Origin of the sequence: Mesorhizobium sp. NZP2234 (assembly GCF_013170765.1) — a bacterium.
Taxonomy (GTDB): Bacteria; Pseudomonadota; Alphaproteobacteria; order Rhizobiales; family Rhizobiaceae; genus Mesorhizobium; species Mesorhizobium loti_D.
Map to the genome: position 1 here is coordinate 4,914,162 of NZ_CP033364.1, position 228,026 is coordinate 5,142,187.

The 228,026-nt window shown below is 62.8% G+C and carries 209 protein-coding genes, 2 tRNA genes and 1 pseudogene (2 of these 212 cut by a window edge); 103 read left to right on the plus strand and 109 right to left on the minus strand.

Translation table 11 applies throughout. From position 1 onward, the window contains the following. The 8 genes from EB230_RS24400 to EB230_RS32480 form a co-directional block, all read left to right on the plus strand. Positions 1-1,942 carry the 3' portion of an LPS-assembly protein LptD gene (locus EB230_RS24400; RefSeq protein ID WP_172374097.1) on the plus strand. 479 nt of this gene lie to the left of the window's left edge, so only the last 1,942 of its 2,421 coding nucleotides appear in the window; its start codon lies off the left edge, out of view; it ends in the stop codon at positions 1,940-1,942. Between the two features lie 88 nt (positions 1,943-2,030). Continuing rightward, complete coding sequence (locus EB230_RS24405; protein WP_056563219.1) at positions 2,031-2,966, plus strand: peptidylprolyl isomerase; 936 nt, start codon at positions 2,031-2,033, stop codon at positions 2,964-2,966. A gap of 13 nt (positions 2,967-2,979) precedes the next feature. Next, positions 2,980-3,996 carry a 4-hydroxythreonine-4-phosphate dehydrogenase PdxA gene (pdxA, locus tag EB230_RS24410; RefSeq protein ID WP_172374098.1) on the plus strand — a complete coding sequence of 339 codons (1,017 nt, stop codon included), beginning with the start codon at positions 2,980-2,982 and terminating at the stop codon, positions 3,994-3,996. Positions 3,997-4,021: 25 nt separating this feature from the next. Continuing rightward, positions 4,022-4,858 (plus strand): 16S rRNA (adenine(1518)-N(6)/adenine(1519)-N(6))-dimethyltransferase RsmA, encoded by an 837-nt coding sequence (gene rsmA / locus EB230_RS24415; RefSeq protein WP_172374099.1) that lies wholly within the window; start codon positions 4,022-4,024, stop codon positions 4,856-4,858. A gap of 534 nt (positions 4,859-5,392) precedes the next feature. Next, positions 5,393-7,684, plus strand: a complete 2,292-nt coding sequence (locus EB230_RS24420) for an Orn/Lys/Arg decarboxylase N-terminal domain-containing protein (RefSeq protein ID WP_065004971.1) — start codon at positions 5,393-5,395, stop codon at positions 7,682-7,684. 12 nt (positions 7,685-7,696) lie between these two features. After that, positions 7,697-9,223, plus strand: a complete 1,527-nt coding sequence (gene adiC / locus EB230_RS24425) for an arginine/agmatine antiporter (RefSeq protein ID WP_172374100.1) — start codon at positions 7,697-7,699, stop codon at positions 9,221-9,223. Continuing rightward, positions 9,223-9,576: a GNAT family N-acetyltransferase gene (locus EB230_RS24430; protein ID WP_196772370.1), complete on the plus strand. Its 354-nt coding sequence runs from the start codon at positions 9,223-9,225 to the stop codon at positions 9,574-9,576. Before adiC ends, EB230_RS24430 begins: the two co-directional genes overlap by 1 nt. Next, positions 9,566-9,712 (plus strand): hypothetical protein, encoded by a 147-nt coding sequence (locus EB230_RS32480; RefSeq protein WP_196772369.1) that lies wholly within the window; start codon positions 9,566-9,568, stop codon positions 9,710-9,712. The genes EB230_RS24430 and EB230_RS32480 overlap by 11 nt, the downstream gene beginning before the upstream one ends. A gap of 145 nt (positions 9,713-9,857) precedes the next feature. Here the strand turns inward: EB230_RS32480 and EB230_RS24435 are convergent, their stop codons facing one another. From EB230_RS24435 to mltG, 4 genes are all read right to left on the minus strand, one after another. Continuing rightward, entirely contained in the window at positions 9,858-11,249 is a 1,392-nt protein-coding gene (locus EB230_RS24435) for an amino acid permease (RefSeq protein WP_172374101.1), read from the minus strand. A 340-nt stretch (positions 11,250-11,589) separates the two neighbouring features. Beyond that, positions 11,590-12,246 carry a guanylate kinase gene (gmk, locus tag EB230_RS24440; RefSeq protein ID WP_056565545.1) on the minus strand — a complete coding sequence of 219 codons (657 nt, stop codon included), beginning with the start codon at positions 12,244-12,246 and terminating at the stop codon, positions 11,590-11,592. A 21-nt stretch (positions 12,247-12,267) separates the two neighbouring features. Next, entirely contained in the window at positions 12,268-13,158 is an 891-nt protein-coding gene (locus tag EB230_RS24445; protein ID WP_056563240.1) for a YicC/YloC family endoribonuclease, read from the minus strand. A gap of 157 nt (positions 13,159-13,315) precedes the next feature. Next, the gene (gene mltG, locus EB230_RS24450) at positions 13,316-14,425 is read right to left on the minus strand and encodes an endolytic transglycosylase MltG (protein ID WP_244493891.1); all 1,110 of its coding nucleotides are present in this window, start codon (positions 14,423-14,425) and stop codon (positions 13,316-13,318) included. Between mltG and EB230_RS32735 the strand changes: the two genes are divergently transcribed. Further along, on the plus strand, positions 14,424-14,696 hold the full coding sequence (locus EB230_RS32735; protein WP_244493892.1) for a hypothetical protein: 273 nt from the start codon (positions 14,424-14,426) through the stop codon (positions 14,694-14,696). The two genes, mltG and EB230_RS32735, sit on opposite strands and share 2 nt — an antisense overlap. Here EB230_RS32735 and fabF read toward each other — a convergent pair. From fabF to fabD, 4 genes are all read right to left on the minus strand, one after another. Further along, complete coding sequence (gene fabF / locus EB230_RS24455; protein ID WP_056563245.1) at positions 14,684-15,946, minus strand: beta-ketoacyl-ACP synthase II; 1,263 nt, start codon at positions 15,944-15,946, stop codon at positions 14,684-14,686. The genes EB230_RS32735 and fabF overlap by 13 nt on opposite strands. A 34-nt stretch (positions 15,947-15,980) precedes the next feature. Continuing rightward, positions 15,981-16,217 carry an acyl carrier protein gene (locus EB230_RS24460; RefSeq protein WP_006203723.1) on the minus strand — a complete coding sequence of 79 codons (237 nt, stop codon included), beginning with the start codon at positions 16,215-16,217 and terminating at the stop codon, positions 15,981-15,983. Positions 16,218-16,416: 199 nt separating this feature from the next. After that, on the minus strand, positions 16,417-17,154 hold the full coding sequence (gene fabG / locus EB230_RS24465; RefSeq protein WP_056563248.1) for a 3-oxoacyl-[acyl-carrier-protein] reductase: 738 nt from the start codon (positions 17,152-17,154) through the stop codon (positions 16,417-16,419). A 59-nt stretch (positions 17,155-17,213) separates the two neighbouring features. Then, positions 17,214-18,161 carry an ACP S-malonyltransferase gene (gene fabD / locus EB230_RS24470; RefSeq protein WP_172374102.1) on the minus strand — a complete coding sequence of 316 codons (948 nt, stop codon included), beginning with the start codon at positions 18,159-18,161 and terminating at the stop codon, positions 17,214-17,216. A gap of 276 nt (positions 18,162-18,437) precedes the next feature. Between fabD and EB230_RS24475 the strand changes: the two genes are divergently transcribed. Then, positions 18,438-20,366 (plus strand): LTA synthase family protein, encoded by a 1,929-nt coding sequence (locus tag EB230_RS24475; protein ID WP_056563253.1) that lies wholly within the window; start codon positions 18,438-18,440, stop codon positions 20,364-20,366. 42 nt (positions 20,367-20,408) lie between these two features. Here the strand turns inward: EB230_RS24475 and EB230_RS24480 are convergent, their stop codons facing one another. Continuing rightward, positions 20,409-22,046 (minus strand): pilus assembly protein, encoded by a 1,638-nt coding sequence (locus EB230_RS24480; RefSeq protein WP_172374103.1) that lies wholly within the window; start codon positions 22,044-22,046, stop codon positions 20,409-20,411. 463 nt (positions 22,047-22,509) lie between these two features. Between EB230_RS24480 and rpsF the strand changes: the two genes are divergently transcribed. The 13 genes from rpsF to EB230_RS24545 all read left to right on the plus strand — a co-directional run bounded on the left by rpsF (position 22,510) and on the right by EB230_RS24545 (position 34,236). Next, positions 22,510-23,004 carry a 30S ribosomal protein S6 gene (gene rpsF / locus EB230_RS24485; protein WP_056563259.1) on the plus strand — a complete coding sequence of 165 codons (495 nt, stop codon included), beginning with the start codon at positions 22,510-22,512 and terminating at the stop codon, positions 23,002-23,004. Then, entirely contained in the window at positions 23,004-23,252 is a 249-nt protein-coding gene (rpsR, locus tag EB230_RS24490; RefSeq protein WP_006203718.1) for a 30S ribosomal protein S18, read from the plus strand. The genes rpsF and rpsR overlap by 1 nt, the downstream gene beginning before the upstream one ends. Positions 23,253-23,470: 218 nt before the next feature. Beyond that, the gene (rplI, locus tag EB230_RS24495; RefSeq protein WP_056563263.1) at positions 23,471-24,055 is read left to right on the plus strand and encodes a 50S ribosomal protein L9; all 585 of its coding nucleotides are present in this window, start codon (positions 23,471-23,473) and stop codon (positions 24,053-24,055) included. Positions 24,056-24,230: 175 nt separating this feature from the next. Further along, positions 24,231-25,523, plus strand: coding sequence for a cyclopropane-fatty-acyl-phospholipid synthase family protein (locus EB230_RS24500; RefSeq protein WP_056563266.1), 1,293 nt, complete (start codon positions 24,231-24,233; stop codon positions 25,521-25,523). A gap of 93 nt (positions 25,524-25,616) precedes the next feature. Next, on the plus strand, positions 25,617-25,940 hold the full coding sequence (locus EB230_RS24505) for a YnfA family protein (RefSeq protein WP_056565549.1): 324 nt from the start codon (positions 25,617-25,619) through the stop codon (positions 25,938-25,940). A gap of 1 nt (position 25,941) precedes the next feature. After that, positions 25,942-26,919 (plus strand): small ribosomal subunit Rsm22 family protein, encoded by a 978-nt coding sequence (locus tag EB230_RS24510; RefSeq protein WP_056563268.1) that lies wholly within the window; start codon positions 25,942-25,944, stop codon positions 26,917-26,919. A gap of 218 nt (positions 26,920-27,137) precedes the next feature. Then, complete coding sequence (locus EB230_RS24515; RefSeq protein WP_056563270.1) at positions 27,138-28,631, plus strand: replicative DNA helicase; 1,494 nt, start codon at positions 27,138-27,140, stop codon at positions 28,629-28,631. 45 nt (positions 28,632-28,676) lie between these two features. Beyond that, positions 28,677-30,080, plus strand: a complete 1,404-nt coding sequence (gene radA, locus EB230_RS24520; protein WP_056563272.1) for a DNA repair protein RadA — start codon at positions 28,677-28,679, stop codon at positions 30,078-30,080. A 47-nt stretch (positions 30,081-30,127) separates the two neighbouring features. Then, positions 30,128-30,784, plus strand: coding sequence for a CvpA family protein (locus EB230_RS24525; RefSeq protein ID WP_056563275.1), 657 nt, complete (start codon positions 30,128-30,130; stop codon positions 30,782-30,784). 93 nt (positions 30,785-30,877) lie between these two features. After that, positions 30,878-32,347: an amidophosphoribosyltransferase gene (gene purF / locus EB230_RS24530; protein WP_019857255.1), complete on the plus strand. Its 1,470-nt coding sequence runs from the start codon at positions 30,878-30,880 to the stop codon at positions 32,345-32,347. 23 nt (positions 32,348-32,370) lie between these two features. Further along, positions 32,371-33,111: an SDR family NAD(P)-dependent oxidoreductase gene (locus EB230_RS24535; protein WP_172374104.1), complete on the plus strand. Its 741-nt coding sequence runs from the start codon at positions 32,371-32,373 to the stop codon at positions 33,109-33,111. 93 nt (positions 33,112-33,204) lie between these two features. Continuing rightward, a complete protein-coding gene (locus EB230_RS24540; RefSeq protein WP_172374105.1) occupies positions 33,205-33,846 on the plus strand; it encodes a hypothetical protein in 642 nt (213 codons plus the stop codon). A 171-nt stretch (positions 33,847-34,017) separates the two neighbouring features. Then, positions 34,018-34,236: a hypothetical protein gene (locus EB230_RS24545; protein WP_056563285.1), complete on the plus strand. Its 219-nt coding sequence runs from the start codon at positions 34,018-34,020 to the stop codon at positions 34,234-34,236. 48 nt (positions 34,237-34,284) lie between these two features. On the opposite strand, the gene EB230_RS24550 is transcribed toward EB230_RS24545, so the two are convergent. Continuing rightward, positions 34,285-34,791 carry an OsmC family protein gene (locus EB230_RS24550; RefSeq protein WP_056565552.1) on the minus strand — a complete coding sequence of 169 codons (507 nt, stop codon included), beginning with the start codon at positions 34,789-34,791 and terminating at the stop codon, positions 34,285-34,287. A 230-nt stretch (positions 34,792-35,021) separates the two neighbouring features. Between EB230_RS24550 and EB230_RS24555 the strand changes: the two genes are divergently transcribed. Both EB230_RS24555 and EB230_RS24560 read left to right on the plus strand, forming a co-directional pair. Further along, complete coding sequence (locus EB230_RS24555; protein WP_056563288.1) at positions 35,022-35,909, plus strand: DMT family transporter; 888 nt, start codon at positions 35,022-35,024, stop codon at positions 35,907-35,909. Positions 35,910-35,963: 54 nt separating this feature from the next. Continuing rightward, positions 35,964-36,872: a DMT family transporter gene (locus EB230_RS24560; RefSeq protein WP_056563291.1), complete on the plus strand. Its 909-nt coding sequence runs from the start codon at positions 35,964-35,966 to the stop codon at positions 36,870-36,872. 194 nt (positions 36,873-37,066) lie between these two features. Here EB230_RS24560 and EB230_RS24565 read toward each other — a convergent pair whose 3' ends face one another. Then, positions 37,067-37,930 (minus strand): LysR substrate-binding domain-containing protein, encoded by an 864-nt coding sequence (locus EB230_RS24565; protein ID WP_172374106.1) that lies wholly within the window; start codon positions 37,928-37,930, stop codon positions 37,067-37,069. Between the two features lie 111 nt (positions 37,931-38,041). Here EB230_RS24565 and EB230_RS24570 point away from each other — a divergent pair, with 111 nt between their 5' ends. The 4 genes from EB230_RS24570 to EB230_RS24585 all read left to right on the plus strand — a co-directional run bounded on the left by EB230_RS24570 (position 38,042) and on the right by EB230_RS24585 (position 42,482). Next, positions 38,042-38,449, plus strand: a complete 408-nt coding sequence (locus EB230_RS24570) for a 4-oxalocrotonate tautomerase family protein (protein WP_172374107.1) — start codon at positions 38,042-38,044, stop codon at positions 38,447-38,449. 137 nt (positions 38,450-38,586) lie between these two features. Continuing rightward, positions 38,587-40,809 (plus strand): AMP-binding protein, encoded by a 2,223-nt coding sequence (locus tag EB230_RS24575; protein WP_172374108.1) that lies wholly within the window; start codon positions 38,587-38,589, stop codon positions 40,807-40,809. A gap of 175 nt (positions 40,810-40,984) precedes the next feature. Further along, positions 40,985-41,812 (plus strand): NAD(P)H-binding protein, encoded by an 828-nt coding sequence (locus EB230_RS24580; protein WP_056563301.1) that lies wholly within the window; start codon positions 40,985-40,987, stop codon positions 41,810-41,812. Positions 41,813-41,888: 76 nt separating this feature from the next. Then, on the plus strand, positions 41,889-42,482 hold the full coding sequence (locus EB230_RS24585; RefSeq protein ID WP_172374109.1) for a TetR/AcrR family transcriptional regulator: 594 nt from the start codon (positions 41,889-41,891) through the stop codon (positions 42,480-42,482). A gap of 3 nt (positions 42,483-42,485) precedes the next feature. Here EB230_RS24585 and EB230_RS24590 read toward each other — a convergent pair whose 3' ends face one another. Together EB230_RS24590 and EB230_RS24595 are read right to left on the minus strand one after the other, a co-directional pair. Further along, positions 42,486-43,304 (minus strand): phosphatidylcholine/phosphatidylserine synthase, encoded by an 819-nt coding sequence (locus EB230_RS24590; protein ID WP_172374110.1) that lies wholly within the window; start codon positions 43,302-43,304, stop codon positions 42,486-42,488. 3 nt (positions 43,305-43,307) lie between these two features. Continuing rightward, positions 43,308-44,006 carry a phosphatidylserine decarboxylase gene (locus tag EB230_RS24595; RefSeq protein WP_056563311.1) on the minus strand — a complete coding sequence of 233 codons (699 nt, stop codon included), beginning with the start codon at positions 44,004-44,006 and terminating at the stop codon, positions 43,308-43,310. A 305-nt stretch (positions 44,007-44,311) separates the two neighbouring features. Here EB230_RS24595 and EB230_RS24600 point away from each other — a divergent pair, with 305 nt between their 5' ends. Then, on the plus strand, positions 44,312-45,178 hold the full coding sequence (locus EB230_RS24600) for an SMP-30/gluconolactonase/LRE family protein (protein WP_065004969.1): 867 nt from the start codon (positions 44,312-44,314) through the stop codon (positions 45,176-45,178). Positions 45,179-45,263: 85 nt separating this feature from the next. Here the strand turns inward: EB230_RS24600 and EB230_RS24605 are convergent, their stop codons facing one another. The 4 genes from EB230_RS24605 to EB230_RS24620 form a co-directional block, all read right to left on the minus strand. Continuing rightward, the gene (locus tag EB230_RS24605; protein WP_056563316.1) at positions 45,264-45,611 is read right to left on the minus strand and encodes a hypothetical protein; all 348 of its coding nucleotides are present in this window, start codon (positions 45,609-45,611) and stop codon (positions 45,264-45,266) included. An 86-nt stretch (positions 45,612-45,697) separates the two neighbouring features. After that, positions 45,698-47,581, minus strand: a complete 1,884-nt coding sequence (locus EB230_RS24610; RefSeq protein WP_172374111.1) for an ABC transporter ATP-binding protein/permease — start codon at positions 47,579-47,581, stop codon at positions 45,698-45,700. Between the two features lie 25 nt (positions 47,582-47,606). Further along, on the minus strand, positions 47,607-47,954 hold the full coding sequence (locus EB230_RS24615) for a metalloregulator ArsR/SmtB family transcription factor (RefSeq protein WP_172374112.1): 348 nt from the start codon (positions 47,952-47,954) through the stop codon (positions 47,607-47,609). A 66-nt stretch (positions 47,955-48,020) separates the two neighbouring features. Then, positions 48,021-48,953, minus strand: a complete 933-nt coding sequence (locus EB230_RS24620; RefSeq protein WP_172374113.1) for a LysR family transcriptional regulator — start codon at positions 48,951-48,953, stop codon at positions 48,021-48,023. A 93-nt stretch (positions 48,954-49,046) separates the two neighbouring features. Here EB230_RS24620 and EB230_RS24625 point away from each other — a divergent pair, with 93 nt between their 5' ends. Beyond that, entirely contained in the window at positions 49,047-49,844 is a 798-nt protein-coding gene (locus EB230_RS24625; RefSeq protein ID WP_056563328.1) for an NAD(P)H-dependent oxidoreductase, read from the plus strand. A 13-nt stretch (positions 49,845-49,857) separates the two neighbouring features. On the opposite strand, the gene EB230_RS24630 is transcribed toward EB230_RS24625, so the two are convergent. Continuing rightward, the gene (locus EB230_RS24630) at positions 49,858-51,315 is read right to left on the minus strand and encodes a LysM peptidoglycan-binding domain-containing protein (RefSeq protein ID WP_172374114.1); all 1,458 of its coding nucleotides are present in this window, start codon (positions 51,313-51,315) and stop codon (positions 49,858-49,860) included. 143 nt (positions 51,316-51,458) lie between these two features. Between EB230_RS24630 and EB230_RS24635 the strand changes: the two genes are divergently transcribed. After that, positions 51,459-52,070, plus strand: a complete 612-nt coding sequence (locus EB230_RS24635) for a TIGR00730 family Rossman fold protein (protein WP_056563334.1) — start codon at positions 51,459-51,461, stop codon at positions 52,068-52,070. Between the two features lie 36 nt (positions 52,071-52,106). On the opposite strand, the gene EB230_RS24640 is transcribed toward EB230_RS24635, so the two are convergent. After that, positions 52,107-52,991 (minus strand): LysR substrate-binding domain-containing protein, encoded by an 885-nt coding sequence (locus EB230_RS24640; RefSeq protein ID WP_056563336.1) that lies wholly within the window; start codon positions 52,989-52,991, stop codon positions 52,107-52,109. A gap of 110 nt (positions 52,992-53,101) precedes the next feature. Between EB230_RS24640 and EB230_RS24645 the strand changes: the two genes are divergently transcribed. The 4 genes from EB230_RS24645 (at position 53,102) to EB230_RS24660 (ending at position 58,516) form a co-directional block, all read left to right on the plus strand. Beyond that, on the plus strand, positions 53,102-53,392 hold the full coding sequence (locus tag EB230_RS24645) for a muconolactone Delta-isomerase family protein (RefSeq protein ID WP_172374115.1): 291 nt from the start codon (positions 53,102-53,104) through the stop codon (positions 53,390-53,392). A 132-nt stretch (positions 53,393-53,524) separates the two neighbouring features. After that, on the plus strand, positions 53,525-54,601 hold the full coding sequence (locus EB230_RS24650) for a glycosyltransferase (RefSeq protein ID WP_172374116.1): 1,077 nt from the start codon (positions 53,525-53,527) through the stop codon (positions 54,599-54,601). Positions 54,602-54,655: 54 nt separating this feature from the next. Further along, positions 54,656-57,364, plus strand: a complete 2,709-nt coding sequence (locus tag EB230_RS24655; protein WP_172374117.1) for a class I SAM-dependent methyltransferase — start codon at positions 54,656-54,658, stop codon at positions 57,362-57,364. A 153-nt stretch (positions 57,365-57,517) separates the two neighbouring features. Next, a complete protein-coding gene (locus tag EB230_RS24660; protein WP_172374118.1) occupies positions 57,518-58,516 on the plus strand; it encodes a transporter in 999 nt (332 codons plus the stop codon). Positions 58,517-58,545: 29 nt separating this feature from the next. On the opposite strand, the gene rarD is transcribed toward EB230_RS24660, so the two are convergent. The 7 genes from rarD to cysS form a co-directional block, all read right to left on the minus strand. Continuing rightward, a complete protein-coding gene (gene rarD / locus EB230_RS24665; RefSeq protein ID WP_172374119.1) occupies positions 58,546-59,463 on the minus strand; it encodes an EamA family transporter RarD in 918 nt (305 codons plus the stop codon). Positions 59,464-59,546: 83 nt separating this feature from the next. Further along, positions 59,547-61,169: a citramalate synthase gene (gene cimA, locus EB230_RS24670; protein ID WP_171883320.1), complete on the minus strand. Its 1,623-nt coding sequence runs from the start codon at positions 61,167-61,169 to the stop codon at positions 59,547-59,549. Further along, positions 61,166-62,116 carry a prolyl aminopeptidase gene (gene pip, locus EB230_RS24675; protein ID WP_056563358.1) on the minus strand — a complete coding sequence of 317 codons (951 nt, stop codon included), beginning with the start codon at positions 62,114-62,116 and terminating at the stop codon, positions 61,166-61,168. Before pip ends, cimA begins: the two co-directional genes overlap by 4 nt. After that, complete coding sequence (locus EB230_RS24680) at positions 62,113-62,589, minus strand: GFA family protein (RefSeq protein ID WP_081294778.1); 477 nt, start codon at positions 62,587-62,589, stop codon at positions 62,113-62,115. The genes pip and EB230_RS24680 overlap by 4 nt, the downstream gene beginning before the upstream one ends. Continuing rightward, positions 62,586-63,077 carry a GFA family protein gene (locus EB230_RS24685; RefSeq protein ID WP_056563364.1) on the minus strand — a complete coding sequence of 164 codons (492 nt, stop codon included), beginning with the start codon at positions 63,075-63,077 and terminating at the stop codon, positions 62,586-62,588. The genes EB230_RS24680 and EB230_RS24685 overlap by 4 nt, the downstream gene beginning before the upstream one ends. Positions 63,078-63,083: 6 nt before the next feature. Further along, positions 63,084-63,470: a VOC family protein gene (locus EB230_RS24690; RefSeq protein WP_056563367.1), complete on the minus strand. Its 387-nt coding sequence runs from the start codon at positions 63,468-63,470 to the stop codon at positions 63,084-63,086. After that, the gene (gene cysS, locus EB230_RS24695) at positions 63,467-64,900 is read right to left on the minus strand and encodes a cysteine--tRNA ligase (RefSeq protein ID WP_056563369.1); all 1,434 of its coding nucleotides are present in this window, start codon (positions 64,898-64,900) and stop codon (positions 63,467-63,469) included. Before cysS ends, EB230_RS24690 begins: the two co-directional genes overlap by 4 nt. A 166-nt stretch (positions 64,901-65,066) precedes the next feature. On the opposite strand from cysS, the gene EB230_RS24700 reads away from it, so the two are divergent. Together EB230_RS24700 and EB230_RS24705 are read left to right on the plus strand one after the other, a co-directional pair. Continuing rightward, positions 65,067-65,207 carry a hypothetical protein gene (locus EB230_RS24700; RefSeq protein WP_172370965.1) on the plus strand — a complete coding sequence of 47 codons (141 nt, stop codon included), beginning with the start codon at positions 65,067-65,069 and terminating at the stop codon, positions 65,205-65,207. A gap of 109 nt (positions 65,208-65,316) precedes the next feature. Next, entirely contained in the window at positions 65,317-65,472 is a 156-nt protein-coding gene (locus EB230_RS24705; RefSeq protein ID WP_140768494.1) for a hypothetical protein, read from the plus strand. Positions 65,473-65,550: 78 nt separating this feature from the next. On the opposite strand, the gene EB230_RS24710 is transcribed toward EB230_RS24705, so the two are convergent. Beyond that, complete coding sequence (locus tag EB230_RS24710) at positions 65,551-66,312, minus strand: SOS response-associated peptidase (protein WP_172374120.1); 762 nt, start codon at positions 66,310-66,312, stop codon at positions 65,551-65,553. Positions 66,313-66,439: 127 nt separating this feature from the next. On the opposite strand from EB230_RS24710, the gene EB230_RS24715 reads away from it, so the two are divergent. The 4 genes from EB230_RS24715 (at position 66,440) to EB230_RS24730 (ending at position 68,889) form a co-directional block, all read left to right on the plus strand. Then, positions 66,440-66,874 carry an NUDIX hydrolase gene (locus EB230_RS24715; protein ID WP_172374121.1) on the plus strand — a complete coding sequence of 145 codons (435 nt, stop codon included), beginning with the start codon at positions 66,440-66,442 and terminating at the stop codon, positions 66,872-66,874. A 62-nt stretch (positions 66,875-66,936) separates the two neighbouring features. Continuing rightward, positions 66,937-67,314 carry a TIGR02301 family protein gene (locus EB230_RS24720; protein WP_172374122.1) on the plus strand — a complete coding sequence of 126 codons (378 nt, stop codon included), beginning with the start codon at positions 66,937-66,939 and terminating at the stop codon, positions 67,312-67,314. A gap of 454 nt (positions 67,315-67,768) precedes the next feature. Then, positions 67,769-68,026, plus strand: a complete 258-nt coding sequence (locus EB230_RS24725; RefSeq protein ID WP_008874920.1) for a hypothetical protein — start codon at positions 67,769-67,771, stop codon at positions 68,024-68,026. A gap of 71 nt (positions 68,027-68,097) precedes the next feature. Continuing rightward, on the plus strand, positions 68,098-68,889 hold the full coding sequence (locus EB230_RS24730; protein WP_056563387.1) for a hypothetical protein: 792 nt from the start codon (positions 68,098-68,100) through the stop codon (positions 68,887-68,889). 38 nt (positions 68,890-68,927) lie between these two features. Here the strand turns inward: EB230_RS24730 and EB230_RS24735 are convergent, their stop codons facing one another. After that, a complete protein-coding gene (locus EB230_RS24735; RefSeq protein WP_172374123.1) occupies positions 68,928-70,259 on the minus strand; it encodes a dihydroorotase in 1,332 nt (443 codons plus the stop codon). A gap of 75 nt (positions 70,260-70,334) precedes the next feature. Between EB230_RS24735 and EB230_RS24740 the strand changes: the two genes are divergently transcribed. From EB230_RS24740 to EB230_RS24750, 3 genes are all read left to right on the plus strand, one after another. Then, entirely contained in the window at positions 70,335-71,195 is an 861-nt protein-coding gene (locus EB230_RS24740) for a folate-binding protein YgfZ (protein WP_172374124.1), read from the plus strand. Continuing rightward, entirely contained in the window at positions 71,195-71,830 is a 636-nt protein-coding gene (locus EB230_RS24745; RefSeq protein WP_172351199.1) for an HD family hydrolase, read from the plus strand. Before EB230_RS24740 ends, EB230_RS24745 begins: the two co-directional genes overlap by 1 nt. A 65-nt stretch (positions 71,831-71,895) precedes the next feature. Then, positions 71,896-74,037: an EAL domain-containing protein gene (locus tag EB230_RS24750; protein WP_172374125.1), complete on the plus strand. Its 2,142-nt coding sequence runs from the start codon at positions 71,896-71,898 to the stop codon at positions 74,035-74,037. Between the two features lie 16 nt (positions 74,038-74,053). On the opposite strand, the gene EB230_RS24755 is transcribed toward EB230_RS24750, so the two are convergent. Continuing rightward, positions 74,054-74,944, minus strand: a complete 891-nt coding sequence (locus EB230_RS24755; RefSeq protein WP_172374126.1) for a fatty acid desaturase family protein — start codon at positions 74,942-74,944, stop codon at positions 74,054-74,056. Between the two features lie 112 nt (positions 74,945-75,056). Here EB230_RS24755 and EB230_RS24760 point away from each other — a divergent pair, with 112 nt between their 5' ends. Next, entirely contained in the window at positions 75,057-75,974 is a 918-nt protein-coding gene (locus EB230_RS24760) for a LysR substrate-binding domain-containing protein (protein ID WP_172374127.1), read from the plus strand. Between the two features lie 15 nt (positions 75,975-75,989). Here EB230_RS24760 and EB230_RS24765 read toward each other — a convergent pair whose 3' ends face one another. From EB230_RS24765 to rpoZ, 19 genes and pseudogenes are all read right to left on the minus strand, one after another. Then, a complete protein-coding gene (locus EB230_RS24765) occupies positions 75,990-76,262 on the minus strand; it encodes a DUF3303 family protein (RefSeq protein ID WP_056563399.1) in 273 nt (90 codons plus the stop codon). Positions 76,263-76,381: 119 nt separating this feature from the next. Further along, complete coding sequence (locus tag EB230_RS24770; protein WP_056563403.1) at positions 76,382-77,848, minus strand: RimK family protein; 1,467 nt, start codon at positions 77,846-77,848, stop codon at positions 76,382-76,384. Next, positions 77,845-78,951 (minus strand): peptidase C39 family protein, encoded by a 1,107-nt coding sequence (locus EB230_RS24775; protein ID WP_056565568.1) that lies wholly within the window; start codon positions 78,949-78,951, stop codon positions 77,845-77,847. Before EB230_RS24775 ends, EB230_RS24770 begins: the two co-directional genes overlap by 4 nt. 207 nt (positions 78,952-79,158) lie before the next feature. Beyond that, complete coding sequence (locus tag EB230_RS24780; RefSeq protein WP_056563406.1) at positions 79,159-79,950, minus strand: anti-sigma factor; 792 nt, start codon at positions 79,948-79,950, stop codon at positions 79,159-79,161. Beyond that, entirely contained in the window at positions 79,947-80,465 is a 519-nt protein-coding gene (locus EB230_RS24785; protein ID WP_056563409.1) for an RNA polymerase sigma factor, read from the minus strand. The genes EB230_RS24780 and EB230_RS24785 overlap by 4 nt, the downstream gene beginning before the upstream one ends. Positions 80,466-80,627: 162 nt before the next feature. Next, positions 80,628-83,396: a DUF2339 domain-containing protein gene (locus EB230_RS24790; RefSeq protein WP_056563412.1), complete on the minus strand. Its 2,769-nt coding sequence runs from the start codon at positions 83,394-83,396 to the stop codon at positions 80,628-80,630. 82 nt (positions 83,397-83,478) lie between these two features. After that, positions 83,479-83,997 (minus strand): PaaI family thioesterase, encoded by a 519-nt coding sequence (locus EB230_RS24795; RefSeq protein ID WP_056563414.1) that lies wholly within the window; start codon positions 83,995-83,997, stop codon positions 83,479-83,481. Beyond that, positions 83,994-84,755, minus strand: coding sequence for a DNA repair protein RecO (gene recO, locus EB230_RS24800; RefSeq protein WP_056563417.1), 762 nt, complete (start codon positions 84,753-84,755; stop codon positions 83,994-83,996). The genes EB230_RS24795 and recO overlap by 4 nt, the downstream gene beginning before the upstream one ends. A gap of 133 nt (positions 84,756-84,888) precedes the next feature. Then, positions 84,889-86,049 (minus strand): porin, encoded by a 1,161-nt coding sequence (locus EB230_RS24805; RefSeq protein ID WP_056563420.1) that lies wholly within the window; start codon positions 86,047-86,049, stop codon positions 84,889-84,891. Positions 86,050-86,791: 742 nt separating this feature from the next. Continuing rightward, a pseudogene (locus EB230_RS32740) lies at positions 86,792-86,950 on the minus strand (aminoglycoside phosphotransferase); the annotation flags it as partial. A gap of 6 nt (positions 86,951-86,956) precedes the next feature. After that, on the minus strand, positions 86,957-87,889 hold the full coding sequence (gene era, locus EB230_RS24810; protein WP_155772379.1) for a GTPase Era: 933 nt from the start codon (positions 87,887-87,889) through the stop codon (positions 86,957-86,959). Continuing rightward, positions 87,874-88,587, minus strand: coding sequence for a ribonuclease III (rnc, locus tag EB230_RS24815; protein ID WP_056563425.1), 714 nt, complete (start codon positions 88,585-88,587; stop codon positions 87,874-87,876). The genes era and rnc overlap by 16 nt, the downstream gene beginning before the upstream one ends. A gap of 2 nt (positions 88,588-88,589) precedes the next feature. Beyond that, a complete protein-coding gene (gene lepB, locus EB230_RS24820) occupies positions 88,590-89,339 on the minus strand; it encodes a signal peptidase I (RefSeq protein ID WP_056563428.1) in 750 nt (249 codons plus the stop codon). Positions 89,340-89,416: 77 nt separating this feature from the next. Beyond that, positions 89,417-89,830: a holo-ACP synthase gene (gene acpS / locus EB230_RS24825; protein WP_056563432.1), complete on the minus strand. Its 414-nt coding sequence runs from the start codon at positions 89,828-89,830 to the stop codon at positions 89,417-89,419. Beyond that, positions 89,827-90,426 carry a DUF2062 domain-containing protein gene (locus EB230_RS24830; RefSeq protein ID WP_056563435.1) on the minus strand — a complete coding sequence of 200 codons (600 nt, stop codon included), beginning with the start codon at positions 90,424-90,426 and terminating at the stop codon, positions 89,827-89,829. Before EB230_RS24830 ends, acpS begins: the two co-directional genes overlap by 4 nt. 261 nt (positions 90,427-90,687) lie before the next feature. After that, positions 90,688-91,068 (minus strand): VOC family protein, encoded by a 381-nt coding sequence (locus EB230_RS24835; protein ID WP_056563438.1) that lies wholly within the window; start codon positions 91,066-91,068, stop codon positions 90,688-90,690. A gap of 13 nt (positions 91,069-91,081) precedes the next feature. Then, on the minus strand, positions 91,082-91,660 hold the full coding sequence (gene pyrE / locus EB230_RS24840) for an orotate phosphoribosyltransferase (RefSeq protein WP_056563441.1): 579 nt from the start codon (positions 91,658-91,660) through the stop codon (positions 91,082-91,084). A 23-nt stretch (positions 91,661-91,683) separates the two neighbouring features. Next, positions 91,684-93,912 (minus strand): bifunctional (p)ppGpp synthetase/guanosine-3',5'-bis(diphosphate) 3'-pyrophosphohydrolase, encoded by a 2,229-nt coding sequence (locus EB230_RS24845; protein WP_056563445.1) that lies wholly within the window; start codon positions 93,910-93,912, stop codon positions 91,684-91,686. A 128-nt stretch (positions 93,913-94,040) separates the two neighbouring features. Beyond that, positions 94,041-94,442, minus strand: coding sequence for a DNA-directed RNA polymerase subunit omega (gene rpoZ, locus EB230_RS24850; protein WP_056563448.1), 402 nt, complete (start codon positions 94,440-94,442; stop codon positions 94,041-94,043). 323 nt (positions 94,443-94,765) lie between these two features. Here rpoZ and EB230_RS24855 point away from each other — a divergent pair, with 323 nt between their 5' ends. Both EB230_RS24855 and EB230_RS24860 read left to right on the plus strand, forming a co-directional pair. Next, positions 94,766-95,347 (plus strand): NYN domain-containing protein, encoded by a 582-nt coding sequence (locus tag EB230_RS24855; protein WP_056563452.1) that lies wholly within the window; start codon positions 94,766-94,768, stop codon positions 95,345-95,347. An 11-nt stretch (positions 95,348-95,358) separates the two neighbouring features. After that, positions 95,359-96,015, plus strand: coding sequence for a uracil-DNA glycosylase (locus tag EB230_RS24860; RefSeq protein ID WP_065004968.1), 657 nt, complete (start codon positions 95,359-95,361; stop codon positions 96,013-96,015). A gap of 63 nt (positions 96,016-96,078) precedes the next feature. Here EB230_RS24860 and EB230_RS24865 read toward each other — a convergent pair whose 3' ends face one another. Then, on the minus strand, positions 96,079-97,092 hold the full coding sequence (locus EB230_RS24865) for a zinc-binding alcohol dehydrogenase family protein (RefSeq protein WP_065004967.1): 1,014 nt from the start codon (positions 97,090-97,092) through the stop codon (positions 96,079-96,081). Positions 97,093-97,250: 158 nt separating this feature from the next. On the opposite strand from EB230_RS24865, the gene EB230_RS24870 reads away from it, so the two are divergent. Further along, positions 97,251-97,568: a winged helix-turn-helix transcriptional regulator gene (locus EB230_RS24870; protein WP_281410915.1), complete on the plus strand. Its 318-nt coding sequence runs from the start codon at positions 97,251-97,253 to the stop codon at positions 97,566-97,568. Between the two features lie 152 nt (positions 97,569-97,720). Here the strand turns inward: EB230_RS24870 and EB230_RS24875 are convergent, their stop codons facing one another. From EB230_RS24875 to dapA, 3 genes are all read right to left on the minus strand, one after another. After that, on the minus strand, positions 97,721-98,431 hold the full coding sequence (locus EB230_RS24875; protein ID WP_056563461.1) for a GH25 family lysozyme: 711 nt from the start codon (positions 98,429-98,431) through the stop codon (positions 97,721-97,723). Positions 98,432-98,522: 91 nt separating this feature from the next. After that, positions 98,523-99,002, minus strand: coding sequence for an SsrA-binding protein SmpB (gene smpB, locus EB230_RS24880; RefSeq protein WP_006202221.1), 480 nt, complete (start codon positions 99,000-99,002; stop codon positions 98,523-98,525). 25 nt (positions 99,003-99,027) lie between these two features. Next, a complete protein-coding gene (gene dapA / locus EB230_RS24885; RefSeq protein WP_056563464.1) occupies positions 99,028-99,909 on the minus strand; it encodes a 4-hydroxy-tetrahydrodipicolinate synthase in 882 nt (293 codons plus the stop codon). 244 nt (positions 99,910-100,153) lie between these two features. Between dapA and EB230_RS24890 the strand changes: the two genes are divergently transcribed. Then, positions 100,154-102,184: a lytic transglycosylase domain-containing protein gene (locus EB230_RS24890; RefSeq protein ID WP_065004966.1), complete on the plus strand. Its 2,031-nt coding sequence runs from the start codon at positions 100,154-100,156 to the stop codon at positions 102,182-102,184. Between the two features lie 108 nt (positions 102,185-102,292). Continuing rightward, positions 102,293-103,183 (plus strand): alpha/beta hydrolase, encoded by an 891-nt coding sequence (locus tag EB230_RS24895; RefSeq protein ID WP_065004965.1) that lies wholly within the window; start codon positions 102,293-102,295, stop codon positions 103,181-103,183. A 67-nt stretch (positions 103,184-103,250) separates the two neighbouring features. On the opposite strand, the gene EB230_RS24900 is transcribed toward EB230_RS24895, so the two are convergent. Both EB230_RS24900 and EB230_RS24905 read right to left on the minus strand, forming a co-directional pair. After that, positions 103,251-104,327 (minus strand): site-specific integrase, encoded by a 1,077-nt coding sequence (locus tag EB230_RS24900; RefSeq protein WP_171883322.1) that lies wholly within the window; start codon positions 104,325-104,327, stop codon positions 103,251-103,253. A gap of 240 nt (positions 104,328-104,567) precedes the next feature. Continuing rightward, a complete protein-coding gene (locus EB230_RS24905) occupies positions 104,568-105,728 on the minus strand; it encodes a porin (RefSeq protein WP_065004964.1) in 1,161 nt (386 codons plus the stop codon). Between the two features lie 451 nt (positions 105,729-106,179). Between EB230_RS24905 and EB230_RS24910 the strand changes: the two genes are divergently transcribed. The 3 genes from EB230_RS24910 to EB230_RS24920 all read left to right on the plus strand — a co-directional run bounded on the left by EB230_RS24910 (position 106,180) and on the right by EB230_RS24920 (position 107,887). Next, positions 106,180-106,270, plus strand: a tRNA-Ser gene (locus EB230_RS24910). 92 nt (positions 106,271-106,362) lie between these two features. Beyond that, a complete protein-coding gene (locus EB230_RS24915) occupies positions 106,363-106,638 on the plus strand; it encodes a GIY-YIG nuclease family protein (RefSeq protein WP_056563472.1) in 276 nt (91 codons plus the stop codon). A gap of 73 nt (positions 106,639-106,711) precedes the next feature. After that, positions 106,712-107,887, plus strand: a complete 1,176-nt coding sequence (locus EB230_RS24920; RefSeq protein ID WP_065004963.1) for a porin — start codon at positions 106,712-106,714, stop codon at positions 107,885-107,887. A gap of 416 nt (positions 107,888-108,303) precedes the next feature. On the opposite strand, the gene EB230_RS24925 is transcribed toward EB230_RS24920, so the two are convergent. Both EB230_RS24925 and EB230_RS24930 read right to left on the minus strand, forming a co-directional pair. After that, complete coding sequence (locus EB230_RS24925) at positions 108,304-109,977, minus strand: sulfotransferase (protein ID WP_056565583.1); 1,674 nt, start codon at positions 109,975-109,977, stop codon at positions 108,304-108,306. Between the two features lie 176 nt (positions 109,978-110,153). Continuing rightward, the gene (locus tag EB230_RS24930) at positions 110,154-111,806 is read right to left on the minus strand and encodes a sulfotransferase (RefSeq protein WP_056563475.1); all 1,653 of its coding nucleotides are present in this window, start codon (positions 111,804-111,806) and stop codon (positions 110,154-110,156) included. Positions 111,807-111,926: 120 nt separating this feature from the next. Between EB230_RS24930 and EB230_RS24935 the strand changes: the two genes are divergently transcribed. Then, the gene (locus tag EB230_RS24935) at positions 111,927-113,039 is read left to right on the plus strand and encodes a pyridoxal phosphate-dependent aminotransferase (RefSeq protein WP_056563478.1); all 1,113 of its coding nucleotides are present in this window, start codon (positions 111,927-111,929) and stop codon (positions 113,037-113,039) included. Between the two features lie 121 nt (positions 113,040-113,160). On the opposite strand, the gene EB230_RS24940 is transcribed toward EB230_RS24935, so the two are convergent. Next, positions 113,161-113,670 (minus strand): MarR family winged helix-turn-helix transcriptional regulator, encoded by a 510-nt coding sequence (locus EB230_RS24940; protein WP_244493893.1) that lies wholly within the window; start codon positions 113,668-113,670, stop codon positions 113,161-113,163. A gap of 206 nt (positions 113,671-113,876) precedes the next feature. Between EB230_RS24940 and EB230_RS24945 the strand changes: the two genes are divergently transcribed. The 7 genes from EB230_RS24945 to EB230_RS24975 all read left to right on the plus strand — a co-directional run bounded on the left by EB230_RS24945 (position 113,877) and on the right by EB230_RS24975 (position 120,772). After that, the gene (locus EB230_RS24945; protein WP_056563486.1) at positions 113,877-114,161 is read left to right on the plus strand and encodes an acylphosphatase; all 285 of its coding nucleotides are present in this window, start codon (positions 113,877-113,879) and stop codon (positions 114,159-114,161) included. A 68-nt stretch (positions 114,162-114,229) separates the two neighbouring features. Beyond that, positions 114,230-114,889 carry a TetR/AcrR family transcriptional regulator gene (locus EB230_RS24950; protein WP_056563489.1) on the plus strand — a complete coding sequence of 220 codons (660 nt, stop codon included), beginning with the start codon at positions 114,230-114,232 and terminating at the stop codon, positions 114,887-114,889. 54 nt (positions 114,890-114,943) lie between these two features. Beyond that, positions 114,944-116,107, plus strand: a complete 1,164-nt coding sequence (locus EB230_RS24955) for an isovaleryl-CoA dehydrogenase (protein WP_056563492.1) — start codon at positions 114,944-114,946, stop codon at positions 116,105-116,107. Between the two features lies 1 nt (position 116,108). Next, positions 116,109-117,716 (plus strand): carboxyl transferase domain-containing protein, encoded by a 1,608-nt coding sequence (locus EB230_RS24960; RefSeq protein ID WP_056563495.1) that lies wholly within the window; start codon positions 116,109-116,111, stop codon positions 117,714-117,716. 1 nt (position 117,717) lies between these two features. Then, entirely contained in the window at positions 117,718-118,248 is a 531-nt protein-coding gene (locus EB230_RS24965; RefSeq protein WP_056563499.1) for an O-acetyl-ADP-ribose deacetylase, read from the plus strand. Positions 118,249-118,368: 120 nt separating this feature from the next. Beyond that, positions 118,369-118,740: a hypothetical protein gene (locus EB230_RS24970; RefSeq protein WP_056563502.1), complete on the plus strand. Its 372-nt coding sequence runs from the start codon at positions 118,369-118,371 to the stop codon at positions 118,738-118,740. Positions 118,741-118,789: 49 nt separating this feature from the next. After that, a complete protein-coding gene (locus EB230_RS24975; RefSeq protein ID WP_056563505.1) occupies positions 118,790-120,772 on the plus strand; it encodes an acetyl/propionyl/methylcrotonyl-CoA carboxylase subunit alpha in 1,983 nt (660 codons plus the stop codon). Between the two features lie 78 nt (positions 120,773-120,850). On the opposite strand, the gene EB230_RS24980 is transcribed toward EB230_RS24975, so the two are convergent. Further along, a complete protein-coding gene (locus EB230_RS24980) occupies positions 120,851-121,972 on the minus strand; it encodes a branched-chain amino acid ABC transporter substrate-binding protein (RefSeq protein ID WP_056563508.1) in 1,122 nt (373 codons plus the stop codon). A 436-nt stretch (positions 121,973-122,408) separates the two neighbouring features. Beyond that, entirely contained in the window at positions 122,409-122,675 is a 267-nt protein-coding gene (locus EB230_RS24985) for a sel1 repeat family protein (RefSeq protein ID WP_010915070.1), read from the minus strand. Positions 122,676-123,113: 438 nt separating this feature from the next. Here EB230_RS24985 and EB230_RS24990 point away from each other — a divergent pair, with 438 nt between their 5' ends. The 5 genes from EB230_RS24990 to EB230_RS25010 all read left to right on the plus strand — a co-directional run bounded on the left by EB230_RS24990 (position 123,114) and on the right by EB230_RS25010 (position 126,791). Beyond that, on the plus strand, positions 123,114-123,455 hold the full coding sequence (locus EB230_RS24990) for a DUF2147 domain-containing protein (protein WP_056563511.1): 342 nt from the start codon (positions 123,114-123,116) through the stop codon (positions 123,453-123,455). A 222-nt stretch (positions 123,456-123,677) separates the two neighbouring features. Beyond that, the gene (locus EB230_RS24995; RefSeq protein WP_172374128.1) at positions 123,678-123,836 is read left to right on the plus strand and encodes a hypothetical protein; all 159 of its coding nucleotides are present in this window, start codon (positions 123,678-123,680) and stop codon (positions 123,834-123,836) included. Between the two features lie 40 nt (positions 123,837-123,876). After that, positions 123,877-124,071, plus strand: a complete 195-nt coding sequence (locus tag EB230_RS25000; protein WP_056563514.1) for a hypothetical protein — start codon at positions 123,877-123,879, stop codon at positions 124,069-124,071. A gap of 116 nt (positions 124,072-124,187) precedes the next feature. Beyond that, positions 124,188-125,648 (plus strand): AMP nucleosidase, encoded by a 1,461-nt coding sequence (locus EB230_RS25005; protein WP_244493894.1) that lies wholly within the window; start codon positions 124,188-124,190, stop codon positions 125,646-125,648. Positions 125,649-125,780: 132 nt separating this feature from the next. Further along, positions 125,781-126,791: an endonuclease/exonuclease/phosphatase family protein gene (locus tag EB230_RS25010; RefSeq protein ID WP_172374129.1), complete on the plus strand. Its 1,011-nt coding sequence runs from the start codon at positions 125,781-125,783 to the stop codon at positions 126,789-126,791. 49 nt (positions 126,792-126,840) lie between these two features. On the opposite strand, the gene EB230_RS25015 is transcribed toward EB230_RS25010, so the two are convergent. Further along, entirely contained in the window at positions 126,841-127,440 is a 600-nt protein-coding gene (locus EB230_RS25015) for a DUF922 domain-containing protein (protein WP_056563520.1), read from the minus strand. A gap of 153 nt (positions 127,441-127,593) precedes the next feature. Further along, positions 127,594-129,273: an electron transfer flavoprotein-ubiquinone oxidoreductase gene (locus EB230_RS25020; RefSeq protein ID WP_172374130.1), complete on the minus strand. Its 1,680-nt coding sequence runs from the start codon at positions 129,271-129,273 to the stop codon at positions 127,594-127,596. Between the two features lie 220 nt (positions 129,274-129,493). On the opposite strand from EB230_RS25020, the gene EB230_RS25025 reads away from it, so the two are divergent. From EB230_RS25025 to EB230_RS25035, 3 genes are all read left to right on the plus strand, one after another. After that, positions 129,494-130,138, plus strand: a complete 645-nt coding sequence (locus tag EB230_RS25025) for a hypothetical protein (RefSeq protein ID WP_081294686.1) — start codon at positions 129,494-129,496, stop codon at positions 130,136-130,138. Positions 130,139-130,189: 51 nt separating this feature from the next. After that, positions 130,190-131,062, plus strand: coding sequence for a uracil-DNA glycosylase (locus EB230_RS25030; protein WP_056563524.1), 873 nt, complete (start codon positions 130,190-130,192; stop codon positions 131,060-131,062). 105 nt (positions 131,063-131,167) lie between these two features. Then, entirely contained in the window at positions 131,168-131,980 is an 813-nt protein-coding gene (locus EB230_RS25035; protein ID WP_172374131.1) for a helix-turn-helix transcriptional regulator, read from the plus strand. Here the strand turns inward: EB230_RS25035 and EB230_RS25040 are convergent, their stop codons facing one another. Continuing rightward, positions 131,981-132,946 carry a DMT family transporter gene (locus EB230_RS25040; protein ID WP_172374132.1) on the minus strand — a complete coding sequence of 322 codons (966 nt, stop codon included), beginning with the start codon at positions 132,944-132,946 and terminating at the stop codon, positions 131,981-131,983. Then, positions 132,943-135,249 (minus strand): xanthine dehydrogenase family protein molybdopterin-binding subunit, encoded by a 2,307-nt coding sequence (locus EB230_RS25045; protein ID WP_172374133.1) that lies wholly within the window; start codon positions 135,247-135,249, stop codon positions 132,943-132,945. The genes EB230_RS25040 and EB230_RS25045 overlap by 4 nt, the downstream gene beginning before the upstream one ends. Before the next feature lie 153 nt (positions 135,250-135,402). On the opposite strand from EB230_RS25045, the gene pepN reads away from it, so the two are divergent. Both pepN and EB230_RS25055 read left to right on the plus strand, forming a co-directional pair. Further along, the gene (gene pepN / locus EB230_RS25050; protein WP_172374134.1) at positions 135,403-138,048 is read left to right on the plus strand and encodes an aminopeptidase N; all 2,646 of its coding nucleotides are present in this window, start codon (positions 135,403-135,405) and stop codon (positions 138,046-138,048) included. A 195-nt stretch (positions 138,049-138,243) separates the two neighbouring features. Continuing rightward, positions 138,244-140,565: a PAS domain-containing sensor histidine kinase gene (locus EB230_RS25055; protein WP_056563539.1), complete on the plus strand. Its 2,322-nt coding sequence runs from the start codon at positions 138,244-138,246 to the stop codon at positions 140,563-140,565. Positions 140,566-140,611: 46 nt separating this feature from the next. Here the strand turns inward: EB230_RS25055 and EB230_RS25060 are convergent, their stop codons facing one another. From EB230_RS25060 to EB230_RS25125, 14 genes are all read right to left on the minus strand, one after another. Then, complete coding sequence (locus EB230_RS25060) at positions 140,612-141,076, minus strand: hypothetical protein (protein ID WP_172374135.1); 465 nt, start codon at positions 141,074-141,076, stop codon at positions 140,612-140,614. Between the two features lie 133 nt (positions 141,077-141,209). Beyond that, positions 141,210-144,170 (minus strand): bifunctional [glutamine synthetase] adenylyltransferase/[glutamine synthetase]-adenylyl-L-tyrosine phosphorylase, encoded by a 2,961-nt coding sequence (locus tag EB230_RS25065; RefSeq protein ID WP_056563541.1) that lies wholly within the window; start codon positions 144,168-144,170, stop codon positions 141,210-141,212. Further along, positions 144,170-145,651: an ATP-binding protein gene (locus EB230_RS25070; RefSeq protein ID WP_056563544.1), complete on the minus strand. Its 1,482-nt coding sequence runs from the start codon at positions 145,649-145,651 to the stop codon at positions 144,170-144,172. Before EB230_RS25070 ends, EB230_RS25065 begins: the two co-directional genes overlap by 1 nt. An 8-nt stretch (positions 145,652-145,659) precedes the next feature. Further along, a complete protein-coding gene (locus EB230_RS25075; RefSeq protein WP_027041628.1) occupies positions 145,660-146,334 on the minus strand; it encodes a response regulator transcription factor in 675 nt (224 codons plus the stop codon). Between the two features lie 348 nt (positions 146,335-146,682). After that, entirely contained in the window at positions 146,683-148,233 is a 1,551-nt protein-coding gene (locus tag EB230_RS25080; RefSeq protein ID WP_056563547.1) for a Do family serine endopeptidase, read from the minus strand. Positions 148,234-148,364: 131 nt separating this feature from the next. Further along, on the minus strand, positions 148,365-148,832 hold the full coding sequence (locus EB230_RS25085; RefSeq protein ID WP_056563551.1) for a cytochrome c-type biogenesis protein CcmH: 468 nt from the start codon (positions 148,830-148,832) through the stop codon (positions 148,365-148,367). After that, the gene (locus EB230_RS25090; RefSeq protein WP_056563554.1) at positions 148,829-150,820 is read right to left on the minus strand and encodes a heme lyase CcmF/NrfE family subunit; all 1,992 of its coding nucleotides are present in this window, start codon (positions 150,818-150,820) and stop codon (positions 148,829-148,831) included. The genes EB230_RS25085 and EB230_RS25090 overlap by 4 nt, the downstream gene beginning before the upstream one ends. Positions 150,821-150,846: 26 nt before the next feature. Beyond that, positions 150,847-151,290: a cytochrome c maturation protein CcmE gene (ccmE, locus tag EB230_RS25095; RefSeq protein WP_056563557.1), complete on the minus strand. Its 444-nt coding sequence runs from the start codon at positions 151,288-151,290 to the stop codon at positions 150,847-150,849. 8 nt (positions 151,291-151,298) lie between these two features. Beyond that, positions 151,299-152,438: a c-type cytochrome biogenesis protein CcmI gene (gene ccmI / locus EB230_RS25100; protein WP_056563561.1), complete on the minus strand. Its 1,140-nt coding sequence runs from the start codon at positions 152,436-152,438 to the stop codon at positions 151,299-151,301. 243 nt (positions 152,439-152,681) lie between these two features. Further along, complete coding sequence (locus EB230_RS25105; protein ID WP_056565594.1) at positions 152,682-153,119, minus strand: hypothetical protein; 438 nt, start codon at positions 153,117-153,119, stop codon at positions 152,682-152,684. Positions 153,120-153,306: 187 nt separating this feature from the next. Next, positions 153,307-154,734 carry an ATP-binding protein gene (locus tag EB230_RS25110; protein ID WP_056563564.1) on the minus strand — a complete coding sequence of 476 codons (1,428 nt, stop codon included), beginning with the start codon at positions 154,732-154,734 and terminating at the stop codon, positions 153,307-153,309. Beyond that, positions 154,718-155,383: a response regulator transcription factor gene (locus EB230_RS25115; RefSeq protein ID WP_056563567.1), complete on the minus strand. Its 666-nt coding sequence runs from the start codon at positions 155,381-155,383 to the stop codon at positions 154,718-154,720. The genes EB230_RS25110 and EB230_RS25115 overlap by 17 nt, the downstream gene beginning before the upstream one ends. Positions 155,384-155,505: 122 nt before the next feature. Beyond that, positions 155,506-155,805, minus strand: a complete 300-nt coding sequence (locus tag EB230_RS25120) for a hypothetical protein (RefSeq protein WP_056563569.1) — start codon at positions 155,803-155,805, stop codon at positions 155,506-155,508. Positions 155,806-155,978: 173 nt separating this feature from the next. Beyond that, positions 155,979-156,386, minus strand: coding sequence for a DUF3168 domain-containing protein (locus EB230_RS25125; RefSeq protein ID WP_056565597.1), 408 nt, complete (start codon positions 156,384-156,386; stop codon positions 155,979-155,981). Positions 156,387-156,747: 361 nt separating this feature from the next. Between EB230_RS25125 and EB230_RS25130 the strand changes: the two genes are divergently transcribed. Continuing rightward, positions 156,748-157,536 carry a fumarylacetoacetate hydrolase family protein gene (locus tag EB230_RS25130; protein ID WP_172374136.1) on the plus strand — a complete coding sequence of 263 codons (789 nt, stop codon included), beginning with the start codon at positions 156,748-156,750 and terminating at the stop codon, positions 157,534-157,536. Here EB230_RS25130 and EB230_RS25135 read toward each other — a convergent pair. The 5 genes from EB230_RS25135 to EB230_RS25155 all read right to left on the minus strand — a co-directional run bounded on the left by EB230_RS25135 (position 157,533) and on the right by EB230_RS25155 (position 162,486). Further along, positions 157,533-158,339, minus strand: a complete 807-nt coding sequence (locus EB230_RS25135) for an ABC transporter permease (RefSeq protein ID WP_172374137.1) — start codon at positions 158,337-158,339, stop codon at positions 157,533-157,535. The two genes, EB230_RS25130 and EB230_RS25135, sit on opposite strands and share 4 nt — an antisense overlap. Continuing rightward, positions 158,339-159,172 carry an ABC transporter permease gene (locus EB230_RS25140; RefSeq protein ID WP_172374138.1) on the minus strand — a complete coding sequence of 278 codons (834 nt, stop codon included), beginning with the start codon at positions 159,170-159,172 and terminating at the stop codon, positions 158,339-158,341. The genes EB230_RS25135 and EB230_RS25140 overlap by 1 nt, the downstream gene beginning before the upstream one ends. A gap of 19 nt (positions 159,173-159,191) precedes the next feature. Beyond that, positions 159,192-160,304: an ABC transporter substrate-binding protein gene (locus EB230_RS25145; protein WP_056563580.1), complete on the minus strand. Its 1,113-nt coding sequence runs from the start codon at positions 160,302-160,304 to the stop codon at positions 159,192-159,194. Positions 160,305-160,373: 69 nt separating this feature from the next. Then, positions 160,374-161,468 carry an ABC transporter ATP-binding protein gene (locus EB230_RS25150; RefSeq protein WP_172374139.1) on the minus strand — a complete coding sequence of 365 codons (1,095 nt, stop codon included), beginning with the start codon at positions 161,466-161,468 and terminating at the stop codon, positions 160,374-160,376. A 121-nt stretch (positions 161,469-161,589) separates the two neighbouring features. Continuing rightward, positions 161,590-162,486: a LysR substrate-binding domain-containing protein gene (locus tag EB230_RS25155; protein ID WP_056563585.1), complete on the minus strand. Its 897-nt coding sequence runs from the start codon at positions 162,484-162,486 to the stop codon at positions 161,590-161,592. Between the two features lie 76 nt (positions 162,487-162,562). Here EB230_RS25155 and EB230_RS25160 point away from each other — a divergent pair, with 76 nt between their 5' ends. The 5 genes from EB230_RS25160 to EB230_RS25180 all read left to right on the plus strand — a co-directional run bounded on the left by EB230_RS25160 (position 162,563) and on the right by EB230_RS25180 (position 168,725). Then, positions 162,563-164,149, plus strand: a complete 1,587-nt coding sequence (locus EB230_RS25160) for an amidohydrolase (protein WP_172374140.1) — start codon at positions 162,563-162,565, stop codon at positions 164,147-164,149. A gap of 40 nt (positions 164,150-164,189) precedes the next feature. Further along, positions 164,190-165,122, plus strand: a complete 933-nt coding sequence (locus tag EB230_RS25165; protein WP_172374141.1) for a dimethylarginine dimethylaminohydrolase family protein — start codon at positions 164,190-164,192, stop codon at positions 165,120-165,122. A gap of 192 nt (positions 165,123-165,314) precedes the next feature. Further along, a complete protein-coding gene (locus EB230_RS25170) occupies positions 165,315-167,468 on the plus strand; it encodes a penicillin-binding protein 1A (RefSeq protein WP_172374142.1) in 2,154 nt (717 codons plus the stop codon). A gap of 110 nt (positions 167,469-167,578) precedes the next feature. Beyond that, positions 167,579-168,163, plus strand: a complete 585-nt coding sequence (locus EB230_RS25175) for a DUF1214 domain-containing protein (RefSeq protein WP_172374143.1) — start codon at positions 167,579-167,581, stop codon at positions 168,161-168,163. Then, positions 168,156-168,725 (plus strand): DUF1254 domain-containing protein, encoded by a 570-nt coding sequence (locus EB230_RS25180; RefSeq protein ID WP_056563599.1) that lies wholly within the window; start codon positions 168,156-168,158, stop codon positions 168,723-168,725. Before EB230_RS25175 ends, EB230_RS25180 begins: the two co-directional genes overlap by 8 nt. 81 nt (positions 168,726-168,806) lie before the next feature. Here EB230_RS25180 and EB230_RS25185 read toward each other — a convergent pair whose 3' ends face one another. Next, positions 168,807-168,992: a hypothetical protein gene (locus EB230_RS25185; protein ID WP_056563609.1), complete on the minus strand. Its 186-nt coding sequence runs from the start codon at positions 168,990-168,992 to the stop codon at positions 168,807-168,809. Between the two features lie 209 nt (positions 168,993-169,201). Between EB230_RS25185 and EB230_RS25190 the strand changes: the two genes are divergently transcribed. Further along, complete coding sequence (locus tag EB230_RS25190) at positions 169,202-170,233, plus strand: hypothetical protein (RefSeq protein ID WP_172374144.1); 1,032 nt, start codon at positions 169,202-169,204, stop codon at positions 170,231-170,233. Here the strand turns inward: EB230_RS25190 and EB230_RS25195 are convergent. From EB230_RS25195 to EB230_RS25205, 3 genes are all read right to left on the minus strand, one after another. Then, on the minus strand, positions 170,211-170,558 hold the full coding sequence (locus tag EB230_RS25195) for a DUF1491 family protein (protein WP_172374145.1): 348 nt from the start codon (positions 170,556-170,558) through the stop codon (positions 170,211-170,213). The two genes, EB230_RS25190 and EB230_RS25195, sit on opposite strands and share 23 nt — an antisense overlap. Positions 170,559-170,627: 69 nt before the next feature. Continuing rightward, a complete protein-coding gene (locus EB230_RS25200) occupies positions 170,628-171,425 on the minus strand; it encodes a peptidoglycan-binding protein (protein WP_172374146.1) in 798 nt (265 codons plus the stop codon). Continuing rightward, positions 171,400-173,163 carry a HAMP domain-containing sensor histidine kinase gene (locus tag EB230_RS25205; protein ID WP_172374147.1) on the minus strand — a complete coding sequence of 588 codons (1,764 nt, stop codon included), beginning with the start codon at positions 173,161-173,163 and terminating at the stop codon, positions 171,400-171,402. The genes EB230_RS25200 and EB230_RS25205 overlap by 26 nt, the downstream gene beginning before the upstream one ends. Before the next feature lie 533 nt (positions 173,164-173,696). On the opposite strand from EB230_RS25205, the gene EB230_RS25210 reads away from it, so the two are divergent. Together EB230_RS25210 and EB230_RS25215 are read left to right on the plus strand one after the other, a co-directional pair. Further along, on the plus strand, positions 173,697-174,047 hold the full coding sequence (locus EB230_RS25210) for a DUF5330 domain-containing protein (protein WP_056563621.1): 351 nt from the start codon (positions 173,697-173,699) through the stop codon (positions 174,045-174,047). 119 nt (positions 174,048-174,166) lie between these two features. Continuing rightward, a complete protein-coding gene (locus tag EB230_RS25215) occupies positions 174,167-174,595 on the plus strand; it encodes a SufE family protein (RefSeq protein ID WP_056563624.1) in 429 nt (142 codons plus the stop codon). Between the two features lie 88 nt (positions 174,596-174,683). On the opposite strand, the gene EB230_RS25220 is transcribed toward EB230_RS25215, so the two are convergent. Together EB230_RS25220 and EB230_RS25225 are read right to left on the minus strand one after the other, a co-directional pair. Beyond that, complete coding sequence (locus EB230_RS25220; protein ID WP_010915014.1) at positions 174,684-175,109, minus strand: MucR family transcriptional regulator; 426 nt, start codon at positions 175,107-175,109, stop codon at positions 174,684-174,686. A gap of 447 nt (positions 175,110-175,556) precedes the next feature. Further along, positions 175,557-175,925: an SH3 domain-containing protein gene (locus tag EB230_RS25225; protein WP_172375158.1), complete on the minus strand. Its 369-nt coding sequence runs from the start codon at positions 175,923-175,925 to the stop codon at positions 175,557-175,559. Positions 175,926-176,040: 115 nt separating this feature from the next. Here EB230_RS25225 and EB230_RS25230 point away from each other — a divergent pair, with 115 nt between their 5' ends. The 3 genes from EB230_RS25230 (at position 176,041) to EB230_RS25240 (ending at position 179,330) form a co-directional block, all read left to right on the plus strand. After that, positions 176,041-178,164 (plus strand): S9 family peptidase, encoded by a 2,124-nt coding sequence (locus EB230_RS25230; protein ID WP_172374148.1) that lies wholly within the window; start codon positions 176,041-176,043, stop codon positions 178,162-178,164. After that, the gene (locus tag EB230_RS25235; protein WP_056563629.1) at positions 178,161-178,787 is read left to right on the plus strand and encodes a LysE family translocator; all 627 of its coding nucleotides are present in this window, start codon (positions 178,161-178,163) and stop codon (positions 178,785-178,787) included. The genes EB230_RS25230 and EB230_RS25235 overlap by 4 nt, the downstream gene beginning before the upstream one ends. 153 nt (positions 178,788-178,940) lie before the next feature. Next, the gene (locus tag EB230_RS25240; protein WP_056563632.1) at positions 178,941-179,330 is read left to right on the plus strand and encodes an SET domain-containing protein-lysine N-methyltransferase; all 390 of its coding nucleotides are present in this window, start codon (positions 178,941-178,943) and stop codon (positions 179,328-179,330) included. Between the two features lie 173 nt (positions 179,331-179,503). Here EB230_RS25240 and EB230_RS25245 read toward each other — a convergent pair whose 3' ends face one another. The 4 genes from EB230_RS25245 to EB230_RS25260 all read right to left on the minus strand — a co-directional run bounded on the left by EB230_RS25245 (position 179,504) and on the right by EB230_RS25260 (position 182,719). Then, on the minus strand, positions 179,504-180,454 hold the full coding sequence (locus EB230_RS25245) for a cytochrome c (protein WP_172375160.1): 951 nt from the start codon (positions 180,452-180,454) through the stop codon (positions 179,504-179,506). Between the two features lie 9 nt (positions 180,455-180,463). Then, positions 180,464-180,901 (minus strand): cytochrome c, encoded by a 438-nt coding sequence (locus tag EB230_RS25250; protein WP_056563637.1) that lies wholly within the window; start codon positions 180,899-180,901, stop codon positions 180,464-180,466. A 165-nt stretch (positions 180,902-181,066) separates the two neighbouring features. After that, positions 181,067-181,663, minus strand: coding sequence for a superoxide dismutase (locus EB230_RS25255; protein ID WP_056563640.1), 597 nt, complete (start codon positions 181,661-181,663; stop codon positions 181,067-181,069). Between the two features lie 177 nt (positions 181,664-181,840). Further along, positions 181,841-182,719, minus strand: coding sequence for a branched-chain amino acid aminotransferase (locus tag EB230_RS25260; RefSeq protein ID WP_172374149.1), 879 nt, complete (start codon positions 182,717-182,719; stop codon positions 181,841-181,843). Positions 182,720-182,875: 156 nt separating this feature from the next. Between EB230_RS25260 and EB230_RS25265 the strand changes: the two genes are divergently transcribed. Together EB230_RS25265 and EB230_RS25270 are read left to right on the plus strand one after the other, a co-directional pair. After that, positions 182,876-183,535, plus strand: coding sequence for a haloacid dehalogenase type II (locus EB230_RS25265; RefSeq protein WP_056563647.1), 660 nt, complete (start codon positions 182,876-182,878; stop codon positions 183,533-183,535). A 175-nt stretch (positions 183,536-183,710) separates the two neighbouring features. Beyond that, positions 183,711-184,541: a L,D-transpeptidase gene (locus EB230_RS25270; protein WP_172374150.1), complete on the plus strand. Its 831-nt coding sequence runs from the start codon at positions 183,711-183,713 to the stop codon at positions 184,539-184,541. Between the two features lie 84 nt (positions 184,542-184,625). Here the strand turns inward: EB230_RS25270 and EB230_RS25275 are convergent, their stop codons facing one another. Beyond that, the gene (locus tag EB230_RS25275) at positions 184,626-186,173 is read right to left on the minus strand and encodes a helicase HerA-like C-terminal domain-containing protein (protein WP_172374151.1); all 1,548 of its coding nucleotides are present in this window, start codon (positions 186,171-186,173) and stop codon (positions 184,626-184,628) included. A gap of 319 nt (positions 186,174-186,492) precedes the next feature. On the opposite strand from EB230_RS25275, the gene EB230_RS25280 reads away from it, so the two are divergent. The 3 genes from EB230_RS25280 to EB230_RS25290 are packed head-to-tail and all read left to right on the plus strand — an operon-like array spanning position 186,493 to position 190,315. Beyond that, positions 186,493-187,935, plus strand: coding sequence for a methylmalonyl-CoA mutase subunit beta (locus EB230_RS25280; RefSeq protein ID WP_172374152.1), 1,443 nt, complete (start codon positions 186,493-186,495; stop codon positions 187,933-187,935). Beyond that, positions 187,932-190,052: a methylmalonyl-CoA mutase gene (gene scpA, locus EB230_RS25285; RefSeq protein WP_056563660.1), complete on the plus strand. Its 2,121-nt coding sequence runs from the start codon at positions 187,932-187,934 to the stop codon at positions 190,050-190,052. The genes EB230_RS25280 and scpA overlap by 4 nt, the downstream gene beginning before the upstream one ends. 38 nt (positions 190,053-190,090) lie before the next feature. Beyond that, positions 190,091-190,315 (plus strand): hypothetical protein, encoded by a 225-nt coding sequence (locus EB230_RS25290; RefSeq protein WP_155772377.1) that lies wholly within the window; start codon positions 190,091-190,093, stop codon positions 190,313-190,315. On the opposite strand, the gene greA is transcribed toward EB230_RS25290, so the two are convergent. Continuing rightward, positions 190,296-190,769: a transcription elongation factor GreA gene (gene greA / locus EB230_RS25295; RefSeq protein ID WP_056563662.1), complete on the minus strand. Its 474-nt coding sequence runs from the start codon at positions 190,767-190,769 to the stop codon at positions 190,296-190,298. The genes EB230_RS25290 and greA overlap by 20 nt on opposite strands. Before the next feature lie 120 nt (positions 190,770-190,889). Here greA and EB230_RS25300 point away from each other — a divergent pair, with 120 nt between their 5' ends. Further along, the gene (locus tag EB230_RS25300; protein ID WP_056563665.1) at positions 190,890-192,266 is read left to right on the plus strand and encodes a TIGR03808 family TAT-translocated repetitive protein; all 1,377 of its coding nucleotides are present in this window, start codon (positions 190,890-190,892) and stop codon (positions 192,264-192,266) included. Between the two features lie 9 nt (positions 192,267-192,275). Here the strand turns inward: EB230_RS25300 and EB230_RS25305 are convergent, their stop codons facing one another. Further along, positions 192,276-193,280, minus strand: a complete 1,005-nt coding sequence (locus EB230_RS25305; protein WP_056563667.1) for an asparaginase — start codon at positions 193,278-193,280, stop codon at positions 192,276-192,278. A gap of 27 nt (positions 193,281-193,307) precedes the next feature. Beyond that, positions 193,308-194,474, minus strand: coding sequence for an acetyl-CoA acetyltransferase (locus EB230_RS25310; protein WP_056565606.1), 1,167 nt, complete (start codon positions 194,472-194,474; stop codon positions 193,308-193,310). A gap of 200 nt (positions 194,475-194,674) precedes the next feature. Between EB230_RS25310 and betI the strand changes: the two genes are divergently transcribed. The 5 genes from betI (at position 194,675) to betB (ending at position 200,964) form a co-directional block, all read left to right on the plus strand. Beyond that, the gene (gene betI, locus EB230_RS25315) at positions 194,675-195,265 is read left to right on the plus strand and encodes a transcriptional regulator BetI (RefSeq protein ID WP_056563670.1); all 591 of its coding nucleotides are present in this window, start codon (positions 194,675-194,677) and stop codon (positions 195,263-195,265) included. Beyond that, positions 195,262-196,791 carry a choline-sulfatase gene (gene betC, locus EB230_RS25320; RefSeq protein WP_056563671.1) on the plus strand — a complete coding sequence of 510 codons (1,530 nt, stop codon included), beginning with the start codon at positions 195,262-195,264 and terminating at the stop codon, positions 196,789-196,791. Before betI ends, betC begins: the two co-directional genes overlap by 4 nt. Beyond that, positions 196,792-197,793 carry a threonine/serine dehydratase gene (locus tag EB230_RS25325; protein ID WP_056563674.1) on the plus strand — a complete coding sequence of 334 codons (1,002 nt, stop codon included), beginning with the start codon at positions 196,792-196,794 and terminating at the stop codon, positions 197,791-197,793. It abuts the gene before it with no gap. Beyond that, positions 197,786-199,438 carry a choline dehydrogenase gene (betA, locus tag EB230_RS25330; RefSeq protein WP_056563677.1) on the plus strand — a complete coding sequence of 551 codons (1,653 nt, stop codon included), beginning with the start codon at positions 197,786-197,788 and terminating at the stop codon, positions 199,436-199,438. Before EB230_RS25325 ends, betA begins: the two co-directional genes overlap by 8 nt. Before the next feature lie 62 nt (positions 199,439-199,500). Continuing rightward, the gene (betB, locus tag EB230_RS25335) at positions 199,501-200,964 is read left to right on the plus strand and encodes a betaine-aldehyde dehydrogenase (protein ID WP_172374153.1); all 1,464 of its coding nucleotides are present in this window, start codon (positions 199,501-199,503) and stop codon (positions 200,962-200,964) included. Positions 200,965-200,971: 7 nt separating this feature from the next. On the opposite strand, the gene EB230_RS25340 is transcribed toward betB, so the two are convergent. Together EB230_RS25340 and EB230_RS25345 are read right to left on the minus strand one after the other, a co-directional pair. Next, a complete protein-coding gene (locus tag EB230_RS25340; RefSeq protein WP_056563682.1) occupies positions 200,972-203,209 on the minus strand; it encodes an AGE family epimerase/isomerase in 2,238 nt (745 codons plus the stop codon). Positions 203,210-203,252: 43 nt separating this feature from the next. Next, complete coding sequence (locus EB230_RS25345; RefSeq protein ID WP_056563685.1) at positions 203,253-204,152, minus strand: LysR family transcriptional regulator; 900 nt, start codon at positions 204,150-204,152, stop codon at positions 203,253-203,255. A gap of 99 nt (positions 204,153-204,251) precedes the next feature. On the opposite strand from EB230_RS25345, the gene EB230_RS25350 reads away from it, so the two are divergent. The 6 genes from EB230_RS25350 (at position 204,252) to EB230_RS25375 (ending at position 208,547) form a co-directional block, all read left to right on the plus strand. Continuing rightward, positions 204,252-205,136: an NmrA/HSCARG family protein gene (locus tag EB230_RS25350; RefSeq protein ID WP_056563688.1), complete on the plus strand. Its 885-nt coding sequence runs from the start codon at positions 204,252-204,254 to the stop codon at positions 205,134-205,136. Between the two features lie 75 nt (positions 205,137-205,211). Beyond that, positions 205,212-205,288 (plus strand) — tRNA-Pro (locus tag EB230_RS25355). Positions 205,289-205,989: 701 nt separating this feature from the next. Continuing rightward, a complete protein-coding gene (locus EB230_RS25360; RefSeq protein ID WP_081294684.1) occupies positions 205,990-206,277 on the plus strand; it encodes a hypothetical protein in 288 nt (95 codons plus the stop codon). Positions 206,278-207,364: 1,087 nt separating this feature from the next. Beyond that, positions 207,365-207,580, plus strand: coding sequence for a hypothetical protein (locus tag EB230_RS25365; protein WP_056565609.1), 216 nt, complete (start codon positions 207,365-207,367; stop codon positions 207,578-207,580). 4 nt (positions 207,581-207,584) lie between these two features. Then, the gene (locus EB230_RS25370) at positions 207,585-208,022 is read left to right on the plus strand and encodes a hypothetical protein (protein ID WP_056563696.1); all 438 of its coding nucleotides are present in this window, start codon (positions 207,585-207,587) and stop codon (positions 208,020-208,022) included. A 180-nt stretch (positions 208,023-208,202) separates the two neighbouring features. Then, positions 208,203-208,547, plus strand: coding sequence for a hypothetical protein (locus EB230_RS25375; RefSeq protein ID WP_056563699.1), 345 nt, complete (start codon positions 208,203-208,205; stop codon positions 208,545-208,547). Positions 208,548-208,593: 46 nt separating this feature from the next. Here EB230_RS25375 and EB230_RS25380 read toward each other — a convergent pair whose 3' ends face one another. The 4 genes from EB230_RS25380 to EB230_RS25395 all read right to left on the minus strand — a co-directional run bounded on the left by EB230_RS25380 (position 208,594) and on the right by EB230_RS25395 (position 214,022). After that, complete coding sequence (locus tag EB230_RS25380; protein ID WP_056565611.1) at positions 208,594-210,213, minus strand: ABC transporter ATP-binding protein; 1,620 nt, start codon at positions 210,211-210,213, stop codon at positions 208,594-208,596. Positions 210,214-210,229: 16 nt separating this feature from the next. After that, the gene (locus EB230_RS25385) at positions 210,230-211,351 is read right to left on the minus strand and encodes an ABC transporter permease subunit (RefSeq protein WP_056563702.1); all 1,122 of its coding nucleotides are present in this window, start codon (positions 211,349-211,351) and stop codon (positions 210,230-210,232) included. Beyond that, positions 211,344-212,267 (minus strand): ABC transporter permease subunit, encoded by a 924-nt coding sequence (locus EB230_RS25390; RefSeq protein WP_056563705.1) that lies wholly within the window; start codon positions 212,265-212,267, stop codon positions 211,344-211,346. Before EB230_RS25390 ends, EB230_RS25385 begins: the two co-directional genes overlap by 8 nt. A gap of 162 nt (positions 212,268-212,429) precedes the next feature. Next, positions 212,430-214,022: a peptide ABC transporter substrate-binding protein gene (locus EB230_RS25395; RefSeq protein WP_056563708.1), complete on the minus strand. Its 1,593-nt coding sequence runs from the start codon at positions 214,020-214,022 to the stop codon at positions 212,430-212,432. 283 nt (positions 214,023-214,305) lie between these two features. On the opposite strand from EB230_RS25395, the gene EB230_RS25400 reads away from it, so the two are divergent. Then, the gene (locus EB230_RS25400) at positions 214,306-214,752 is read left to right on the plus strand and encodes a TadE/TadG family type IV pilus assembly protein (RefSeq protein ID WP_155772417.1); all 447 of its coding nucleotides are present in this window, start codon (positions 214,306-214,308) and stop codon (positions 214,750-214,752) included. Continuing rightward, entirely contained in the window at positions 214,753-216,510 is a 1,758-nt protein-coding gene (locus tag EB230_RS25405; protein ID WP_056563714.1) for a TadG family pilus assembly protein, read from the plus strand. Between the two features lie 51 nt (positions 216,511-216,561). On the opposite strand, the gene EB230_RS25410 is transcribed toward EB230_RS25405, so the two are convergent. From EB230_RS25410 to EB230_RS25440, 7 genes are all read right to left on the minus strand, one after another. Further along, entirely contained in the window at positions 216,562-218,220 is a 1,659-nt protein-coding gene (locus EB230_RS25410; protein ID WP_056563717.1) for an alpha-glucosidase family protein, read from the minus strand. Further along, positions 218,220-220,220, minus strand: coding sequence for a glycogen debranching protein GlgX (gene glgX / locus EB230_RS25415; protein WP_056563720.1), 2,001 nt, complete (start codon positions 220,218-220,220; stop codon positions 218,220-218,222). The genes EB230_RS25410 and glgX overlap by 1 nt, the downstream gene beginning before the upstream one ends. A gap of 199 nt (positions 220,221-220,419) precedes the next feature. Next, the gene (locus EB230_RS25420; protein WP_056563725.1) at positions 220,420-222,048 is read right to left on the minus strand and encodes an alpha-D-glucose phosphate-specific phosphoglucomutase; all 1,629 of its coding nucleotides are present in this window, start codon (positions 222,046-222,048) and stop codon (positions 220,420-220,422) included. Positions 222,049-222,051: 3 nt separating this feature from the next. Beyond that, a complete protein-coding gene (glgA, locus tag EB230_RS25425; protein WP_056563728.1) occupies positions 222,052-223,497 on the minus strand; it encodes a glycogen synthase GlgA in 1,446 nt (481 codons plus the stop codon). 69 nt (positions 223,498-223,566) lie between these two features. Next, positions 223,567-224,832: a glucose-1-phosphate adenylyltransferase gene (glgC, locus tag EB230_RS25430; RefSeq protein ID WP_056563731.1), complete on the minus strand. Its 1,266-nt coding sequence runs from the start codon at positions 224,830-224,832 to the stop codon at positions 223,567-223,569. Between the two features lie 52 nt (positions 224,833-224,884). Next, positions 224,885-227,098: a 1,4-alpha-glucan branching protein GlgB gene (glgB, locus tag EB230_RS25435; protein WP_056563734.1), complete on the minus strand. Its 2,214-nt coding sequence runs from the start codon at positions 227,096-227,098 to the stop codon at positions 224,885-224,887. A 107-nt stretch (positions 227,099-227,205) separates the two neighbouring features. Then, a protein-coding gene (locus EB230_RS25440; protein ID WP_056563737.1) for a glycogen/starch/alpha-glucan phosphorylase crosses the window boundary here: on the minus strand, positions 227,206-228,026 show its final stretch. It continues 1,648 nt past the right edge of the window; the window shows 821 of its 2,469 coding nt (coding positions 1,649-2,469); the start codon falls outside the window, past its right edge; it ends in the stop codon at positions 227,206-227,208.

Sequence of the window (228,026 nt, forward strand, 5' to 3'; positions counted from 1 at the left end):
TGGTGTCTACACCGCCTGCGAGCCGTGCGAGGACAAGCCCGACAAAGCGCCTACCTGGCGCGTGAAGGCCAGGAAGATCATCTGGAACGGCGAGAAGAAGACGGTTCGCTTCGAGAATGCGAATTTCGAGTTCTTCGGCTTTCCGCTCGCCTACCTGCCGGCTTTCGAGATCGCCGACCCGACGGTGAAGCGCAAGAGCGGTTTCCTGATCCCCAGCATCAGCTACAACAGCCACCTGGGATACAGCGTCAAGGTTCCCTACTATTTCGCACTTTCGCCGACCTATGACCTGACGGTGTCGGGAAGCGGCTACACCAAGCAGGGCTTCCTCGGAGAGGCCGAGTGGCGGCAGCGCTTCAACAATGGCCAATACAGTTTGAAGATGGCCGGCATCCAGCAGCAGGATCCCGACGCCTTCATCGACAGCGCTGGCCGCAACGTCGATTCCGGCGCCGCGGGCGACCCGAACAAGTTCCGCGGCATGATGGGCACGCAGGGACAGTTCGCGATCAACGAACGCTGGAATTTCGGCTGGGACGTGCTGCTGCAGACAGACAAGAACTTCTCCAACACCTACAACATCGACAAGTACAATGCCGCCGTCCATCAGTCGTCGGTCTACCTGACCGGTCTCAATGGCCGTAACTATTTCGACGTGCGTGCCATGCATTTCGAGGTCCAGGAAAATACGCTCAACGGCAATCCGGCGGCGCGAAGCGGCCAGCAGCCCTGGGTGCTGCCCTCGCTGGATTATGCATACATCCCTGATGCGTCCATCGCGGGCGGTCAGTTGTCGATGAACGTCAATACGCGGGTGATCCGCCGCGATGATCTCGATGAGACATACTTTGAGCGTTACCTGCCCGGTTCGGGTACGCAGCGCGTGCGCGGCATTGAAGGCGAGTCCAGCCGTCTCACGGCCGAAGCGGAATGGAAGCGGTCATTCATCACCGACGACGGCCTGGTGCTGACTCCGTTGCTGGCGCTGCAGGGCGATGTGGACTACCTCAACGCGTCGTCTGGATCGCTCGCCGCCGTCAACCAGATGGCGACGAATTTGGGCCAGCAGGACAACATGCGTTCGTCGTTTGCCCGTTACATGGCAACAGCGGGCCTCGAAATGCGTTGGCCGATGCTGTTTTCGATGGCCAGCGGGTCGAGCCATGTCATCGAGCCGATGGCGCAGGTATTCCTGCGTCCGAACGAACAGTATGTCGGCGGCCTCGCCGTCCCGAATGAAGACGCCCAGAGCATGGTGTTCGATGCAACCACGCTCTTCGAACGCGACAAGTTCTCCGGTTACGACCGCGTGGAAGGCGGTTCGCGCGCCAATGTCGGCTTCCGCTATTCCGGCTCCTATATCAACGGCTGGGGTACCAATGCGATTTTCGGCCAGTCCTACCAGATTGGCGGGGACAACTCCTTCGCGGCGCCGGATCTGGTCAATGTCGGCGCCTATTCGGGCCTTCAGGACACCAAGTCCGACTATGTCGGCCTGTTCGGCATCAACAGCCCGAACGGATTCGCGGCTTCCATCAGCGGTCGCTTCGACGAGCAGAGCTTCGAGGTTCGCCGCGCCGAGGTGAAGGCCGCCTATTCAGGCCTGCCGGTGTCGTTGAGTGCCAAATACGCCTTCATCCAGGCCCAGCCGCTCTATGGCTTCACGACCGACCGTCATGAGGTGACGCTGGGTGCGTCCACCCACCTTGCCGAGAACTGGCGCGTTTTCGGGACAGGAACCTACGACCTGCAGGAAAGCCTGTTGGTCAAGGATGGGATCGGCTTCGCCTACAACGATTCCTGCTTCACCTATCTGATGACGTACTCGCAGTCGCGTGACCTGAACACCAGGGAAGTGACACAGAGCATCGGCTTCAATCTGTCGTTCCGCACCCTCGGCGACTTCGGCTCGTCGACCAGTGCGATCGACACCATCCAGTAGCCGGCGACATCGTTTCGCCGCATAGGGCTGGCACGGATTCGCGCACCCGGAAGAGGACGAAATTGGGCGGAACCGGGATAGAATTGGGATGCTAATGATGAGGAAATACCTCTTTTCAGCAGGGTTCGCGCTGCTTGTGGCGGCGACATCCGTGTCGATGACCGTCATGACGCCCCCGGCCTTCGCCAGCGAGATCAAATACGTCGTCAACGACATACCAATCACGTCAGGCGATATCGCGCATCGTGCCGCCTTCCTGAAACTGCAGCACAAGAAGGGGGGCGACGCCGCCCAGGAAATGATCGATCAGACGCTGCGTCTTGCCGAGGCCAGGCGGCTTGGCATCCGCATCAGCGACGCGCAGGTCGAGGCAGCCTATCAGCGCTTTGCTTCCGGCAACAAGATGCAACTCAGCCAGCTCGACGGCGTCATGGAAAAATCCGGAGTCACCAAGGAACACTTCAAGGAGTTCATCCGCGCCCAGATGGCCTGGAACCAGGCCTTGAGCGCGCGCTACCGTTCCGGAGAAGGCGGCAGCGTGACCGAGCAGGACGCGGTCAGGCGCATGCTCGACAAGGGTGGGGCCAAGCCAAGCGCCACCGAGTACATGCTGCAGCAGGTCATCTTCGTCGTGCCGGCCGCCGAACGCAGCGCGACGCTGGCCAAGCGCAAGCGCGAGGCTGACGCCATGCGCGCCCGCTTCAACGGCTGCAACACGACGCGCGAGTTCGCCAAGGGCCTGATCGACGTCACCGTTCGCGATCTGGGCCGGGTGCTGGCGCCGCAACTGCCGCCGGACTGGGCCGAGCAGATCAAGGCCACCAAGGTTGGCGGCGCCACTGTCACGCGCGAAACCGAGCGCGGCGTCGAGTTCATCGGCATCTGCTCGTCGCGCGAAGTGTCCGACGACAAGACTGCCCAGATGGTGTTCCAGAGCGAAGGCTCCAACGACAAGGCGGCCGACGATCTCAGCAAGAAATATGTAGACGAGCTGAAGGCGAAAGCCCGCATCGTCAAGCGCTGACGTGAGCAGCGCGATGAACGCGCTGGCGCTTAGCGTTGGCGATCCGTCCGGCATCGGCCCCGAAATCGCTATCACCGCCTTCCTGGCGCGCGAGGCAGTCGGCTTGCCTGCCTTCTATCTCTTGGCTGATCCGGCGCTGATCGCATCGCGGGCAAGCCACCTCGGCGTGTCGGTGCCGATCGTCGAGACAACGCCGGCGCAAACGGCGCAAGTTTTCGTCGATAGCCTGCCGGTCGTTTCACTGGCCGCCCGGTTCATCGACAGCCCCGGCAGGCCGAATCCGGCCAATGCGGCCGGCACCATCGAGGCGATCGACCGCGCGGTCGCCGCCTGCCTCGCTGGCGACGCCGCTGCCATGGTCACCTGCCCTATCGCCAAGAAGCCGCTCTACGATGCCGGCTTCCGCTTTCCCGGCCATACCGAATATCTGGCGCATCTGGCGGCCCGGCACGGTGGTGTCGAGGTGACGCCGGTCATGATGCTGGCAGGCCCTGATCTGCGCACCGTTCCCGTCACCATCCACATCGCGCTGGCCGAGGTGCCGAAGTCCCTGACCACCGAATTGATCGTGGCGACCGCGCGCATCACCGCCACAGACCTCGCCAGCCGCTTCGGCATCGCCAGGCCGAGGCTTGCCATTGCCGGCCTCAATCCGCATGCTGGCGAAGGCGGCTCCATGGGCCAGGAAGACGAACGTGTGGTGCGCCCGGCGGTCGACATCCTGCGCGCCGAGGGCATCGATGCTTTCGGGCCTCTACCGGCCGACACGCTGTTCCATGCCCGGGCGCGGGCGGGCTATGATGTCGCGCTGTGTATGTATCATGACCAGGCCTTGATCCCGGCCAAGGCGTTGGCTTTCGACGAGGCGGTCAACGTCACGCTCGGCCTGCCCTTTATCCGCACGTCGCCCGACCATGGCACGGCCTTCGACATCGCCGGCAAGGGCATTGCACGGCCCGATAGCCTGATCGCCGCGTTGAAGCTCGCCAGACGGCTCGCCGACATCGACAACAAGGCCGCGGCCGCATGAGCGCTCCCGTTTCCGGTCCGAACGCATGAGCATCGACGGGCTGCCGCCGCTGCGCGATGTGATCGAGCGCCATGGGCTGCAGGCGAAAAAGGCGCTCGGCCAGAATTTCCTGCTCGATCTCAATTTGACGGGCAAGATCGCACGCAGCGCCGGCGACCTGACAAGCACCGCGGTGATCGAGGTTGGTCCGGGGCCTGGCGGCCTGACAAGAGCGCTGCTTTCCAACGGCGCCCGCCGGGTTGTCGCCATCGAGCGCGACGAGCGCTGCCTGGCGGCACTGGCCGAAGTCTCCGCTTACTATCCCGGCCGGCTGGAGGTGATTTCGGGCGACGCGCTCAAGACCGACTTTGCCGGCATCGCGGCAGCGGCCGGAGATGGTGGCACGGTGAGGATCGTGGCCAACCTACCCTACAATATCGGTACGGAATTACTCATCCGCTGGCTGACTGTTATGGACTGGCCGCCCTTCTACGCCTCGATGACGCTGATGTTCCAACGTGAGGTGGCCCAGCGCATCGTCGCCGCGCCTGGCAGCGATGCCTATGGCAGGCTTGGCGTGCTGGCCGGCTGGCGCACGCAAGCCAGGATCGCCTTCGACGTACCGCCCCAGGCCTTCACGCCGCCGCCCAAGGTCACCTCTTCGGTGGTGCATCTGGAGCCGCGCGCGACACCCCTGCCCACTGACGTGAAGAAACTCGGCCGCGTCACCGAAGCCGCGTTCGGCCAGCGCCGAAAGATGTTGCGGCAGAGCGTGAAAAGCCTGGGCGGCGAGGCCTTGCTTGAGCGCGCGGGCATCGATCCGACGAGACGCGCCGAAACGCTCAGCGTCGAGGAATTTGTACGCCTGACGAACGCGGTGTAGCTCCCTTCCCGCCGCTTGCGGGGAGACGATGCCGACAGGCAATGAGCGGCGCAAACCATTTTCAGAGTACGGTGTGCTGCCCCATCCGGCCCTTCGGGCCACATTCTCCCGTGAGATCGAACCCCCTTTGCCGTAACGAGCGCGGCAGGCGCGTCATATCGTCGCATATTGCGACGGAAGGTGTCATGATGGTCATTCTGGCCTGCTTCCAGAAGTCCGCCAGCAGCGCGGCGGACGATGCAGTATTCTGAGAATGACATGACAATGTATTAAAACTGTGATCAGTTCGGGCGATAGTCGCGCAACTGCTTAATCATGAAGTTCTTGAATGGGAGCCCATGAACGCCAGAAGCCTTCTTTCGGATTATTCGAATCCGAATCGATTCGCACGTGGGATGCCCACGGCGCTGTGTCATTTTCATTCATCGCAAGCGCACGACGCGCGCCCTACCCAATCATCGGAGAAGGCGCGCTAAGCGCCCCACCCTTTTCCGTTTTCCATTTTCCGGTCCCAAAGCAGAAAGGAAGCGCAGCATGTCTTCACAATCGAGCCTGAGGTTGGCGATGCGGGCATTGTTGGTCCGCGAGAATTTTGGCGAAGAATCAGCTGCGGGACGCGCGATGGCGGCGCTGGTCGATGAACTGGAACGGCGCGAGATCGAAGTCGTGCTTTCTTCGGCCGTCGACGACGCGCTTGCGATCGTTTCGACCGATCCCTCGATCCAATGCTTGCTACTCGACTGGGATCTGAGCAAAGGCGACGAGCATCAGGCGGCGCGCACGATCCTGGACGCGATGCGCGATTTCAACGCCGACGTGCCAATCTTCCTGCTCGCCAACCGCAGCGTGGCCTCAACGATCCCGGCCGACGCGATGACCAAGGCCGACGATTTTATCTGGCTGCTCGAGGACACTGCCGACTTCATCGGCGGGCGCGTCTTCGCGGCGCTGCAACGCTATCGCTCGACAGTCCTGCCACCGATGTTCGCCGGTCTCGTCGAGTTCGCGCGGACCTATGAATATTCTTGGCACACCCCGGGACATACTGGCGGCACCGCTTTTCTGACCTCGCCCGTCGGACGGGCCTTCTTCGAGTTTTTCGGGGAAAGCCTGTTCCGGTCAGACCTGTCGATTTCGGTCGGCGAACTCGGCTCGCTGCTGGACCATAGCGGGGCGATCGGCGCGGGCGAACGCTATGCCGCGAAGGTCTTTGGATCGGACCGGAGCTATTATGTCACCAATGGTTCGTCGACATCGAACCGCGTCATATTGATGGCGAGCGTGACGCGTGACCAGGTCGCGCTGTGCGACCGCAACTGCCACAAGTCTGTCGAACATGCGATGACGCTGTCGGGCGCGATCCCGTGTTACCTGATGCCGACGCGCAACGCGCTGGGGATCATCGGACCGATCCCGCCCGAGCGACTGACCCCCGCCGCGCTGCGCCTGCTGGTCAGCGAGAATCCACTGGTGCCGATCGGTCCCGATGCCAGGCCGGTCCACGCGGTCATCACCAATTCGACCTATGACGGGCTTTGCTACAATGTCGCGCGCGTCGAGGAACTGATGGGCGAAAGCGTCGACCGGCTCCATTTCGACGAAGCCTGGTACGCCTATGCGCGCTTCAACCCGATTTATCGCGAACGCTTCGGAATGCACGGTGAACCGGCGACGCGCGATCGGTCGAAGCCTACCGTCTTCACAACCCATTCGACGCACAAGCTGCTCGCGGCGCTGTCGCAGGCGTCGATGATCCATGTTCGCGACGGCCGCAACCCGATCGACCATGCCCGCTTCAACGAAGCGTTCATGATGCACGCATCGACCTCGCCCTGTTATCCGATCATCGCGTCCAACGATGTGTCGGCGGCGATGATGGATTCGTCGGGCGAAAAACTGACCGGCACATCGATCCGCGAGGCGATTGCGTTTCGCCAGATGGTGGCGCGACTGTCGGCTCAAATGGCGGAGGACAATAGCTGGTTCTTCGACCTGTGGCAGCCAGCCAAGGTTCCAGACGCGCGCGGACGCACCGTCGCCTTCCACGAAGCCGATCCGGAACATCTGGCGACCGAGCCGTCGTGCTGGTACCTCGAGCCCAACGCCGAATGGCACGGCTTCGGGAATATCGAGCCTGGTTATTGCATGCTCGATCCGATCAAGGTGTCGATCCTGACCCCCGGAATGGACCCGACGGGCGATCTGCGCGCGGTCGGCATTCCCGCGAGCATCGTTACCGCCTATCTGGCGGCGCGCGGTATAGTCGCCGAGAAAACCACCGACTTCACGATCCTCTTCCTGTTCTCGCTAGGCGTCACCAAGGGTAAATGGGGAACGCTGGTCAACGCGCTGCTCGATTTCCGCAAGGATTATGACGCGAACTGCCCGCTCGATCGCGCGATCCCCAGCCTCGTCGCCGATCATCCCGATCGTTACGCGGGCATGGGACTGCGCCAGCTTGCCGACCTGATGTTCGCCGCGATGGGCGACCTCAAGACGACGCGGATGATGTCCGAGGCGTTCGGCATCCTCCCCAAGCCCGACATGAGCCCTGTCGCCGCCTATGAGCAGCTGGTCCGCGGCAATATCGAGAAGGTTGCGCTTGATCAGGTCGCGGGCCGCACGCTGGCGACAGGGATCGTCCCCTATCCCCCGGGCATCCCGCTGATGATGCCGGGCGAAAATGCCGGTCCCAAAGGCGGGGCACTGATCGGTTATCTCAAGGCGCTCGAAAGCTACGACCTGCGCTTCCCCGGCTTTGGGCACGATACCCACGGGGTCGAGAATGAGGATGGCGTCTATCACGTGTTGGTCGTCAAGCATTGAAGGGGAAGCGAAATGGCTGAAGAAGCAGCGGCTGCGCCCGCAAGCGGGGGCGGCAACAAGATCGGGGTGGTTGCCGCCACATTAATGGTGGCAGGCAACATGATGGGATCGGGCGTATTCATGCTGCCCGCCAATCTTTCGGCGATCGGAAGCATCGCGCTGATCGGATGGATCTTCACGATTGTTGGCGCGGTCGCGCTGGCGCTCGTCTTCGCCAAGCTGGCGGCGATCGATCCCGCGGCGGGCGGCCCTTACGCCTATACGCGAAAGGCGTTCGGCGATTATATGGGGTATCAGACAAACCTCATTTACTGGCTCGCGAACGTCATTGGCAACGTCGCGCTCGCGGTCGCTGGCCTTGGCTATCTTTCGCATTTCTTTCCGGTGGTGAAAGTCCCGGTGGTGATGGCATTCGCCGCCATCGCAGTCATCTGGTTCTTCACCTACGCCAATATCCTCGGCCCCAAGCTGGTCGGTCGGCTCCAGAGCTTCACGACCGTGTTCGCGCTGGTCCCGATCTTCGGGATGGCGCTGTTCGGCTGGTTCTGGTTCAGCGCCGACATCTATGAATCGGCGTGGAACGTCTCTGGCAAGAGCGACACAAGCGCGGTAATGGCCACGCTCACCTTCACACTCTGGGCATTTATCGGCGTCGAAAGCGCGTCCGTCTCGGCCGGCGTCGTCGAGAATCCCTCGCGCAATGTCCCGATTGCTACGGTCGGCGGGGTGGTGCTGGCATCGGTCGCCTATATACTCAGCTCGTCGGTCATCATGGGCATGATCCCAAACAAGGAATTGCTGGTTTCATCAGCGCCCTTCGCGGATGCCGCGCGGCTCGCGCTGGGCGATTTTTCTGGCAGTGTAGTCGCGCTCTGCGCCGCAGTCGGTTGTCTCGGGTCGCTGGCGGGCTGGACCTTGCTCGTCGGCCAGTCGGCAAAAGCCGCGGCGGATGACGGGCTGTTCCCTGGCATCTTCGCGCGGGTCAACAAGCGCGGCGTCCCCTCGCTGGGCCTTGTCATCGTGGCGACGATCATGAGCATTCAGGTGCTCGCCACCATGTCGCCGACCGCAAGCGAGCAGTTCGGCAAGATCGCGTCGATTGCGGTCATCATGACATTGCTGCCTTATATTTACTCGATGATCGCCATAAAGGTGCTCGGCTATCGCAAGATGCCCCACGCGCAGTACACCTTCTTCGTGATCACGGGGCTCGCGGGGGCGGCCTATTGCATGGTGGCGCTGGCTGGCTCCGATGGAGAGCAAGTGCGGTGGTCACTGATCTTCGTGATCTCCACAATCGTTTTCTACTCGGCGTCGATCACCCGCAAGCGCGATATCGAGGAAAAGCATCTCCATCCGGGTGGGCGTTCGCCCGTCTGGGTGCGTTATCTCGCACTGGGTGTTACCATTGCCGCGCTGGCCGTAATGTTCTGGCTGTCGGTGGGCCGCTATTCCGGTCTCGACCTTCACTCGCGCTCTGCATCGCCGCCGAACGTATCGGAGACGGTCGACAAGATGGTGCCACAAGAGACGCCCTGATGGACTGGCGTGCGATGACCGATGCGGATCTCGATCGAGTGACGAACCTCGCAGAGGCGGTTCACCTCGATTATCCCGAGAACTCATCGGTCTTCGCCGCCTGTTTCCGCCTCTATCCGGCAGGATGTCATGTTCTGGACATCGGCGACGGCAGGATTGGCGGCTACCTGATCTCACATCCAGGGCGGCTCGACACGCCGCCGGCACTCGATGTGCCGCTGAAGCGGCTGCCCGAACCGCTCGACTGCTATTATCTTCACGACCTCGCGGTCGGCGAGGCAGCGCGCGGGCACGGCATGGCGAACCGCGCGGTGGAGATTGTCGTGGAGGAAGCACGCCGTGGTGGCTTTTGACACTATCGCCCTGATCGCGGTCGGCGATGCCCATGCCTTCTGGAACTATTGGGGTTTCGCATCGCTCGGCGACGGCCGGATCAATCCGGCGAAAGGCTATGGCGAGGAAGCGCGCGCGTTGATCCGCAAAATCTGATCAGCGCACGAAATCATACTCGATCGTCGCCTGGATGCGCGAGGTGATGCGCGAGCTGCCATCCTGTTCGTCGCGGAACCCGACGAGCCGCACGACGCCGCCGAGCTACGATGGTGGGGGAACATCGCACAGGTGCGTTCTCCTCTCACGGCATCGAACGTTGCGGCTCCTCATTCCTCACATCATCGCGCGGTGGCTGCCGGCGCGTCATCATCGCATAGACCGGTATCCCGATCATCGTCAGAATCATGGTCCACAAACCCGCCGCCGCACCGCCGCCATATATTGTGACCAGTGAAAAGGTGAAGGCGATCAACGAAATCAGCGTGAAGGGCCGGTCAGCCCAAGGGCCGGGCCGGGCAAGACTCGCGAGCAGCGTGGTTTCGGCGGCCGCGCAAAAGGCATAGGGGACCATTTCCGCGGTGGTCGAGAGATTGATGAGCTCGCGATAGACGCCGACCAAAGCGGTCAATCCGCTCGCCTGCAGCAGCAGCATCAGCGATGACAGGACAAGCGAAATGGCAATCCCCGCCGCAGGGGTGCTCGAGCGGCTAAGCCGCGCGAAGATCGGAGGGAACAGGCCGTCGCGCGCCGCGGCAAGCGGAACCTGGCCCATCACCAGCGTCCAGCCGTTGAGCGCGGCGAGCGACGAGAAGATGACCGCCGCCGCCAGCACGTCGCCAGCCCAATCCCCCCACATCAGGCGGGCTGCATCGGCAAAGGGCGCCGACGAGGCCGCCAGCGTCGCGCGCGGTACGACGCCCATCACGGTGACCGTGCAGAGAATGAATATCGCGGCGCAGATCAATGTGCCTAGGATGGTGGCGCGCGGAATCGTGCGCGCCGGATCCCTGACATTGTCGGCGGGCACGGTCGAGGATTCGATGCCCAGGAAAGCGAACATGATCAAAGGCATTACGCTGGCGATCGCGAATAGCGTGGAAAGCGGGCCAGAACCGCCCGCGCCGGCGGGGAGGTCAGGCGGTAGCGCGAGGGTCGCGGGCGAAACCCAGAACAGCCCGATCGACCCGATCGCGATGAAGGGCACGAGCTTCATGCCGACCATGATATTCTGAAGTATCGCGGCGGACCGGACGCCACGGATATTCACCAGCGCGACGGCCCATATCGCGGCCAGCCCGATTGCGGTGGAAAGCAGCCGGCTTTGACCAATGCCGGGGAAAAAAACGCCGAGATAACCCACGAAGGTGATCGCGATCGCGGGCTGCGAAACCCACATCGAAATCCAATAGGTCCACGCGACGATGAACCCGACCTGCGGGCCAAATGCCTGCCGCGCATAGGCATAGGGACCGCCGACGCTTGGCAATATCCGCGCAAGCCGCGCAAACAGCAGCGCGATGCAGATCGCGACACCGGCCATCAGGACCCATCCTATGAGCGCGACATAGCCATAGGGCGCGAGTGCGGCCGGCGAGAGAAAGAAACCACTTCCGATAATATTGCCGACGACCAGCGCGCTGCAGGTGACTACACCCAGCGACCGGGCGTGGCTGCTCGCGATCGGAGCCGTCATGCCGGCCCGAGCGCGCGGAAGAATGAAGAGCGGTTTCGAAGCGGTATCATGATGTCAACGCTCTCAAATCCAGTACCATTGGGACTTGCGATCAAGAACTGTGATACTATTCAACGTGCAGGCGAGCTTGTCTACCGTGGTCTTGTGTCAGCCATGTGCCACCCTTGAGCGGCCTCGTTGGTTTCAGTGGAATGGAACAGACCGTCGCCATTCTCAGGCGGATGCGATCCAGTTCGCGCTGGCTGACTGGCGGCAGATTGAGGTCACCACCTCATACCGGCAGTTCGAGCGAGTTATAGCATCGGTGGTCCCGTGAACGGGGAGAAGGAAGAAGGGGGCCTTACGCCGTCTTCTCGTCCAGCAGGCCGGAGACGAAATCGAACAGACCGGGCCGGCGGTCCCGCCGCAATCGTTCGGCGACGACAATGCCGCGCACCTCGGCGAAGGCCCGGTCGAGATCGTCATTGACGATGACGAAATCATATTCCTTCCAGTGCTCGATCTCATTGCGGGCGTTCTTCAGCCGCGTCTCGATCACCGCTTCCTGGTCCTCGGCGCGGCGTTTCAGCCGCGCCTTCAGTTCCTTCATCGAGGGCGGCAGGATGAAGATCGAAACGATATCGGCACGCATCTTCTCCTTGAGCTGCTGGGCGCCTTGCCAGTCGATGTCGAACAGCATGTCGCGGCCTTGCGCCAGCGCCAGTTCCGCGGGTTCGCGCGGTGTCGCATAGCAATTGCCGTGCACCTCCGCCCACTCGAGCAGCGCGTCGGAATCGCGCAGCCGCTCGAACTCGCGCATGGTGCGGAAATGGTAGTGAACACCCTCGATCTCCGAGCCGCGGCGCGGCCTGGTGGTGACCGATACCGACAATTCGAGGCTGGAATCGCTTTCCAGGAGATTGCGCGCGATCGTCGACTTGCCGGCACCGGATGGCGACGACAGGACGAGCATCAGCCCCCGGCGGCGAATGCGGCCCCCCAAATCCCTGGGAACCATCGGTTCCTTGGCAACCATCGGCTACTCCAGATTCTGTACCTGTTCACGAAACTGGTCGACCACGGCCTTCAGCTCCAGCCCGATCGCGGTGACGGCCGCGGCGTTCGACTTCGAGCACAGCGTATTCGATTCGCGGTTAAATTCCTGTGCCAGAAAATCGAGCTTGCGGCCGACGGCGCCGCCACCCCCAAGCAGGGCCCGGCCAGATGCGACATGCGTTTTCAGCCGGTCGATCTCTTCGCGAATATCAGCCTTGGTCGCAAGGAATGCCGCCTCCATATGCAGCCGGCTGGCGTCCAGATTGGCGGACGCGTCCATCAGCAGCCTGACCTGCTCGGCGATGCGTTCACGGATCGCCGCGGTGTCGCGTGAGGGGTCCGCCTCCGCGCGCAACGTCAGTGCCTCGATGGCATCGATGTGGCCGGACAGCAGCAAAGCCAGCGCCGCCCCCTCGCCCTGCCGCGCCTGTTCCAGCCCTTTCAGCGCGACGTCGAGCGCAACCGTGATGGCGGCGTCGAGCGCGGCGCGCGCCTCCTCGGTTTCGATGGTTTCAGGAATGTCAAGCACACCTCGCAGCGACAGCAATCCGTCGGCTGTCGCCGGGGCAACGCCGAATTGTTCCTGCAGACGCTTGGCCAGACCCGCAAGGTCTTTCAGAAACGCCTCGTTGACGACGGGTTGCGCCTGCGCGCCGGCGGCGCGGCCGATTGTGAGCGTCGCCTGGAAATTGCCGCGGGCGAAACGCTTCTGCAGCGTCTGTCGCACCGCCGGCTCCAGCCGCTCAAAACCCTGTGGCAGCCGCAGCCGCACCTCGACGCTCTTGCCGTTGACGGACTTGACCTCCCAGGCGATCGAGGTGCCGTCATGCTCGGCGACGGCACGTGCAAACCCGGTCATGCTCTGCAAATTCATGTCGCCTGCACATCCCTGGCGCATCACCCCGAAACCAGTCTTCCGGACGGGGCAAGTGCTGCTTGAAAACAACCACGCCGCGGGCGCGTCGAAACCGGACGCTTGGCGTTCCTTCAAATGTCAGGCTGTCGCCTTCCGGGCAACGCCTTTCTTCGTCTTACTGGGCATCACCCGCATCGCCGCCGGCATCGCCATTGTCGCCACCGGTGCTGTCGCCGCCGTCGGCGGGCTTGTCTGCGGCAGGCTTGTCCGTATTGCCGTTGGCACCGGCGGCAGCGGCCTTGGCCGCGTCATCGGCCTGCTTTTTCTGCAGCGCACGATAGCGGGCGACGTTCTCATTGTGCTCGTCCAGCGTCGCGGCAAAGACATGACCGCCCGTGCCGTCGGCGACGAAATATAGATCGTCGGTCTTCGATGGATTGGCCACGGCCTCAAGCGCCGCGCGGCCCGGATTGGCGATCGGCGTCGGCGGCAGCCCGTTGATGACATAGGTGTTGTAAGGTGTCTGCTTTTGGATGTCCGACTGGTAGATCGGGCGGTCGGCGGGCTTTCCCTTGCCGCCGAACAGACCATAGATGATGGTCGGATCGGATTGCAGGCGCATGCCCTTGGCCAACCGGTTCAGGAAGACGGCGGCGACGCGCGAACGCTCGTCACCCTTGCCGGTTTCCTTCTCGACGATCGACGCCAGGGTGACAAAGTCCTCGATATTGGCGAGCGGCAGGTCCGGCGCGCGCCGCTGCCATACCTCGTCGACCAGCTTCTTTTGATCGGCCAGCAGCTTGTCGATCATCTGCTGGCGCGTCGCGCCACGCGTGAAGCGCAGCGTGTCGGTGGCAAGGCTGCCCTCGGGAGGCGTTGTCGAAGGCATGTCGCCACTCAGGGCGGGTTCGTCGGCGATACGCTGCAGGGCCTGCTCGACCGTCAGCCCTTCCGGAATGGTCAGCGAGTACATCACCGACTTGCCGCTTTTCAGGAGCTCCATGATGTCGCGCATGGATGCCCTGGGCTTGATCTCGTATTCGCCTGCCTTGAGCGCGGAATCATTGCCGAAGGCACGCACGCCAAGGCGGAAGACACGGGCGTCGCTGATCAGTCCGCGCCGTTCAAGCTGGTCGGCGATGTCCTGGACGCCGGTGTTCGCCTTGACCAGGAAGGTGTCGCCATTGGCCGAAGGACCGGGTTCGGTGAATTCCTGCTTGCCGAAATAGAGCGCCACTCCAGCCGCCAAAACCAGCAGCATCACCGAGGAGATGACGAAGTTCATGAACACCACGACCTGGCTGCGCGAAGCGCGCGAGCGTTTCGGCGGCGGGGTTCCGGCTTCCGGCCGCAAGGCCTCGCTGGCTGTCTTCGGCACGATCGGCCCGGTGTTCGCCGGCCGTTGCCCGAATTCTCCGTTGCCCACCGGATTTGTGTTCATTTTGCCCTACCGTTTGATCGCCCAACGAATCCCCCGCGGCAGAGTAGGGGCGAATATGGCAAAATTGACGGCACGTCGAAGCGTCGTCCGGCGGCCGGACGATCAGCCATTGTAGCGCTGGAATACAAGCGAAGCGTTTGTGCCGCCGAAGCCGAAGGAATTGGACAGGGCCACGTCGATCTGGCGGGAGCGAGGCTTGTTCGGCACCAGGTCGATCGCGGTTTCACGCTCCGGGTTGTCGAGGTTGATGGTCGCCGGCGCGATATTGTCTCTGATCGCGAGGATCGAAAAGATCGCCTCGGCGGCACCAGCCGCCCCCAGCAGATGGCCGATCGACGACTTGGTCGACGACATCGAAATCTTCGACGCGGCATTGCCGACAAGCCGCTCGACGGCGCCGAGCTCGATCGTGTCGGCCATGGTCGAGGTGCCATGCGCGTTGATGTAGTCGACATCGGATGGCGCAAGCTTGGCCCGGTTCAACGCCGCCGTCATGCAACGGAAGGCGCCGTCGCCGTCTTCAGCCGGTGCGGTGATGTGATAGGCGTCGCCGGTGAGACCGTAGCCGGTCACCTCGGCATAGATTTTCGCCCCGCGCGCCTTGGCGTGCTCGAGCTCTTCGAGCACCACGACACCGGCGCCCTCGCCCATGACGAAGCCATCTCGGTCACGGTCATAGGGACGCGAGGCCGTCTGCGGCGTATCATTGCGCTCGGTCGACAGCGCCCGACAGGCGGCGAAGCCCGCGATCGACAGCCGCGTCACCGGCGCTTCGGCGCCACCGGCGACCATGACGTCGGCATCGCCCCACATGATCAGCCGGGCAGCATCGCCAATGGCGTGCGCCCCGGTCGAACAGGCAGTGACGACGGCATGGTTGGGGCCTTTCAGCCCGTGCCGGATCGAAACCTGGCCAGAGACAAGATTGATGATCTGGCCCGGGATGAAGAAGGGGCTGATGCGGCGCGGACCGCGCTCCTTGAGGATGATCGCATTCTCGGCGATGCCCTCGATGCCGCCAATGCCGGAACCGATGAGCACGCCGGTGGCGCACTGCTCCTCATGCGTCTTGGGCTCCCAGCCGGAATCCTTCAGCGCCTCGTCGGCGGCGGCAATCCCGTACAGGATGAAGTCGCCGATCTTGCGCAATTCCTTGGGCTCGAGCACGGCCTCTGGATTGAAGGTCGCATTGCTGCCGTCACCACGCGGAATGACGTGGGCGACCTTGCAGGCAAGATCCTCCACCTCGAACTCGGTGATGCGCTTGGCGGCGCTGCGGCCGGTCAGAAGCTCCTTCCAGCTGTGCTCGAAGCCCATGCCGAACGGCGACAACAACCCAAGGCCCGTAACGACGACACGCCTCATCGCAGGTCCTCCCCGGTGATGACTGCGGAAAGCGTCAGGCCGAAGCCTTGTCGATGTACTTCACCGCATCGCCGACGGTCAGGATGGTCTCGGCCGCGTCGTCGGGAATCTCGACGCCAAACTCTTCTTCGAACGCCATGACGAGTTCGACCGTATCGAGGCTGTCAGCGCCCAGATCATCGATGAAGCTCGCCTGCTCCGTCACTTTGTCGGCATCGACGCCAAGGTGCTCGATGACGATCTTCTTGACGCGCTCTGCGGTGTCACTCATTTGGGCATCCTCGTCTTTTGTTTGTCTGTCTTCGTTAGCGGGCAGAATGCCGCTAATCAAGCTGAAAGATGGTCCTGCCGGAAACGCAACGGCCACGGACCGGTTTTTGCCCGAACCGCCGGGTTGCGGGCCGCATTACACGAAAAATGGCCGAGGTCCAAGGTGAAATGGTCTCTTTTCACAACCCCGCCATGTCTGGTCAAATCATCGCCATGCCGCCGTTGACATGGATGGTCTGCCCGGTGACGTAGGCGGCTTCGTTGGAGGCGAGGTAGGCGACGGCGGACGCCACTTCAACACTCGTGCCCATGCGGCGCGTCGGAATCGCCGCCATGATCGCCTCTTTCTGCTTGTCGTTGAGCTTGTCGGTCATCGCCGATTCGATGAAGCCCGGGGCAACGCAGTTGACGGTGATGTTGCGGGTGGCGATCTCCTGCGCCAGCGACTTGGAGAAGCCGATCATGCCAGCCTTGGAGGCGCAATAGTTGGTTTGGCCGGGATTGCCGGTGACACCAACCACCGAGGTGATGTTGATGATGCGGCCATGGCGGCGGCGCATCATCGGATGGGTGAGTTCGCGCGTCAGCCGGAAAACGGCGGTCAGATTGACTTCGATCACGCTATCCCAATCGGCGTCCGACATGCGCACGAACAGCCCGTCCTTCGTAATGCCGGCATTGTTGACCAGGATGTCGACGCCTTCGAGATCGGCCTCCGCCTTCTGGCCAAGCGCCTTGACCTCGTCGCGATTCGACAGATTGGCCGGAAACAGCTTTACCCGGTCGCCGAGTTCGGCGGCCAGTGTTTCGAGTTTCTCGATGCGAGTGCCGTGCAGGCCGACAATGGCGCCTTGAGCATGCAGCACGCGGGCGATCGCCTCGCCGATGCCTCCCGATGCGCCGGTGACGAGCGCCTTGCGGCCGGTCAGTTCGAACATTTTTGTCTCCTGATCTGAGAAAACACCCTTCACACGGAAGGGGTCAAATCGCCAGTGTATTATGCGAGTGCGGCCAGTGCCGCCTCAACATCGGCCGACGTGCCGATGGCTGATGTAGCGATATCGCGGTTGATGCGCCGGGCCAGGCCCGACAGCACCTTGCCGGCGCCGATCTCGTAAAGCGTCACAACGCCGTTGGCGCCGAACCATTCCACCGTTTCGCGCCAGCGCACGCGGCCGGTTATCTGCTCGACAAGGCGCCGGGCGATCTCATCCGGATCGCCGGTCGGTGTCACGGTGACGTTGGACACCACGGGAACCGCCGGCGCGTTCTTCGCCACCCCGGCGAGCGCATCGCGCATGACGTTCGCCGCCGGCGCCATCAAGGCGGAATGGAAGGGCGCCGAGACCTGCAGCATCAGCGCCCGCTTGGCGCCCTTTTCGGTGCACAGTTTCGCCGCCAGCTCGACCGCGGCCTTGGCGCCGGAGATGACCAGCTGGCCGCCGCCATTGTCATTGGCGATCTGACAGACCTTGCCGGAGCCTTGCGCGGCCTCGGTGCAAGCGGCTTCGACATCCTCCTGCTCGAGTCCGATGATCGCCGCCATGGCGCCCTCGCCGGCCGGCACCGCCGCCTGCATGGCGTTGCCACGAATGCGCAGCAGGCGGGCGGCATCGGCGACGGAAACAAAGCCGGCGGCGGCAAGGGCCGAATACTCGCCCAGCGAATGGCCGGCGACATAGGCGACCTTGCCCTTCAGCGAGAAACCGCGCGCTTCCAGCGCCCTCACGGCGGCCAGCGAAACCGCCATCAGTGCCGGCTGCGCATTGGCGGTCAGCGTCAACGTCTGTTCCGGACCTTCCCAGATCAGCTTCGACAGGTTTTCGCCGAGCGCGTCGTCGACTTCCTGGAAGATCCTGCGCGCCTCCGGAAAGGCATCGGCAAGATCCTTGCCCATTCCGACAGCCTGGCTGCCTTGTCCCGGAAAGGTGAATGCGACGGCCATGCTAGGGCTCCCGAAGACTGATGTGCTTATCTGATACGCGAATTTTTCCTGCCTGTGGCGCAAGGCAGCCCGCCAAGTCAAGCCCGCTTCGACCCGTGCCCAGACCCGAACCATGCGCCGAGTGCCTGTTCCGAAAGGGTTTTTGGCGATCACTCCTGATGAAAACCGCTCACGAATCGTTCGCTGGCTCTTCTTATTTTCGCCACAGGCGCTAGCTTTGCGTGACAATTATATGACAATCGCGTGACTTGGGTTGTCGCCGGGTGGGAAGTTAAAGTGGCAAAGAGTTCGAAACGCGCCGGTAAAGCCGCGCCTCAGTTCCTGGAAGACGATCCGTCCACCGGCTATCTGCCGGGCCGGAGATGGCCGGTTGTCCGTTACGGATTGATCAGCCTGGCGATCTCAACCATCCTGGTGTTCGCCATCGAATGGATCGTGCGCGGTGACTTTGCCGGCACCGTCTTCTTCTTCCTGCAGCCGCTCAAGCCGGGCTGGACGACCATCGTCGTGTTCGCGCTGATCCTGATCGGCCTCGACGCCGTGCTCGGCCGCAGCCACCAGAGCCTGATGATCGTCGCGCCATTGACGCTCTCGCTGGCCTTTGTCGGCCACCAGAAGTCGCACTATCTCGGCGATCCGCTCTACCCGACGGATTTCCTCTACGCCCGCCAGATCTTCGCCCTGTTGCCGCTCCTGGTGCGTGAACGGCCGATGACCGCGCTCGCCATGGTCGTCGGCATCGTCGCCGGCCTGTCGCTGCTCGTCTATGGCTGGCGGCAGTGGCGCCGCAAGGTTCCCGCGCTCAGCCACAAGGGTCGCCTTGCCCGGCTGACGCTGGCGGTGCCGCTGCTCGCCTTCTTCGTCTCGATCATGGACTATGCCACCTTCTCATGGACCAGGGATCGGCTGCAGATCATCCCGATCATGTGGGACCAGAAGGAAAACTACGCCTCCAACGGCTTTGCACTAGCCTTCGCGCTCAACGTGCCGATGGCCCATGTCTCGGCACCCCCGGGCTATACGGAAAAGGCGATCGCGGCGATCGACCGGCCGCAGATAACGGCCTCGGTGCCCGATGAAAGGCCAGACATCATTGTCGTCATGAGCGAATCCTTCTGGGATCCGACCAAGCTGCCCGGCGTCACCATCACACCGGATCCCATCCCCACCGTGCGGGCATTGCGTTCCGGTTCGATGTTCTCGCCTGAATTCGGCGGCATGACGGCAAATATCGAATTCGAGGCGCTGACCGGTTTTTCCAACGCTTTCCTGCCGGCCGGCAGCATCCCCTACCAGCAATATGTGCGCACGCCGACACCATCGATGGCGACCTTCCTGAAGAGCGAGGGCTACCGGGCGCGCGCCATCCATCCGGGCACCAACTGGTTCTGGAACCGTGGCGCGGTGTACGCCGATTTCGGCTTCAACGATTTCAAGTCGGAAGAGACGCTGCCGCCCATGGAAAAGCGCGGACCGCTGGCATCGGATGCGGCGATGACGGATGAGATCATCCGGGAAGCCGACGCAAGTGACGATCCGGTGTTCTTCTTCGCGGTCAGCCTGCAGAACCATGGCCCCTATGAACCGAACCGCTATTACAACCCGACCCACGCCGTGCAGGCGCCGATCAGCCAGTGGGCGCGCGATTCGCTGCTGAGCTATGCGGAGGGTTCCGCCGACGCGGACCACGGCCTTGAACGGCTGATCGAATGGGCCAAGAAGCGCGAGCGGCCGACGATTGTCGCCTTCTTCGGCGACCATCTGCCGCCACTGGGGCCCGTCTATGTCGAGACGGGCTTCCTGAAGGACAACGTCGCGCCACGCAAGGAACCGACACCGCAAGCCGCCCTTGACCATCACGAGACACCGCTGATCATCTGGTCGAACCGTTCCGGCCCGGTCGCGGACCTCGGCACGGTAAGCCCGGCATTCCTGCCCTATCATATCCTGACCGCGGCCGGCATCACCCATCCCTACTACACGGGCTTCCTGGGCGAGATGCGGGAGCGCTACCGCGTCGTCGACCGCAACCTGCTGCTGACCCCGGCCGGCGAGGCCACGCCCGATTGGTCGCGTCAAAAGGAGATCAACCCGGCAATCCGCGATTTCCGGCTCATCCAGTACGACATGATGTTCGGCAAGCGCCATGCCGCGCCCGACTTTTTCCCCGAGACGGTCGACAAGATCGTCGCCCATACAAGTTGAGGGGCGCACATCAGATAAGGCAGCCCTCTCGAGATCGAGCGCTCAGTTCGTGAGTTGTAGCTTCGAGAACTTGTTGGCGATCTGCTGAAAGACGTTCGGCAGCTTGGCCGGGTCGTTGACGGCGTAATAATCGCTCGGGTCGGAAGCGCAGGCGCTGTAAAGCGCCCGGTTGGCGGCGGTGTCCGACTGCAGCACCATCGTATAGATCTGCACACCCTCGTTCTTCAATTGCGTGCACACGCTCTTGGTCCAGGCGTCGACATTGCGGGCCGCCGTTGTCTGGTTGTCGGACCCGAAGCGGCCACCCGCCAGATATCCATAGGACGTGTAGTCGGACTTGGTCGGCTGATTGCTGGCGCCATAGACGACATTCTCGCCGTCGGTGAGCAGCATGACGATCTTGCTGACGCCCGGCGTCTTGAATGGCACCCCATCGGTATAGGGCGCGCCTGGTGAAAGCACCCGCATGCCCCACGACAGGCCCTCCGAGACATTGGTGCCGGAACCGTTCCATTCCGTCATCTGGCTCGCCGCCTTGCGCAATTTGACGAAGTCGTCGGTCAAGGGAACGATAGGGGTCGGGCAGGAGCGGTTCGGCCCAACGGTGATGGCGGTGCCGGTCTCGGTGACGAGCTTGTTCGTCGAGGCGACATATTTGGCGATTTTTTCCAGATCAGCGCCCAACGACGCGTCGATCGCACCTCCGAGCAGGCCGCTGAGGTCGATACCCAGCACATTGATGCCGGACTGCTTGAGTTTGTTCTTGTCTATGGTGTCGTCGAGGTAGGAATTGTTGTAGCCGGTCGCCGAGTTGCCATAGGAGCCGGACGGCTTGGTGGCAGGTGCTGGATCGTCGGGAGCGAAATAGGGCACGAACAGCGTGTCGGGCTTGTTCGGGTCCGGTGGCGTATCGGAAATGTTGTAGGTGCCGGGGCGAGCCTCGACGCAGCCTTTCCATCCGGTGTCGTTCCATCCGCCCTTCAGCCCCAGTTGCTTGAACAGCGCCATATGGGTCGGCCGCTTGCCGTCGATGACGGGGAAATTGATGCCGTTGGTGGAGGATTTCCCGTCCATGTCGATCCAGGACGGGTCGAACCCATCGCCATTGACGTTGACCGCCGTGACAAAGGGAACCAGCGAGGCACGCACCTGGCGCGTCGGCGATTTTGTCGCCTCCAGAGTGTCCAGCAGGGACTTGGTTGCCGCCCTCAATGCCGTCATGCGGGCACCCGCCATCGAGCCGGTATTGTCCAGCACCAGCACGACTTCGAGCTGATTGTTCGATTCGACAGCCGAGGCATTGACGACGATGTGTCTGTTCTGGCCGAACAGGAAGGCGAAGTTCAAATTGACGTCCGCCGAGGCAACCGCCTTTGTCTTGATGAAGTTGACGCCCCTGTCGACGGTCAGCGTCGCCTGCGCGTTGGCGAGTTCGCCATGCCCGACGACGTTGGCCTGAAAATAGCGATCGAAGGCGTCCGTGCGGGTCATGTCCAGATCGCCGAGATGAGAAGAGGCGAGATTTGCGGCGTCGAGCGCATTCTGCAGGTTGCTCTTGGCACGCATGATGGTCGACACATCAACCGCGAAGGCGACGGCCGACAGGATGGCCGGTAGACCGAGTCCCATCAGAAGTGCGAAATTGCCGCTCTTCGAGCGCCAGAATCTGTTGAGAAGCATCCTTACCCCCGGGAAATGCTCACCGCTTGGTCTGCGCGGATTGCCCGGGCTTTTGCACCTTCCATGATGAATCGACCGTTGACGGCGGGGCTCAACCCTGTGCAACCTGACATAGTGGTTAAAGGCTGGTTGCCAGAAAATCGCCAGGCGGTACCGACGCAGCACGTCATTTCCAGCGCCCTGCGACATCGGGAACGCCGCCTGCCCTTGCCTTATCGGTGGATTGCTGTATAGACGCCGCCAATCTGCCGGTCCCAGCTGGGGGCTGAACGGAGGGCCGGAGGTTTCATCAAAAGCCTTCGTGTGAAGCCAGAAGTGCTTCCGCCTCCCGTGTCTCCGCTCTCGACCGTCTCGTCATGCTCCTTTCTTCCCCGTGCCCTCCCAGGCTCCACGGGTCAGAGAAGTTGCAGAGGCTTTTGCCGCCGGGAACCGGGAGAGAAACGAAGAAAGGCACTGAACCATAATGGCTCTTTACGAACATGTGTTTCTTGCCCGGCAGGACCTCTCGCAGCAGCAGGTCGATGCGCTTGTCGAACAGTACAAGGGCGTCATCTCCGCGAATGGCGGGTCCGTCGGCCGGGTCGAGAACTGGGGACTGAAGTCCCTCACCTACCGGGTCAACAAGAACCGGAAGGCATACTACACGCTTATGGACCTCGACTGCCCGCCGGCAGCGCTCAACGAGATGGAGCGCCAGATGGGCCTGTCCGAGGACGTCCTGCGGTTCCTGACCATCAAGGTCGAGGCGCATGAGGAAGGTCCCTCGGCCATGATGCAGAAGCGCGAAGAGCGCTCCGAGCGCGGCAGCTTCGGCGACCGCGATCGCGGCCCGCGTTCGTTCGGCGACCGTGATCGCGGCGACCGTGGCGATCGTCCGCCGCGCAGCTTCGGCGGCGACGCCGGTGGTGATCGTGGTCCGCGCCGTCCGCGCGAAGGCTTTGAAGGGGGTGCAGAATAATGGTCGACATCAACCAGATCCCGACCCGGCGCCCGTTCCACCGTCGCCGCAAGACCTGCCCGTTCTCCGGCGCCAACGCGCCCAAGATCGACTACAAGGACGTGCGTCTCCTGCAGCGCTACATTTCCGAGCGCGGCAAGATCGTGCCGTCGCGCATCACCGCCGTGAGCCAGAAGAAGCAGCGTGAACTCGCCAAGGCGATCAAGCGCGCCCGTTTCCTCGGCCTGCTGCCCTACGTGGTCCGCTAAATCTCTCTCGAACGGGCGGTTCGCCGCCCGTTCCTTACGCCGGCCATGACGGGCATGACCGGTTCAGGCATCAAATCCCGAGTTGAGGCCAAGGCCTCTAACTGCCGCGACAGGCAGGACAGCGACACCGGCGGCAACGCCCCTTTTGCTTCCTGACCTGTTCCAGAGAATTCGGCGCCTGCCTTGTGGACGGACGCCCAAACAAAAGGAACAAAACCATGGAAGTCATTCTTCTCGAACGCGTTTCCCGCCTCGGCCAGATGGGCGATACCGTCAAGGTCAAGGACGGCTTTGCCCGTAATTTCCTGCTGCCGCAGGGCAAGGCGCTGCGCGCCAACGAAGCCAACAAGAAGAAGTTCGAAGGCCAGCGCGCCCAGCTCGAAGCCCGCAATCTCGAGCGCAAGTCGGAAGCCAGCCAAGTCGCCGAAAAGCTCGACGGCAAGAGCTTCATCGCCGTTCGCTCGGCCGGCGAGACCGGTCAGCTCTACGGTTCGGTGTCGACGCGCGACATCGCGGATCTGCTGACGGCGGAAGGCTTCACGGTCAACCGCAACCAGATCCAGCTCAACCAGCCGATCAAGACCATCGGTCTCACCAATGTGGCGATCGCGCTGCACCCGGAAGTCGAAGTCACCATCACGCTCAACATCGCCCGCACGGCCGATGAGGCCGAACGTCAGGCCAAGGGCGAGACGCTGACCACCGCCGAAGCCATTTATGGCGACGACATCAACGACAATGCGCGGCCGGAAAACTTCTTCGATCCGAACGCCGAGTTCGACGGCGGCGAGGACAACGCCTGATCGCCCACGACAGGCGAAGGAGCAGCGCTCCGATCACTTTGTCGTAATCCAGCCATTCTGGACCAATGCCCGGGCCTCTCGCCCGGGCATTTTTATACCAAATGGAACTTTTCGAACCCCTATATATTGTTGCAGAATTAAGGCAGCCGGTCTGACCGTGAGGGGACATTTGGTTATGAACATTCTGCTGAAGCGCGTTCTCGATCGCCTGGTTCGCACGGGCAATCTCAAGGTAACCGGACCCAAAGGCTTGACCGTCATCTTCGGCGACGGCAGCGGCGAGCCGGTGCACATGCACATCAAGACCCGGCACGCCGAACGGGCGATTACCTTCGACCCGATGCTGGCGGTGCCTGAAGCCTACATGGACGGTGAACTCGACATCCTCGAAGGCGGCGTGCTCGGCCTGATGCGCATTGCCTTCCAGAACATGGGCAGCGGCGGCATCGACGCGACATGGTCAAAAGCCATCGAGGGCCTGCGCCACGCCTTCCGCCGCCTGCAGCAGATCAACACCGCCTCGCGCTCGCGCCGCAACGTGCAGCGTCATTACGATCTGTCGGGCGACCTGTACCGGCTCTTCCTTGACGAGGACATGCAGTATTCCTGCGCCTATTTTGAGCAGCCGGACATGACGCTGGACGAGGCGCAGGCCGCCAAGAAGCGCCATATCGCCGCCAAGCTCAGGCTGAAAGCCGGCCAGACCGTGCTCGATATCGGCTCCGGCTGGGGCGGGCTCGGCCTCTATCTCGCCAAGGCCTTCGACGTCGACGTGCAGGGCGTGACGCTGTCGACCGAACAGCATGGCGTGGCCACCGACAGGGCGCATGCGCAAGGCCTGGAAAACCACGTCCATTTCGAGCTGAAGGACTATCGCGAACTCAACGAACGCTTCGACCGCATCGTTTCGGTCGGCATGTTCGAACATGTCGGCGTGAACCACTTCCGCACCTTCTTCGACAAGGCGGCAACGTTGCTGAAGCCCGATGGCGTCATGCTCCTGCACACGATCGGCCGCTCCGGCGTGCCGTGGGCCACCAGCGCCTTCATCCGCAAGTATATTTTCCCGGGCGGCTACATACCGGCTATGTCGGAGGTGCTGCCGGCGATCGAGAAGTCCGGCCTCGTGGTCACGGATGTCGAGATCCTGCGGCTCCATTATGCCGACACGCTGAAGCACTGGAGCCAGCGCTTCGCCGCCAATCGCGACAAGGCCAAGGCCATTTACGACGAACGCTTCTGCCGCATGTGGGAATTCTATCTGGCCGCTTCCGAAGCCGCCTTCCGCTGGCAGGACCTGGTCATCTTCCAGTTCCAGATCGCCAAGAAAAACGACACGCTGCCGGTGACCCGCGACTATATGGCAAAATGCGAAAAGGCACTGGAAATGCGCGACCTGGGCCGCCGCGAAGCGGCTCCTGCCGAGAAGCCCACCAAGCCCGCCCGGCGCCGCAAGGTGGCGGAGTAGAAACGCAACGTTGGTGCGCTTTCGCCATTGCCGCTTGCCATTCCCGGCCCCTGCCCTGAAAAAGGCCTCGTGATCGTCACGGGGCCCTTTTTCATGACCTATCTCCTTTATGCCGCCGCGGCAGTGGCCGAGATCGCTGGCTGTTTTTCGGTGTGGGCCTGGTGGCGGCTGGAAAAATCGCCACTGTGGCTGGCGCCGGGCTTCGTCTCGCTGCTCCTGTTCGCCTGGCTTCTGGCGCTGGTCGACACCAATGCCGCCGGCCGCGCCTATGCCGCTTATGGCGGCATCTACATCGTCGCCTCGCTTGGCTGGCTGTGGCTGGTGGAGGGCGTGCGGCCCGACCGCTGGGATCTTGGTGGTGCCGCGCTCTGCATAGCCGGCGCTTCGGTCATCCTGCTCGCACCGCGAGGAGCCTAGCGTGGAACTGCCGGCCCCTCTTCGACACGCCGTCGATCGCATCCTGGAAAAAATCCCGCTGCCGGACCTGAAGCAGGCGGCGAAAACACTCTCCGACCGCTACCGTGCAGAGCTGCGCGACGGCCGCCTGCACATGGCGCAGGACATGGCCGTCAAGGCCTATCTGGCGACGCGGCTGCCGGCGACCTATGCCGCGGTCCGCGCCAGCCTCGACACGCTGAACGCGGCCCGGCCGGATTTCACGCCGAAAACCCTGCTCGATGTCGGCGCCGGCCCTGGCACGGTGCTTTGGGCCACCAGCGCGCTCTGGCCCGATCTCGAACAGGCGGTTTTGCTGGAAGCGAGTGCGGCGGTGCGCAAGGTCGGCGAGGCGCTCGCCGCCGATGCCATCGCAGCCCGAACCGTCTGGCAGGCTGGCGACGTCACAACAGACCTGGCGGACCTTCGGCCGGCGGACCTCGTCACCTGCGCCTATGTGCTGGACGAGATCGTGCCGGCATCACTGCCCAAATTGGTCGACCGGCTATGGCAGTTGACGACGGACACGCTGCTGATCATCGAGCCGGGCACGCCTGCGGGCTGGCAGCGCATTCTGGCGGTGCGCGCACAACTGATCGCCGCCGGTGCGCATGTGCTGGCGCCTTGTCCGCATGAGATGCCCTGCCCGCTCAGCCCGCCCGACTGGTGCCATTTTTCGCGCCGCGTCGCCCGCTCGCGCCTGCACCGGCTGGCCAAGGACGCCGATGTGCCGTGGGAAGACGAGAAATTCATCCTTGTCGCCGCTTCGCGCCAACCGGCCGCCTCCCATGCCGCCCGGGTCCTCGCACCGCCGAAATCCGGATCTGGCAAGGTTCTGCTCAAGCTTTGCCGGGAAGACGGCACGGCCGCGGAGCAACTGTTCACCAAGCGTGACGGCGCGGACTTCAAGCTGGCCCGGCGGCTGGACTGGGGCGACAGGCTGGAACCAGGCGGCACGTGAACGGCCGATTGTTCTTGCTTCGTTCCAATAGCGCGCGTAAGAATCGTTGCTTGCCGAGTCAACCGGAATCGGGACACAGGAACACTGTCCTGTGGACGGTTTTCCGTTCCTGTGAACAACGGGCATCAAGGTTGGTTGGTCGTGCGGTGATGCAGAAAGGTCAGCACGGTTTCATCTCGTTCTGATATCGAGAAGCCGGGATCGAAATCGGGGATATCATGGCAGAGGCAGCACGAAAATTCGGCGTGGCGGAGCAGCAACCGCTTTATCGCGAGGCGCCGAACAACATCGAGGCGGAGCAGGCGCTGCTCGGCGCGATACTCGTCAACAACGATGCCTTCTACCGCGTCTCGGACTTCCTGAAGCCGGGCCATTTCTACGAACCCCTGCACCGCCGGATTTTCGAGATCGCGGCTGAGCTCATCCGCATGGGCAAGGTGGCGACCCCGATCACGCTGAAGACCTTCCTGCCGGCCGACGAGAAGGTCGGCGACATGACGGTAGCGCAATATGTGGTGCGGCTGGCGGTCGAAGCCGTCACCGTCGTCAACGCCACCGACTATGGCCGCGCCATCTATGACCTGGCGACGCGCCGCGCGCTGATCACCGTCGGCGAGGACATGGTCAACATCGCCTATGACGCGCCGGTCGACATGTCGCCTTCCGAGCAGATCGAGGACGCCGAGCGCCGCCTGTTCGAACTGGCCGAAACCGGACGCTACGATGGCGGCTTCGAGAGCTTCACCGACGCGGTCAAGACGGCCGTGGACATGGCCAATGCGGCCTATATGCGCGACGGACACCTGTCGGGCCTCGCCACCGGCATGCGCGATCTCGACCGCCGCATGGGCGGCCTGCAATCGTCGGATCTGATCGTGCTTGCCGGCCGCCCCGGCATGGGCAAGACGTCGCTCGCCACCAACATCGCCTTCAACGTCGCCGAGGCCTATGTGCCGGCGCAGCAGGCAGACGGATCGTTCAAGGCGGCCAATGGCGGCGTCGTCGGCTTCTTCTCGCTCGAAATGTCGTCCGAGCAGCTCGCAACCCGTATCATCTCCGAGCAGACGGAAATCTCGTCCTCAAAAATCCGCCGCGGCGAAATTACCGAAATGGATTTCGAAAAGCTGGTTGCCTGTTCGCAGACCATGCAGAAGATCCCGCTTTTCATCGACCAGACCGGCGGTATCTCGATTGCGCAGCTGTCCGCCCGCGCGCGTCGCCTGAAGCGCCAGCGCGGTCTCGACCTGATCGTCATCGACTATATCCAGCTGATGCAGGGCTCGAGCGCCAGGGCCTCGCAGAACCGCGTGCAGGAAATCACCGAGATCACGACGGGCCTGAAGGCGCTGGCCAAGGAGCTGGCCGTGCCGATCATCGCGCTGTCGCAGCTGTCGCGTCAGGTCGAAAGCCGCGACGACAAGCGCCCGCAACTCTCCGACTTGCGTGAATCCGGCTCGATCGAGCAGGACGCCGACGTCGTGATGTTCGTCTACCGCGAGGAGTATTACCTCAAGAACCGTGAGCCGAAGCTCGGCACGGAGGAATACGTCAAGTGGGAAAACGAGATGAACGAGATGCGCGGCAAGGCCGAGGTCATCGTCGCCAAGCAGCGCCACGGCCCGACGGGCTCGGTGACGCTCGCCTTCCACGGCGAATTCACCCGCTTCTCCGATCTGGCGGAAGAGCATCATATCGCGGAGAGGTTTGAGTAGCTTTTTGACCTACCGACCCGCTCCGTTCCAACTCGCGGCAGCCTGATGGCCAAATCGCGCGTCCAGTTCATCTGCCAGAACTGCGGATCGGTGCATCAGCGCTGGGCCGGCAAATGCGATGCCTGCGGCGAGTGGAACACGCTGGTCGAGGAAGGCACGTCCGGCGGCATCGGTTCGGGGCCGGCCAACACGCGCAACGCCCGCAAGGGCCGCGCGGTGGTGCTGACCACGCTCTCAGGCGATATCGAGGATGCGCCGCGCATCATATCGGGCATCGGCGAGCTCGACCGCGCCACCGGCGGCGGCTTCGTGCGCGGTTCCGCGCTTCTGGTCGGCGGCGATCCGGGCATCGGCAAGTCGACGCTGCTCACCCAGGCCGCCGCCGCGCTGGCATCAAAGGGTCACCGCATCGTCTATGTCTCGGGCGAAGAAGCCGTCGCGCAGATCAGGCTGCGCGCGCAACGCCTCGGCGTTGCCTCGGCGCCGGTCGAGCTCGCGGCGGAAACCAATGTCGAGGATATCCTCGCCACGATCGCCGACGGCAAGCGGCCGGATCTGGTTATTCTCGATTCGATCCAGACGCTGTGGACCGACCTTGCCGATTCGGCGCCGGGCACGGTCACCCAGGTGCGCGCCGCCGCCCAGGCGATGATCCGCTATGCGAAATCCACGGGGGCGGCGATCGTCCTGGTCGGCCATGTCACCAAGGAAGGCCAGATCGCCGGGCCGCGCGTGGTCGAGCACATGGTCGACGGCGTGCTCTATTTCGAGGGCGAGGGCGGCCACCACTACCGCATCCTGCGCACGGTGAAGAACCGTTTCGGACCGACCGACGAGATCGGCGTCTTCGAAATGTCGGACAAGGGGTTGCGCGAGGTCTCCAACCCATCGGAACTGTTCCTGGGCGAGCGGCATGCGAAATCGCCTGGCGCGGCCGTTTTCGCCGGCATGGAAGGCACAAGGCCGGTTCTGGTCGAGATCCAGGCGCTGGTGGCGCCCTCCTCCCTTGGCACGCCGCGCCGGGCGGTGGTCGGCTGGGACGGCGCGCGACTTTCGATGGTGCTGGCTGTGCTGGAGGCGCATTGCGGCGTTCGCTTCGGCACCCATGACGTCTACCTCAATGTCGCCGGCGGCTACCGCATCAGCGAGCCGGCGGCCGATCTCGCGGTCGCGGCCGCACTGGTTTCCTCGCTCACCGGCCTTGCCCTTCCCGCCGATTGCGTCTATTTCGGCGAAATCAGCCTTTCAGGCGCTGTGAGGCCGGTTGCGCATGCGCAACAGCGCCTCAAGGAAGCTGAAAAGCTGGGTTTTGGTAGCGCGGTTCTGCCCTTGGGCAGCGAGGAACTTGCCGGAGGGATCGGGGCCGGCGCTTTCCAGCCGACCGAGCTTGCCGACCTCGTGGCGCGCATAGCCGGCTCACGGCGCAGCCGCGTCGACGATGAAGAATAACGCGGCTCGTCGAGCCGTGAAAAAGAGATCGGAGTGGGGCGAAAGACATGCCGATTACGCTGCTTGACGGAATCCTGGTCGGCTTCACCCTGGTCTCGGCGATGCTCGCCATGGTTCGCGGCTTCTCGCGCGAGGTCCTGTCCGTCGTCTCGTGGGCGGCGGCGGCGGCGGCGGCTTTCTTCTTCTACAAGCCGGTCCTGCCTTACCTCAAGCCCTACATCGACAATGAGAAGATCGCCATGGCGGCCTCCGCCGGCGTTGTCTTCATCATCGCGCTGATCGTCGTCTCGGTCATCACCATGAAGCTTGCCGACTGGATCATCGATTCGCGGATCGGCGCCCTCGACCGCACGCTTGGCTTCCTCTACGGCGCCGCGCGCGGCATCCTGGTCGTCGCCGTCGCGCTGCTGTTCTTCAACTGGCTGGCTGGCGCCAAGGCACCGGCCTGGGTGACGGAGGCCAAGTCGCGGCCGCTGCTGGAGCAGATCGGCGCCAAGCTTGAAAGCCTGCTGCCCGAGGATCCGGAAAACGCCATCCTGAAGAAGCTCAATCCGAATCAGCCCGCCGCCGAGACGCCGGCCGCTCCGGACGCACCGGCGGCGGACGCCCCTGCCGGCGGCGACGACGCCAATGCACCGGCTCCCGACGACAATGATGCCGGCCCGGCGGACAACACGGCCAAGCCAGCAGCGCCTGCAAACTGACGCACCTGGACTGACGATGGTGTGAACGACTGCACGGCGCGCGTTGCTTTCGGCGCGAACCCGCACTATATGGCGATTTTAGCGGAGCTTAAGATGGCAGACGCAGACGACGTGCTTTCCGCCGAGGCCGACGACCATTTCCATGACGAATGCGGGGTGTTCGGCATTTTCGGCCGACAGGACGCAGCGGCCATCGTCACGCTCGGACTGCATGCGCTGCAGCATCGCGGCCAGGAAGCGGCCGGCATCGTTTCCTATGATGGCAGCCAATTCCATGTTGAACGCCATGTCGGCCTGATCGGCGACACTTTCACCAAGCAGCGCGTCATCGACAGCCTGCAAGGCAACCGTGCGATCGGCCACACGCGCTACGCCACGACCGGCGGCGCCGGCATGCGCAACATCCAGCCCTTCTTCGCCGAGCTCGCCGATGGCGGCTTTGCCGTCGCGCATAACGGCAATCTCACCAACGCCATGACGGTGCAGCGCGCGCTGCAGAAGCAGGGCGCGATCTTCTCGTCCACATCCGACACCGAGACGCTTTTGCACCTGGTTGCGACCAGCAAGGAGCGCGACCTCAACTCGCGTTTCATCGACGCCGTTCGTCAGGTCGAAGGCGCCTTCTCGCTGGTGGCGATGACGGCCAAGAAGATGATCGGCTGCCGCGATCCGCTCGGTATCCGCCCGCTGGTGCTCGGCGATCTCGACGGTGCCTGGATCCTCGCCTCCGAAACCTGCGCGCTGGACATTATCGGCGCACGCTTCGTGCGCGACCTGAAGCCCGGCGAGATGGTCGTCGTCACCTCCAAGGGCATCGAGAGCCTGTTCCCGTTCGAGCCGCAGAAGACCCGCTTCTGCATCTTCGAATATGTCTATTTCGCCCGCCCGGATTCCTCGGTCGAGGGACGCAACGTCTACGAAGTGCGCAAGCGCATCGGCGCCGAGCTGGCGCAGGAGAACCCGGTCGAGGCCGACATCGTCGTGCCGGTGCCGGATTCGGGTACGCCGGCGGCGATCGGCTTCAGCCAGGCTGCAGGCATTCCGTTCGAGCTCGGTATCATCCGCAACCACTATGTCGGCCGTACCTTCATCCAGCCGGGCGATTCGATCCGCCACATGGGCGTCAAGCTCAAGCACAATGCCAACCGCCGCATGATCGAGGGCAAGCGCGTGGTGCTGGTCGACGATTCGATCGTGCGCGGCACCACCAGCCAGAAGATCGTGCAGATGGTGCGCGACGCCGGCGCCAGGGAAGTGCATATGCGCATCGCCTCGCCGCCGACCAGCGCCTCCTGCTTCTATGGCGTCGACACGCCGGAGAAGTCGAAGCTTCTGGCGTCGCGCATGTCGGTGGAAGAGATGGCCGAATTCATCCGCGTCGATTCACTCGGCTTCCTCTCGATAAACGGGCTCTACCGTGCCGTCGGCGAGGCCAGCCGAAACGACGAACAGCCGCAGTTCTGCGACGCCTGCTTCACCGGCCAGTATCCGACCCGCTTGCTCGACTTCGAAGGCCACGACAATGTACGCACGCTGTCGCTGCTGGCGAACAGCGGGGCGTAGGCCAGACCTTACGGAATTCTCGCATGACCCTCGACCTTACCGGCCGCGTCGCGGTCGTCACCGGCGCCTCGCGCGGCATCGGCTATTTCATCGCCAGGGAATTGGCCGCCGCCGGCGCGCATGTGATCGCGGTTGCGCGCACCGTCGGCGGTCTCGAGGAACTCGACGACCAGATCAAGGCGGCCGGTGGCCAAGCGACGCTGGTGCCTCTCGATCTCGCCGACATGGCCGGTATCGACCGGCTGGGCGGCGCCATCCATGAGCGCTGGGGCAAGCTCGACATTCTCGTCGCCAATGCCGGCGTGCTCGGCGTCATCTCGCCGATCGGCCATGTCGAGGCCAAGACCTTCGAGAAGGTGATGACGATCAACGTCACCTCGACCTGGCGGCTGATCCGTTCGGTCGACCCGCTGCTCAGGCTTTCGGATGCCGGCCGGGCCATCATCCTGTCGTCCAACGCGGCGCATTCGGCGCGCGCCTTCTGGGCGCCCTACGCGGCATCGAAGGCGGCGGTCGAGACCATGATGCGCTCCTGGGCGCATGAGACGCAAAGCCTGCCGTTGCGGGTCAATGCCGCCGACCCCGGCGCCACCCGTACCGCCATGCGAGCCCAGGCCGTGCCCGGCGAGGATCCGGAGACGCTGCCGCACCCCTCGGAGATCGCCAAGCGCATCGTGCCGTTGGCCAGCCCCGAACTCAAAGAAACCGGGCTGATCTTCCAGGCCAAGCACAACCACTTCGTCTCCTACCGGCAGCCTGAATGACCGCACCCCTTCGGCTTGAAGGATCCCAAAGGGATTAAAAGGGCCTCCGGCTACGTTCTCCTGACGTAGGACATTCGAAACCGGAGGACCGACATGCGCAGACTTCTTCTCATTGCCACCACCGCCTTTGTGGCCGCTCTCGGCACGACAGGAGGCGTGGCCGTCTCCCAAGATGCCAAGATGAGTTTCTTTGTCACCAGTGTCGGCTCCGGCAAGGGTGCCGATCTTGGCGGCTTGAAGGGCGCCGACGCGCATTGCGCTTCGCTGGCTGAAGCCGCCGGCGTCACCGGAAAGACCTGGCATGCCTATCTGTCGACCAGCGCCGAGGATGCACGCGACCGTATCGGCAAGGGGCCTTGGTTCAACGCCAAGGGCGAGAAAATCGCCGACGATGTCGCCTCCTTGCATGGCGACGCCAACGGCATCACCAAGCAGACAGCGCTGAACGAAAAGGGCGAAGTGGTCAACGGCCGCGGCGACACGCCGAACAGGCATGACATGCTGACCGGATCGAAACCCGACGGCACCAGGATTGCCGACCAGACCTGTGGCGACTGGACGATGAGCGGCGCCGAAGGGGCCGCCATGATGGGTCATCACGACCGCACCGGCCTTGACGATTCGGCGGCGGCGAAGTCGTGGAATTCCTCGCACGCCTCGCGTGGTGGCTGCAGCCAGGAGGCGTTGAAAGGCACCGGCGGCGACGGCCTGTTCTATTGTTTTGCGACCGACTGAGCGCCGCCCGCAACAACGTAACTGGTTTGGCGGCCCGCCGATCGATCACGCGGCTGTGATCTGAAGGAGAAAGGCTGCCCCGCGGTCATGCTTTCGTCATTTCCGAGGAGTTGTTAGGATCGGAACGACTCCCACAACAAGCGCCCCGCTGGGCAGAACAAGGAAATCCCCATGGCTACAACCGCAGCGTTGGTCTGGTATCTGGTAATCGCCGGCCCGCAGGGCGGCATGGTGGTGCTGCCCAGCACCTTCGACAAGCGTGAGCAGTGCACCGCCGCCATCACCGAGTATCAGAAGCAGCCGACACCAACCGGCTGGTCCGTGCAGTGCGTGCCGAGCGCCTCGCCCTTCACCGACGAGGGTGATGCCGAAGCGCCGGCTGCGCAGTAAATATCGGAAATCACAAGGCCCGCGGCCGCTGTCGCGGGCCTTGTGATTTCAGCGCCGGGCGCTCACCGTCAGCTCCGGTTTCTGGTTGATGGTCTGGAACACCACGCAGTAGCGCTCCGTCAGCTTCAGCAGCGAGTCGATGCGCTCCTGGGGTTCATCCGTGTCGAGACCGAAATTGAGCCGGATGGCACGAAAACCGACCGGCGCGTCCTTGGCGACACCCAGCGTGCCGCGAAAATCAAGATCGCCCTCGGCCTCCACCGTGGCGGCGCCGAGCTTGAACTCAAGCGCTGTCGCCACCGCCTTCAGCGTCACGCCGGCACAGGCCACCAAGGCCTCAAGCAGCATGTCGCCGGAACAGAGCTCGAGCCCTGAGCCGCCTGTCGCCGGATGCAGGCCGGCGATTGCCAGCGCCCTGCCCGTCTCCACCTTGCAGGCCACCGACTGGTCGTCGATCGACCCCTTCGCTCTCAATGTGATCAACGCCTGCGAGGCGTCGTCGCGATAGGCCTGTTTCAAGGGCGCCTGTTTGGCCTTCAGTTCGATTGCATCCATTTGCGTTGCCTCTTTCGCTTTGCGGCCAGCGAGTAGCATGGCTTTGTAAGATATAAGTGCCGATCGCGGCCCGGAAGCAAGACCGCCAGATCCTGCCCCAACGCAAGCCCAGGGCTGGCGCAGCGCTGTGCCAACTTTCGACCGTATAGCTTGGCAAGATGGGCCGACTCCCCGGCCATCATGTTGATCCACGAAATTTCTGTTGCTTCCTGTAACACTGGTCCGCGCCTATGGCCGATGTCGCCATTCTCGAAACACGCGAAAGGGTTCTCGCCGGAATCCTGCTGACCGGTGCCGCCTATCTCTTGTTTTCGACGCAGGACGCCTCGATCAAGCTGCTGGTGACCGGGATGACGGTCTGGCAGATCATGTTCTTCCGCAGCATCACCATTCTGAGCGCCTGTGCCGCGATCGGCGGGCGGCAGCTGTTTGCCGACACGCTACGCTCGCCGATCGTGCGGCCGATGCTGGTGCGCAGCGCCTTCACGCTGGCCGCCTGGCTTTGCTACTACAACGCTGCCCGCAGCCTGCAGCTTGCAGAACTGACCACCGTCTATTACGCGGCGCCGATCATCGTCACCGTGCTTTCGGTGTTCCTGCTCGGCGAAAAAGTGCCTGTTCTGCGCTGGCTGGCGGTCTTGATTGGTTTTGTCGGTGTCTTCGTCGCTTGCGATCCCACCCATCTCGGCCTGTCGGTTCCGGTGCTGCTGGTGCTGGCGGCGGCACTTTTGTGGGCCATCGCCATCGTGCTCCTGCGCAAGACCGCGCTTGCCGAGCGCTCGATGATCCAGCTCCTCCTCAATAATTTCTATTTCCTGGTGTTTTCTGCGGTACCGGCGCTGTTGTGGTGGCATACGCCCGATATGACCGAGTTGCTGCTTCTCGCCAGTGTCGGCGCGCTCGGTGGCCTGGCGCAATATCTTCTCTTCGAAGGCATGAAGCGCACGCCGGCATCGATCCTCGCGCCTCTCGAATACAGCTCGCTGCTGTGGGCGTTCGCGCTCGGCTTTGCGATCTGGGGCGACCTGCCGCGCCGCGAAGTGTTTCTCGGCGCCGCTCTGATCGTCGCCGCCGGGCTGCTGATCGTCGGCGGCGAACATTTCCGCAAGCGGCTGTGATGTTCGTCATTGGTGACAGTACGATGTCAGGACCGGAGGGCGTAGGCTATCGGCATGACTGATGCGACAGCTCCTGCTGATACGGTCGCAGAGCGGACATTGGGTATTATCCTGGTTTCGTGTTCGGCGGCTGTCTTTGCTCTGACGGGCGTGTTGACAAAATCGATCCATGCCGACCCGCTGACCATCATCTGCTGGCGCGGTTTTGTCGGCTCGATCCTGATCACGCTCTATGTGTTGTGGCGACGACGCCGATCCGGCGGGCGCGAGAGCCTGCGGCTTGGCTGGCGCGGCTGGCTGCTGGCGGTGGAAGGGGCGCTGGCGAGCATTGCCTTCATTTCGGCGTTCAAATTCACATACGTCGCCAATGTCGCGGTCATCTATGCCACCGCACCTTTCGTGACCGCGCTTCTGGCCTGGGTTCTGACGCGCGAACCTTTCCGGATGCAGACGATGGTCGCCGCCGCCGTCTCGCTTTGCGGAGTGGCGATCATGGTCTGGTCCGGTTTCGGCACCGGCCACCTCTTCGGCGATGGGCTGGCGCTGCTGATGACAATAGGCAGCGGTCTTTACATGATCATGGTGCGTGCCTTCCGCGACACGCCGGTGGTCTGGGCCGGTGCGGTATCGGCATTTCTGCTGTTCGTACTCGGCTGGTTTGTCACCGACCCGCTGGCGGTTTCATCCAGGGATGTCGCGCTGCTCGTCACTTTCGGTGCGTCCTTCGCGCTGTCGTCGATCCTCTGGACGGAGGGGGCGCGGCTTATCCCCGCGGCCGAATCCGGGCTGCTCGGCTCGGCCGAGGTGCCGTTCGCGATCCTGTTTGCCTTCCTGTTTCTTGGCGAGATCGCGCCAGAAGCCAGCATGATCGGCGGCGCCATCGTGCTGTGCGCGGTCTTCGCCCATGCCGGCCGGGACTGGCTGTCGGCCCGCTCCCAACGCTCGGCGTCAAATATTTCTTGAAAAAGTGACACAGTCACGGAACCATCATCGGACTCGGACATTATTGATGCGACGGGCCACCCCCCAAGTCCCCCCAAACCCTCGGCCTGTTCCAAGCCGACCGTAAGGTCGGCTTTTCTTTTGCTAATAGGCCCGACCGTAAGGTCGGTTTTTTCTTTTCTACACTTTGTCGATGAGATTCGAGCCCTCTCGAATCAATCAAGCGATCCGGCCAGAGCCAGATTATCGCCGAGCAGTGTCGCCAGATCGCCCGCGGGAGTATCGGCCCCGGCGCGCAACCGGATCGCGAATTCCGCCATCGGAACCTGCGGCAGGCCAAGCTCGCGCGGCGCCTCGACGATTCCGGAATGAGCAAAGCGCGCGGTGCGCAGCGTCAGTGCGACGCCGGCGTTAACGGCGGTGCGCAGCCCAGCCAAGCTGGCACTTCCAGCAGCGATCCGATAATTGCGGCCGGCGGCATCGAGCGCCGCCAGTGCGGCCTCGCGAAAACCGCAATGGGGATCGAGCAGCGCCAGCGGCAGTTCTTCTTGCCGCGGGGCCAGCCCCTTGTGTGAACACAGCCATATCATCGGTTCGCGCAGTACGCCGACCTCATCCGGTGCCGGCGTCTGGCGCATGACGATCGCAAGATCCAGGCTGCCGGACTGCAGGGCCTGCCCCAGTTCAGCGGAGCGGCCAACGCGCAACTCGATCCTGACGCGCGGATGGCTGGTGGCGAAGGCACGCAAAAGGTCCGGCAATCCGCTATCGGCGAAATCCTGTGTCGTGCCGATGGCGACACGCCCGGCGGCCCGCGCGCCCTTCATCGCCAACCACGCCTCGCGATGAACGGCAAGAATGCGCCTGGCATGACCGACGAGATCCTCGCCGGCCGGCGTCAGCCCACGACCCCGCCCCTGCGGCGCCAGAAGCGGCTCGCCGACGACCTCCTCAAGCCGCTGCATCTGCGCCGTCACCGCCGAGGGCGAGCGGCCGACACTCGACGCCGCCCGCGCAAGCAAGCCGCTGTCGACGAAAGCGAGGAAGGTTTTGAGCAGGTCCGGGTCCAGCGCTTCCATAATTCGACAATATCGAATCTTTTATTGAAAACAATTCGATTTTTTTGATTCAAGGATGGTGACATGGTCTCTCCAACGGCGATCAGACGCCGCTCAAACCAGGAGAAGAAAATGCCCATCATCAACATCAGCCTCACCGGCAGACCAGACGCCGCTTTATCGGCCAGGGTTGCCGGGGAAATAACCGAGATCACCGCCAAGCAGTTGCGCAAGGATCCGACCATCACAGCTGTTGCCGTATCCTATATCGATCCGCAGCATTGGTTCGCCGGTGGCAAGTCGCTGGCCGAGCATGGCTCCAACACGTTCTGGCTGGATATCAAGGTTGTCGACGGCACCAACACCAAGCTCGAGCTGGAAGCCTATCTCAAGGCTCTCTTCGATGCGTTCGACCGTCTGCTGGGTGGTGTGCATGAGGAAAGCTATGCCTTCGTGCATGAAGTACCTGCCGCTGCCTATGGCTATGGCGGCAAGACCCAGGAGTTCCGATTCATCAGCGGGCGGTTGAAGGCGGCATGACGGTCTTGTCCTTCTCCCTTTGGAGGGAGAAGGACAGCCCCTCTTCCACATTGACCTCACGCCCACTTCCGCTACCCTCTGCCCCGAAGCGGCCGCGGAAGAGCCGCGATAACAAAACTTGTTGGGAGAGACGCGGCATGATCCTGACACTAGCGCTGCTTGCGGGTCTTGTTGCTGCCTGGCTGCTGATCGGCGTGGTGGAAAAATTCCGCCTCGGCCTGCGCTTCACCCAGGCGCTGCTCTATGTGCCGTTCAAGCTCGCCTACCGGATCAGCGACAACCGCATCAAGATCGCTCGCAAGGCGCAGGTGCCGGTAATCTACGTGATCTCGCACCAGTCGCGTTTCGAGCCGCCGCTGATGCTGTCGCTGCTGCCCGACGACACGCTGCATATACTCGACGAGGTCTCGGCACGCTCGCCCTGGCTCGAGCCTTGGCGCGAACTGGGCCGCACCATTGCCTTCAATGCTGAGCACGTCTTCGTCAGCCGCCGCCTGGTGCGCGTGCTGAAGGGCAAGGGCCGGCTCGCCGTCTATCTGCCGGATGCGGTCGAGCCTGACGTCAAGACGTTTCGCCTGTTTCGCGCCGTCACCCGCATCGCCATGCAGGCCGACGCCCGCATCGTCCCGATCTTCGTCGCCGGCGCACGCAGCCTGCCTGTGTCGCTGACGCCTGCGGACAAGGCGCCACGGCACTGGTTTCCGCAACTGTCGATCAGCGTTCTGGAGCCGATGACGATCGCCGAACTTGTGGCGCGCAACCCGGACCAGGCCTCGAACACCAATGCGCTGTTCGACCGCGTCGCCGAGGCCAGGCTTTTTGGCACCGACCTCGATCGCGGCCTGTTCCTGGCCATGCGCGATGCGGCGGCAAGAGTCGGCGCCTCGCATCCGGTCATCGAGGATGTCATTTCGGGCGCGCTAAGCTATCGCAAGATGTTCATCGGCGCGCGCGTATTGGGCAGGCGCTTCGAGGCGGCGACGGCACCGGGCGAGGCAGTGGGGATAATGCTGCCCAACGCCAATGGCATCGTGCTGTCGTTGGTCGGCCTTCTCTCGGGCGGACGAGTCGCGGCGATGATCAACTACACGGCCGGGCCGGCAAGCGTCACCGCCGCCGTGCGCACGGCCGTCATCCGCACCGTCATTTCGTCGCGCACCTTCGTCGACAAGGCCGATCTTGCCGATATCGTCGCCGCGGCCGAGAAGGGCGGCGCCAGGCTGCTGTGGCTGGAAGACCTGAGGGAAAGCGTCACCGCCCTGGACAAGCTCTCCGCCGCTCTGCTCTGGCGCCTGCCGCTGCAACGGCAGGATGCGGCCAAGCCGGGGGTGATCCTGTTCACCTCGGGCTCGGAAGGGACGCCGAAAGCGGTTGTTCTGTCGCAAAAGAACCTTCTCGCCAACGCCATGCAGGCCGAAGCGCGCATCACCATTTCGCCGGCCGACATCCTGCTCAACGTACTGCCGGTGTTCCACTCCTTCGGCCTGACGGGCGGCACCATATTGCCGCTGGTGACCGGGGTAAGACTGTTCCTCTACCCCTCGCCTCTCCACTACAAGATCATCCCCGAGATCGCGCGCAAGGTGAAACCGACGATCATGTTCGGCACGGATACATTCCTCGCCAACTATGCGCGCACCGCCAAGGACGGCGACTTCTCCAGCCTGCGCTTCGTCGTCGCCGGTGCCGAGGCGGTGAAGCCGGAAACCCGCCGCGTCTACCGCGAGCGCTTCCAGGCCGAAATCATCGAGGGCTTCGGGCTGACAGAGGCCGCACCGGTCGTTGCCGTCAACACCGCGATCCATGGCCGCGACGGTACGGTCGGGCGGCTGTTACCGGCCATGCGCATGAGGCTGGAGCCGGTCGAGGGTATAACCGACGCCGGCCAGTTGTGGCTCGACGGACCAAACCTCATGATGGGCTACATGACAGCGGACCGTCCCGGCGAGCTGCAGACTCTGACCGGCTGGCACGACACCGGCGATATCGTCGCCGTCGACCGCGAAGGCTTCATCAGCATTCGCGGCCGCGCCAAGCGTTTCGCCAAGATAGCCGGCGAGATGGTGTCGCTGGGCGCGGTCGAGATGCTGGTGCAGTCACTGTGGCCGGAAGAGCGCCACGCGGCGGTCGCTGTGCCGGACAAGAAGCGTGGTGAGCGCATCGTGCTGGTTACCACCGCCGACGATGCCAATCCCGAAGAACTGCGCCAGTTTGGCAAAAAGGCCGGGGCAGCCGAACTGATGGTGCCGAACGACATCGTCAAGGTGGAGGAAATTCCGGTGCTCGGTTCCGGCAAGACCGACTATGTGTCGACCAGGAAGCTGGCAATCGACAGGCTGGGATTGAGTGCTGCGGCGTAGCGTTGCCCGCTAGATCCTGTCGCCGCGGAACAAGTCGGCGATCGCCCGCAGGATTCACATCTTCCCTCCCCCAGAGACCTCTGAAAACGATCGCGCCACGGAATTGACAAAAATGGTGAGTGATTATTCACTCACCATTTTTAATTGATGCTCCCAACCCGGAAAGGAGAGCTGTATGGCGAAGATCCTTGTCACCGGAGGGACCGGTCACCTCGGTCGCGATCTCGTGCCGGCGTTGTCCAATGGCGGGCATACAGTCAGATTGCTCGCCAGGAAGCCGACGAACGATCCTTCCCTTGAGTGGGCGCCGGGCGATCTGGCAACCGGCGAAGGCATCGACAGCGCTCTTGATGGTGTCGACACCGTGATCCATGCCGCCACCCTTTCGCCCATCGCCAAGCGCGGCATGAGGCCGGTCGACTTGTGGTTCAGCCCGACAAGCGTCGATGTCGAGGGCACCCGGCTCCTGCTTGCAGCATCGCTGCGCGCCAATGTCGGCCACTTCATCTTCGTGTCGATCGTTGGCCTGGAATTCAGCGGCCTGCCCTATGCCAAGGCGAAATTGGCTGGCGAACGGCTGGTGCGGGATTCCTCGCTTCCCTGGTCAATCATTCGCGCGGCGCCATTCTATTATCTTTTGGAACAGATGCTCGGTGGGCTGAAATGGCTGCCTATCTGGCCGTTGCCGAATTCGCTCTCAAATCCCGTCGATACGCGTGACGTGGCCCGCTATCTGGTGGAGGCGGTGAATGACGGGAAGCGCGGGGTTCGCCCTGAGATCGGCGGGCCCGATATGATGCCCTTCTCAAGTTTCGCTCGGCAATACCGCGATGCCCTCGGGCTCCGGCGCCTCATCCTGCCAACGCCGGTCAGCCGCAGGATGAGCTTCAAAATGGGTTTGGTCGAAACCAGCGAGCGGTTCGGGGAAAGGACCTGGAGGTCGTGGCTTTGCGAACAACACAGGCACGCCGGAGTCGATCCGCATTGCAATACCGCAGGCTAGAGCCATTTGCGATTTTACGCTCAGTGTTACTCTCCCTTGAGAGTCCTCCACCGCAGCCATGGAGCCGGCATCCGCCATGAAACCGCCATCGACCGGACGGGAACGCATTCTGCGTGAAGCCATCCACCTGTTTGCCGAGCGCGGCTACGATCGGACCAGCGTTCCCGATATTCAGGAGGCGGCAGGCCTGTCGCGCGGTTCCGGCGCGCTCTACAAGCACTTCCCTTCGAAGGAGGACCTGCTCGCCACCGCGATCGAGCAGTTTGTCGGCACCGCACGGGAAGGCCGTGCCGAACTTGGCGAGACGACGCTTTCCATCGACGAAAGTTCGCGGCGGCTTGTGGAGAGCATGCTTGAAAAGCTCGGCGCCAACCGCGATATGCTCCGGATTCTTTGGCGCGACCTGGAGCATTTTCCTGAACTGAAGGCGTCCGCGCGTGGCGAAATCATGCAAAGCACCTACCTTGCCGTCGCCGCATGGCTGCGGGAGCGCCAGGACCAGGGCGAACTGCGCCCGCATGACAGCGAGGCTGTCGCCGCTGTCATCGTCGGCAGCGTCGCCATGTTCCGCGTCTTCGAGGTGATTTGGGGCGAGCGTTCGATCGACATCAGCGATGAACGCTTTGCTTCGGCGTGGGCCGACCTGTTGCTTTGCGGCTTGCGCCTTTAGCGCCTATCCTATGTCCGAAGGCGGTACCTTCTCGCCCTCGAGCTTGGCGCGCTTGGAGTAGGCGCGCACGGAGAAGGGCAGGAAGGTCAGATAGCCCGCGACCGACGCCGTCAGCGTGTACCAGGGATAGGTCATCAGCAGGAGGACGTAGAGCACGACGGCCAGGATGACCGGCAGCACCCTGTCGCCCGGGATCTTGATGCTCTTGCCGGAATAGACCGGCAGCCGGCTGACCAACAGGAAGGCGACCAGGATGGTGAAGCCGGTGGCGACGAAGGCGGCCGGACGGCTGGGCTCCACCCCGAGCCGAAGAAAATAGAGATAGAGCGGCAGCATCACCAGCACCGCGCCCGCCGGTGCCGGCACACCGACAAAATATTCGGACTGCCACAAGGGGCGTTCTGCCTTGTCATCGTCGAGCACGTTGAAGCGGGCGAGCCTCAGCCCACAGGCAATGGCGAACAGGAGAGCAGCGATCCAGCCCGGCGAGCCGGCGCGGTCGAGCAGGAAGGCGTAGAGCACCAAGGCCGGGGCAACACCGAAATTGACGATGTCGGCCAGCGAATCCATCTGTGCGCCGAATTTGGAGGTCGCCTTGAGCATGCGCGCCAGGCGGCCATCGATGCCGTCGAGAAAGGCCGCCAGAAGCACCATCACCACCGCCGGTTCGAAGCGGCCCTCAAAGCCGAAGCGGATGCCGGACAGGCCGGCGCAGATGGCAAGCACGGTGACGAGGTTGGGCAGCACCATTCGCATCGGGATCTCGCGGATGCGCGGACCGCCGCTGGCATGTGCCTCGAACTTTTTGAACGGCGCGCCCAAGGCTCAGGAAATCCGTACAAGGGGAGTGCCGACGACACCGCCGAATTCGGCAAGCACTGTTTCACCGCCGACCGCCGTCTGGCCAACGGCAACACGAGGCGTCGCGGTCAAGGGCAGGAAGACGTCGACGCGCGAACCGAAGCGGATCAGGCCGAACCGCTCGCCGGTGCCGATCGAGCCGCCGGCCTCGGCCCAGCAGACGATGCGGCGCGCCACCAGGCCGGCGATCTGGACGGCGGCCACCGTGCCGTTGGGGCTCTCGATGACCAGGCCGTTGCGCTCGTTCTCGGTGCTGGCCTTGTCGAGCTCGGCGTTGAGGAATTTTCCGGGCCGATGCTCGATCTTGGCGATGCGGCCGCGCACGGGCGAACGGTTCACATGGCAGGAAAAGACGTTCATGAACACCGAGATGCGGGTCATTTCGACATTGCCGAGGCCGAGCTCACGCGGCGGCAGGGCCGGACCAACCGCCGAGATGATGCCATCGGCCGGGCTCACCACCAAACGGTCGTCAACCGGGGTGACGCGCTCGGGATCGCGGAAGAAATAGACGCACCAGGCGGTCAGGATCAGGCCGATCCAGAACAGGATCGAGGAGAAATAGCCAAGGAAGAGCGTCGCCGCGCCAAAAGCCGCAATGAAGGGATAGCCCTCGCGATGGATCGGTACGAACGCGTTCTTGACCGTGTCGACAAGGCTCATGGGATGGGGGCGGTCCCTGTTTCAGGTTTGGCCTCAATAGCCGAAACACCCCCTGCCCGCAACGCGACAATCCGCGGCGCGGCTTTTCATGAGATAGGCTCCCGCCCGGGCGGAGTCTTCACCGCTGGCACGGACGGCGGTTGGAGCCGCCCTCACGCAGCGCAATGGCCGTGCCTATGGAGCATTTGTCCTGCGCGAAAAGCAGTGCCCCACTGTCGGCCAAACGCCCTCTCGCCCGTCCTTGGTGAGAAGCGCCTCATCGCACCCGCGAGGGTCGATGACGCGTGCAACGGAGACTCTCGATCATGCGGATATCATCCGGCACCAAAGCTCGTCTCATCACGGAAGGCCTCGCCTTCGGCGAGTCGCCGCGTTGGCATGAGGGGCGGCTGTGGGTCTGCAACTGGGGCACCGGCGAGATCATGGCGGTTGATGCCGATAGTAACCGCGAGATCATGCTCACGGTGCCCGCCGTCCTGCCCTACTCCATCGACTGGTTACCGGATGGACGCCTGCTCGTTGTCTCAGGCCGCGAAGGTTTGCTGTTGCGGCAGGAGGCCGATGGCAGGCTCGTCACCCATGCCGATCTGCGCGGCTTGTCGAAAAATCCGTGGAACGAGATTGTCGTCGATGGGCGCGGCAATGCCTATGTCAACGGCGGCGGGCCAGCGCCGGCGCCCCGTGAGCATTTCGGCCCGGGCACCATCGCGCTGATCACGCCGGACGGCGCGACCCGGCAAGTCGCAGACAATATCGCCTTTGCCAACGGCATGGCGGTGACACCGGACAACAGGACACTGATCCTTGCCGAATCCCATGGCAACCGGCTGACCGCTTTCGACATCGCCGCCGACGGCATCCTGTCCAACCGGCGCGTCTGGGCCGATCTCGACGGCTATCCGGACGGCATCTGCCTCGATGCCGAAGGCGCTGTCTGGTACGCGGATGTTCCCAACAAACACTGCGTGCGGGTGCGCGAGGGCGGCGAGGTGTTGCAGACCGTCACCACCGATCGCGGCTGTTTTGCCTGCATGCTGGGCGGTGCGGATAGGCAAACGCTGTTCATCGTCGCCGCGCAATGGCGCGGCTTCGAGCACATGGTCAGCGACGCCCGCACCGGCCAGGTGCTCGGCGTCGAGGCGCCGGCACCCGGTGTCGGCTGGCCAGGTTAAAGCACGTCGCGTCGACGCGCCTTAACCTTCTTTGTTTGCGTATGTCGTTGCCCGAAAACCGCTACACACTTTTGGGGGACATGCGTTAAGCCTCTGGAATCCGCTGATAGTTGGCGATGTCGGCGCGCACCCCAAGTCTGGCGATCGTTTCCTGCGGATTGAACGCGACGCGCTCATGCGCGGCCTTGACGATCGGCACGACCTTGTCGACAGCCGCCTGGCTTTCCCATTCGACGATCGTCACCAAGTTGAATTCGCCCGGCCCCGAAAATTGCTCGAGCAGAAAATCCTGCACGAAGCCCTGCTGCTGGCGCAACAATTCGTGCGTCGTCCTGACCTTGACGAGGATCTCCTCACGGGCCGCGGCTGGCACGACGAACTTGTCCACCCTGAACACGCTGCCGCCGTTAACAGTCTGATTTATGTCGTTCATTTCGATTGTTCCGTTCCTGGATGATGGTGTTTGCGGGCTCCAGGATCAGCGTACGATCTCAACTTAAGTTGAGGTCAAGCACAAAATCAATTTACCTCCGACGTGCGCCGGCGAACGATGACTCCAAGCTCGTCGCCCTCGCGGGCGAGGCGCAGGCGCTCCTCGGCCTCCGTCGCCTCGCGTTGGCGGTCCCACATCGAGGCGTAGAGGCCGTGCTTGCGCATCAGTTCGACATGGGTGCCGCGCTCGGCGATCTGGCCGTCCTTGAGCACGATGATCTCGTCGGCGGAAATCACCGTCGACAGACGGTGGGCAATGACAATGGTGGTGCGGCCCTTGCTGACGAGGTCGAGCGCGGCCTGGATTTCCTGTTCAGTGTGGCTGTCCAGTGCCGAGGTCGCTTCGTCGAGCATCAGGATCGGCGGCGCCTTCAGGATGGTGCGGGCGATCGCGACGCGCTGTTTCTCGCCGCCTGATAGTTTCAGCCCGCGCTCGCCGACCATCGACTTGTAGCCTTCGGGCAGCTTTTCGATGAACGGTCCGATCTGGGCGAGTTCAGCCGCCTTGCGCACCTCCTCCTCGCTCGCGCCGACGCGGCCGTAGCGGATGTTGTAGGCGATGGTGTCGTTGAACAGCACCGTGTCCTGCGGCACCATGCCGAGCACCGCGCGCAGGCTATCCTGGGTAACGTCCCTGACGTCCTGGCCGTCGATCAGCACCTGGCCGCCCTGCACGTCATAGAAGCGGAACAGCAGGCGCGAAATGGTCGACTTTCCAGCGCCCGACGGCCCGACAATGGCGACAGTCTTGCCGGCCGGCACCTCGAAGGAGACGCCTTTCAGGATCTTGCGGTTGGGATCGTAGGAAAAATGCACGTCGCGGAACTCGACCTTGCCGGCGCCGACGGCGAGCGGCTTGGCGTCGGGCTTGTCGACGATCTCCTGCGGGACGTCGAGCAGATCGAACATGTGCTCGATATCGGTCAGACCTTGCCGGATTTCGCGGTAGATGAAGCCGATGAAATTGAGCGGCACGGAAAGCTGCACCAGCATGGCGTTGATGAAGACGAAATCGCCGACGGTCTGCGTGTGGGCCTGCACCTCCAGTGCCGACATGCACATGACGACCACCGTGCCAATGCCGAAGATGACACCCTGGCCGAAATTCAGCCAGCCGAGCGAGGTCCAGGTCTTGGTGGCGGCGACCTCGTAGCGGGCCATCGAGCGGTCGAAGCGCTCGGCTTCCATGCGCTCATTGGTGAAGTATTTGACCGTCTCGAAATTGAGCAACGAGTCGATCGCCTTGGTGTTGGCGTCGGTGTCACTGTCGTTCATGTCGCGGCGGATCGAGATGCGCCAGTCGCTGGCCTTGACCGTGAACCAGACGTAGAGCCAGACGGTGACTGCCACCACAGCCACGTATTTCCAGCCATAGGTGAAACCGAATATGCCGGCGGTCAGCGCGAATTCAAGGATGGTCGGCGCGGTGTTGAGCATGATGAAGCGCACGATCGTTTCGATGCCCTTGGTGCCGCGTTCGATGATGCGCGACAGGCCTCCAGTGCGGCGCTCCAGGTGGAAGCGCAGGGACAGCTGGTGCATGTGGACGAAGGTGCGGAAAGCAAGCTGGCGCACCGCGTGCTGGCCGACCCGTGCAAACAGCGCATCACGCAGCTGGTTGAAGCCGAGTTGGACGAGCCGCAGGACATTATAGGCAATGACCAGCATCACCGGGGCAAGCAGGAAGGACGGCAATGGCGGCGGCGTTCTGGACCCACCAGCCAGCGCATCGGTCGCCCATTTGAAGAAATAGGGACCGGCGACCAGTGTCACCTTGGCAACGACCAGCAGCAGCGTCGCCCAGGTGACGCGCGCCCTGAGATCGGCGCGGTCGGCCGGCCACATATAGGGCCAGAGATTGCGCAATGTCGTCAGGGTGGAAGTTTCGGCGGAGACGGTTTTTTCGGCCACTTTTCTTGCCTTTTGGGTGGGAGGGTCAGCGGCCGGAGCAGCAGGAATTGACGAGTGCGCTCAGCGATGCCGATGTTTCGGCGAGGGCCGCGCGATCGACGGCATAGCGGGAACGCTGGCGGTCGGGCTCGAAGCGGACAAGGCCGGCCTCGACCAGTATCTTCAGATGCTGCGAGACCGTCGACTGCGCCAGATCGAAACGATCGACGACCTCGCGGCAGCAGCACGAATTGCTGGCCGAGAGGTGCTTCAGTATCTCGATACGCGCGGGATGCGACAGCGCCGCGAATCGCGCCGCGACAGCGCGACTGTCGCGGATGCGGTCGGGTGGCACGCTGCCGGCGCGGTCTGGTTCAAGGGTGGATTCTGTCATCGTTCATCGGCGATAGACGATGGACGTCACCGCCGCAAGCTGCTCTTCCGGGCAGATCGTATCGCGCTAATGCCCCGAGATGGATTTCTCGATCCCTGGAATGGCGGCAATCTGTTCAGCCAGGAACTCGACCAGCAAGCGGACCCTTGCGACGCCCGCGCGCTCCGGGACAATCAACATGTTCAATGGGACGGACGGCAGCGAATAATCCGTCAGGATCGTCTCGAGGAGGCCCGCCGCCAGAAGATCGTCCACAAGCCATCGATGCGCCGGCGCGATGCCTCGACCAGCGACCATGGCCTGCCGCGCGGCAAGCCCGTGATCGATCCGCAGTCGCCCCGCAAAAGGCACGGTGTGGCGTTCGCCGCCCGCGCCCTGCAACGCAAGCGTTTCGCTGCCGGCCACGTTCGACATCCGGATGCCCTCATGCCGAGACAGATCCGAAGGAACGGCCGGTCGTCCCCGCGCCGCCAGGTAATCCGGAGATGCCACGAGCAGACGCCGCGACTGGCCGAGGGCCCGCAGCTTCAAAGAACTGTCCGTGAGCGGCCCCAGCCGAAGCGCGATGTCGACGCCCTCGCGGACGAGATCCACTCGCTCGTCCGTGAGGCTGAGATCAACTCCGATGTCGGGATGACGGTCCTGAAAAGCGAAGATCAGCCGGCTGACGTGCAGGACACCGAAAGCCGCCGTACAGCTTATCCGGATCGTGCCGGCGGGCGCGCCACGCGTGCCTCGGGCCTCATCGCTGGCCTGTTCGACAAGACGCAGGATCTGAACGCTGTTGGCATAATAGCGGCTGCCTTCGGCGGTCATCGTGACACGCCGGGTCGTCCTACTGAGCAAAGGCACGCCGACAGCTTCCTCGAGCTCCCGCACATGCCGCGTGATGGTTGACTGGCCGACACCAAATTCGCGCGCGACCGCCGACAGGCTGCCACGCTCGGCCACGCGAATGAAGGTGCGCATGCGCTCGAATGTAATGTCCGACCTATCCATTATTCGGCATAATTTTATGCATTACCTGCATATAGTGGATTGAACGGCCATTGGCTACCTTCCCGTCAGTTTCCTCAATATTGGATCTGACCCATGAAAGTGCTGCTTGTCTTCGCTCATCCTGAATCCCGCTCGCTGAGCGGCGCCCTTCGCGACGTCGCCGTCAAGGAACTCGAGGCTCAAGGGCATGAGGTGCGCGTGTCGGACCTGTACGCCGATGGCTGGAAGTCCGAAGTCGACCGCGCCGACTTCCCATCACTGGAACCCGATGCGCGGCTCATCCCGGTCGCGGCTTCCAAGAAGGGTTTCGAGGCCAACACGCTGACCGCGGATGTAAAGGCCGAGATCGAGAAGCTCCTGTGGGCCGACACCTTGATCCTGCAGTTCCCGCTTTGGTGGTTCGCCATGCCGGCGATCCTCAAGGGCTGGGTCGACCGTGTGTTCGCCTACGGATTCGCCTATGGCGTCGGTGAGCATAGCGATCGGCGCTGGGGAGATCGCTATGGCGAGGGTACCCTTGTCGGAAAACGCGCGATGCTGATCGTGACCGCCGGAGGCTGGGAGGAGCACTATACGCCGCGCGGGATCAACGGCCCCATCGATGACCTGCTGTTCCCGATCAATCACGGGATCCTTTACTACCCTGGATACGACGTTCTTCCGCCATTCGTGGTCTACAAGGTCGATCGTCTCGAAGAGGCGGGCTTCGAACCCGTGGCCGAACGCCTGCGTGACAGGATGCGGACACTGGCGACGATACCGCCCATCCCTTACCGTCGGCAAAATGGCGGAGATTATCTCATCCCGAGCATGAATCTCCGCCCTGATCTGGGCGATCCGGGAGCAACCGGTTTTGCGCTTCACTCCAACCGCGTGGGCAATGCCAGTTGATCGATGTGGGCTTCTACTGCGTCTTTGGCGGAGCCGTGGTCGCTTGCTCGCCCATCGCCTTGAGGTCGGCGGCTTCGCCTTCCTTGGACTTTCCCGGGACCTTGAACACCTGTCCGGGCCAGATGCGGTCAGGATTCCTGATCTGGTCCTGGTTGGCGAGGTAGATGGTGGAATAGCGCACGCCGTGGCCATAGACGCGTCGTGAAATCCGCCACAGCGTATCGTGGCGGCGGATGACGACGGCGCCGTCGGCATGTTCGAGCTTGGGCGATACGACCTCCGGCACGTCGCTTGGCGGCGTGGCTTCCGCCACGACGGCCGGAGCCTCGGTGGCGGGCGCAACTGGAGCCGGAGCGGCAGGAGTTTCCGCGGCGGCCGGCGCGGCCGGCTTGCTCTCGGCTGGCTTGGTTCCGGCGGGCGCCACGGCGGCGACCGTTTCGCCCGGCTCGCGCTCGAACGGCACGGCGGCGCGAGCCACAACCTTCACGCCATCGGCATCGAGGCCGTCGACATGAATGGTGTAGCTGCCGACTGGAATGTCGCGCGTTGCCTCGACGAGGAAATGACCATCCGGCGATGTCTGCGCGTCACCGAGCAGGATGTCGTTGGCATAGGCGCGCACCTTGCGGCCCGGATCGGCGAGGCCGGCGACAAAGATCTTGTTGCCGTCTATCTCCACCGCCTCGACGACGATCTTGGGTTCGCCCACCGCCGCGGCGGGCGGTGTTGCCTCCGCGACGGCTGGTGCGGGTGCGGCTGGTGGCGGAGCAGCGGGAGCGGCTGCCTGATCTCCAGCAGGCGCGGCTGGTTTGGTCTCGGGTGCCGGAACTGTCAGCAGTTCGGCCGGCTTGCCCGGCTCCTCGACCATGGCCAGCACCTGACCGGCCGCGTTGGCCGGAACAGAGACCACGGCGGTCTGCGCCGAGGCAGTCACAACCGTGCCGACCGTCGAATGCAGTGCAATCGTATAGTCGCCGGGCTTCAGCGGATCGTCGAGCACGATGACAAAGGCGCCATCCGGACCCGCCAAGGTCGAGCCAATCACGCTCGTGCCGTTCAGGATCTCGACCTTTGAATTTGGTGCCGCATTGCCGGCAACGACGATCGAACCATCGCTCTCGACGCGCACGACATCGAAAGTCGGCGTGATCGGGCCGGCCGCTGCCGGCGTAACGGGCGCCGCCGCATTGGCAGCGGGCGCGGCTGGGGGCGTGGCCTCCGTTGCAGGCGCGGCTGGAGCCGCTGTCTGTGGCGCCGCGGCGGGAGCGGCCGGCACCGCCGGCGCGGGCAGTCGTCCTTCCGTGCCGGGATCAGCCGGTTTCGGCGCCTCGGGAGGCGTGAGGGCCGCGACCTGCGCCGGGGCGGCTGGATGAAGATACGGGTCGAGTGCGCCCGATACATAGGCGGTTCCCGCGGCCGCGACGGTCCCACCCGCCGCGAACAGGAACGCCTTCAATGGATTAATTGCCATATTTCCCTACCCCTTAGCCACCTAATGCCGGTCTAGCGTGTTTTCCCAATGTCGACAAGAAAAACGGGCCGGCAAGAAAAAGCCCGGGCTTGTCAACCCTTGGGGCTTGACCGCGCTTTCAGACCCAATCACCAATCATCCGTATGAATACGATTCGATCCGTCTGCGTCTATTGCGGCTCGTCTCCGGGCCGCGATGAAGTCTATGCGAAGGCCGGACACCTGCTTGGGCGTTCAATTGCCAGAGCGGGCCTGCGGCTGATCTATGGCGGCGGCACCAAAGGCATTATGGGCGCCGTCGCCGACGGCGCGCTCAAGGCCGGCGGCAAGGTCACGGGCATTATTCCCCGCTTCCTGATCAACAGGGAAGCGACCGAAACCGCACTTGACCGGCTCGACGAATTGCTGATCACCGACAACATGCACGAGCGCAAACACAAGATGTTCGAGAAATCCGACGCCTTTGTGGCGCTGCCTGGCGGCATCGGCACAGTCGAGGAGATCGTCGAGATCATGACCTGGGCGCAACTCGGCCATCACCGCAAGCCGATCGTCTTCGGCAATGTCAACGGATTCTGGGACCCGATGACGGCGTTGCTTGATCACATGGCGGCGGAAGGCTTTATTCACACCGCACAACGGGTCAAGCCGCTGGTCGTCGACGATCCCGAGGCCATCGTCGCAGCCATCATGGTGGCAGGCTCCTCCGTCGACGCCCCGACCGAGGGCGTGCAGTCGGTGATAGACAAGATGTAAGGGAATTGGGCAGTAGGGAAGACGGCACCTACCGCCCTACCGCCCTACTGCCCGCCGCAAATCTCCAATCACCGCACGCTCATCCTGCCGCCGCCAGGCGAGATGGATGGCCACGCTGCGCTTGAACCAGGGAAGGTCGCGGAAAACGATCCCCGGCGGCGCGACGCTTCGCAGGCTCTCCTGCACCGTCGCCAGGCCCAGTCCGGCGCTGACGAGGCCGAGCGAGGTCAAGGGATCGGCCGTCTCGTAAGCGATGTCGGGCACGAAGCCAGCTTCGATGCAGGCGGCCAGGAACTGGCCGCGGTTGGTATCGGCGGGCTGGCGCACCACGGTGATCCAGGTGTGTCCATCGAGATGATGCGGGCGGATGTCGGCCACAGCCGTGAGCGCATCGCCCTCGGGTATCGCCAGCACCAACGGCTCGCGGCGGACCAGCATCGCGGCAATTTCGGGATAGTCGGCCGACGGCGGGGAATAAACCAGGCCGAGATCGAGCGTGCGCTGGCGCAGCCCCTCCAACTGCGCGGCAGAGCGCAGGCTCATCAAACTGAGATGTAATTGCGGCCGCTCTCGTCGAAATTGCCTGAGCATGCCGGCGACCAGCCCGGCATGCACCGCGCCCTCGACATAGCCGATGGCAAGGCGGCCGGTCGCGCCGGTCGCGAGGTCACGGCCGAACATCTCCAGCCTCTTCGCGCCGGCGAGAAGCGCCTTGGCCTCGGCGAGAAAGGCGCGACCTTCAGCATTGAGATGGATCCGCTGCTTTGCCCTTTCGAACAGAGCAAAGCCCAGTTGCTCCTCGAGCTGCATGATCTGCCGGCTGAGTGGCGATTGCGAGATATGCAGCAGTTCGGCGGCGCGGCCGACATTGCCGGTCTCGGCAACGGTGACGAAATACCGGATCTGGCGCAGGTCGAACACTTTTTCTCCAAAATACCTAGTCTCATCAGGTCTCAACTTTAGCCTAATCAGTCTTGGACAGTCTGACCAGCCAGAGGCGATGGTCGGCCATCCCACCAAAGGAGACCGAAATGCAGTTCTTTACCCTTCTCACCCGTAACACCGCAAAGTTCAGCGACGCCGACTTTGCGCCGCTTCTGCCGAGCGAGGCCAAGCAAAGGCGCACGCTCTACGCCGAAGGCGCGGTGCGCCAGGTCTGGAACCGGGGCGACATTCCCGGCAGCGGCATGATGTTCGAGGCATCCGACGATGCCGAAGTGCGCGGCCATCTCGCTACCTTGCCGCTGATTAAGGCCGGCATGATGGAGATCGCCGCGATCGTGCCGCTCAATCCCTATCCGGGATTTGGGCCGAAGCGGTGAATCGCATCGGACGGCGCTCTCCGACAGCCACCGGTCGAGCGGCAATTTAGCGTTCCGGGACGCTCCGGCGATTTCCATTTGCGGCGAGTCTCCTGATTGGTTATCGGGAAGATGGGCAAAGGGGAGTTGACGGTGGCGCACAGAAGAGGCGGCGATGCGGAGCGCGCTCCACGCGCTTCCGTCGTCATGACCGTCTATACGGACCAGCGCTTTCTCGATGCCGCGGTCAACAGCATCCTGACCCAGGAATTCGACGATCTCGAACTCATTATCGTCGATGACGGGACCGGCCAGGACGCGGTCTTCCAGGAGCTGGCACGTCGCGATCCGCGCATCCGGCTGGTCATCAATCCAACCAATCTCGGTACCGCCGCCGCCGCCAACCGCGGCATCGAGGCCGCCCGAGGCGAAATCATCCTCCGCCTCGACGCGGATGATGTCGCCGAGCCGACGCATGTCGGACGACTGGTCGCGGCGCTGGACGAGGACAGCGAGCTTGGCCTCGTTGGACACGCGGTGACGCTGATCGACGAAGCTGACCGCGTCGTGGGTGCGCAACGCATGCCCGAGACGGATCTGGAGATTCGCTGGACGATCCTGTTCCACAATCCCTTCTACCATTCGACGATCGCCTACCGCCGGGGTTGCTTCGAGGCCGCCGGACGCTACAGGATCGATGAACTGGTTTCGCAGGACCATTATCTGTGGTTCGACATGCTGCCTTTGTGCCGGGCGCGAAATCTTGCCGAACCGCTGACGCGCTACCGGCTGAACGCACTCGGGCTGACCGCGACAAATGCAGCGAATGCCCGCAATCGCACGCATCCGATCCGCCAGGCATCATGGACTCGCCTTGGCTTGACCTATGACCTCTATGACGACGCTTTCGCCCAGGATCTCACCCGGTTCATCCGCGGGCAAGTGATCGCCGTCGACCGACGCGCCGCCGCCTACAGCAAGTTGCTTGGCGTACTCAAGGCCTTCCTTGCAGCGTCGCGGCCTTTCAGGCGCACGGAGGATGCGGTTGCTGCAAGGCAGCTGACCCATGGCATCATCGCGCGCATGCTCGCCAACCCGCCGCCGGGCCTCACGGGGAAGCTGCGCGTCTGCCATCTGTGCTGGCCGCTCGACTGGCGCGCCGCAACGGGTGCGGCGACAAAACGGCTGGCGATCAGGCTCAAGGCGTGGCTGCCCAAAACAGGCGGATGACTGGACCGCTTCTGGAAACCGAAAGTGCCATCTCCGCCGTAAAGAGTGAAAATTATGGACCCTGACTATTCTGCGTGGTTTGCCGGCAAGAGCCTTTCGACCGACTGGACTTCGGGCTTCTTTCCCCTATGGGCCACACTGCTCCGGTCGCGCCGCGACGAGCCCCTCGATGTCTTGGAGATCGGCTCCTGGGAGGGCCGTTCCGCGCTCTTCTTTCTCAACTATTTCGGCAAGTGCCGGCTCACATGCATCGATACATTCGGTGGCAGTCCTGAACACACCCAGCGGCGGAAGTGGAGCGACCAGCTTGCGCATGTCGAGCAACGCTTCGACAAGAATCTCGCCGCGTTCGACGAACGGGTCGAGAAGATCAAAAGCCCCTCGTCCCAGGCATTGGCCCGCCTGATCACCGACGAGCGGCGTTTCGACCTCGTCTATGTTGATGGCAGCCATCACAGTGCCGACGTCCAGTCGGATGCGGTGCTATGCTGGCCGATGGTAGAGGATGGCGGGATCGTCATTTTCGACGATTACGAATGGACGTTCTTTGCCAACGAGGTCGAGCGTCCAAAACTCGGGATCGACAATTTCCTGTCGGTGCATGCCGGCCAATACCGCGAGTTGTACCGGGGAGAACAAATCATCATCCAGAAGATCGGCGTCGGCGGGAATGAGCGCCCGGCAGTTTCCACTCGGCCATCTCCTTTGCCGTGCGAAGAACCCGTCGACAGACCCCAAGCCGAAAACGACGTCGAGTTCGTGCTGATTGCCGAAGCTGGCATTCTCGAGGCCCAGGCCCTGCTGCTATGCGAAAGCATAAGGTGTTTCGCCGGCTCTTATTCGCAATCCCCGATAACGGTGGTTTCACCCAGAAGCAGCCGCCGTCCCTCGCCGTCGACGATAGATCGGCTCCAGCAACTGGGCGTGGACTATCTGCCCATCGAGATCGACAGCTGCTGTCCGCAATACGGCCCCTCATACCGGATACATTCCCTCGCTTACGCCGAAAGACGGGCCGGACCGCCGGTCATCATCCAGCTTGACAGCGATGCGATATTCATCGCGGAGCCCGACTTCTCGTTGGGCACGTGCTCCGCCGCCGCCCGCCCGGTGGACAGCAAGGGGATGTGCACCACAGGCCCTAGTGACCCGTTCCACCCCTACTGGAGACAGCTATGCGCCCTTGCCGGTGTCGACTACGAACACCTGCCCATCGTGCGCACGAGCGTGAACGGCCTGGCTGTTCGCGCCAGCTACAATGGCGGGCTCATCGCCGCAAAAAGGGCGAGTGGCCTCTTTCAGCGCACCGAGGACATTTTCAGAAGGTTGGTGGACGCCAATATGAAACCATGGGCCGGCGCCGAGCCAGTCTACAACACCGGGACCGGCATTTTGCAGGGAGATGCCACGGCCTTCTGGGGCACAAGCCAGGCCGCCTTCTCACTGGCAGCCGTTGCCGGAAACCATTCCGTGCGGCTTTTACCGGCGACCCATAATTTTCCGCTTCACGACTTCAATCCCGCCACGGCGCCAGACCCGGCCCGGCTGGTTCATATTCACTATCATGGATTGTTCAACGAGGGTTCCGCTGCAGCGAACCCTATCCTGGACGGAACGCTGGCGTTGCCTGCGGGAATACGCGAATGGCTTGAAGCCCGGTTACCCTTGCGGGAAGCCCCGCGTCCGGCCGCGTCGATACCGGGCCGCGCGCGCCACTCCCGGAGAAAAGCGATCCTCGTGCTTGGAATGCACCGCAGCGGAACCTCGATGCTTGCCGGCACCATCGCCGCGTTGGGATCAGCCCCTCCCAAAAAGCCATTGCGCGCGGACGGCAACAATCCCAGGGGGTACTGGGAAAGCGCCCCGCTCAATTCCGCTAATAATGAGCTGCTAGCGGCGGCGGCGTCCTCGTGGCATGACTGGCGGCCGCTTGATCCGCAATGGCTGCAATCGCCTGCGGCGGAGCGTCACCGCCACAAGATCAAGGCGATCCTTGCAAGCGAGTTTGGCGATCAACCGCTGTTTTTCATCAAGGATCCCAGGATCTGCCGGTTCGTTCCGTTCATGTCATCGATCCTTGCCGAGATGGAGATCGACCCGGTGGCCCTGCTTCCGCTCCGCAACCCTCTCGAGGTCGCTTGCTCGCTGGAGCGGCGGGATGGGTTGCCCCTGGCAAAATCCCTTTTGCTCTGGCTCAGGCACGTGCTCGATGCGGAATTTCATTCGCGACACATGCCACGTTGTTTCATTCGCCACGAACGCTTCCTGATCGACTGGCGACATCATGTCGACGTTGCGGCGGAGATGACCGCCATCACCTGGCCAATACCTTCCGACCAGGCGGAGATGGAGATAGGGCGTTTCCTGACAGCGGACCTGCATCATGAACGGGCAACAATCGTGGAATTGCGGAGCCATCGGGATGTGACACCGCTGGTCCGCGCCGCCTACGACATTCTATGTACCATGGCAGACGAAGGCGACAGCCAGGAATTGCGCGACGAGCTGGACCTGATGCGAGCGAAATTCGATGACGCATGCGATGTCGTGGGCGCCGCCGTGGCCGCGGAGGCAGACCATCTACGCGGCGAACGCGACGCAATCAGCCGCGCCTATCAAGAGCTCGGCCTCGAACGGAACGCATTGGCGCACGATCGAAACCGTTTCGTTTCCAAGCGCGCCGTACTTTTGGCATCGTCGAGTTGGCGACGATTGACGACCCCGTTGCGATGGATGCGCAGTCCATCCAAGCGTCAAAAATGACTGCAAGTGATGCATTGAGGCCTCTCCCTGCTCGACACACTGTGATCTGCTGTCAAGAAAGCGTCACACGGAACCAGGTTCGCGCATGCTAGAAATCGCGGTGAGGTGCCGCTAACGCGGCGCTGCGCTCGAAACCTGTATCTGGCACTGCCCATGGACATCGCCCTCGCTCCGGAAGGCACCGACCTCTCGCCTTATCTCCCCGATGAGCACGGGCTGTTCTTCAGCTATCATTTCACGGCGGAAGGCTCCCGAACGAAGGATCCCGCGCAGGCGCGATGGACATGGCGCAGTTACCAGATCACCGATCTCCACGCTCGCCAGGAAATCGGCGCCGAGAAGGCTCTGCCGGCCCCGGCACGCGATGCCTTCCTCGCCCCCAGCCATGGCTGCCACATCGACTATGAGGATGGCTGGCTCTACGGCGATCTGCCGGACCTCAAGCACGATTTTTCGGAGGCGCGCGGGCTCGTTCATTTCCGCTTCGCCTTCAACGACACGATGCTGATCGGCGCCCGCAAGCAGCCGCTGGAGTCGGTCGACGCCGTGCGCAAGGTGGTGGAAAGCGGATCGCGGAAATTCCGCTCGCCGTCGGACCTGATCGAGGCGGTCATGGGCCAGTCGCTTGATGGCATGGCGATCGAACTCGGCAAGCTCGGCGACACGCTCGATGGCATCGAGGACCGCGTCGTGCGCGACGCATGGCACAATGAACGGCAAGCGCTGGTCGAGGCGCGCCGGCAGTTGGTGGTCATCCACCGGCAGATGGCAACGCTGACCAGCCTGTTCCGGCATCTCGACCATTCGCATCGCGACGAATTGCCGGATTCGATCAACGACATGGCGGCCCGGCTCTCGCACCGGGCGCAGACGCTCTACCATGACGGCGAGCAATTGCAGGCGCGCACGCGGCTTCTGCAGGACGAGCTGATGGCCAAGCTGACCATGCAGTCGAACCAGTTGCTCTATGTTCTCTCTGTCATGACGGCCGTGCTGCTGCCGATGACCATTATCTCCGGCCTGTTCGGCATGAATGTCGGCGGACTGCCGCTTGTCGACACGCCATTGGGCTTCTGGGTGGTGACGGCGGTGTCAATGGCCATCGCCGCGGCCACCTATCTGTTCGTCAGACGGCTTGGCCGGGGGCTGTAGCGGCAACCATCGGCAACATCCTGCCCAAGCTATCGGGCAGCAGCCCGGCGGGCCGTCATCAGCATCGACCAGGAATAGATCGCCAAGGCCGTCCAGATCAGGGCAAAGGCAACGGCCTGGGTGGTGCCGAACGGCTCATCGAAAATCAGGACCGCGATCAGGAACACCATGGTCGGCGCGATATATTGCATAATGCCGATGGTGGAGAGGCGCAAAAGCTTGGCGCCGAACGCAAACAGAAGCAGCGGCACCGATGTGACCGGGCCGCAGCCGATCAGCAATGCCGTATCGGTGCCGTTGCTGGACACGACATGATCCTGTCCGGTCGCGATCAGGTAGACGATATAGAACAGAGCGGGCACCGACAGCAAAAGCACTTCGAGCAGAAAGCCCTGGCTTGGCCCGATCGGCAGTGTCTTGCGGAAGAAGCCGTAGGCGGCGAAGGAGAAGGCCAGCGCCAGCGATACCCAAGGTAGCTTGCCGCCCTCGATTGTCAGCACCGCCACGGCGATCGCCGCAAGCGCCACCGCCGCGATCTGCAATTTGTCGAGTCGTTCGCCAAGCAGCAATGCACCGACGACAACGTTGACCAGCGGGTTGATGTAATAGCCAAGCGCGGTCTCGACGGTGCGATCGACGGCGATCGCCCAGACATAGATGCCCCAGTTGACCGAAATCAGCGCCGCCGTCAGCGCCGCCATGGCGATGGTGCGGGGAGAGCGAATTGCCGCCTTGAAGTCCGCCGTGCGGCCGGCCCAGACCAGGACCGCCGCGGCGATCGGCACGGACCAGACGATGCGGTGGGCGATCACCTCGGCAAGCGGCAGATGCGCCACCGCCTTCATGTAGAAAGGCAGCAACCCCCACAGGAGATACGCGCCCAACGCCAGCAGGAAGCCGCGGCGGGCTTTTGAATCCGCGTCGAGGGCAATTGCTTCAGTGGCCATGGGCCAACGCTATGGCCCAGTAACCTTGGCAAGACCATCACAAAGTTCTGATGGATCAATGGACTTTCGCTGATGGGTCAACCCTATTCGGCGGCAACCACGCCAGCCATCTCACGATTCTTCATCAGCTTGTAGATGATCGAATCCATCAGCGCCTGGAATGAAGCGTCGATGATGTTTTCGGAAACTCCGACCGTCCACCAGCGCGCGCCGGTGCCGTCATGCGATTCGATCAACACGCGGGTGATCGCCTCGGTGCCGCCATTGAGGATACGCACCTTGAAGTCGGCCAGTTCGAGGTCGACGATCTCGCTCTGGTATTTTCCGAGATCCTTGCGCAGCGCAATGTCGAGCGCGTTGACCGGTCCGTGCCCCTCGGCCACCGACATCTTCTCCTCACCGTCGACCAGCACTTTCACGATCGCTTCAGACACGGTCTTCAACTGGCCGTTGGCATCGAAACGCCGCTCGACCATGCAGCGGAACGAGGTGACATTGAAGAATTCCGGCAGGCCGTGCAGCATCTTGCGGGCGAGCAGCTCGAAGGAGGCGTCGGCGCCCTCATAGGCATAGCCTTCGGCCTCGCGCTCCTTGACGACCGATATCAGCGCATCGAGCCGATGGTCGTCCCTGGGCACCTCGATGCCGCGCCGCTTCAGTTCGGCGAGGAAATTGGCCTTGCCGCCCTGGTCGGAGACCATGACGCGCCGGCGGTTGCCGACGGATTCCGGCGGCACATGCTCATAGGTCGCCGGTTCCTTGGCCAGCGCCGAGGCATGAATGCCGGCCTTGGTGGCGAAGGCCGAGGCGCCGACATAGGGCGCTTGCGCTTCCGGGGCGCGGTTCAAGAGTTCATCGAATGCGCGCGACAGGCGCGAGATGCCGGTCAGCGCTTCGGCCGAAATACCCGTCTCGAAACGATCGGCGAATGCCGGCTTCAGCGCCAATGTCGGCACGATCGAGATCAGGTTGGCATTGCCGCAGCGCTCGCCAATGCCATTCAGCGTGCCCTGGATCTGGCGCACACCGGCCTCGACGGCGGCCAGGGAATTCGCAACCGCCTGGCCCGTGTCGTCATGGGCGTGGATACCCAGATGATCGCCGGCAATGCCCGATGCGATGACCTTGGCGACGATGGTGCGCACTTCCGAGGGCTGCGTGCCGCCGTTGGTATCGCACAGCACCACCCAGCGCGCGCCGGCATCGTACGCCGTTTTCGCGCAGGCCAGCGCATAGTCCGGATTGGCCTTGAAGCCATCGAAGAAATGCTCGCAGTCGACCATCGCTTCCTTGCCGGCGGCGACTGATGCCTCGACCGACGTCTCGATCGACTCCAGGTTCTCCTCGTTTGTGCAGCCAAGCGCCACACGGACATGATAATCCCAACTCTTGGCGACGAAGCAGATGGCGTCCGATTTCGACCGCACGAGCGCCGCCAGCCCGGGATCGTTCGAGGCGGAGACCCCTGCCCGCTTGGTCATGCCAAAGGCGACGAATTTCGCTTTGGCCGTGCGCTTCTTCAGGAAGAAGGTGGTGTCGGTTGGATTCGCGCCGGGATAGCCGCCCTCGACATAATCCATGCCGAAGTCGTCGAGCAGTTTTGCAATCGCGATCTTGTCCTCGACCGAAAAATCGATGCCCGGCGTCTGCTGGCCATCGCGCAATGTGGTGTCGAAGAGATAGAGGCGGTCGCGGGTCATGGTCATTTGCCTGCAAATTTGTCCGTCGCGCGGATCAACCGGTCGAGGATGCCGGGCTCGGAATAGGCGTGGCCGGCGCCTTCGATCAGGTGGAAATCGGCCTTTGGCCAGGCCTTGTGCAGCGCCCAGGCATAGCGCGCCGGACACGGCATGTCATAGCGGCCATGGACAATGGTGCCGGGAATGTCCTTGAGCTTGTGCGCATCGCGCAGAAGCTGCCCTTCCTGCAGCCAGCCGGCATGGACGAAATAGTGGTTCTCGATACGGGCAAATGCGACGGCATAGTCGTCCTGCCCAAACGGACCACTGGTTTCAGGCTCCGGCAGCAGCGTGATCGTCTCGCCTTCCCATAGGCTCCAGGCGCGAGCAGCCTCTATCTGCGCCTCACGGTCCGCGCCGACCAGGCGCTTGCGGTAGGCCGCCATCATATCGCCGCGCTCGGCCTGCGGGATCGGCGCCAGGAAACGTTCCCACTTGTCGGGAAACATCTCGGAGACACCGAACTGATAATACCATTCGAGCTCCGCGCGGGTCAGCGTGTAGATGCCACGCACCACCAGCTCGCTGACGCGGTCAGGGTGTGTCTCGGCGTAGGCGAGCGCCAGCGTCGAGCCCCAGGAACCACCGAACACCAGCCATGTGTCGAAGCCGGCCATTTCGCGCAGGCGTTCGATGTCGGCGACGAGGTGCCAGGTCGTATTGGCCTCCAGCGAGGCGTTCGGCGTCGATTTTCCGCAGCCACGCTGATCGAACAGGATGACGTCGTAGAGTTTTGGATCGAACAGCCGCCGGTGTTTTGGCGAGATGGTGCCGCCCGGTCCGCCGTGCAGGAACACGGCCGGCTTGGCACCCTTGGTGCCGGAACGCTCCCAATAGACCGTGTGGCCGTCGCCGACATCGAGCATGCCTGAGTCGAACGGTTCGATTTCCGGATAGAGTGTGCGCAAGCTCATAATTTCAAGCCCTGTTGCGGCCAGTTGGCGGTTTCGTGGTCGGGATGCTGGAAGGAGATGATCTGCTCCTGCCTGGCGTAGTAGTCGGGATCGTCGTGGACCGGCGCCTGGAAGATCTTTTCCACCCAGGGCAACCGGGCCGCATGGTTGACCTGGATTTGCGGCGCCAGATCCGAGCGGTCGTCGAAGGCGCCGATGGCGATCTCGAGCCCGCCGGGCTGGCGGTAGGTCAACGGCGTGCCGCAGCGGGCGCAGAACCCGCGATCGATGTTGATCGACGACTGGAAATAGCTCGGTTCCTCATGGGTCCATTCGACGCCATCCCGGGGCACGGTAACCAGCGCGCCGAAGAACGAGCCAAACTGCTTCTGGCACATGCGGCAATGGCAGATTGACGGACGCCCGAGCGCTCCCCTGATGCGGAAGCGCACGGCGCCGCACTGGCAGCCGCCGGTTCGGACGATCTCGGTCATGGTCTTTCCTCCGGCGGCCATTGTTCGGTGTCGTGATCGGGGTGCTGGTAGGAGACAAGCTCGGCGAGATAGGGAGCCGACCCCATGTCCGCCATCGTGTCCTCACCCGGCAATTGCGGAATGGTATCGACGTAAGGCAGTTTCGCTTCGGTGCCCCATTGGATGGTCGGTGCGATATCGGCCGGATCGTCGAAGGCGGCTATCGCCAGCGCAAGACCGTCGGGCGCCTCGAAGGTCAGCGGCGTGCCGCATTCGGCGCAGAAGCCGCGCCAGGCGGCATTGGAGGAACGGAAACGCTTGGGCTCGCCGCGTGTCCAGTCGACCTTGGCGCCGCGCACCGAGACCAGCGGCAGGTAGAAATTGCCGCTCGCCTTCTGGCACATGCGGCAGTGGCAGATCGAGGCGTCGCCAAGCGCGCCTTCGACGCGGAAGCGCACCGCGCCGCATTGGCAGCCGCCTGTGTAGACCGGCCGATTGTCGAGGCTCATCGCGTCTCACTCCGGATCATGGCAGACAGCCTCGACGTTGTTGCCGTCGGGATCGAAGACGAAGGCACCGTAGTAGTTCGGGTGATAATGTGGGCGCAGCCCCGGCCCGCCATTGTCCTTCCCGCCGGCGGCAAGGGCCGCGGCGTGGAAGGCGTCGACCTCGGCACGGCTGCGCGCGGTGAAGGCGACGTGCTGATGGGCCTTGGGCTTGTCCTTGGCGGCCTGCAGCCAGAACACAGGGCGATCGCGGCCATAGCCGCCGATCTTGGCACCGCCGGTGTATTCCAGCGGCACCATGTGGATCAGCGAAGCGCCAAGCGGTGCCATCGCCTTGTCGTAGAAAGCCTTCGAAGTGTCGAAATCGGCAACGTTGATACCGAGATGGTCGATCATCTTTTCACCTCCCAGGTCGTGATGCGTGCGCCGGTCGCCGGATCCTTGCCGTCCTTCAACTGCACGCCTTGCGCCAAAAGGTCATCGCGGATGCGGTCGGCCTCGGCCCAGTTCTTCGCCGCGATGAGGGCGAGGCGATTGGCGATTGCCTTGGCGATCTTGTCCCCATCCACGTGTTCGGAGCCGACATCGAAGCCAAGAAACAGCAGCGACGCCTTCAGTGCGGCGGCGGCTTCATTGCCGTCGGCTGCCTCACCGGCCAACTGCGTCAAAACCTGGAAGGCGGCATAGGTGGCCAAGTCATCGGAGAGGGCCTCCACGACCTTTGCCGGCAGTTGCCCGACGGCCGGCGCCAGGTCCGCCGCGCGTTTCCACTTGCGCAGCGTGTTCTCCGCCTCCTCCAGCTTGCGCACGGAGAAGTCGATCGGCTCGCGGTAGTGCGTCATCAGCATCGCCAGCCGCAGAACCTCGCCCGGCCAGCTGCGCCCGCCGAAGGTCTCGGTCTCCAGCAGTTCATGGATCGAGTAGAAATTGCCGAGGCTCTTGGACATCTTCTGCCCCTCGACCTGCAGGAAGCCATTGTGCATCCAGACATTGGCCATGACCGATGTGCCGTGGGCGCAGCGCGACTGGGCGATCTCGTTCTCATGATGCGGGAAGATCAGGTCGAGGCCGCCGCCATGGATGTCGAAAACCTCGCCGAGATAGGCCGCGGACATGGCGGAGCATTCGATGTGCCAGCCCGGCCGGCCCCTGCCCCATGGGCTCTCCCAACCCGGCTCTTCCGGCGATGACAGCTTCCACAGCACGAAATCTTGCGGGTTCTTCTTATGCGCATCGACGGCGACGCGAGCGCCGGCCTGCTGCTCGTCGAGATTGCGCTTCGACAATTGCCCATAGTCCGGCATCGACGCCGTGTCGAAGAGAACTTCGCCAGCCGCGACATAGGCATGGCCGCGTTGGATCAGGTTTTGAATCAAGGTGATCATGTCGGCCTTGCCGTCGGCCCGCGGCTCGACGAATTCGGTGGCGCGCGGCTCGACCGTAGGCTCGAGGCAGCCGAGCGTGGCGACATCCCTGTGGAACTGGTCGGCGGTCTTTTCCGTCACCCGCCGGATCGCTTCGTTGAGCGACAGCTTTCCGGTGGATATCTCGCTGCCGAAATCGCGCAACGCACGCGCGTTGATCTTGTCGTCGACGTCGGTGATGTTGCGCACATAGGTGACGTGGGCTTGTCCATAGAGATGGCGCAGCAGGCGGAACAGCACGTCGAAGACGATGACCGGCCTGGCATTTCCGATATGGGCGAAGTCGTAGACGGTGGGGCCACAGACATACATGCGCACGTTCAGCGCATCGATCGGAACGAAATCCGTCTTTGTGCGCGTCAGCGTGTTGTAGAGGTGCAGGCCCTTCGATGCGTCAGACATTCCATGCCTTCCCGGTTCAGAACTTCTTGTTTGCATGGAGCCAGCCTTGCGCCGAGGCGCAAATCAGGCTCCAGCCTGCTGGCCGGGGCGTTTGTCCAATCTGGGGAGAGATGAGGCGAAAACGTCCGGACCAGCGCGAGGCTAGCCAATAATGCAAATGCCACAAATGGCGAAAGACGTTTTCATGGGCGGCTTTATCGCCTTGGCCAGTGTTGCCGTCAAGTCGCTGATCCCGGGAAAAACGTCGCCAGGACAGGCAAAACCGTCGCTCGATCACGCGGAATCAGCCAGTGAAACATTTTATTAAACATGTCGGCACAGTCATGAAACATTCGCCGGCTAGTTCACCAAGCGTCACGATTTGGTCGGAATCAGCCATCAAACGCAGACACGAAAACGTTACCAGGGAAGAGAACATGCCTCGAAGCAAGCAGGAAGCCAACCGCGCCAAGCAACCGGCGCTGGCCAGCCACTATCGCGCAATCGGCCCGGCCGCGATCGTCGCGGCACTTCTTCATACCGCGAAGAAGAAGAAGCCGGCGCAGAAGATCGTATCGCCGCGCGCCGCCTGAGATGATGTTCCGCCGGCGCGATCGCCGGCGATGAGGGTGCGAACAAGCACCCTGGAATAAGGCCTTCGACAGGCTTCGCTAGAACAGCGTCATCTGACTGTCGTCGGTGCCAGGCTTCTGGCGTCTGGCCTTCTCGGGCTCCGGGCCGATCTCCCCTCTTGCTTGAATCTCCGGTCCGGTGTTGGCGACCTTATTGACGAGGTCGGAGACTGGAATCGCTTCGAAGAAATCAAGTTGCGCCGGCCGCAACAGGTCGGCGACATCGCGCGGTTCCTGCGTGCGGCAATCCAGCCAGCGAGCGAAGTCCCCGGGATCGATGACCACCGGCATCCGATCGTGGATATGGGCGATGTCGGCATTGGCGGTTACCGTCAGGATTGCGCCGGTATCCATCTCCGAGCCGCCTGGCTCCGCATAGGTCTCGATCAGCCCGGCAAAGGCGATCAGCCCGCCATGCCTGGGCCGGATCCAATAGGGCTGCCCCTTCTTGCCCCCGGCCTGCCGCCATTCGTAGAAGCCCGACGCCGGCACCAGTGCGCGGCGATGGCGCATGGCAGCCTTGAACGAGGCCTTTTCGATCGCGCCTTCCGAGCGCGCGTTGAACAGCAGCGGAAACTCCCTGGTGTCCTTCACCCAGGCCGGGATGAGCCCCCATCGCACCAGCATCGGTTGCCGGTCCGGCAAATTGGAGCCCGGTGAGCGCGGCGCACCAGCGGTCGCCATCAGCACCGGCTGGGTCGGCGCGATGTTGTAGCGCGCCGGGAAATCTTCCAGTTCGGCCAAGCCCAGAAAGGCAGCGGTTTGATCCGGCGTGGCCGTCAAGGCAAAACGTCCGCACATGATCGATTGCTCCTGCTCTGAAATGGTTGCGCAAGAAAGTGGCGATGGAACTGCCGCACTGCAACCGCTAAAGCTGCCAGACGCCAACCGTCCACAGCGGGCCGCGGCGGCCGAACGATTGAGAGCCATGAACGACATACGAAAGATACTGCCGGCCGTCTCGGTAGCCGTGGTGCGTGGCGATACCGTGCTGCTGGTCAAGCGTGCCCGGCAGCCCTCACAGGGACTCTATGCCTTTCCAGGCGGCAAGGTCGAGGCCGGCGAGACGCTGGAGGATGCCGCGAAGCGCGAACTGCTGGAAGAGACCGGTCTGCGTGCCACCGGTTTCCGCCCGCTTCGGGAAATCCATATCGACGGCAGGGTCGATTCCCACCCTGTCGATTACCGACTCACGGTCTTCGGCGCCGCCTATGCCGGGGGCGAGGCCGTGGCCAGCGACGATGCCGAGACAGCCGCCTTCTACACGCTCCGCGAGATGGCGGCGCTGCCGCTTGCCGGTTCGGTGTTCGCGGTCGCGGAAGATCTGCTTGGCCGACCTGCTGGTTCCCGTGACAGCCGCTGAATTCCTCAACGGCCGCGCCGGAAACGCCTTGCAGGCGACAAATTGTTTGGCCACATAGACCTATGAGCCGCGCTCCTTTTCTTGTTGCTTTATGCATAGCCGTCAGCACGGCAGTGGCCGTGCGTCCGGCGCTCAGCGCCGAGTCGCCGTTCGAGCCGGGGCTGATGCGGCTTGCAGAGGTTCTGGGGGCGTTGCATTTCCTGCGCAATCTGTGCGGGGAGAAGGGCGACCAGTGGCGTGGCGAGATGGAAAAACTGCTCGATTCGGAAAATCCGGACCCGGAGCGCCGTGCCCGGTTCATCGCCAGCTTCAATCGCGGCTATCGTTCCTTCGGCGGCACCTATACCCAGTGCACCGCTTCAGCCACCGAAGCCATCAACCGCTACATGAAGGAAGGCGAGACGCTGTCGCGCGATATCGCCTCGCGCTATGGAAACTAGCGTATGCCGCCCAAAGCCGCGCCGGCTTTGTGGACACGACATGCGTGAGAACAATCACATAATGCGCGTTGCATGACTGGATTTCGGCGCCGCGCGCTTGAGGCAATCCATCAACAGATATCGGGGCCATCATCGGTCAAGTTGGAGAAGTCCGGCTTGTACCGGTCGGTGTCTTGGTGCAATCCTGATGTTGCACTTCTGCAACAGCGTTAATCAAACGTTACCGCACGAATGCGAAATTAACTCAAACTGAAGGTTTTCAACCCGCAGGCCGGCCTAATCGGCTAAGTTTGATCCGGGTTGAAACGCAGCTTCGCCAAACACAGCCGCCCCCTGTAAAACACGATCAAAAAAATGTCGTATTTACAGATACTTACTTAGGCTGCGTGTAAACGGAACAGATCAAGCATGATCCCCATTGAGGGGTCGCCGCTTGAAAGGGTGGACATCGCTTATGGAACATGGTGTCAACGACATCGACGCGCTGGTCAGGGAAGAGAAACGCCTGACGGCGGTGGAGAGCCACAGCGAAGCCTGGGCGGAAGGCCTTTCGGCCGGCATCGAGCCCGAGATCATTGCCGAGGCGGCGCTAGAGACCGCGTTCGGTGAAATGCTGCGCGCCAACGGCGAGACATCGGCCCTTGCCCTGCTCGACCGCATGCGTGAAAAGGTTATTGCTGGCGCCTTCGAACCCGAGCGGCTGCGGCACTGAACCGACATCCGGTTCTTTGACGATCGAGTGCCGTTTGGGCATCATGCCCGGGAGCCAAGGAGAAACGGGCAGTGAATTTTCCGATGTCCGGCCGGTCGAAGGGCCCGGTCCTCTACATCCGCCTCGCCGCTTGCTGTGCCGCGATTGCCTTTGTGGCGTGCCTGGCCAGCAGCCCGGCCTATGCGCTGAGCGAAATCCAGGACGAAAAGCTTCCCTCACCCGTCACACCGTCAGCGGATGACGACGCTTCGTCGTCGGGCGGCGCGATTCCCATGCCTGACCCGGTGGGAACGCCGCCTTCGACCGGCCAGCAGCCGGCAGCTCCGGACGCGGCGGAGCCCGACAGTCCTGCGGATGGCGGCAGCAACAGGCCGCGTGTCGATCCCGAAGCACCCTTGCCGGAAGTCGTCTACGACCTCGGCAAGCTGCCTGAGCCCGTGCGGCGCATGCACGACCTCATCATCGAAGCCTGCAAGAGCGGTGATATCGAAAAGCTCAGGCCCCTGATCGGCAAGGGCGACAGCATGACCCAACTGTCGCTGGCCGACATCGACGGCGACGCCATCGCCTTCCTCAAAGGCCTGTCGGGAGATCCGGACGGCCAGGAGATCCTGGCCATCCTGGAGGAAGTGCTCAGTGCCGGCTATGTTCATGTCGACGCCGGCACACCGCAGGAACTCTATGTCTGGCCGTATTTCTTCGCGCTGCCGCTGGACAAGCTCGACGCCAAGCAGCGGGTCGAACTGTTCAAGATCGTAACCGCCGGCGATTTCGACGACATGAAGCAGTTCGGCGCCTATATCTTCTATCGCGTCGGCATCACGCCCGCCGGGCAGTGGACGTTCTTCGTCGCTGGCGACTGAGCGATCCTACCCCCCACGACAAGGGAGGTTGAGGAAGCCTATCCCGGCAACGCCTCGGAAAACTCCACCCCCCGCCCCTGCCCAGGCGTCACGATTTCGCCGTCCCACATGATTTGGCGGCCGCGAATGACGGTGCCGACCGGCCAGCCGGTGACCTCCTTGCCGTCATAAGGCGTCCAGCCCGCTCTTGAACCGGCTTGCGCATTGGTGATGGTCTCGCGCCGCTTCATGTCGACAATGGTGAAGTCGGCATCATAGCCGGCGGCGATGCGGCCTTTCCTGGCCATGCCGAAGATACGTTGCGGCCCGTGGCTGGAGAGATCGACGAAGCGCTGCAAGGTCAGCCGTCCCGCATTGACGTGGTCGAGCATGATCGGCACCAGCGTCTGCACACCGGTCATGCCCGAGGGCGAGGCCGGATAGGGTTTTGCCTTTTCGGCCAGCGTGTGCGGCGCGTGGTCGGAGCCGAGCACATCGACAATGCCTTGTGCGATGCCATGCCAGACGCCGTCCCGGTGACGGGAGGCGCGCACCGGCGGGTTCATCTGGATCAGCGTACCGAGCCGGGCATAATCGTCGGCACTCAACGTCAGATGGTGCGGCGTCGCCTCGCAGGTCGCGACGTCCTTGTGGTGTTCAAGGAACAGAATCTCCTCGGCGGTCGAGATGTGCAGGACGTGGATACGGGCGCGAGCGTCGCGCGCGATGCGCACCAGCCGTTCGGTGCAGCGCAAGGCGGCTATCTCGTCGCGCCAGACCGGATGCGATGACGGATCGCCCTCGATGCGTTCGCCCAGACGTTCGCGCAACCTGAATTCGTCCTCGGAATGGAACGCGGCACGACGGCGGGTGTTCCTCAGGATCGAAGCGACACCTTCGTCGTCCTCGACCAGCAGATCGCCGGTGGACGATCCCATGAAGACCTTTATGCCCGCCGCACCCGGCAACCGCTCGAGTTCACCGACATCCCTGGCGTTATCGCGGGTACCGCCGACCCAAAACGCGAAGTCGCAATGCATGCGGCCGCTGCCGCGCCGGACCTTGTCGGCAAGCGTTGCCTCGCTGGTGGTCAGCGGGTTGGTGTTAGGCATCTCGAACACCGCGGTGACTCCGCCGAGCACCGCCGCCCGCGAGCCTGTTTCCAGATCTTCCTTGTGCTCCAGTCCGGGCTCGCGAAAATGCACCTGGCTGTCGACGACACCGGGCAGGATGTGCAAGCCGCGGCAGTCGATCGTCTCACCGGCCGAGGCCCGGCGGAGATCGCCGATAACCGCGATGCGCCCGTCCTTCACGCCGATATCGCGCTGCCCCTCGCCGTCATGGTTGACCACCGTGCCGCCTGTCAGGATGAGGTCGTAGGTCATGGGCATGCTCTCTTGCGGGGGGAGTGTCAGCGGCTTACGTAATGGCCAACCGTTTTGCAAGATCAGGCTTTTATCCTCCCCATGCCCTTTGCCCTGCTGAAAGACCGCGCGCTCATCTCCGTTTCCGGCCCGGATGCCGAGCACTTTCTGCAAAACATCCTGACCACCGATCTCGATACGCTCGGCGAAAGCGAAGCAAAGCCCGGCGCGCTTTTGACTCCGCAAGGCAAGATCCTGTTCGATTTCCTCATCTCGCGCGCCGGTGAAAACGCCTTCCGCCTCGAATGCCGTGCCGACATTTCAGATGATTTCGTTCGCCGGCTGATGCTCTACAGGCTTCGCGCCAAGGTCGAGATTGCCAAATCGGAACAAGCGCTTGTCACTGTTGCGTGGGGAAAAGAGTCAATCCCTTCGGAAAATGATTCAACCGCGGTTGCCGACACGCGCTTTCCCGGTGAAGGCGTCACGCGCTCCTATGCCGGCACCGAAGACGCCGGCGACGACGACGCCTGGCAAGCCTTCCGCATCGCCCACGGCATTGTCGAGAGCGGCGCCGACTACGCGTTGGGCGACGCCTTTCCGCATGACGTCCTGCTCGACGAGACGGGTGGCGTCGGCTTCAGGAAGGGCTGCTATGTCGGCCAGGAAGTCGTCTCGCGCATGCAGCATCGCGGCACGGCGAGGCGCCGCGTGCTGATTGTCCAGGCAAGTCCTCCCCTGCCCGCCGCGGGCACCGACCTCACCGTCGAGGGACGGCCCGTCGGTACACTCGGCTCGAGTACCGGCGGCACGGGACTTGCCATCGCCCGCATAGACAGGGTCAAGGCAGCCTTGGATGCCGGCCTGCCGATCCTGGCTGGCGATGTCCCGGTGACGGTGACCATTCCCGCATGGGCCAAATTCCGTTTTCCTCAGGAAACCGTCAGCGCGGAGGAAGCCTGATGGCGGCGGACCGCGCCGGTGCGCCGCCGCGTGCCTGGCAGCGCATGCTGTCCGGCCGTAGGCTTGACCTGCTCGACCCCTCCCCACTCGACATCGAGATTTCGGACATTGCCCATGGGCTTGCCCGGGTCGCCCGCTGGAACGGCCAGACCAGCGGCGAGCATGCGTTTTCGGTTGCCCAGCATTCGCTGCTGGTCGAGGCGCTGTTCAACGAACTGGCGCCACAAGCTTCGGCCGATGACCAGTTGGCCGCGCTGCTGCACGATGCGCCCGAATATGTCATCGGCGACATGATCTCGCCGTTCAAGTCGGTGATGGGCGGCAGCTACAAGGACTGCGAGTTGCGCCTGCAGCGCGCGATCCATCTGCGCTTTTCCCTGCCGCCCGAACCGGCCGCGGCACTGCGCAGGGAGATCAAGCGTGCCGACCAGATCGCCGCCTATTTCGAGGCAACGCTGCTCGCCGGCTTCTCTACCGCCGAAGCGACCGAATTCTTCGGCCGTCCGCGCGGTTTTTCCGCCGAGCGCTTCGACTTCACACCGCGCTCGGTAACCTCCGCGCAAAATGCCTTCCTGAAGCGGTTTTCGGGGATCGAGAAGTCGCGGCACCCGGTTGCGACGTCGGCGGTAGGGTAGAAAACGCTAAATTAACCGGAACGGATAACATTGCGGTGTTCGATCACGCACCGCAGGCGCGCCTCATGCCCGTCGTGGATGTCAAGAATGGTTCGGTCGTGCCGGAGCGGACGGCCGAAGGCATGGAGCGCTCGCGCCGCATGGAAGACGAGCTGCGCGAACAGAACGAACGCTTTTCAGCCGCCGTCGAGAACATGTCGCACGGCCTGTGCATGTTCGACGCCGACGAACGCATGATCATCTGCAACGGCAACTACCTCAATATCTTTCGCCTCGACGCCAAGCTGATACGTCCGGGCATCCGCTTCATCGACATCCTGCGGCACAGCGTCGACATCGGCATCGCCTCGCAAACCGCAGACGAGCTTTATGCCATCCGCAAACCCTATATCGACCAGGCGAAACCCTCGACCTACGAGGAGACGCTGTCGGATGGCCGCATCGTCAGTATCTCGCACCGCCCGCTGGCCTTGGGCGGCTGGGTTTCGATCTACGAGGACATCACCGAGCAGCGGCGCGCCGAGCAGGACCTCAAGGAGCAACACCGCCGCTTCGATGCCGCGCTCGCCAACATGTCGCAAGGCCTGCTGATGTACGACGGCAACGGCAAGATGATCGTGCGCAACCGGCGCTTTCTGGAGCTCTACAACGTTACCGCGGCCGACCTCCCGCTTGGAACAACGCACCGCGATGCGCTGGAACGATTGCTGGAACTCGGCATCTATACGAAGATCGATGTCGATAGCGAAGTCGCCAAAACCGAAGCCTGCCTGGTGGCGGCAAAGATGCATTCGGCCTATCGATATCTAACCGACGGCAGGACGGTTCTGGTCACGCACCAGCCAATGAGCGGCGGCGGCTGGGTGGTGACCTTCGACGACGTCACCGAACGCCGCCGCACCGAAGAGCGCATGACCCATCTTGCGCATCACGACACGCTAACCGGGCTGCCCAACCGCTCGATGCTTCGCGAGCGGCTCGACCTGGCGCTGGACGATGAGGCGGCTACGCCGTTGGCGGTCTTCTCGCTCGATCTCGACCGCTTCAAAGCGGTCAACGACACCTGGGGACATCCTGCCGGCGACTGGCTCCTGAAAAGCGTCGCCGAGAGGCTGCAGCGCTGCCTGCGCAATCAAACAGATATCGTCGCCCGTTTCGGCGGCGACGAGTTCGTCATCATGCAGTTCGATTCCAGAGGCATCGCCGAGGCGGAAAAGCTGGCGAAGCGCATCGTCGAGGCGATCGCAAAACCGTTTCGCGACAAGAGCCGGGAGATGCACATCGGTATCAGCCTCGGCATTGCCGTTTTCCCCGACGACGGCAGGGACGCCGATACGCTGCTGAAAAACGCGGATACGGCGCTCTATCGAGCAAAGAGCGAAGGAAGAAACCTGTATCGCTTCTTCGAGCCCGAAATGGACGCCGTGGTGCAGGCCCGCCGGGCGATCGAGGTAGACCTCGAGGCTGCGCTGCCGCGCCAGGAATTCGATCTCGACTTCCAACCCATCATGAACATCGCTTCCGGCGAGATCGTCGGCGCGGAGGCCTTGATGCGCTGGCATTCCCCGGCGCGCGGCACCGTCGCTCCGGACCAATTCATTCCGGCCGCCGAAGAAACCGGACTGATCGTGCCGCTTGGCGAGTGGGCGCTGAGAACGGCCTGCACGGCGGCGGCGAGCTGGCCTCCCGGCTTGCGCATCGCGGTCAATGTCTCGGCCGTGCAGCTTAGGAGCAGCGGCTTTGCCCGCAGCGTCATCTCGGCGCTGGCCTTTTCTGGCGTGCCGGCCGCACAGCTGGAGCTGGAAATCACCGAAACCGTGCTGATGGACGAGAGCAAAGCCGTGCTCAAGACGCTGCGTCAGTTGCGCGAACTCGGCATCCGCATCGCGCTGGACGATTTCGGCACCGGCTATTCCTCGCTCGGCTACCTCAGGCGTTTCCCGGTCGACAAGATCAAGATCGATCGATCGTTCATTGGCGACATGGCCAATCACGACACCGCGGCGATCGTCCGCACCGTCATCGGGCTCGGCACCGAGCTTGGCATTGTTGTCACGGCCGAAGGCGTCGAGACCGAGATGCAGCTCGACATGCTGCGCGAAAATGGCTGTGTCGAGGCTCAGGGGTACCTTATCGGCGTACCCTCAAAGGCATCGGATATTCAGCGCCTGTTGAAATCGCGTGCACTGCACAACCGGATCGGCTGACGGCGTCCGCGCAAGGTCAGCTTAGCGTTTCCAAATATTTCTCGTGGAAGCTGACATAGCCGGGCTCTACCACCTTGAGATACCGCTCGATCAGCGCGTGAAATTGCGGCAATTGATGAAATGGCACACCGGGATAGGCGTGATGCTCGGCGTGGAACGGCATGTTCCAGGCGAGCTTGCGCACCACCCAATTGGTCAGCGTGGTTCTTGTGTTCTCCAGCATGTTGGCGACGAACGGACAGCGGCCGTGCTCGGCCAGGAGATAGAGGCGCAGAAACGGCTGACCGAGCAGAGCCGGAATGATCCAGACATAAAGGAGCACGGAGAGCTGGAAATAGACGGCAAGCAGAATAAGCACGGCGTAGAAGACAATCATGGCGCGCGCCTCGGCGCTAACCTTGGGTCGACCTTTCGGCGGCACATAGCTTTCCTGGCTGCCGCCGGCCGCATTGGCGTAGAGCGTCTTGAGATGGCCCCACCACAGCGGAATGCCGGAGACATGCACGAGATACTGCCGCAGCGTTTCCGGCTTGGGAAAGGCCAGTTCCGGGTCGTTCTCGGGATCCTGGGTGAAGCGGTGATGGGCGAAATGGAAATAGCGGAACCAGTCGGCCGGCAATGCAAGCGCCAGGCTGCACACCCGCGCCACGGCATCGTTCAGCCACTGCGTCTCGAACGCGGTGCGATGAACCGTCTCGTGCAGCAGTGTGAACAGGAACACGATGAGGATGCCTTGCGGCAGCATCAGCAACGGCCAGAATGGCACTTTCGCGGCGATCAGCGATCCAATGATCGCAATCGCACCCCAGTGAGCGAAGAGCTGAGCGAGACCCGCGGCGTCGGACTTGGCGGTCAGGCGGCTGCGTTCTTCCGGGGTTAGTGACGCGATTATGTCGCGATGGTCCATCGGCTTGATCCAGACTGGCAATTTGACGAGGCTCACCCTAGCCGTTGAAAAAGCTTTCCAAAAGCGACGATTCCTGCGATTTGGATAAGCCTACCTTATCTATATGGCGATCATGGTCACATCTCCATCCCTCAAAGGGCTTCAGGCTTTCGAGGCCGCGGCGCGCACGGGCAGCTTTGCCGCGGCGGCGGAGGAGCTTTCGGTTTCGGCCGCCGCCGTCAGCCAGCTTATCCGCACCGTCGAGGAGCAGATGGGCCGCAGGCTGTTTCATCGGGTCAACCGCAAAGTGGTCCTCACAGAGGCCGGCGTGGAGATGCTGCCGCGCCTGACCATGGCCTTCCAGGAAATCGGTAGCGTCTCGCGCGAACTGGGCGGCGACGCATTTCGCCCACGCCTGGTGGTCTCGGTGCCGCCATCCATGGCCATGGGCTGGCTTTCGCAGCGTCTGTACGGTTTTGTCGCAAGCCATGGCGCCGCCGATATATCGCTGCGCGGTGACGACGACCCGGTGCCGTTCGACCGCGAGTTGATCGACATCAGGCTTTCTTACGGTCCGCACTATCGCGATCACCCGACCGAGGACATCGCCCGGGACGCCGTCTATCCCGTCTGCGCACCATCGCTTTCCAGCGCGATCAACGCCGGCGACAATCCTCTTGCAGCGCTGCCGCTGATCCACACCGACTGGGGTCCGACCGGCGCATCGTTTCCGTCCTGGCGCAACTGGTTCGAGGCGGCCGGTGTCCAACCTGGCCGGGCAGCGCAGCGCGGCCTGTCGGCCAACTCGTCTCGTGCCGCGCTCGACCTCGCCATTTCGGGACTGGGCGTGGCACTGGCACAAGGGGTCTATTGTGCCGAAGCGGTGGAAGACGGCAGGCTGATAAGGCCGGCAGCCAGGGCAATCGCGCTACGCCAGCCATATTGCCTGACTATACCGGAGCGCAGCGCCAGACGCGATGTCGTGGCGGCGTTCCGCGACTGGCTGATCAAGGAATGCCAGCGCATGGTGGGCTCACCGGCGCTGCGTTGAACCGATACACGATGGTCACAGGTGTCCGCTCAAGGCCACCACCATGTCCTTGCTGGTGGCCACGGGAACGATCTCGAATTCGACCAGATCAGCCCATTCGACGACCCAGCGCTGCAGGAGCGTGACGTCATCGGCCTCGACGAGCAGGAAGCAGCGGCTCATATCCGCCGCGATCCAGCTGTGGTGCACGACAAGCTCCTCCGGCTTCAGACGGCCCCGGTCGCGAAAGCGGCGGTAAATGTCCTTGCGATCGCAGCCGGTGAAATCCTCGATCACGATGAACTGCATGTTTCCCCCTAGAGCAATTTCAGGAAAAGTGTGAAGCGGTTTTCCGTCCGGAATTGCTTCAAAACAAATAGATAGAGCAACTCGCCGTTTCCGTGAAACGGCGAGTTGCTCGGGTCGAACTATTGCCGCCCCGGCCGGTCGAGCCTTTCCAGAAACCACTGCGTCAGCCGGATCCAGACCTCGTCCTTTTCGCCGGAATCCTCCCAGCCATGGTCGAGATTGGGATTATCGTTGACCTCGATGACGAAGACGCCGTCCTTGGTCTCCTTGAGGTCGACGCCGTAGAGGCCGTCACCGATGCAGCGTGCCGCCTTCACCGCCGTCTCGACGACATGGGTGGGCGTCTCCTTCAGCGTGAAGGTCTTGATGCCGCCTTGGTCGGGCTTGCCGCTGGCCTTGTGGTTGACGATCTGCCAGTGCTTCTTGGCCATCAGATAGTGCACGGCAAACAGCGGCTGGCCGCCGAGCACGCCGACACGCCAGTCATATTCGGTGGGAATGAATTTCTGCGCTATGAGAAGATCGGAATCCTCCAGCCATTCCGTGGCGAGCGTCTTCAGCTCCTCGAAGTTGGCGCATTTCTTGACGCCGCGCGAGAAGGACGAATCCGGAATCTTCAGCACCAGCGGGAAGCCCAGCGTCTGCGCCGCGAGTTCAAGATCCGAGGTGCCGGCGATCATCACCGTCGGCGGCACCGGCACCTTGTTGTAGGACATCAACTCGTTGAGATAGACCTTGTTGGTGCAACGGATCATCGACAGCGGATCGTCGATGACCGGCATGCCTTCCTGCTGGGCGCGGCGGGCGAAGCGATAGGTGTGGTTGGAGATCGACGTGGTCTCGCGGATGAACAGGGCGTCGTAGTTCGCCAGCTTGGCGAGATCCTTCCTGGTGATGGGCTCGATTTCGACTCCCATCTTTTCGGCGATCTTGGCCCAGTAGCGCAGCGACGAAATTTCCGAGGGCGGCAATTCCTCGTGCGGATCGACCAACGTGGCAAAGGTGTAGCGCGCCGGCGTGCGCCCCTTGGTGTCGCGCCATTCGCGGTTGGTGTAGGTCTCCAGACACTGGATGAAGCTCTTTTCCTCGTCCTCTGTCATGCGCGCCAGCGGATGAAAGCCGATCTTGCGGATCGAGGCCCATTCGGCGCTGTCCTTGATGTGGACCTCCAGGGCCGGTGCCCGGAACCAGTCGAACAGGAGCTTGGCAAAGCGGTCCCAGACCTTTGACGGGCCGATGCCGAAGAAGATGCAGACCTTGGCGGGAAAGGCGCCGCCGAGATCCTTGCGACATTTGTTGAGCGCCAGTTCCAGTTCGGGCAGCGCATGTTCGTAGAGCTTGCGCTCCGACAGGTCGATCATCGTCTCAACGGTCGGGATAACCTTGTGGCCGCGCGAGCTCGCCAGCAGCGAGGCATAGTAGCCGCGGCTCTGGTAGCCATAATTGTTCGATAGATTGATGACCTTCGGCCGCTGGCCCCGAAACAGCGAGGGATGCGCGAGGTAATCGCGGTTGGTGATGATCTTGTGCGGTGTCGCCACTTGGTCGAGATCGCTCTGCCGGCCGGTAAGAATGACCCAGGTCATTGTGTATCGCGCTTCCCCAGAGTGATGGCGGCACGCAGTCCGTCGCGGCCGAACTGCGCCATGTTCATGAAGATGTCGTAGGGCACCGGAATGTTGGCGGCATCAAGGATGGTTTCCTGCCTTTCGTCCTCGACCCAGGGATCGTGGATCAGAATGTGATCGCCGTCATCGCCGATGGCCAGCACCCAGTGGGGCACCTTCTTGCCGAACATCAGGAAGCCGCTGATCAGCACCAGCACCAGTTTTCCCTCTGATATCGCGGTGCGGATATCATCGATGGCGAACGAGCGGTAATTCACCGGGATGCCGTAAAGTTCCGCGCGGCGGCGAAAGTCAACCTGGGCCAGTTCCATCACCCGGCGCTTCTCCTCGCTGCGCACCGACTGCAGGAACAGCGCGCCGTAGAAGGAAACGAAAATCTCCGCCGCGAGCCCGCTCTCGTACCCCGACACAGCCAGGCCGAACGGCTCGCAACCGCCCGGTCCGGACATCATGAAGACAGTGGTCGCCTCGCGCCAGAGGCGGATTTCCATCACCGGATCGGGCACGAAGTCGCGGTCGAAATTGGCCATTGCCATCATCAGGCAGCATGGGCCGCAGGTGAACTCGCAGGTCTGCTGATAGAATGGCACCCTGGTGGCGACAGGAAGGTCGCCGCGCAATGTCTTTTCATAGCGAAGCGCCGTCGCGCCGTCCTCGTAGTAACCGGGCTCGCGGCCGATCTTGCGGTAACCGGCCTGCTCATAGATGCGGATGGCCCGGCCGTTGTCCTCGCGCACTTCAAGACGCAGCATCATACGGTCGTGCTCGAAGGCGGCCTCCTCCGCGGCCGACAGCAGCTGGCGCCCGATGCCGAGCGCGCCAAAAAACGGTCCGACGGCGACGGAATAGAGCCGGGCCACCCCACTGCCCTTGCGAAACAGCACGATCGCATAGCCGGCGACGCGGCCATCGACTTCGGCGACCAGCGTCTCCGCGGTCTCGCGCTCGATGAACAGGCGGAAAGACCGGCGGGAAATGCGATCGCTCGAAAAAACGGCTTTCTCGATGGCGGCGAGATCATCGACGTCAGAGGCGCGGGCCGTGCGGATTTCGGCAGGCATGCGACTTGAGAAAACCTCGATTGCGTTGCGGAAACGGCCCAAGTCAAAAGCGTCGCAAACACCAGCCGAAGCGCCGGTATTCATCAAGCGCTATCGCTCCTTGATTAGGGCCGAATTGTGACAGGTTCCGTGGCGGCAAGAAAGCTCGCGGGCTTTGAACAGAATCGCTTTTTTACAGGTCGCCGGCGGCGGATGATCGCGGCCAACTCAGCTTGCCAGGCCTGCCAGAAGCTGGCCATAGGCACTCTTGGCCACGACCGCCAATTGCTCGCGCGGCAGCGAACCGACGACGGCGCAGCCATAGCCCTTGTCCAGCCAGTAGACAGCCTGCGGGCCATCCTGCGCCGAAGCGTAGGTGCCCTTGGCATTCTCCGTCGCCTCGGCCGTGACGAAGAGGGATATGCGCTCGCCCTTGTCGTCCTCGTAGAGCAGCATCGCGGCCTTGCTTTCGCCAGCAGGCAGCAACCGGCCGCCGATCAGTTGAAAGCCGTTCGCGCTCAAGTCCGGCGCCACCAGCTTCAGCCCGACCCGGTTGGACAGCCAGGTCTGCAAATGATCCTTGTCGCTGGCCGGCACTTCCACCGCATGCCGCTTCTCGGCAGCGTAGATGACATGGGCGGCGATCGCTTGTTCGGCCAGCCGATCCTCGGCGGGATTCTCCTGTCCGATGCCGTCAATGCCGGCAAAGTAGCCGCCAAATCCGCCCATGGCCAGAAGCACGGCCGCAGCCGCGGCAAGCCACCAGCGCGAGCGTGGTATCGCCGTCCTAACAGGCGCTTCGCCGAGCACCATCTTGCGCAAGCGCGCGGGAACAGGCTCATCCAGCACACCGGCAAAGGCCGAGCGCAAAGCCTCCCGGTCGGCTGTGAAGCGGGCGCTTCTGGCCTTCATCTCGGGATTGGCATCAAGCCAGGCATCGTAATCGGTACGCTCGTCGGCCGGCAGTTCGCCATCGAGCGCCATATGGATGTCACGTTCGGAAAAATCGCGGCGGATCATTTCTCGACGATCCTTATCGCGCGCCGGCGTGCCGTGTCATCCAGCAATCCGCGCAATTCCTCACGCCCGCGTGCAATGCGCGACATCAGCGTGCCGGCGGGCACGCCCAGAATATTGGCGGCCTCGGCATAGGAAAACCCTTCGATGGCAACCATGACAAGGGCCGCGCGGCGATCGGGGCTGATCGCCTGCAGCGCGTCGATGATCTCGCGCGAGGCAATGCCCTCCAACTGTTCGGCCGGCTGGGCAACCGCCTCGCCCGCCTCCAGTGGAAGCATCGCCGCTTCGCCGCGACGGTTCACCTTGCGCATCTGGTCGATGAACAAATGATGCATGATCGTAAACAGCCACCTCCTGGGGCTTTCTCCCGTCTGCCAGTTGTCGAGCCGCATGAGTGCGCGCTCGAGACAGTCCTGAACGAGATCGTCGGCAGAATCGCGGTCGCGCAAAAGCGAGCGTGCGTAGCGGCGCAGGCGCGGTATTTCGCCAAGGATTGCTGCCTTCTTTTCGTCCATGACCGCTGGTTCTGAGGTCGCCCTTTGTTAATCCCGATTGAACGCGCCTTTCCGGCGTGGCGCAAGCGGCCAGCGCGAAGCGGTCCGCCGCCCTGGTCACCCAAGCAATGAGATAACGCTGGCGAGTGCCGGATTATTCCCGGCTGGTTGAGCGCCGTGCCGTCATTGCTCCGCGACCGGTATCGTCTCCTTCGCAGCCCTGGTCAGCAGCCGCTGGTAAAACAGGCCGATGCCGATCAGCACGGCGCCAAGGCCTATGAAGGACAGCGCCCTGAGCACGCCTTCCAACTCCGACATGTCGAAGAGGAAGACCTTCAGCACCGCAACCGCGATCAGCACGGCGGAGGCAATGCGAAGCACCTGTGACTTCAGCCAGACGCCGGCTGTGAGCAATGCCACGCCGATCACCAGCCAGAGCGCCGAATAGGTGTAGGTTTCCAGCTGGCCGAGGCCGCTCCACAAGCCGATGAACTCGCCCTTGAACAGACGCCTCACCGAGAACGTGGCATAGGCGAAGGCAAGCACTGCCGCCACCAGTGCCAGCATTGCCGAATACCATCTCGGCCGTTTGCCCCTGCTATAGAGCGCCAGGCCGCCGGCGGCGACCGCTGGCAGCAGATAAGCGAGGAACAACAGGTTGAAGACCGGGATCCGGCCTGTCGATTCGTCAGTGAATAATGGGTTCAGCACCACCAAATGCCGGATGACTATGAGGGCGACCGAAACCACGCCGGCGGCCATCGAACCATAGCGCAGCACCGAACTTGGCGAGCGCATGTCGATGGCGACCAGGATGACGCCGGCGCCGATGGCGATCAGCGTGTAGATCGCCTGTTCGGCGAGCGTCATCGCGCCCGTGTCGATGACGCCGCCATGCATGGCGTGACGCACCAGCATGGCGACGGTTAGCAGCGCAAACAGCGCCGCGGCCGCCTCCATGGCGAGGCGCGGCCGGCCATTGGTGGTGCCGGCAAGCTGCCAGGCGGCGAAGCCAAAGGCGAGCGCCGGTACGCCGTATCCCGGCAGCAGCCAGTTGAACACCGGCGTCGTCGACAGGAATTCGGCGCCGACGATCGTCGGATCGAAGGCGACACGGCCAAGCACCGCGATCACGGCACCAACCGAAATCCAGCCGAGCACAGGATAAGAACGCCAGCGCGTTGCCAGCGCAGGGACGATGGCCGCGGCACCGAGCAGAATGGTGGTCCAGCCGGAATCGAAAGCCATGTGCAGCATCAAGAGGCCGGCGATCGCCGCGCCGCCCAAGGCAAACGATACCGCCATGCCGCCCTTGAGCGGCGGCTCCTCGGCGCGCGCGATCCATTCGCCGCCGGCGGCGAAGACCACGACCAGCAGGGCCGCAACGGCGGCATGGACAAAGTCACGGTCGAGGTTGCCGAAGGTGAACCAGAGCGCCAGCAGGATGACCAGCGGCACGATGACACCCGATGCAGCCCAAGAGGCGGACCGCAACCAGGACGATGCCGCGAACTTGCGGGCGGCCCACAAGCCCGCGCCGATGAAGACCAGGCCCAGTGCAATGCCAATGCGCAAGGTCAGACCATTGGCCGTGGCCAAGGGCAAGCCATCGACGCCGAAAGCGCCGGCCGAAAAATCGGACGCGATCGAGGTTGGGGGGATGATGCCGAGATAGATCAGTACAGTCGCCAGCCCCGAGGCGTAAAGCAGCGGCAGGGCCGGCGCACGATAGAGCGCAACGGCCACCATCGCCGCGAGGATCGCGGCGCCTGGCAAGGCATAGCCCGCAGCGGCGAAGGCCGGGTCGACCGACAGGCCCAGCGCCGAGAAGGCAACGAACAGACCAGGCACGATGGACGGCCAGTCAAAGGCCCTGGCGGTTTCGTCGCGATGGCCGCCAAGCCAGACAAAAGCGAGGATGGCCAGCGTGACGGCGTCGATGAACAGGATTGCGGGCAGGTTCACGCCCGGCGCATCGGTCATGTAGAGGATGGTCCAGATGCCGGTGCCGAAAAAGGCGGCCGCCATCAGCGCTTTCCAGTCGCGCAGGCGAGCAATGACGCCGGTGGCGGCGAGCACTATGGCGAGATAGCCGAACAGCGCCCAGGGATTGGGTGCCTGGGAGGCGATCAGCACCGGCGTCACCATGGCGCCGACAAGGCCGATGCCGGCCAGAGCCTGGCCATGGACGAGAGCCGCCGCGATGGTGGCAACGCCGATGGCACCGAGCAGCGTAAAGGCGAGCGCCGGGCCGATGAAGCCGTAAATGCCGTGGGCGGCATAGACGGTGCCGAACAGGATGAAGGCACCGGCCGCCGTCAGGATTGCCGGAATATAGGCGCCCGCAACACCTTGCACCGGCACCTTGAAGCCGGTGCGGCGAATGAACTCGCCGCCGGCGACCAGCACCAAGCCGAGCACCGCTGCCATGGTGAGACGCACGCCAGGGCCAAAAATGCCGGCCTCGATCGTGTAGCGGATCAGGAACAGGCCACCCAGTGCCAGCGCGATGCCGCCGACCCAGACGGCCCAGCGTGTGCCGAGCGCCGTCTCGATATCCGGCTTGCCGGGAGCCTTTGCCGCCACGGCCGGCTCGACAGGTTCAGCTGCCTTCGGAGCCTCGCCCGCGGACCAGGGGCCGGACAGGATCTCGCCCGGTGGGGATTCGGTCTCCGTGGTCGGTGTCTCTGGAGTCGGCGTCTCCGCCACCGCCGGCTCGCTTACCGCTGACGAGGCGATATCAGCCGCCGCTGCAGCCACCGGCACGGTGTCCGCCCCGCCATCGGTCGCGGCCTGCTCGGGCGGCTTGGCCACCGGCGGCATAACGCCTGAAAGGACAAGGCTACGCAGCGCGCCAAGCTCGCGCTCGATCAGACCGATGCGGTTCTGCTGGCGTGAAATGATGACGAACAAGGCGATGATGGCGACAAGGCCGATCAGGCTCTCAAACATGGCGGTTCCCCCAAACCAGGCCAGTTTTCACTGACTTTTCATCTCACTGACATTCAAATACGGCGGCCAGACGGCTGGAAACTCAACGTGCCGCCAGATTGGCGGCTGGAAATATCGAACATGTCTCCGTGCCGAATGCCAGCAGCTTGCCGCCGGCATCCTTCAGCGTCGCTTCCGATACGGCTAGCGTGCGGCCCTTGTGGACCACCTTGCCTTCGCAGACCACCTCGCCGGTCCTGGGCGTGATCGGCCGCGTGAGATTCACCTTGAACTCCGCCGTCGAATAGGCCTCGCCTTTTTCAAGCAATGTCTGCACGGCGCAGCCCAATGCCGAATCGAGCAGCGTCGCCGCCCAGCCGCCATGCACGCTGCCCAGCGGGTTGAGGTGACGCTCGCTCGGCATGCCGCGAAAAACCGCCCGCCCCTCCGACACTTCGGAAAGGGCGAAATTCAACTGAAAGGAAATTGGCGGCGCCGGATATCCGCCGTCGATGATGCGCTGCAGCAGTTCCAGGCCAGTGTATTTCAGGATGTCGACGTGAGGAATTGTGCCGAGGCCGAGCGGCGAGACCCGGCCCGGATACAGTTCGACTTCGGTCATGCTGCATTGTCTCCGGCGATGGTCTTGCGCGTCGCATGGTGCTTGCGCAAGGCGGCGAGAAAGCCGGCGCGGGCATCGGGCTGTTCGATGGCACGCGGCTCGTAGACGTGGCGCGTGAAGAAAAACCCGGTCAGCCGGAAGGCATCCTCGACCGCCGCCGGATCCGCACGCAAGCCGGAGCCGCGCTGCAGAAACGCCGGCAGCACCAGCATCTTGTCGCGCCAGGGCGCGCCGGCGTCGCGCGACACCGCGCGGCCCGACTTCGGCGAGACATAGGCAAGGTCCTGCCGCGAGCCGGTGGCGGCGCATTGGCTGAGATCGAGACCGAAGCCGAGTTCATCAAGGATCAGAAGCTCGAAACGCGCTACCAACTCTCCGGCGGCATCGGCATCGTCGAGATGGGCGATCATGACGGCGAGCGCTTCGTAAAGGCCGCCATGGGCGTCACGCTCGGGCAACAGGCGCAGATGCGTGGCCATGGTCTGCAGCCCGTAGACGGCGACGGCGCTGTCCATCAGCCGGGCGGCGTTCATTTCGATCGCCTCGACCTGGAACGTACCGAGATGTTCGTCAAGGCGCGCCCGCCATAAGAGATCGACGCGATTGCCGGGTTGGAGAACAGGCTGCTGCTTTCGCGAACGGCCACCGCGAACGAGGCCGAGATAACGGCCATGCGCGCGTGTCATCACCTCGAGAATGGCGCTGGTTTCGCCATGCTTGCGGGTGCCGAGAATGATTCCCTCGTCGCGCCATTCCATGCCCAGAGCTTTTCACCGGTTGGATGGCGAAATCAAGGTATGGGCCTGGCGCCCAGCAGACTGGCTTCGGGATGTGCGTAAAAAACGCCCGCAGCAATACGCTGCGGGCGGTCTGGTAAGGTCAGTAGATCGATTAGAAGTTGCGCTGGAAGCGGACGATGCCGCCGACGCCATCCTTCTTATCGGCCTTGGACCAGTTGCCGTAGACAGAAGGGTTGCCGTAGTTGCCGTAGTGATCCCAGTCGACTTCGGTGGTGATCGTGAAGCCCGGGACGATGGTGTAGGCAACGTTCGCGGCCAAGGCATAGTTCTTGTCGTCGTCAGCCGACGCCTGGACGTTGAACGATGTCTTGTCGTTGAACTTGTATGTGCCGCCGCCCCAGACGGCCCAATTTCCGCCCCAGGGCTTGTACTGAGTGCGGCCATGGATTTTGAGGAAGTTGGCAGCGTCGTCCTTGGAATTGTCGTCGGTGCCGTAGCCGCCCATGACGAAGAGTGACAGCTCCTTGGTGACGTTGACGTCAAGGCGAACCTTGCCGGACACTTCTTCATAGTTGCTGTCATAAGCGACGACGCCGGTGATCGCACCCCAGTCGCCCTTGTACTTCAAGCCGCCGACGACATGCGGAACATAGCTGTCGATCGTGTTCGCGCCAGTGCCTTCTTCGAGCGAGACCACACCCGTGAAGCCGCTGCCCGCGTCGAAGTAGTACTGGACGACGTTGGTGTCCTTGATCCCGTACGGAATGATCGTGTCCTGGATGACATTGCCGGCGTAACCGATGAAGGCATCGTATGCCGTTTCATCCTTACCGACGCGCAGGCCACCGAGTTGGATCCAGGCGAAGTTGAGGGTAACGGGCTTGCTCACGGCCTGCCAGTCAGTGGCGCCGCCAGTGTAGTCACCGGACTTGTTGCCGAATTGAAAACGGGTCTCGGTGAAGGTCTTCAATGTGCCGAGCTCGGTTTCCTGGCCGGTATAGGTCCTCAGCGCGAAGCGCATATTCTTGTAATAGGTGTCGTTGGTTTTGCCGCGCTCCTTGTCGTCCGGAACGTTGTTGACGCCGTCCAGCGTGCCGGAATCGCCGACGCCGATGTCATAGCGGAGATAGCCGCCGATGCGCAGGCAGGTCTCGGTGCCGGGGATGTAGAAGTAGCCGGCGCCGTAGACGTCGCAGATCTTGACGTATTCGGCCGGTTCCGGTTCGGCGACGACAACCGCGTCCGCGGCGCGAGCGCCGGAAACCGCGATCAGGGCCGCGGCTGAGCCGAGAAGGAGGCTCTTGATGTTCATTTTCTGACCTCTCCAGTCATAGTTTAAATGGCTTCGGATTTGTGGCTGGCGGATATGTTTTCCCGCCTCACCCCCACAACGAAAAGGCGCGCACCGCGTCCCCTTTTCGCGGCGAACATACCCATCAATCCTCCGCCTTCAATGACGGTTTTGGAAATAAAGACGATTCCGCGAACAGATTAATGCTGTGTTGCACAAATAACACTTACCTATATCGCGCTTGGCACAAATGGCACAATGTCATATATTCAATATATATTCGGATAGTTTCACGGCTAACTATACTTTCATTATGACATTCTTCCGATTAATAGGCTTAAAATGGCATTTTTTGCTACTTCTACTCAGAAATAACCGCTGCGTTGCGCTAAGGAGATGACAGGCTGATGTCCTCCACCTTGCGATGACGCAGGGGAACTTCAACGCCATCTGCGATGGTCGGTCAATTTCGCGAAGGCGGTCCAGACAGGACGGCGCACGTTCCGGCGTTATCGATTGTGACAGCCACCCCTCACCGTGAGCCGCTGCGGGACCACTTTTCAAGCCCAATGCGACAAATGCAGGCGGCAAGAAGCAAGAGCAATGGCGGAATCGGATCAGGCTGAATTCCTGTAATCGGCCAGCACTTCGCCGATCACTTGTCCGGATTCTTCGACTTCTGCCTGGTTGTTCGTATGGCCGGCGGCGGTGATCAGCACTTTCCACAGGCGATCGTGGGGTCGCAGGAAGGATCGCCGACACCGCTTGGCAGCCGCACGGTCATCTCGTCGCCAAGATGAAAGGTCCTGTTGTCCCATCCGCCAAGTTCAACGGGCCTGACTGCAAGACACTTCCACAAGGGGAATTGCGTGACGACCAGCCGGCGGACCAGAGCCGTATCGATGATGAGCCTGCTATCCATGGGCCGCTAGTGCGGGAATTCGAGACCCATCTCGCGGTAGCGCTCGGGATCGTCACCCCAGTTCTCGCGCACCTTGACGAACAGGAAGAGATGCACCTTCTGTTCGAGGATGCCTGTAATCTCCATGCGTGCCGCCTGGCCGATGGCACGGATGGTTTCGCCCTTGTGACCAAGCACGATCTTCTTCTGGCTGTCGCGCTCCACATAAATGGTCTGGTCGATGCGCACCGAGCCGTCCGGTTTTTCTTCCCATTTCTCGGTCTCGATATGCGAGGAATAGGGCAGTTCCTGATGCAGCCTGAGATAGAGTTTTTCGCGAGTGATCTCGGCCGCCAGCTGGCGCATCGGCAGATCCGAGATCTGGTCTTCCGGATAATACCAGGGGCCGGCCGGCAGCGCCTGCGCCAGATAGTCGAGCAGATCCTTGCAACCGGAGCCGGTCAGTGCGGAGACCATGAAGGTGCGCTTGAAAGGCACTTTGTCGTTCGCGGCCGCGGACAGGGCCAGGAGCGTCTCATGCTTGACCCGGTCGACCTTGTTGAGGATCAGCGCCATCGGCTGGCGCACGTCCTTCAGGCGTTCGAGGATGGCGTCGGCATCGCCCCTGATGCCGCGCTCGGCGTCGATCAGCAGCAGAACGATGTCGGCATCCTTGGCGCCGCCCCACGCGGTGGTCACCATCGCCGTATCGAGGCGCCGCTTCGGCTTGAAGATACCCGGCGTGTCCACGAAGACGATCTGGGCGTTGTCATGCGTGGCGATGCCACGAACGATGGCGCGTGTCGTCTGCACCTTGTGCGTAACGATCGACACCTTGGCGCCGACCAATTGGTTGACCAGCGTCGACTTGCCCGCATTGGGCGCGCCGATCAGAGCGACAAATCCGGAATGCGTGGCGGGGGCTTCAGCAGTTTCAATATCAGTCATGCTGCGTTCCATACACCTTCGCGCAGCAGAAGGGCAGCCGCGGCCGCCTGCTCCGCTTCACGCTTGGAACGGCCGCTGCCTGTCGCCGGCTGAAATGCACCGACCCTGACGCTGACAGTGAACAACGGATCGTGGTCCGGCCCCTCGCGGCTGTCGATGTTGTAAGCCGGGACGGCATTCGCCGCCTGATGCGCCCATTCCTGCAATTCGGTCTTGGCGTCGCGGCGCGCGGCGCCCGAAGCCTGCGAACGCGGCTGCCAGTATTTGTGGATGAAAGCGCGCGCCGCCTCCAGGCCACCGTCGAGATAGAGCACGGCGATCAGCGATTCCAGTGCGTCGGCGCGCAGATTGACGCGCTTGCGGCCCTCGAGGCCGCGCACATCGGATCCAGCGCGGATGAGGTCCGGCAACCCGATATGCTCGGCGATCTCGGAAAGTGCCTCGGCGTTGACCAGCGCATTGAGCCGCAATGACAACTCGCCTTCCGCCGCATCGGGAAAAGCAGCCAGCAGCATGTCGGCAACGACCAGACCAAGAACCCGATCGCCGAGAAATTCGAAACGCTCATAGTCCGTGCCGGCATTGGCGCCCCGGGCACTGGCATGGGTGAGCGCGCGCTGCAGACGCTGGCGGTCGGCAAAGGCATGGCCCGTGCGTTCCACAAGCGCTTCGGCGAGCGCATCGGCGGTCATCCGCTTCGCCGCTGCCATCCCTAATTGACGAAATGGAACAGGCGCGAAACGCGCATCAGCGACGGCCATTTCCAGATTTCGAGAGGGCTTGCCTTGCCGGCGATCGAGAAGAAGACGAGGTTGGCACGGCCAACCAGGTTCTCGGCGGGAACGTAGCCGACGGTGAAACGGCTATCGGCGGAATTGTCCCTGTTGTCGCCCATCATGAAATAGTGACCGGGCGGCACGTCGAATTCACGCGTGTTGTCGCCGATCGAATTCGGATTGAGGTCGAGCGTGTCGTAGCTGACGCCGTTGGGCAGGGTTTCCCTGTAGACGTCGATCGGCTGAGGCATTTCGGTGATATCGGGATTGTCGATCTGGCCGGTCTTCACGCGCGGCACGCCGACGCCGTTGATGAACAGCTGGCCATCCTTCATCTGGATCTTGTCACCAGGCAAGCCGACAACGCGCTTGATGTAATCGACGGACGGATCCGGCGGGAACTTGAACACCACCACATCGCCGCGCTTGGGCTCGGAGCCCCAAATACGGCCCGAGAAGAGATCGGGGCCGAAAGGCAACGAATAGCGCGAATAGCCGTAGGACCATTTGGTGACGAACAGATAGTCGCCTTCCAGAAGCGTCGGCCGCATTGATCCCGACGGGATCGAAAAGGGCTGAAACAAGAGCGTGCGGATGACGAGCGCGAGCAAGAGCGCCTGGACGATGACGCTGACGGTTTCGCCAAGCCCGCCGGATTTCTTCTGGGATTTTTCAGCCACGCTCATGTCGTCCTCGATTGTGCGTTGGATGTATAGAGTCTCGGCGCGCGCTGGGCAACGTCAATGCCGGACGTCAGATGCAATCAATGTGGCGCTTCTTCGACGGGCAACGCCTCGATGATCACAAAGGCTTGAGCGAGCGGGAAATCATCCGTGATGGTGAGGTGGATCGCTGCCCGATGGCCTCGGGGCAGTATCTTTTGCAGCCGCGCCAGCGCTCCGCCCGTCAGCGCCATCGTCGGCGCGCCGCTGGGCAGGTTGACGACGCCCATGTCGCGCCAGAAGACGCCTTGCGCCAGACCGGTACCCAGCGCCTTGGCGCAAGCCTCCTTGGCGGCGAAGCGCTTGGCGTAGGAGGCGGCGCGGGCGCCGCGGCTCTCCGAACGCGCCTGTTCGACCTCGGTGTAGATTCTCTGGACGAAGCGTTGACCATGACGCTCCAGCGATTTCTCGATGCGCCTGATATCGATCAGATCGCTGCCGATGCCGATGATCATCGGGCGGCTGAACCGATGCCTGCCCCGGGATGGGCCGACTGCTCACGGCGGCTTGCGCGCTCTGCCAGCCGCTTGCGCCTTTGCTCGCGGAAGACATTCATGCCCCAGCGCGTGATACCGTAGAACAGGAGGCCGAACACCAGCCCGAGCGGTACCGCGCCGATCAGCATGGGCTCCAGAACGGGATGCCACAGTTTCGCGAAGGAAAGCTTGTGCATCATCTCGCCCAGATGAGCCGGTGGGCCATGCGCCGGAAGACGATCGTGCAGGATTAGCTTGCCGGTTTCCCAGGAAGCGCCCCAAAGAATGGGAAAAGTCAGCGGATTGCCAAAGAAGACAGCGCCGAGCGCCGCCGCCACCAGATTGCCGGCGATAACCCAACACAGAACGGCGGCAATGATGAAATGGAAGCCCACGGGAAAGAACGAGGCGAAGACACCAGCCGCCACCCCGGCGGCCACCGCATGCGGCGTGGCCTTCAGGCGCAGGATGCGCTTGGAAAAATATTGCAGCGAGCGCGAGAACGAACGGCGCGGCCACAGATAGGTGCGCACCCGCTCCAGGAGACCATCAGGCTTGCGGCGACGAAAAAGCACTCTCTTCCTATTCCCGATACTTTACAGCTTACATGCCAGCTGTCTCCAGCCGGGCTTCAACCGCCACATCTTGCGCTTTGCGGCCACTGAAAGGCAATCGCAACCTTGATATAGCGATACGTAACCCCGACAACAACCGAAGGCCGCCTGCACGGCGGCCGCACCGCCATAATTCTTGGTAAGGTTCACGCTTCCAACCGGACAATCACGGCGAATTTGAGAAGTGCCTTCGGCTTTTGCCGCAGTCGAATGCCTGAGATACTACCGCAGGTATCGGCTGACCTCGACAAGATTGCCATCCGGGTCGCGAAAATAGACGGACATCATCGGCCCCCGTGCCCCGATGCGTTCGACCGGTCCCAATTCGAGCACAACGCCATTGGCTTCGAGACGGGCAAGGATTTCGTCGAGCGGCTGTTCGGTGATCAGACAGAAATCGCCTGAGCCCGGCGTCGGCGACTTCGCCTTGGGCTCGAAAGTGCGGCTGATCTCATGGACATTGATCTTCTGGCCGCCAAAAGCCAGCGCCGTCGGCCGCCCCGGCGCATCGATGCGCCCAAAGCCCAGCACGCGCTGGTAAAAGGCGCAGGTCGCCTCGAGCGAGGCCACCGTCAACACGAAATGATCGATGCCAACGATCATTTCGACCTCCTCTTCAGATATTGCGGCTGCCGGGCTTGACCGCGGGTATCGCGGCAAGCTCCGGCGGCAGCCGGTCCGGCGGATAGGCCGGAACCTCGTATTCGGCGAGTGCGATCAGCGGCACGCCGACATGGGTCTTCCCGGCCGAACGGTCGATGATGCAGGCCGCGGCCACCACCTCGGCGCCAAGGTCGCGCAGGCACTCGATGGTTTCGCGGATCGACAGGCCGGTGGTGACGATGTCCTCGACGATAACGACGCGCGCGCCCCGAGCGATCTCGAAACGGCGTAGGCGGAACTCGCCCCCTTCCCGCTCGACCCAGATCGCCGGCACGCCGAGATGACGCGAGGTCTCGTAGGCCGGGATCAGGCCGCCGATCGCCGGGCCGACGACATAGTCTATCTTGCCCGGCACCGCGGCGCGGATCTTCTCGGCCAGCGCGTTGCACAACCGTTCGGTCTTGTCGGCATGCATGAACACTCGCGCCTTCTGCAGGAAGACCGGGCTGCGCAGGCCCGACGTCAGGATGAAATGCCCCTCCAGAACAGCGCCAGCCTCGCGGAAAATGCCCAGCACTTCATCGGTGTCCATCAGGTCCCCCAGCAGCTATTGTTTTAACCGTTCACGCGCCGTGCATCGCTGACGCTGGAATTGTCCTTGAGCTGCGACAGCAGCCGGTTGAGATGCTTCAGATCCCAGACTTCGAGATCGATCAGCATTTCGGTGAAGTCGGGCGCGGTGCGCACCATCGACAGCGTATGAATGTTGGCGTCGTTGGACGCGACGACCTGGGCTATGTCGGCGAGCGATCCCGGTGCATTGATGGCGGTGACCGAGACACGCGCGGGGAACCGTTCCTTGGTGCGCTCGTCTATGTCCCAGCGCACGTCGATCCAACGCTCGGGCTGGTCGTCGAAGGCCTGCAGGGCCGGCGACTGGATCGGATAGATGGTGATGCCGGTGCCCGGCTGGACGATGCCGACGATGCGGTCGCCGGGCACGGCACCCTCCGGCGCAAAGCGCACCGGCAGGTCGCCGCGCACGCCTCGGATCGGCACGGCGCCGTCGCGTGGCTGGTCCTTGTCCTTGCGCGCCGCGCGGCCGGGAATCTGGAACAGCATGCCGGCGGCGTTGCGGATCTTCGACCAACCTTCCTCGCGCTGCTTGGGGGCCGCGGGCGTGACGCGCTCGTCCTTGTAGTCGGGGAAGACCGCCTTCATGACGTCGGTGGAGGCCAATTCGCCACGGCCGACGGAGGCCAGCACGTCCTCGATGTCCTTGCGCGCCAGCCGGTGCAGAACCGGCTTCAGGCTTTCCTTGGTGAAATTCTTGCCGGCCCGCTCGAAGGCGCGCTCCAGAATGCGCGCGCCGAGGCCCGAATACTGTTTGCGGATGGCGTTCTTGGTGGCACGACGAATGGCGGCGCGCGCCTTGCCGGTGACGACGACCGATTCCCACGCGGCCGGCGGCACCTGCGCCTTGGAGCGGATGATCTCGACCTCGTCGCCGTTCTTCAGCTCCGTCATCAGCGGCATGATGCGGCCATTGACCTTGGCACCGACGCAGGTGTCACCGACATCGGTATGCACGGCGTAGGCGAAGTCGATAGGTGTAGCGCCACGCGGCAAGGCGATCAGCATACCCTTCGGCGTGAAGCAGAACACCTGATCCTGGAACAGCTCCAGCTTCGTGTTTTCGAGAAAGTCCTCGGGATTGTCGCCCTCGGCGAGTTGCTCGATGGTGCGCCGCAGCCAGGCATAGGCATTGGTCTCCTTCGAGATCGCGTGGCCGGCGCCGTTCGTCTTGCCGCCGGTGTCCTTGTAGATCGAATGGGCCGCGACGCCGTATTCGGCAATCTTGTTCATCTCGCGGGTGCGGATCTGCAATTCGACGCGCTGGCGCGACGGCCCGACGATGGTGGTGTGGATCGAACGGTAGTCGTTCTGCTTCGGCGTCGAGATGTAATCCTTGAAGCGCCCCGGCACCATCGACCATGTGGTGTGGATGGCGCCAAGCGCCCGGTAACAGTCCTCGACCGTATCCACGACGACGCGGAAGCCGAAAATATCGGACAGTTGCTCGAAGGACAGCGCCTTGGCCTCCATCTTGCGGAACACCGACCAAGGCTTCTTCTGTCGGCTCTTCACGCTGGCGTTGATGGCATGCTTTTCAAACAGCGCCGACAGCGCCTTTTCAATGTCGGTCAGCACGCCCTTGTTGCGCTCGAAGATCTCGGCAAGCCGTGCGGTGACGGCGCGGTAGGCTTCCGGATTGATGAAGCGGAAGGCGATCTCCTCCAGCTCTTCGCGCATGCCTTGCATGCCCATGCGCCCGGCCAGCGGCGCGTAAATGTCCATCGTCTCCTCGGCGATGCGCAGGCGTTTGGCCTCGGGCATATGGTCGAGGGTGCGCATGTTGTGCAGCCGGTCGGCAAGCTTGACCAGCAGCACGCGGACATCTTCCGAAATCGCCAGCAGAAGCTTGCGCAGGTTTTCCGCCTGTTCCGCCTTCTTCGACACGAGATCAAGCTTCTTGAGCTTGGTCAGGCCCTCGACCAGCTTGCCCATTTCGGGACCGAACAGATCGTCGATCTCGGCCCGCGTCGCCGTGGTATCCTCGATGGTGTCGTGCAGCAGGGCAACGGCGATCGTCGCCTCGTCCATGTGCATTTCAGTGAGAATGGCGGCGACTTCGAGCGGATGCGAGAAATAAGGGTCGCCGGAAGCGCGCTTCTGGTGGCCATGCTTCTGCATGGCATAGACGTAGGCCTTGTTGAGCAATGCCTCGTTGACGTCAGGCTTGTAGCGCTGGACGCGCTCGACAAGCTCATACTGACGCATCATGGGCGGAATCTCTCGGCGATGACATGAATCATGCGCCGCACTGCTGTACGGCGCATGTCATAGATAGCCACGAAACTGCCGAGACGGAAGTGCCGGAAGCGTGTTCCGCGCAGGTCCAGAAAACTCTCTCAGTAATCGTCACTCTTCTCAGGCGGCACAAGGCCTTCGATGCCGGCCAACAGATCTTCCTCGGTCATGCGATCGAAGGTGATGTTGTCCTCGGCATCGTCGGTTTCGGCGGCCGCGACGGCACCACCGGTCTGATCGGCGATCACCTCGCCATCGGCTTCGGGCTCGTCGACCTCGACATGCTTCTGCAGCGAGTGGATCAGGTCTTCCTTGAGATCGTCGGGCGACAGCGTCTCGTCGGCGATCTCGCGCAAGGCGATGACGGGGTTCTTGTCGTTGTCGCGAGGAACGGTGATCTGCGCGCCCTGGCTGATCTGGCGAGCACGGTGGCCGGCCAAAAGCACCAGCTCGAAGCGGTTGTCGACCTTGTCGATGCAATCTTCAACGGTTACGCGGGCCATGGACTGCCCCTTTCATGCCTGGATTTAATGGAAAACAGGCGCGGTCCATAACCCGAACGTCGCCAAAATACAAGCATCATGGCATTGGCGGGAGCATTGGGCACCCAATCCCCTGTTCAGACACCGGATTTGGCAAAACCGGACCGCGCCCTCAGTTCAGCGCAGCGATCACAATTGCTTGCACTGCCCCATCACGCCTTGGATTGCCCCCAAACTGGCGTTATCTCGGATGGCCAGGGTCAGCCGGTTTATTATGAGCCTGACCAATAGTCGCTACCGCATTTCGTTTAGACGACCGCATTTTCGAAAAAGGACTATTTTCCATGTTCGACCCTCGTGAAAAAATCGCCCTGTTCATCGACGGTGCCAATCTCTACGCCACGTCGCGGGCGCTCGGCTTCGACATCGACTATCGCAAGCTGCTGTCCAGCTTCCAGAAGCGCGGCTATCTCCTGCGCGCCTATTATTACACGGCGCTGGTCGAGGATCAGGAATACTCCTCGATCCGCCCGCTGATAGACTGGCTCGACTATAACGGCTTCAAGGTGGTGACGAAGCCAGCCAAGGAATTCACCGACTCGACCGGCCGCCGCAAGATCAAAGGCAATATGGACATCGAGCTCACCGTCGATGCGCTGGAACTCGCCGACGTCGTCGATCACTATGTCATCTTTTCGGGCGATGGCGACTTCCGCACGCTCGTCGAGGCGCTGCAGCGGCGCGGCCGCAAGGTATCGATCGTCTCGACCATGGCCTCCCAGCCGCCGATGATCTCGGACGATCTGCGCCGCCAGGCGGACCACTTCATCGACCTGACGACGCTGAAGAACGAAGTCGGCCGCGATCCCTCCGAACGGCCGGTGCGCCGGCCCGAACCGGCTGAAGTCGAAGAGGACGACTACTGAGGTCGGTCGCCTTGATCGCCCTCTCCCGTGCCGAACCCGATCGCGACTGCCCGCTCTGCCCGCGGCTGCATGACTTCATTGCCGAATGGCGGCAGCGCGAGCCGTCATGGTTCAACGCACCGGTGCCAACCTTCCTGCCACTGGGCGGCGAGGACACTGTCCAGCTACTGATCGTCGGGCTGGCGCCCGGCCTGCGCGGCGCCAACCGCACCGGACGCCCCTTCACCGGCGACTATGCCGGCGACCTGCTCTACTCGATGCTGATCGCGCACGGTTTTGCACGCGGTGAATTCAAGGCACGGCCCGATGACGGGCTCGAGCTTGTCGGCACCGCCATCACCAATGCGGTGCGCTGCGTGCCGCCGGAGAACAAGCCGGTCGGTGCCGAGATTTCGACGTGCAGAACATTCCTGGTGCCGACCATCGCCCGCTTTCCGAACCTGCGCGCCGTTCTGGCGCTGGGATCGATCGCGCACCAGTCGACCGTGCGCGCGCTGGGCGAGCGCGTCGCCGCCTATCCGTTTAGACATGGCGGGCAGATGGAGGCCGGCGGTATCACGCTGTTTTCGAGCTATCATTGCTCGCGCTACAACACCAATACCGGCGTTTTGACGGAAGCCATGTTCGTCAATGTATTCAGCCAGATCGCGACGTTCCTGCGGAAATGACGGCGTGCTGTTCTTGACGCGATTCCAAAGGGGAAAGCGCTACGCGCCTTTCCCGGAATTGCTCTAAAACCCCTCCAGCACGATCTTGCCCTTGGCGGTGCCGGTCTCGATCAGCGCATGGGCGCGCTTCAGATTGGCGGCGTTGATACGGCCGAATGTTTCGCCCAGCGTGGTGCGGATGGTGCCGGCGTCAACAAAGCGTGACAGTTCGTTGAGATGCTCGCCTTGCGCGGCCATGTCCGGCGTCTCGAACAGCGAGCGCGTGAACATCAGCTCCCAATGGACAGAAACGCTCTTGCGCTTGAACGGATTGATATCGAGCGTCTGGGGATCGTCGATCAAGCCGAACCGGCCCTGCGGAGCGATCAATTCGGCAATCTCGGCCAGGTGCCGGTCGGTGTTGGTTGTCGAGAACACAAAGGCTGGTGCGCCGATGCCCAGCGCGGCGACTTCGGCGGCCAGCGGCCTGGAATGATCGACGACATGATGGGCACCAAGCCCGAGCACCCATTCGCGTGTCTCGGGCCTCGATGCGGTGGCGATCACCGTCAGATCGGTCATTTGGCGCGCAAGCTGCACCGCGATCGAGCCGACGCCGCCAGCGCCGCCGATGATGACGATGGCATTCGCGGCGCCCATGACAGGCTTCTTCACGTCAAGACGGTCGAACAGCGCCTCGAAGGCAGTGATGGCCGTCAGCGGCAGCGCGGCAGCCTGCGCATAGTCGAGCGAGCCAGGCTTGCGACCGACAAGGCGCTCATCGACAAGGTGGAATTCGGCATTGGTGCCTTGCGGCGCGAGCGCACCGGAATAGAAGACGTCGTCACCGAGCTTGAACAGGCTGGTGTCCGGACCCGTTGCAGCGACCCGACCGGCGGCATCCCAACCAAGCACCCGCCAGGTTCCTGCTTCGGGCCTGGCACTTCGGCGTATCTTGGTGTCGACCGGATTGACGGAGATCGCCTTCACCTCGACCAGCAGTTGACGGCCTTTCGGCTCCGGCTTGGGCAAGTCGATATCGACGAGGGAGGCCTCATCGGTGATGGGAGCTGGGATCTGATAGCCGACGGCGCGCATTTTTGTCTCCGCGATTGCTGTTGAGCTTTGTCTGGGGCAGAGATGCGGACTATGCGCGCCAAGCGCAAGAATGCACATATAAAGCACATAGTGTCGAAAAGGATACCGTCACGCCGCGCATTCGCCATGAGCGATTCGATTGCAGCCCCGGCTGCGCCGTGGAGGGAACGCTCCGCTACATCGACGGAAAGTGGAAGGGCGTCGTGCTCTACCATCTGTTCGAGGGCACGCTGCGCTTCAACGAGATACGCCGGCGCATTCCCAACTGCACGCAGCGCATGCTGACCAACCAGCTGCGCGAACTGGAAGCCGATGGGCTGATTGCCCGCAAGATCTATCCGGAAGTGCCGCCGAAGGTGGAGTACAGCCTGACCCCGCGCGGCAGAAGCCTGGAGCCGGTCATAACGGCCCTGAAAGTTTGGGGCGATGCGAATGTGACGCTGGCGCCGGAGGTTTCCCAGGCCGCCGCGGCTTGAAGCGGCCGCTGCTCAGCAATGGCAAGACGTGCAACCAAGGTAGTTTGGCGATGCCAGCGGCGCGCCGGATCGTCATTATTTGCAACGGCATAGCCCGGCTTGTGAAGAAACCGATTCGGACCCGCAATCCCGATCGCTTCGGCCGGAAGGCCTCAATGCGCCGATGCAAGCAGCGCCGCCAATTTCTCCGACCCGCCCTGCAAAACGTTCAGGTCGACGTCACCCTGGATGCCATCCACGCGTCCCCTGTTGTGATACTGCCAATAGATCCAGTCGTGGCGGTCCGGTTCCATCAGCAGTGAGCGAAGCCACAGCGGGCGCGCGGCGATCTGCCCGGCATAGGCAGCCTCGGCCTCATCGGTCAGATAGACGATCGCCGTCTTGCCGAACGCCGTCTCGACAGGTCCGAGGAAAGCCTGGAGCTCGGCATTCAATTGTTCGGGCGATGGACGCTGCGGACAGTTGCCGCCGAACTCGATATCGACGACCGGAGGCAGCAAGGGCTGATCCCGCGGCACGACCGAGATGAAATTCTTCGCCTGGTCGGCGCCGGGCCGGCAGAAGGTGAAGAAATGATAGGCGCCGACGGCGAGCCCCGCCGCGCGAGCCTCACGCAGATTGGTGGCAAAGGCACGATCGACGTGATCGCCACCCTCGGTCGCCTTGATGATGGCGAAGGCGACATCGTCGGCTGCAACGCGCCGCCAGTCGATTTCGCCCTGATGGTGGGAAACGTCGATGCCTCTGACCGGATATTTTACACGGTCCGGGGAGTATGTGTGGAAGTAGACGAAGCCACCGGCGGCGACGAGCGCTGCAAAGACCAGGCTGACCGACCCCCAGAGGATTATCCGGTTCTTCAAGACGACCCTCTTCCGGGTATTTTCTAGCTCCGTGTGTTCGAAACTTGAAAGCCAAACGGCTGGCTTTTCCAGGGCTACCGCCCGGTGTCTCTCACCCACGCTCCTTCAAGAGCCGGCCCTTCTCGCGCGACCAGTCGCGCTGCTTTTCGGTTTCACGCTTGTCGTGCAGTTTCTTGCCACGGCCGACGGCGAGCAGCAGCTTGGCGCGGCCCTGGTCGTTGAAATAGATCTTTAGCGGCACCAGGGTCATCCCTTCGCGGTCGACGCTCTGCGACAGCTTGGCCATCTCGCGCTTGTTGAGCAGGAGTTTGCGGCGCCTCCGGGGCTCGTGATTGAAGCGATTGGCCTGCAGATATTCCGGCAGATAGGAATTGATCAGCCAGATCTCGCCGCCTTCGACCGAAGCGTAGCTGTCCTGGATGTTGGCCTGGCCCTGGCGCAGCGACTTGACCTCGGTGCCTGTCAGCACCAAGCCGGCCTCGATCGTGTCGAGCACCTCATAGGAAAACCGTGCCTTGCGGTTCTCCGCAACGGTCTTGTTGTTGGGATCGGCTTTTCTGACTTGATTCATGATGTGGAGAGGTGGCGCCTCATCCTCAATTAATCAAGCCGGCGTGCTTCATGGCCGCATCGATCTTTGCCGCGGTCGACTCCTCGACCGTGACCAGCGGCGAACGCAGCACGTTCTCGACCTTGCCGAGCTTCGACAGCGCGTATTTGGCGCCGGACACGCCGGGTTCGAGAAAGATCGCCTTGTGCAGCGGCAAGAGGCGATCCTGCAACTCAAGCGCTTTTGCACTGTCGCCGGACAGCGTCGCTTCCTGGAATTCGGCGCACAGCCGCGGCGCGACATTCGACGTCACCGAGATGCAGCCGACACCGCCATGGGCGTTGAAGCCGAGCGCCGAAGCATCCTCGCCGGACAGCTGGATGAAATCCTTGCCGCAGGTCATGCGCTGCTCGGACACACGCTCAACCTTGCCGGTCGCATCCTTGACGCCGACGATGTTCTTGAAGTCGTGCGCCAGCCGGCCCATCGTCTCCGGCATCATGTCGATCACCGAGCGCGGCGGTATGTTGTAGATGATGATCGGCAGCTTCGTCGCCCTGGCGACGGCGGCGAAGTGCTCGTAGAGGCCGCGCTGTGTCGGCCTGTTGTAATAGGGCGTGACGACCAGGGCGGCGTCGGCACCGGCTTTCTCGGCATATTGCACGAGCCCGACTGCTTCCGCGGTGTTGTTGGAACCGGCGCCGGCGACGACCGGAGCACGGCCCCTGGCCACCTCGATGCAGACCTTGACGACATGGCGATGCTCATCATGCGACAGGGTCGGCGACTCGCCGGTCGTGCCGACGGGAACCAGGCCTGTCGTGCCTTCCGCGAGTTGCCATTCGACAAATGCGCGAAAGGCTTTCTCGTCGAAACGCCCGCTCTTTTCGAACGGTGTCACGAGCGCAGTAAGCGAGCCTCTCAGCATGTCGTCCAACTCCTTGGGACTTCTTGGGTTTTATCAGTCGGTTTGTCGTGCGCCTTCTAGCCGAAAGCGAAGCCGCGCACCATAGTCTCGACATGGTTGCGCGGCAAGCATTGCCATGGTGCCAGCAAGCGCAATTCGAACGGCCTCGATAACTCTTTGTTTACGGGCCCTTCACGACCTAAGTTTAGGCTTCGAGGCTTCTTCGCCTTCTGGTAAAATGCTGGATTAGGAAAGACACGAGATCATGCCGGCCAGTCGGCCCCACCTCTTCGCGCTGCTTGGCGCCATCGCCGCGCTGATGCCCGGTGTGGCGATCAGCGGCAGCGTGGATGTGCAGGTCACCTCGGCAATCCCGATGCCCAGCCCGCAGGACGGGGCGCAGCAGGCGCCCTCACCCGGCGTCGCCATGTTGAAGAGCGGATTGGACGCACTGGCGGCCGGCGATATTCCAGGCGCCCGCGCTGTGCGCGACGCGCTTCCGGCTCAATCGCTCGACCTGCATATTCTGGCTTGGGCGATCGCCCTTTACGGCGGCGACAAGGTTCCGAGCGGCGATATCGCCGCGGCCGCGAGGATGCTGCCCAACTGGCCGGGCACCGTCGCCTTGCGCAAGAACAGCGAGCGCGCGCTCTATCGGGAGAACCCCGCCCCCGGGATCGTCATTGCGGCATTCAATGGCAGCCAGCCGCAAACGTTCGAAGGCGTCATGGTTCTCGCTCGCGCCTATGTGGCGGAGGGCAACGCCAAGGCGGCACGCTCGGTGCTGTCGCCGTTCTGGCGCACCGCGATTCTGGAAGCCAAGGACGAGACGGCGTTGATCAAGGAGTTCGGCGGTCTGATCCCCGCCGCCGACCACCGTTTTCGCATGGATCGTATGTTCTATGCCGATCGGGTGAACTCCGCCCTGCGGGTTGCCGGCCTGGCCGGCGCCCAGCAGTTCGCCGATGCCTGGGCCGCGGCCGACAGAGGTGACAAGAACGCGCTGAAACTGCTGAAGGCAGTGCCGGCATCGCAGCGGTCGGCCGGCTATTTCTTCGCGCAGGCCGAATATCTTCGCAAGCAGGAAGATTTTGCCGGCGCCGCCGCCATTGTGATGAAGGCGCCGACGGACCGCGAGGCTTTGGTCGATCCGGACGCCTGGTGGGTCGAACGCCGGGTGCTGTCGCGCGAACTGGTCGACCAGGGCGACATGAAGACGGCTTATCGGATCGTCGCCACGCATGCCGCCGAAAGCGCGGCCAATGCGGCCGAGGCCGAGTTCCACGCCGGCTGGTATGCGCTGCGCGGCCTCAACGACCCCAAGCTTGCCGCCACGCATTTTTCGCGCATCGCCGAACTGGCGCAGGGGCCGATGACATTGTCGCGCGCCTATTACTGGCTCGGTCGTGCGGCGGAAGTCGGCGGGCCGGGCAATGCCAGGGACTATTTTGGGCGTGCGGCTGCCTATGGCACGACCTTTTACGGCCAGCTTGCCGCCGAACGCGTCGGCCGCCAGGCACTCAATATCGTCTATCCCCAGCCAAGCGCTGCCGACCGGCAGAACTTTGCCGACCGCGAGGCCGTCAGCGCCATCAAACGCCTGCAGGAGGCAGGCTACGACCGCTATGCCGAAACGCTTTATCGCGACCTTGCCGGGCAATTGACCAGCCCGGGCGAATTGGCGCTGCTCGCGGTCCTCGCCGAGAAGCAGCGCAACCATTTCATGGCGCTGAAAGTCGGCAAGATCGCCGGCGCGCGCGGCATCGATGTCGGCGCGCTGTCGCATCCGCTCGGCGTTATCCCTGATTCGGCCAATATTTCCGGTTCGGGCAAGGCGCTGGCCTATGCGGTCGCCCGCCAGGAAAGCGAATTCAACATCGGCGCCGTATCAAGTGCCGGCGCGCGTGGGCTGCTGCAGCTAATGCCGGGGACGGCCAAGCAATTGGCGAAGAAGGCCGGATTGCAGTTTTCGCAGGTCCGGCTGACCACCGACGCCGGCTACAATGCGACACTCGGTTCAGCCTTCCTTGGCGAACAGCTCGACCGCTTCAACGGCTCCTATGTGCTCACCTTCGCCGGCTACAATGCCGGCCCCAACCGGGCCAGCCAGTGGGTGGCGAAATACGGCGACCCGCGTGGCAAGGACATCGATGCGGTGGTGGACTGGATCGAGCGGATTCCCTACACGGAAACAAGAAGTTACGTACAGCGCGTGATGGAGAATTACGAAGTCTACAAGATGCGTATTTCCGGCAAATACGACATCGTCGGAGATCTGGTGAACGGACGCAGTTGAGGCTTCCCCTCTTCCCGTGAGAAAGAAGGCAATGAGCGTCTTTCATTTGACCAGCGCTGCCCTCGCCTGTAGCTGTCTTTGGTCTATCCAGCCAGGGCAGCATTTTAAATGTCGAGCGACAAAGGCTTCACCGACTTCTTTTATGCGGCGCCGGACGGGTTGAAGCTTCACGCCCGCGTCTACGGCAAGGCCAGTACCAGCGACTGGCCGGTAGTCTGCCTGCCCGGCCTGACCCGCAATGCTCGCGACTTTCATTATCTTGCGCTCTATCTGTCGCAGCGCGCCGGCACTGCACGCCAGGTCGTGGCTTTCGATTATCGAGGGCGAGCGATGTCGGCCTACGATCCCGACATCGCCCACTATAATGTCGGTGTCGAAGCCGGCGATGTCCTGGCCGGGCTCGCGGCACTTGGCATTGACCACGCAGCTTTCATCGGCACTTCGCGCGGCGGCCTGATCATCCATGTGCTCGGGGCATTGAAGCCGGCGGTGCTGAAAGCCATTGTGCTCAATGACATCGGACCTGTGATCGAAGCCGGAGGCTTTGCCAACATCCGATCCTATCTTGAGCGCTCGCCGAAGCCGAAGACATTTGATGAAGCCGTGGACGCGCAGCGGCGCACGCATGGCGGCGACTTTCCGGCCCTTACCCATGCGGACTGGGCTCGGATGGTGGGTGCGCTCTACCGCAACACGGATGGCGGACTGGTGCCCGATTTCGATCCGGCGTTGATCGACACTCTGGCCGGAATCGATTTCAGCAAGCCGTTGCCGGATCTGTGGCCGCAATTCGATGCGCTGGTCGCCGTGCCATTGCTTGCCATCCGCGGCGGCAATTCCAAACTGCTCTCCACCGCAACGCTCGAGGACATGCAAAAACGCCATCCCGGCATGGAGACGATCACCGTCGAGGGTCAGGGGCACGCACCATTCCTCGAAACCAGCAGTCTGCCTGGCGATATAGCGGCCTTTCTTGATCGGGCTGAACGCCAAGACTGAATAAAGTAACCCCAAGACCAGATCTAGCCCTGGGGTCACAGCAACAGTATAGCCGCGCCTGTTGGAATTATTTGGCCTTTGAGCTTTTCCGCAAGGCTTTTGCCGGCTTCGCCGCACCCGCCTCGCTTGTTTTGCCCGGCTTAGGCGCCGAAGGCGCTGTCAGCGGGGAAGAGAAGGCCGAGCTTTCATTACCGCGCGACGCATCCTCGCTTCGCGGCGTTTCCAGCACGACGACACAGCCGTCGAGATCGTTGGTGGCCAGATGCGCGTAGCGCATGGTCATCGAAAGAGTCTGGTGGCCAAGCCACATCTGCACGCGCCTGATGTCGATGCCGCCCTGGACAAGGCGCGAGGCGCAGGTGTGACGCAAGATGTGCGGCACGACCTGGTCGTCGGCGCCAAGACCGACTTCGGCCTTCGCGTCATTCCAGATGGCACGGAACTGTGCCTGGCTGAGCTTGGTGAACGGGCCCTTGGGCCGGCGCCCTTCGGCCGGAGGCAGCCTGATGACCTCCTTGACACGCTCGGTCATCGGAATGGTACGGCTGCGGCCGGATTTGGTGATCCAGAAACTGACGCGATGTTCCTGGATGTCGTTCCAGATCAGCCCGAGCGCTTCGCCGAGACGGCATCCGGTGTCGACCAGGAAGACGGAAAGCCTGTAGGCATCCTCACTGCGGCTTCTGATGGCGGCGAACAGCCTTGCCTCTTCGTCCCTCTCAAGGAACCGAATCCGTCCCGCCCGCTCTTTCTGGCGGCGGAACTCGGGCAGGCTGTGGATATCTCCCATCTTGTAGGCCTTGCGCAGCAGTTTGCTGAGAGCAGCCATCTTTCGATTGATGGTTGCGTTGCTGTTGCCGCGCTGGCGCAAGGTGCCGATAAGGTTATCAAGGGTACTCTGGTCAAAGGCGCTGAAACGCTCCCCAAGGAGAATTTCATCTATTTCGCCGATGAATGAGCTGACATTGTATTTATGCCGCCCGTCATCCCACAGTATGTCCCGATAGGCTGAAAAAAGCTCTCCGACTCGGTACGACTTTACTTCTCTTATCTTGTTATAGGTGTACTTGATCTTCGAATTCTGAGAAGAAAACATCGAAAACGGATCTGAGGGGCTAGCCTCCTGGATCGCTTCGTTGGTCATAATTCGTCGCACCCCCGAGTGGATGGATCAGCCCTATCCGCTTGGAAGCGTCCTTTCAAGAGTTTTAATCACGCGGTTGTGATCTCATCCGCCCATTGGCGAATCCCACGAAATCACTCTGCGGATTTGTTCAGCTACCGATTCCCCCTCTTCCTTCGTTTGCGTTGACCCAGTCACGAAACAAAAACAGCCCGGGCGTTTGTGCGCCCGGGCTGGATTTCACTTGTAGAGCACCAGCCCTTAGAAGGAGCGCTGGAAGCGGAGGATACCGCCGATGTTGCTCTTCTTCTCGGCGTGGGTCCAGTTCGACACGGTGTCGTTACCGACGTTGAGGTAGTCAACTTCGGCCGTGACCGTGAAGCCGGGAACCACGTCGTAGGCGATGTTCGCAGCGACGCCGAGGTTCTTGCCCTCGTCATACGACACCTGGGCGTTGAACGAGGTCTTCTCGTTGAACTTGTACGAGCCACCGCCCCAAACTGCCCAGTTGCCGCTCCACTGCTTGTACATGCCGCGACCGCCAGCCGGGAGGAAATAGCTTCCATCCGTGTAGTTGCTGTCCGAGCCGTAGCCGCCCATCAAGAACAGCGACAGTGCGCTGGAGACGTTGACGTCCAAGCGAACCTTGCCCGCGACTTCTTCATAGTTGCTGTCATAAGCAACGACGCCGGTGATGGCGCCCCAGCCCTGCGTCCACTTTACGCCACCGACGACATGCGGAACGTAGCTGTCGATCGTATAAGCTCCGTAACCTTCTTCGAGTGAGACGACAGCCGAGAAGCCGTTGCCAGCGTCGAAGTAGTACTGCACGACGTTGGTGTCGAAACCACCGTAAGGCACCAGTGTATCCTGGATGACGTTGCCGGCGTAGCCGATGAACGTATCGAAGGCCGACTCGTCCTTACCGACGCGAAGACCACCGAGCTGGATCCAGGCAAAGTTCAGCGAGACGGAACCGCCGGCGCCAGCGCCAGCAACGTACCTATCGTTTACGAGGTCATAGGAAGCACGGCCGCTGTCGCGTGAGTTGCCGAAGTTGAAGCGGGTCTCGGTGTAGGTCTTCAAAGTACCGAGTTCGGTTTCCTGGCCGGTCCAGGTCTTCAGCGCGAAGCGGGCGTTCTTCTTCCAGGTGCCCTGGTCTTTGCCGCTCTTAACGTCGGTAGCACGAGCGCCATCGAACGAGCCGATATCGCCAGCGCCGATGTCGTAACGGACATAGCCGCCGATGCGCAGGCAGGTCTCGGTGCCCGGGATGTAGAAGTAGCCAGCGCCGTAGACGTCGCAGATCTTGACGTATTCAGCGGGTTCCGGCTCGGCGACGACGACGGCGTCGGCGGCGCGCGCACCGGAAACTGCGATCAGGGCCGCAGCGGAGCCGAGGAGAAGGCTCTTAATGTTCATTTTCTGACCTCCAGTCAAAAGTTAAAAAACGGGTCTGGGTATTCTTTGCTGAAGGACAGCGTTCCCTGCCCCATCCCCACTACCGAAAAAGATGCGCACCGCGCCGCTTCCTCGAAACCGACATTACCCATGAGCCGGCGGCGTTCAACAACGATCGTACAAGCGAAAGGACTGTTCGGCTGCTATCCCCCGGCGTTGTTGCACAAATGACACGATTTGGCCTCACTCAGAAACCTCTTGTTAACCATCAGGCCTGCCGTATCAGCTCATTTCGCGCTGAATCCGGCAATCGGCCGACGGAATCATGGCAGGGCCGCGAGTCACCAGCCAGGGAGTTGCCGCAAAACGGCCGTACCAGGTAAACCCGCCGTTCCGGCCCGCTGTTATTTTTCCATATAATGGCGCGGGCTTGTTGATTGTGCCGGCGCTTTTCTTTATCCACCGGCGCAACGGAGAGGTGGCCGAGTGGTCGAAGGCGCTCCCCTGCTAAGGGAGTAGAGGTCAAAAGCTTCTCGTGGGTTCGAATCCCATCCTCTCCGCCACCCTACGCCCTTTGGGCTTCGGGTGGCAGGCCACCCCAGCGCGCGAAGGGCGTAGGGTGTAGCCCGAAGCTACGGAGTAGCGTAGGGGGACTATGTGGTACGTTTATTTCCCGCAGCTCCATGACGGTGACGTCTATGTCGGGTCGACAAACGACCTTCGACGCCGGTTCGAATCACATCAATCAGGCTATGTGGCATCGACCAAGGCTCATCTGCCTGTCGCCTTGAAGACGTATATTGCGGTCGAAACCGAGGCCAGTGCACGGCAGTTGGAGCGGTATTTCAAGACCGGATCGGGCAAGGCTTTTGCTAGCAGCGATTCTGGCGAACCGAGCGCCGCTGACGACCAAAGAATGCTATCTGTCTGATATAAAACGAAAAACAGCCATTGAATCTGTTTTTCTCTGACCTCCGCCTTCGATTCTGACTGGAGGTCAGAAAATGAACATTAAGAGCCTTCTCCTCGGCTCCGCTGCGGCCCTGATCGCAGTTTCCGGTGCGCGCGCCGCCGACGCCGTCGTCGTCGCCGAGCCGGAACCCGCTGAATACGTCAAGATCTGCGACGTCTACGGCGCTGGCTACTTCTACATCCCGGGCACCGAGACCTGCCTGCGCATCGGCGGCTACATCCGTTATGATGCCTCCGGCGGCGATATCGGTTCGTTTGATGGTGCTCGCACAAGCGATGTCACGAGCGGCAAGGACCAGGGCACATGGCTGAAGAATGAGCGCTTCACGCTTAAGACCTGGACCGGCCAGGAAACCGAACTCGGCACCTTGAAGACCTACACCGAAATGCGCATGAATTTCGGCAACCATAACGCTGATGCTGGCTATGACGGATTTGGAGTCAACGCTGCCGGCAACAAGGCCTTCGATCTGCACTTCGCATGGGCCCAGCTCGGCGGTCTGCGCGTCGGTCTCGACGAATCGGCCTTCGACACGTTCGTCGGTTATGCCGGCAACGTCATCCAGGATACGCTGGTTCCTTACGGCGGGTTCCAGACCAATGAGATCCAGTACTACTTCGATGCCGGCAACGGTTTCTCGGCAGTCGTCTCGCTGGAAGAAGGTTCGGGTGGTTCCGTTGCTTCCGCTACCAACTACAATGGTTATGGCGTGGGCACGATCGACAGCTATGTTCCGCATGTTGTCGGCGGCGTGAAGTACACGCAGGGCTGGGGCGACATCGTCGGCGTCGTTGCTTATGACAGCAACTACGAAAATGTGTCCGGCAAGGTTCGCCTCGATGTGAACGTGACCAATGAACTGTCCTTGTTCGGAATGGTCGGTTACGGCAGCGACGGCAAACTTGGCGATGTTGGACTCGCTCGCTCCTTCTACAAGCCTTGGGGCGGTCACTGGGCTTTCTGGGCTGGCGGTACTTACAAGTTCACCGACAAGGCGTCCTTCAACGCGCAGGTATCGGGCGATCAGTTCAAGAACTACGGTGTCGCGGCGAACATTGCCTACACGCTCGTTCCGGGCTTCACGGTCACCGGCGAAGTTGATTACCTCCACGACGGCAGGTTCGGTGATTTGGACAACTCCAACTGGACTGGAGCTACCAAGAAGAACAGCGTCGGCGGCCTCATCCGCTTCCAGCGCGACTTCTAAGACCAGATATTTCTAGGAAAGGAGAACCCGGCGGGCAATCGCCGGGTTTTTCGTTTGACATGCAAATCTTGCGCGAGCTTGCCGCCAAGCCGTGGCGACTTATCGCCCTTCCGCGAACAGCTGGCGGCCCTATCTGATTGTCTTGAAGCAGTTCCGACCGAGAACGTCAGGAATCGCGAACTTACCACACCGCACCGCGCAGATTCGGACTCAAGCCAGCCGCGGCGCTCGACTGGAGCACGATCTTAGGACATAGATACCGATTTAGGTCAGGCGATGCTGATACCTCTTTGCTGAAATCGGCTTGATACGATTACGGCACCCAAAAAAGTTCATGCACAGCAGAACCAACGACGCGCCTTCAACGCGTTGCCTCCTGGCGCACTGCCATGCCCTCAAAGCGGCCTTACTGAAGATCAGATGTCCGCCAAATCACCCAAGGCTTCGATCAAGGGGGCGATCTCGCCCTCGTAATTCTTCCAGCGCTTCACGGAAGATTTGTAGATCGGCTGGCGAACCTGCCAGCGGCTGGGCGTGGTGACCGCCCCTTCCCTATCGAAGTAGCGCAGGCATGCGTCATCCCAGGGAAGGCCGAGATAATCGATGAGCCGGCGCGACTGCGCCTCTTGATCCTCTACAAGCGTCTCATAGCGATTTTCAAAGATCCGACCGGGGAAAACCTCGTTCCAGTGACGCATCAAGCGGTCATATTCCCGGTAATAGAGGCCGAGTGCCCGCAGGTCTGAATTGTAACTATGTGCCGAGCTGAAAGGCAGGACAAAGCATGAAACGCAATTGTCGATCGCATCGCGGCGGCAGTGAATGATGCGGGCATTGGGAAAGAGCAGGGTGAGGAGGCCGATCAACTCGAAATTGTGCGGCATTTTATCGATGATTCGCTGCGCGGTCGGAGCGCGCTCCCGCAGATAGGAAAGATGCTCTTCGGCCAACGTCCTGGACAAGCCTTCGGTGACCGTCATGATCGGCTTGTTGAAATCAGAAGCCGAGGGATTCAGACCGATCGCGTTCGCTACCCGCCTCAGTTTGCTAAGCTCTCCGGCGCCATGAACATCGGGATGACTGGCGCATATTTGTTCGGTCAGTGTCGTCCCGGAGCGCGGCATCCCGACCACGAACACAGGTGCTTCGGAAGGGTTCCCATAGCTGGACCTCGCGGCAAACAGATCCGGCGTGAAGGTTTCAATGGTCAGATCCACGAAACGACGATACTGATCAATGTCGAACTTGTAGCCGGCGGCCTGTTTCGCCTTGTTGAAATGGTCGAACGCCTCGGCGTAGCGCTTGAGGTCGTTCAGCACCTTGCCGGCCGCGTAATGCAGATTCTGCACGGCCTCCGATTTAAGTCGCGGACCGTCTAGTTCGCGAAGGATCGATTGAAGTTCCGCAGGCTCTTCGGTAAACTTTCGGCTCTGCACGAGGTCGTAATAAGCCGCCGCAACGTCAATGCGGTGTTCGATCGCCTGTCTGAGATAGACGCCGGCCTCCTCCATGCGCCCAAGGCCGGTGAGCGAGGCTGCCATTCCGATCCGCGCCTTGGGGTGGTCGCGGTTGATTTTCATCGCCTTCTCATAAAGCGGCAAGGCCAGGTCGGGTTTGTCGAACTGGGTATAAACGCGACCGAGGGCACACAGGGCCTCTACAAGATCGGGCTGCACTTCCAAGGCATATTCTATATGTTTGATCGCGGCTGAAAATTCGCTCACCTTGCCATAGGCCTCACCGAGGCTAAGATGATAATAGGGATTTCTGGGCTCCTCGCCGACAGCGCGGGCGAAATAACGCAGAGCCGCCTCGTCATCATAGCCAAGATAGACGGTGCCCATGATATAGAGCGCAAGCGCATGGTTTGGCGTGCGCGCCAAAACCTGCAGGCACAGGTTCTGAGCCTCATCAAGCCGCTTGGCCTGTTGATGTTCATAGGCTTGCTTCAGCAACAAATCGTCAGCCTGTGCGCGTGCAAACGAATTTGTTTTCGGCGGATTTGCCAGAGCTGGCCGTGGCAATCCAGGTTTCGGAGCGGCGGCGGTTTTGAGATGTTTGGACCACGCAGGCGGCAGACGACTATTCATCATTCCTAGCTAGCAAAAAAAGCCAATCGAATCCAGAACGTCTGACCATATCGACGGCTTACAGCAGACAGCCCATGCGTTGGCCGCGAGGCCTTTTTTTGCTCGAGCAGGGGTGTTGATCACAACAGACGCGGCACTCTTTGCCGCAGCTTCCAATTCCGAGCCGCAAGCTGTTGTTAGATGTCCGCAAGGTCGCCCAGCGCTTCAATAAGCGGCTGAATCTCCGTCTCATAATTTTTCCAACGCTTGACGGAAGATTTGTAGATCGGCTGACGAACCTGCCAGCGGCTGGGCGTATTGACCGAACTGTCCCTGTCGAAAAAGCGCAAGCAGGCGTCATCCCAAGGCAGCCCAAGATAATCTATCAGATGGCGGGACTGCGCTTCCTGATCCTCGACCAGTGTCTCGTAACTGTTTTCGAAGATCAGGCCCGGAAAAACCTTGTTCCAATGCTGCATCAGCCGATCATACTCGCGGTAGTACAGGCCAAGCATTCTCAGGTCGGTGTTGTAGGCGTGTCCCTCGCCGAATCTCAAGACAAAGCAAGAGACGCAATTGTCGATCGCATCACGACGGCAATGAATGATGCGCGCGTTGGGGAAGAGAAGGCCGATCAAACCGATCAGTTCAAAATTATGCGGCATCTTATCCACGATCCGACGGGCGGCAGGTGCCCGCTCGCTCAGATAAGCCAAGTGCTCTTCAGCCAATGTTCCGGACAGGTTTTTTGTGATCGACGCGATCGCCTGGTTCAAATCCCTGGCCGACGACTTTCTAAGTCCGATCGCATTGGCGACCCGCCTGAGCTTCATAAGTTCGCCAGCGCCATGGACATCGGGATGACTTGCGCAAATCTGCTCCGTAAGCGTCGTTCCCGAGCGAGGCATGCCGACCACGAACACAGGAACTTCGGATGGATTTCCAAAACCAGTCCTGGCAGCCAGCATCTCAGGCGTGAAAGTCTCGATCAGCGCATCAACCCAGCGACGATAAAGATCGATATCGAAGTTACGGCCGGAGACCTGTTTCGACTTGTTGAAATGCTCGAACGCATCTTTGTAGCGCTTGAGGTCGTTCAGCACCTTACCGGCCGCCAGATGGAGCTTTTCCGCTCCGTCCGGGTCGAGCTTGGGATTTCCGAGTTCACCAAGGATGGATTTGAGCTCTTTGGGCTCTTCCGTGAACTTTTGCGTCTGGACAAGTTCGTTGTAGGCTGTCGGCACAGCGATGCGACGTTCAATTGACTGATGGAGGTAACCAGCGGCTTCCTCCATCCGTCCCACACTGGTAAGCGCACTAGCCAGTCCGATCCGCACCTTGGGATGATCCGGGTTGATTTTCAGTGCCTTCTCATACAGCGGCAAAGCCATATCGGGCTTGTCAAACTCAACATAAGCATCCGCCAATGCACAAAGCGCCTCGATAAGGTTTGGCTGCAACTCCAAGGCATGCTGCATATGCTTTATTGCTGGCGAATACTCGCTTACCTTCACATAGGCCGAGGCCAGACCAAGATGGTAATAGGGGTTCTTGGGTTCCGCATCGACCGCTCGCGCGAAATATCGCAAAGCCGCCTCATCCTCATAGCCCAGGCAAATGGTCCCCAGAATATACAGAGCGAGGGGGTGATTTGGTGTACGCGACAGAACTCGCAGGCACAGGTCCTGAGCTTCGTTGAGGCGCTTGGCCTGCTGGAAGGCGTAAGCCTGTTGCAGCAGCGCTTCGTCAGCCTGCCGACGTGAAAGCGAATTTGCCGTCGGCAGATTTGGTTTCGGCGTGGGGCCAGGTTTGATGTGTTTGGACCATGCGGGCGGCAGACGATTGTTCATGGTGCCTCGCTAGCAAAAAGAGGCGAAGGAATCCAGCGTTGCGGCCGAGGCCGCGGGGTGCTTGCGCCAGCCATCCGGTCACGCTAGCAAGAAGTCTCCCTGTCCATGCGAGCTTCCGTCATGCGTCTGCGCCCTCCCCTAACGCCGCTCATCGCCGCGCTTCCGTCCACCGTGCCGTTCGTCGGCCCGGAAGCACAGGAGCGTGAGCGCGGGCGCGCCTTCCGAGCCCGCATCGGCGCCAACGAGAGCAGTTTTGGTCCTTCGCCGCGCGTCATCGCCCGCATGGAGAGTGTCGCGCGCGACCAATGGATGTATTGCGATCCCGACAATTTCGACCTGAAGGTCGCGGCTGCCGCGCATCACCACGTGGCGGTCGAGAACGTCGTTGTCGGCGAAGGCATAGACGGCCTGCTCAGCCTTGTGGCACGCATGTATGTGGCGCCAGGCGACGCGGTGGTCACCTCGCTCGGTGCTTATCCGACCTTCAACTTTCATGTTGCCGGCGTCGGCGGGCGGCTGATCACGGTTGCCTATGAAAACGACAAGGAAAGCCTGGAGGGTTTGCTCGCGGCGGTCATCAGGGAAAAGGCGCCACTGGTCTACCTGTCCAACCCAGACAATCCGATGGGCAGTTGGTGGGAGGCGCACGAGATCATCCGTTTCATCGAGGCGTTGCCTGAAACCACCATGCTGGTGCTCGACGAGGCCTATGGCGAATTGGGACCAGCCTCGGCCCTGCCACCGATCGATATCTCGCGGCCAAACGTTGTCCGCATGCGAACGTTTTCAAAGGCTTACGGGCTTGCCGGTATACGCTGCGGCTATGCGGTGGCGGAGGCGCAGGTAATCCGCGACTTCGAAAAAATCCGCAATCACTACGGCGTCAGCCGCATGGCGCAGATCGCCGGCGTCGAGGCGCTCGCCGACCAGGCCTATCTAGAGACCGTGGTAGCGCGCGTGGCCGCCGGCCGCCGCCGCATCGCTGATATCGCCAAGCAGAACGGATTGAAGCCTTTGGCCTCGGCGACCAATTTCGTCACCATCGACTGCGGCCATGATGGCGCCTTCGCGCTGAAAGTGCTGCAGGGGCTGTTGTCGCGCGATGTATTCATCCGCAAGCCGATGGCGCCAGGGCTCGACCGCTGCATTCGCGTCAGCGTCGGCCTCGATCACGAACTGGATATTTTCGCCGAGGAATTGCCCGGCGCGCTGGCCGCGGCGCGAGGGAACTAGAGCATTTCACCGTTTCGCGGAAACGGCGAACCGCTCTGACTCTTTGTTTTGACGCAATTCCCAAGGGCAAGCGCTACGCGCTTGTCCCGAGAAAACCGCTCACACTTTTCCTGGAATTGCGCTAGGCGATTTCGCCGCGCCCGGAATCCGTCGCGCCACCGAGCAGCCTCCTGACGCGTGCCAGCACGTCCGACAACTCGGCGGCCTCCTCGTCGCCCAGCCCCTCGGTCAAGCGGATAAGGTCGCGATCCGCGGCCGACTGAAGTGCTGCAAGCGCGTCGCGGCCGTGTGCGGTGAGCGAGAGGACGCGCCGAGGCAGGGTGTCGGGATCGGCGCGCGTTTCGATCAAGCCGGCGGCGGAGAGTTTTCGAAGAATTCTCGTAACATAGGCAGGATCCAGCTCTAGATCCCGAGCTATTTCGGATGCCGCTGGTGCGAAATCGAGTTGAAACGCCCGCGCCAGGAAGCCTGCCTTGCCGCCAGGGTAGGTGGCAATAACCCTGGTCCGATGCCCCAGCTCGAACAGTACTCGCGCCTCGGCCAGCGTATGGGCACTGTGGGTCAAGGTTTCGTCGAGCAACCCGATCAGGCCGGTATAGAAACGGTTGAAGCGCCTGAGGTCGCTGACCAAGGCATTCCGATCGGTCGGCATATCTGGCGCCCCGGAAGATTCCCACTTCGCCGGATCATCGCAAAAAAATTGACCAAGTCAATTATTTATTGGAGGAAGTCATCTATCCTCCGGACGAGATACGGCTCGACAATTCAACAGACTCCTCCCTCAAGCCAGTTGCCTTCATTCGATCCTGCGCCAGATTCCATGCAAGGGAGCGAGCCATGAAAGACCGGAAAAGGGCGGTGCGGGCGCGTGTCCACGGCAAGGTGCAAGGCGTCGGCTACAGGATCTGGACGCGAGGCGAAGCGACAGGGCTTGGCCTGATGGGCTGGGTGCGCAACGAAAGAGATGGATCGGTAACAGCATGGCTGACCGGCACGGATGCGGCGGTTTCGACCATGATCGAGTTGCTTTGGCAAGGCCCGCCGGGTGCCGCGGTCCACCAGATCGACATAGAGGAACTCAAGAGTTGGATTGCGCCTGGAGACTTCAGGGTTGTCGCATAGGCGGGCCTCGATAGCCCTCTTGAATTAATTGAACGTTCGTTTTATTATGGCTGCCTAAAGAGGCGATCATGGCGCGCACCACAGGATCCGATGGCGAGCGAACGGAGGCGGCGGTCCGCGAGGCGGCGGTCAACCTGATTGCACGCTATGGCTACGAGGCGATGTCCATGCGCCAACTGGCCGCCGAAGTAGGTGTGCAGGCGGCCGCGCTCTACCGCTATTTCCCGACCAAGGAAGATCTCCTGTTCACGCTGATGCGCGAGCACATGGAAGGGCTTCGCGAAGCCTGGGAAAACGCCCGGCCAGCCGGCGCCGAGCCGGCGGAGCAGCTCGCGGCCTATGTCCGCAACCACATCGCTTTTCATATCGAGCGCCGGCACGCCACGCATGTGTCGAACATGGAATTGCGCAGTCTGTCGCCCGACAGGCTGACACAGATCCTGCGCATGCGCACGGCCTACGAAAAGGAACTGCGCGCCATCCTGCGTGATGGCGCCGAAGCCGGCGTGTTCAGCATCGAGGACACCGGCCTGACAGCCATGGCTCTGATCCAGATGATGACCGGCGTCATTGTCTGGTTCCGGCCCGGCGAGCGGCTTTCGGTCCCTGAAGTAACGGCGACATATCTTTCAATGACAATGCGTCTCGTCGGCGCGAAGATCGCAGACAGCGCCGCGCGTCCATCGGGCGCGCAAAGGACGCTGTCCCACTTTGATTTTCGCGCATGATCCCTTCCGAAAATCGAAGTCGATTTTCGGGGTCATGCGCCACGGAGGAAAAACATGTACACGAACACGCTCGGCTTCGGGTATGACGAGGATATCGAGGCGCTGCGCGACATGGTGCGGCGCTTCGCCCAGGACCGGATAGCGCCGATCGCCGGCGACATCGACCGCGACAACGAATTTCCGGCGCATCTGTGGCGCGAACTCGGCACGCTCGGCCTACTCGGCATCACCGCCGATCCCGATTTCGGTGGCAGCGGCATGGGTTATCTCGCCCATGTGATTGCGGTGGAGGAGATCTCACGCGCCTCGGCTTCGGTCGGCCTCTCCTACGGCGCTCACTCCAACCTCTGCGTCAACCAGATCAACCGCTGGGCAACGCCGGCGCAGAAGGAGAAATTCCTGCCGCCGCTGTGCTCGGGCGAGCGTGTCGGCGCGCTGGCGATGTCGGAATCCGGCGCCGGCTCCGACGTTGTCTCGCTCAAGTTGCGCGCCGAAAAGCGCAATGACCGCTATGTGCTTAACGGCACCAAGATGTGGATCACCAACGGCCCGGATGCCGAAACGCTGGTCGTCTATGCCAAGACCGATCCGGAGCGGAAATCGCGCGGCATCACCGCCTTCATCGTAGAGAAGGCGATGACAGGGTTTTCCGTGGCGCAAAAACTCGACAAGCTCGGCATGCGCGGCTCCAACACCGGCGAATTGGTGTTCGAGGATGTCGAAGTGCCATTCGACAATGTGCTGCATGAGGAAGGGCGCGGCGTCGAGGTGCTGATGTCGGGCCTCGACTATGAGCGCACCGTGCTTGCCGGTGGCCCGATCGGCCTGATGGCGGCGTGCCTCGACGTGGCGATCCCCTACGTGCACGAACGCAAGCAGTTCGGCCAGGCGATCGGCGAGTTCCAGCTTGTGCAAGGCAAGCTTGCGGACATGTACACGGTGATGAATGCCGCGCGCGCCTATGTCTATGCCGTCGCCGCCGCCTGCGACCGCGGCCAGACCACCCGCAAGGACGCCGCCGGCTGCGTTTTGTTCGCGGCCGAAAAGGCGACGCAGATGGCGCTCGACGCGCTGCAGCTGCTTGGCGGCAATGGCTATATCAACGACTATCCGACCGGCCGGCTGCTGCGCGACGCCAAGCTCTACGAGATCGGCGCCGGCACCAGCGAAATCCGGCGCTGGCTGATCGGCCGCGAGATCATGGCGGAAGGGGTCTAACATGGCCGTCCTCCAGACCCAGATTTCCCCTTCCTCCGACACCTTTCGTGCCAATGCCGAACGCATGCGCGGACTGGTCTCCGACATCGCCCAAAAAGCCGCCATCGTCGAGCGCGGCGGTTCGGAGGAGGCGCGCGAGCGCCACATCTCGCGCGGCAAGCTGTTGCCGCGCGAACGCCTCGCGCAATTGCTCGACACCGGCTCGCCTTTCCTCGAGATCGGCCAGTTCGCGGCGTGGTCGATGTATGGCGAGGAAATCTCCTCGGCCGGCATGATCGCCGGCATCGGCCGCGTCGAAGGCACCGAGGTGATGGTCGTCGTCAACGATGCCACGGTGAAGGGCGGCACCTATTATCCGCTGACGGTGAAGAAGCATCTGCGCGCGCAGGAGATCGCGCTGCAGAACAATCTGCCCTGCATCTACCTGGTCGACAGCGGCGGCGCCAATCTGCCCAACCAAGACGAAGTGTTTCCGGACCGCGAACATTTCGGCCGCATCTTCTACAATCAGGCCAATATGTCCGCGGCCGGCATCCCGCAGATCGCCTGCGTCATGGGTTCCTGTACGGCCGGCGGCGCCTATGTGCCGGCGATGTCGGATGAGACGATCATGGTGCGCAACCAGGCGACCATTTTCCTCGGCGGTCCGCCGCTGGTGAAGGCGGCCACCGGCGAGGATGTCAGTGCCGAGGATCTCGGCGGCGCGGACGTGCATACCAGGCTTTCCGGCGTCGCCGATCACTACGCTATGGATGACGAACATGCCCTCGCCATCTGCCGTCGCATCGTCAAAAACCTGAATCGGAACAAGACTGTAAGCCTGAACTTACAGAAGTCGATTCCGCCACTTCATTCGGCGGATGAACTCTATGGCGTCGTCCCGACCGATCTGCGTCAGCCCTATGATGTGCGTGAGGTGATCGCGCGTATCGTCGACGGCTCCGAATTCGACGAGTTCAAGCAGAACTACGGCACGACGCTGATCACCGGTTTTGCTCATCTCCACGGCATGCCGGTCGGCATCATCGCCAACAATGGTGTCTTGTTCTCCGAAAGCGCGCTGAAGGGCGCGCACTTCATCGAACTGTGCTGCCAGCGCAAGATCCCGCTTGTCTTCCTTCAGAACATCACCGGCTTCATGGTCGGCCGGAAATACGAAGCAGGCGGCATCGCCAAGGACGGCGCCAAGCTGGTGATGGCGGTTGCCACCGCCAGGGTTCCGAAGGTGACCGTCATCATCGGCGGCTCGTTCGGCGCCGGCAATTACGGCATGTGCGGCCGCGCCTACTCGCCGCGCTTCCTGTGGATGTGGCCGAATGCCCGCATCTCGGTGATGGGCGGCGAGCAGGCGGCGACCGTTCTTGCCATGGTCAAGCGCGAGGGCATCGAGCGCAAAGGGGGCGAATGGAGCGCCGAGGAGGAAGCAAAATTCAAGAAGCCGATCCTGATGAAATACGAGCACGAGGGCCATCCGCTCTACTCGTCCGCTCGTCTTTGGGACGATGGCATCATCGATCCGGCAAAGACGCGCGAGGTGCTGGCGCTCAGCCTTTCGGCGGCGCTCAACGCCGAAATCGAGGACACGCGCTTCGGCGTGTTCAGGATGTGAAATGAGCAAGGCGCCGGACAGGATCCGCATCCACGTCGGCGACATCACGAAGCTGGATGTCGACGTCATCGTCAATGCCGCCAATTCGTCGCTGCTCGGCGGCGGCGGTGTCGATGGCGCCATCCATCGCGCGGCGGGCCGCGAGCTTGAGTCCGAATGCCGGATGCTGAACGGGTGCAAGGTCGGCGACGCCAAGATCACCAAGGGTTACAAACTGCCGACTCGATATGTCATCCACACGGTCGGGCCAGTCTGGCAAGGCGGCGGCAGAGGCGAAGCCGAGTTGCTGGCCTCCTGCTACCGCAAGTCGCTGGAACTCGCGGCCGCCAATGATTGCCGCACCGTGGCATTTCCGGCGATTTCGACCGGTGTCTACCGCTACCCGAAAGATGAGGCGACCGACATCGCTGTCGGGACGATCGGCACGTTCATCGACGAAAAAAACATGCCCGCGACTGTCATCTTCTGCTGCTTCGATGAACAAACGGCGCAACTATACCAGCGCGCCGTTGCTGCACTTCGGGAGGCCTGATCTGTATGGACCAATCGATTCATCAGCATAGGCAAACTCGAATCCCCGCCAACGAACTGGCGGCGAGGCAAGATGTTCGCTACTGCTTGTTCTGCGTAATGCAATGGGGACAGGGCGAAGATGATGCTGAAATATCACCGGGGTACGGTTGCCTCGATACTTGCAAATCTACTAATAATCACAACGACTGCCGCCAACCCGGCCGGATCGCTGGCAGGCAGCAGGGGCGACGTGCGCTACCCGATAAACATTCCCGTCGGTACCACCGGAGGCTGCGGCAAGATCTATGGAGCGTATCTCGCAGCCGCGGGCCATTCGGCCTTCGCGGCGACGCCAATCGTTCCGGCGAGCGAGTACTTCATTTGTGGCGTGAAGCTAAATGCACCGTCACAGAAGGCGGCCGAGGAACTGGCACTGAAATCCTGTCAGGCCAGCAAGAGCAAATACAAGGTGACCGTCGCCGGCGCCTGCAGTCTCGCCGCTTCGAAATAGGCCGGCGCCTGCCAGAATGGCGCCGCCCGCCACTAACCCGGGAGGCTCCATGTTCGCCAAGATCCTGATCGCCAATCGGGGCGAGATCGCATGCCGTGTGATCCGCACCGCCCGCAAGCTCGGCGTGCACACCGTCGCCGTCTATTCGGACGCCGACGCGAAATCCCTGCATGTCGAGATGGCCGACGAGGCTGTCCATATCGGCCCTTCGCCTGTCGGCGAGAGCTATCTGCGCGGCGACAGGATTGTCGCGGCGGCTCTTTCGACCGGGGCGCAGGCCATCCATCCCGGTTACGGCTTCCTGTCGGAAAATCCCGATTTCGTCGACCAGGTGGTGGCGGCGGGGCTCACCTTCATCGGCCCGTCGGCGGCCTCGATCCGCGCCATGGGACTGAAGGACGCCGCCAAGCGGCTGATGGAGAAAGCCGGCGTTCCTGTCGTTCCGGGTTATCATGGCGAGGCGCAGGAGATCGTGCTGCTTGCGTCCAAGGCGCGCGAGATCGGTTATCCCGTGCTGATCAAGGCGCGTGCCGGCGGCGGCGGCAAGGGCATGCGGCGGGTCGAGCATCCCGATGATTTTTCCGAGGCGCTGTCCAGCGCCCGGCGTGAAGCAAAGGCTGCTTTTGGCGACGACCGCGTACTGGTCGAGAAATATGTCGACAAACCCCGGCACATCGAAGTGCAGGTCTTCGGCGACAATTTCGGCAATGCCGTGCACCTCTATGAACGCGACTGTTCGGCACAACGCCGCCACCAGAAGGTGATAGAGGAAGCACCCGCCCCCGGCATGACGCCGGCTTTGCGCAAGGCGATGACAGAGGCGGCAGTGAAGGCCGCGAAGGCGATCAACTATTCCGGCGCCGGCACCATCGAATTCATCGTCGATGCCTCGCAGGGCCTCAAGGCCGACCGCTTCTGGTTCATGGAAATGAACACCCGCCTGCAGGTCGAGCATCCCGTCACCGAAATGGTCACCGGCACCGATCTGGTCGAGTGGCAGTTGCGGGTCGCCAGCGGCGAAAAGCTGCCCAGGTCGCAGAGCGAGATCGCGCTTGCCGGCCATGCCTTCGAGGCGCGCATCTATGCGGAAGACGCGGCAAAGGGGTTCCTGCCGGCTACGGGTACGCTGCATCATCTGAAATTTCCCGAAACAGCGCCCAACGCGGCCACGATGCGCATCGAGACCGGTGTGCGGGCCGGCGATGCCATCTCACCCTACTACGACCCGATGATCGCGAAGCTGGTCATCCATGCAAAGGACAGGCAAGCCGCGCTGGAAGCACTCGGCACAGCGCTGTCGCAGACCGAAATCGCCGGCTCCACCGTCAACACCGCCTTTCTTGCCGCTCTCGCCGCCGATCCGGATTTTTGCGCTGGCGACGTCGACACCGGCCTGATCGGCAGACATCAGTCGGCACTGACCGAGGTCGCGCCGCCGACCGGCGAAATCATCTCGGCAGCAGCCCTTGCCGCGTCCGGTGAAGGACTATTGCGGCCATCGAACGATCCATGGTCGTCGCTTTCCGGCTATGCGCATTTCCACGGCGTGGCGCGGCGCACGCGGCTGAAGTTCGGTGAGGACGATATTCTGGCAAAGCTTTCCGTGCGGCCGGACGGGCGTTTCCAGGTGGCGCTCGGCGCGCCCTATGACAGCGCCAATTCGCATGATTTTCGCGCCGCCCCACGCCTCGCCCGCTGGCCAGGCCACATCACTGTTTTCGAAGGCGCCATCGGCTACACTTTCGCGGTGCCGGATCCCTTGGCCAGAAGCGATGACGCGGCCGCCGCCTCGGGCAGCTTGCGCGCGCCGATGCCGGGTCTGGTCAAGCTGGTGCGCGCGGCGAAGGGCGATACGGTGATCAAGGGACAAGCTCTCCTGATTCTCGAGGCGATGAAGATGGAGCACACCATCGCGGCCCCGCATGACGGAGTGGTCGCCGAAATCGCCACGGAAGGTGCGCAGGTCACCGACGGGACGGTGCTGGTGCGGTTCGTCGAGGAGCAGACCGCCTCGACCGCTGCCGCAGGCTGATAGACGGCGCGCATCGCCGACCACAAAAACAAAATGGCCGGGGCGAGCCCGGCCATTTCTCTGGATTATCGCCTTGGATTACTGCGCGATCGGCGCGTACTTGCCGTCATGCCACTGGTTGATGTCGTAGCTGGCGTTCTTGAGGTCGCCCTTCTCGTCGAAGGTCACGTCGCCGACAACGGTGCTGATCGGCGTGCCGTTCTTCAACGCTTCGGCAACCTTGGCCGGATCGTCGCTGCCGGCACGCTTGATGCCTTCGGCGAAAGCCTGGACCACGGCGTAGGAGAACAGCGTGAAGCCTTCCGGCACGAAGCCGCCGGCCTTGATCTTCTCGACGGCCGCCTTGGCCTCCGGCTTTGCCTGCGGATCCGACGGGAAGACGAACATGGTGCCTTCGCCAGCCGGGCCAGCAACCTGCCAGAATTCCGGCGAGGCGATCGAATCCGGCATGATCAGCTGGAACTTAAGGTTCTGTTCGGCCGACTGGCGCAGGATCAGGCCGGCTTCAGGATGGTAGCCGCCGAAATAGACGACGTCGGCCTTGAGATCCTTGAGCTTGGTGACAAGCGCGGAATAGTCCTTCTCGCCGGGATTGATGGCGTCGTAGTAGACTTCCTTCAGGCCACCGGTGTTCATGGTTGCCCTGACAGCGTCAGCCACGCCCTGGCCATAGGCGCTCTTGTCGTGCAGGATGACGACGTTCTTGCCGGCATACTTCTTGGCGATCCACGGGCCGATGAAGGCGCCCTGTGCATCGTCACGCGTATAGAGGCGCATGATCGTCGGCCAGCCGGCCTTGGCGGCCGCGTCGGTCAGCACCGGGTTCGAGGAAGCCGGGCTCATCATCAGCGCGCCGGCTTCGGCATAGACGGCCGAAGCCGGAATGCTCGAGCCCGAGCAGGCATGCCCATCGATGAACTTGACGCCGTTGGCGACGATGCGGTTGGCGACCGACACTGCCTGTTTGGGATCGCACTGGTCATCCTCGATGTCGAGCTTGATCATCGAACCGTTGACGCCGCCCGCCGCATTGATGGCATCGGCGGCGGCCTTTGCGCCCTGCTTGAACTGATCGCCAATGGTTGCGAGCTGTCCCGTCATCGGGCCGACCACCGAAACGGTGATGTCGTCGGCGAATGCGACCGGCGCACTCATCATCAGGCCGAAAATGGCCGCGCTCAAAATACTCATTTTTTTCATTGCAATAGAACTCCTCCACTCACGCGCGGCCGCCCCGGCCGCGCTTCTTCCAGAGAGGCGGGACAATTTCATCCTTCATCGGGCCTGTCTAGGCGCATTGACGCCGCTCGATTGGGCCTGGGAGGCCTCATCCACGCAAAAAAGCCACGCCAGCCTTGTTCCGGCCGGTCATGGCTTTTTTGCCTGTCGGGCTGTTTCCCCAGCGCCCCCACGCCGCGAACCCCAACTTGGCCGTCCCTGTCTTTCCTGTTGACCATGATCTTGTCCGAAAACCGGATTCCGCTTTCCGGGATCATGGTCAGTCGTACGGCTTGACCTATTCGCCTGCCGCATTCTTGTTGTTGGCCTGTGGCCTGGCCGTCTGCGCAGCCTTGTCCCTGTTGTGGCCCGACCGTCTTTGAGCGATCTGGACCCGAGCTTTCCGTCTGTCGGAAACCTAGTGCATGGTCATCCATTCGCGGGCTTCGCGCAGCGCCTTGGCAATCTCGACCTTCGACATCGCCGCCGACAGTTCCGAGCGCAGTTCCGCGGCGCGGGCCGAACCCTTGATGGCAGCGATGTTGAACCATTTGTGGGCGGCAACGACGTCGGTCTCGCAGTCGCGGCCGGTCGCATACATCATGCCCAGTTCGAAAAGGATGTCGGCCTGGGCAGTTGCCCCCATGGCGCCGAAACCTGCTTCAAGCATTTCAAAACGTGCCATTTTAGTCCCCTGTCTGGCTCCCGAGAGCTGCCTCCGTTTGTCTTGTCCGGGCCGCTCTTTCGATGCTTTCGAGAATGCCGGTCAGGCTTGAATCCGTCGTTAAATGGCGTGCTTAATTTGAGGAAAACAAAGCTAAAACAAGAGGTAAACGCGGAAATTCGTTAAGGATACGAAGCCAGTGTTTCAGCCGATTTTCGCTAAATTTGACGAAAATTTTCCAGGCTTGAATCAACACTCCGCTAACCACGGGAAACAAACACGATGCGCAGGTCGTTTTCATTTCCTCCGCGACGAGGCGAATTCAGGCGCCTTCAGAATCCCAAAGTCTTCCGCTGCGGCACCGCTTTTGTTTTGGCGGGAGCTGGATTAGCTTACGTTTGCGTAAGCGGCACACCGGCGAGGCGGAGCATCCGGCCGGCCATCCAAAGGGAGGAAGAGATGTTTCGAAAAGTGAGCCTGGCCCTTGCAGCCACAGTGATCATGGTGGGAACGGCGTGGGCCGATCCGATCGAGGGCAACTGGAAGACGCAAGCCGGCGACACCGCGGCCATTTCAGGCAGTGGCTCGTTTTCGATCACGCTCAAGTCGGGCAAATATGCCGGCAAGACCATCGGCTCGCTCAAGGCGGCGGGCGACAACAAATATGCCGGCAGCATCACCGACCCGGCAAACGACAAGACCTATTCGGGCAAGGCGACATTGTCGGGCACCTCGCTCAAGATGAGCGGTTGCGTGCTCGGCGGCCTGATCTGCAAGAGCCAGACCTGGCACAAGCTCTGATCGACCATATCCTTGCGACATGATGACGGGGCCTGGCGGGCCCCGTTTTCGTTTCATCGCCAGCCAAGCACCGGTGCTATTGCCCTGCCGCCGATGGCCATATCAGGCCGGCGGCGACCGGATCAGATCGTCAATCATTTTGAACCGCAGATGAACGTCGGCATCAGAGCCGGTTCAGAGGCGTTGGCGCATTCTCCCGCGTGTTGAAGGAGACACCACCCGATGCTTGCTCGCCGCTTCACCATCGTCTGCCTGCTGATGAGCCTGTTTGGAATGTTCTTCGCCATCCTCGTCGCCGAAGCGGGCCGTTCCCCTCGCTCCTGGGACGAAGCCAGTTCCAGGACATGCCGCTTCGCCTGCCCCACCCACCTTCGCAACTGAACCAAAGAAACCAGACCTCGAAAAGAAAAGCTCAGACATCATGAACCGCATCGCCGCCAACGCTCTCAAGACCCTTCGGCTTCTGCCGCGGGCGGCGCTTATCCTGATGGTCCTGGCCGCTCCGGTCCTGGCCGTGCCGATGATGCGCGCCGATGCCGGCTCGACGATCGAGGCTCCGGCCCTGAAGAAGTCTGGCGTCGGCTTCGTGCTGCTGGTCAGTCTGCAGCGGGGATAAAGAAAAACGGCGCTTTGTGCGCCTTCGACGGCGACACCCCTCCCAACCGCTCGTCCGAGTCTCTATATTGAGCCATGGAAAAGCGAATCTACCCTCAAGCCATCGAATCTGTCGTCATGCCGGAGCCTTTTGGCCGGCAAAGCTTCGACAATGCCGCCAAAGCGGTCGCGGCACTGCAACTGCTTTATGACCGCAACACCAAGTTCCTGCGCGATTCCTTCGCCGCCCTGGCCGCCGGCGGCGACAGCAGCAAGCGCTACCGCGCCTTCTATCCCGAGATCGGCGTCACCACGAGTTCGTTCACCCAGGTCGACTCGCGCCAAGCCTACGGCCACATGCCGACGCCCGGCCATTTCGCCACCACGATCACACAGCCGCACTTGTTCGAGAACTACCTGATCGAACAATTGCGCCTGATCATGCGCAACCATGGCGTGGCAGTCACGGTTTCGGAATCGACCACTCCCATCCCACTGCATTTCGCCTTCCTGGAGGGAACTTACGTCGACGGCGCCGCCGCGGAGCGCATCAAGCGGCCGATCCGCGACCTGTTCGACGTGCCAGATCTCGACGGCACCGACGATCAGATCGCCAACGGCACGTTCGAAGTGGCCTTCGGCGAACCAAGACCGCTAGCCCCATTCACGGCGCAGCGTATCGACTACTCGCTGCACCGTATGACGCACTACACGGCGACCAGCCCGCAACATTTCCAGAATTTCGTGCTGTTCACCAACTACCAGTTCTACATCGACGAGTTCGGCGCCCGCGCACGCGACCTGATGGAGAAGGGCGGCGGCGGTTATGTGGAATTCGTCGAACCCGGCAATGTCGTGACCAAGGCCGGACAAAGCGCGCCGAGCGAAGGCGTTGGACCACAGCGTCTCCCGCAGATGCCGGCCTATCACCTGAAAAAGGCGAACCATGGCGGCATCACCATGGTCAACATCGGTGTTGGCCCTTCAAACGCCAAGACGATCACCGACCATATTGCCGTGCTGAGGCCGCATGCCTGGGTAATGCTTGGCCATTGCGCCGGGCTGCGCAACACCCAGGCGCTCGGCGACTACGTGCTGGCGCACGCCTATGTGCGCGAGGACCACGTGCTTGACGACGATCTTCCGGTCTGGGTGCCGATCCCGCCGCTGGCCGAGATCCAGGTGGCTCTGCAGGAGGCGGTTGCCGAAGTCACCGGCCTGTCCGGCTACGATCTGAAGCGCATCATGCGCACCGGCACGGTCGCCACCATCGACAACCGCAACTGGGAACTGCGCGACCAGCGCGGACCTGTGCAGCGCCTGTCGCAGTCGCGTGCCATCGCGCTCGACATGGAATCGGCGACGATCGCCGCCAATGGCTTCCGCTTCCGCGTGCCCTACGGCACGCTTTTGTGCGTGTCCGACAAGCCACTGCATGGCGAGTTGAAACTGCCTGGCATGGCGACCGAGTTCTACAAGCGGCAGGTGGCGCAACACCTGACCATCGGCATCAGGGCGATGGAGAAGCTGGCCGAGATGCCGATGGAGCGGCTGCATTCGCGCAAGCTCCGCAGCTTTTCGGAGACAGCGTTCCAGTAGGTGGCCGCAACGCCTCGGCGAGGCAATTCGTCGTCTTGCTCAGGCCGCAATTGGGCCGCTAAGCAGATCGAACGGATCGTCGGGCGGCATTCAGCAGACACGACCTTAATGACAACAGGCGCGCGCTTGAAAATGACGGCTGGGTTGGCATTCCTGGCGATGACGGCACTGTCGGCAGCGCTGTTGGCCGGGTTCTTCGGCACGCTGCACCCCGCTTTCGATTCGTTCTCGCATTTCCGCACTCACCTCAGCGTGCTCATGGCGCTTCTGGCACTGCCGCTGCTCGCCAGTTCGTTTCGGCTGCAAGCGGCAGCGGGGCTGCTCTTTGCCATCGCCTGCCTGGCCACGACGGCAAGCGCCCTGCCGAGGCTTTGGCCGCAGCCCGCGGTTGCCAAGCCCGCCGATCAGGCCGTCTACAGCCTGCTGCAGATGAATCTGCGCTTCAACAACCCGACACCGAAGAAAGTGCTCTCCCTGATCGGCCGCACCAATCCGGACGTGATCACCCTCGACGAAGTGTCCGGCATGTGGACGACCGAGCTTGGCTACATCACCAGCGCCTATCCCTACCGTATCCTCTGCCCTTACCCGAACGGCATGTTCGGGGTGGCTTTGCTGTCGCGCCGGCCGTTTGCCGCCGACACCGCACCGCGCTGCGAGCCGCGCGGCGCGATGGCGACCGCCACCATCGACTTCGGCGGGATCGGGGTCGATGTCGCCGCGATCCATTTGAGCTGGCCGTGGCCGAAGGAGCAGTACTGGCAGATTGGCGAACTGGCGGAACCGCTGGCCGGGCTCGGCGAGACCGCGATCATGGCCGGCGATTGCAACGCCGTGCCGTGGAGCGCGGCGGTGCGGCGGGTCGCGGCTCTCGGCAGGCTGACCGTCATGCCGTCGGCCGGACCGACCTGGATCCACCGGACACTGCCCGATTTCCTGCGCCGCTATGCAGGCCTGCCCATCGACCAGGTGTTCAGCAAGGGCGGCCTGACGATCCTGTCTTCGACGCGGCTGGAGGATACCGGCTCCGACCACCTGCCGGTGCTGGTCGAGTTCACGTTAAGGCCTGGCGACAAGCAGCCTGAAAATGATCACGCCACGGCGCTCGCGGCGAACGGGTCTCAAAGCAAGCCGCGGGGCTGATCCCGTCATCCCGAGCGAAGCAGAACGGCACCAGTGCTCCCGGTGCGCATCAATCAAGCTTGGTCAGCGCGTCGACAAGATGCTCGACATGGCCGCCGCCCCGATGTTCGCGGGCATCGAAAGCGTTCTGCTTGGCTTCGTATTCGGCATAGGTGGCGTTGATGCGCCGCCTCGCCTCAAGGTGTGTGCCCGTGCAGAACCAGTTGTCCCGGCGCTCCAGGCCGGCAAGCGCGGTCTCGGTGGCCCTCATCATCCGCATCGCGATGCGGCCATGCGTGTGCTCGTGCCTGCGGACGCCAGCCATGAACCCGTCCCAGCGCTTGCGCAGCCCGGGGCTTGCCGGCGATAGCCGTCGCGGGAAGGTGTAGGTCAGGTCGAGCTTGCCGTTGGCCTGCCGCAGACGACAGGTCCCGTCCTGGCGGCTGATATCGAGATCCCAATGCACCGTGTAGCCGGTTTCGGCGATGGCGCGTGTCATGTAGCCGTGCTTCGGTCCCAGCCGGTCCATGGCCTCCACGAGGTCGGCTCCGGTCTTTCCGGCAACATCATAGGTACGGACGTGAACGATGAGCTTCGTGCCCGCCGACGCGGCTGATACGCAGGACAGCACACAGGCCGCGGCGAGCATCGTCAGGCTGGTCAGGCGCATGTCCGCCTCCTTTGTGGGTGGCCAAGCAGACCACACTCGGCGAGGCGCTTCAACGGCCCTGAGCAACGTCCCAGTCTCGCGAAGGCGACAGACAGGCCGGGGCCGTCCACATGTCCGGTATTTTTCCGCCGGATCGAGGCCTGCCAGCGCGGGTCACATGCCTTGGTAGACTGGCCCCTCGCCGCCCTGCGGCGGCACCCAGTTGATGTTTTGGTTCGGGTCCTTGATATCGCAGGTCTTGCAGTGGACGCAGTTCTGCGCGTTGATGACGAAGCGGACGTCTTTCGCCGCCGGATCGGCGGCGGCATTGCCATCCTTGTCGACCCACTCATAGACGCCTGCCGGGCAATAGCGTGTCGAAGGCCCGGCAAAGACATCGTGCTCCGAGCGCTTCTGCAGTTCCATGTCGCCGACCAGCAGGTGGACCGGCTCGTTTTCCTCATGGTTGGTGTTGGACAGGAACACCGAGGACAGGCGGTCGAAGGTCAGCACGCCATCAGGCTTCGGATAGGCGATCTTCTTGTGCTTGGCGGCGGGCTCGAGCGCGGCATAGTCGGCCTTGCCGTGTTTCAGCGTGCCGAAGGGCGAGACGCCGAACAGCGTGTTCAACCACATGTCGAGGCCGCCGAGGCCGATGCCGACGATGGTGCCGAAGCGCGACCACAGCGGCTTGACGTTGCGCACCTTCTTCAAATCCTTGCCGATGTCGGTCGCGCGCCAGGCTTCCTCGTAGGTGGAAAGCTCATCATTGGCACGGCCCGCGCCAATCGCCTCGGCGACATGCTCGGCCGCGAGCATTCCCGACAGCACTGCATTGTGGGAACCCTTGATGCGCGGCACGTTGACGAAGCCCGCGGCACAACCCATCAGCGCGCCGCCGGGGAACGACAGTTTCGGCACCGACTGCCAGCCACCCTCGGTGATGGCACGCGCGCCATAGCCCAGCCGCTTGGCGCCCTCGAAGGTACCCGCGATCGCCGGATGCGTCTTGAAGCGCTGGAACTCCTCGAATGGCGAGAGATAGGGATTCTTGTAATTGAGGTGGAGGACGAAGCCGACCGCCACCTGATTGTCCTCGAGATGGTAGAGGAAGGAACCGCCGCCGGTCTTCATGTCGAGCGGCCAGCCGAAGGAATGCTGCACCAGGCCCGGCCGATGGTTCTCCGGCTTGACCTGCCAGAGTTCCTTCAGGCCGATGCCGTATTTGCCGGGCTCGCGGCCGTCGGAAAGCTTGTATCTGGCGATCAGCTGCTTGGCGAGCGAGCCGCGCGCGCCCTCGCCGATCAGCACGTACTTGCCCATCAGCGCCATGCCGGGCGCGAAGCCCGGGCCATGCGTGCCGTCCTTCTCGACGCCCATGTCGCCAGTGACGACGCCGGTGACGGCGCCCTCCTCGTTGAAGAGCAGTCCGGAAGCGGCAAAGCCCGGATAGATCTCGACACCAAGCGCCTCGGCCTTGGTCGCCAGCCAGCGGCAGACATTGCCGAGCGAGACGATGTAGTTGCCGTGATTGTTCATCAAAGGCGGCATCAGGATGTTGGGAAGACGGAAGGAGCCGGCGGGGCCGAGCACCAGGAAATGGTCCGCCGTGACCGGGGTCTTGAAAGGATGGCCTTCTTCCTCGCGCCAACCGGGCAGCAGCCGATCGATGCCGACAGGATCAACGACGGCACCGGAGAGAATGTGAGCGCCGACCTCGCCGCCCTTTTCCAGCACGACGACGGAAAGCTCGGGATTCACCTGCTTGAGGCGGATGGCCGCGGCAAGGCCGGCCGGACCGGCACCGACGATGACCACGTCGAATTCCATGCTCTCGCGTTCGATATCGCTCATCAACCCCTCCGCACTGGCTTGCCGCTGTTGCGTATCTTGCTGGCTCCTGCGCTGCATAGCGCATCAATTGGCGACAGGAAACCGGCGCATACGTGACAATGCGGATTTGGCCAAAAAGTCGCGCATCCCGCCGCATGATAGCCGTCAGCACCCCGCGAGAACCGCTGTCCCCGCGTTTTTTAATTGTTCGACGGCTTGCTTATCGGCCATACTTCCCGCCATGCGCATTCCTGGGCCAGCAGGCTTTCCTTCGACGCGCTTTGTTTTCACGCCCGGCCGGGCCTGCCGGGCGATTCTTTTGGCCCTTCTGACGTCGGCGCCAGGGCATGCCGCCGCGGACGAGGTGAAAGTCTGGGCGACGGGCGCCTACTCCTTCTCCGACGAGCTCGGCGGCTTCCGCATCACCGGAGCCTCAGGCATCGGAACCAAGGACGATCCGCTGGTCATAACGGAAGAGCTGAATTCAGCGACGCCGGTGACGCTGACCATCCGCACCACCAAGCCGATCCAGACATTCGGCAAGGCGGGCGAGTTCGCCAACGGCATCATGTATATGCGCATCGACGTGCTCAACAACAGCGGCCAGGCCTGGATCGAATTCCAGTTCGAGCTTCAGGAGATACTGGACCAGCCGAGCGTGTTTGGCGACGGGCTTTCGTTCGACCAACGCAACAAGACGCCCGACAATATCTGGTCCAGCAATTTCGCCGATTTCGACCGCGACTTCGAACCCTACGACCGGTTGCTGTTCAAGAACGGCAAGGTCGATCCGCTGAAGACCGCCAGCTTCGAGTTCCTGATGACCGACTACACGCCGCGCTGGACCTTCTATCTGGTGCAGGATCCGCGCATCCCGACGGGATAGGTCGAGCGGCCGGCCTTGCAAATTGCAGCCACGCGGACGAATGTGCGCCCCATGACCGCCGCGTCCCCCAACAGCCCGACCGATATTGCCGACATCCTGGCCTTCTACGCCAGCGCCGGCGTCGATGAGGCGCTGGAAGACGCCCCGGTGAACCGTTTCGCCGAGGCGGCGCCGAGGCCTGTGGAGCGCACGCCGGCGCCGGTGGCATCCCCTCGCGAGGACAGGGCGCCGGAGCGGCTCGCCACATCATCCGGGTTGGATGCAAGCAAGGTGCCGGATGCGCCGGCGCGCACCATGCCCTCCGCCATACCCGACGAGGCGCAGGCCGCTCTCGCCCGGCAAATGGCGGCAAGCGCCTCGACGTTGGAAGAACTACGCCAGCACATGGCCGCCTTCGATGGCTGCAATCTCAAGGCCACCGCCAAGAATCTAGTGTTCGCCGACGGCAACCCGGAGGCCGCGGTCATGCTGGTCGGCGAAGCACCCGGCCGCGACGAGGACATTGAGGGCCTGCCCTTCGTCGGACGTTCGGGCCGCCTGCTCGACCGGATGCTGGCCGCGATCGGGCTCGACCGCACATCGGTCTACATCGCCAACGTCATTCCCTGGCGGCCGCCTGGCAACCGCACGCCGACCCCGCACGAGACCGAGATCTGCCGACCGTTCATCGAGCGCCAGATCGAGCTGGTCAATCCCAAGGTCCTGATCAATCTCGGCGGCCCGTCGGCCAAGACCTTGCTCAACACTTCGGAAGGCATTTTGCGGCTGCGCGGCAACTGGCGCGTCCACACCACGGCCTCGGGCACCGCCATTCCGGCCATGCCGACGCTGCATCCGGCCTATCTGTTGCGGACGCCGGCGCACAAGAAGCTGGCATGGCGGGATTTTCTCGAGGTAAAGGCGAAGCTGCGCTCACTCTCCTAGATCGAAATGACGTTGGACTGAAGCACTCCCACTTTTCGGGATCATGCTCTGGCGATAACCTCGCAGGTAATTGAAATGCCGTCCCTGTCGGCCTAGCCATCCCCCATGACATCAGCCCAAACCTCCGCCGGCAGTCTCATCCGCGAATGGCGCACGCGACGCCGCATGAGCCAACTCGACCTCGCCATGGAGGCCGAGATTTCGCAGCGGCACCTGAGTTTTGTCGAGAGCGGACGCGCCGCGCCCTCGCGCGATATGGTGTTGCACCTGGCCGAGCAGCTTTCGATCCCGCTGCGGCAACGCAATCAATTGCTGCTGGCCGCGGGCTTTGCGCCGAGCTTCGGCGAACGGCCGCTCACCGACACGACGCTGGCGCCGGCGATGGCGGCGGTCGAGACCGTGCTCAAAGGGCATGAACCGTTTCCGGCACTGGCCGTCGACCGGCACTGGAACCTGGTTTCGGCCAATGCCGCGATCGCTCCGTTCCTTGTCGATGTCAGCGACGCTTCACTGCTGGCGCCACCGGTCAATGTGCTTCGCCTTTCCCTGCACCCGGGCGGCATCGCACCGCGCATCGTAAACCTCCAGGAATGGCGCACGCATCTGCTGGAGCGTCTCAAGCACCAGAACGATGCGACCGGCGACCCGGTGCTGGTCGAACTGGAGCGCGAGTTGCGCGGCTACCCTTCCGGCCTCAAAGGCGGTCGGCCGGCACCCGTCGAGCCGAACGCCATCGTGCATCCGCTCAGGCTTGCCCATGACGGTCAGGTGCTGTCGTTCATCAGCACCATCACCGTGTTCGGCACACCGCTCGACGTGACCTTGTCGGAACTGGCGATCGAATCCTTCTTCCCGGCGGATGAGCAGACAAGGGCCGTGCTGGTGCGGCTGGCCAAGGAGCGCGCCGAACGGTCCTGATCAGCCCTGAGGCAACGTCGCCTTGCGCGTTCGCTTGCGTTCCAGGCCCAGTTGCCGTTCGCGCCAGATGATGAAGATGCCGGCCGCGATAACAATCAGGCCGCCGACCAGCGTGCTGAGCGAGGTCACGTCGCCGAAAACGAAGTAGCCGACGACGACGCCGAGGATCATCGAGGTGTATTCGAACGGTGCCACCACCGACGCCTCGGCATGGCGATAGGCCGAGGTCATCAGGATCTGGCCGAGGCCGCCGCAGAAGCCGGCCATGACGAGCAGCGCGGCTTGAACTGGCGTAAGCGATTGCCAGCCGAAAGGCAGCGTCAGCAGCGAGAGCACGCTCGCGGTCGACGAGAACCACAAAACGATGGTCGCCGTCTTCTCCGTCTGCACGAGATTGCGCACAAGCAGCATGGCGACAGCCGAGATGGCCGCGGCCACCAGCGCGGCCATGACGCCCAGGACCTCCTGGTCGTCGAGCGCTTCATCCGAATTGAGCAGGGTCAGTTCCGGCCAGGAGATGATGAGCACGCCAATGAGGCCGATGGCGACAGCGCTCCAGCGATAGACGCGGATCGTCTCGCCGAGGAAGACCGAAGAGAACACCACGACCAGCAGCGGCTGCGCATAGTTCAGGGTGATCGCCTCCGGCAGCGGCAACCGGGTGAGCGCGAAAAAGCCAAGTCCCATGGCACCGACGCCGACGACGCCGCGCGCGACGTGGTTGAAGGGACGTTTGGTGACGAATGCCGTCGCCAGATGCCCTTTCAATGCCAGGAAGGCAATGATCGGGAAGATGGCGAAGAAGGAGCGGAAGAACACGATCTGCCCGGCCGGCACGTCGCCGGCCGCCTTGATACAGGTTTGCATGCCGACAAAAACCGCCACCGAGACGATCTTGAGCGCGATGCCCCTCAGCGTACCGTGGCCGCCCGTCGTTCCTGGTTCCGCCCCCGCCCCTGATGTCACGTTGGCGATGCGCCCCTGATGGCGGCCCAGATTCGCGCCGGCGTCGCCGGCATCTCGATATGCCGGATGCCGTAGGCACGCCACAGCGCATCGGTCACCGCGTTGAGCGCGGCCGGCGTCGAACCGATCGTGCCGGCCTCGCCCGCGCCCTTGATGCCCAGCGCGTTGGTGGTCGACGGCACGTTGCGGGTCTCGAAATGGAAGAACGGAAAATTGTCGGCGCGCGGCATGGCGTAGTCCATGAAGCTCGCCGTCAGCAACTGTCCGTCCTCGCCATAGATGGTTTCCTCGGTCAGCGCCTGGCCGATGCCTTGCACGACGCCGCCATGGACCTGGCCGGCGAGCAGGATCGGATTCACGGTAACACCGAAATCGTCGACGATCGTATAACGCACGATGTCGGTCGTGCCGGTGTCGGGGTCGATCTCGACCTCGCAGATATGGGTGCCGTTCGGATAGGTGCACTCGTCCTGGACGAACTCGCCGAAACCCTTGAGATCATCAGGGTTTTTCGCGGCCTTGGCGATGCTGGAAAAATCGATCGCGCGGTCGGTACCGACGATGCGGGCAACCCCATCGGCCAGTTCGATATCGCCGGCCGAGGCTTCCAGCTCGTCGGCCGCGATGCGCTTGATCTTGTTGGCAAGGTCCTCGCCCGCGCGGGAAGCCGATACACCCCCCAATGGAATGGACCGTGAGCCGCCGGTACCGCCGCCCGACTTCAATTCGTCGGTGTCGCCCTGGCGGACATGGATCTTGTCGATGTCGAGATTGAGCTTTTCCGACAGGAACTGTGCATAGGCGGTGGCATGCCCTTGGCCGTTCGTCTGGGTGCCGATCTTGAGCGTCACCGTGCCGTCGCCGTTGAGTTCGACAAAGGCGGGTTCGGAGCCCGGGAAGGCGCAAGCCTCGATATAGGTCGCCATGCCGATGCCGCGGATCTTGCCGGCGCTCTTCGACTGCTCCAGCCGCTGCGCAAACGTCTTCCAACCGGACCGTTCGATGGCGCGGTCCATATGGCCTTCGAATTCACCATTGTCGTACAGGCGGCCGGTCTGCGTGCGATAAGGGAATTGCTCGGGTCGGATGAAGTTGCGGCGGCGGATTTCGTCGACAGGCAGGCCGAGATCATGGGCGCAGGCATCGACCAGCTTTTCCAGCAAGAACGCCGCTTCGGGCCGGCCGGCGCCGCGATAGGCGTCGACCGGGCAGGTGTTGGTGTAGAGACCGGTCACCGAAACATCGAGCGCCTGGATGTCATAGACGCCGGTCGACATGGTGACGCCGATATAGGGGATGAACGGGCCGTATTGCGAGACATAGGCGCCGATATTGGCGAGCAGCGCGACCTTCATGCCGAGGAAGCGGCCATCCTTGTCCATGGCCATTTCAGCCGTAACGGCGTTGTCGCGGCCTTGCGCGTCGGTGAGGAAATGTTCGGTACGGTCGCAGGCCCATTTCACCGGGCGGCCGAGCCGCTTAGCGGCCTCGAGCACCAACGGATATTCCCGGTAGACGAAGCTCTTCGGCCCGAACCCGCCGCCGACATCGGGCGTGATGACGCGCAGCCGGTCCTTCTTGATCTTGAACAGGCTGGCCAGGATGTACTGCATGGAATGCACGCCCTGCGACCCGGTGGTCAGCACCAGGCGGTTTTCCTCGACATTCCATTCGCCTATCGCCGAGCGCGGCTCCATGTAGTTGCAGACCAGCCGGTTGTTGACGAATTCGATGCGGGTGACATGAGCCGCCTTGGCGAAGGCCGCCTTCGTCTTCGCGCTGTCGCCCATGTGGTAGGTGAAGGCACGGTTGGAACCGAGTTCCGGCCAGACCAGCGGCGTGCCTTCGGCAAGTGCCGTCGCCGTGCCGGAAGCGGCGTCCTGGCCGTCGTAGTCGACATCGATCAGTTCGGCGGCGTCCTGCGCCAGGGCACGGCTGTCGGCGACCACAAAAGCAACGGCATCGCCGACATAGTTGACGCGGTCCCGGCACAGGATCGGAATGTCGCGCGTCGGCGCCTTGGTGCCGTCCGGCTGTGCCTGCATGACACCGGACTTGAGATCGCCAAGATGAGCGAGATCCTTGCCAGTCAGCACCAGATGGACGCCGGGTGCTTGCTTAGCCGCTTCCGTCGAGCCGATTCTGAAGCTTGCCTTGGCGACCGGCGATCGCAGGACATAGCCATGCAAGACGCCGGCCGGCTTGATATCATCGGTATAGCTGCCCTGTCCCTGGATGAATGCCGCATCCTCGCGCCGCAGCACGGAAGCGCCCATGCCGAATTTCGGTGTGACGACGGTCATGGGTGCCTCGTGACGATGTGGAGAATGAACGCCTGAAATAGGCGTCGGTTGAGTTTTGTCGAGGGATCGTTTCGTGTAAAGAGCGCGGACTTCAAATTTCTTGGACAGCGGGAACTGTCCGCTTCCAACGCAATCGACAGGAAAAACAACGGAATGCGCACGGACACCGGCCAGGTCTTCAAGCTCGAAGACTATCGCCCCAACGACTATCTCATTCCGCAGACCAACCTCACCTTCCGCCTTGCGCCCGAGGCCACGATCGTCACCGCAACGCTGACGCTCGAACGTCGTGACGGCGTGTCCGCGGCGGCGCCATTGGTGCTCGACGGCGACGGGCTGATCCTCAAGCGCATCGAGATCAACGGCAAGCTGGCAAGACCGGCGGACCTGCTGGTGACACCTGACCAACTCACCATTCTCAAACCGCCGGCCACGCGCCGCTTCCATCTGCTCATCGAAACCGAACTGGCGCCGGCTGGCAACGAAGCCCTGATGGGTCTCTATCGCTCGAACAACGTCTATTGCACGCAATGCGAGGCCGAGGGCTTCCGCCGCATCACCTACTTCCTGGATCGGCCCGATATCCTGTCCGTCTACACCGTGCGGATCGAGGCTCTGCGCGACGAGGCGGCACTGCTCCTTTCCAACGGCAATCCGGTCGACAAGGGCGATCTCGGCGACGGCTGGCACTATGCCGAATGGCACGACCCCTTCCCCAAGCCGTCCTATCTGTTCGCGCTGGTGGCCGGCAATCTCGGTCAGGTCGCCGACAGTTTTGTCACCACGTCCGGTCGAGAGGTCGAACTCGGCATCTATGTCGAGCCCGGCAAGGAGAAGCTCGCCGGCTACGCGATGGACGCGCTGAAGCGGTCGATGCGATGGGACGAGGAGGCATTTGGTCGCGAATACGACCTCGATGTCTTCAACATCGTCGCCGTGTCCGACTTCAACATGGGCGCGATGGAGAACAAGGGCCTCAACATCTTCAACGACAAATATGTGCTGGCCGATCAGGAGACCGCGACGGACGCCGATTTCGCCAATATCGAGGCGATCATCGCGCATGAATACTTCCACAATTGGACAGGCAACAGAATCACTTGCAGAGACTGGTTCCAGCTTTGCCTGAAGGAAGGGCTGACGGTTTTCCGCGACCACGAATTCTCCGCCGACCAGCGCTCGCGCGCGGTCAAGCGCATCGCCGAAGTGCGCACGCTGCGCGCCCACCAGTTTCCCGAGGACCAGGGTCCGCTGGCGCATCCGGTGCGGCCGCGCCGCTACCGCGAGATCAACAATTTCTACACGGCGACCGTTTACGAAAAGGGGTCCGAAGTGGTGCGCATGATCCGCACCATCCTCGGGACGGAAGCCTTTCGCGCCGGCATGGACCTCTATTTCGAGCGGCATGACGGCGAAGCGGCCACGATCGAGGATTTCATCAAGGTGTTCGAGGATGCGTCGGGCCGCGACCTGTCGCAGTTCGCGCTCTGGTATCATCAGGCGGGCACGCCCAATCTGACGATCAGTACGACGCACAATCCGGCCGCGCGGGAGTTCACGCTCGAGATCGAGCAGTCGGTGCCGCCCACACCCTCCGAAAGCCGCAAGCGGCTGATGCATATACCGCTCGCCTTTGGCCTGATCGGCGCTGGCGGCAAGCCTGTGGCGTATAGCGGAGTCGAGGGCGCCAGCGTCGAGGATGGCGTCATCCATGTCCGCAAGCGCCGCCACATGGTGCGCTTTTCAGGCGTTGCCGAACGTCCGGCCGTGTCGCTCAACCGCGGCTTTTCGGCGCCGGTGACGCTGTCTGTCGAGCAGAAGGCCGACGATCAGTTCTTCCTTGCCCACCATGACAGCGATGCCTTCTCGCGCTGGCAAGCCTTCAATACGCTCCTCACCGATGCGCTGATCGCCGCTTTCCGCGAGATCCTTGGCGGCAAGCAGCCCGACTTCACGCCCCGGCTGACCGAGCTTGCCGGCCGCATCGCCGCCAACGAGGCACTTGAGCCCGCCTACCGGGCGCTGGCGCTGTCGCTGCCTGGCGATGCCGATATCGCCCGCGACATCGGCAAGAACATCGATCCCGACGCCATCCACACGGCTCGACAGGCTCTTGCGCTGGCGATCGCCAGGGCGAACCGGGAACCCTTCGCGCAACTGTATGATCGCCTCGCGGACACGGCCGCGTTCAGCCCGGATGCGACAAGCGCCGGACGCCGCGCCCTGCGCAACGTCCTTTTGGACTATCTCTCGCTGCTGCCGGGCGGCGCGGCACTTGCCGCCGGACATTTCCAGTCCGCCACCAACATGACCGATCGGGCGGCCGCGCTTGCCGTGCTCGCGCATCGTCACCATGGTTCGCCGGAGACAAACAAAGCGCTGGCGGCTTTCGAAAAGACCTATGCGTCCGACCCGCTGGTCATGGACAAATGGTTCCAGATCCAGGCCAGCGTACCGGGGCCGCAGGCTGTCGACACAGTTCGCGCCCTGACTGCTCACGCAGGCTTCTCGATGGCAAACCCTAACCGGGTACGCTCGCTGATCGGCACTTTCTCCAGCGCAAACCAAACCGGCTTCCATCGCCCCGACGGCGAAGGCTACCGGTTCTTCGCGCAAACGGTGCTCGAGGTCGAAAAGCGCAATCCGCAAGTGGCGGCAAGGCTGGCGACGGCACTGAGATCATGGCGTTCGCTCGAACCGGGCCGTCAGGCCAAGGCCAGGGAAGCCCTGCTTTCGATCGCCAATGCCGAAAACCTGTCGGCGGACCTGCGTGATATTGTCGAGCGCACGCTGGCCTAGCTACCCTCGGCCTTCTCCCGAGCGGGAAAGGCCGAGGCGCGGCGCCTCCAAAACCGATTATTTTAGTCGATTTTTAATCTTTTTTCGCCGGACCACTGGACAAGGCGAATCACCTTTGATTCTTTACTGACGATTCGGAAGTGCGGCGTTTGCCGGATCACAAAGCAGCATAGGCAAATTCGGGGAGTGCCATTTATGGCGAAGGCGGACGCGTGGGGCGCGCCCGGTGGGATGGCTTTTGCGCGTCGCGAGACGCGCGGCGACGGCCTTGCCGGGAATACGCGGCTCATCGCCGAACCGGCCTACAAGCGGCTTCTGGCCGCCGAACCGCTGCTGCGCCGGTCGATACCGGCCCTCATCATCATCTTCCTGCTCGTCATCGCGGCGCTTCGCATGCTGTCGCTGATGAACGAGCGCGACGACGTCGAGCGTGATGCCAAGGCGATCCTGACACTGGCGGCGGGTCAGCTGGCCAGTTCGCTTGCCACCACCTCGGACACCCTGCCCGGCGCCATCCAGGACTTGCTGGAGACCACCAGCCGTCAGGGCGCAATGGGCCGCAGCCATGTGCTCGTCATCACCGACACCGCCTTCAAGATCACCGCGGTGACACCGCGCTCGGTCCCCTGGCAAGGGCATTCGCTCGACGGCCTCGTCCAGGGCGGCCAGCCCCTGTTCATGTTCGGCGACCGCGCCGGCGTCATGGAGGTCAATATCGGCGGCCAGGACTGGTATGCCGCGGTCAGCGTCGCCAAGGACCGGAAGGGAGCAGCGGCGGCTCTGGTGCCGCAGGAAGCGGTCTTCGACACATGGCGCAAGACCGTCTCGCTCAACGTCACCCTGTTCGTGCTGACGGCCGGCGTACTGATCATCATCCTCTATGCCTATTTCGGGCAGGCGTCGCGCGCGCAGTCCGCCGACCGCATCTACCTCGAAGCGCACCAGCGCATCGACATGGCGCTGGTGCGCGGCCGCTGCGGCCTGTGGGACTGGGACATGGTGCGCGGCAAGATGTACTGGTCGCGCTCGATGTACGACATGCTGGGCTACGAGCCCTGCGAGACGATGCTGTCCTTCGGAGAGGTCGACGAGATCATCCATCCCGAGGACGGCGACCTGTTCGAACTCGCCAACAGAATTGTCGCCCGCGAGATCGACCACATCGACCAGGTGTTCCGGATGCGGCATGCCGATGGCCAATGGGTGTGGATGCGCGCTCGCGCACAGGTCATGGATCCGGAAGCACCGGAAATCCAGCTGATCGGCATTGCCGTCGACGTCACCGAGCAGCGCCATCTGGCACTGCGGTCCGAGGCGGCCGACCTTCGCCTCAGGACCGCGATCGAGAACATCAACGAATCCTTCGTGCTGTGGGATTCGACGCAGCGGCTGATCATGTGCAACTCCAAGTACCAGCAGGACAACGGGCTCTCGGATCGTGACGTAATGCCAGGCGTGACGCGCGCTTCCCTGGAAGAGCGGATGCTGGCTTTTGCTTCCGAGCGCAGGCTCGCCAACACCAATGGTCCACAAGGCGGCGCCACTTTCGAGCGGCAGTTGTCAGACGGCCGCTGGCTGCAGGTCAACGAACTCAAGACCAGGGATGGCGGCATCGTCTCTGTCGGCTCCGACATCACCCAGATCAAGCTGCATCAGGAGAAGCTGGTCGACAGCGAACGCCGGCTGATGGCGACGATCCATGATCTCAGCCTCGCCCGCCGGGCCGAGGAGGAACGGTCTCGTGAACTGGTCGACCTCAACCGCAAATACATGAAGGAAACCGAGCGCGCCGAAGCGGCGAACCGGGCCAAATCCGAATTCCTGGCCAACATGTCGCATGAATTGCGTACACCGCTGAACGCCATCATCGGCTTCTCCGAATTGATGGAACAGGGGCTGTTCGGCCCGCTGGGGTCGGAGCGCTACGAAGAGTACGCCACCGACATCAACAGCAGCGGCAAATATCTGCTCGGCGTCATCAACGATATTCTCGACATGTCCAAGATCGAAGCCGGCCAGTTCTCGCTGGACCAGGAACAGATCGACCTCGGCCCGTTGATCAGCGAGACGGTGCGCGTCGTCTCGCTGCAGGCCGCGCAAAAGGCGATCACCGTGGAAACACGCATCGCCGACGCGCTGACCTTGTTCGCCGACCGCCGCGCGATCAAGCAGATCGTCATCAACCTCCTGTCCAACGCGGTGAAGTTCACCGGCCAGGGCGGCCACATATCGGTCAGGGCCCGCAACACATCGGGAGCCCTGGTGCTGACCATCGAGGACAATGGCTGCGGCATCCCGAAGGAGGCGCTCGGCAAGCTCGGGCGGCCCTTCGAACAGGTGCAGAACCAGTTTTCCAAGAACCATGCCGGATCAGGTCTTGGCCTCGCCATCTCGCGCTCGCTGGCCGAGCTCCAGGGCGGCGCGCTGAAGATCCGTTCGACCGAAGGTGTCGGCACGATTGTGTCGGTGCGCATTCCGGTGAAGAAGGCGCCGGCGGCGGTGAAAGCCGCGGCTTGAAGCAGCAGGCTCCGAGCGATGCCGCTGAAGCCTGGATCAAGCGATCTTATCGGACGCTGTCGTCGTCATCCGATTGCCGACCAAAGCGCCCGCCCTTAGGCAGCTCGCTCTTCTCGATCTTGCCGTCATTGTTCTTGTCGAGCATGGCGAACACTTTCTTCTCGCGACCGGTGATGTCACCCGTGGTCAGCGTGCCGTCGCCCCTGGTGTCGTAGCGGGCGATGATGCGCCTGGCCATGCGCTCGAAGCGCGCCTTCTCCAGCGCGTCGGCCAGTTGGGCGACGGTCAGCTTGCCGCCATTGGCGGCAACGAGCTTCTTCAGCCGCACGTTCATGGCGTCGGAGAACTGGTCGAAGGTGATGGCGCCGTCTGAGTCGCTCATCGCCTTGTCGAGGCGGGCCATCATGCTGTCGCGCATTTTCGCGCTGGCATTGTTTTCGGCGTAGGCTGTGGTGCCGACGGCGCCGGCAAGTGCCGCGAAGGCAAGGGCAAGCTTGGTTGACTTTCTCATGGTCTTCTCCTGTTGCATCGTCACCCCCGACGCGAGGCGGCGGATCTTCGATCCTGTTGCCGCTCCATCTCTTTGTTCGAGCATCGGATCTTCCCAAACCGGTCTTTTTGGGTCCGATGCTTCGACGGCTACTTCACGGTCGTCCGGCACGAAGCAAAAGGTCAAAGTCCTTCCTGACCTGTTGCGACGTTTCCTTGAGGTGGGCTTCCAGCACGCCGAAATCCGGCAGGTCGGTAACCGCCAGCAGCAGATCCGAAAGCCCTGGAGGAACGTCGTCGCGCTCGAACGGTCCGGTGAGACAAAGCCGGGTCATCTGGGTCAGCGCCAGATAAAGTGCGAAGGCGGCACCAAGCTCCTGCCTGACGCCGGCATCGGCGAAGCCAGGCGCGAGGCGGGACAAGATCTCGGCCGTACCGGTGAAACGCGGCCCGGCCTCGACCTGCCCGGTGATGACAGCCACCTGAGCGATGAACTCGAGATCGATCAGCCCGCCGGGGATGAGCTTGATGTCCCAGAGATCACGCGCCGGCTTCTCCTTCTCGATCATGGAGCGCATATCCGCGGCCTCGGTCTTAACCTTCGCCGCGTCGCGCGGCTGGCCAAGGACGGCGGCAACTTCCGCTTCGACCTCGGCGCACAGGCCGGCGTCGCCGCCAATGGCGCGCGCCCGCGACAGCGCCATGTGTTCCCAGGTCCAGGCCTCCTGGCGCTGATATTTCTTGAAGGCATCGATATGGGTGGCCACCGGCCCCTTGTTGCCGGACGGCCGCAGCCGCAGGTCGAGTTCGTAGAGCACCCCTTCCGCCGTCGGCGCCGATACCGCCGAGATCAGCCGCTGCGTCATTCGGGTGTAGTAGTGGGAAGGCGCCAGCGGCTTGTCGCCGTCGGAATCCTCGGCGTTCGCGTCATGGTCGTAGAGCAGGATGAGATCGACATCCGACCCCGCGGTCAATTCGCGGCTGCCGAGCTTGCCCATGCCGAGCAGCGAAACCACACCGCCCGCGATCGTGCCGTGGCGCGCCGAGAATTCGGCGGTCACCGCCTGCAGGGCAGCCTCGATGGTGAGATCGGCGAGATCGGAAAAGGCGCGGCCGGCCCGGGCCGGATCGATTGAACCGGCGAGCAGCCGCACCCCGATCAGGAACTTTTGTTCCGAGGCAAAGATGCGCAACCGGTCGAGCACCTCCTCATAGACCCTGTCACCTTCGAGGAAGGCGGAAAGACGTGCCGAGAGATAGGCGCGGTCAGGCAGTTCGCTGAGAAGAGCGGGGTCGAGCAGGCCGTCGAACACATGCGGCCGGCGCGTGATGATCGCCGCAAGCCGGGGCGCCGCACCCATGATCGTCGCCATCAGCTTGAGCAGTGCCGGGTTGGACTGCAGCAGCGAGAACAGCTGGATGCCCGCAGGCAGGCCGGCAAGGAATTCGTCGAAACGGATCAAGGCTTCGTCCGCCCGGCGCGTCTGGCCGAAGGCCTTGAGCAAGGCCGGCGTCAATTCCGTCAGCCGCTCGCGCGCCTCCGCCGACTGGGTGACGCGGTAGCGCCCGAAGTGCCAACCGCGGATGACACGGCAGATGTCGCTCGGCCGCTGGAAGCCGAGACCGTGCAAGGTCTGCAGTGTGTCGGGGTCGTCGACATCGCCGGTGAAAACCAAATTGCCGATACCCGCCGAAAGCTCGGGTGCCGTTTCGAACAGCGCCGCATAGTGGCGTTCGACCTGCTGGAGCGAGGCGCGGAACGCCAGGGAAAAGGCAGCCGCATCGGCAAAGCCCAGCATATGGGCGATCCGCTCAAGTCCCTCATCGTCTTCCGGCAGTGTATGCGTCTGCTCGTCGGCCACCATCTGGATGGCGTGTTCGACACGGCGCAAGAACCAGTATTGGCTGGCGAGCGCATCACGCGCATCGGCGGTGATCCAGCCGCGTGCGGCAAGCTGGCCGAGCATCGGCACGGTTTCGCGGCCGCGCAGTTCCGGAAAGCGGCCGCCGGCGATGAGTTGCTGGGTCTGGACGAAGAACTCGATTTCGCGGATGCCACCACGGCCGAGCTTGACGTTGTGTCCCTTCACCGCGATCTCGCCGTGCCCTTTGTGAGCATGGATCTGGCGCTTGATCGAGTGGACATCGGCAATCGCCGCGTAGTCCATGTATTTGCGCCAGATGTAGGGCTGCAGTTCCTTGAGAAAGGCGGCGCCCGCGGCCAGATCGCCGGCCACCGGACGCGCCTTGATCATCGCCGCGCGTTCCCAGTTCTGGCCACGCGCTTCGTAGTAGCGCAGCGCGGCTTCGACCGGGATCGCCAGTGGGGTCGAACCGGGATCGGGGCGCAGCCTCAGATCGGTTCGGAAGACATAGCCGTGTTCGGTGCGGTCCTGCAGGATGCGCACCAGCCGTCGCGTCAGCCGCGAAAACAGCTCGGTGGCGTCGAGAGGATCGACGAGGGCGGGCGCTTCCGGATCGAAGAAAACGACAAGATCGATGTCGGAGGAGAAATTCAGCTCATGCGCGCCGAGCTTGCCCATGCCGAGCAGGATCCAACCCGATTGCCGCGAGGGGTTGTCCAGATCAGGCAGTCTGAGCTTGCCCTGGCCGTGCGCGTCGCGCAGCAGGAAATCGACGGCCGCACGGGTGCATGCGTCGGCAAGATCACTCAGCCGCCGCACCGTCAGCGACGTTTCCGCCTCCCCGGCGAGATCGGCCAGCGCGATCAGGAAATGCGCCTCGGCCTTGCACTGGCGCAGTTCCATCATCAGGCTGGATTCGGAAACTGTCTCGGCCAGTGGCGCCTGGTCGATCGCGTCGGTGATCGCTTTCAGGCGGGCCTCGACCGGCTGGTCGAAAAGAGCATCCAGGATCTGCGGCCGGCGACGCGCCGTATCGCGCAAAAACGGCGAGAGGTCGAAGGCAGCAGCCAGGAAATCCTGGCCCTCCCCCTCGGCGGTCAGGAATTTGGCCAGCCTTGTCAGCCCTTCTTCGCGTGCCGCCGCGACAATGTCGGCCAATTCCTGTCGCGCCTGGCCATCATCGAGAGGGGCAAGCCTAACCGCCGGCTTCAGCAGCCAGCCCGTGACCGTCCGTTTCGCGACCGCAGCCATCAGTGATCCTCCCGTGCGGGGAAACTCATGACCACGGATAGTCCTGGATTGCCAGGCAGGAGATCAAGCCGCCCGTAATGGAAAGTCATGACCGCCTTGGCAAGGCTGAGGCCAAGTCCGGAACCGGGCTGCGAACGGCTCTTCTCCAGCCGCACGAAACGTTCGGTCGCCCGGGCGCGATCGGCATCGTCCGGAATGCCCTGGCCGTTATCTGCGACACAAAGCCTGATCTCGCCATGCGTCCGCTCGAGCGTCACACGAACCGCCGGCCTGGAGGTGGAATCCGACGAATATTTGATGGCGTTATCGACGATGTTGGACAATGCCTGGCCGATCAACTCGCGGTTGCCGTCGACGAGAAAAGCGCCGTTCGTCTCGGCTTCGAGCGAAACGCCAGCTTCTTCCGCCACCGGCTCATAGAGTTCGACGACATCACGAACCGCCGCCGCCAGATCGACACGGGTGGTGTGTTCGGACGAATATCCTGCCTCCAGACGGGAGATCATCAGGATGGCGTTGAAGGTCTTTATCAGTTGGTCGGACTCGGCGATGGTGCCTTCCAGCGCCTGGCGATAATCGGCGGGCTTGTGCTTGCCGGAAAGCGTCGCTTCGGCCCGGTTGCGCAGCCGGGTCAGCGGCGTCTTCAGGTCATGCGCGATGTTGTCGGAAACCTGCTTCAGGCCTTCGTTGAGCGTCGCGATCCTGGCCAGCATGGAGTTGAGGTTTTCCGAAAGCCGGTCGAACTCATCACCGGCGCCGGTCACCGGCAGCCGGCCCGACAGGTCACCGCCCATGATGCGGCGGCTGGCCTCCGAAACGCTGTCGATTCGCTTGAGCGCGGCTCGGCCGACAAAGAACCAGATCAGGAGGCCGCCCAGGCCCATCATGCCAAGCGCAAGCGTCAGCGCACGGCGGATGACGGCGCGGAAACGTTCCGGTTCGCCAAGGTCGCGGCCGACCAGCATGATCATCTGGTTGGGCAGCCGCAGCACCAGTGCAATGGCGTTGTGGCCCTGCGCGCCTTCGGTCTGCTGCGCCGCGTTGTCACCAGTTGCGGGAGGGGTCGCCTGGTCGGTCGTTCCGCTGCGCAGGCGGTCAAGCTCGCCTTCTCCAAAGCGTTTGTAGGAGAACGGCTCGGTCGTCCAGCCCTCGGTGTCGATCACCCCCGGTTCGAGGCTCTGCACGTTGCCGGTCAGGATCTGGCCATTGGCGTCGGCGATCAGATAGAGATTGGCGCCTGGCTGGCGCGATCGGGCCTCCACCACCCTGACCAGAACCGGCAGGCCACCGCGCTGATAGGCCCGGGCAAGACCGAGCACTTCGTCGTTGATGGTCTCCTGTGTCTGCGACGTCAGCATGCGCGCCGACAGCGAGGTCATGTAGAAGACAAGCAGCACGGCGCAGAGCGCGAAGAGCAGAAGGTAGAGCGCCGAGAGCCGCGCTGCCGTCGTCCTCATGATGGCGGGCACGGAAAGCGCCATGCTGCCGCCTAGCCGCCCTTCAGCATGTAGCCGGCGCCGCGAACCGTATGCAGGATCGGCTTGTCGAAGCCTTTTTCAATCTTGCCGCGCAGCCGCGAGACATGGACGTCGATGACATTGGTCTGCGGGTCGAAATGATAGTCCCAGACATTCTCGAGCAGCATGGTGCGCGTCACCACCTGGCCGGCATGGCGCATCAGATATTCCAGCAAGCGGAATTCGCGCGGCTGCAGCGTGATCTCGCGCGCCGCACGGCGTACCGAATGCGACAGCCTGTCGAGTTCGAGGTCGCCAACCCGGTAGACGGTTTCGGCCTCCTTGGCGCTGGCGCGCCGGTTCAACACCTCGACGCGGGCCAAAAGCTCGGAGAATGCATAGGGCTTGGTCAGATAATCGTCGCCACCGGCGCGCAGCCCGGTGACCCGGTCATCGACCTCGCCCAGCGCCGACAGGATCAGCACCGGCGTGGTGTTGCCCCGGGAGCGAAGACCGGCAATGACCGACAGGCCGTCGCGACGCGGCATCATCCGATCGATGACCATCACGTCATAGTCACCGGCATCGGCAAGCGCGAAACCGGTTTCGCCGTCGCCGGCGACATGGGCGGTATGACCGGCCTCGGCGAAGGCTTTCTGCAGATAATCCGCGGCCTCGCGATCATCTTCTATGACGAGAATCTTCATAGGGCCGTTATACGCGATTTCGCTGGAAGGTTGAGTAGCCGGCATCTGCATTTTAGCCTTTGCCAAAGCGCATCGCGATCAAGATGATCGAGAGCACGCGCGATCTTGTTCTCTGGTGGTCTTCATCCCGGACATGCCTGCTTTCGGGCATGATCCTGAAATCACCACATCCTCTCGTCCCAGGTCCGGGCGAGTGTTTTTGGGCGGCGTCCAGAATGTGCGGCAGCGGGCGATGGGAGGCCCGCTGCCGCTGGAGGAGAGCACGATGACTGACTAACGTACCCGGCTCCATGCTTTCCCATGCGGCGGCTCGGGGGTGTTGAAACCGCCGCATCGGAAAAGTCGTTGTCAGCCCTTGGCGACAGGCAGCGCGACGAACCGATTGGTGTTGTCGCGGGTGATCTGCATCAGCACCGCCTTGCGGCCGGACTTCACCGCGTCGGTCATCGCCTTGGTGACGTCCTCGGTGCCGTTCACCTCGTTCGAATTAACGGCGGTGATGATATCGCCCGGCTGGATGCCGCGGTCGGCTGCATCGCTGTCGGGATCGACATCGGTGACCACAAGGCCCTTGCCGTTTTCGGACTTGGTGACGGTGAGGCCGAGATCGGCCAGCGAATCGGGCTTTGCCGGAGCGGCGGGCTGCTGTTGCTGGTCGTTCGAAGCCTGCTTGTCGCTGGCCGGCAGCTTGCCGAGATCGACCTTGACCGTCTGGCTCTTGCCGTCGCGCCAGACGGTGACATCAACCGACTTGCCCGGCGAATACGCACCGATCAGACGGGCGAGTTCCTTCGGCGACGCGACGTCCTTGCCATCGACCTGGGTGATGACGTCACCAGCGGTGATACCTGCCTTCTTGCCGGGGCCGTTGTCCTGGGCGCTGGATACCAACGCGCCATTGTTGGACTTCAGGCCAAGCGACTCGGCGATATCAGACGTGACCGGCTGGATTTCGACGCCGAGCCAGCCGCGCTGCACCGCCCCGCTCTTCATCAGATCGCCGACAACCTGCTTGGCGGTCGAGGCGGGAATATCGAAAGCGATGCCGACGCTGCCGCCCGAGGGCGAGAAGATGGCGGTGTTGATGCCAACCACCTGGCCGTTGAGATTGAAGGTCGGGCCGCCCGAATTACCGCGATTGACCGAGGCGTCGATCTGCAGGAAATCGTCATAGGGGCCGGCGCCGATGTCACGGCCACGCGCCGACACAATGCCGGCGGTGACGGTGCCGCCGAGACCGAACGGATTGCCGACGGCCACCACCCAGTCGCCGACGCGAACCTTGGAATCGTCGGCGAAATCGACATAGGTGAACTTGCCGCCGCCATCGACCTTGAGTACGGCGAGATCGGTGCGCGGATCGGTCCCGACCAGCTTGGCGTCGAGTTCCTTGCCGTCATTGGTCACCACGGTGAAGGCGGTGCCTTCTTCGACCACATGGTTGTTGGTGACGAGATAGCCGTCCTCGGAAATGAAGAAGCCGGAGCCCTGGGCCACCGGGCGTGGCTGGTCATTGTTGCGGTCGCGATGACCGAAGCGACGGTGGCCGTCCTCATTCTGGCCGCCCTGGTCGCCGAAGCCACGGAATTCCTTGAAGAAACGGCGCAACTGCGGATTGTTGGGAAGATTGTCGAAGCCATCCTGGTCGTCGGAACCATCATCTGCGGTCGGCTGGATCTTGGCCTTGACCTTGACGCTGACCACGGCCGGCGAAACGCGCTCCACGACATCGGCGAAGCTCGGAACCTGCGGAGCCTCGACGCGGACTGCGTCAGCCAGAACGGGGCTGGTTCCACTGGTCAACGCGCCAACACCGATCGCGCCGGCAATGGCGATGGACGCGGCAGCAGCCAGGAGACGCTTGCGGGTGCGGGAATATGAATTGGGGGCAATATTCATGGGGTCTCGTATCCTCTTTCAAACGGACGCGCCTTGATCGGCATCCTCGAAGAGAGAATTAGAGCGGCCCACATTACAGCGCCATTTCCGACGCATGAAACTTTGGTAATGTTGGCGGGCGCCAGCAGCCGTCAGTCGCGGCGGAGGATGGCGTCCAATGCCGCCTGTTCATCCGAAGACAGGGACTTGGTCACCAGGACTCTGCGCGACCGTGCGCTGAGTACAATGAAGACGCCCCCGATCAGCAGCAACAGCACAGGCGTGCCCCAAAGCAACGCGTTGCGCAGATCGAAACGCGGCTTCAGCAGCACGAACTCGCCGTAGCGGGACACCACATAGTCCATCACCTGCTGGTCGGTATCGCCGGCGACGAGACGCTGGCGCACCAGGATACGCAGGTCCCGGGCAAGATCGGCATCGGATTCATCGATCGACTGGTTCTGGCAGACCATGCAGCGCAGGCCTTCCGAGAGTGTCCGGGCCCTCGCCTCAAGCACCGGATCGGCCAACATCTCGTCGGGCTTCACCGCCAGCGCCGAGCCGGCGAAGCCGAGCGCCAGCATCAGGACAAGCAATCCGACAGAGAACCTTGCCTTCATGGCAGGCTCGCGGTCGCTGCGGCATCGGCCTGCTTGCGCCGCCGCGACGGCGCGCCGACACGCAAGCGCCTGTCCATCAGCGACATGGCAGCACCCGCCATCATCACCAGGCCGCCGCCCCAGATCAGCGTCACCAGCGGTTTCCACCACAGGCGCACCACCACCGACCCGTCCTTGCCCTCATCGCCGAGCGAAATGTAGAGCTGGGAAAAACCAAGGGTCTTGATACCGGACTCCGTCGTCGTCGTCTGCCGCACCGGATAGAAGCGCTTGGCGGAACTGATCTCGCCGACACGACTGCCGCTGACGCCGATCAGCTCGAAGCGGCCACGATCCTCGCTGTAGTTCGGGCCCTGGGCCGGATAAAGTCCGACGAAACGCAGCGTATGGCCTGACAATTCCACCGTCTCGCCGGCCCGCATGGTAAGGATCTTCTCGGTGCCGAAGGACAGCGTGGCGACAATGCCGAGCAACGTCAGGCCAAGGCCGAGATGGGCCAATGCCGTGCCGAAGACCGAGCGCGGCAGGCCGACGAAGCGCCTGAACATGACGGCCGCTGCAACCGATCCGACACCGGACTTGACGGCAAGGTCGGTAAGGGCTCCGGCGACGAGCCAGACGGCAAGGCCGATGCCGAGGGCGGCGAACACCGAAGCGCCGTCGATAAACAGGCCAGTGACCAGCATCGCAGCCAGCGCCAGCGCGAAGGCAGCCATCAGGCGCTGCGCCGCGGCGAAGACATCGCCACGCTTCCAGGCGAGCAGCGGCCCGAACGGCACAAGGGCCAGAAGCGGCAGCATCAGTGGGCCGAAGGTCAGGTCGAAGAACGGCGCGCCGACCGAGATCTTGCCGCCGGTAAGCGCTTCCAGCGCCAGCGGATAGAGCGTGCCGACGAGCACGGTGGCGGTCGCCGTGGTCAGGAACAGATTGTTGAGGACGAGCGCGCCTTCACGCGAGATTGGATGGAACAGTCCGCCGGCCGTCAACCTTGAGGCGCGCAGCGCGAACAATGCCAGCGAGCCGCCGATGAACAGCGTCAGGATGCACAGGATGAAGACGCCGCGCGTCGGGTCGGTGGCGAAGGCATGCACCGAGGTGAGCACGCCCGAACGCACCAGGAAGGTGCCGAGCAGAGACAGCGAAAAGGTGAGGATGGCGAGCAGCAGCGTCCAGATCTTCAGCGCCGAGCGCTTTTCCATGACGATGGCCGAATGCAGCAGCGCGGTGCCCGCCAGCCACGGCATGAAGGAGGCGTTCTCAACCGGGTCCCAGAACCAGAAACCACCCCAGCCGAGCTCGTAATAGGCCCAATAGGACCCCATCGCGATGCCGCCGGTCAGGAACATCCAGGCGACCAGCGTCCATGGGCGCACCCAGCGCGCCCAGGAAGCATCGATGCGGCCCTCGATAAGGGCGGCGACCGAGAAGGAGAAGCAGATCGAGAAGCCGACATAGCCGAGATAGAGCAGCGGCGGATGAATGGCGAGGCCGAGATCCTGCAGGATCGGGTTGAGATCGCGGCCTTCGATCGGCGCCGGGTTGAGCCGGATGAAAGGATTGGACGTCGCAAGGATGAACAGGAAGAAGGCAGCGCCAATGGCGCCCTGCACGGCCAGCACATTGGCGCGCAGCGTTGCCGGCAGGTTGGAGCCGAAAGCCGCGACAAGGGCACCGAAGAAGGTCAGGATCAGCACCCAGAGCAGCATCGAGCCTTCGTGATTGCCCCAGGTTCCGGTGATCTTGTAGATCAGCGGCTGCAGCGAATGCGAGTTTTCCCAGACGCTCGCCACCGAAAAATCGGAGTTCGCGTAGGCGCCCGCCAGCGCGACGAAGGACAGCGCCGTCAGCGCAAAACCCGTTATCGTGACAGGACCGCCGACAGCCATCAGGCGCTGGTTGTTGAGCCGCGCGCCGAACAGGGGCACGATCGTCTGCACCAGCGAAAGCGCGAACGCCAGGACCAGTGCGAAATGTCCGGTTTCAACCATGATTGACCCCTGCCCTTCCGCCCGACTCACTCACTCTTGCTCTCCTGCCAGACGCCCTTGGCCTTCAGCCCGTCGGCCACCTCCTTGGGCATGTAGCGCTCATCATGCTTGGCCAGCACGCTGTCGGCGACAAAGACCCCGTCCGGGCCAAAAGTGCCTTCGGTGATGACGCCCTGCTCCTCGCGAAAAAGATCAGGCAGGATGCCGGTATAGGTGACCTTGACCGATTTATGCGTGTCGGTGACGGAAAAGGCGACTGTCGCGCCCTGCCCGCGCTGTACGGTGCCTTTTTCGACCAAACCGCCGAGCCGGATGCGCTGGCCGGGCTGGACACTGGCGGTGGTGAGGTCCGCCGGCATGTAGAAATAGGACGCCTTTTGGCCAAGCGCGTAGAAGGTCAGACCGGTGGCGGCGCCCAGGAAAGCCAACCCACCGACAATCACCGACAACCGCTTCTGCTTGCGTGTCATGACACGTTCTACTCCGTCGCCGCCAGGCCGAGCGAGGCGGCAAAGGCGGTGAATTTCTTGGCTTCATCACTGCCGGCGCCAAAGACGGCAATGGCGCGCCCCAGCGCCCCGCGCGCCTGATCGGCCTTGCCCAGCACGACATAGGAACGAACGAGCCGCATCCATCCTTCCGGGTCACGCGGATTTTGCCGCAGTTTTTCATCGAGGCCGGCGACCATCGTGTTGATCATGGCTTCACGATCCTGCGGCGACATGGACGAAGCCGCGTCGACATCCACGGCTTCGGGGCCTTTCGCGTCCGCGCCGGAAGCGACTTCGGGGCTGGCGGCCTTGGCCAGCGCCTGCTCGACGGCGTCGCGCCAAGGCGAGTCGGGCGGCAAGGTGCCAAGCATGGTTTGCCAGGCCGTCACCGCGTCCTTGTTTCGCCCCTCCTGCGCCAAGGCCATGGCCAGATAGAAGCTGGCTTTCGCGTTGGCCGGATCGAGCTTGAGCGCCGCCTCGAAGGCATCCTGGGCATCGGCGGAAACAATGCCGCCCGCCGCACCGGCGATCGCCTCGCCGAGGCCGGCCTGGCGAACCGCGCTGTCTCCGTCGAGGCGGATGGCGTTGCGGTACGCCGCCACCGCCTCGGAAAAGCGCTGCATACGCAGATAGATCGGGGCCAGCACATCCCATCCCCGGCCGTCGGAAGGATTGGCGGCAAGGTGAGCCTCGGCCCGCGCAACCAGTTCGTCGACCGAGCTGTCGGCCGGATTCTTGGTCAACCGCTCGCTGAGCGGCTGCGACGGCAAATCGGGCGAGCCAATCTGGCTGTAGAGACCCCAGCTGACCAGCGGTACAGCCAGCACGGCCACTGTCGCGACAAGTCTTGCGTTGAAAAAAGCATGCCCGGCCGTCGTCTTGCCGGCCGCATCCGCATTGTCGAGGCGAAGGATGCGGCGCGCGATCTCGGCGCGCGCCTCGGACGCCTCAGCCGGCTGGATCAAGCCGCGTGCGACATCACGGTCAAGCTCGGACAATTGATCGCGATAGACTTCCAGATCGTGATCGCCGCTCGACGACGCGCCCCTGGCGCCTCCGGCCAGCGGCAGCAGCACCGCCAGGCTCGCACCGAGCGTCAGTATCGCGGCTATGACCCAGAACAGCATGGTTCTTCCAATAACGGCAGAGCCTTGCCCTGCCAACACGGGCATCCTGCGACGCTTTGACGGTCGGTGCGCCGAATGTCCTTGATGGACATCAACCGGCCAGATTCCAATCGGAGCCGATCCGATCTTTGTTTTGTTCGTGTCGTTGTCCCAAACCGCCGCGCGCTTTGGGCGACATGCATCTACGCCTTATGCATGCCGTTGTCCCAAAACCGCTGCGCACTTTTGGGCGGCATGCAGCTCTCAGGTCAGCGGCGTCCAGCTGCCGTCGGCGTTGCGGCAAGCGGTTCCGCGCGCCGTGACGCCGGCTCCACCAGTGAAGACGGTCTGCGTGTACTGGCGGCAATCCTGCGAACCGACGCGATAGGGTTGGGCCGGAACGACTTCGCCATAGCGGGATGCCTGATCGCCCTTCCACGCCACCTTCTGGCCGCTCGTCGTATATTCGAGCGCCTTGTATTCCGCCTCGAGAGCGCTGCGCTTTTCGGATTCACTGAGGCCGGCGCCGATCGAACCGCCAATGAGACCGCCACCCATCGCCGAAATGATCGATTTGGTAACCTTGCCACTCGCCGGAGGCGTCGACGCCGGTGTCGGCGCCAACGTCGGGCCCTTGCCGCTCAAGGTGGTGCAGCCGGACACGGCCAGGAGGGCGGAAACGAGCGCGACGCGAATCTTCATGCCAACAACCGATTTTCTTGAATTGGAGCCTGCCATGGATGCGCCGGGGGCCGCGTCATCGGAGAAGTAGGCGTGGCCATAGTATTGATATTTGTCGGAAATTTGGCCGCTGCAGACCGCTCCGGGATCAATCGATATGCCGCCATGATATGCGCCGTCCATCGCTGCCGATCGGCCCTGAGTAGCATTACTGGAGGCTCCGCAATCGCACCACCGCCTTCAGCCCGCCCATGTCGGACCGTTCGAGCGCCAGTACGCCTCCATACTCGTTGATAAGGTCGGCGACAATGGCAAGCCCCAGACCTGTTCCCGGTTTTGTCTCGTCCAGGCGCCTTCCGCGCTTCAGCGCGTCGCGCGCCTTGTCCTCGGGGATGCCCGGGCCGTCATCCTCGATGATGATCTCGAAAAAAATGTCATCCTTGCCGGCCAGGGACGCAACCGAGACCGACACGGCGCTTTTTGCCCATTTCATCGCATTTTCGAGAAGATTGCCAAGCAGTTCCTCAAGGTCCTCGCGCTCTCCGGCAAAGACGATCTCGGTGGCCGGCAGCGACAGCGACAGGCCGGTCTGCGGGTTGAGCTTCTGCAAGACCCGCACCATGCGCTGGACCAGCGGCGCCACCGGCGTGCGATAGACGACGCTGTCGCGCTGCGCAGCGACGCGGGCGCGCTGCAGGTAATGGTCGACCTGCTTCTGCATCGAGGCGGCCTGTTCGGCGATCAATTGTCCCTTGGCGCCGCCAAGCGCCCTACCCTCGTTGAGCAGCACGGCAAGCGGCGTCTTCAGCGAATGGGCGAGATTGCCGACCTGGGTTCGCGAGCGCTCGACGATGCGTCTGTTGTTCTCGATCAAGGCGTTGGTTTCGTTGGCCAACGGTTCGATCTCAGCCGGGAAGCGGCCGTCGAGCCTCTGTGCGGTGCCCTCGCGCACCATGGCAAGCGCGTTCCTGACCCTGCGCAGCGGCTGCAAGCCGAGCAGAATGGCGATCGCGTTGATCGCGATCATGCCGACGCCGAACAGGCTGAGATAGGTCAGCAGGCGGCGCTGGAAGGTGGCGATCTCCTGTTCGAGTTCGCTCTGGTTGCCCATGACACGAAACCGCGCGGCGCGGTTCTTGGCGTCGAGGACGAATTCGCTCTCGAACACTTCGAGTTGCTCGCCGTCAATGCCTTCGGCCGCATAGCTGCGCTGGAAGCTGGCATTGAAGGGCACCTCGGCCACGCTCGGCGACGGGATCTTGCTTGTCATCGACGACGAGTGAAGGTCGCCATGCACACCTTCCGAGGCAGGCTCAACCGACCAGTACCAGCCCGAATTCGGCTCCGAAAAGCGGAGGTCTCCGAGGTCGGGAGCACCGGTGAGCGCTCCCGTGTCTGAAATCCCGATGGAACCGATCAGGTTGAACAGATGCGCCGACAAAAGGCTGTCGAAGCCACGCTCGCTGGCCTGGCGATAGAGCGTGGTGATCAGGGTGAAGATGACGACAAGGGTCAGGATCGCCCATACAGTGGAAAAGGCGATCACGCGGAACGTCAGCGAACGCGGCCACAAACGCAGCGAAAGCGGCGCCCTTGCGGTTGGTTTGATCGGTTCCGAGTTACGCCTCCGGCTCACGCATGCGGTAGCCCATGCCACGCACGGTTTCGATCATGTCGATGCCCATCTTCTTTCGCAACCGCCCGACAAATACCTCGATGGTGTTGGAATCGCGGTCGAAATCCTGGTCGTAGAGATGCTCGACCAGTTCGGTGCGCGAAACGACCTCGCCCATATGGTGCATCAGATAGGCAAGCAGGCGGAATTCGTGCGAGGTCAGCTTCAGCGGCACGCCGTCGACATCGGCCTTCGACGCCTTGGTATCGAGGCGCAGCGGCCCGCAGGTGAGCTCCGACGAGGCATGGCCGGCGGCGCGGCGGATCAGCGCCCTGACCCTCGCCAGCACCTCCTCGATATGGAACGGCTTGGTGACATAGTCGTCCGCGCCGGCATCGATGCCGGAGACCTTGTCGCTCCAGCGGTCGCGCGCCGTCAGGATCAGCACGGGCATCTTGCGGCCGCCTCGGCGCCAGCGCTCGACCACGCTGATGCCGTCCATCTGCGGCAGGCCAATGTCGAGCACGACGGCATCGTAGGGTTCGGTATCGCCGAGGAAATGGCCTTCCTCGCCGTCAAAGGCGCGGTCGACGACATAGCCGGCGTCGACCAGCGCGTCGGCTATCTGCCTGTTGAGATCCTTGTCATCCTCGACGACGAGTACGCGCATGCGGAGATCGACACCTGTTGAAGAGTTCGCTCAGATTGAAGACTTGGGCAGATCGAAGACTGGGCAGATATAGGCCGATTCCGGCGGCCTGGGAAACGTGGCCCGTAAGATGGGGCATTGGGTCAGTTTTGCGGGACGACGATCTCGGAACGACGCGGACGCTGCCCGTCCTTGCCTGGTACCAGCACGACAATGACGCAGACCGGCTGGCCGCCTCGTGTCGACTGTGAGGCCTTGGCCAGCGTTCCGCCATTCTGCTCTGCCACCTGCTGGCCGATCGCGTAGCAGTCGGACGCAGCCAGGACGATCGGGCTGGCCTGGTCTGGCGCGATCACCGGCATCGCCATCGCCTGCGACGCGAGCAGCCCGGCAGCACTGAGCGCCAGGGTCGCGGTTCGAAAGAGGGAGCGAAACGTTTTCATGGCCAGCGTTGTAACGCATCGGTGCTGAACGTGAAATGAACAGTGATCGACACGAAAATCATGCCCGATACTCCCCCTGAAACGCGAGACGCCAGATGGTGATTTCGACGCCCAACCCGACGAAATCCCTGAAATGCCAGTCTAGACTCCGTTTCGGTCAGATTGGAAGCGTATCAGGCATTTTCCTGCGTCAGCGCACGAAACCGCAGAAGCCCGTGATGGACAAGGAGATCTTCGTCGTAACGGGCCTCGGTGAATTCGAGCGATAGGCGTGTCTTGCCGCGGCGGCCGACCACCAGCGCGGCGTTGGCAAGGCGGGCCTTGATGGCGGCCATGATGGCAAGGGTTTCGTCTTCGCCATGAGCTTTCGACCAGACGTGCAGCGTGATCAGCTGATCATCGTTGTTCTCGGCACCGGTATCCCAGTCAAAGGCGCTGGTCTGGCCACAAGTCACATAAGGGAACGCGGCATTGTCGGCCGCCCTTTCGAGCAGCCCGGCGCCACCGAGCAGCGCCGACAACGACTTGTCGGTTTTGAGCCTCAGAAAGAGTGCCTGCAGCAAATCGCCGGGCGCTGTCATATTCATTCCTCGAGCTGCTCTGCAACCGACAATGCGTTTCCAAGTCTGCCGGTTTCCCTATGCCTTGCCAGATATAGCGTTGGCTACGGGAAAACGATGGCGATTCGTCATAAGAATTATAAGTGCCGATGATCTCGAAAATACGACTTGCCGACAATCCCACCGATAGACGCGCAAGAGCCAGACCAGGAAGGCGCGCATCAAGCATCTGCGCCGCCCGTCAGGTGGCGCATGAATTTGGTGTCCCGCTTGCCTGATCGCGCGATCTTGCCTCATATGGACCGGTTCACGATGGAATGTTCCTTGCCAGTTCTGGCCGGGCAATGGGGGCATCTTCCGCAGCAGATTCTCGGAGCTGACGATGCTCGATCCAGAAAAGGCCAGAGCCGCGTCCCGGTTGCTGGTCGACCATTGGGACAAGGGCACCCGTCTCGACGCCATACCCCTCGAGTTGCGGCCGCGAACGCGGATCGACGGTTACGCCATCCAGTCGCATGTGATGGATCGCTCAGCGGCCCCGCTTTTCGGCTGGAAGATTGCAGCAACCAGCCTCGCCGGACAAAGGCATATCAACGTCGACGGCCCGATGGCCGGTCGTCTCATCGCCGAGAAATCGGTCGAGGTTGGCGGCACCGTTTCGCTCGCGACGAGCAAGATGCGCGTGGCGGAGATCGAATTCGCCTTCCGCTTCGGCCGCCAGTTGCCGCCGCGTCCAGTACCCTATGAAATCGCCGAGGTGATGGATGCCGTGGCGACCTTGCACCCGGCGATCGAAATACCGGACTCACGCTATGATGATTTCTGCGCCGTCGGGGCGCCGCAGTTGGTAGCCGACAACGCCTGTGCCAATTTGTTTGTCATCGGCGAGGCGATAGAAGACGGCTGGCGCGACGTGAACCTCGCGGAACACCCGGTGATCGGGTTCGTTTCCGGCAAATCGCGGCACGATGGAACGGGCGCGGCAGTGCTGGGCGACCCTTGGATCGCGCTCACATGGATCGTCAATGAACTGTCGGGCCTGGGCATGGCACTTGAGCCGGGACAGGTGGTGATTACAGGCACTTGCGTGACGCCGATAAGCGTCGAGGCCGGCGACGAAGTGATTGGCGATTTGGGCCGGTTCGGCCGCGTGTCGGTACGGTTTGTCTAGGCTCCGGTCCGCAACCTGACCACGAAGCTGCGCACCGCAAGGACCAGCACGGTGATGATGATCAGGATCACCGACAGGGCCGCGATCGCCGGGTCGATGTTGTCGCGCAGGCCCATCCACATCAGGCGCGGCAGCGTGATGGCATTGACCGAGGTGATGAACAAGGTAACGCCAATCTCTTCCCAGGACAGCACGAAGGACAAAAGCGCCGCGGTGATAATGCCGAACTTGATGTTGGGCATGATGATGCGGGTGGCACGCTCCCAGACACTGGCGCCTAGCCCCCTCGCCGCAAGGTCGATGCGCCGGTCTATCTGGCTGAGCGAGACCAGGATCAGCACCGTGGCGAAGGGTACCGTCATCACCGAATGCGCCATGGCGACGCCGAGCCAGGTGTCATAGCCGAAGAACGAGCTTACGCCTGAGATCGAGGTCAGCAGGAAGTAGAGCGTGATCGCCGAGACCACCGGCGGCACCACCATCGGCAACAGCACGAACCCCACGAGCGCGGCGGTGAAGCGGGGCTGGAACATCCAGACACCGAGGCTGAAGCAGAGCGCCAGCACGGTGGAAATCGCGCTGCTGACGATCCCGATCCGGAGCGACAGCAGGATCGACTGGATCCAGCGCGGGTCCTCGATCAGCGAGCGATAGTGGCGCAGCGACAGCTCACCCGAAGGCATAGCCAGCATGCGGCTCGGCGTCAGCGACACCGGAATGACGGCGAGCAGCGGCATCAGCAGGAACAGCGCCACCAGAGCGGCGATGATCAGCGAAACGGGCCCGGGGCGATAGGTCGGCATCAGATCAACTGCTTCGGTCTGACATAGCGGAACAGCAGCGCCATCAGCGCGCCCACGAACAGCACCAGCACGACGCTGATCGCAGCCCCCAGCCCCCAGTCCGGGCTCTGGAAAATCCTGAGATAGATCAGTTCGGCGATCATTACGCTGCGGCCGCCACCGAGGATCGCCGGCGTGACGAAGAAGCCGAGCGAGAAGACGAAGACGATCAGCGCCGAGCCTATGATGCCGGAGCGCGTCATCGGCACGAACACCGTCCAGAAGGTGCGCATGCGGCTGGAGCCCAGCCCGCGCGCGGCAAGCAGCACGCGGTCGTCGAGGCTGCGCATGGCCGATGCCAGGGGAAAGACCGCGAAGGGAATGAGGAAATGCGTCATGCCGACGACGACGCCAAACTCGTTGCGCACCAGGGTCAGCGGTTCGGAGATGAAACCAATCGATTGCAGCCAGGTGTTGATCAGGCCCCGATTGGACAAAAGCGCTACCCAGCCGAAGGCGCGGGTCAGCACCGAGATCCAGAATGGCACCAGAATGCAGAACTCGGCGATGAGGCGCTGCGCCGGGCTGCCGCGCACCCAGACCACCGTGATGGCATAGGCTGCGGCGACGGAAACGACAGTGACGATCGCCGCGATGCGCAGCGTGCGGACGAACACCGATTGGACCAGATCGTCGGTGAGCAACGCTTCATACTGGCCAAGCCCCGGCGTCGGCAGAGTAAAACTCCACTTTACAACGCCGAGAAACGGCCAGGCATAGGCCAGGACGAGGAACAGGAGCAGCGGCGCCATCAACAGCGCCGCGCCCATCCTGTCGGAGAGAACACCTCTCATCTCAGGTCAGCATCCGCTGTCAGGCGGAGATGATCTTGGTGTATTCGTCGAGCGCCGCGCCGTAGTTCTTGGCGTACCACTCCATGTCGAGCGCGATCTGCTTCTTCATGTTCTCGGGATCGACCGGGTTGATGCGCTTCTTGTCGGCGGGGATCAGCGCGTCGGCCGCCGGATTGGCCGGACCCTGGCCGAGTTTTTCGAACATGACGAGCTGCTTTTGCGGATCCTGTGCGCTGGCGATGAACTTCATCGCCGCGTCCTTGCCGCCGGGGTTGTTCTTGAGCACGGCCAACGCGCCGGGCGAGATCAGGCCCTGGTCCCAGATGAACTTGATCTTGCCGCCGGAATCCTGCTCGATCAGCGAAGCGCGGGTCGACCAGACGATGGCCATCGAGGCCTCGCCATTGAGCAGCACGCTCTGGCTCTCGGCGCCGCCGCCCCAGTAAGCGACGACATTTTCCTTGAAGGCGGCGATCTTGTCATGTGCCCGCTTCAGGTCGAGCGGATAGAGCGAAGCCGGCGCGATGCCGTCGGCCAGAAGGGCCGCTTCCCAGCTCGACACGCCCCATTTGTAGAGCGAGCGCTTGCCGGGGAACTTCTTCACGTCGAAGAAGTCGGCCATGCCTGTCGGGGCATCCTTGCCGTATTTTTCTGAATCGTAGGCGATGACATAGGAGAAGAAATAGGTCGAGGCGGCATACTCCCAGCCGAAGCCGGGCCGCATCTTCGTCTTGTCGACGATCTTGTAGTCGATCGGCTCGAGCGCCCCCTGGGCGCCGAGCGTGATGGCCGAGAACGGATCGACGTCGACCAGATCCCAGGTCGGCGCGCCGCTCTTGAACTGCGCCGAAATGGCGCCCTCCGTCGGGCCCGAGCCGTCCATCTTCACGGTGATGCCGGTTTCCTTGGTGAAGGCCTGGCCATAGGCCGCATCATAGGCGGTGATGGCGTCGCCGCCCCAGTTGACCAGCACCAGTTCCTTGGCCTGGGCAAAGGCGCCGGTCGAGCGCAGCAGCATCGGCGTGCCGGCAAGCACGAGGGCCGCCAACTGCGTGAACTGGCGGCGCGAGATCTCGCCGCGTCTGGTCCTTTCGGACAGCGTTTCGATTGCCTGTTTCTTGGTGTCGTTCATGTCAGTTCCCCTTTGTTTTAGTTGATTTCAATCCGGAAGCCGGTGCGGCGGATCAAGCCGCGCCGGCGCTCATTGTCCTCCATCCGGAAGGAGGAAACCCTTTTCCGCCGGCCAGGTCAGCCAGACGGAATTGCCCTTGCTCAGCGCCGCGGCCGCGACCTCGTTCGGCACCGAGACGGTCACTTTCGCGCCTTGCCGCGTGGTCAGGTCGAGCTTGGTCGCCGCACCCATATAGGTCGAGGCAATGGCGGTCGCGGCAATGCCGTTTTCGCCGGCCGCCGCCTCGCGCGCGATCGACATGTGTTCGGGCCGGATCGCCAGGATGGCGTCGCCACGGACTTTCTCGGCCTTGCAGTGCATGCTGACCGCGCGGTCCTCGCAAAGGCCCGTCGAGCCATTGTCGGCGGGCTTGACCCCCTTCAGCGGCAACATGTTGATTTCGCCGAGGAACTCGGCGACGAAGCGGTTGTCCGGCCGGTCATAGACTTCGTCCGGCGCGCCGACCTGCAGCAATTTGCCATGATTGAAGATGGCGACGCGCGAGGACAGCGCCAGCGCCTCGCTCTGGTCGTGGGTGACGAAGACGAAGGTGGTGCCGGTTTCCTGATGCAGGCGCTTCATCTCTGCCTGCATCTGGCCGCGCAGGCTCTTGTCCAGCGCCGAGAACGGCTCGTCGAGCAAAAGCACGCCCGGCTCGAACACCAGCGCCCGGGCCAGCGCCACGCGCTGCTGCTGGCCGCCGGAGAGCTGCGCGGGCAGCTTCTTCTCGTGGCCGATCAGGCCGACGCGCTCGATCATCTCGCCGACGCGCTTCTTGATCTCGGAGGCCGATTTCTTGCGGACCTTGAGCGGGAAAGCGATGTTGGCCTCGACGCTCATATGCGGGAACAGCGCATAGCCCTGGAACACCATGCCGGCGGCGCGCTGCTCGGCCGGGCGGTTGGTGATGTCAGCGCCATCGCTGAGGAGACGGCCCTCGGTCGGCTGCACGAAGCCGGCCAGGATCATCAGGAAGGTAGTCTTGCCCGAGCCGGAGGGGCCGAGCAGCGTGAGGAACTCGCCGCGGCCGATATTGAGCGTCAGATTGTCCAACGCACGGAACGAGCCGAAGCTCTTGCCGATCCCGATTGCCTTGATCTCTGCGGCCCGGCCGGGTTGCTGCATCCTGCCTCTTCCTCAGTCCCAGGTGGAAATCGTAGGCAGGCCGGCGGCTCACCGCAACCGAATAGTTTTCGCCTGATCGGCAAATTTGATTCACGTCTGGGCGGCTGGCGCCATTTCGCCCTCAATAGGGCTGAATGCGGTTCTCAGAAAGCTTCGACCTCAGCCACCCCGCGAACGCATCCAGCACCGGGTGCGAAGCCTTGGCGTGTTCGGAGACCAGGAAATAGGAGCGCGGCGACTTGATCGCGATGTCGAACGGCCGGACCAGCCGGCCTTCGCTGAGTGCCCGGCGGCTGGTCAGTTCGTCGCCCATGGCGATGCCCTGGCCGGCTATCGCCGCCGAGAAGACGAGGTTCATGTCGGAAAAGAAGATGCCGCCCTCGGTGTCGGGGTTTTCGACCTTGGACAGGGCCAGCCAGCGCGCCCAATCCTCGGTATCATCGAGATGGAGCAGGTTGGCCCGCAACACGTCCGCCGGTTTCGAAAAGCCGCCGACCTTGTTCAGCAGCGTCGGGCTGCAGAGCGGCGTGAACGAAATTTCGCACAGCAGCTCGGCCATGCGGTTCGGCCAGTTGCCGACGCCAAAGGCGATGAAGGCGTCGGCCTCCGCGTTGCTGACATCGTCGAGCCGCCTGGGCGTCAGGATACGCAGCGCCACATCAGGGTACATCTGCCGGAATTCGCCAATATGGGTGCATAGAAAAAGCGAGGCGAAGCCCGGCGTACAGGAGACGGCGAACGAACCGCCGACGCCGGTGCCGGCATCGCGCGTCACCGCATCTCCGAGAACGGTCAGCGCCTTGCGCACGTCACTGGCATAGCGCTGGCCGCGCGGGGTGAGCGCGACGCCCTTGCCGATGCGCTCAAGCAGATCGAAGCCGAGGTCGCGCTCAAGCAGCCGCAACTGGTGACTTACCGCGCTGCGCGTGAGGTGCAGTTCGTCGGCGGCGCGCCAGACGCTGCCGTGGCGGGCGAAACTGTCGAGGGCGCGCAGCGCCTGTGTGGAGGGAATTCTCAAGAGGTGAACCGAATTTGCACGAACCGGGAAAACATATCACTTTTTGGCGAGCCGCTTCACTGCTTTCTTTGATGCCATGGACAAACCGGTGACGACATCAGCGCAAGCGACCGCGCTTGCCTGCCTCGATGGCATCCAGCCCTCGCTGTCGCAATGGACGCGGACCATTTTCGATTTCGGCGAGACCGCTTGGCGCGAGTACCAGTCGGCCGCCTGGTATGTGGCGCGGCTGAAGCATGAGGGCTTTTCCGTCGAGGAAGGCTCGGGCGGCATGCCGACGGCGTTCTGCGCTCACTGGACGAATGGCGCCGGGCCGACGATCGGCATGTACGCCGAGTACGACGCCGTGCCCGGCAATTGCCAGGACGCGGTGACGGTAAAACAGCCACGGCCCGGCCTTGGCGTCGAGGCCGGCGGCCACACCGATCCGCATTCGGGGCTCGGCATGGCAAGCCTCGGCGGCCTGCTTGCGACCAAGGCGGCCATGCAGCGCCACGGCATTCCAGGCACGCTGCGTTTCACCGGCGAGCCGGCGGAGAAGGTACGCGGCTCCAAGCCGATCCATGCGGCCAGGGGCTACTATGACGGCCTTGCCGGCATGATCTCCTTCCATCCCTTCTACATGCTGCCGCTCTGCAACACGGCGCGTTGGGACACGCATTGCGGCGCTGCCTACGCCATGATCTACCGCTTCGTGTGCGACGAGCCCGAAAGCTGGGTTCGCGCGGGCGATGGAGCACCGATCCCGCAGGCGCATTCTGCCGTGCGGGCGCCCGGCGCCAACGACGCGCTGATGACGATGTACATGGCCTCCAAGGCGCTGCGCGATTCCATGTTGCCGCACCAGGGCGGCTGGTCGATCAGCGAGGCGATCCTGACCGCCGGCCAGGCAACCGCCGACAATCTGCCGGCGGGGCTGGCCGAGATCCAGTACATGATCCGCGTCCCGACCATCGGCATGGCCGAACAGGTCACCGCCGTGCTCGACCGCAACGCCGCGGCCGCCGCCGCGATCAGCGGCTGTCGATACGAGCGCCACTGGGTATCGAAGTCGCGGCCCGGGCTGGCCAATCACGCCATGGCCGGGATCGCCTATGACGCGCTCTCGACGGTCGGAGCACCACACTGGGACGAGCCCGCGAAGGCGGTCGCGCGCGAAATCCAGGTCAATGCCGGTGGCGCGGCAACCGAAAATCCCTTCATCGATGAGCTGGAGAGGCTGATTTCGCCGCAAGAGGCCGAAGCGATCCTGCGCCGCGACCTGCCGCCCTCGCAGGTGAATTCGACCTCCGACGACTACACCGACATGAGCTGGCATGCGCCGACCGCGCGCTTCTATGTCGCGCGCCCGGCGCTGCGCTCGGCGAATGGCCACGCCTATCCCTCCTGGGTGATGAATGCGCTGGGCGGCATTTCCGCCACCATCGACCCGATGGTCACCTGTGCGGCCAAGACGGTCGCGCTGTCGGCGCTGCGCCTGCTCGAAGACGGAAAAGCCCGCGATGCGGCGATGGATGAGTTCGTCACTCGCACCGGCGGCGGCATTGGCGGCGCGAACTGGATCGCGCCGCTCTGCGACTACGAACCACCGATCAATTTCCGCTGGCCGGAATATGTCACCACGGCGCGCGGCCGCGACTGGTGGATCCCAAGCAACGCATGACCCGACCAACCCTTGAGAACAAGCCCACGAGGAGAACACCATGACCGTTCATGATCGCATCGTCGCCGAGCCGTTTTCGCTGCAGCGCCGCAATCCGGCCGGCGGCACCAAGCCGCTGACCGCCTGGGGCTTCGCCAACGAAACCGACGTGCTGACCGACGTGCTGCTCGGATCGCCGAACTTCCTGCGCCATCTGTCGACCAGTTCCCTGTCACGAAAACATTTGCGCGAGGCGCCGTGCAACGTCCAGATCGCGCAGGCGCAGCACAAGGACCTGGTTGCCGCCTATGAGCATTTCGGCGTGAACATCCACTGGCACGAGCCGACGCCGGAACTGCCGATGCAGGTTTATTCCCGCGATTCCAGCGTCATGACGCCCTATGGCGCCATCATCACCGCCATGGCCAACTGGTGGCGGCGCGGCGAGAACTACGCCGCCATCCGCACCTACGAAAAGCTCGGCATCCCGATCTACGACATGGTCACGGCGGGTACCTTCGAGGGCGGCGACTTCAACGTCATCGAGGACGGCGTGGTGCTGATCGGCTGCGGCGGCGCCCGCACGCAGGAGGAAGGCGCCCGCCAGGTACAGGCCTGGTTCGACAAGGAGGGCTGGGAGACGCGCATCGCCTTCATCGACGAATACTATGTCCATATCGACCTGATGGTGGTGCCGATCGCCGAAAAGCTCACCGCGGTCTGCCTCGCCTGCACCGAGCCCGGCATTGTCGACTGGCTGAAGGGCAAGGGCCATGAGATCATCGATGTCCCCTTCCAGGACACGATGGCGCTCGGCTGCAACTTCATGTCGCTCGGCAAGGACCGGGTGATCGCGCCGACCTCCAGCAAGACGCTGATCGAAAAGCTCAAGGCGCGCGGCTTCGAGGTCGCGGCCGTCGACATGAGCGAGATCTCCAAGACCGGTGGCGGCATCCACTGCATGGCGCAGGCCCTGAAGCGCGAAGCGGCCTGAATAGCGCAGGCCTTCCAGGCGGGGCGATCGGTTACGGCCGTTCCCCCGCTCCGCCATCAACAAACCTTGCGGCTGTGTCCTCGCCGCCCTTGTGAGCGTCGGCAAAATGGATGAATAGTCCAAACAGGGCGCCGCCCTGAAATTGCCCGCTTGCGGTTTTCAGGTCGCGCCACAGCCGAGCCGGGTTTTTGAATGGTCAGCCCTGAACCGCGCAAGAGAAGAGGTCCGATCGCCTCCCGCCTTCTGGCGCTGGATGCCTGGATCGATTCCTCGCTCTACGAGATCGGGTTCAAGGCGCGCCAGTTCTGGGAGGCGGCGACAATCTTCTCGCGGCGCTTCCGTCTCAAGGGCTGGCGGCGCGGCATCATCGAGATCTTGAGCGAAGGTTTTACGCTCGGCGCCGGCGGCATCGTGGTCATGCTGGCGCTGGCCATCCCGGCGTTCCAGGATACGGCCGGCGATTGGCGCGCCCAGGGCGATTTCGCCGTCACCTTCCTCGACCGCTATGGCAATGAGATCGGCCAGCGTGGCATCATCCAGCGCGACTCGGTGCCGGTCGACGAGATGCCCGATCACGTCATCAAGGCAGTGCTCGCCACCGAGGATAGGCGTTTCTTCGATCACTACGGCATCGATGTTCTGGGCCTGTCGCGCGCGATTTTCGAGAATGTACGCGCGAACTCGGTCGTCCAGGGCGGCTCCAGCATCACCCAGCAGCTGGCCAAGAACCTGTTCCTGACCAATGAACGGACCTTCGAGCGCAAGATCAAGGAAGCCTTCCTGTCGCTGTGGCTCGAAGCCAATCTGTCGAAGAAGGAAATCCTGCAGCTCTATCTCGACCGCGCCTATATGGGCGGTGGCACGTTCGGCATCGAGGCGGCGGCCGACTTCTATTTCGGCAAGAGCGTCAAGGACCTGAACCTTGCGGAGGCGGCGATGCTGGCCGGCCTGTTCAAGGCGCCGACCAAATACGCACCGCACATCAACCTGCCGGCAGCGCGTGCCCGCGCCAATGTGGTGCTGTCCAACCTGGTCGATTCCGGTTTCATGACCGAAGGCCAGGTGCTGCAGGCAAGGCTGCACCCGGCCGACGTTGTCGATCGCGGCGAGCAGAAGAGCCCCGACTATTTCCTCGACTGGGCCTTCGACGAGGTCAAGAAGATCGCCAAGCCTGGCCAGCACTCGCTGGTTGCCCACACCACCTTCGACGCCAACATCCAGAAGGCGGCGGAAGAGTCCGTCGAGTTCCACCTGCGCCAGTTCGGCAAGGAGTACAACGTCACCGAAGGCGCCGTGGTCGTCATCGAGACCAATGGCGCGGTGCGGGCGATCGTCGGCGGCCGCGACTACGGCGCCAGCCAGTTCAACCGCGCCACCAAGGCGCTGCGCCAGACCGGCTCTTCGTTCAAGCCCTACGTCTACGCCACGGCGATGGAACACGGCTTCACACCGAACTCTGTCATTTCGGGCGGACCGATCAGCTGGGGCAACTGGTCGCCGCACAATTACGGTGGCGAGTCGGCGGGCAACATCACGCTGCTGATGGCGATGGCCAAGTCAATCAACACCGTGCCGGTGCGGCTGGCCAAGGACCATCTCGGCATCGGTCCGATCAAGGCGATGGCGGAATCATTCGGGGTGGAATCGCCGCTGGAGGGTCACAAGACCATGGTGCTCGGCACTTCGGGCATGACCGTGATGGACCAGGCGACGGGCTACAGCGTGTTCGCCCAGAACGGCTTCGTCGGTTCCCGGCACGGCATCACCCAGCTCGTCACCCGCACCGGCGACGTGGTGTATGACTGGACCAAGGATGCGCCGCCGCCACACCGGGTGCTCTCCGAGCAGGCACTGAGATCCATGAACACCATGCTGACGGCAGTACCGGTGATGGGTACGGCGCGGCGTGCCCAGATTCCCAACATCGTCGTCGCCGGCAAGACCGGGACGACGCAATCCTACCGCGATGCCTGGTTCGTCGGCTTCACCGGCAACTACACGGCGGCCGTGTGGCTGGGCAATGATGATTTTACCCCGACCAAGAACATGACCGGCGGCTCGCTGCCGGCGATGGTCTGGCAGCGCCTGATGGTCTACGCGCATCAGAACATCGACCTGAAGCCGATCCCGGGCATCGACAAGCCGTTCGTCGACGAGCAGATCGCGGCCAAGGCCGCGGACGCGCAGAAGAAGAGCGAGGAACAGGCCGCGGCCGAGGCGGCGGCCGAACGCCCGCCGGTGCTGTCGAGCCGGACCACGCAGACGCTGAGGGATATGACCCAGCTGTTCCAATCGGCGCCCAAACTCGACGCACCTACCCCGCCCGAAACGCTTTCGGCACTGTGACATCCGCCCCGGCGCGGGCCAGCCGAGGTGCAAATCCACCACGCCGGCTTGCCACGAGACCCCGCGCCGCGATATCCCCGAACGGCAATCCTTCGCGCACGCGGCCCTTCATGCTCAAGAATGCCTTCCTGATGCTGCTTTCGCTTGCCATAGCCATTGGCGGCGGCGGCGCCAGCGTCTGGTATGCGCTGAAGATCCAGGACGGCGTCGGGGCGATCCGCATCGGCCAATGGACCGCCTTCCCCGACATCGGCACACCGGCCGCCGACCCTTATTCCAAGGCGCGCGTGGCGCGCGAGGGCGTGCTGGCGCTCGGCCGCGCCGAGGGCCTGTCCTTCGTCGCGGAAAATGATGCCGCGGGCGACCAGCTCAAGCGGGAATGCAGCTACAGGATAGAGGGCGGATTTCCGACAGCCCGCTTCTGGACGCTCTACGCCGCCGATCAATCGCTCGGCGTCGTCGAGACCGGCAAGCCGCGGCTTGCGGCCCTTCAGTCCTACGAGGTGCTGCGCCAGGCCGACAATTCGGTGATCATTTCGGTCAGCCATCACCCGATGCCCGGCAACTGGCTTTTGACCGACGGTTCCGGCCGGATGTACTTCGTCCTGACCTTCTACGACACGCCGATCGCCAGCAGCACCGGCCTGTCGGACGTTTCGCTGCCCAGGATCGTGAAGGCCGGCTGCGATGCGTAATGTCCCAGCCGCGCTGCGCCGTCTTTTCCATGCCGTCCTGCTCGGCCTTGTCGGCGCCGGCATCGTGCACATCGTGGTGCTGCTTCTGGTGCCGGAGTTTTCTGAACGCGACGCCTGGTCGCGCCTGTCCATGGCGTCCGATCTCTACAGAATGAATCGGCTCGATGCCGAGGCGGGGGGCGCGCCGGTGGTGAAATCGGTCGACCCGCTATTCTATGCCACGGCCTGCCGGTTCGACCTGGAGGAAGGAATGGTTCGGATCAAGGCGCCGGGGAACGTCCCCTTCTGGTCGGTCTCGGTCTATGACCGCAGTGGCCATAATGTCTATTCCTTCAACGACCATACGGCGACCGGTGGCAAGCTCGATGCCGTGGTGCTGACGCCAGCCCAGATGATCGATGTGCGCAAGGACCTGCCCGAGGATCTGCAGGGGGCGATCTTCGTCGAGGCGCCGATCGACGAGGGCATCTTCGTCATCCGCAGCTTCGTACCGGACGACAGCTGGAAGCCGATCGTGTCGCGCTTTCTCGATCAGAGTTCCTGCGAACTGCAGGATTTCTAGGCCGGATAGGGCCTGATATCCGTATCAGAACAGCCGGCAGCGAATGCTGCCTGATGAGCCAGTCTGCCGCGTCAGGAAAACTCAGTGATGCGGCACCGGCGTCCGTGGCGATCCCGGCTTGTCGGGTCCGGCAGGCCGCGCCTCGCCGGTGCTGGACCGCTCATAGCGGATGCCGGGAAAGATAATGACCGCCGCCGGTATTTCGGTGGTTTGCTTGGCTCGATTGGTCGGTGCCGCACGCGGCACGAAAGACAGTACCATGCCCATGATTCGCGCATTCCTCTCGGTTTCCCCGGAGCACAACGCAACGCCTCCAATATCATTAAGGCCGGCAGAGGGTTAACGGAACGCTAACGGATCACCGCTAACTTGATCTTTGTCTTGAGGTCTGGACGTTCTGACCGAGGCAATCGCCAAACCGACATGGTCCCGGTTGAGCGTGATCAAGGCTGTGTATCGAGTATCGGGTATCCTTCGTGTCATCTTCGGACTTCAGGCAAATCGCGATACGGACGGAATCGGGCAAGGCCGAAAGGCTGTTCCGCGCCGCGGTGTCGGCGTTCTGCTCGCTGACGCGCCCATCGCGCCGCGAGATCGGCCAGCTTGAGGACCTGACGCTGCCGCTGTTCGACGATGTGTCCGTCGAATCGCGACGCTACGTGGCCGCCGCCCTTTCCGAATGCGAATATGCCCCCGCCGCGTTGGTGCGGCGCCTGTGCGAGGAACCGGTCGACATTGCCGCGCCGCTGCTGATCCGCTCGCGCGCCGTCAGCGATATCGACCTGATCGCGCTGATCGGTCGGCACGGACTGCCGCATGCGCGCGCCATCGCGCGCCGCAAGGACCTGAACCCGACCATCGCTGATCTGATCAGAGTGCTCGAAAGACCGACGCTGGTGCGGGTGCGGGATCCGGAGGTATCGGCCCCCACGAAACCAGCCGCCGCGCCCGTCAATGCGCAAGCGGCAGAGGACAGCGCGACAAGACAACAGGCTCCCGGCATTGCCGCAGAGAATGCACGACGCAGGCTGCGCTCCATGATGCGCACCGGCGACGAAGCCTTGGCGGCGAGGGTCGATGCGTTCCCCGGTTCGGATACCTATGTCAAACTGCGCGAGACGGCGCTGACGGGAAACGCCGCGTTCTTCCAAACGGCGCTTGCGGATGCCCTCGACATTGATTTCTCGACCGCGCGTTCGCTGACCGCCAACCAGAGCTACTCCTCATTGCTTGCGGCGCTGCGTTCGCTCGACCTCAGCGAGGACCGGGCCTTCCTGATCACGGTCGCCATCTATCCCAGCCTGTTTCCGCATCCGCAGGCCATCCGAACCTATCTCGACCGCTACCGCCTGCTGCATCGCGATGTGGCACTGGACAAGGTGCGGGTATGGAAGGCCGAGACCGTGTCCAGGATGGTTCGTGACGCCTCGTCGGCGAATCGCGACGGCCGCAAGGCCTCGAACAGCGACGATGTCGCCCCCCTCCTCAGGGCGTCTTCACGGAAATAAGTTCTTCCACCGGAACGGTCCCGGCCTCGATCTCGACCACCCAGATGTCCGGATCGAACTTCTTTTCCTTTTCAAGACGGGCATCGAGCACCGCCGGATCATCGCTGGCGCCGAGAAGGCTGAAGAAACGATCATCGGGTTTGGCCGAATCATAGCTTGTCTGCGGCGCGGGCCCGTAGAGAGCGACGTCACCCAGCCTGCCCCGCGTCAGCACGAAAACAGCACCGGCCTCGGTTGCGCCACGGTTGACCACGGCGGCAAATCCGCCGGCGCCGAAAACGCGGCGCACCAAGGCCGAAACCCACAGATCCGATGTGACGCGCATGAGACAGCTCCGAAAGCGTGCGGGCTATCTAGCGATAATTCCGCCGCTCGGCGAGCCGTCATTTCCCGATCAGTTGGTCAGGCCTATCTCGCGCATCTTGACGTAAACGATCTCGTCGGGTTCGCCGGTCTGCGGCAGGCCGAACAGCGACTGGAATTCCTTGATCGCCGCCTTGGTGCGCGCCCCGACGACACCGTCCAGCTGCATGTCGTCATTGCCGAACGCCTTGAGCCCGGCCTGGATCTTGACGATGCGGGGGTCGGGTCCCTGGGCCGGGGCGGTATCCGTCTGTCCGGCATTCGCCTGCCCGGAATTTGTCTGCAGGGACACCGGAACGGCGGCCTGCGTATCGGGGCGAGGCTGCGGTTTGGGCACGGAGGCGGTCTTCGGCGTTGCGCCAAGCTGATCGAGCAACAAGGCATCGATCTCGCCGGAAGCGTTGAGCCCGACCTTCTGCTGGTAGGCCTGTATGGCCTTGCGCGTGTTGGGGCCGGAAATGCCGTCGACCGTGCCGGAATAGAAATCGAGATCCTTCAATATGCCTTGCACCTGCTCGACCACCGGGTCGCCCTTCATCGGGGCGGGCGCGGCGTTGGGCCGCACGATGTTGATCGTCGTCTCCGGCTCGTCAGAGGCAGTGTGCGGAAAACCCTGGAAATTGCGGGTGGCGAAGAACGCCCCCGCATGCGGGAAAGGCTGATACCACAGCGCATTCGCCGAGACATAGAACAGCGTCACCAGGAATGCCGTCGATCCACCCACCAGGACCGGGTTGCGCGAAATCATGCCGCCGACGGCCAACGCGCCGTCCTGGAAGGCGTTGCTGCGGCGTTTGACCGCCTTAGGCTGTTTTGCGGAGCGAGCCACTTCTGTCCCCTTTCGCCCTCGTCACCGGCATCGTCAGCACCGCTGTCTCCTTCGCCGGGCGCCCCTTCGGCCCGTTGACCGGCAGGCTGATGGTCACCGTGGTGCCCTCGCCCGGCATGCTTTCGATCGACATGGTGCCTTCGTGCAGCGCCACCAGCCCCTTCACCAGTGAAAGGCCAAGACCGGTTCCTTCGAAACGGCGCGTATAGTCGTTCTGGATCTGCATGAAAGGCTTGCCGAGGTTGGCGAAGTCCTCCTCGGCGATGCCGATGCCGGTGTCCCTGACCCAGAAATGCAGGCGCGAGCCGATGCGCTTGGCACCAACGACGACATCGCCGCCATCGGGCGTGAACTTGATCGCATTGGAGACGAGATTGATGAGGATCTGCTGCACCGCGCGACGATCGGCGTTGATGTCGCCGGCGTCGGGAGCGATCTGCGTTTGCAGGTCGATGTTCTTGGCCTGCGCCTGCAGCCGCATCATCGACTGGCACATCTCGACGGCTTCCATGAACCGGAACGGCTCCGGTTCCGCCGTGTAGGCGCCCGATTCGATCCTCGACACGTCGAGTATGGATGTCACCACGGCCAGAAGGTGCTGGCCTGAATCCCGCACCAGGCCGACATATTCCTTCTGGCGCGGATCCTTGAAGGCGCCAAACATCTCATGCAGCAGCATGTCCGAGAAGCCGATGATGGCGTTCAATGGCGTGCGCAGTTCATGGCTCACCACCGCCAGGAACCGTCCCTTGGCCACTTCGGCGGCGGCTGCCATCTCATTGGCCTGCGCGAGTTCCCCGCGCAGCCGGGCAGTTTCGTCATTTTCGCGCAGGACCAGCGTGAAGACATCGCCCTGCTCCTCACCGCGCACCAGTTCGAGCAGGAACGGCCGATAGTTGTCGGCCATCAAGCGGCTGTCATTTTGGCGATTGTCATTCTGGCCGTTGCCGTTCTGGGGCAGCCTGATGCGCAGTTCGAGGCGGCGCGACAGGGCACCATCACGCATGTCGGCAAGAGCGCTGAGATAGGAGACACGGTCCGACAGATGGACACGGTCGAAAAAGCCGGTTCCGGAAAGCAGTTCAGGCGGCAATTTCAAAAGCGTGCGCGCCTTGGCGGACGCGTCCAGGACTTCGCCGTGGCGAGCGACCCGCAGGATCACCGCGTCGATGATGTCTTCCAGCCGGTCGCCGGGATCCAGCGCATCAGCCGCACCGGTGGTATCGCAAAACGCCGATACGCGCGGGATGAGCGTCAGGGCCCAGGCCAACGGCACCAGCCAATGCCAGGCCACGATCTGCGCGCCCGCGAAGGGCAGGAAGGCCGCTGCCAGAGGCTGAAGGGCAATGGCGGCAATGGCCGAGACCGCTCCCCACAGGGCCGCCCGCCGCGAAGCGCCGATCCACCAGGCTTCGAAAGGCAGCGCAACGGCAAGCATGGCGACGGGAGAGCTCAACCCGCCGGCGGCGGCGATGAGGCCGCCAAGGGCAACAGCCGCCATCGCCAGGGCGATCGGGGCCGCCGCGGCCATCTTGCCGGTTGCCGCCACCAGCAAGGCGACGAACCAGCACAGACCGAAGGCGGCGAAGATGGCGGCCATGGTCACAGCGGCGCCCATGCCTGATGTGACCAGCGTGACAGCCGCACCAGCGGCAAAGAATGGCGCTGCCAGCATGACGCCGATGAAACGGCGTTGGCGTTCGCGGCCGCTCTGCCCAAGAATGGAGGGATGGACCATACGTTCGCAACCGGCGGCAATCGCGCCAGGCAATTCAGCGTATCTGGCCTTAATTGGCATCAACTCAACGCACTCGCACTCGTCGTGAACAGCTCTGCCTTTGCAGATTGTTTTGATTGGCTCTGAAACTCTCATCCAGCGTTTAAGGAATGGATAAGGCAGGGCCGACCAAAGCCCGGCCTGCGGCAAATATCGGGACGGAGGCGGCCGAAAACCCGGGCAAATGCCGCCATAGTAAATGGAGGGTTATCTCCGAACGCCCGACGTCAGCGGACCGTCGATGGGAAGAGAACCGCCCCAATCCGAGGAAACATGAATAGAAACAAGCAGATGGATGGTTATCAGATGGTAACGAAAATCCTCCCGATATGAGACAAATCCACTGCAAAACGCTTTGTTTCGAATTTGCCTAAAATTTGAGGAAAATTCTCTGCGAACCTGCAAGCCGTCCTTTGTGCCTGTGTGCCAAGATCCTGCCCATAAAAGAGGTCATGCCACATGATGCATGATCCGGTCACGACGAGAGGCGAGGCATGTTCTTCCTGATAAGAATGGCTTTCTGGTTTTCACTGGTGCTCCTTGCGCTGCCGCTGAGTGTCGGTTCCGAAGAACCCGGGCAGGAAAGCGTCGGGCCGATCCAGGCCCTGTTCGCGGCACGCGACGCGGTGGGTGACATTGCCGGCATCTGCGAGCGCAAGCCCGATGTCTGTGAAACCGGCAAATCGGCGATGCACACCATCACCGCACGCGCCAAGGAGACGGCCAAGATCGCGGCCGCCATGCTGGACGACAAGTCCGCTGGCCCCGACACCTCGACAATGACGGGCAGCGTGCCGGAAGAGATCGTCCTGCCCGAGACCGTCAACCTGCCGGTAAAGAACTAGGCTGCCCATGAACAGTTAAGCCGTCTCGACGGCACGCCGCGGGCCGTCTGCCCTCTCGACGCCCGCGGTGTTCTTGTTTTTTCCGTGACGCGGCACTGCCGCATGACTATATCCGGGTCATGGCGACCACGATCCAGACGATCCGCGATGACTTCTCCTTCCTCGATGAGTGGGAGGACCGCTATCGTTACGTCATCGAGCTCGGCGAAGCGTTGCCTCCCTTTCCCGATGCGGAACGCAATGCCGCCAACAAGGTGCCTGGTTGCGTCAGCCAGGTCTGGCTGACCACCGAAAAGGGACCGGGCAGCGATCCGGTCATTACCTTCACCGGCGATTCGGACGCCCATATCGTGCGGGGGCTGGTCGCGATCATGCTGGCGCTGTTTTCCGGAAGGACCGCCAGCGAAATCCAGAAAACCGATGCGGAAGCGACGCTGAAGGCGCTCGGCCTGGACGAACACCTGTCGCCCCAGCGCGCCAATGGTCTCCGCTCGATGGTCAAGCGCATCAAGCGCGATGCCGAGGCGGCACTCAGGCAAACCGCCTGACGCCCCTGTCGGCCACAACAAGCCTCTCCCCAAAAGTCAAACGGCGCCCGGAGGCGCCGTCAACGTCGCTTCGACCTGACAGCAGCGACTACCGCGCCTTGCGCTTGCGGCCAAGGCCCATCTTCTTGGCAAGCTGCGAGCGGGCCGCCGCATAGTTCGGGGCAACCATCGGGTAGCTCGGGTCGAGGTTCCACTTTTCACGATACTGGTCCGGCGTCAGATCATAGTGGGTCATCAGGTGACGCTTGAGCGACTTGAACTTCTTGCCGTCTTCAAGACAGACAATGTAGTCGTCATGGACCGAGCGCTTCGGATTGACAGCCGGCTTCTGCTTGTCGGCAGGGGGCTGTTCGGCGGTTCCGCCCACGCGCCCGAGAGCGGCATGGACATCGGATATGAGGTTCGGCAGTTCGCCGACCGGTACGGGATTGTTGCTGACATAGGCGGCCACCACATCGGCGGTCAGCTCAATCAGCGCATCATTGTTTCTGGAAGGTGTTTCGACAATATCCATGATCTTCAGGCCCCAACAAGAGTTACATCGGTTTGCGCCCCTTTTCAGGCAGGGCATTGCACGAATTTTATGAAGGTAGAATTTCAGTGATTCGTGTCAAGGTCACATCAATGCGACCTGAGAGCAAGTAAGTCAATTCGCTCTTCGCGTTGTATTTGCGAAAGTTGATCAAATATTGGCCAGTCAGCTTCAATCTTTCGTGCGTTATGTATTTTCCGATATTTCGCGCGCCAAACCGACAAAGGCTGACGTTACGTCAGATCATCGTTACATTCGCGACAACTCACAAAACAGGCTTTCAATGCTCCGGTTTGCTTTGCCATCGCGTGAACAGTCTTGGTTGTCACATCCGCCCGCGAAACCATAGGTTGCCGCCCACCTTTCATGCAGGCGATCAGGCGGCATGTCCGCCAGCCTGCCGCCTCGGGGCCAATCGATGCCGCTCGATCAATACGGGGTGATGAACTTGCCATAGGCCCAGCCCTTGACGAAGGTGCCGTTCCTGGCCGGATCATGCCAGATCTCACACCAGCGATAGCGAACAGTCTGCCGCTGCTTCCATGCAGGTTGATTGACGATGTCGAGCAGGTTTATGCCATCGGTGCATCGTCCGGTCATTTGCAGGATGGTACCGTTCGGGTATGCGGCCTGCTTCCGGGATGTGGCTGATGGATATTTACGCACGTTGAGCGTGTCGCCGAACGGCACATTGGCCACTTGCCAAGCCGCGAATACGGTCGCATGAGACTGGCCAGCAAAGACCAGTGTTAGCGAAGCAGCGGCGAAAGTCGCCGCAATCCGAGACCGAATGGTCATCATCTTTCCTCCCGGCCCATCTCAAGGAGCCGACACCACCTCTAGGCTGCAACCCTTGAACCCACCCTGATCGGCGTGTTCACTCACCATTCAAGATATCCCCCAGCGAGACGCAATGACCAAGACTCCCCGATTTCCGATCGTCAGCCCGCCAACGCCCGAGAAGCGGCCGGTTTCCGATACCCATCATGGCATCACGCGAACCGATGAGTACGCATGGCTGCGGGCCGACAACTGGCAGGAGATGTTCAGGGATTCTTCCCTGCTCGATGCGGCCATCCGCGCCGAACTCGAAGCCGAAAACGCCTATCAGTCGAAGCTGATGGCCGACACATCGGATCTGCAGAAGCAGCTTTTCAAGGAAATGAAAGGCCGTATCAAGGAGGACGATTCATCGGTTCCCATGAAGGACGGGCCCTATGCCTATGGTTCTTCGTTCAAGCTCGGCGGCGAGCAGCCGCGCTATTTCCGCATGTCGCGCGACGGCGGGCCTGAGCAGATCCTGCTCGACGGCGACATGGAGGCGAAAGGCAAAGCCTATTTCCGGCTTGGCGGTGTCGACCATTCGGCCGATCACGGCAAGCTGTTGTGGGCCTTCGACGACAAGGGTTCCGAGTTCTACACGCTGCGCGTGCGCGACCTTGCCGACGGCAAGGAACTGGCCGACCAGATTCCCGCCACCGGCGGTTCGGGCGTGTGGAGCGCGGGCAATGACGGGTTCTTCTACACGCGCCTCGACCCCAACCACCGGCCGTCAAAGGTGCTCTTCCACGCACTGGGACAAGACCCTGAAAACGACCGCCTGATCTATGAGGAAACCGATCCCGGCTTCTTCATGAATGTCGACGGCACCCGCAACAACCAATGGATCATGATCGGCATCAACGATCACGAGACCTCGGAATATCGCCTGCTGAGCGCCAGCGATCCGTTTGCCGAGCCGAGGCTGGTTTGCGGGCGCGAAACCGGGCTTCAGTATGAGTTGGAGGAAGGCGGCGACGTCTTCTTCGTCCTGACCAATGCGGACGGCGCGAAGGACTTCAAGATCATGACGGCGCCGGCAAGCGATCCAGTTCGCGCCAACTGGCGGGAGCTGGTTCCGCATGAGCCGGGCCGGCTGATCCTGTCGGTGATCGGCTTCAAGGACCATATGGTCCGGCTCGAGCGCAAGGAGGGCCTGCCGCGCATCGTCGTGCGGGATCGCGCCAGTGGCGAGGAGCACCTGATTTCATTCGACGAGGAGGCCTTCTCGCTCGGCCTGTCGGGTTCCTATGAATACGATACCGACATCATGCGCTTTTCCTATTCGTCGATGACGACGCCGTCGCAGGTCTTCGACTACAACATGCGCACCCGCGAGCGGGTGCTGCTCAAGACCCAGGAAGTGCCGTCGGGCCACGATCCGGACCATTATGTCACAAGGCGACTGATGGCCCCCGCCACCGATGGCGAGTTGGTGCCGATCTCGCTTCTGCACCACCGCGACACGCGACTGGACGGATCGGCACCTTGCCTGCTCTACGGCTACGGCTCCTATGGCATTACCGTGCCGGCCGCCTTCAACACCAACTGGTTCTCGCTGGTCGACCGTGGGCTCGTCTTTGCCATCGCCCATGTGCGCGGGGGCAAGGACAAGGGTTACGGCTGGTACGATGACGGCAAGCGTGAGCACAAGATGAATACCTTCACCGACTTCATCGCCTGCGCGCGCCACCTCGTTGCCGAACGCTATACCGCGCATGACCGCATGGTCGCGCAAGGCGGCTCGGCCGGCGGCATGCTGATGGGCGCCGTCGCCAACATGGCGCCGGACTGCTTTGGCGGCATCGTCGCCGAGGTTCCGTTCGTCGACGTGCTCACCACCATGCTCGACGCGACCCTGCCGCTGACGCCGCCGGAATGGCCGGAATGGGGCAACCCGATCGCGTCCGCCGACGACTACCGGACGATCGCCGCCTATTCGCCCTACGACAATGTCGCGGCACTCGACTATCCGCCGATCCTGGCGCTTGCCGGCCTCACCGACCCGCGCGTCACCTATTGGGAGCCGGCCAAATGGGTGGCGCGGCTGCGCGACCGCAAGAGCGGCGACAATCCGGTGCTGTTCAAGATCAACATGGATTCCGGCCATGCCGGTGCGTCCGGCCGGTTCTCACGCCTGGAAGAGATCGCCTATACTTATGCCTTCGCGCTGAAGGTAACGGGCAAGGCGCAGCTTGCCGGGGCGACACTCAAATGATCGATCTGTCCACGTTGATTGCCTATGTCGCCGTCGTGCTCGGCTTTGTCTTCATCCCGGGTCCGGCCACGCTGTTGACGATCGCCCGGGCAACGAGTTCGGGGACAAAGGTCGGGATCGCGACCGGCGCCGGGATCGCGGCCGGCGACATATTTCACACTGTCATGGCAATGGTCGGGATCTCTGCGATCATCGCCACGTCGGCGACGCTGTTCAGCATCGTAAAGTATATCGGCGCGGCCTACCTTGTTTACCTCGGCATTCGCGCCATCATCGAGAAAACGCCGGCCCACCCCTCTGCCGGCGCGCTCGCCATCTCCGCCGGCAAGGCGTTTCGGCAGGCTGTCCTGACCGAAGTGCTCAACCCCAAGACCGCGCTGTTTTTCCTGGCATTCCTGCCTCAGTTCGTGCGACCCGAAAACGGAACGGTGATGCTTCAATTGGCCGTATTGGGAATTGTCTTCGTCGTGCTCGGTCTTTTCAGCACGGTCGTCTTTGCCGTGAGCGCCGGTCGCCTCGGCAGTTTCCTGCGCCGAAATCCGACCGTGCTGAAATGGCAGGGCAAGATTGTCGGCGGCATCTACTGCGCCCTGGGCGTACGTCTGGCGTTGCAGCAACGCTGAGGGCTCGGACAGCACGTTCACTTTTGGGTTCGGCGATCATGACTTTTTGAATTCCGCTTTGCTTATTTGCGCTCGCAATTGTGCCAGCCCCGCGCTAACCAGTGCGCGGCTTTTCGCAAGCCGCGCTTGCCATGTTTGCTACTGGGGTATGCCATGCTGCTCGTCGACGTCTATCTCGACAAATCGCCGATCCAGGGCATTGGCGTCTTTGCCAAGCACCACATCCCCAAGGGCACGCTGATCTGGAAGCTCGACCCCCGCTTCGATCGGATCATCGATGTCGAGACCTATGAGGGCGAAACCGGGCCGGTGAAGAACTATCTCGACCGCTATTCCTACCCGGACCGGCGCGATCCGGCCTATATCGTCTTCGAAGCCGACGACGCCCGCTACATGAACCATGACGACGAGCCGAATTGCGATGTCTCCTCGCCCGAGGAAACATACGCCTTGCGCGACATCGCACCCGGCGAGGAACTGACCTGCAACTACAATCTTTTCTTCGAGACGGGCTTCGATTTCCTCGGCGACCGGCACCTCTAGTCTGAAAATAGGGACATGGCTCCTAAAAGCCGGGCCTGGAGACTTCGATTGCCCGGCCCGACAGGATGGTGGTGGCGAAGTTTTCGCCACCGTCCGATGCCATCGTCGACGACGCCCAGGATTCAATCTGGCGCTGTTCGACGCGCTGGCAAAAATGATCTGGGCCTGGACACTCAATTCGCAGCCGGCTTGCGCGCCGGATAACCATTGGGATGCGGCGGTACTGCCTTGAGATAGGCGGCGATCGCCGCGCGATCCCCGGCAGTCAGCTCGGCCATGTTGCGTTGCACGTCGACCATGGCGCCGCCGACGGAATCGAAGTTGGGCGTGAAGCCCGTCTCGAGATAGTTGGCTATGTCGGCTTCCGACCAGTTGGCGATGCCGCCCTTGCCCGATGTGATGTTGGGCACGACGCCTGAGCCCTCTGCGGCCACGGCACCCGCCAGCCACTCGCCTTTCCTGGTCCCGCCCGCGAGATCACGCGGCGTGTGGCATTCGCCGCAATGGCCAGGTCCTTCGACCAGATAGCGCCCGGCCATGACCGGATCAGGCGTACCATTGGCGAACGCAATGACAGGCTGATCGCTGAGATAGAGCCGTTTCCACAGGCCGATGCCACGGCGGATGTTGAATGGGAAAGCCAGCGTATTGGCCGGCGCCTTGCCGGCGACCGCGGGCAGCGTCTTCAGAAAGGCATAGAGATCGGCAATGTCAGACGGCTTCATGCGGGCGTAGGACGCGTAGGGAAAGGCCGGATAGAAATGCTCGCCAGACGGCGACACGCCCTTGAGCATGGCGTTGGCGAGATCCTCGACCGACCATGCGCCGATGCCGTCCTTGGGATCTTGCGAAATGTTGGGCGGAACGAAGGTGCCGAACGGCGTCTTGAGTTCGAGGCCGCCCACCAGTTGAAGCCGCGCATCGCCCTGCGAGCCGGGCTTTGCGTGGCAGGATGTGCAGCCGCCGGCATAGAAAATGCGCTTGCCCCGGCTAGCATCGCCCGGTCCGAGTTGCGCCAGGGCGGTCTTATCCAGCCTGACCGGCGCCGACAAAAGCCAACCAGCGGCCGCGCCGACACCGCCCAGAACAAGGGCCGCGCCGGCGAGCTTCTTCAGCCATGCCATATCAGGCAATCAGCCCTTCTTGATCCTGTAGCCCTGATGGCAGGCGCCGCAATCCGAGCCGAGGGTGCCGACTTGGGCCTTCAGCGCGTCGGCATCGGCGGGAGCCGCGGCGACCGCGGCCTTGACGTCGGCGAGATATTTGTCCTCGGCGGCCTTGAAGCCGGCCGTGTCCTCCCAGATCTTCGGCCCCGCCGTGGTGTCGCCGGTATCGCTGCCTTTCGGGAACAAGGCATCGACGTCGAACTTCTCGGCATTCGCCTGCAGCGCCTGCAACTGCGTCAGCACGGCAGCGGCGTCAAAGGGCTCCTCGCCCTTGGCCACTTTCGACAGGCCGCCGACGATCTTTCCGCGCTCCTTCATCAGAGCCTGCCGGTCGAGGATCGGATCGGCAAAGGCCGCCGAACCGGCGAAGGCGAGCGTTGAGATGGCGATGACAAGCTTTCTCATTCATTTGGCTCCATGATGAAGGCATTTCAGGACTCGACGTTAACGGATGTCGCGGACGGATTATTCCCTTCCTCCGACCGATTTTGCCGAACGGTGAGTGACTGGGGAGATCTCGGCTCTCCAAAAAGAAAAGCCCCGGAATGCCGGGGCTTTTCTGCAGGTCGATCAAGCTTTTTCGTACAATTCCAGCACGTGATCCCAGTTGATCAGGCTGTCGACGAACGCCTCGAGATATTTCGGCCGCGCGTTGCGATAGTCGATGTAGTAGGAATGCTCCCAGACATCGACGCCGAGGATCGGCGAGGCGCCATGAACGAGCGGGTTCTCGCCGTTCGGCGTCTTCGAGATCGCCAGCTTGCCGTCCTTGACCGAAACCCAGGCCCAGCCCGAACCGAACTGTGTCGTGCCTGCCGCGATGAAGTCGGCCTTGAACTTGTCGTAGCCGCCGAGATCGCTGTCGAAAGCCTTCTGCAGCGCGCCAGGCAGCTTGTTGCCGCCGCCGCCCTTCTTCATCCACTTCCAGAAATGGATGTGGTTGTAATGCTGCGCGGCATTATTGAAGAGGCCGGCATTCTTGCCGAACGACTGCTTGACCACCTCTTCGACCGACAGGTCGCCAAGGCCCGCCTCGGCGGCCAGCTTGTTGCCGTTGTCGACATAGGCCTTGTGGTGCTTGTCGTGGTGATACTCCAGCGTCTCTTTCGACATGTAAGGCTGCAAGGCCTCATAGTCATAGGGCAGAGCGGGCAATTCAAAAGCCATGGGTAGTACTCCCTCGTGGAAAAATCCGGTGTCGATACCGGATTAAGATAGGTCTGGATTGAGCTGGAACAACTCCGGAAGTGAAGCGCCGGTTCCCTTTCTAAGCGGGTTCCGGAAAACTGTCACACGGTTTTCCTGCGGTGAGGCGTGCAGCGACAAAACGGCCAGACTGGCGCGTCAGCCTGCCGATTTCGAATGCGCCCATTCCCAATAGAGTTCACGCGCCTTCTTGGCCACCGGTCCGGGTTGCAGGTTGCGATCCTCGATGCGCGTGATCGGCACCACCTTGGAGTGGTTGCCGGTCGAAAAGATTTCGTCCGCTTCGAGGAAATCGCGCACCGACAAGGTCTTTTCGGTGGCTTTGAAGCCATACTCACCGAGCAGATTTATCGTGCGCGAACGCGTGATTCCGGACAGGAAGGTTCCGTTCGGCGCCGGCGTGAAGACATGTCCATCCTTGACCAGGAAAATGTTCGAGGTCCCGGTCTCTGCGACGTTGCCCAGCATGTCCAGAACCAGCGCATTGTCGAAGCCGCGCATCTTGGCCTCGAGAATGGCGCGGCCATTGTTGGGATAAAGGCATCCGGCCTTGGCATTGGTCGGCATGGTTTCGATCGTCGGGCGCCGGAACGGCGACACCGTGACCGAAAAGCCGGACGGCGAGATCATCGGCGATTCATACAGGCAGAGGCAGAAACGGGTCGATGCGGGATCGGCCGGCACGCCCATGTAGCCGCCATGCTCGGCCCAGTACATCGGCCTGATATAGACCGCCGTCTTGCCGTCGAACTTCTTCAGCCCATCCCAGGTCAGCCCGACGATCTGTTCGGGCGTCATGTTCGGCTTGAGGCCAAGCGCGATCGCCGAGGCGTTCACCCGCCTGGCATGGAGGTCGAGGTCGGGCGCCACGCCTTCGAACCAGCGCGCGCCGTCGAACACGCTGGTGCCGAGCCACATCGCATGGCTGCGCGGCCCCAATATGGCGACATTGCCCTCGTACCAGTCCCCGTCGACGAAGGTCCATGTCGCGGATTGCGCCGCTGCCGCCAGTGTCATTGCGTTGTCCCGTTCCAATCAATGTTGTGTGATGACATTGGATGATGCTTTGGCCGCCGCCGTCAACGGGCATCGGGGGAGTTTTGTTGAGGCCAGCGGCGGGCGCGGTGCAATCAAGGCTTGCACCGCGCCCCGCCTCCCCTCAAAACTGTCGCCATGCAATACGCCGCCTATGTTTTCGATGCCTACGGTACACTGTTCGACGTGCATGCCGCCGTGCGCCGCCATGCCGACCGGATCGGGCCGGACGGCCAGTTGCTGTCGGAGATCTGGCGCGCCAAGCAGCTCGAATATTCCTGGGTGCGCACGTTGATGGGCGCCTATGCCGATTTCTGGCAGCTGACCGAGCAGGCGCTCGACTTCGCCCTGCGCAAGGTCCCCTCGGCCGATTCAAGCCTGAAGGCCAGGCTGCTCGAAGCCTACTGGCGGCTGGATTGCTATCCTGAGGTGCCGGCCGTGTTGAAGGCGCTCAAGGCCTCGGGAGCCAGGCTGGCGATCCTCTCCAACGGCTCGCCCGAAATGCTGGAAGCTGCCGTCAAGTCCGCCGCGCTCGATCAGGTTCTGGACGACATCTATTCCGTCGACGCGGTGCGCCGCTTCAAGACCGATCCGGCGGTCTACGACATGGTCGCCACCGGCTGGCGCCTCTATCCCGGCGCGGTGTCCTTCCAGTCCTCGAATCGCTGGGACATTGCGGGTGCCACCAAATTCGGCTTCCGCACGGTGTGGATCAACCGTTCGAACCAGCCCGAGGAATATCGGGACTTCCCGCCAACCCTGATCCTGCCGACCCTCGAAGCCTTGGTCACCGCCTAAGCTATCCATCTGTTGCCCTGGCGCCACAGTTGCGGCACGGTCACAGCTTCGCCTTTGTTTGTCCACGTTCGGGCCAGAATCGGAACCGCCTATCGCGCCAAGTGTTGTCAGGCACCTGCAGCGGCGATCGGCGTATTGACGCTTTGTTGCGATTTGAGTCCTAAAGAAGGCAGTCATGTCCATAACCGAAATCGAATCCTATCGCCTGAGCCGTCGCGGCTTCCTCAACGCCGCAGCATTGGGCGCCGCATCGATCGCGGTTTCCGCATGCGCCACCACCGGCCCAGCGCCGGTCGAGCCACCGCCGCCGACCTATGTCGAGCCACCGCTTGCCGATTATGCGTCAATGTACGCGGCCGTCAGCGATGGCGGCTTCGACCTGCCGGCCATCCCCGTCGACAGGATCGATCCGCAGTTCCTGCGTCAGGTCGTTCCGGACCCAACCGGGCAGAAACCAGGAACCATCGTCGTCGATACGACGGGCCATTTCCTCTATCTGGTTCGTCCGGGCGGTCAGGCGATCCGCTATGGCGTCGGCCTTGGCCGCGCCGGATTCGAATGGTCGGGCGACGCTGTCGTCCAATGGAAGCAGAAATGGCCGAAATGGACGCCGCCGGATGAGATGATCGCCCGGCAGCCGGAACTGAAGCAGTACAGCGCCGACAATGGCGGCATGCCCGGCGGGCTGAAGAACCCGCTAGGTGCCCGTGCGCTCTATCTCTTCCAGGGCAATGTGGACACACTTTACCGCCTGCACGGCTCGCCGGAATGGCGCTCGATCGGCAAATCGGTGTCATCGGGCTGCGTGCGCCTGATGAACCAGGACATCATCGACCTCTACGACCGGGTGCCGTCGAAAAGCCCGGTCATCGTGACCAGCGATGCCAGCCAGCCGATGGCGGCCGCGGCGACCGCGAACCACAAGGCGATCCCGATCGATGCCGGGGTGCCGGACGGATCTGTCCTGCTCGGCCCCGTCAAAGCGGTCACGAACGCGATCTTCTGATCCGGCTTCGCCCAGGGAATATGCTCGGCGCCACGTGTCCAAGCGGATGCGCGGCGCTATAAAGCATAGACTTTGCCGCAGGGCTCAGCGCCCCCGCGACAGGCTGCCCAGGATACCACGCACGATCGCACGTCCGACCGACGAGCCGACCGAGCGCACCACCGACTTGATCGCCGCCTCGGCGACCGTCTGGCGATTGGAGGGGCGCGGTGCCGGCGCGCGGCGGCCACCCGACTGCGGGGCGGGATCGTCATTGCCGAAGCCCGGAATTGTCCAGCGCGAGCCACCGGTGCCAGCCTGCTGCGCCTGCTCTTCGGCGTCCTGTGCGTCCTTGGTCTTCTTCTGCAGTATCTCGAAGGCCGACTCGCGATCGATGACCTGGTCGTACTGGCCGGAGACGGGGCTTTCCGCGACCAGCTTTTGCCGCTCGGCCGGGGTTATTGGACCAAGCCGCGACGACGGCGGACGGATCAGCGTGCGCTGTACCATGGACGGCACGCCCTTGGCCTCCAGCGTCGAGACCAGCGCCTCGCCGGTGGCGAGCTGGGTAATGGTGGAGGCGCAGTCGAAGTCGGGATTGGGGCGGAACGTTTCCGCCGCCGTCCTCACCGCCTGCTGCTCGCGCGGCGTATAGGCGCGCAGAGCGTGTTGAACGCGGTTGCCGAGCTGTGCCAGCACCTTCTCGGGGATGTCCAGGGGATTCTGCGTGACGAAATAGACGCCGACGCCCTTCGAGCGGATCAGGCGGACCACCTGTTCGACGCGGTCGATCAGCACTTTCGGCGCCTCGTCAAAGAGCAGATGCGCCTCGTCGAAAAAGAACACCAGCTTCGGCTTGTCGGGATCTCCCACCTCGGGCAGTTCCTCGAACAGTTCCGACATCAGCCAGAGCAGGAAGGTCGCGTAGAGCCGCGGGTTCATCATTAGCTTGTCGGCGGCCAGCACGCTGACGGCGCCCCGGCCATCACGCGTGGTGCGCATGATGTCGGCGATGCGCAGAGCCGGCTCGCCGAAGAAATTGGCCGCGCCCTGTTGCTCCAGCACCAGCAGCGTGCGCTGGATGGCACCGACCGATGGCTTGGTGACATTGCCGTAGCGGGCGCTGATCTCTTCGGCGCGCCCGGCGATGTTGGCAAGCAGCGCCTGCAGGTCCTTGAGGTCAAGGAGCAGCAGGCCCTCTTCATCGGCAATGCGGAAGGCGATGTTCATGATGCCCTCCTGCGCGTCGGTCAGGTTCATCAGCCGCGACAGGAGCAGCGGTCCCATTTCCGATATCGTTGCGCGGATGGGGTGGCCTTGCTCACCGAACAGGTCCCAGAAGATGACGGGGAATTCCTGGAAATCGTAGGGATCGAGCTTGACCTGTGCGGCCCGCTTGACGAGAAAATCCTGAGCCGTGCCCATCATGGCGATACCGGACAGGTCGCCCTTGATGTCGGCGCAGAACACCGGTACGCCGGCATTCGAAAAGCCCTCGGCCAGGACCTGCAAGCTAACCGTCTTGCCGGTACCGGTGGCGCCCGTCACCAGGCCATGGCGATTCCCGTACTGCAGCAGCAATTGTTCGGGACGCTGATAGCTGTCATCGGGCTTGCGGCTGGCGCCGATGAAAATACTGGTGTCGTCAGCCATATATAGGGTCTCCGCAAACTGATGTGTCTAAAAAGGCAGCCTTTGGCCGAAGGTATAGTGAGGCTGTTGCACAGCGACAATGCCAATCGTCCAAAGCGGGGCCAATCGTCCAAATTGCCCCAATCGGACCTATCGCCGAAATCGGATTTTGGAACTTGCGGATTTTGTTGGTGTTTGGCAATCGTTCATGGTCCGTCCACGCAAGCGCCCTATATCAGATGGATCGAATTCAGACCCTGGACGCGCATTGCGATAACCGACCGGGGACCTTAGACTGAGCTGCTCCGGGCTGGTGCGGCGACATAAACGAGGAAGATGGATGGGCGCTGGAGCCTTGACCAGGGACGTTGAACCGGGGGATGCCGAACGCCAGCGATGGCTGGCCTTGGCGGAAAAAGCGTTGGCCGGCGCATCCTTCGAGGAAAAGCTGGTTTCGCATACCGACGACAGCATCCGCATCGAGCCACTCTATGACCGTGCGGCCGGGGCCGAGCCGATCGTGCGCGCGAATCCTCGGTCGCCGTGGATTGTCAGCCAGCGCGTCGACGATCCCGATGTCGATCGTGCCAAGGCGCAGGTCCTGGATGATATCGCGCAAGGGGCGACAGGGTTGTCGCTCGTCTTCGAAGGTGCGCCGAACGCATTCGGCTACGGCTTGCCGAGGACCGCGCAGGCGCTGGAGACGGTGCTGGAGGGCGTACCCCTCAACCGGATGCAGATACGCATCGACACTCACCCGTGGAGCCGGCCGATGGCCGACTGGCTGGTGGCGTTTCTGGGCAAGCGCCGCTCCGATCCGGCAAAGCTGAACCTGTCCTTCGGCATCGATCCGGCGGCGATCCTTGCCGGCACCGGCCGGCTGCGCATGTCGATCGAGGCGCTGCAGGAATCGATGCCGCAATCGCTGGCGCACTTCTTCTCGATGGGCGTGCCGGGCGTGCTCCTGGAAGCGGACGGGCGCGTCTTCCACAATGCCGGCGCCACGGAAGCGCAGGAGCTCGGGATCATGCTGGCTTCCGCGGTTTCGTATCTCAGAATGTTCGAGAAGGCGCGGCAGCCACTCGTCTATGCCGCGCCTCATATCGGCTTCGCACTCAGCGTCGACCAGGACCAGTTCCTCTCCATGGCCAAGGTACGGGCCCTGCGCAGGCTTTGGGCACGGGTGCAGGAGGCTTGCTCGATCCCCAATTCCACGGCCAACATCCATGCCGAGACATCATTCCGCATGATGACGGCATTGGACCCGGAGACCAACATCCTGCGCACGACGATAGGCTGCTTCGCAGCGGCCGCGGGGGGAGCCGATTCAATCTCCATCCTGCCGCATACGATCGCGCACGGCCTGCCGGCTCCCTTTGCCCGCCGCGTGGCACGCAACGCGCAGCTGATCATGGCCAATGAAAGCCATGTCGATCACGTCGCCGATCCCGCCTGTGGTTCAGGCGCGGTAGAGGCGCTGACATCAGATCTTTGCGAAGCCGCCTGGGCGGAGTTGCAGACGATCGAGGCCGAAGGAGGAATACTGTCCAGCCTCCGTGACGGGCACATCCAGAAGCGCGTTCGCACCGCGGCCGCTCGTCGCGACGCCGCCTTCAGGTCCGGCGAGCGGGCCATCATCGGCACCACACTCTATCCACAGAAGGCCGAGCGCCCGGTCGAGACACTGGACGCAAAGCAGCGGCCGGCTTTCACCGAAGGTGTCGTCCTGTGCGAACCGCTGTTTCCGGCCCGCATCGACCAATCCATCGGGGCGGTCCCTTGATTCCGGATTTCAGCCAGATCGGCTGGGTGCCGCCGCGCCGCGCACCGGTCGAGGTCAAGGGCCAGCGGGTGACGCCGGAAGGGCTTGTGGTCAAGCATCTGTACAATCAGGGCGACCTCAAGGGCCTGCCGTATCTCGACACCTACCCGGGCTTGCCGCCATTCGTGCGTGGCCCCTACCCCACCATGTATGTCCAGCAGCCGTGGACGATCCGGCAATATGCCGGCTTTTCGACGGCCGAAGAGTCCAACGCCTTTTACCGGCGCAATCTTGCCGCCGGCCAGAAAGGCCTGTCTGTCGCCTTCGATCTCGCCACCCATCGCGGCTATGACAGCGACCATCCACGCGTCGCCGGCGATGTCGGCATGGCTGGCGTCGCCATTGATTCCATTCTCGACATGCGACAGCTCTTCGACGGCATTCCGCTCGGCGACATGACGGTGTCGATGACGATGAATGGCGCGGTGTTGCCGATCATGGCGCTCTATATCGTCGCGGCGGAGGAACAGGGCGTTGCGCAGAAGGACCTGGCCGGGACCATTCAGAACGACATTCTGAAGGAGTTCATGGTCCGCAACACCTACATCTATCCGCCAAAGCCCTCGATGCGGATCGTCTCGGACATCTTCTCCTACACGTCGAAGAACATGCCGAAGTTCAATTCGATATCGATCTCCGGCTACCATATGCAGGAAGCCGGCGCGACGGCCGACCTGGAACTCGCCTATACGATCGCCGACGGCATCGAGTATGCCCGCGCCGGTGTCGCGGCGGGCCTCGACATCGACCGCTTCGCGCCGCGCCTCTCCTTTTTCTGGGCGATCGGCATGAACTTCTTCATGGAAGTGGCCAAGCTCAGGGCCGCGCGCCTGCTGTGGGCGACCCTGATGAAGAAGAATTTTGCACCGAAGGATGAGCGCTCGCTGTCGCTGCGCACCCATTGCCAGACTTCCGGCTGGTCGCTGACGGCGCAGGACCCCTACAACAACATCATCCGCACCATGATCGAGGCGATGGCCGCGACTCAGGGGCATACGCAGTCGCTGCACACCAACTCCTTTGACGAGGCGATGGCGCTGCCGACCGATCATTCGGCGGGTATCGCCCGCAACACGCAGCTCATCCTGCAGAAGGAATCCGGCACCACGCGCGTCATCGACCCGTGGGGTGGGTCGACCTATCTCGAACGGCTGACCCATGATCTGGCGGCGCGCGCATTGATCCATATCGAGGAGGTCGAGGCTCTAGGCGGCATGGCGGCCGCGACCGAACAAGGCATTCCGAAGCTGCGCATCGAGGAAGCAGCGGCGCGCACGCAGGCACGCATCGATTCCGGCGAGCAGATGCTGGTTGGGGTCAATGCGCATCGCCCCGAGAACGACATCGAAGTCGACGTGCTGAAGATCGACAATGCCGAGGTCAGGGCGCGGCAATTGTCGAAACTGCAACGGCTGAAAGGCACGCGCGAGGTCGCTGCCGTGGAAAGCGCGCTTGATGCGCTGACCCGCGCCGCGCAGGGCAACGAAAACCTGCTGGAATTCGCCATCCGCGCCGCGCGCGCCAACGCCACGGTCGGCGAGATTTCGTTCGCGCTGGAAAGGGCCTTTGGCCGCCATGTCGCGACGGTGCAGACCATTTCCGGCGTCTACCGCAAGGCGCTTGGCGACAATCCCGTGGTCGATGGGCTGCAGGACAAGATCAGCGCTTTCGAGAAGAAAAACGGCGGCAAGCCGCGCATCCTCGTTGCCAAGATGGGACAGGACGGCCACGACCGAGGGCAGAAGGTGATCGCCACCGCTTTCGCCGATCTCGGCTTCGACGTCACTGTCGGCGCCATGTTCCAGACACCGGAAGAGATCGCGAAACTGGCGGTCCAGCATGACGTCCATATTATCGGCGCCTCATCGCTGGCGGCAGGGCACCTGACGCTGATCCCCGAATTGCGCGACGCGCTGAAAAAGTTGGGCCGAGGCGACATGCTGATCGTGGCCGGCGGCGTCATCCCGCCGCAGGACTACGACGCGGTGCTGCAGGCCGGCGCGGCGGAAATCTTCCCACCGGGCACCGTCATCCCGGATGCGGCTGACCGGCTGATGGACCGGCTGCTATCGGGCTGAGCGAAAACACTCTGCATTGCCGGAAAGGTTGCGCCACAATGACGGACGCAACCATGGGTAACAGCTTTGAAGACTCTCATCCACAAGCTCGACGACGGATCGGGGGCCGTGATCTTGCCACGGAAATGCTCGGCTTCATTCTAAGACCGGTGGAGAGCAACGACGTCGAACGGCGGATGCGCGCTGGTCGTGATGTCATGGACAAATATGAGGTCGCGTTGCAAAGTTGCCAAGTAGCTGTTGTCAGCTATCCGAAAGCTTGACGATTTCCCATTCCTTGCCGTTGACCGCGGCCACGTCGCCGACCTTCTTGCCGAACAGCGCGACGGCCATCGGCGAAACATGAGAAATGCTGCCCTTGGTGGGATCGGCCTCGTCCTCGCCGACGATCTTCCAGTGCACCTTCTTGCCATCATCGCCTTCCAGCGTGACACCCATGCCGAAGCGGACGACGTCGCTGCCGGGCTCCGGTACGGACAGTTCGGCGCTCTCGCGCCGCGCGGTCCAGTAGCGCAGATCGCGTGACACGACCGCGATGCGCTCGCGGTCGGCTTTCCTTTCTGCTTTCGCCAGAACGTCACGCAGATCGGCCAGATTGTCCTCGATCTGCGCCAGGCCGCGTTCCGTCACAAGATTGCGGTGCGGGCTGATCGGCCGCTCGCCGACGCCGGCGATTGCGTTTTCGCTGTCTTCTTCGCGGGTAAAAGCTCTGCTCATTGCCTGAACTTAGGCGCCGAATGGCTGCTCGACAAGCCATTGTCGATACCTCGTCGAGTGGAACAGAACGTCTGGCACGATTCCTGCGGTGTCAGGGTCGAACACTGGGATTGTGTGCCGATGTTGAACAGACGGACCCTGCTGACGCAAACGGCCGGCTTTGCCGTGATAGGCCTTGCGCTTGGCAAGGCGGCGGCCGCCAACCTGACCGGCATCGAAAAAGCCTCGATGCGCGGCTCTATCAATGCCACCGAACTTGGTGTGCAGCCCGGGACATTCGACGACCAGAGCAAGGCCTTTGCCAAGCTGCTGCGCGACGCGAACAGCCGGGACATACCGGTGTTCCTGCCGGCGGGCACCTATGTGGTGTCCAATCTCTCGTTGCCCAGCCGTGTGCGTCTTTCCGGCGTGCCCGGGGCAACGCGGATCGTCTATGGCGGCGACGGCCATCTTTTCATGGCTGAACAAGCCGACCATATCGAGCTCGCCGGGCTGGTCTTCGACGGTTCGAACCGTTCGATGGGTGACTATGCGCAAGGGCTGCTCGATCTGCGCAGGGTCGGCCATCTCGTCGTCGACAATTGCCAGATAACCGGAAGCGGCAAGAACGGACTGGCGCTGGAACACGCGGCGGGCCGCATCGAACGCTCCGACATATCGGGCGCGGCGGACGCCGGCATCTACTCGGTCGAAGCGGGTGGACTGGCAATCACCGGCAATGCCGTCTCCGATTGCGCCAATGGCGGCATCCTCGTGCATCGCTGGCAGGCGGCCGAAGACGGCACGATGGTCACCGGCAACCGCGTCGAACGCATCGGCGCGCGCAGCGGCGGGACCGGCCAGAACGGCAATGGCATCAACGCCTTCCGTGCCGGCAACGTCATCATCTCGGGCAACGTCGTCTCGGATTGCGCTTTCTCGGCGATCCGCGCCAACAGTTCCAGCAATTTGCAGATATCAGGCAATACCTGTTCACGCTCGGGTGAAACCGCGGTCTACTCCGAATTCTCCTTCGAGGGCGCCGTCATCAGCAACAACATCGTCGATGGCGCGGCCAATGGCATATCGATCGTCAACTTCAACGAAGGCGGCCGCATGGGTGTCTGCTCGGGCAACATCGTGCGCAATTTGTCGACCAGCGGCCCCTATAGCGCCGATCCACCCGGGTTCGGCGTCGGCATCGGCGTCGAGGCCGACACCACCGTTTCCAACAATGTCATCGAGAACGCGCCGCTCTACGGCATGTCGATCGGCTGGGGCCCGTATCTGCGCAATGTGGTGGCCACCGGCAACATCATCCGCAAGGCAGGCACGGGCATCGTCGTCAGCGTGGTCGAGGGTGCCGGCACGGCCGTCATCTCCGACAACGTCATCGACGGCGCGTTGAACGGCGCAGTCGTCGGCCAGCGCTGGGCGCAGCCGGTGACGGCGGACCTGACCCAGTCAAGCAACAGCGGCTTTGCGCATCTGACGGTCGAGCGCAACCGCGTCAGTTGAGAGCAATCTTCAATTCAAGGCTGGTGTCGGCCTCAGCGCCCCGACCTTGGCACCGATCCGGCTTTCGATCGGCGCGTTGGCCAGTTCGCGCAGCTTCGCCGACAGGGCCTCGTCCGCACGCAGCAGCCTGGCGAGGACGGCGGCGACCATGGCCTCGCCGGCGCGGCCGGCGCCATCGTCGCATTTGATCGCTATGCCGAGGCCAAGTTCAGGTATCGCGCTGCAGTGGACGCCTTCGGCGCCGCCTTTCGCAAAGATGCGGCCAGGTGCTGCTTCCATCAGCGCGACGTCTTCGCGGCCCGTGCCGGCGACAAAAAAGGGCTCCGCCATGCAGGCGGAAAGCAGGCGCTTCGCCGCCTTGGCTCGCTCCGGACCGAAACCATGTGTCGTCGCCATGCGGGCAAAGCCGAGCGCGAAACTCCTGAGCGGCACCGCATAGGTCGGGATCGAGCAGCCGTCGGTCGCTCGCTCATCCGGGCCATGGACAGCGCCGGTTACAGCCTGCATGGCATCGCGCACCATTTCCTGCAGGGCGTGCCCCGCCTTGACGTAACCACGATGCGCAATGCCGGAGTGCACGCAGGTGCAGAGAAACCCGGAATGCTTGCCCGAGCAGTTGTTGTGCAACGCGCTGGGCAAATCGCCGGTGCGGGCGAGCGCAATCTCGGCGTCATGGTTCGAGGGCCAATGCGTGCCGCATTCGAGTGCCGACCCGTCCAGCCCGGCCCTGGCCAACATGGAGCGCGCCAATTCGACATGGGCCGGCTCGCCCGAATGCGAGGCACAGGCCAGCGCCAGTTCGCGGTTACCGAAGCCATAGGCATCGGCAGCGCCGCTTTCGACCAGCGGCAGGGCCTGGATGGCCTTGACCGCCGAGCGCGGAAACACCGGCCTCGAGGTGTCGCCGATCTCCAGGACCGCTTTGCCGTCGGCATCGAAGACCGCGACAGCACCGCGATGCGCGCTCTCGACGATCGCGCCGCGCAAGACTTCGATCAGAACCGGATTTGCCATGCCACCTCCAACGAGTGTCGGGGCGGTTTATCTGATCCTGTCGAGAATGGAAACGTAGTTGGCGACCGCCGCTCCGCCCATGTTGAAGATACCCCCAAGCTTGGCGCCCGGCACCTGGATGCCGCCGGCTTCACCGACAAGCTGCATGGCGGTCAGCACATGCATCGAGACACCGGTCGCACCGATGGGGTGGCCCTTGGCCTTCAGCCCGCCGGACGGATTGACCGGCAGGCGGCCGTCCTTCGCCGTCGTGCCGTCCAGCGCCAGCCTGGCGCCCTCGCCGGGCTTCGCCAGCCCCATAGCCTCGTACTCGATCAGTTCCGCGATGGTGAAGCAGTCGTGCGTCTCGACAAAGGACAGGTCGTCCAGCGTCAAACCGGCGTTCTTCAACGCGCGGGTCCACGCCTGTTCGCAGCCCTCGAAGGACAGGATGTCGCGCTTCGACATCGGCAGGAAGTCCTGCACATGTTCGTTGGCGCGGAAGGCGACGGCGCGGCGCATCTTCAGCGCCGTTGCCGTGTCGGCAAGGACAAGGGCGGCGGCACCGTCGGAGACCAGCGAGCAGTCGGTGCGCTTCAGAGGACCGGCGACGAAGGGGTTCTTCTCGCTCTCCTGCCGGCAGAACTCATAGCCGAAATCCTTGCGCATCTGCGCATAGGGATTGTCGACCCCGTTCTTGTGGTTCTTGGCGGCGATCATCGCCAGCGCATCCGATTGGTCGCCATAACGCTGGAAATAGGCCTGCGCGATCTTGCCGAAGACGCCGGCGAAGCCCGCGGGCGTCTCGCCGTCCTCCGGCAGATAGGACGCCTTCAGCAGGTTCTTGCCGATCTCGGGGCCTGGCGTCGTCGTCATCTGCTCGGCGCCGACCACCAGCACGATGCGGGCCGCGTTGGCATCGATGGCACGGATGCCTTGCCTGACCGCCGCCGATCCCGTGGCGCAGGCGTTCTCGACACGCGTTGCCGGCTTGAAACGCAGCCGGTCGTCCGCCTGAAGCACTAGGCTGGCGGTGAAATCCTGCGCCGAAAAGCCGGCGTTGAAATGGCCGAGTACGATCTCGTCGACCTCGTCCGGGCCGATGCCGGCATGGTCGAGCGCGTCCGTCGCGACCTTGACGATCAGGTTCTCGAGCGTCTCGCCCTCAAGCTTGCCGAAGCGCGAATGCGCCCAGCCGACGATGCATGCGGTCATGGCAATCTCCATCCTTGGCGCGAGGCTAGCATATGGGCTTACGGCACATCTCGCCTTTTATTGTTCAAATATAAACATTCTCGCCCAAGCCGTGAAGGGCCGCAAGCAGACAATCGCTTGGTGCAGGTCGCGCCCACGTCGATTTTTTGTTGATTGACCCGTCAATAAAAAATAACCTCCGCGCAAAAATCGGGAACAACATGCCGAAAGTCGGAATGGAGCCATTGCGCCGCAAGGCGCTCATCGACGCGACGATCTCGGCGATCGGCGAGCGCGGGTCGCTTGACGTGACCATGTCCGAGATCGCCGGGCGTGCGGGCGTGTCGTCCGCGCTTGCCCATCACTATTTCGGCGCCAAGGACGAGCTGTTGTTCGCGACGATGCGGCACATATTGGCTGAACTGACCGTCGATATGCGCCGTGCCCTGCAATCCACCGCCTCCCCGCGCGAACGCGTCTCCGCCGTGGTTGCCGTCAACTTCTCCGACATCCAGTTCCAGCCCGAAACCATCGCCGCATGGCTCGCCTTCTATGTCGAGGCACAGAAATCATCGGCCTTGCGACGGCTGCTCAGGATCTATGCGCGGCGGCTGCATTCGAATCTGATGAGCGGGCTGACCGGCATCCTGCCCCGGGCAGAGGCTGACCGCGCCGCGGAGGCGACAGCCGCGATGATCGACGGGCTCTACATCAGGCGGGCGTTGAAGGACGGCGTGCCCGACGCCGCGACCGCGATCGCGCTGGTCGAGGACTATCTCGAAACCAAACTCGGCGAGCGGCAAAAACAGTGACAGCGAAGCGACCCAATTTCCTGATCGTCATGGTCGATCAGCTCAACGGGACTTTTTTCCCCGATGGGCCAGCCGCGTTTCTGCACGCGCCGCATCTGAAAGCCTTGGCGGCGCGTTCGGCGCGCTTTGCCAACAACTACACGGCGTCGCCACTCTGTGCGCCGGGCCGCGCTTCGTTCATGAGCGGCCAGTTGCCGTCGCGCACCGAGGTCTATGACAATGCCGCCGAGTTCGCCTCGTCGATCCCGACCTTTGCCCATCACTTGCGCGCCGACGGCTATCACACCGTGCTGTCGGGCAAGATGCATTTCGTCGGCCCCGACCAGTTGCACGGCTTCGAGGAGCGGCTGACGACCGACATCTATCCCGCCGATTTCGGCTGGACGCCGGACTACCGCAAGCCCGGCGAACGGATCGACTGGTGGTATCACAATCTGGGCTCGGTGACCGGCGCCGGCGTCGCCGAGATCTCGAACCAGATGGAGTATGACGACGAGGTCGCCTTCCACGCGGTGCAGAAGCTCTATGACTTCGCCCGCGTCTCCGACGATGCCGCGCACCGGCCCTGGTGCCTGACGGTTTCATTCACCCATCCCCACGACCCCTATGTGGCACGGCGGCAGTACTGGGATCTCTACGAGGATTGCCCGGCGCTCGAACCAGAAGTGGGCTTCATCCCCTACGACCGCCAAGACCCGCATTCGCGACGGCTCTACAAGGCTTCCGACTACGACAGTTTCGACATCACGGCAGAGCAGATCCGCCGCTCGCGGCGGGGTTACTTCGCCAACATCTCCTATCTCGACGACAAGGTGGGCGAATTGCTGTCGGTGCTCGAGCGCACGCGCATGCTCGACGACACGATCATCCTGTTCTGCTCGGACCATGGCGACATGCTCGGCGAGCGCGGCCTGTGGTTCAAGATGTGCTTCTTCGAAGGCTCGGCGCGGGTGCCGCTGATGATCGCCGGCAAGGGTGTGCCGGCCGGACTGATCGAGGCGCCGGTGTCCAATCTCGACGTGACGCCGACACTGTGCGACCTCGCCGGCATCGACATGAGCGCGATCGCGCCATGGACCGACGGCCAGTCGCTGCTGCCGTTGCTCCAAGGCAAGCCGCGTACGGCGCCGGTGCTGATGGAATATGCGGCCGAAGGCTCCAACGCGCCGTTGGTGGCGATCCGCGACGGCCGCTACAAGTTCGTCCACTGCGAAATCGATCCGCCGCAACTCCATGATATCGAAGCCGACCCACGTGAATTGAGCAATCTCGCAACCGATCCGGCGCATGCGGATCTGGTGGCGGCCTTCACGGAAAAGGTCCGCGCGCGCTGGGACATGGCGGCTTTCGATGCTGCCGTGCGGGCCAGCCAGGCGCGGCGCTGGGTGGTCTATCCGGCATTGCGCAACGGCACGCACTACCCCTGGGAGTTCCAGCCGCTGCAGAAGGCTTCGGAACGTTACATGCGCAACCACATGGATCTCAACGTGCTCGAAGAGCAGAAGCGGTTTCCGCGAGGCGAATGAATGGCAGACCTTCTCGTCCCCTCCCTTGACCATCTCAAGCAGGCCTATGCCGTCACCTCCAAGGCGACACAGATCACGCCGCTGCTGGAATCGGCCGCACTCGCCAGGGAAACCGGTGCGGCCCGCGTCTTCATCAAGCCGGAATCGCTGCAATGGGCGGGATCGTTCAAGATACGCGGCGCCTATTGGCGGCTGAAGCGACTTTCGGCAGACGAGGCGAGGAAGGGTGTCGTTGCCTACTCCTCCGGCAATTTCGCGCAAGGGCTGGCCGCCGCCGGCCAGGCGCTCGGCATTCCCGTCACCATCGTCATGCCGATCGATGCGCCCGCCGCCAAGCGTGACGCGACCGCCGGCTACGGCGCACGCGTCGTGCTGACCGACCATGGCGAGCGCGCGCGTGAGGAAGTAGCCGCCGCCAAGGCCCGCGAGATCGCCGAGATGGAAGGGCTGGCACTGCTACATCCGTTCGACGATCCCGAGATCATCGCCGGCCAGGCGGGGGCCGGCCTCGAAGCGCTCGACCAGCTTGCCGCCAAGGACGCCAGCGCCGACCTGTTGTTCTGCTCGGTCGGCGGCGGTGGACTGATCGGCGGCGTTTCGCTCGCCTTCCACTATCTGTCGCCCGCAACCGAGATCATCGGCGTCGAGCCGGAAGGTTTCAACGGCATGGGTTCGTCGCTGGCGCATGGCAGCATCGAGACGATGCCGATCGGTCCGCGGTCGATCTGCGACGGGCTGATGTCGCGGCGGCCGGGCGATGCGCCGTTCGCCGCGGTCAAGACCGCTGGCGTTCGCGGCATCACCGTCGACGATCAATCGGTGCGCCGCGCCATGAGGATTGCTTTCGAGCGCATGAAACTGGTGCTCGAACCGTCCGGGGCTGCATCACTGGCGGCACTGCTCGGCGGCAAGGTGGATGTGAAGGACAGAAACGTCCTTGTTGTGGCTACCGGCGGCAATGTCTCGCTCGCCGATTTTATGGCGCATATGAACCATGCTTGAAGCGGATTTCGTCATCATCGGCTCCGGCTCGGCCGGTTCGGCCATGGCCTATCGCCTGTCGGAGGACGGCAAGCATTCGGTCATCGTCATCGAATTCGGCGGCAGCGATATCGGACCGCTGATCCAGATGCCGTCGGCCTTGTCGATCCCGCTCAACATGAGCCTCTACGACTGGGGGTTTGCCAGCGAGCCGGAGCCGCATCTCGGTGGCCGCGTGCTGGCGACGCCGCGCGGCAAGGTCATCGGCGGCTCGTCCTCGATCAATGGCATGGTCTATGTGCGCGGGCATGCGCGCGATTTTGATCACTGGGCCGAGCAAGGGGCTGCCGGATGGAGCTTTGCCGACGTGCTCCCCTATTTCAAGCGCATGGAAGACTCCGATGGCGGCGAGGACGGCTGGCGCGGGCACGGCGGCCCCCTGCATGTCCAGCGCGGCTCGCGTAAAAACCCGCTCTATGGCGCCTTCGTCGAGGCCGGCCGCCAGGCCGGGTTCGAACTGACCGACGACTACAATGGCGCCAAGCAGGAAGGCTTCGGCCCAATGGAGCAGACCATTCGCGGCGGTCGTCGCTGGTCGGCCGCATCAGCCTATCTGAAGCCGGCGCTCAGGCGGAAAAACGTGAGTCTGGTCAAGGGCTTTGCGCGCCGGGTGATCATCGAGAATCAACGCGCCATCGGCGTCGAAATCGAAGCTCACAAACAGATTCAGGTCGTTAAGGCGCGACGCGAGGTAATCGTCGCCGCGTCGTCGATCAACTCGCCAAAGATCCTGATGCTGTCCGGTATCGGGCCGGCTGAGCATTTGCGCGAAAACGGCATCGCCGTCGTGGCCGACCGGCCCGGCGTCGGCCGCAATCTGCAGGATCACCTGGAGCTCTACATCCAGCAGGAATCGACCAAGCCGATCACCCTGAATTCGGTGCTCAACCCGTTTTCCAAGGCGATGATCGGCGCGCAATGGCTGTTCTTCAAATCCGGCCTCGGCGCCACCAACCATTTCGAGGCGGCGGCCTTCGTGCGCTCCCAGGCCGGCGTCGACTATCCCGACATCCAGTACCATTTCATCCCCGCGGCAGTGCGCTATGACGGCAAGGCGGCGGCGAAGTCGCATGGCTTCCAGGCCCATGTCGGACCGATGCGGTCGAAGTCGCGCGGCTCGGTGACGCTGCGCTCGCCGGACCCCAAAGCCAAGCCGGTCATCCATTTCAACTACATGTCGCATCCCGACGATTGGGCGGAGTTCCGCCACTGTATCCGGCTGACGCGCGAAATCTTCGGCCAGAAGGCCTTCGACGCCTATCGCGGCCAGGAGATCTCGCCAGGCAGCCATGTGCAGTCGGACGACGATCTCGACGTCTTCATCCGCGACCACGCCGAAAGCGCCTACCACCCCTGCGGCACCTGCAAGATGGGCCGCGCCGACGACCCCATGAGTGTCGTCGATGCGGAATGCCGGGTGATCGGTGTCGGGGGACTGCGGGTCGCGGACTCCTCGATCTTCCCGCGCGTCACCAACGGCAATCTCAATGCACCGTCGATCATGACCGGTGAAAAGGCGTCCGACCACATTCTTGGCCGCACGCCGCTGGCGCCGTCCAACCAGGAACCATGGATCAATCCACGCTGGCAGGCGTCGGACAGATAGAGCATGATCCACGCATAGATTGAGCCGCCCAATTTCGCGGCGCCGGACCATCGGAGACTCCCATGCGCGCCCAACCCACGGCATCGCACTATGTCAACGGACGCTATATCGACGACGAACAAGGCGCGCCGCTGCCCGTCATCTACCCGGCAACCGGCGAGACCATCGCCATGCTGCGCTCGGCGACGCCGAACGTGCTGGAACTCGCCATCGAGGCCGCACGGGCCGCGCAGCCCGCCTGGGCACGGCTGAAACCGGTCGAGCGCGGCCGCATCCTGCGCCGCGCCGCCGACATTCTGCGCGCCCGCAACGCCGATCTGGCCCGCATCGAGACGCTCGACACCGGCAAGGCGATCCAGGAGACGCTGGTGGCGGACGCGCCTTCCGCCGCCGACTGCCTTGAATATTTCGGCGGCGCGGTCGCCGCCTACAATGGCGAGGCCGTCGATCTCGGCGGTCCTTTCGCCTACACGCGGCGCGAAGCGCTCGGTGTCTGCGTCGGCATTGGCGCCTGGAATTATCCTATCCAGATCGCCGGCTGGAAATCGGCACCGGCGCTGGCCATGGGCAATGCCATGGTGTTCAAGCCGTCGGAAAACACGCCGCTTTCAGCACTGGCGCTGGCCGAGATATACAGCGAGGCCGGCTTGCCCGACGGGTTGTTCAATGTGGTGCAGGGCTATGCCGATGTCGGGGCCGGTCTGGTGGGACACGATGTCGTCGCCAAGGTCTCGGTGACCGGCTCGGTGCCGACCGGACGCAAGGTGCTGTCGCTCGCCGGTTCGAAGATGAAGCACGCGACGATGGAGCTTGGCGGCAAGTCGCCGCTGATCATCTTCGACGACGCCGACATCGAAAACGCCATTGGCGGCGCCATGCTCGGCAATTTCTACTCGACCGGCCAGATCTGCTCCAACGGTACGCGCGTCTTCGTGCAAAGCGGCATCCATGACCGCTTCGTCGACCGGCTAATTGAGCGGACGAAAAAGATCCGCATCGGCGATCCGCTCGACCCCGAGACCCAGATGGGGCCGCTGGTCTCGAAAGCACAGCATGAGAAGGTCGTCGGCTATATCGGGATCGGCAAGCAGGATGGCGCTGTTCTGGCCTGCGGCGGCAACGTGCCTTCGCTGCAAGGCTTCGACGGTGGCTTCTTCGTCGAGCCGACGGTGTTCACCGGTGTCACCGACATGATGCGCATCGCCCGCGAGGAAATTTTCGGGCCGGTCATGAGTGTGCTGAAATTCGACGGCGAGGACGAGGTGATCGACCGCGCCAACGACACCGAATTCGGCCTCGCCGCCGGCGTGTTCACACGCGACCTGCCGCGCGCCCACCGTGTCATCGCCGAATTGCAGGCGGGCACCTGCTGGATCAATGCCTACAATCTGACGCCGGTGGAAATCCCCTTCGGCGGTTTCAAGCAGTCCGGCATCGGCCGCGAGAACTCGCTGGCGGCACTGGCGCTCTATTCGCAGCTGAAGTCGATCTATGTCGAGACGGGGGACGTGGCGAGCCCGTATTGAGCCCAGCCTAAGCCGTCTTCTCCGCCGTGCCGTCCAGATACTGCGTCAGCGCACAGACCAGATGATAAAATATGCTGGCCGGGACATCCGACGCCAGCGAGCGGCCGCGTTCGTCTATACGGTCTATCCACAGGCCGAGCGGCGCCGGGTCGATGTGCCAGCGGAACAGCCGGCCGACCCGTTCCTCTATCTCCGGCTTGAGATCGGGGCCGCCCGAACCATCCAGCGCGATAGCCGCCTTGACCGCTTCGGCCTGCGGCCAGCTGCGCGAAATCAGGTCCAGCGGCAGGCCCTGCCGCGAAACCGCGCCGTAGGCAAGGCCGGTGGCGCGGTTGAGGCCATTGGCGATGGCCGAGGCATAGAGTTTTCGGGCGAAGCCGCTCAGTTCGGCCTGACCGCTGCGTCCGGCGAAATCGACCAGCAGAGAAGCCCATTCGAAGTGATGGCCGGGCTCGGTCCACGCGCCCTTCTCACCAGCCGGCCTCCATTCGTCATCGAAATATTCGCCCAGTGTCCAGCTTTCCCGGTCGAAGAAATGGCTGCGGAAGAGATCGATGATGCGTGCCGCCCGGCGCAGGTGGGCACGCTCGCCGGTTGCCTGGTGCCAGGCCAGGAACGCCTCGAGCAAATGCATGTGCGGGTTGGAGCGCCGCTCGCCCTTCCCGTCCGATGTTTCGAGGAAACCGGTCATGCGATGATCCTCGAGATGCGCATCGAGGAACGCGAAGGTCTCCTCGCCGAGCCGCAAGGCATCGGGATTGCCGGACATATGGGCATGGGCGAGCGCCAAGAGCACGCAGGAATGATCGTATGCATCCTCGGTGGCATCGGCGACCGACCCGTCGACATGGAGCGTACGCACCCAACCGCCTTTGTCGGTGCGGCCATTCCTGGCCATGAACTCGATACCATGGCTGATCAGCCGGTCGGCCGGACCATGCCAGCCGCGCGCGCTGGCGACCGCGAAGGCATAGACCTGCCTGGCCTGGGTCCGCATGCGCTTGGGCTTCATGAGCGGGTTGGTATCGAAGCCCAGCGCTTCATGGAAACCGCCATGGCGCTCGTCTACGCCCGATGTCGACCACAGCGGCAACGTCTCCTGAAACAGCCAGTGGTGCACACGCCGCCGCCAGGCGCCGCTTTCGATGACGCGGTCATGCGCCGGCGTGAACCTGGTTTCCAGGCGGCCTGATTTCTCGAGCTGTTCGACGATCTTCTTGACGTGCTGGCTGTGACTGACCGGCGCGACGAAAGTCGCATCGGCGGTGGAAACGATCGCCACATCCTTCATGGCGATCGCCGACAACAGGCGGCCGTCGCTGCGGATGTAGGAGTTCTCGCAATCGATGGCGACGACATCGCCGATGACGACATTGCCTTGTTCGTCGGCCGGACCGACATCGAGCAGCGACTGCCAGGAGCCGAGATCGTTCCAGCGGAAGTCGGCCGGCACCATGGCAATGCCTTGCGCCCGCTCCATGATGGCATAGTCGATCGAGATCGAGGGGATGGCCTCATAGAGCTCCAGCGGCATATAGAGGCCGGACAGGTCCGATGTCGCCGCCTTGTAGGCGGCCGCGGTGGCCCGCCAGATGTCCGGCCGGAACGCCGCGAAGGCATCGCGCATGGCGCCGGCTCGAAACAGGAAGATGCCGGTGTTCCAGTAAAAGTTTTCCGCCCTGAGATAGCTCTGCGCCGTCGCAAGGTCCGGCTTTTCGACGAAGCGCGTGACGTCGAAGATGCCGCCCTGCGCACCTGCCACCTCGATATAGCCATAGCCGGTCTCGGGCTGCGTCGGCTTGATGCCGAACACCACGAGCCGCCCCGCCGCCGCCGCCTCGGCGCCGGCCTCGATGCTCTGCCAGAATTGCCCTGCGGTCGATATTTCGTGGTCTGATGGCACAACCAGGACGAGGCTGTCGCCGAATTCGGACAGGGTGCGCAGCGTTGCCAGTGCGATCGCGGCGGCGGTGTTGCGCCCCGTGGGCTCGAACAGCGGACCCCCGCCCGCAAGATCCAGGCCGGCCAGGTCGGCATGGACACGCTCGGCATGGCGCTCGGAGGCGATCAGGAAGATCGGCGTTTGGCCCGCGGGCCTTGCCGTCAGCCGGCGCAAGGTCTTGGCCAGCATGGAACCGTCGCCGGACAGGTCGTGAAACTGCTTGGGATTGTCCTCGCGCGACAGCGGCCAGAGCCGCGAGCCGACGCCGCCGCTCATGACAAAACTGACGATGCGCTGGCTCATTCGGGTCTCGCTCGGAAGTTGGTCTGGGGTAGAAACCATGCCTTTAAGCCGTGTTTACCCGATTGGAAATGCGCTCGGCCGCCAAGTCGATGAAGGCCTTGACCAGTGGGGAAAGGTGCCGGCTGCTGGGATAGAGAACGTGCAGGCCACCGGCCGGTGTCGCATAGCCGTCGAGCACGCGCCGCAACCGCCCCTCGTTGATCAATCCCTCCGCTATCGGCTGTGGCAATTGAGCGATGCCGAAGTCCGCGAGCGCGGCCGCCACCACCGCCTGCATCTCATTGGCGGCGAAGCGCCCGGCGACCACGACAGTTTCCTGGCCTTGCGGGCCATCCAGCACCCAATGAGCGCCTGAGGCCGACTGGCCCGCGATGACGCATCGATGGCGGGCGAGATCGGCCGGGCTTTCCGGCATCCCGTATCGCGCGAGATAGGCGGGGCTGGCGCAGAGCAGCCTGTGCGTGGAGCCGAGCTTGCGGGCAATCAGCGTCGAATCCTCGAGTCTCCCGGTACGGAAGGCGAGATCGATGCCGTCTTCGACCAGGTTGAGCTTGTCGTCGGTGAGGCGAAGTTCGACATTGGTCTTCGGATACAGCGTCAGAAAGTCGACCACGGCACGGATGAGGAAGTGCCCCCCAAAACCAACCGGGGCCGAGATGCGGATCGTGCCCGAAGGCTCCGCCCTCGCCTCGGCGAGGTGCAGATTCGCCTCTTCTATCGTCCGCAGCCCCTGGCTGCTCCGTTCATAGTAGAGACGCCCGGCATCCGTCAGGTTGAGGCTGCGCGTGGTGCGCTGCAGCAGGCGCACGCCGACCTCGCGTTCGAGCGCGGCGACACGGCGGCTGACCGTCGTCTTGGGCATGGCGAGCAGGCGCGCCGCGGCGGTGAAACTTCCGGCTTCGACGACGCGGGCAAACACGACGATATCGTTGAGGTCGATCATTACATTCAAAACTGGGACAAAGTTTTCCAACTATATACAATTATGCATCAATGCGATAGGCGCTAGCTTTGCTCCAGACAAACAGATGGAGCAGATCAGATGACCAGCAAACGAAACATTCTTGTGACCGGTGCCACGGGCCAGCAAGGCGGGGCGGTGGCGCATGCCCTCTTGTCCAGGGGCCATCGCGTCAAGGCATTGACACGCAAGCCGGACAGCGAGGCCGCACGGCAACTGGCGGCCGCGGGCGCCGACATCGCCGCCGGCGATCTCGGCGACGCGGCCTCTGTCGTGAAGGCCGCAAAAGACGCCGACACCATGTTCCTGATGGGCAACAGCTACGAGGCCGGTCTCGAGGAGGAAACCCGCCAGGGGATTCTTGCCGCCGATGCGGCAAAGGCCGCCGGCATCGGACACCTGATCTACTCATCGGTTGCCGACGCCGACAAGAAGACCGGGATTCCGCATTTCGAAAGCAAATACCTGGTCGAGCAGCATGTCAGGCAGCTCGGCATTCCCTATACGATCAGCGCGCCGGTCGCCTTCATGGAGAATGTCGTCGCCCCGTGGTCGATCGCAGCGCTCAGCCAGGGCAGCCATGCCTTCGCCATGCCGCCGAAGCGCGTCCTGCAGCTGGTTTCGCTGGCGGATATCGGGGCGTTCGTCGCCACTCTGGCCGAGCGGCGCGAAAGCGTCTTCGGCAAACGCTTCGATTTCGCCGGGGACGAATTGTCCGGTGAAGAGCAGGCAAGAATCCTGTCCGAGGCCATCGGCCGCCCGATCCGCTATCAGGAGATCCCGATCGCGGCTGCCCGCCAGCAGAGCGAGGACGCGGCATTGATGTTCGAATGGTTCGACCGCGTCGGCTACGACGTTGACATCGCCGCCTTGCAAAGGGAGTTCCCCGAAGTGCGCTGGCACGGTTTTGCCGATTGGGCGCGCGCATTTAACTGGAGCATCAGCGGCCTGCGCGGCGAAAGCTGATGAAATGCGACAGAAGTGCTGCCATTGCCGCTTGCAGGAATGAAGTGTGGCAGCTATAAGCCCGCCGTCTGGTCACGGAGTGTAGCGCAGCCTGGTAGCGCACCTCGTTCGGGACGAGGGGGTCGCAGGTTCAAATCCTGCCACTCCGACCAGAAAAACAACGTGTTAGCGCATCCCGACTTTGGCGCTTGAACTGACATACACCTCAAAACCTGGCGAGATGATACGCATCCTCAGTTGAGTTGGCTGAGAGCCATAACCAACGCGCTACGCAAGAAGAGGAGCCATAGGCTCCCTGCCGCCATTGGCTTTCGGCCGTCAGCCTACGGCGCTTTCCCAGCATCCGCTTTGGCTGATCACATGCCGACAAAAAGTGTCGACGAACCTCACTCCCGTCACACTTACCGGAGGCCAAAGAAGCTCAATATCGCCAACACGATGACTATAGCTCCAACGAGCCAGATGATGTTGTTCATGATCTCTCTCCTGTCGCCTGGGAAGCCCGCGCCTCTGGCGGAGGACGCGGGCCGATCAGCCTTTGCCGGCCGATCTTCGGCAGACACCGAGGCGTCCGCCGCAGGGAGTAGAACTATTAGATGGGCCTAATGTTCCACAGCATGGCAAGCCGGATGTTGCGAATTTTCGAGTTCGGATCGTCGTGCCGACTGAACAAGCGCAACCGATGGATCGGGCCACTTCGAAAAGCGCCCTCTTCTCTCCCCCCGGGCACTGCGATCGCCCAAACTTCGACTGTCCAAAGGCATTCCTACAGCCTTGGGAAAACCCTGGAACCAAAGCGGCCAGCCGCAGTTGTATCCACCGAAGGGCTATTCAAGTCAGTGGAGAAACTACAATGAAAACAATGATCATGTGCGCTTTGGCGCTTTCCGTGGGATTGCCGGTCGTGGCCTCGGCCGCCGAGGCCGATGTGGTTATCAGGACCCACCATCGACACCACCACCAGGTCAGGATCATCAACGAGGATGGACAGCGCCTGCATCACCGTCACCACGGCACGGTCGCGTTCTATGACCATGGCCGCCGGTATCATCACCATCGTCGGGATGCCCTCGTGGTCAGCGGTTCCGTCTCCACACACCATCACCGCCATCCCGTGGTGATCGAGAACAGCGGCTACTGATAAGCAGCCGCTGGCCCGGCTCATCACAAGGAGTCGGGCCAACTCGGCTTTGTCCAGGGCCCTGACTGGGAACGGGATTCCAGTTTGCGGTTTCGTAGTGGGTTGGTCGCGGAAGTCCGTGCAATCCCACCACTTGTTGTGGAAGTTCTGATCGTTCAGCCCAACGCGTGACATGCCATTTTAGTGATGGCCGCTATTCAGCCCTTCTTCCACGCTGCGCGACGGTACTGGCCCATTCCCCTTCGCCTCGTTAGTCGCCGCTGAGCTTGACTTACCTATCGGCAGGCTGGGCCGCCAGGGTCAGGGGTGCGATCGGCGGCGTCTTTCGAAGATGTCGATCTTGCGGCTGTATGTCATCTGAATTTGATTGTCACAACCTTCACAGGTCAGAGACTTGACGCTCTTTATCAGGCGGCCTTTACGGATCATCATTCGGTTGCATCGAGGACATTGGATCATCATGTCATCGTCATACCGGTCCGGTGAAAGTGCCATATTCGCCTCCCAATGATGCTGTGAAGCAACTTGCGTGCCGCATGGATATCTCGAATGTAATGTGTGGAGCGGCCAGCGTTAATCGAGCGTGATTTGTTGGTTCACTATCCGCGATTCCGGCCTGGCATCGGGCTGGTGACGGAAGTCCGCGCAGGTGCGTGGCCGCCATTCAGCCCTTCTTCCGTTCTCCGATTTGAGACTGAGGGTTCGCTCGCCGCCATGGTAGCGGCGGGCGAACCCTATCGGCGCAGGAAGGGACGTAGCTGCGCCAATCTGCAAGACATTCGTGCTCGGGTCAGCCAAGAGTTAATCCAATCGCCATGAAGGTGATGGCCACAGCGAAGATCAACGCGAGCAACCAGCGTGCTTGGTCAACACTCTTCTCCATCACTTCCTCCCGAACATGCAGCGGACAACGACTGCGGACGGGGGCTGTTCCGGGCAGAATCACCGGTAGGACCATTGCATTTTACAGCCAGACTTAAGTCCGGCGCCCTATCGGACCGAAGCCCAACCAGGGAACGATTGCGCTTCGACCCTGTTCGGTTGACTGGGCGCGAGGGCGATCAAGCGGAATTGGATGAAAGTCACCATGTCGAACAGTGAGGCCGCAAGATCCGATGCATTGGGGACGCGCGTAGCCGACCTCAAGGCCAGGATGCAGCAAGCCCGGATTACCATGAGCGAAATGAAGACCTTCCAAAAGGTAGCGGCCATGATGGAAGACGGACAGGGCGGCATCGATGGCGACGATTTGATCGCCGCGTCCTTCGTGACCGACACGTTGCTCGACAAGGAAACGCCCTGAGACCATGCGGACTATCAGCAGGCTTTTTGATTCCCATGCCGAAGCGGGCCGGGTTGCTGGAGAACTGGTGGCGGCTGGTGTTCCTCACGTTCAGATTGCCATTATCGGCCCCTACCAGGATGAAGTCGGAGTTCTGAAGTCTCCGAGCGTCATTTTCGGTTTGGTCGGTGCGGCATTGGCGTGCCTTGGCGCCATGGCCGTCTACGGTATCACTTCCCTTCAGGTCGGATTACCGGCAACAGCCGTGATTTGCGCGGTCTGTGGCGGTGCTGGCGGATTGATCGGCTCATTCATCACGACTGCTGCCCAACCCGACGATCGGAGCGTCGCCGAGGGGATCGTCCTGGTGACGGCGCATGTCGATGAAAACAAGAGTGATATCGCCCAGACCGTGCTCCGCGGTGACGCCGCCATGGCCGGGCTTGTCGCCGAGACTGCATGAGAATCCCCTGAAGATGACAGGCCGACAAGCCGCGCGAACGAGCGAGCGCCGGCAGACGGCATCTCGTCACGACCGGCGCGGATTGCGATCAGGCTCGACAGCAGGCGCAAACTTTGTCGAAATGGACATCGGCTCTAGGCAATTCGATGAAAGCCGGTAAGCTGGCGACCGGATGCGGACATGAATTTTATCTCGACGACAGCCTCGACACCGGTTCTTGTGATTGCCGTGCTTCTCGTGGCCGGCTGCTCCTCGATCAGCAGAACGATAGATCCGGCGAAGTACGACAAGATGACCTGTGTCGAGCTCAACAGCGCGCTGGGCGAAACCGCCAGAGAAATCTCGCAAACCGCGATTACGCGCGGCAAGGTCGCCAGCACCAATGTTCCGCGCTGGCTGCTTGGTGGCTCACGCGTGAAAAACGCCGTCGCCAATCGGGAAACAGCCAGGATAGACCGGCTCAAACAGCAGCAGGATGCCATAACCGCTGCGCGTGCACGCAAGTGCCCAAGGTCCGCGGGCTGAGCGAACGGAGGCCGCCACGATTATTGCCTTCAGTTGAAGCGCCGCCTCAGGCGCTCAGCCGAAAGCGCGTCACGTCGATCGCCGCGTTCATGAGCGTCTGCGTGTAAGGCGCTTGCGGATTGCTGAAGATCGCCTCGGTCGGCCCCTGCTCGACAATCTTTCCCTGCTTCATGACGATGATGTAGTCGGCCATGGCGCGCACCACGGCAAGGTCGTGGCTGATAAAGAGGTAGGACAGTTCATGGTCGGCCTGCAGCTTGCGCAGCAGTTCGACGATCTGCTTTTGCACCGAGCGATCAAGCGCGGAGGTCGGCTCGTCCAGCACGACCATCTTTGGCTTCAGGATCATCGCCCGGGCAATGGCGATGCGCTGCCGCTGGCCGCCGGAGAATTCATGCGGGTAGCGGTTGCGGGCGTTGGGATCGAGCCCGACTTCGCGCAAAGCCTCGACCGCGCGCTGGTCACGCTGCTTGCCAGAAAGGTTCGGCTCATGCACCAGAAGGCCTTCGGTGATGACCTGGCCGACGGTCATGCGCGGCGACAGCGAGCCGAACGGATCCTGGAAGACGAGTTGCATCTGGCGCCGCAGTGGCCGCATCGCCTGCCGGTCGGCCGTGGAAATGTCGCGATCGCCAAAACGGATCAAACCATCGCTCGGTAGCAGCCGCAGCAGAGCGCGGCCGAGCGTCGATTTGCCGGAACCGGATTCGCCGACGATGCCGATGGTCTGGTTGCGCTGAAGCCGGATCGAAATGTCATCGACGGCACGCAGCATCAGTGGCTCGCCGGCCAGAAACCCGCCGCCGATCCTGAATGTGACTTCGACATTCCTGCCTTCGAGCACCACGGGCGCGCTGGCCGGCGGTGGTGCCTTGGTTCCCGTCGGCTCGGCCGCCAGCAGCATCTTGGTGTAGGCATGCCGCGGGTTTGCGAAGATCGCTTCCGCCTCGCCTTCCTCGACGACCTCGCCCTGACGCATGACATAGACACGGTCGGCGAAACGACGGACGATGCCAAGATCGTGGGTGATGAAGACGATCGCCATGCCGAGCTTGCGCTGCAGTTCGGCGAGCAACATCAGGATCTGCGCCTGGATCGTCACGTCGAGCGCCGTCGTCGGCTCGTCGGCGATCAGGATGTCGGGATCGTTGGCCAGGGCCATGGCGATCATCACGCGCTGGCGCTGGCCGCCGGACATTTCGTGCGGATAGGATTTCATCCGCCGCTCGGGATCGGGAATATGCACAAGCCGCAAGAGCCTGAGCGCCTCCTCGCGTGCCTCGGCGGCATTCAGGCCGCGATGCCGGCGGATCGGCTCGATCAGCTGGTTGCCGATCGAATAGAGCGGATCGAGCGAGGTCATCGGCTCCTGGAAGATCATGCTGATCTTGGCGCCGCGCACCTTGTTCAGGTCGGATTTGCTCAATGTCAGCAGGTTGCGGCCGCGATAGTCGACATGGCCCGTGGCTTCGCCATTCGAGGCCAGCAGGCTCATCGCCGCCATCATGGTCTGGCTCTTGCCGGAACCGGATTCGCCGACCACGGCGACGGTCTCGCCTGCGTTGACATGGATGCTGATGCCCTTGACCGCCTCGACGGCGCCGTCGAGCGTGCGGAAGCGGACCCGCAGGTCCTTGACGCTGAGGATCGTTTCGGGAGTAGCCATATCACCGGTCCCCATCTCAGCGATCCCTTGGGTCGAGCGCGTCGCGCAGGCCGTCGCCGACGAAATTCAGGGCGAACAGCGTCGAGACGAGGAAGAAGGCGGGGAACAGGAGCAGCCAGTTGGCGGTGCCGATGTTCTTGGCGCCCACCGAAATCAGCACGCCCCAACTGGTCATCGGCTCCTGCACGCCGAGCCCGAGGAACGACAGGAAACTCTCCAGGATGATGACCTGCGGCACCAGCAGCGTCATGTAGATCACCACCGGACCGAGCAGATTGGGGATGACATGGCGCAACAGGATGCCACGCTGGCCGACGCCCATGGCTTCGGCCGCCTGGACATATTCCTGGCGGCGGATCGACAGCGCCTGGCCACGCACGATGCGGGCCATGTCGAGCCACAGCACCGCGCCCACGGCCAGGAACATCAGCACGAAGTTGCGGCCGAAGAACACCACCAGCATGATGACGAAGAAGATGAACGGCAAGGAATAGAGTACATCGACGATGCGCATCATCACCTCGTCGATCTTGCCACCGGAAAAGCCGGCGGCGGCGCCATAGATCACCCCAATCACCACCGCGACGACACCGGCGAGCAGGCCGATGGCAAGCGAGATGCGCCCAGCCATCAGCGTGCGCGACAGCAGATCGCGGCCGGTGTTGTCGGTGCCAAACAGGAAATATTGCTGCTTGACCGATGTGCTCATCGTCACCTCGAGCCCGTCAGGCGATTTGTTCTCGATCTTGGTGTCGTCAAAGGCATCGGAGCGGTCGAGGTAGCGGATGTTGCGATCATCGATCGGTTTGGTCGAGGTGACCCTGACCGTGACGCGGCTGCCTTCCTGATGCCATTCCTTGAGGTCGACACGCATGCGCTTGATGGCGTCCGTGAGTGTGCCCTGAATCATGTCTGGCTTCGGGTAGGCCGACAGGCTTGGCGGCATGCGCACATAGTCGGCATAGATGGTCGTGTATTGATGCGGCACGAACCAGGGGCCGAACACGCTGACGATCCCGATCAAAGCGAGATAGTAGAGGCTGAACATAGCGGCGCGGTTGGCCTTGAGGCGCGCCCAGGCATCGCCCCAGAGCGAGCGTCCAACGATGGTGGGAGCCGCGGCTGCGATGTCAGTCATAGCGCACCCTCGGATCGACGACCGCGTACATGACGTCGACGATCAGGTTGAAAACGATGGTGAAGATGGCGATCACCACCACCGTCCCCATCACCAGCGTGTAGTCGCGGTTGAGCGCCGCATCGACGAAATAGCGGCCGACGCCGGGAATGGAGAAGATCGTCTCGACAATGACCGAACCGGTCAAAAGGGCCGCCGCCGCGGGGCCGGTAAACGAGACGATCGGCAGGATAGCGCCGCGCAGGGCATGCTTGACCACCACCGACCAGTCGGAAAGGCCGAGCGCGCGCGCCGTGCGGATGTGATGGGAGCGCAGAGATTCGATCATCGAGCCGCGCATCAGGCGGGCAACGATGGCGATCTGCGGCAAGGCAAGGGTGAGCACCGGGCCGACCTTGTTGATGAAGGCGCCATCGCCCCAGCCGCCGATCGGCAAAAGCTTCCAGGTCAGCCCGAAAAGGAGCTGGATCACCGGCGCGATGACGAAGGTCGGGATGGTGCTGCCGGCGGTCGCCAGCGCAATCACCGTGTAGTCGCCAAGCTTGTTCTGGTTGAGTGCGGCGATGGTGCCGAGCAAGGAACCCAGCAGCAACGCCAGGATCAGCGCCGACGCACCGAGTTGCACCGAAATGGGCAGGCCCTTGGCGAACAATTCGGTGACGGTGAAGTCCGGCATGTTGTAGCTCGGGCCAAAATTGCCGCGCAAGAGATTGCCGAGATAGTGGAGATATTGCAGCCAGAGCGGGTCGTTGAGGCCGAACTGGGCTTCAAGGTTGGCCTTGATCTCGGGGCTCAGCCCCCGCTCCTGGTTGAATGGGCCGCCTGGCGCGACGCGCATCAGGAAAAACGCCATCGTCACGATGACGAACAGCGTCGGTATGGCGGTCAAAAGCCGCCGGAATACGTATCGCAGCATCGGTGCCCCGCTTGATCCGGAACACGCCCATCCCGTTGGATGATTGTGCTCCAGCCTTCAAATCTTCGCACCGGATCTTCCGAAAATCGATTGCGCTTCCCGGCCGATGCGATGGCAAACCAGCACCGCCGCGCATGGAATGCGCGGCGGCTTGGCCAGGGATCAGTCCTTGCTGACGAAACGCGACGGATGGACGTCCATCACATTGTCGACGAAGCCATGCAGCTTCGAGGACACGATGTCGTGGTAGCTGTAGTAGAGAAGCGGAATCTGGCCGACATCGTCGACAAGAATGCGCTCGGCCTCGGAGAGCTCCTTCATGCGCTCCTCGGGCTTGCCGCCGGCGGCGGCCGCCTTGTCCATGGCCGCTTCATAGGCCGGGCTGTTGTAATTCGAGTAGTTGTTGCCGCTCGCCTTGCGCGAGATGCCGAGGAAGGTTTCCGGATCCTTGTAATCGGCGATCCAGGCGGCACGCGCCACGTCATAGTCGCCCTTCTGCTCAAGGAAGGAGTAGTGGGTCTTGGTGTCGGTGTTGAGCAGCGTGACGTCGACGCCAAGCGGCTTCAACTGCTCCTGGATGGCAACCGCGGTGTTCTTGTGGTTCTCCGAGGTGTTGTAGCGGATTTCCATCTTCAGCGGATGTTCGGGCGTGTAGCCAAGCTTCTCGAGGATTTTCTTGGCGGCGTCCTCGCGGTCGATCTGCGGCATGTCGGCGTATTTGGCCATTGCGGGCGTGTAGCCCTCGATGCCGGGAGGCACCATGGAATAGCCGGGCAGCATCGAGTTCTGCCAGACCTTTTCGGCGATGAAGTCGCGGTCGATCGCCATCGAAATGGCGTTGCGCAGTTCAGGGTTGTTCCACGGCGCCTTGTCGGTCTTGATCGCGTAGTAATAGGTGCCGAGATATGGGCCGACATGGATCTGGTCGCCGAACTTGGTCTTGAGGTCGGCGAGCTGTTCGGTCGGCAGATCGTCATAGCTGTCGAGCTCGCCGGCTTCGAAGCGCTTCATGGCCGAAGAGCGATCTTCGGTCGGGATGTAGTTGACGACGTCGAACTTGACGGTCGCCGCGTCCCAGAATTTCGGATTCTTGACCAGTTTCATATGGTCGTTGGGGACCCATTCGGCCAGCGTATAGGCGCCGTTCGAAACAAGGTTGCCGGGCTTGATCCAGTCAGCACCGAGCTTTTCGATCGAGGCCTTGCTGACCGGATAGGTCGCCTGATGGGTCAGCATCTCCAGGAAGTAAGGCGTCGGCGCCTTCAGCGTCACTTCCAGGGTGTTGGCATCGATCGCCTTGACGCCCATGTCCTCGGGCTTGCCCTTCTTGGTGTTGACGTCCTCCGCACCCTTCACCGGATAGAGCATCGAGGCATATTCGGCACCGGTCGCGGGGTCTTCCAGCCGATGGAAGGCGTAGACGAAGTCGTCGGCCGTCACCGGGCTGCCGTCCGACCACATGCCGTCCTTGCGCAGCTTGAACGTGTAGACGGTGCCGTCATCCGATACCGTCCAGCTTTCGGCGGCGCCCGGAATGAGGTTCGCCTTCTCGTCCTGCATGACCAGCCCCTGGAACAGGTCACGCAACACATTGGCCTCATAGACCGTCGAGGTCTTGTGCGGATCGACCGATTCCGACTCGGCGGCGGTGCCCCTGTTATAAACGGTCTCCGCGAAAGCCGGTGTGTAGAATGCACCGGCGGCTACGGCCATGGTGGTGGCGAACACCGTCGCCTTCAGCATTTTTTTCAGCATGAAGTTCTCCCTGTCGGCGCTGCCGTCGGCGCGCCTTTTCGTGTTGACGCCCCGGGACCGATATCTGGTTCCTTCAAGCGCGCCGCCGGTTCCCTCCGGCAGCTGGTGGCAGGAGACTAGACAGGCGGTAAGCTGTTTTCAACCGAGTACTGATTGACCCTAAGTCAATCCTTCCAACCGAAGAAGCAACGGCTAAATTAGAGCGGCTTTTTCAATTGTACGCACCCTCTGGTTGCACCCAGAGTTTTCGCTTTCTGCATGCGCATTTTGGCATGCTGCTATCATGGTTCAGAACCTCATTTCCAGGGCCCGAAAGCGCGCATTCCGAACAGACAATTCGGGAACTTCGGCGGTCGAATTCGCTTTACTGTCGCCGCTCTTTATCCTCTTGCTACTCGGAATGGTTGCATACGGCATCTATTTTGGCGCCGCCAACTCGATCCAGCAGATCGCGGCCGACGCCGCCAGGACGGCCATTGCCGGATTGAACCAGACCGAGCGGCAAACGCTGGTGGCCTCCTTCCTCGCCAACAATGCCGGCGGCTACCCCTTCGTGGACGCCAGCAAACTAACCTACCAGGCCAATGACAGCACAGCCGATGGAAGCCAGTTCGTGGTGTCCATCTCCTACGATGCGCGCAACCTGCCGATCTGGAATCTCTTCCCGGGCATAGCCATGCCGGGGACCACCATCAAGCGCCAGTCAACGATCAGGGTCGGGGGTATCTGAATGCCGCAGCGTCGGGGCAAGGGCATCGGCCGGCTTGTACGATCGATGCTGGGAGACAGGAATGCGAACTTTGCCGTCATGACGGCACTGAGCGCACCAGTCGCGCTGGCGCTGGCCGCGGTGGCTATCGATGAAGCCTCGATCTATACCGAACGCCGCGAGGCCCAGGCGATGGTCGATCTGGCGGCGATAACCGCCGCCTCGAACATCAACAATGTCAACACGGCGGTCGTGACCACGCTCACCGACAACGGCATGCCGGGTGTCGTCGTTCAAGCCTCGGACCAGACCATTTCCCCGGCCGTCGGAAAGACGGTGGTGACGGTCACAAAGGGCCGATATGCCTCATCAACCGCCAATGTCACCCAGCGCTTCCAGGCGGGCGTGACACCTTACAATGCAGTGCGTGTCACGCTGGCGAAAATCCCCGCCCGCTATTTCGCGAGCTCGCTCATCCCCACTCCGGTCATCGGCACCCAAGCCACGGCCAGCATGACGCCGCAGGCCGCGTTCTCGGTCGGGTCGAGACTGCTCAGCGTCAACGGCGGCATCCTCAACGCGCTTCTAAGCGGGCTTCTCGGCGGCAACATTTCACTCAGCGTCATGGACTATAATGGGCTGATCTCGGCCGACGTCAGCGTGCTCTCCTTTGTCAGTGCCTTGGCCACACAACTGAACATCACCGCCGGCACCTATTCGAACGTGCTGGCCTCGAAGGCGACTGTCGGCCAGATCGCCACCGCCATGGCCAACGTTCCTGGTCTCGGCAATACGGCCAAGGTCGCCCTGCAGACCATCGCCACCAGGTCGACGAGCACGGTCAAGATCCCGCTCAGCAGCCTTATCGACCTTGGTTCCGTCGGCAGCCTGGGCCTCGGACAACAGCCGTCTGGCCTTGGGGTCGACGCAAGCGCCATGGGGATGCTGACCGCCGCCGCCGTGCTCGCAAACGGCACCAACCAGGCGGCGGTCGATCTCGGCGCCACCATCCCCGGGCTGCTCTCCACCAAGCTCAACATCGCCATTGGCGAGCCGGCGCAATCCTCGCCCTGGCTGGCGGTCGATGGCATCGGCACCGTCGTGCGGACCGCCCAGACGCGCATCAAACTGACGGCCTCAGTCGGTGTCGGCACGCCGGGCATCGGCGGCGGCGTCAATCTGGTGGCCGTCAATCTGCCGCTCAATGTTGAAGTCGCCTATGCCGAAGCCAAGCTGACCGACATTACCTGTCCAACAGGACCGTCCAGCATCAGCGTTTCCATCGCCGCACACCCGGGTGTTGCCCAGCTGAACCTGGCCAACAGCAACAATCCCTCCGGCTTCGCCGATTTCAGCCAGCCACAGACCTTCACCGATGCGGACATCGCCGATGTGAAGCTGCTGTTGATACAGCTGATCCAGGTGATGGGTTCGGCCGCGACCGCGATCACCAACAACAGCCCGCAGACCCTGACCTTCAACGCGACCGACATCGCCAACAAGACGATCAAGACCGTTTCGACGCGCAACATCTCGCAGTCGCTCACCACGTCGCTGGTCAACAATTTGTCGCTTTCGGTCAAGGCGCTCGGTCTCGGCATCGATCTGACGGCCCTGCTCGGAACGGTCAAACCAGCAGTTGTGGCCCTGCTCAACACCGTAACGGCGCCCGTCGACGACTTGCTCTACAATGTGCTGGCGGCCCTGGGTGTCGGCGTCGGCCAGGCCGACGTGCGTGTCACCGGAGCAACCTGCGGACGGGCAGTGCTCGTCCAGTAGCGCATTTGTGCTCAAACAGCCCGCTTGGCCGAAACCCGGTCTGATCGCCAGTCAGTCCAGCCGGCCAAGGAAGTGACCGAGAGCCGACAGCGAGAGCGCTTCGTCCCCGACAGCAGCTTCGCCATCCAAGACAGCCGCAATTGTTCCGATGCCCCCCGGCAATTGCCAATTCGCCGGCTCCCCGGCGAAATTGAAGACACAGAGCAGCCTCTCGCCGCCACCTTCGCGGATGAAGGCGAGCACATCACCCTCGGCGTCGAGAAAGCGGATCGAACCGCTGACCAGCGCTGGATGACGCCCGCGCAAGGCAAGCGTCGAGCGGTAGGCGGACAGCACAGACTGGTCGTTGCCGTTCTGCACATCGGCGGCACGAGCGCGATGGCTGGCCGGTACCGGCAGCCAGGGCCTGCCCGTCGAGAAGCCCGCATTGTCGGCGCCGGCCTCCCAGACCATCGGCGTGCGGCAACCATCCCTGCCCTTCACGCCGGGCCAGAAGCGGATGCCGACCGGATCGCGCAGATCCTCATAGGCTAGCTCCGCCTCTTCCAGGCCAAGCTCCTCGCCCTGATAAAGGCAGATCGAGCCGCGCAGGCAGGCGAGCAGCATGATCGAGAATCTGGCCACCGTGTCGGGATCGCCGTCAGGTGCTGTCCAGCGGCTGACATGGCGCACCACGTCATGGTTGGAGAACGCCCAGCAGACCCAACCGTCGACGACCGCATGTTCGAAAGCCTCGACGCAGCCGCGCACATGTGCCGCCGAAAACTGCGAACCGAGCAGGTCGAAAGTGTAGCACATCTGCAGCTTGTCACCGCCGGAAGTATAGGCGGCCAGCGTCTGCAGCGAGCGGCCCTCGTCGCCGATCTCACCAACCGCGGCACGGCCCTCATACTGGTCCAGCAATGCCCGGAAACGTCTGAGGAAAGCCAGGTTTTCCGGCTGCGTCTTGTCGAACAGATGCTCCTGGTAGAGGTAGGTGTTTGTCTCGCCATTGGTGCCAGCGACACTCGACGCCAAGGGCGGATTGCTGCGTAGCCAGCGGTCGTGGAAATAGTAATTGACGGTGTCGAGCCGGAAACCGTCGACGCCACGCTCCAGCCAGAAGCGAACCGTGTCCAGCAGCGCATCCTGGACCTCGCGATTGTGGAAATTCAGGTCGGGCTGCGAAGCAAGGAAATTGTGCATGTAATACTGCCGGCGGGTCGAATCCCACTCCCAGGCAGGGCCACCGAAGACGGACAGCCAGTTGTTGGGCGCGTTGCCGTCGGGCTTCGCATCGGCCCAGACGTACCAGTCGGCCTTGGGGTTGTCGCGGCTGGCGCGGCTTTCGATGAACCATTCATGCTTGTCGGATGAGTGTGACAGCACCTGGTCGATGACGACCTTCAGGCCCAGCCGGTGCGCTTCGGCGATCAGTGTGTCGAAATCCTCCAGCGAACCGAACATCGGATCGACGTCGCGATAGTCCGACACGTCGTAACCCATGTCGGCCATCGGCGACTTGAAGAAGGGCGACAGCCAGACGGCATCGACGCCAAGCGAGGCGATGTGGGCCAGCCTTGCCGTGATACCCCTGAGATCGCCGCTGCCATCGCCGGTCGTGTCCTGGAAGGAACGCGGATAGACCTGGTAGATGACGCAGCCGCGCCACCACTCGGCCTCCCGCCCCGCTCCCGGGTCGGCCCAAGAGTTGGCATCTTCATCGGCCATCACGAACCCTTCCTGGCGCCGCCCTTTCCGGTTCGGCGCTCGATCATGAAATTGACGCCGCGGCCCGGCATTGGCCGCGCAAGGTCGACCGCCTGCGTTTCGACCGCCGGCTGCCATTGAAACCCTTCCCGCGCGGGCAAGGTGAAGACGCATTGGCGGCGATCACCATTGATGATGACGGCAATGCGGCCGCCGCCCGCATCGCCCAACAGCATGACGAGGCGATGTCGGCCGGGATCGTTCCAGTCCGCCTCCGCAAGCGGCATGCCGGTCTCGGTCAACCAGGCGACGTCGGGGATGCCTGAAGCCTCGGCCGATTGTCCGGTCAGGAAATGCGTGTCCGACAATGCCGGGACGGCGCGGCGGAGTGTGGCCAGCGCCGATACGTAACGCTCCAGCGCCTGGTCGCGGCCCGTCCAATCCAGCCAGGTGATGGCGTTGTCCTGCGCGTAGGCGTTGTTATTGCCCTTCTGGGTACGACCAAATTCGTCGCCGGCGGTCAGCATTATGGTGCCCCGCGAGCCAAATAGCGTGGCAAGCAGCGCGCACTGGTCTTCGAAGCGCGCCTTGCCGATCGCCGCGTTGTCCGTCTCGCCTTCGGCCCCATTGTTCCAAGACAAATTGTCGTTGTGGCCATCACGGTTCTGCTCGCCATTGGCCGCGTTATGCTTACGCTCGTAGGCGACGATGTCGGCCAGCGTCATGCCATCATGCGCGGCGATGAAATTGACCGTGCGGCTAGCCGGCCGGCCGGCCTTGCCAAAAACATCGGATGAGCCGGCAAGCCGGGTCGCCAACGCTCCGACCGCGCCGACATCGCCACGCCAGAAGCGTCTGGCATCGTCGCGATAGCGATCGTTCCATTCGAGGAAGCGCGCAGGGAAATTGCCGAGCTGATAGCCGTCCGGACCAATATCCCAGGGTTCGGCGACCAGCACCCGATCGGCAAGGACTGGATCGCCGGCGATAGCCTCGAGCAAGGGCGCGGCGGGATCGAACACGCCATCGACGCGGCCCAGCACCGGTGCCAGATCGAAGCGAAAACCGTCGACGCCGGCATGGCGGACAAAATGGCGAAGCGTGTCGAGCACCATGTCGCGCACCACCGGATGGTCGCACGCGACTGTGTTGCCCGTGCCGGTGTCATTGACCAGCCTGCCATCCGGCTGGTGCCGGTAGTAGGCTTGATTGTCGAGGCCGCGCAACGACAGCGTCGGCCCCAGCCTGTCGCTTTCGCCTGTGTGGTTGAAGACGAGATCGAGAATGGTGCCGATGCCGGCCTGGCGCAGCGTCGCGACGGTTTCGCGCAATTCTGCCAGACCGCCGGGCGCCAGCCGTGGGTCGAGCGCCATGAAGGTGACGGGGTTATAGCCCCAGGCGTTGCTCAGGCCCAGCGGTGGCAGATGCCGCTCGTCGATCGACGCCGTCACCGGCATCAGTTCGACGGCGGATACACCGAGGCGCTTCAGATGCGCGATGATGGCGGGGTGGGCGAGCGCCGCGAGGGTACCACGCTGTTCGTCCGGCACATCCGGGTGGAGCTTCGTGAAGGAGCGGACGTTCAGTTCGTAGATCAGGCCGCCCGGACGAAACAGCGGCGGCGGCACAGGCACTGCCCTGGGCAAGGCCCTTGCCACGGTCTTGGGCATCAACGGCGCGGTGTCCGCGCCCTCGTTGCGCCGCGCGGCGAGCCGCCAGTGATAAGCATAGGGCCGGTCGATTTCCACGGCGTAGGGATCGGTCAGCAGCTTGTCGGGATCGAACCACAGCCCAAGCTCGGGCGCATAGTCGCCGTCGGCACGGAAACCATATAGCGAGCCCGCGGCAAGGCCTGAAACGAAGAGCGCATGCATCCCCTCGCCTTCCGGCTGGAGTTCCGCCCGGTCGATTTCCCGATTGTCTTGCTCGTCGAAGATCGAGACCCAGATGCGACGGGCCGACGAAGACCAGGCGGCAAAGCGGATGCCTTCGGGGGTGATTGTGGCGCCGAGACGGGTCATGCCAGCGCCTCCCCTTCTCCCCTTGTGGGAGAAGGTGGTTCGGCGCTCAGCGCCGAGACGGATGAGGGGTGTGTGACGGAACGAGGCGTTGGCAATCTCGATCGAAGAACGCGCCAAGCTGGAGCACCCCTCATCCGACCTCGCTTCGCGAGGCCACCTTCTCCCACAAGGGGAGAAGGGAAAGCCCTCACCGCCACCCTCAAGTAATCACGCTCGGCTTGTTGCGGCCGGTGTGGCTCTTGATCCCGGCAATGTCGTCGGCGGCGGCGATGAGGTCGGCGAGTGCGGCTTGGGTGTCGAGATCGTGCCGCGCCTTGTCCGGCTCGTAGCGCTCGATATAGACGCGCAAGGTAGCACCCGAAGTACCGGTGCCGGAGAGACGGAAGACGACGCGAGAACCGCCTTCGAACAGCACCCTGATGCCCTGGTGCTCGCTGGTCGAGCCGTCGACCGGGTCATGATAGGCGAAGTCGTCGGCCTTGTTGATCTTCAGGCCGCGCACGCTGGTGCCGGGCAGCGAGCCGAGCTTGGCGCGCAGTTCGTCGACCAGCGCGTTGGCGCGGTCGCTCTCGACCTCCTCATAGTCGTGCCGCGAATAGTAGTTGCGTCCGTAGGCCGCCCAGTGCTCGGTGACCACCTGCTTGCAGCTTTCGCCGCGCGCGGCGAGGATGTTGAGCCACAACAGCACCGCCCAAAGGCCGTCCTTCTCGCGGACATGGTTGGAGCCGGTGCCCGCACTTTCCTCGCCACAGATCGTCGCCATGCCGGCATCGAGCAGATTGCCGAAGAATTTCCAGCCGGTCGGGGTCTCATAGATGCCGATGCCGAGTTTTTCAGCGACCCGGTCGGCCGCGCCACTGGTCGGCATCGAGCGGGCGATGCCCTTCAGCCCGTCCTTGTAGCCGGGCGCCAGGCGGGCATTGGCGGCGAGCATCGCCACCGAATCCGACGGAGTGACGAAAATGCCCTTGCCGATGATCAGATTGCGGTCGCCGTCGCCGTCGGAAGCGGCACCAAAATCCGGCGCATCCGCACCCATCATCTCATCATAGAGGTGTTTGGCGTGGACCAGGTTCGGATCCGGATGATGACCGCCGAAATCGGGCAGCGGCTTGAAGTTGCGGCAGGTGCCGTTGGGCGCGCCAAGCCGGTTTTCAAGGATTTCCTTGGCATAGGGACCGGTCACCGCGTGCATGGCGTCGAAGCGCATGCGGAAGCCTGACTTGAACAGTTTGCGCAGCGCGTCGAAATCGAACAGGCTTTCCATCAACTCGGCATAGTCGGCGACCGGATCGATGATCTCGACCGTCATGCCGGCGGCCTTGACCGTGCCGATCGTGTCGATGTCGATCGGATCGATGTCCGATGTCTTGAAGCTCGAAATAGCCTTGGTTTTCTCGAAGATCGCGTCGGTCAACTTTTCCGGCGCCGGGCCGCCATTGCCGGCATTGTACTTGATGCCGAAATCCTCGTGCGGGCCGCCCGGATTATGGCTGGCCGACAGGATGATGCCGCCGAAGGTCTTGTATTTGCGGATGACATGCGAGGCGGCGGGCGTCGACAGGATGCCGCCCTGCCCGACCATCACCTTGCCGAAGCCGTTGGCGGCGGCCATGGCGATCGCCTTCTGGATGACCTCGCGGTTGTAGAAGCGACCGTCGCCGCCGATCACCAGGGTCTTGCCCTTAAACCCGTCGAGCGCGTCGAAGATCGACTGGATGAAATTCTCGGCATAGTGCTCCTGCTGGAACACGGGCACCTTCTTGCGCAGGCCCGACGTGCCGGGCTTCTGGTCGGAGTAGGGTTTGGTGGGGACGGTGCGTATCATGCTTCAGGCAACCCTTTTCGAAAGCAGCAGGCGATAGAGTTCAACGTATTTTTCGGCGCTTCGATCCCACGACACATCGGTCTTCATGCCCTGGCGCTGGATGGTTTCGAAGACCGTGGGGTTGGCGTAGGCTTCGGCCAGGCGGTTTATGGCGTGCAGCATCGCGCCGCCGTTGTTGGGTGCGAACTGGAACCCCGTCGCCACGCCGGCCGCGATCGCGGCTTCATTGGCGTCGATGATGGTGTCGGCGAGGCCGCCGGTGCGGGCAACCACCGGTACGCAGCCGTAGCGCAGGCCGTAGAGCTGCGTCAGTCCGCAGGGTTCGAAGCGTGATGGGATGACGATGGCGTCGCAGCCGCCCTGCATGGTGTGCGACAGCCCCTCATCATAGCCGACGACCACGCCAATGCGGCCACGATGGCGGGCGGCGGCGGCAAGCAATGCGCCTTCCAGGCCGGCATCGCCCGAGCCCAGTATGGCCAAGCGTACACCGGTCGCGACGACACCGTCGATCACGGTCGCCAATATGTCCATGCCCTTCTGCCAGGTCAGCCGGCTGATGACGCAGACGATGGGGCTGTCGTCGCGGTCGAGGCCGAAGCGATCCTCCACGGCGGCCTTGTTCGGGGCCCGCGCCTTGAGCGTGGCGGCCGTATAGCTGGACACCAGATGCTTGTCTGTCTCCGGATCCCAGATGGCCGTGTCGATGCCATTGACGATGCCGTAGAGATCGCTGGAGCGCATGTTGATCAGTCCGTCGAGACCCATGCCGAACTCCGGCGAGCGGATCTCCTGCGCGTAGGTCGGGCTGACGGTGGTGATCGCCCAGGCGGCCTGCAGGCCGGCCTTGAGGAAGCCGACGCCGCCATAATACTCGACGCCGTCAAGCGCCATCGCGACCGCGGGCAGACCGAGCTCGCCGAAGATGCCGGCGCCGAACTGGCCCTGGAAGGCGAGGTTGTGGACGGTCATCATCGACGGCGTGCCCACCGCCTTGCCGTAGCGCATATAGGCCAGCGTCATCGCCGACTGCCAGTCATGGGCATGGACGATGTCTGGCAGGTAGCCCGAGATGGCGCCGCCGGCGATATCGGCGCCGGCTTGGCTCAGCGCCGCGAAGCGCCGCCAATTGTCCGGCCAGTCCGCGCCCGAAGCATTGCCATAGGGACCACCGGGACGGTCGAACAGATGCGGCGCGTCGAGCACGAAAAGATCGAGCCCGGCAAGCTCGACAGAGTGGACCGAGGCCTTGCCGCCCTGCAGCAACGGATACTGGTAGACGGCCTTCCTTTTCTTGAAGCCTTCCATCACCGCGGGAAAGCCTGGAATGAGCGTGCGCATGGCCACGCCCTTGGCTGCCAGCGCCACGGGCAGCGCACCGGTCACATCGGCCAGTCCGCCGGTCTTGATCAGCGGGAAGATCTCGGGCGTGACCGACAGAACCTGCATGCGTCTATCCGATCCTGTTGTGAGCAATTCCGGACGGGAAACCGTTCTCACACTTTTCCTGGAATTGCTCTAGAGCCCGAGTTTGTTGATCATGTCCTGTGTGACCAGGCAGATGCCTTTTTCCGAAACGCGGAAGCGCTTGGCGTCGAGCACGGGATCCTCGCCGATCACCAACCCTTCCGGTATCCTTACACCGTGGTCAATGACGACGCGTTTCAACCTTGCGTTCCGCCCGACATGAACGTCGGGCAGCATGACGACCTCTTCCAGCGTCGAATAGGAATTGATGCGCGCGCCGGTGAAAATCAGGCTCTTCTTCAGCGTCGCGCCGGAGACGATGCAATCGCCCGAGACCAGGGAGGAAACGGCCGAGCCGCGCCGGCCATCCTCGTCATGGACGAATTTTGCCGGCGGCTTCAACTCGGCATAGGTCCAGATCGGCCAGTCGCGGTCGTAGAGGTCGAGCTCGGGCGTCACGTCGGTCAAGTCGATATTGGCTTCCCAATAGGCGTCGACCGTTCCCACATCGCGCCAGTAGGCTTCGTTCTCCGCGGTCGAGCGTACGCAGGACTTGGTGAAGCGGTGCGCGATCGCCTTACCATGCTCGACGATATAGGGAATGATGTCCTTGCCGAAATCGCGGCTGGAGCCGGGCTCGGCGGCGTCGCGGCGCAGCTGCTCCATCAGGAACTTGGTCTTGAAGACGTAGATGCCCATCGAGGCCAGGGCGAATTCCGGGTTACCCGGAATGCCGGGCGGATCGGCCGGCTTTTCGACGAAGGCGATGATGTTGTCCTTGGCATCGACATGCATGACGCCGAAGCCTGTCGCTTCCATACGCGGCACTTCGAGGCAGCCGACCGTGACGTCGGCATTGGCGTCGACATGCTGGCGCAGCATCATCTCGTAGTCCATCTTGTAGATGTGGTCGCCGGCGAGGATGACCATGTATTCCGGGCCATAGGCCTCGATGATGTCGATGTTCTGGTAGACGGCGTCCGCCGTGCCCTCATACCACTGCGTTTCCGACACGCGCTGGCTGGCGGGAAGGATGTCGAAGCTTTCGTTTCGTTCGGGCCTCAGGAAGTTCCAGCCGCGTTGCAGATGGCGGATCAGCGAATGCGCCTTGTACTGGGTGGCGACCCCGAGGCGGCGAATGCCCGAGTTGAGCGCGTTGGAGAGCGCGAAATCGATGATGCGAGTCTTGCCGCCGAAATAGACCGCCGGCTTGGCGCGACGATCGGTCAGTTCCTTGAGGCGGCTGCCGCGGCCGCCGGCCAGTACGTAGGCCATGGCATCACGCGCCAGCGGCTGGATCCGTTTCAAGTCTGCCATTTCCACCCTCCCAAATTACTCAGTCTCGCCATGTTGTTCCGGCCTTGACGGTTCAGTCGGCAACGAGTTCGAGCATGATCGTCGACAGCGGCGGCAGAAGCATCGTTGCCAAGATGCTCTTGCCTTCCGCCCTTGCCTCGACCATGCCGCCATTGCCCATGCCGGAGCCGCCATATTCGGATGCGTCGGTGTTGATGATCTCGCGCCACTTGCCGGCGTTCGGCAACGGAACGCGATAATTGTCGCGCGGCACCGGCGTGAAGTTGGATATGACAGCCACCGGACTGCCGCCCGGCGCGTTGCGCAGCCAGGCGAAAACCGAATTCTGGCTGTCGTCGACGATCAGCCAGGAAAACCCTTCCGGCTCGCAGTCGCGGCCGTGCAGCGCCGGGCGCGACCGGTAGAGATAGTTGAGATCGCGCACCGTCTGCCAGACGCCGCGATGCGGGCGGAAATCGAGCAGGTTCCAGTCGAGCGCGCGTGCCTCGCTCCATTCGCGGCGCTGCGCGAATTCCTGTCCCATGAACAACAGCTTCTTGCCGGGATAGCCCCACATGAAGCCGTAATAGGCACGCAAGGTCGCGAATTTCTGCCAGTCGTCGCCGGCCATCTTGCCCAGCAGCGTGCCTTTGCCGTGCACAACCTCGTCATGCGAGAGCGGCAGCACGAAATTCTCCGAGAAGGCGTAGGTCAGGCCGAAGGTCAGGTCGTTGTGGTGGTGCTTGCGGAAGATCGGCTCCTTGGAGAAATACTCCAGCGTGTCGTGCATGAAGCCCATGTTCCACTTGAATCCGAAGCCCAGCCCGCCCTCATGCACCGGCGCCGAGACCTTCGGCCATGAGGTGGATTCCTCGGCGATGGTCATGACGCCCGGGTGGTGGCCGTAGACCTCCTTGTTCATCCTTTGCAGGAAAGAGACCGCTTCGAGGTTCTCACGGCCGCCCTTCTCGTTAGGGATCCATTCGCCAGCCTTGCGCGAATAGTCGAGGTAGAGCATCGAGGCGACCGCATCGACGCGCAAACCGTCGACATGGTATTTCTCGGCCCAGAACAGCGCGTTGTTGACCAGGAAAGATACCACCTCGCGGCGACCGAAATTATAGATCGCGGTGTTCCAGTCGGGATGAAAACCCTTGCGCGGGTCGGCATGTTCGTAGAGGGCGGTGCCGTCGAAATGGGCCAGGCCATGCGCGTCGACCGGGAAATGCGCCGGTACCCAGTCGAGGATGACGCCAACGCCGGCGCGGTGCGCCCCGTCGACGAAACGGGCAAAGCCGTCCGGGTCGCCGAAGCGGGCCGACGGCGCGTAGAGGCCGGTCGTCTGATAGCCCCAGGACGGGTCATAGGGATGTTCGGAGATCGGCATGAACTCGATGTGGGTGAAACCGGTTTCGACCACATAGGGGATCAGCCGGTCGGCCAGTTCGTCCCATGACAGGAACGTGCCGTCGTCACCAAGCTGCCAGGACCCGGCGTGGACTTCGTAGATCGAAATGGCTTCGCGCCGGTGGTCGGCATTGCGCCAGAAATTGCGGTGGGCCTCGTCGCCCCACTCATGCCCCGGCGGCACGGCAACGACCGAAGCCGTGGCCGGACGCAGTTCGGATTTGAACGCGAACGGGTCTGCCTTCAGCGGCAGTCTGACGCCATCGGGGCCGATGATCTCGTATTTGTAGGGTCGGCCGGCACCGATGTCGGGCACGAACAATTCCCAGATGCCGGTATCGCGGCGATCGCGCATCGTGTGACGGCGGCCATCCCAGTCGTTGAAATCGCCGACCACCGAGACGCGCCGCGCATTGGGAGCCCAGACGGCGAAATGCACGCCGGTGGCACCCTCGTGCTCGATGACATGCGCGCCAAGCTTGTCGAACAGCCTGAGGTGCGAACCCTCGGCGATATAGTAGTCGTCCATCGGCCCGAGCACCGGGCCGAACGAATAGGGATCGGTCAGCCACCAGTCGCCGCCGGCATTGCGCGCGTGGTAGCGCAGCGGTTGCCGCTTCCTGATCGACAGCTTGCCTTCGAAGAAGCCGGCGTCATCGCGCCTGGACAACTCTCCGGCCTCGATGCCCGTCAGCGTATAGGCGGCGACGGTTTCGGCATGCGGAACGAAGCAGCGGGCAAACAGGCTCTTGCCGATCTCGTGGACGCCAAGGACTGCGAACGGATTCCCGTGCGTGCCGGCGACAATCGCCGCAACATCGCTGGCTGGCGCCAGTCCGTCCGGCCCGCTTGTCGCAGCGGTCGCGCGCGGCTTCCTCATCAGGCAGTGTCCCTCCCAGGGCACCAGGTGTTTGTTTCTGGTGATGTGAGCTGGCATTCAACCCGCATCACCTGGACCACTTTGTTCGTGGGCCTCATGCAATCACATCAGACAGGCACGTTCCAGATTTCTTTCGCGTATTGGCGGATCGTTCGATCGGAAGAGAACCAGCCAACGCGCGCGACATTGCGGATCGCCCGGGCGTACCAGTCCGGGCTGTTGCGCCAGACGGCATCGACCTCGCGCTGGGCAGCGGTGTAGGCATCGAAATCGGCGGCGACCATGAACCAGTCGCTGTCGTAGAGGCCGTTGATGAGATCGCGGTAGCGGTCCGGGTCGTCCGGCGAGAAGACGCCGGAGGATACGGCAGCGACCGCCTGCGCCAGCTCGGGGGAACCCTCGATCACGGCGCGCGGGTTGTAGCCATTGTTGCGCCGCTCGGCGACCTCGGCCGTTGTCAGGCCGAAGATGAAGATGTTGTCGTCGCCGACGCATTCCTTGATCTCGACATTGGCGCCGTCGAGCGTGCCGATGGTCAACGCGCCATTGAGCGCGAACTTCATGTTGCCGGTGCCCGACGCCTCCATGCCGGCGGTCGATATCTGCTCGGACAGGTCGGCGGCCGGCATCATGATTTCGGCCAGGCTGACATTGTAATTCGGCACGAACACCAGCTTCAGCAAACCGCGAACGGCCGGGTCGCGATTGATGACCTTGGCGACGTCATTGGCGAGCTTGATGATCAGCTTGGCGTTGTGGTAGCTGGGCGCCGCCTTGCCTCCGAAAAACTTCACGCGGGGCATCCAGTCACGCTCGGGATGCGAGCGGATCTGGTCGTAAAGCGCAACCGCCTCGAGGATGTTGAGAAGCTGGCGCTTGTATTCATGGATGCGCTTGACCTGGATGTCGAACAGCGCCGACGGATCGA

What these genes read in the sequence shown, in the direction of transcription:
- EB230_RS24835 (WP_056563438.1), bottom strand. Translation starts at nt 91,068, where the DNA reads ATGATCGTTGGCATCGATCATTTCGTGTTGACGGTGGCCTCGCTCGAG.
- EB230_RS25085 (WP_056563551.1), bottom strand. Translation starts at nt 148,832, where the DNA reads ATGAAGGCAAGGTTCTCTGTCGGATTGCTTGTCCTGATGCTGGCGCTC.
- EB230_RS24605 (WP_056563316.1), bottom strand. Translation starts at nt 45,611, where the DNA reads ATGAACGACATAAATCAGACTGTTAACGGCGGCAGCGTGTTCAGGGTG.
- EB230_RS25060 (WP_172374135.1), bottom strand. Translation starts at nt 141,076, where the DNA reads ATGAGAAAGTCAACCAAGCTTGCCCTTGCCTTCGCGGCACTTGCCGGC.
- rnc (WP_056563425.1), bottom strand. Translation starts at nt 88,587, where the DNA reads ATGGCAGCGGCGAAGCGGATGACCGCCGATGCGCTCGCCGAAGCGCTT.
- betI (WP_056563670.1), top strand. Translation starts at nt 194,675, where the DNA reads ATGCCGAAAGTCGGAATGGAGCCATTGCGCCGCAAGGCGCTCATCGAC.
- EB230_RS25350 (WP_056563688.1), top strand. Translation starts at nt 204,252, where the DNA reads ATGACCAGCAAACGAAACATTCTTGTGACCGGTGCCACGGGCCAGCAA.
- EB230_RS25180 (WP_056563599.1), top strand. Translation starts at nt 168,156, where the DNA reads ATGCGTAATGTCCCAGCCGCGCTGCGCCGTCTTTTCCATGCCGTCCTG.
- EB230_RS24580 (WP_056563301.1), top strand. Translation starts at nt 40,985, where the DNA reads ATGGCGAAGATCCTTGTCACCGGAGGGACCGGTCACCTCGGTCGCGAT.
- EB230_RS25170 (WP_172374142.1), top strand. Translation starts at nt 165,315, where the DNA reads ATGGTCAGCCCTGAACCGCGCAAGAGAAGAGGTCCGATCGCCTCCCGC.
- EB230_RS24660 (WP_172374118.1), top strand. Translation starts at nt 57,518, where the DNA reads ATGGACATCGCCCTCGCTCCGGAAGGCACCGACCTCTCGCCTTATCTC.
- EB230_RS25065 (WP_056563541.1), bottom strand. Translation starts at nt 144,170, where the DNA reads ATGGCTGCGGTCGCGAAACGGACGGTCACGGGCTGGCTGCTGAAGCCG.
- greA (WP_056563662.1), bottom strand. Translation starts at nt 190,769, where the DNA reads ATGAGCAGAGCTTTTACCCGCGAAGAAGACAGCGAAAACGCAATCGCC.
- EB230_RS25055 (WP_056563539.1), top strand. Translation starts at nt 138,244, where the DNA reads ATGGCGAAGGCGGACGCGTGGGGCGCGCCCGGTGGGATGGCTTTTGCG.
- EB230_RS25030 (WP_056563524.1), top strand. Translation starts at nt 130,190, where the DNA reads ATGACCGCCGCGTCCCCCAACAGCCCGACCGATATTGCCGACATCCTG.
- EB230_RS25235 (WP_056563629.1), top strand. Translation starts at nt 178,161, where the DNA reads ATGATCGATCTGTCCACGTTGATTGCCTATGTCGCCGTCGTGCTCGGC.
- EB230_RS25300 (WP_056563665.1), top strand. Translation starts at nt 190,890, where the DNA reads ATGTTGAACAGACGGACCCTGCTGACGCAAACGGCCGGCTTTGCCGTG.
- EB230_RS24905 (WP_065004964.1), bottom strand. Translation starts at nt 105,728, where the DNA reads ATGAACATTAAGAGCCTTCTCCTCGGCTCCGCTGCGGCCCTGATCGCA.
- EB230_RS24945 (WP_056563486.1), top strand. Translation starts at nt 113,877, where the DNA reads ATGAAAGACCGGAAAAGGGCGGTGCGGGCGCGTGTCCACGGCAAGGTG.
- EB230_RS24630 (WP_172374114.1), bottom strand. Translation starts at nt 51,315, where the DNA reads ATGGCAATTAATCCATTGAAGGCGTTCCTGTTCGCGGCGGGTGGGACC.
- rpoZ (WP_056563448.1), bottom strand. Translation starts at nt 94,442, where the DNA reads ATGGCCCGCGTAACCGTTGAAGATTGCATCGACAAGGTCGACAACCGC.
- EB230_RS24540 (WP_172374105.1), top strand. Translation starts at nt 33,205, where the DNA reads ATGCGCAGACTTCTTCTCATTGCCACCACCGCCTTTGTGGCCGCTCTC.
- EB230_RS24550 (WP_056565552.1), bottom strand. Translation starts at nt 34,791, where the DNA reads ATGGATGCAATCGAACTGAAGGCCAAACAGGCGCCCTTGAAACAGGCC.
- EB230_RS24985 (WP_010915070.1), bottom strand. Translation starts at nt 122,675, where the DNA reads ATGGCACGTTTTGAAATGCTTGAAGCAGGTTTCGGCGCCATGGGGGCA.
- EB230_RS24435 (WP_172374101.1), bottom strand. Translation starts at nt 11,249, where the DNA reads ATGACGGCTCCGATCGCGAGCAGCCACGCCCGGTCGCTGGGTGTAGTC.
- EB230_RS24745 (WP_172351199.1), top strand. Translation starts at nt 71,195, where the DNA reads ATGGCGGCGGACCGCGCCGGTGCGCCGCCGCGTGCCTGGCAGCGCATG.
- EB230_RS24635 (WP_056563334.1), top strand. Translation starts at nt 51,459, where the DNA reads ATGAATACGATTCGATCCGTCTGCGTCTATTGCGGCTCGTCTCCGGGC.
- EB230_RS25125 (WP_056565597.1), bottom strand. Translation starts at nt 156,386, where the DNA reads ATGACAGCGCCCGGCGATTTGCTGCAGGCACTCTTTCTGAGGCTCAAA.
- EB230_RS24555 (WP_056563288.1), top strand. Translation starts at nt 35,022, where the DNA reads ATGGCCGATGTCGCCATTCTCGAAACACGCGAAAGGGTTCTCGCCGGA.
- EB230_RS25005 (WP_244493894.1), top strand. Translation starts at nt 124,188, where the DNA reads ATGCCGGAGCCTTTTGGCCGGCAAAGCTTCGACAATGCCGCCAAAGCG.
- EB230_RS24780 (WP_056563406.1), bottom strand. Translation starts at nt 79,950, where the DNA reads ATGATCCGCCGCGATTTTTCCGAACGTGACATCCATATGGCGCTCGAT.
- EB230_RS24460 (WP_006203723.1), bottom strand. Translation starts at nt 16,217, where the DNA reads ATGAGTGACACCGCAGAGCGCGTCAAGAAGATCGTCATCGAGCACCTT.
- mltG (WP_244493891.1), bottom strand. Translation starts at nt 14,425, where the DNA reads ATGAACTTCGTCATCTCCTCGGTGATGCTGCTGGTTTTGGCGGCTGGA.
- EB230_RS24795 (WP_056563414.1), bottom strand. Translation starts at nt 83,997, where the DNA reads ATGACCGAAGTCGAACTGTATCCGGGCCGGGTCTCGCCGCTCGGCCTC.
- EB230_RS24980 (WP_056563508.1), bottom strand. Translation starts at nt 121,972, where the DNA reads ATGAAAAAAATGAGTATTTTGAGCGCGGCCATTTTCGGCCTGATGATG.
- EB230_RS24770 (WP_056563403.1), bottom strand. Translation starts at nt 77,848, where the DNA reads ATGACCTGGGTCATTCTTACCGGCCGGCAGAGCGATCTCGACCAAGTG.
- EB230_RS24560 (WP_056563291.1), top strand. Translation starts at nt 35,964, where the DNA reads ATGACTGATGCGACAGCTCCTGCTGATACGGTCGCAGAGCGGACATTG.
- EB230_RS24740 (WP_172374124.1), top strand. Translation starts at nt 70,335, where the DNA reads ATGCCCTTTGCCCTGCTGAAAGACCGCGCGCTCATCTCCGTTTCCGGC.
- EB230_RS24720 (WP_172374122.1), top strand. Translation starts at nt 66,937, where the DNA reads ATGAGCCGCGCTCCTTTTCTTGTTGCTTTATGCATAGCCGTCAGCACG.
- purF (WP_019857255.1), top strand. Translation starts at nt 30,878, where the DNA reads ATGGCAGACGCAGACGACGTGCTTTCCGCCGAGGCCGACGACCATTTC.
- EB230_RS25020 (WP_172374130.1), bottom strand. Translation starts at nt 129,273, where the DNA reads ATGAGCGATATCGAACGCGAGAGCATGGAATTCGACGTGGTCATCGTC.
- EB230_RS24995 (WP_172374128.1), top strand. Translation starts at nt 123,678, where the DNA reads ATGCTTGCTCGCCGCTTCACCATCGTCTGCCTGCTGATGAGCCTGTTT.
- EB230_RS24735 (WP_172374123.1), bottom strand. Translation starts at nt 70,259, where the DNA reads ATGCCCATGACCTACGACCTCATCCTGACAGGCGGCACGGTGGTCAAC.
- EB230_RS25360 (WP_081294684.1), top strand. Translation starts at nt 205,990, where the DNA reads ATGAAAACAATGATCATGTGCGCTTTGGCGCTTTCCGTGGGATTGCCG.
- EB230_RS25090 (WP_056563554.1), bottom strand. Translation starts at nt 150,820, where the DNA reads ATGGTTGAAACCGGACATTTCGCACTGGTCCTGGCGTTCGCGCTTTCG.
- EB230_RS25305 (WP_056563667.1), bottom strand. Translation starts at nt 193,280, where the DNA reads ATGGCAAATCCGGTTCTGATCGAAGTCTTGCGCGGCGCGATCGTCGAG.
- EB230_RS25260 (WP_172374149.1), bottom strand. Translation starts at nt 182,719, where the DNA reads ATGACACTGGCGGCAGCGGCGCAATCCGCGACATGGACCTTCGTCGAC.
- EB230_RS24570 (WP_172374107.1), top strand. Translation starts at nt 38,042, where the DNA reads ATGCCCATCATCAACATCAGCCTCACCGGCAGACCAGACGCCGCTTTA.
- ccmI (WP_056563561.1), bottom strand. Translation starts at nt 152,438, where the DNA reads ATGCTGTTCTGGGTCATAGCCGCGATACTGACGCTCGGTGCGAGCCTG.
- EB230_RS25165 (WP_172374141.1), top strand. Translation starts at nt 164,190, where the DNA reads ATGACCGTTCATGATCGCATCGTCGCCGAGCCGTTTTCGCTGCAGCGC.
- EB230_RS24500 (WP_056563266.1), top strand. Translation starts at nt 24,231, where the DNA reads ATGAACATTCTGCTGAAGCGCGTTCTCGATCGCCTGGTTCGCACGGGC.
- EB230_RS24930 (WP_056563475.1), bottom strand. Translation starts at nt 111,806, where the DNA reads ATGAACAATCGTCTGCCGCCCGCATGGTCCAAACACATCAAACCTGGC.
- cysS (WP_056563369.1), bottom strand. Translation starts at nt 64,900, where the DNA reads ATGTCTGACGCATCGAAGGGCCTGCACCTCTACAACACGCTGACGCGC.
- EB230_RS24755 (WP_172374126.1), bottom strand. Translation starts at nt 74,944, where the DNA reads ATGGACCATCGCGACATAATCGCGTCACTAACCCCGGAAGAACGCAGC.
- EB230_RS24690 (WP_056563367.1), bottom strand. Translation starts at nt 63,470, where the DNA reads ATGATCGACCATCTCGGTATCAACGTTGCCGATTTCGACACTTCGAAG.
- EB230_RS24775 (WP_056565568.1), bottom strand. Translation starts at nt 78,951, where the DNA reads ATGCCTGCCGAAATCCGCACGGCCCGCGCCTCTGACGTCGATGATCTC.
- EB230_RS25070 (WP_056563544.1), bottom strand. Translation starts at nt 145,651, where the DNA reads ATGGCGCTTTCCGTGCCCGCCATCATGAGGACGACGGCAGCGCGGCTC.
- betB (WP_172374153.1), top strand. Translation starts at nt 199,501, where the DNA reads ATGCGCGCCCAACCCACGGCATCGCACTATGTCAACGGACGCTATATC.
- lepB (WP_056563428.1), bottom strand. Translation starts at nt 89,339, where the DNA reads ATGAGCGTGGCTGAAAAATCCCAGAAGAAATCCGGCGGGCTTGGCGAA.
- EB230_RS25365 (WP_056565609.1), top strand. Translation starts at nt 207,365, where the DNA reads ATGTCGAACAGTGAGGCCGCAAGATCCGATGCATTGGGGACGCGCGTA.
- EB230_RS25380 (WP_056565611.1), bottom strand. Translation starts at nt 210,213, where the DNA reads ATGGCTACTCCCGAAACGATCCTCAGCGTCAAGGACCTGCGGGTCCGC.
- EB230_RS24595 (WP_056563311.1), bottom strand. Translation starts at nt 44,006, where the DNA reads ATGAGCCTTGTCGACACGGTCAAGAACGCGTTCGTACCGATCCATCGC.
- EB230_RS25275 (WP_172374151.1), bottom strand. Translation starts at nt 186,173, where the DNA reads ATGGCTGACGACACCAGTATTTTCATCGGCGCCAGCCGCAAGCCCGAT.
- EB230_RS24865 (WP_065004967.1), bottom strand. Translation starts at nt 97,092, where the DNA reads ATGCGCGCCGTCGGCTATCAGATCCCAGCTCCCATCACCGATGAGGCC.
- EB230_RS25255 (WP_056563640.1), bottom strand. Translation starts at nt 181,663, where the DNA reads ATGGCTTTTGAATTGCCCGCTCTGCCCTATGACTATGAGGCCTTGCAG.
- EB230_RS25140 (WP_172374138.1), bottom strand. Translation starts at nt 159,172, where the DNA reads ATGAGAGGTGTTCTCTCCGACAGGATGGGCGCGGCGCTGTTGATGGCG.
- EB230_RS25045 (WP_172374133.1), bottom strand. Translation starts at nt 135,249, where the DNA reads ATGACCGTCGTCACACCGAAATTCGGCATGGGCGCTTCCGTGCTGCGG.
- EB230_RS25080 (WP_056563547.1), bottom strand. Translation starts at nt 148,233, where the DNA reads ATGAATATTGCCCCCAATTCATATTCCCGCACCCGCAAGCGTCTCCTG.
- EB230_RS24430 (WP_196772370.1), top strand. Translation starts at nt 9,223, where the DNA reads ATGGACTGGCGTGCGATGACCGATGCGGATCTCGATCGAGTGACGAAC.
- EB230_RS24790 (WP_056563412.1), bottom strand. Translation starts at nt 83,396, where the DNA reads ATGTTTGAGAGCCTGATCGGCCTTGTCGCCATCATCGCCTTGTTCGTC.
- EB230_RS24525 (WP_056563275.1), top strand. Translation starts at nt 30,128, where the DNA reads ATGCCGATTACGCTGCTTGACGGAATCCTGGTCGGCTTCACCCTGGTC.
- EB230_RS24645 (WP_172374115.1), top strand. Translation starts at nt 53,102, where the DNA reads ATGCAGTTCTTTACCCTTCTCACCCGTAACACCGCAAAGTTCAGCGAC.
- EB230_RS24760 (WP_172374127.1), top strand. Translation starts at nt 75,057, where the DNA reads ATGGTCACATCTCCATCCCTCAAAGGGCTTCAGGCTTTCGAGGCCGCG.
- EB230_RS25015 (WP_056563520.1), bottom strand. Translation starts at nt 127,440, where the DNA reads ATGCGCCTGACCAGCCTGACGATGCTCGCCGCGGCCTGTGTGCTGTCC.
- rarD (WP_172374119.1), bottom strand. Translation starts at nt 59,463, where the DNA reads ATGGCCACTGAAGCAATTGCCCTCGACGCGGATTCAAAAGCCCGCCGC.
- EB230_RS24855 (WP_056563452.1), top strand. Translation starts at nt 94,766, where the DNA reads ATGTTCGACCCTCGTGAAAAAATCGCCCTGTTCATCGACGGTGCCAAT.
- EB230_RS24990 (WP_056563511.1), top strand. Translation starts at nt 123,114, where the DNA reads ATGTTTCGAAAAGTGAGCCTGGCCCTTGCAGCCACAGTGATCATGGTG.
- radA (WP_056563272.1), top strand. Translation starts at nt 28,677, where the DNA reads ATGGCCAAATCGCGCGTCCAGTTCATCTGCCAGAACTGCGGATCGGTG.
- EB230_RS25135 (WP_172374137.1), bottom strand. Translation starts at nt 158,339, where the DNA reads ATGCCGACCTATCGCCCCGGGCCCGTTTCGCTGATCATCGCCGCTCTG.
- EB230_RS24915 (WP_056563472.1), top strand. Translation starts at nt 106,363, where the DNA reads ATGTGGTACGTTTATTTCCCGCAGCTCCATGACGGTGACGTCTATGTC.
- glgB (WP_056563734.1), bottom strand. Translation starts at nt 227,098, where the DNA reads ATGAGGAAGCCGCGCGCGACCGCTGCGACAAGCGGGCCGGACGGACTG.
- cimA (WP_171883320.1), bottom strand. Translation starts at nt 61,169, where the DNA reads ATGACCATGACCCGCGACCGCCTCTATCTCTTCGACACCACATTGCGC.
- EB230_RS25385 (WP_056563702.1), bottom strand. Translation starts at nt 211,351, where the DNA reads ATGACTGACATCGCAGCCGCGGCTCCCACCATCGTTGGACGCTCGCTC.
- pepN (WP_172374134.1), top strand. Translation starts at nt 135,403, where the DNA reads ATGCGCACGGACACCGGCCAGGTCTTCAAGCTCGAAGACTATCGCCCC.
- EB230_RS25160 (WP_172374140.1), top strand. Translation starts at nt 162,563, where the DNA reads ATGGACAAACCGGTGACGACATCAGCGCAAGCGACCGCGCTTGCCTGC.
- smpB (WP_006202221.1), bottom strand. Translation starts at nt 99,002, where the DNA reads ATGAATCAAGTCAGAAAAGCCGATCCCAACAACAAGACCGTTGCGGAG.
- dapA (WP_056563464.1), bottom strand. Translation starts at nt 99,909, where the DNA reads ATGCTGAGAGGCTCGCTTACTGCGCTCGTGACACCGTTCGAAAAGAGC.
- EB230_RS24480 (WP_172374103.1), bottom strand. Translation starts at nt 22,046, where the DNA reads ATGCTTCTCAACAGATTCTGGCGCTCGAAGAGCGGCAATTTCGCACTT.
- EB230_RS25245 (WP_172375160.1), bottom strand. Translation starts at nt 180,454, where the DNA reads ATGGCATGGCTGAAGAAGCTCGCCGGCGCGGCCCTTGTTCTGGGCGGT.
- EB230_RS24620 (WP_172374113.1), bottom strand. Translation starts at nt 48,953, where the DNA reads ATGGATAGGTCGGACATTACATTCGAGCGCATGCGCACCTTCATTCGC.
- rpsR (WP_006203718.1), top strand. Translation starts at nt 23,004, where the DNA reads ATGGTCGACATCAACCAGATCCCGACCCGGCGCCCGTTCCACCGTCGC.
- EB230_RS25035 (WP_172374131.1), top strand. Translation starts at nt 131,168, where the DNA reads ATGACATCAGCCCAAACCTCCGCCGGCAGTCTCATCCGCGAATGGCGC.
- EB230_RS24960 (WP_056563495.1), top strand. Translation starts at nt 116,109, where the DNA reads ATGGCCGTCCTCCAGACCCAGATTTCCCCTTCCTCCGACACCTTTCGT.
- EB230_RS24680 (WP_081294778.1), bottom strand. Translation starts at nt 62,589, where the DNA reads ATGACCGAGATCGTCCGAACCGGCGGCTGCCAGTGCGGCGCCGTGCGC.
- EB230_RS24565 (WP_172374106.1), bottom strand. Translation starts at nt 37,930, where the DNA reads ATGGAAGCGCTGGACCCGGACCTGCTCAAAACCTTCCTCGCTTTCGTC.
- EB230_RS25010 (WP_172374129.1), top strand. Translation starts at nt 125,781, where the DNA reads ATGACGGCTGGGTTGGCATTCCTGGCGATGACGGCACTGTCGGCAGCG.
- EB230_RS24625 (WP_056563328.1), top strand. Translation starts at nt 49,047, where the DNA reads ATGAAAGTGCTGCTTGTCTTCGCTCATCCTGAATCCCGCTCGCTGAGC.
- EB230_RS32735 (WP_244493892.1), top strand. Translation starts at nt 14,424, where the DNA reads ATGAACACCACGACCTGGCTGCGCGAAGCGCGCGAGCGTTTCGGCGGC.
- EB230_RS25130 (WP_172374136.1), top strand. Translation starts at nt 156,748, where the DNA reads ATGCTCGATCCAGAAAAGGCCAGAGCCGCGTCCCGGTTGCTGGTCGAC.
- EB230_RS24920 (WP_065004963.1), top strand. Translation starts at nt 106,712, where the DNA reads ATGAACATTAAGAGCCTTCTCCTCGGCTCCGCTGCGGCCCTGATCGCA.
- EB230_RS24535 (WP_172374104.1), top strand. Translation starts at nt 32,371, where the DNA reads ATGACCCTCGACCTTACCGGCCGCGTCGCGGTCGTCACCGGCGCCTCG.
- EB230_RS25000 (WP_056563514.1), top strand. Translation starts at nt 123,877, where the DNA reads ATGAACCGCATCGCCGCCAACGCTCTCAAGACCCTTCGGCTTCTGCCG.
- EB230_RS25340 (WP_056563682.1), bottom strand. Translation starts at nt 203,209, where the DNA reads ATGAGCCAGCGCATCGTCAGTTTTGTCATGAGCGGCGGCGTCGGCTCG.
- EB230_RS25195 (WP_172374145.1), bottom strand. Translation starts at nt 170,558, where the DNA reads ATGCGCGTCACATCGGATCTGTGGGTTTCGGCCTTGGTGCGCCGCGTT.
- EB230_RS24895 (WP_065004965.1), top strand. Translation starts at nt 102,293, where the DNA reads ATGTCGAGCGACAAAGGCTTCACCGACTTCTTTTATGCGGCGCCGGAC.
- EB230_RS24685 (WP_056563364.1), bottom strand. Translation starts at nt 63,077, where the DNA reads ATGAGCCTCGACAATCGGCCGGTCTACACAGGCGGCTGCCAATGCGGC.
- adiC (WP_172374100.1), top strand. Translation starts at nt 7,697, where the DNA reads ATGGCTGAAGAAGCAGCGGCTGCGCCCGCAAGCGGGGGCGGCAACAAG.
- EB230_RS24700 (WP_172370965.1), top strand. Translation starts at nt 65,067, where the DNA reads ATGGCGAAAGACGTTTTCATGGGCGGCTTTATCGCCTTGGCCAGTGTT.
- EB230_RS25215 (WP_056563624.1), top strand. Translation starts at nt 174,167, where the DNA reads ATGGCGACCACGATCCAGACGATCCGCGATGACTTCTCCTTCCTCGAT.
- pdxA (WP_172374098.1), top strand. Translation starts at nt 2,980, where the DNA reads ATGAACGCGCTGGCGCTTAGCGTTGGCGATCCGTCCGGCATCGGCCCC.
- EB230_RS24890 (WP_065004966.1), top strand. Translation starts at nt 100,154, where the DNA reads ATGCCGGCCAGTCGGCCCCACCTCTTCGCGCTGCTTGGCGCCATCGCC.
- EB230_RS25265 (WP_056563647.1), top strand. Translation starts at nt 182,876, where the DNA reads ATGCAATACGCCGCCTATGTTTTCGATGCCTACGGTACACTGTTCGAC.
- EB230_RS25280 (WP_172374152.1), top strand. Translation starts at nt 186,493, where the DNA reads ATGGGCGCTGGAGCCTTGACCAGGGACGTTGAACCGGGGGATGCCGAA.
- fabF (WP_056563245.1), bottom strand. Translation starts at nt 15,946, where the DNA reads ATGAGGCGTGTCGTCGTTACGGGCCTTGGGTTGTTGTCGCCGTTCGGC.
- EB230_RS25210 (WP_056563621.1), top strand. Translation starts at nt 173,697, where the DNA reads ATGTTCTTCCTGATAAGAATGGCTTTCTGGTTTTCACTGGTGCTCCTT.
- EB230_RS25175 (WP_172374143.1), top strand. Translation starts at nt 167,579, where the DNA reads ATGCTCAAGAATGCCTTCCTGATGCTGCTTTCGCTTGCCATAGCCATT.
- EB230_RS24900 (WP_171883322.1), bottom strand. Translation starts at nt 104,327, where the DNA reads ATGACCAACGAAGCGATCCAGGAGGCTAGCCCCTCAGATCCGTTTTCG.
- glgA (WP_056563728.1), bottom strand. Translation starts at nt 223,497, where the DNA reads ATGCAGGTTCTGTCGGTCACGCCCGAGATCTTCCCGCTGATCAAGACC.
- EB230_RS25390 (WP_056563705.1), bottom strand. Translation starts at nt 212,267, where the DNA reads ATGCTGCGATACGTATTCCGGCGGCTTTTGACCGCCATACCGACGCTG.
- recO (WP_056563417.1), bottom strand. Translation starts at nt 84,755, where the DNA reads ATGGAATGGCGCGACGAGGGAATCATTCTCGGCACCCGCAAGCATGGC.
- EB230_RS24950 (WP_056563489.1), top strand. Translation starts at nt 114,230, where the DNA reads ATGGCGCGCACCACAGGATCCGATGGCGAGCGAACGGAGGCGGCGGTC.
- EB230_RS24975 (WP_056563505.1), top strand. Translation starts at nt 118,790, where the DNA reads ATGTTCGCCAAGATCCTGATCGCCAATCGGGGCGAGATCGCATGCCGT.
- EB230_RS24655 (WP_172374117.1), top strand. Translation starts at nt 54,656, where the DNA reads ATGGACCCTGACTATTCTGCGTGGTTTGCCGGCAAGAGCCTTTCGACC.
- EB230_RS24710 (WP_172374120.1), bottom strand. Translation starts at nt 66,312, where the DNA reads ATGTGCGGACGTTTTGCCTTGACGGCCACGCCGGATCAAACCGCTGCC.
- EB230_RS24805 (WP_056563420.1), bottom strand. Translation starts at nt 86,049, where the DNA reads ATGAACATCAAGAGCCTCCTTCTCGGCTCAGCCGCGGCCCTGATCGCG.
- EB230_RS25120 (WP_056563569.1), bottom strand. Translation starts at nt 155,805, where the DNA reads ATGAAAACGTTTCGCTCCCTCTTTCGAACCGCGACCCTGGCGCTCAGT.
- EB230_RS25105 (WP_056565594.1), bottom strand. Translation starts at nt 153,119, where the DNA reads ATGAAGATTCGCGTCGCGCTCGTTTCCGCCCTCCTGGCCGTGTCCGGC.
- era (WP_155772379.1), bottom strand. Translation starts at nt 87,889, where the DNA reads ATGGAACGCAGCATGACTGATATTGAAACTGCTGAAGCCCCCGCCACG.
- EB230_RS25185 (WP_056563609.1), bottom strand. Translation starts at nt 168,992, where the DNA reads ATGGGCATGGTACTGTCTTTCGTGCCGCGTGCGGCACCGACCAATCGA.
- betA (WP_056563677.1), top strand. Translation starts at nt 197,786, where the DNA reads ATGCTTGAAGCGGATTTCGTCATCATCGGCTCCGGCTCGGCCGGTTCG.
- EB230_RS25325 (WP_056563674.1), top strand. Translation starts at nt 196,792, where the DNA reads ATGGCAGACCTTCTCGTCCCCTCCCTTGACCATCTCAAGCAGGCCTAT.
- EB230_RS24705 (WP_140768494.1), top strand. Translation starts at nt 65,317, where the DNA reads ATGCCTCGAAGCAAGCAGGAAGCCAACCGCGCCAAGCAACCGGCGCTG.
- EB230_RS25240 (WP_056563632.1), top strand. Translation starts at nt 178,941, where the DNA reads ATGCTGCTCGTCGACGTCTATCTCGACAAATCGCCGATCCAGGGCATT.
- EB230_RS25405 (WP_056563714.1), top strand. Translation starts at nt 214,753, where the DNA reads ATGCCGCAGCGTCGGGGCAAGGGCATCGGCCGGCTTGTACGATCGATG.
- rplI (WP_056563263.1), top strand. Translation starts at nt 23,471, where the DNA reads ATGGAAGTCATTCTTCTCGAACGCGTTTCCCGCCTCGGCCAGATGGGC.
- EB230_RS25230 (WP_172374148.1), top strand. Translation starts at nt 176,041, where the DNA reads ATGACCAAGACTCCCCGATTTCCGATCGTCAGCCCGCCAACGCCCGAG.
- EB230_RS25075 (WP_027041628.1), bottom strand. Translation starts at nt 146,334, where the DNA reads ATGAAGATTCTCGTCATAGAAGATGATCGCGAGGCCGCGGATTATCTG.
- EB230_RS24925 (WP_056565583.1), bottom strand. Translation starts at nt 109,977, where the DNA reads ATGAATAGTCGTCTGCCGCCTGCGTGGTCCAAACATCTCAAAACCGCC.
- rpsF (WP_056563259.1), top strand. Translation starts at nt 22,510, where the DNA reads ATGGCTCTTTACGAACATGTGTTTCTTGCCCGGCAGGACCTCTCGCAG.
- EB230_RS24955 (WP_056563492.1), top strand. Translation starts at nt 114,944, where the DNA reads ATGTACACGAACACGCTCGGCTTCGGGTATGACGAGGATATCGAGGCG.
- EB230_RS25225 (WP_172375158.1), bottom strand. Translation starts at nt 175,925, where the DNA reads ATGACCATTCGGTCTCGGATTGCGGCGACTTTCGCCGCTGCTTCGCTA.
- EB230_RS24445 (WP_056563240.1), bottom strand. Translation starts at nt 13,158, where the DNA reads ATGAATTTGCAGAGCATGACCGGGTTTGCACGTGCCGTCGCCGAGCAT.
- EB230_RS24615 (WP_172374112.1), bottom strand. Translation starts at nt 47,954, where the DNA reads ATGACAGAATCCACCCTTGAACCAGACCGCGCCGGCAGCGTGCCACCC.
- EB230_RS25400 (WP_155772417.1), top strand. Translation starts at nt 214,306, where the DNA reads ATGGTTCAGAACCTCATTTCCAGGGCCCGAAAGCGCGCATTCCGAACA.
- EB230_RS25395 (WP_056563708.1), bottom strand. Translation starts at nt 214,022, where the DNA reads ATGCTGAAAAAAATGCTGAAGGCGACGGTGTTCGCCACCACCATGGCC.
- EB230_RS24845 (WP_056563445.1), bottom strand. Translation starts at nt 93,912, where the DNA reads ATGATGCGTCAGTATGAGCTTGTCGAGCGCGTCCAGCGCTACAAGCCT.
- EB230_RS25370 (WP_056563696.1), top strand. Translation starts at nt 207,585, where the DNA reads ATGCGGACTATCAGCAGGCTTTTTGATTCCCATGCCGAAGCGGGCCGG.
- EB230_RS24420 (WP_065004971.1), top strand. Translation starts at nt 5,393, where the DNA reads ATGTCTTCACAATCGAGCCTGAGGTTGGCGATGCGGGCATTGTTGGTC.
- EB230_RS24575 (WP_172374108.1), top strand. Translation starts at nt 38,587, where the DNA reads ATGATCCTGACACTAGCGCTGCTTGCGGGTCTTGTTGCTGCCTGGCTG.
- EB230_RS25250 (WP_056563637.1), bottom strand. Translation starts at nt 180,901, where the DNA reads ATGAGAAAGCTTGTCATCGCCATCTCAACGCTCGCCTTCGCCGGTTCG.
- EB230_RS25205 (WP_172374147.1), bottom strand. Translation starts at nt 173,163, where the DNA reads ATGGTCCATCCCTCCATTCTTGGGCAGAGCGGCCGCGAACGCCAACGC.
- EB230_RS24585 (WP_172374109.1), top strand. Translation starts at nt 41,889, where the DNA reads ATGAAACCGCCATCGACCGGACGGGAACGCATTCTGCGTGAAGCCATC.
- EB230_RS25345 (WP_056563685.1), bottom strand. Translation starts at nt 204,152, where the DNA reads ATGATCGACCTCAACGATATCGTCGTGTTTGCCCGCGTCGTCGAAGCC.
- EB230_RS25420 (WP_056563725.1), bottom strand. Translation starts at nt 222,048, where the DNA reads ATGATACGCACCGTCCCCACCAAACCCTACTCCGACCAGAAGCCCGGC.
- glgC (WP_056563731.1), bottom strand. Translation starts at nt 224,832, where the DNA reads ATGGCAGACTTGAAACGGATCCAGCCGCTGGCGCGTGATGCCATGGCC.
- EB230_RS25310 (WP_056565606.1), bottom strand. Translation starts at nt 194,474, where the DNA reads ATGACCGCATGCATCGTCGGCTGGGCGCATTCGCGCTTCGGCAAGCTT.
- EB230_RS25145 (WP_056563580.1), bottom strand. Translation starts at nt 160,304, where the DNA reads ATGAACGACACCAAGAAACAGGCAATCGAAACGCTGTCCGAAAGGACC.
- EB230_RS25115 (WP_056563567.1), bottom strand. Translation starts at nt 155,383, where the DNA reads ATGCGCGTACTCGTCGTCGAGGATGACAAGGATCTCAACAGGCAGATA.
- pip (WP_056563358.1), bottom strand. Translation starts at nt 62,116, where the DNA reads ATGAGCTTGCGCACACTCTATCCGGAAATCGAACCGTTCGACTCAGGC.
- EB230_RS25220 (WP_010915014.1), bottom strand. Translation starts at nt 175,109, where the DNA reads ATGGATATTGTCGAAACACCTTCCAGAAACAATGATGCGCTGATTGAG.
- EB230_RS24935 (WP_056563478.1), top strand. Translation starts at nt 111,927, where the DNA reads ATGCGTCTGCGCCCTCCCCTAACGCCGCTCATCGCCGCGCTTCCGTCC.
- rsmA (WP_172374099.1), top strand. Translation starts at nt 4,022, where the DNA reads ATGAGCATCGACGGGCTGCCGCCGCTGCGCGATGTGATCGAGCGCCAT.
- fabD (WP_172374102.1), bottom strand. Translation starts at nt 18,161, where the DNA reads ATGGCCGTCGCATTCACCTTTCCGGGACAAGGCAGCCAGGCTGTCGGA.
- acpS (WP_056563432.1), bottom strand. Translation starts at nt 89,830, where the DNA reads ATGATCATCGGCATCGGCAGCGATCTGATCGATATCAGGCGCATCGAG.
- EB230_RS25025 (WP_081294686.1), top strand. Translation starts at nt 129,494, where the DNA reads ATGCGCATTCCTGGGCCAGCAGGCTTTCCTTCGACGCGCTTTGTTTTC.
- EB230_RS25375 (WP_056563699.1), top strand. Translation starts at nt 208,203, where the DNA reads ATGAATTTTATCTCGACGACAGCCTCGACACCGGTTCTTGTGATTGCC.
- EB230_RS24765 (WP_056563399.1), bottom strand. Translation starts at nt 76,262, where the DNA reads ATGCAGTTCATCGTGATCGAGGATTTCACCGGCTGCGATCGCAAGGAC.
- gmk (WP_056565545.1), bottom strand. Translation starts at nt 12,246, where the DNA reads ATGGTTCCCAGGGATTTGGGGGGCCGCATTCGCCGCCGGGGGCTGATG.
- ccmE (WP_056563557.1), bottom strand. Translation starts at nt 151,290, where the DNA reads ATGACACGCAAGCAGAAGCGGTTGTCGGTGATTGTCGGTGGGTTGGCT.
- pyrE (WP_056563441.1), bottom strand. Translation starts at nt 91,660, where the DNA reads ATGGACACCGATGAAGTGCTGGGCATTTTCCGCGAGGCTGGCGCTGTT.
- EB230_RS24600 (WP_065004969.1), top strand. Translation starts at nt 44,312, where the DNA reads ATGCGGATATCATCCGGCACCAAAGCTCGTCTCATCACGGAAGGCCTC.
- EB230_RS24515 (WP_056563270.1), top strand. Translation starts at nt 27,138, where the DNA reads ATGGCAGAGGCAGCACGAAAATTCGGCGTGGCGGAGCAGCAACCGCTT.
- EB230_RS24405 (WP_056563219.1), top strand. Translation starts at nt 2,031, where the DNA reads ATGCTAATGATGAGGAAATACCTCTTTTCAGCAGGGTTCGCGCTGCTT.
- EB230_RS24715 (WP_172374121.1), top strand. Translation starts at nt 66,440, where the DNA reads ATGAACGACATACGAAAGATACTGCCGGCCGTCTCGGTAGCCGTGGTG.
- EB230_RS25270 (WP_172374150.1), top strand. Translation starts at nt 183,711, where the DNA reads ATGTCCATAACCGAAATCGAATCCTATCGCCTGAGCCGTCGCGGCTTC.
- EB230_RS24545 (WP_056563285.1), top strand. Translation starts at nt 34,018, where the DNA reads ATGGCTACAACCGCAGCGTTGGTCTGGTATCTGGTAATCGCCGGCCCG.
- EB230_RS24970 (WP_056563502.1), top strand. Translation starts at nt 118,369, where the DNA reads ATGATGCTGAAATATCACCGGGGTACGGTTGCCTCGATACTTGCAAAT.
- EB230_RS24965 (WP_056563499.1), top strand. Translation starts at nt 117,718, where the DNA reads ATGAGCAAGGCGCCGGACAGGATCCGCATCCACGTCGGCGACATCACG.
- EB230_RS25150 (WP_172374139.1), bottom strand. Translation starts at nt 161,468, where the DNA reads ATGCAGCAACCCGGCCGGGCCGCAGAGATCAAGGCAATCGGGATCGGC.
- EB230_RS24725 (WP_008874920.1), top strand. Translation starts at nt 67,769, where the DNA reads ATGGAACATGGTGTCAACGACATCGACGCGCTGGTCAGGGAAGAGAAA.
- fabG (WP_056563248.1), bottom strand. Translation starts at nt 17,154, where the DNA reads ATGTTCGAACTGACCGGCCGCAAGGCGCTCGTCACCGGCGCATCGGGA.
- EB230_RS24750 (WP_172374125.1), top strand. Translation starts at nt 71,896, where the DNA reads ATGCCCGTCGTGGATGTCAAGAATGGTTCGGTCGTGCCGGAGCGGACG.
- EB230_RS25290 (WP_155772377.1), top strand. Translation starts at nt 190,091, where the DNA reads ATGACGGACGCAACCATGGGTAACAGCTTTGAAGACTCTCATCCACAA.
- EB230_RS25410 (WP_056563717.1), bottom strand. Translation starts at nt 218,220, where the DNA reads ATGGCCGATGAAGATGCCAACTCTTGGGCCGACCCGGGAGCGGGGCGG.
- EB230_RS24505 (WP_056565549.1), top strand. Translation starts at nt 25,617, where the DNA reads ATGACCTATCTCCTTTATGCCGCCGCGGCAGTGGCCGAGATCGCTGGC.
- EB230_RS24785 (WP_056563409.1), bottom strand. Translation starts at nt 80,465, where the DNA reads ATGGACGAAAAGAAGGCAGCAATCCTTGGCGAAATACCGCGCCTGCGC.
- glgX (WP_056563720.1), bottom strand. Translation starts at nt 220,220, where the DNA reads ATGACCCGTCTCGGCGCCACAATCACCCCCGAAGGCATCCGCTTTGCC.